General features: G+C 45.1%; 182 protein-coding genes and 2 pseudogenes (1 of these 184 only partly in view). 89 read left to right on the forward strand and 95 right to left on the reverse strand.

Annotated features, from left to right (window positions below):
- The 3 genes in view from KFE26_RS01615 to KFE26_RS01625 are tightly spaced (at most 1 nt apart) and all read right to left on the reverse strand, a layout consistent with a single transcriptional unit that may run on beyond the window.
- Positions 1 to 1014, reverse strand: partial view of an efflux RND transporter permease subunit gene (locus tag KFE26_RS01615; RefSeq protein ID WP_212599458.1) — the 5' end (the start) only. The gene continues 2040 nt to the left of window position 1, outside the view; 1014 of the gene's 3054 nt are visible here — the first part of the coding sequence; the start codon lies at positions 1012 to 1014; the stop codon falls past the left edge of the window.
- A 1-nt stretch (position 1015) separates the two neighbouring features.
- Complete coding sequence (locus KFE26_RS01620; RefSeq protein ID WP_212599459.1) at positions 1016 to 2044, reverse strand: membrane fusion-like protein; 1029 nt, start codon at positions 2042 to 2044, stop codon at positions 1016 to 1018.
- Complete coding sequence (locus KFE26_RS01625; RefSeq protein WP_212599460.1) at positions 2041 to 3264, reverse strand: metal transporter; 1224 nt, start codon at positions 3262 to 3264, stop codon at positions 2041 to 2043. The genes KFE26_RS01620 and KFE26_RS01625 overlap by 4 nt, the downstream gene beginning before the upstream one ends.
- A gap of 145 nt (positions 3265 to 3409) precedes the next feature.
- Between KFE26_RS01625 and KFE26_RS01630 the strand changes: the two genes are divergently transcribed.
- On the forward strand, positions 3410 to 3955 hold the full coding sequence (locus KFE26_RS01630; protein WP_212599461.1) for a LuxR C-terminal-related transcriptional regulator: 546 nt from the start codon (positions 3410 to 3412) through the stop codon (positions 3953 to 3955).
- A gap of 113 nt (positions 3956 to 4068) precedes the next feature.
- A complete protein-coding gene (locus tag KFE26_RS01635) occupies positions 4069 to 4215 on the forward strand; it encodes a hypothetical protein (RefSeq protein WP_105253023.1) in 147 nt (48 codons plus the stop codon).
- Positions 4216 to 4238: 23 nt separating this feature from the next.
- On the opposite strand, the gene KFE26_RS01640 is transcribed toward KFE26_RS01635, so the two are convergent.
- On the reverse strand, positions 4239 to 5189 hold the full coding sequence (locus tag KFE26_RS01640; RefSeq protein WP_106648891.1) for a YeiH family protein: 951 nt from the start codon (positions 5187 to 5189) through the stop codon (positions 4239 to 4241).
- A gap of 286 nt (positions 5190 to 5475) precedes the next feature.
- Entirely contained in the window at positions 5476 to 6039 is a 564-nt protein-coding gene (locus KFE26_RS01645; RefSeq protein WP_011845404.1) for a malate synthase, read from the reverse strand.
- A gap of 255 nt (positions 6040 to 6294) precedes the next feature.
- Between KFE26_RS01645 and KFE26_RS01650 the strand changes: the two genes are divergently transcribed.
- Both KFE26_RS01650 and KFE26_RS01655 read left to right on the forward strand, forming a co-directional pair.
- Complete coding sequence (locus tag KFE26_RS01650; protein ID WP_212599462.1) at positions 6295 to 7827, forward strand: DUF3612 domain-containing protein; 1533 nt, start codon at positions 6295 to 6297, stop codon at positions 7825 to 7827.
- Positions 7828 to 8053: 226 nt separating this feature from the next.
- A complete protein-coding gene (locus tag KFE26_RS01655) occupies positions 8054 to 9583 on the forward strand; it encodes a P-loop NTPase fold protein (protein ID WP_212599463.1) in 1530 nt (509 codons plus the stop codon).
- Between the two features lie 263 nt (positions 9584 to 9846).
- On the opposite strand, the gene KFE26_RS01660 is transcribed toward KFE26_RS01655, so the two are convergent.
- From KFE26_RS01660 to KFE26_RS01740, 17 genes are all read right to left on the reverse strand, one after another.
- A complete protein-coding gene (locus tag KFE26_RS01660; protein WP_212599464.1) occupies positions 9847 to 10173 on the reverse strand; it encodes a DUF3325 domain-containing protein in 327 nt (108 codons plus the stop codon).
- Positions 10170 to 11759, reverse strand: a complete 1590-nt coding sequence (locus tag KFE26_RS01665) for a PepSY domain-containing protein (protein WP_212599465.1) — start codon at positions 11757 to 11759, stop codon at positions 10170 to 10172. The genes KFE26_RS01660 and KFE26_RS01665 overlap by 4 nt, the downstream gene beginning before the upstream one ends.
- Positions 11756 to 12124 carry a hypothetical protein gene (locus KFE26_RS01670; protein WP_105250720.1) on the reverse strand — a complete coding sequence of 123 codons (369 nt, stop codon included), beginning with the start codon at positions 12122 to 12124 and terminating at the stop codon, positions 11756 to 11758. Before KFE26_RS01670 ends, KFE26_RS01665 begins: the two co-directional genes overlap by 4 nt.
- The gene (locus KFE26_RS01675; RefSeq protein WP_212599466.1) at positions 12117 to 15284 is read right to left on the reverse strand and encodes an efflux RND transporter permease subunit; all 3168 of its coding nucleotides are present in this window, start codon (positions 15282 to 15284) and stop codon (positions 12117 to 12119) included. The genes KFE26_RS01670 and KFE26_RS01675 overlap by 8 nt, the downstream gene beginning before the upstream one ends.
- A gap of 4 nt (positions 15285 to 15288) precedes the next feature.
- Positions 15289 to 16338, reverse strand: a complete 1050-nt coding sequence (locus KFE26_RS01680) for an efflux RND transporter periplasmic adaptor subunit (RefSeq protein WP_212599467.1) — start codon at positions 16336 to 16338, stop codon at positions 15289 to 15291.
- A gap of 26 nt (positions 16339 to 16364) precedes the next feature.
- Complete coding sequence (locus KFE26_RS01685) at positions 16365 to 17006, reverse strand: nickel transporter (RefSeq protein ID WP_105250717.1); 642 nt, start codon at positions 17004 to 17006, stop codon at positions 16365 to 16367.
- A gap of 39 nt (positions 17007 to 17045) precedes the next feature.
- Positions 17046 to 19232: a TonB-dependent siderophore receptor gene (locus tag KFE26_RS01690; protein WP_212599468.1), complete on the reverse strand. Its 2187-nt coding sequence runs from the start codon at positions 19230 to 19232 to the stop codon at positions 17046 to 17048.
- A gap of 402 nt (positions 19233 to 19634) precedes the next feature.
- Positions 19635 to 20882: a glutamate-5-semialdehyde dehydrogenase gene (locus tag KFE26_RS01695; protein ID WP_212599469.1), complete on the reverse strand. Its 1248-nt coding sequence runs from the start codon at positions 20880 to 20882 to the stop codon at positions 19635 to 19637.
- Between the two features lie 48 nt (positions 20883 to 20930).
- Positions 20931 to 22031 carry a glutamate 5-kinase gene (gene proB, locus KFE26_RS01700; RefSeq protein WP_198572455.1) on the reverse strand — a complete coding sequence of 367 codons (1101 nt, stop codon included), beginning with the start codon at positions 22029 to 22031 and terminating at the stop codon, positions 20931 to 20933.
- A gap of 11 nt (positions 22032 to 22042) precedes the next feature.
- On the reverse strand, positions 22043 to 23539 hold the full coding sequence (putP, locus tag KFE26_RS01705; RefSeq protein ID WP_168826179.1) for a sodium/proline symporter PutP: 1497 nt from the start codon (positions 23537 to 23539) through the stop codon (positions 22043 to 22045).
- A 3-nt stretch (positions 23540 to 23542) separates the two neighbouring features.
- The gene (locus KFE26_RS01710; protein ID WP_168826181.1) at positions 23543 to 23719 is read right to left on the reverse strand and encodes a hypothetical protein; all 177 of its coding nucleotides are present in this window, start codon (positions 23717 to 23719) and stop codon (positions 23543 to 23545) included.
- 163 nt (positions 23720 to 23882) lie between these two features.
- Positions 23883 to 25955, reverse strand: coding sequence for an FUSC family protein (locus KFE26_RS01715; RefSeq protein ID WP_212599470.1), 2073 nt, complete (start codon positions 25953 to 25955; stop codon positions 23883 to 23885).
- 5 nt (positions 25956 to 25960) lie between these two features.
- Positions 25961 to 26824, reverse strand: coding sequence for an HlyD family secretion protein (locus KFE26_RS01720; protein WP_212599471.1), 864 nt, complete (start codon positions 26822 to 26824; stop codon positions 25961 to 25963).
- Positions 26825 to 26830: 6 nt separating this feature from the next.
- Positions 26831 to 27031 carry a DUF1656 domain-containing protein gene (locus KFE26_RS01725; RefSeq protein ID WP_105250710.1) on the reverse strand — a complete coding sequence of 67 codons (201 nt, stop codon included), beginning with the start codon at positions 27029 to 27031 and terminating at the stop codon, positions 26831 to 26833.
- A 181-nt stretch (positions 27032 to 27212) separates the two neighbouring features.
- Positions 27213 to 28568, reverse strand: coding sequence for a glutathione-disulfide reductase (gene gorA, locus KFE26_RS01730; RefSeq protein ID WP_212599472.1), 1356 nt, complete (start codon positions 28566 to 28568; stop codon positions 27213 to 27215).
- A gap of 146 nt (positions 28569 to 28714) precedes the next feature.
- On the reverse strand, positions 28715 to 29281 hold the full coding sequence (locus tag KFE26_RS01735; RefSeq protein WP_212599473.1) for a hypothetical protein: 567 nt from the start codon (positions 29279 to 29281) through the stop codon (positions 28715 to 28717).
- Positions 29282 to 29433: 152 nt separating this feature from the next.
- On the reverse strand, positions 29434 to 30225 hold the full coding sequence (locus KFE26_RS01740) for a hypothetical protein (protein ID WP_212599474.1): 792 nt from the start codon (positions 30223 to 30225) through the stop codon (positions 29434 to 29436).
- Positions 30226 to 30494: 269 nt separating this feature from the next.
- Here KFE26_RS01740 and prlC point away from each other — a divergent pair, with 269 nt between their 5' ends.
- Both prlC and KFE26_RS01750 read left to right on the forward strand, forming a co-directional pair.
- Positions 30495 to 32534, forward strand: a complete 2040-nt coding sequence (gene prlC, locus KFE26_RS01745) for an oligopeptidase A (protein ID WP_105250706.1) — start codon at positions 30495 to 30497, stop codon at positions 32532 to 32534.
- A 175-nt stretch (positions 32535 to 32709) separates the two neighbouring features.
- The gene (locus KFE26_RS01750) at positions 32710 to 33240 is read left to right on the forward strand and encodes a thioesterase family protein (protein ID WP_212599475.1); all 531 of its coding nucleotides are present in this window, start codon (positions 32710 to 32712) and stop codon (positions 33238 to 33240) included.
- A gap of 24 nt (positions 33241 to 33264) precedes the next feature.
- On the opposite strand, the gene KFE26_RS01755 is transcribed toward KFE26_RS01750, so the two are convergent.
- Entirely contained in the window at positions 33265 to 33912 is a 648-nt protein-coding gene (locus tag KFE26_RS01755) for a glutathione S-transferase family protein (RefSeq protein ID WP_131524442.1), read from the reverse strand.
- Positions 33913 to 34118: 206 nt separating this feature from the next.
- On the opposite strand from KFE26_RS01755, the gene KFE26_RS01760 reads away from it, so the two are divergent.
- From KFE26_RS01760 to KFE26_RS01780, 5 genes are all read left to right on the forward strand, one after another.
- A complete protein-coding gene (locus tag KFE26_RS01760; protein ID WP_131524443.1) occupies positions 34119 to 34808 on the forward strand; it encodes a DNA-3-methyladenine glycosylase I in 690 nt (229 codons plus the stop codon).
- Between the two features lie 814 nt (positions 34809 to 35622).
- Positions 35623 to 36768, forward strand: a complete 1146-nt coding sequence (locus KFE26_RS01765; RefSeq protein WP_105250703.1) for an efflux RND transporter periplasmic adaptor subunit — start codon at positions 35623 to 35625, stop codon at positions 36766 to 36768.
- Positions 36769 to 36777: 9 nt separating this feature from the next.
- Positions 36778 to 39912, forward strand: coding sequence for an efflux RND transporter permease subunit (locus KFE26_RS01770; protein ID WP_212599476.1), 3135 nt, complete (start codon positions 36778 to 36780; stop codon positions 39910 to 39912).
- Between the two features lie 141 nt (positions 39913 to 40053).
- The gene (locus KFE26_RS01775; RefSeq protein ID WP_212599477.1) at positions 40054 to 40317 is read left to right on the forward strand and encodes a hypothetical protein; all 264 of its coding nucleotides are present in this window, start codon (positions 40054 to 40056) and stop codon (positions 40315 to 40317) included.
- Between the two features lie 37 nt (positions 40318 to 40354).
- Positions 40355 to 40678 (forward strand): hypothetical protein, encoded by a 324-nt coding sequence (locus KFE26_RS01780; RefSeq protein ID WP_168826200.1) that lies wholly within the window; start codon positions 40355 to 40357, stop codon positions 40676 to 40678.
- Between the two features lie 56 nt (positions 40679 to 40734).
- Here KFE26_RS01780 and KFE26_RS01785 read toward each other — a convergent pair whose 3' ends face one another.
- A complete protein-coding gene (locus KFE26_RS01785; protein ID WP_249195560.1) occupies positions 40735 to 42357 on the reverse strand; it encodes an AbgT family transporter in 1623 nt (540 codons plus the stop codon).
- A 559-nt stretch (positions 42358 to 42916) separates the two neighbouring features.
- On the opposite strand from KFE26_RS01785, the gene KFE26_RS01790 reads away from it, so the two are divergent.
- From KFE26_RS01790 to KFE26_RS01800, 3 genes are read left to right on the forward strand one after another with little or no spacing between them, the layout of a single operon-like run.
- A complete protein-coding gene (locus tag KFE26_RS01790; RefSeq protein WP_105250697.1) occupies positions 42917 to 43483 on the forward strand; it encodes a LemA family protein in 567 nt (188 codons plus the stop codon).
- Between the two features lie 49 nt (positions 43484 to 43532).
- The gene (locus tag KFE26_RS01795) at positions 43533 to 44570 is read left to right on the forward strand and encodes a DUF3137 domain-containing protein (protein ID WP_212599478.1); all 1038 of its coding nucleotides are present in this window, start codon (positions 43533 to 43535) and stop codon (positions 44568 to 44570) included.
- On the forward strand, positions 44570 to 45325 hold the full coding sequence (locus tag KFE26_RS01800) for a lytic transglycosylase domain-containing protein (RefSeq protein WP_212599479.1): 756 nt from the start codon (positions 44570 to 44572) through the stop codon (positions 45323 to 45325). Before KFE26_RS01795 ends, KFE26_RS01800 begins: the two co-directional genes overlap by 1 nt.
- 69 nt (positions 45326 to 45394) lie before the next feature.
- Here KFE26_RS01800 and KFE26_RS01805 read toward each other — a convergent pair whose 3' ends face one another.
- Positions 45395 to 46240 (reverse strand): 23S rRNA (adenine(2030)-N(6))-methyltransferase RlmJ, encoded by an 846-nt coding sequence (locus tag KFE26_RS01805; protein ID WP_212599480.1) that lies wholly within the window; start codon positions 46238 to 46240, stop codon positions 45395 to 45397.
- Between the two features lie 93 nt (positions 46241 to 46333).
- A complete protein-coding gene (locus tag KFE26_RS01810; protein ID WP_173497835.1) occupies positions 46334 to 48598 on the reverse strand; it encodes a bifunctional diguanylate cyclase/phosphodiesterase in 2265 nt (754 codons plus the stop codon).
- A 266-nt stretch (positions 48599 to 48864) separates the two neighbouring features.
- Between KFE26_RS01810 and KFE26_RS01815 the strand changes: the two genes are divergently transcribed.
- Together KFE26_RS01815 and KFE26_RS01820 are read left to right on the forward strand one after the other, a co-directional pair.
- Positions 48865 to 49611: a class I SAM-dependent methyltransferase gene (locus KFE26_RS01815; protein WP_107949945.1), complete on the forward strand. Its 747-nt coding sequence runs from the start codon at positions 48865 to 48867 to the stop codon at positions 49609 to 49611.
- 228 nt (positions 49612 to 49839) lie between these two features.
- Positions 49840 to 50487, forward strand: a complete 648-nt coding sequence (locus tag KFE26_RS01820) for a CatB-related O-acetyltransferase (protein WP_012588864.1) — start codon at positions 49840 to 49842, stop codon at positions 50485 to 50487.
- A gap of 46 nt (positions 50488 to 50533) precedes the next feature.
- Here KFE26_RS01820 and KFE26_RS01825 read toward each other — a convergent pair whose 3' ends face one another.
- Entirely contained in the window at positions 50534 to 51454 is a 921-nt protein-coding gene (locus KFE26_RS01825) for a LysR family transcriptional regulator (RefSeq protein ID WP_212599481.1), read from the reverse strand.
- A gap of 185 nt (positions 51455 to 51639) precedes the next feature.
- On the opposite strand from KFE26_RS01825, the gene KFE26_RS01830 reads away from it, so the two are divergent.
- The 5 genes from KFE26_RS01830 to KFE26_RS01850 all read left to right on the forward strand — a co-directional run bounded on the left by KFE26_RS01830 (position 51640) and on the right by KFE26_RS01850 (position 57286).
- Positions 51640 to 52389 carry a 3-oxoacyl-ACP reductase family protein gene (locus KFE26_RS01830; RefSeq protein ID WP_212599482.1) on the forward strand — a complete coding sequence of 250 codons (750 nt, stop codon included), beginning with the start codon at positions 51640 to 51642 and terminating at the stop codon, positions 52387 to 52389.
- Positions 52390 to 52793: 404 nt separating this feature from the next.
- On the forward strand, positions 52794 to 53204 hold the full coding sequence (locus tag KFE26_RS01835; RefSeq protein WP_212599483.1) for a hypothetical protein: 411 nt from the start codon (positions 52794 to 52796) through the stop codon (positions 53202 to 53204).
- 399 nt (positions 53205 to 53603) lie between these two features.
- Positions 53604 to 55715 (forward strand): protein-disulfide reductase DsbD, encoded by a 2112-nt coding sequence (locus KFE26_RS01840; protein WP_212599484.1) that lies wholly within the window; start codon positions 53604 to 53606, stop codon positions 55713 to 55715.
- A 136-nt stretch (positions 55716 to 55851) separates the two neighbouring features.
- Positions 55852 to 56736 (forward strand): DsbA family protein, encoded by an 885-nt coding sequence (locus tag KFE26_RS01845; RefSeq protein ID WP_198572442.1) that lies wholly within the window; start codon positions 55852 to 55854, stop codon positions 56734 to 56736.
- Between the two features lie 25 nt (positions 56737 to 56761).
- Entirely contained in the window at positions 56762 to 57286 is a 525-nt protein-coding gene (locus tag KFE26_RS01850; protein ID WP_212599485.1) for a protein disulfide oxidoreductase, read from the forward strand.
- 111 nt (positions 57287 to 57397) lie between these two features.
- On the opposite strand, the gene cyoE (KFE26_RS01855) is transcribed toward KFE26_RS01850, so the two are convergent.
- The 6 genes from cyoE (KFE26_RS01855) to KFE26_RS01880 form a co-directional block, all read right to left on the reverse strand.
- Positions 57398 to 58330 carry a heme o synthase gene (gene cyoE, locus KFE26_RS01855; RefSeq protein WP_198572440.1) on the reverse strand — a complete coding sequence of 311 codons (933 nt, stop codon included), beginning with the start codon at positions 58328 to 58330 and terminating at the stop codon, positions 57398 to 57400.
- A gap of 13 nt (positions 58331 to 58343) precedes the next feature.
- The gene (cyoD, locus tag KFE26_RS01860; RefSeq protein WP_011787512.1) at positions 58344 to 58685 is read right to left on the reverse strand and encodes a cytochrome o ubiquinol oxidase subunit IV; all 342 of its coding nucleotides are present in this window, start codon (positions 58683 to 58685) and stop codon (positions 58344 to 58346) included.
- Complete coding sequence (gene cyoC, locus KFE26_RS01865) at positions 58685 to 59305, reverse strand: cytochrome o ubiquinol oxidase subunit III (RefSeq protein WP_011787513.1); 621 nt, start codon at positions 59303 to 59305, stop codon at positions 58685 to 58687. The genes cyoD and cyoC overlap by 1 nt, the downstream gene beginning before the upstream one ends.
- A 1-nt stretch (position 59306) precedes the next feature.
- A complete protein-coding gene (gene cyoB / locus KFE26_RS01870) occupies positions 59307 to 61286 on the reverse strand; it encodes a cytochrome o ubiquinol oxidase subunit I (RefSeq protein WP_212599486.1) in 1980 nt (659 codons plus the stop codon).
- 2 nt (positions 61287 to 61288) lie between these two features.
- A complete protein-coding gene (gene cyoA / locus KFE26_RS01875) occupies positions 61289 to 62392 on the reverse strand; it encodes a ubiquinol oxidase subunit II (RefSeq protein WP_173497841.1) in 1104 nt (367 codons plus the stop codon).
- Between the two features lie 189 nt (positions 62393 to 62581).
- The gene (locus KFE26_RS01880; protein WP_198572438.1) at positions 62582 to 62971 is read right to left on the reverse strand and encodes a hypothetical protein; all 390 of its coding nucleotides are present in this window, start codon (positions 62969 to 62971) and stop codon (positions 62582 to 62584) included.
- Between the two features lie 615 nt (positions 62972 to 63586).
- Here KFE26_RS01880 and KFE26_RS01885 point away from each other — a divergent pair.
- Both KFE26_RS01885 and KFE26_RS01890 read left to right on the forward strand, forming a co-directional pair.
- The gene (locus KFE26_RS01885) at positions 63587 to 67234 is read left to right on the forward strand and encodes an EAL domain-containing protein (RefSeq protein WP_113940219.1); all 3648 of its coding nucleotides are present in this window, start codon (positions 63587 to 63589) and stop codon (positions 67232 to 67234) included.
- A gap of 97 nt (positions 67235 to 67331) precedes the next feature.
- Positions 67332 to 67808 (forward strand): cytoplasmic protein, encoded by a 477-nt coding sequence (locus tag KFE26_RS01890; RefSeq protein WP_105250680.1) that lies wholly within the window; start codon positions 67332 to 67334, stop codon positions 67806 to 67808.
- A gap of 24 nt (positions 67809 to 67832) precedes the next feature.
- On the opposite strand, the gene KFE26_RS01895 is transcribed toward KFE26_RS01890, so the two are convergent.
- The 10 genes and pseudogenes from KFE26_RS01895 to KFE26_RS01940 form a co-directional block, all read right to left on the reverse strand.
- Positions 67833 to 68897 carry a sulfate/molybdate ABC transporter ATP-binding protein gene (locus KFE26_RS01895; protein ID WP_105250679.1) on the reverse strand — a complete coding sequence of 355 codons (1065 nt, stop codon included), beginning with the start codon at positions 68895 to 68897 and terminating at the stop codon, positions 67833 to 67835.
- 27 nt (positions 68898 to 68924) lie between these two features.
- Positions 68925 to 69776, reverse strand: a complete 852-nt coding sequence (gene cysW / locus KFE26_RS01900) for a sulfate ABC transporter permease subunit CysW (RefSeq protein WP_105250678.1) — start codon at positions 69774 to 69776, stop codon at positions 68925 to 68927.
- 4 nt (positions 69777 to 69780) lie between these two features.
- On the reverse strand, positions 69781 to 70605 hold the full coding sequence (cysT, locus tag KFE26_RS01905) for a sulfate ABC transporter permease subunit CysT (protein WP_011790693.1): 825 nt from the start codon (positions 70603 to 70605) through the stop codon (positions 69781 to 69783).
- Positions 70606 to 70673: 68 nt separating this feature from the next.
- Positions 70674 to 71687: a sulfate ABC transporter substrate-binding protein gene (locus tag KFE26_RS01910; protein ID WP_168826301.1), complete on the reverse strand. Its 1014-nt coding sequence runs from the start codon at positions 71685 to 71687 to the stop codon at positions 70674 to 70676.
- Between the two features lie 89 nt (positions 71688 to 71776).
- Positions 71777 to 71950, reverse strand: a complete 174-nt coding sequence (locus KFE26_RS01915; RefSeq protein ID WP_011790691.1) for a YezD family protein — start codon at positions 71948 to 71950, stop codon at positions 71777 to 71779.
- 69 nt (positions 71951 to 72019) lie between these two features.
- Positions 72020 to 72670: an alpha/beta hydrolase gene (locus tag KFE26_RS01920; RefSeq protein ID WP_212599487.1), complete on the reverse strand. Its 651-nt coding sequence runs from the start codon at positions 72668 to 72670 to the stop codon at positions 72020 to 72022.
- Positions 72671 to 72929: 259 nt separating this feature from the next.
- A pseudogene (locus tag KFE26_RS01925) lies at positions 72930 to 74432 on the reverse strand (DUF3300 domain-containing protein).
- Between the two features lie 148 nt (positions 74433 to 74580).
- Positions 74581 to 75945, reverse strand: a complete 1365-nt coding sequence (locus KFE26_RS01930) for an ATP-binding protein (RefSeq protein WP_105250673.1) — start codon at positions 75943 to 75945, stop codon at positions 74581 to 74583.
- Entirely contained in the window at positions 75938 to 76633 is a 696-nt protein-coding gene (locus tag KFE26_RS01935; protein ID WP_113940226.1) for a response regulator transcription factor, read from the reverse strand. Before KFE26_RS01935 ends, KFE26_RS01930 begins: the two co-directional genes overlap by 8 nt.
- A gap of 2 nt (positions 76634 to 76635) precedes the next feature.
- On the reverse strand, positions 76636 to 76938 hold the full coding sequence (locus KFE26_RS01940; protein WP_105250671.1) for a PepSY domain-containing protein: 303 nt from the start codon (positions 76936 to 76938) through the stop codon (positions 76636 to 76638).
- 367 nt (positions 76939 to 77305) lie between these two features.
- On the opposite strand from KFE26_RS01940, the gene KFE26_RS01945 reads away from it, so the two are divergent.
- Entirely contained in the window at positions 77306 to 78250 is a 945-nt protein-coding gene (locus KFE26_RS01945) for a choice-of-anchor H family protein (RefSeq protein ID WP_212599488.1), read from the forward strand.
- An 80-nt stretch (positions 78251 to 78330) separates the two neighbouring features.
- Entirely contained in the window at positions 78331 to 78804 is a 474-nt protein-coding gene (locus KFE26_RS01950) for a peroxiredoxin (protein WP_113940228.1), read from the forward strand.
- Positions 78805 to 78875: 71 nt separating this feature from the next.
- Here the strand turns inward: KFE26_RS01950 and KFE26_RS01955 are convergent, their stop codons facing one another.
- From KFE26_RS01955 to KFE26_RS01965, 3 genes are all read right to left on the reverse strand, one after another.
- Complete coding sequence (locus KFE26_RS01955) at positions 78876 to 79265, reverse strand: YgiW/YdeI family stress tolerance OB fold protein (protein WP_113940229.1); 390 nt, start codon at positions 79263 to 79265, stop codon at positions 78876 to 78878.
- Between the two features lie 154 nt (positions 79266 to 79419).
- Positions 79420 to 80685 (reverse strand): HAMP domain-containing sensor histidine kinase, encoded by a 1266-nt coding sequence (locus KFE26_RS01960; RefSeq protein ID WP_131525517.1) that lies wholly within the window; start codon positions 80683 to 80685, stop codon positions 79420 to 79422.
- Positions 80657 to 81325: a response regulator transcription factor gene (locus tag KFE26_RS01965; RefSeq protein ID WP_131525518.1), complete on the reverse strand. Its 669-nt coding sequence runs from the start codon at positions 81323 to 81325 to the stop codon at positions 80657 to 80659. Before KFE26_RS01965 ends, KFE26_RS01960 begins: the two co-directional genes overlap by 29 nt.
- A gap of 86 nt (positions 81326 to 81411) precedes the next feature.
- Between KFE26_RS01965 and KFE26_RS01970 the strand changes: the two genes are divergently transcribed.
- A complete protein-coding gene (locus tag KFE26_RS01970) occupies positions 81412 to 82704 on the forward strand; it encodes a DUF5666 domain-containing protein (RefSeq protein ID WP_212599489.1) in 1293 nt (430 codons plus the stop codon).
- A gap of 37 nt (positions 82705 to 82741) precedes the next feature.
- On the opposite strand, the gene KFE26_RS01975 is transcribed toward KFE26_RS01970, so the two are convergent.
- The 3 genes from KFE26_RS01975 to ompR all read right to left on the reverse strand — a co-directional run bounded on the left by KFE26_RS01975 (position 82742) and on the right by ompR (position 86925).
- Complete coding sequence (locus KFE26_RS01975) at positions 82742 to 84712, reverse strand: methyl-accepting chemotaxis protein (RefSeq protein ID WP_212599490.1); 1971 nt, start codon at positions 84710 to 84712, stop codon at positions 82742 to 82744.
- Between the two features lie 128 nt (positions 84713 to 84840).
- Positions 84841 to 86157, reverse strand: a complete 1317-nt coding sequence (gene envZ / locus KFE26_RS01980) for a two-component system sensor histidine kinase EnvZ (RefSeq protein ID WP_198572426.1) — start codon at positions 86155 to 86157, stop codon at positions 84841 to 84843.
- A 42-nt stretch (positions 86158 to 86199) separates the two neighbouring features.
- On the reverse strand, positions 86200 to 86925 hold the full coding sequence (gene ompR, locus KFE26_RS01985; RefSeq protein WP_006079507.1) for a two-component system response regulator OmpR: 726 nt from the start codon (positions 86923 to 86925) through the stop codon (positions 86200 to 86202).
- Positions 86926 to 87319: 394 nt separating this feature from the next.
- Here ompR and greB point away from each other — a divergent pair, with 394 nt between their 5' ends.
- The 3 genes from greB (at position 87320) to KFE26_RS02000 (ending at position 92532) form a co-directional block, all read left to right on the forward strand.
- Complete coding sequence (gene greB / locus KFE26_RS01990; protein WP_105250662.1) at positions 87320 to 87823, forward strand: transcription elongation factor GreB; 504 nt, start codon at positions 87320 to 87322, stop codon at positions 87821 to 87823.
- Positions 87824 to 87985: 162 nt separating this feature from the next.
- A complete protein-coding gene (locus tag KFE26_RS01995; RefSeq protein WP_212599491.1) occupies positions 87986 to 90349 on the forward strand; it encodes a Tex family protein in 2364 nt (787 codons plus the stop codon).
- A gap of 218 nt (positions 90350 to 90567) precedes the next feature.
- Positions 90568 to 92532 carry an LTA synthase family protein gene (locus KFE26_RS02000; protein ID WP_212599492.1) on the forward strand — a complete coding sequence of 655 codons (1965 nt, stop codon included), beginning with the start codon at positions 90568 to 90570 and terminating at the stop codon, positions 92530 to 92532.
- A gap of 99 nt (positions 92533 to 92631) precedes the next feature.
- On the opposite strand, the gene KFE26_RS02005 is transcribed toward KFE26_RS02000, so the two are convergent.
- Together KFE26_RS02005 and bioH are read right to left on the reverse strand one after the other, a co-directional pair.
- Positions 92632 to 93189 (reverse strand): hypothetical protein, encoded by a 558-nt coding sequence (locus KFE26_RS02005; RefSeq protein WP_173248241.1) that lies wholly within the window; start codon positions 93187 to 93189, stop codon positions 92632 to 92634.
- Between the two features lie 61 nt (positions 93190 to 93250).
- Positions 93251 to 94045 carry a pimeloyl-ACP methyl ester esterase BioH gene (gene bioH / locus KFE26_RS02010; RefSeq protein ID WP_212599493.1) on the reverse strand — a complete coding sequence of 265 codons (795 nt, stop codon included), beginning with the start codon at positions 94043 to 94045 and terminating at the stop codon, positions 93251 to 93253.
- A gap of 32 nt (positions 94046 to 94077) precedes the next feature.
- Here bioH and KFE26_RS02015 point away from each other — a divergent pair, with 32 nt between their 5' ends.
- The 7 genes from KFE26_RS02015 (at position 94078) to nfuA (ending at position 101294) form a co-directional block, all read left to right on the forward strand.
- Positions 94078 to 94860: a ComF family protein gene (locus KFE26_RS02015; protein WP_212599494.1), complete on the forward strand. Its 783-nt coding sequence runs from the start codon at positions 94078 to 94080 to the stop codon at positions 94858 to 94860.
- Between the two features lie 178 nt (positions 94861 to 95038).
- On the forward strand, positions 95039 to 95785 hold the full coding sequence (locus KFE26_RS02020; RefSeq protein ID WP_212599495.1) for a helix-turn-helix transcriptional regulator: 747 nt from the start codon (positions 95039 to 95041) through the stop codon (positions 95783 to 95785).
- Positions 95786 to 95787: 2 nt separating this feature from the next.
- Positions 95788 to 96465: a response regulator transcription factor gene (locus KFE26_RS02025; RefSeq protein WP_212599496.1), complete on the forward strand. Its 678-nt coding sequence runs from the start codon at positions 95788 to 95790 to the stop codon at positions 96463 to 96465.
- Entirely contained in the window at positions 96452 to 97696 is a 1245-nt protein-coding gene (locus KFE26_RS02030) for a HAMP domain-containing sensor histidine kinase (protein ID WP_212599497.1), read from the forward strand. Before KFE26_RS02025 ends, KFE26_RS02030 begins: the two co-directional genes overlap by 14 nt.
- Before the next feature lie 174 nt (positions 97697 to 97870).
- A complete protein-coding gene (locus tag KFE26_RS02035) occupies positions 97871 to 98635 on the forward strand; it encodes an outer membrane protein OmpK (protein WP_212599498.1) in 765 nt (254 codons plus the stop codon).
- A 92-nt stretch (positions 98636 to 98727) separates the two neighbouring features.
- Positions 98728 to 100476: a flavocytochrome c gene (urdA, locus tag KFE26_RS02040; protein ID WP_212599499.1), complete on the forward strand. Its 1749-nt coding sequence runs from the start codon at positions 98728 to 98730 to the stop codon at positions 100474 to 100476.
- A 239-nt stretch (positions 100477 to 100715) separates the two neighbouring features.
- Positions 100716 to 101294, forward strand: coding sequence for a Fe-S biogenesis protein NfuA (gene nfuA, locus KFE26_RS02045; RefSeq protein ID WP_006079591.1), 579 nt, complete (start codon positions 100716 to 100718; stop codon positions 101292 to 101294).
- A gap of 84 nt (positions 101295 to 101378) precedes the next feature.
- On the opposite strand, the gene KFE26_RS02050 is transcribed toward nfuA, so the two are convergent.
- Positions 101379 to 103316 (reverse strand): S9 family peptidase, encoded by a 1938-nt coding sequence (locus KFE26_RS02050; protein WP_212599500.1) that lies wholly within the window; start codon positions 103314 to 103316, stop codon positions 101379 to 101381.
- Between the two features lie 80 nt (positions 103317 to 103396).
- A complete protein-coding gene (locus KFE26_RS02055; protein ID WP_212599501.1) occupies positions 103397 to 104764 on the reverse strand; it encodes an MATE family efflux transporter in 1368 nt (455 codons plus the stop codon).
- A 22-nt stretch (positions 104765 to 104786) separates the two neighbouring features.
- Between KFE26_RS02055 and KFE26_RS02060 the strand changes: the two genes are divergently transcribed.
- A complete protein-coding gene (locus KFE26_RS02060; protein ID WP_168827212.1) occupies positions 104787 to 105833 on the forward strand; it encodes a polysaccharide deacetylase family protein in 1047 nt (348 codons plus the stop codon).
- Here the strand turns inward: KFE26_RS02060 and KFE26_RS02065 are convergent, their stop codons facing one another.
- The 5 genes from KFE26_RS02065 to KFE26_RS02085 form a co-directional block, all read right to left on the reverse strand.
- Positions 105834 to 106466, reverse strand: coding sequence for an SCO family protein (locus tag KFE26_RS02065; protein WP_173497969.1), 633 nt, complete (start codon positions 106464 to 106466; stop codon positions 105834 to 105836).
- Between the two features lie 47 nt (positions 106467 to 106513).
- Positions 106514 to 107419 (reverse strand): heme o synthase, encoded by a 906-nt coding sequence (cyoE, locus tag KFE26_RS02070; protein ID WP_105250648.1) that lies wholly within the window; start codon positions 107417 to 107419, stop codon positions 106514 to 106516.
- A 14-nt stretch (positions 107420 to 107433) separates the two neighbouring features.
- Entirely contained in the window at positions 107434 to 108411 is a 978-nt protein-coding gene (locus KFE26_RS02075) for a COX15/CtaA family protein (RefSeq protein WP_105250647.1), read from the reverse strand.
- A complete protein-coding gene (locus tag KFE26_RS02080) occupies positions 108411 to 108956 on the reverse strand; it encodes a hypothetical protein (RefSeq protein ID WP_212599502.1) in 546 nt (181 codons plus the stop codon). The genes KFE26_RS02075 and KFE26_RS02080 overlap by 1 nt, the downstream gene beginning before the upstream one ends.
- A 90-nt stretch (positions 108957 to 109046) precedes the next feature.
- Positions 109047 to 109811 carry an SURF1 family protein gene (locus KFE26_RS02085; RefSeq protein ID WP_212599566.1) on the reverse strand — a complete coding sequence of 255 codons (765 nt, stop codon included), beginning with the start codon at positions 109809 to 109811 and terminating at the stop codon, positions 109047 to 109049.
- Between KFE26_RS02085 and KFE26_RS02090 the strand changes: the two genes are divergently transcribed.
- Positions 109810 to 110028, forward strand: coding sequence for a DUF2909 family protein (locus tag KFE26_RS02090; protein WP_212599503.1), 219 nt, complete (start codon positions 109810 to 109812; stop codon positions 110026 to 110028). The genes KFE26_RS02085 and KFE26_RS02090 overlap by 2 nt on opposite strands.
- Before the next feature lie 4 nt (positions 110029 to 110032).
- On the opposite strand, the gene KFE26_RS02095 is transcribed toward KFE26_RS02090, so the two are convergent.
- The 6 genes from KFE26_RS02095 to lexA form a co-directional block, all read right to left on the reverse strand.
- Positions 110033 to 110908, reverse strand: a complete 876-nt coding sequence (locus KFE26_RS02095) for a cytochrome c oxidase subunit 3 (RefSeq protein ID WP_198572400.1) — start codon at positions 110906 to 110908, stop codon at positions 110033 to 110035.
- Positions 110905 to 111486, reverse strand: a complete 582-nt coding sequence (locus tag KFE26_RS02100) for a cytochrome c oxidase assembly protein (RefSeq protein WP_198572399.1) — start codon at positions 111484 to 111486, stop codon at positions 110905 to 110907. Before KFE26_RS02100 ends, KFE26_RS02095 begins: the two co-directional genes overlap by 4 nt.
- A gap of 1 nt (position 111487) precedes the next feature.
- Entirely contained in the window at positions 111488 to 113080 is a 1593-nt protein-coding gene (ctaD, locus tag KFE26_RS02105; RefSeq protein WP_105250642.1) for a cytochrome c oxidase subunit I, read from the reverse strand.
- A gap of 9 nt (positions 113081 to 113089) precedes the next feature.
- Complete coding sequence (gene coxB, locus KFE26_RS02110; RefSeq protein WP_212599504.1) at positions 113090 to 114622, reverse strand: cytochrome c oxidase subunit II; 1533 nt, start codon at positions 114620 to 114622, stop codon at positions 113090 to 113092.
- Positions 114623 to 115025: 403 nt separating this feature from the next.
- On the reverse strand, positions 115026 to 115538 hold the full coding sequence (locus tag KFE26_RS02115; protein ID WP_212599505.1) for a cell division inhibitor SulA: 513 nt from the start codon (positions 115536 to 115538) through the stop codon (positions 115026 to 115028).
- Positions 115535 to 116155 carry a transcriptional repressor LexA gene (gene lexA / locus KFE26_RS02120; protein ID WP_212599506.1) on the reverse strand — a complete coding sequence of 207 codons (621 nt, stop codon included), beginning with the start codon at positions 116153 to 116155 and terminating at the stop codon, positions 115535 to 115537. The genes KFE26_RS02115 and lexA overlap by 4 nt, the downstream gene beginning before the upstream one ends.
- Positions 116156 to 116315: 160 nt before the next feature.
- Between lexA and plsB the strand changes: the two genes are divergently transcribed.
- The 3 genes from plsB (at position 116316) to KFE26_RS02135 (ending at position 120917) form a co-directional block, all read left to right on the forward strand.
- A complete protein-coding gene (gene plsB / locus KFE26_RS02125) occupies positions 116316 to 118739 on the forward strand; it encodes a glycerol-3-phosphate 1-O-acyltransferase PlsB (protein WP_212599507.1) in 2424 nt (807 codons plus the stop codon).
- Positions 118739 to 119995: a tryptophan permease gene (gene mtr, locus KFE26_RS02130; protein WP_173497974.1), complete on the forward strand. Its 1257-nt coding sequence runs from the start codon at positions 118739 to 118741 to the stop codon at positions 119993 to 119995. The genes plsB and mtr overlap by 1 nt, the downstream gene beginning before the upstream one ends.
- Positions 119996 to 120143: 148 nt before the next feature.
- Complete coding sequence (locus tag KFE26_RS02135; RefSeq protein WP_212599508.1) at positions 120144 to 120917, forward strand: VOC family protein; 774 nt, start codon at positions 120144 to 120146, stop codon at positions 120915 to 120917.
- A 76-nt stretch (positions 120918 to 120993) separates the two neighbouring features.
- Here the strand turns inward: KFE26_RS02135 and KFE26_RS02140 are convergent, their stop codons facing one another.
- The 5 genes from KFE26_RS02140 to KFE26_RS02160 all read right to left on the reverse strand — a co-directional run bounded on the left by KFE26_RS02140 (position 120994) and on the right by KFE26_RS02160 (position 128070).
- Positions 120994 to 122160 carry a ribonuclease T2 family protein gene (locus KFE26_RS02140; RefSeq protein ID WP_212599509.1) on the reverse strand — a complete coding sequence of 389 codons (1167 nt, stop codon included), beginning with the start codon at positions 122158 to 122160 and terminating at the stop codon, positions 120994 to 120996.
- Between the two features lie 218 nt (positions 122161 to 122378).
- Positions 122379 to 125519: an efflux RND transporter permease subunit gene (locus KFE26_RS02145; RefSeq protein ID WP_212599510.1), complete on the reverse strand. Its 3141-nt coding sequence runs from the start codon at positions 125517 to 125519 to the stop codon at positions 122379 to 122381.
- A gap of 9 nt (positions 125520 to 125528) precedes the next feature.
- The gene (locus KFE26_RS02150) at positions 125529 to 127073 is read right to left on the reverse strand and encodes an efflux RND transporter periplasmic adaptor subunit (protein WP_212599511.1); all 1545 of its coding nucleotides are present in this window, start codon (positions 127071 to 127073) and stop codon (positions 125529 to 125531) included.
- Positions 127074 to 127094: 21 nt separating this feature from the next.
- Positions 127095 to 127355 (reverse strand): heavy metal-binding domain-containing protein, encoded by a 261-nt coding sequence (locus tag KFE26_RS02155; protein WP_212599512.1) that lies wholly within the window; start codon positions 127353 to 127355, stop codon positions 127095 to 127097.
- A gap of 277 nt (positions 127356 to 127632) precedes the next feature.
- A complete protein-coding gene (locus tag KFE26_RS02160) occupies positions 127633 to 128070 on the reverse strand; it encodes a hypothetical protein (protein ID WP_168827238.1) in 438 nt (145 codons plus the stop codon).
- Between the two features lie 591 nt (positions 128071 to 128661).
- Between KFE26_RS02160 and KFE26_RS02165 the strand changes: the two genes are divergently transcribed.
- Entirely contained in the window at positions 128662 to 129225 is a 564-nt protein-coding gene (locus KFE26_RS02165) for a NapC/NirT family cytochrome c (RefSeq protein ID WP_105250630.1), read from the forward strand.
- A 66-nt stretch (positions 129226 to 129291) separates the two neighbouring features.
- On the opposite strand, the gene KFE26_RS02170 is transcribed toward KFE26_RS02165, so the two are convergent.
- Both KFE26_RS02170 and rsmD read right to left on the reverse strand, forming a co-directional pair.
- Positions 129292 to 129576 (reverse strand): DUF1145 domain-containing protein, encoded by a 285-nt coding sequence (locus KFE26_RS02170; RefSeq protein ID WP_212599513.1) that lies wholly within the window; start codon positions 129574 to 129576, stop codon positions 129292 to 129294.
- On the reverse strand, positions 129551 to 130219 hold the full coding sequence (rsmD, locus tag KFE26_RS02175) for a 16S rRNA (guanine(966)-N(2))-methyltransferase RsmD (RefSeq protein WP_212599514.1): 669 nt from the start codon (positions 130217 to 130219) through the stop codon (positions 129551 to 129553). Before rsmD ends, KFE26_RS02170 begins: the two co-directional genes overlap by 26 nt.
- Positions 130220 to 130432: 213 nt before the next feature.
- Here rsmD and ftsY point away from each other — a divergent pair, with 213 nt between their 5' ends.
- The 11 genes from ftsY to KFE26_RS02230 all read left to right on the forward strand — a co-directional run bounded on the left by ftsY (position 130433) and on the right by KFE26_RS02230 (position 142400).
- A complete protein-coding gene (gene ftsY, locus KFE26_RS02180; protein WP_212599515.1) occupies positions 130433 to 132043 on the forward strand; it encodes a signal recognition particle-docking protein FtsY in 1611 nt (536 codons plus the stop codon).
- 3 nt (positions 132044 to 132046) lie between these two features.
- Positions 132047 to 132763 carry a cell division ATP-binding protein FtsE gene (gene ftsE, locus KFE26_RS02185; protein WP_212599516.1) on the forward strand — a complete coding sequence of 239 codons (717 nt, stop codon included), beginning with the start codon at positions 132047 to 132049 and terminating at the stop codon, positions 132761 to 132763.
- Positions 132760 to 133725, forward strand: coding sequence for a permease-like cell division protein FtsX (gene ftsX / locus KFE26_RS02190; protein WP_212599517.1), 966 nt, complete (start codon positions 132760 to 132762; stop codon positions 133723 to 133725). The genes ftsE and ftsX overlap by 4 nt, the downstream gene beginning before the upstream one ends.
- A gap of 225 nt (positions 133726 to 133950) precedes the next feature.
- Positions 133951 to 134808: an RNA polymerase sigma factor RpoH gene (gene rpoH, locus KFE26_RS02195; RefSeq protein ID WP_006079635.1), complete on the forward strand. Its 858-nt coding sequence runs from the start codon at positions 133951 to 133953 to the stop codon at positions 134806 to 134808.
- Positions 134809 to 135267: 459 nt separating this feature from the next.
- Positions 135268 to 135627, forward strand: a complete 360-nt coding sequence (locus tag KFE26_RS02200) for a hypothetical protein (RefSeq protein WP_105250624.1) — start codon at positions 135268 to 135270, stop codon at positions 135625 to 135627.
- Between the two features lie 183 nt (positions 135628 to 135810).
- Positions 135811 to 136140, forward strand: coding sequence for a hypothetical protein (locus KFE26_RS02205; RefSeq protein WP_158683010.1), 330 nt, complete (start codon positions 135811 to 135813; stop codon positions 136138 to 136140).
- Between the two features lie 204 nt (positions 136141 to 136344).
- Entirely contained in the window at positions 136345 to 136872 is a 528-nt protein-coding gene (locus tag KFE26_RS02210; protein ID WP_212599518.1) for a fimbrial protein, read from the forward strand.
- Positions 136873 to 136938: 66 nt separating this feature from the next.
- Positions 136939 to 137679, forward strand: coding sequence for a molecular chaperone (locus KFE26_RS02215; RefSeq protein WP_212599519.1), 741 nt, complete (start codon positions 136939 to 136941; stop codon positions 137677 to 137679).
- An 18-nt stretch (positions 137680 to 137697) separates the two neighbouring features.
- The gene (locus KFE26_RS02220; RefSeq protein WP_249195564.1) at positions 137698 to 140289 is read left to right on the forward strand and encodes a fimbria/pilus outer membrane usher protein; all 2592 of its coding nucleotides are present in this window, start codon (positions 137698 to 137700) and stop codon (positions 140287 to 140289) included.
- A gap of 10 nt (positions 140290 to 140299) precedes the next feature.
- Positions 140300 to 141679: a fimbrial protein gene (locus KFE26_RS02225; RefSeq protein ID WP_212599520.1), complete on the forward strand. Its 1380-nt coding sequence runs from the start codon at positions 140300 to 140302 to the stop codon at positions 141677 to 141679.
- Complete coding sequence (locus KFE26_RS02230; protein ID WP_212599521.1) at positions 141669 to 142400, forward strand: molecular chaperone; 732 nt, start codon at positions 141669 to 141671, stop codon at positions 142398 to 142400. The genes KFE26_RS02225 and KFE26_RS02230 overlap by 11 nt, the downstream gene beginning before the upstream one ends.
- A gap of 52 nt (positions 142401 to 142452) precedes the next feature.
- On the opposite strand, the gene KFE26_RS02235 is transcribed toward KFE26_RS02230, so the two are convergent.
- Positions 142453 to 142983 carry a DUF1566 domain-containing protein gene (locus KFE26_RS02235; protein WP_212599522.1) on the reverse strand — a complete coding sequence of 177 codons (531 nt, stop codon included), beginning with the start codon at positions 142981 to 142983 and terminating at the stop codon, positions 142453 to 142455.
- 327 nt (positions 142984 to 143310) lie between these two features.
- Between KFE26_RS02235 and KFE26_RS02240 the strand changes: the two genes are divergently transcribed.
- From KFE26_RS02240 to KFE26_RS02285, 10 genes are all read left to right on the forward strand, one after another.
- The gene (locus tag KFE26_RS02240; protein WP_212599523.1) at positions 143311 to 143811 is read left to right on the forward strand and encodes a hypothetical protein; all 501 of its coding nucleotides are present in this window, start codon (positions 143311 to 143313) and stop codon (positions 143809 to 143811) included.
- A gap of 68 nt (positions 143812 to 143879) precedes the next feature.
- The gene (locus tag KFE26_RS02245) at positions 143880 to 144449 is read left to right on the forward strand and encodes a hypothetical protein (protein ID WP_212599524.1); all 570 of its coding nucleotides are present in this window, start codon (positions 143880 to 143882) and stop codon (positions 144447 to 144449) included.
- The gene (locus tag KFE26_RS02250) at positions 144446 to 147232 is read left to right on the forward strand and encodes a TcfC E-set like domain-containing protein (protein WP_212599525.1); all 2787 of its coding nucleotides are present in this window, start codon (positions 144446 to 144448) and stop codon (positions 147230 to 147232) included. Before KFE26_RS02245 ends, KFE26_RS02250 begins: the two co-directional genes overlap by 4 nt.
- 3 nt (positions 147233 to 147235) lie before the next feature.
- The gene (locus KFE26_RS02255; protein ID WP_212599526.1) at positions 147236 to 147943 is read left to right on the forward strand and encodes a hypothetical protein; all 708 of its coding nucleotides are present in this window, start codon (positions 147236 to 147238) and stop codon (positions 147941 to 147943) included.
- A 5-nt stretch (positions 147944 to 147948) separates the two neighbouring features.
- Positions 147949 to 148989 carry a hypothetical protein gene (locus KFE26_RS02260; protein ID WP_212599527.1) on the forward strand — a complete coding sequence of 347 codons (1041 nt, stop codon included), beginning with the start codon at positions 147949 to 147951 and terminating at the stop codon, positions 148987 to 148989.
- Positions 148989 to 149900 carry an outer membrane beta-barrel protein gene (locus KFE26_RS02265; protein WP_212599528.1) on the forward strand — a complete coding sequence of 304 codons (912 nt, stop codon included), beginning with the start codon at positions 148989 to 148991 and terminating at the stop codon, positions 149898 to 149900. The genes KFE26_RS02260 and KFE26_RS02265 overlap by 1 nt, the downstream gene beginning before the upstream one ends.
- 11 nt (positions 149901 to 149911) lie before the next feature.
- Positions 149912 to 152104 (forward strand): DUF1566 domain-containing protein, encoded by a 2193-nt coding sequence (locus tag KFE26_RS02270; protein WP_212599529.1) that lies wholly within the window; start codon positions 149912 to 149914, stop codon positions 152102 to 152104.
- 78 nt (positions 152105 to 152182) lie between these two features.
- A complete protein-coding gene (locus KFE26_RS02275) occupies positions 152183 to 152710 on the forward strand; it encodes a DUF1566 domain-containing protein (protein ID WP_212599530.1) in 528 nt (175 codons plus the stop codon).
- A gap of 226 nt (positions 152711 to 152936) precedes the next feature.
- Positions 152937 to 153674, forward strand: coding sequence for a hypothetical protein (locus KFE26_RS02280; protein WP_212599531.1), 738 nt, complete (start codon positions 152937 to 152939; stop codon positions 153672 to 153674).
- A 264-nt stretch (positions 153675 to 153938) separates the two neighbouring features.
- Positions 153939 to 155993 carry an Ig-like domain-containing protein gene (locus KFE26_RS02285; RefSeq protein ID WP_212599532.1) on the forward strand — a complete coding sequence of 685 codons (2055 nt, stop codon included), beginning with the start codon at positions 153939 to 153941 and terminating at the stop codon, positions 155991 to 155993.
- Positions 155994 to 156237: 244 nt separating this feature from the next.
- Here KFE26_RS02285 and KFE26_RS02290 read toward each other — a convergent pair whose 3' ends face one another.
- The 4 genes from KFE26_RS02290 to KFE26_RS02305 form a co-directional block, all read right to left on the reverse strand.
- Positions 156238 to 156921: a molecular chaperone gene (locus KFE26_RS02290; protein ID WP_212599533.1), complete on the reverse strand. Its 684-nt coding sequence runs from the start codon at positions 156919 to 156921 to the stop codon at positions 156238 to 156240.
- Between the two features lie 46 nt (positions 156922 to 156967).
- Positions 156968 to 157243 carry a hypothetical protein gene (locus tag KFE26_RS02295; protein WP_212599534.1) on the reverse strand — a complete coding sequence of 92 codons (276 nt, stop codon included), beginning with the start codon at positions 157241 to 157243 and terminating at the stop codon, positions 156968 to 156970.
- Between the two features lie 504 nt (positions 157244 to 157747).
- A complete protein-coding gene (locus KFE26_RS02300) occupies positions 157748 to 161347 on the reverse strand; it encodes an ATP-binding protein (RefSeq protein ID WP_212599535.1) in 3600 nt (1199 codons plus the stop codon).
- Positions 161344 to 161970, reverse strand: a complete 627-nt coding sequence (locus KFE26_RS02305) for a response regulator transcription factor (RefSeq protein WP_212599536.1) — start codon at positions 161968 to 161970, stop codon at positions 161344 to 161346. The genes KFE26_RS02300 and KFE26_RS02305 overlap by 4 nt, the downstream gene beginning before the upstream one ends.
- A 326-nt stretch (positions 161971 to 162296) precedes the next feature.
- On the opposite strand from KFE26_RS02305, the gene KFE26_RS02310 reads away from it, so the two are divergent.
- Positions 162297 to 163526: an EAL domain-containing protein gene (locus KFE26_RS02310; RefSeq protein WP_212599537.1), complete on the forward strand. Its 1230-nt coding sequence runs from the start codon at positions 162297 to 162299 to the stop codon at positions 163524 to 163526.
- Between the two features lie 4 nt (positions 163527 to 163530).
- Here the strand turns inward: KFE26_RS02310 and menE are convergent, their stop codons facing one another.
- From menE to KFE26_RS02335, 5 genes are all read right to left on the reverse strand, one after another.
- Positions 163531 to 164973, reverse strand: coding sequence for an o-succinylbenzoate--CoA ligase (gene menE / locus KFE26_RS02315; RefSeq protein WP_409437972.1), 1443 nt, complete (start codon positions 164971 to 164973; stop codon positions 163531 to 163533).
- Entirely contained in the window at positions 164939 to 166051 is a 1113-nt protein-coding gene (gene menC / locus KFE26_RS02320; RefSeq protein ID WP_212599539.1) for an o-succinylbenzoate synthase, read from the reverse strand. The genes menE and menC overlap by 35 nt, the downstream gene beginning before the upstream one ends.
- Before the next feature lie 26 nt (positions 166052 to 166077).
- Positions 166078 to 166866 carry a 2-succinyl-6-hydroxy-2,4-cyclohexadiene-1-carboxylate synthase gene (gene menH / locus KFE26_RS02325; protein ID WP_212599540.1) on the reverse strand — a complete coding sequence of 263 codons (789 nt, stop codon included), beginning with the start codon at positions 166864 to 166866 and terminating at the stop codon, positions 166078 to 166080.
- The gene (gene menD, locus KFE26_RS02330; protein WP_212599541.1) at positions 166866 to 168587 is read right to left on the reverse strand and encodes a 2-succinyl-5-enolpyruvyl-6-hydroxy-3-cyclohexene-1-carboxylic-acid synthase; all 1722 of its coding nucleotides are present in this window, start codon (positions 168585 to 168587) and stop codon (positions 166866 to 166868) included. The genes menH and menD overlap by 1 nt, the downstream gene beginning before the upstream one ends.
- A gap of 185 nt (positions 168588 to 168772) precedes the next feature.
- Positions 168773 to 169741, reverse strand: coding sequence for a LysR family transcriptional regulator (locus tag KFE26_RS02335; protein ID WP_105250597.1), 969 nt, complete (start codon positions 169739 to 169741; stop codon positions 168773 to 168775).
- Between the two features lie 409 nt (positions 169742 to 170150).
- Here KFE26_RS02335 and KFE26_RS02340 point away from each other — a divergent pair, with 409 nt between their 5' ends.
- The 4 genes from KFE26_RS02340 (at position 170151) to nrfD (ending at position 172797) form a co-directional block, all read left to right on the forward strand.
- Positions 170151 to 170627, forward strand: a complete 477-nt coding sequence (locus KFE26_RS02340; RefSeq protein WP_105250596.1) for a DUF2726 domain-containing protein — start codon at positions 170151 to 170153, stop codon at positions 170625 to 170627.
- A 76-nt stretch (positions 170628 to 170703) separates the two neighbouring features.
- Positions 170704 to 171168: a cytochrome c3 family protein gene (locus KFE26_RS02345; protein WP_105250595.1), complete on the forward strand. Its 465-nt coding sequence runs from the start codon at positions 170704 to 170706 to the stop codon at positions 171166 to 171168.
- A 4-nt stretch (positions 171169 to 171172) separates the two neighbouring features.
- Positions 171173 to 171859 (forward strand): 4Fe-4S dicluster domain-containing protein, encoded by a 687-nt coding sequence (locus KFE26_RS02350; protein ID WP_105250594.1) that lies wholly within the window; start codon positions 171173 to 171175, stop codon positions 171857 to 171859.
- Positions 171856 to 172797, forward strand: a complete 942-nt coding sequence (gene nrfD, locus KFE26_RS02355; RefSeq protein ID WP_105250593.1) for a cytochrome c nitrite reductase subunit NrfD — start codon at positions 171856 to 171858, stop codon at positions 172795 to 172797. The genes KFE26_RS02350 and nrfD overlap by 4 nt, the downstream gene beginning before the upstream one ends.
- Before the next feature lie 269 nt (positions 172798 to 173066).
- Here the strand turns inward: nrfD and KFE26_RS02360 are convergent, their stop codons facing one another.
- Entirely contained in the window at positions 173067 to 173498 is a 432-nt protein-coding gene (locus KFE26_RS02360; RefSeq protein WP_006079646.1) for an Lrp/AsnC family transcriptional regulator, read from the reverse strand.
- 251 nt (positions 173499 to 173749) lie between these two features.
- Between KFE26_RS02360 and yjeH the strand changes: the two genes are divergently transcribed.
- Together yjeH and KFE26_RS02370 are read left to right on the forward strand one after the other, a co-directional pair.
- Positions 173750 to 175012, forward strand: a complete 1263-nt coding sequence (yjeH, locus tag KFE26_RS02365) for an L-methionine/branched-chain amino acid transporter (RefSeq protein ID WP_212599542.1) — start codon at positions 173750 to 173752, stop codon at positions 175010 to 175012.
- Between the two features lie 287 nt (positions 175013 to 175299).
- Positions 175300 to 176124, forward strand: a complete 825-nt coding sequence (locus KFE26_RS02370) for an HDOD domain-containing protein (protein WP_131525752.1) — start codon at positions 175300 to 175302, stop codon at positions 176122 to 176124.
- A gap of 177 nt (positions 176125 to 176301) precedes the next feature.
- On the opposite strand, the gene KFE26_RS02375 is transcribed toward KFE26_RS02370, so the two are convergent.
- Positions 176302 to 176763 (reverse strand): TerB family tellurite resistance protein, encoded by a 462-nt coding sequence (locus tag KFE26_RS02375; protein ID WP_212599543.1) that lies wholly within the window; start codon positions 176761 to 176763, stop codon positions 176302 to 176304.
- Positions 176764 to 176863: 100 nt separating this feature from the next.
- Positions 176864 to 177394 (reverse strand): DUF2780 domain-containing protein, encoded by a 531-nt coding sequence (locus KFE26_RS02380; protein WP_105250589.1) that lies wholly within the window; start codon positions 177392 to 177394, stop codon positions 176864 to 176866.
- Between the two features lie 190 nt (positions 177395 to 177584).
- On the opposite strand from KFE26_RS02380, the gene KFE26_RS02385 reads away from it, so the two are divergent.
- Together KFE26_RS02385 and KFE26_RS02390 are read left to right on the forward strand one after the other, a co-directional pair.
- Positions 177585 to 178292, forward strand: coding sequence for a hypothetical protein (locus KFE26_RS02385; RefSeq protein ID WP_105250588.1), 708 nt, complete (start codon positions 177585 to 177587; stop codon positions 178290 to 178292).
- 33 nt (positions 178293 to 178325) lie between these two features.
- Positions 178326 to 179804, forward strand: coding sequence for a DUF4145 domain-containing protein (locus KFE26_RS02390; protein WP_212599544.1), 1479 nt, complete (start codon positions 178326 to 178328; stop codon positions 179802 to 179804).
- A 22-nt stretch (positions 179805 to 179826) separates the two neighbouring features.
- Here the strand turns inward: KFE26_RS02390 and KFE26_RS02395 are convergent, their stop codons facing one another.
- Positions 179827 to 180174, reverse strand: coding sequence for a hypothetical protein (locus KFE26_RS02395; protein WP_212599545.1), 348 nt, complete (start codon positions 180172 to 180174; stop codon positions 179827 to 179829).
- A gap of 376 nt (positions 180175 to 180550) precedes the next feature.
- Here KFE26_RS02395 and KFE26_RS02400 point away from each other — a divergent pair, with 376 nt between their 5' ends.
- A complete protein-coding gene (locus KFE26_RS02400) occupies positions 180551 to 182422 on the forward strand; it encodes a methyl-accepting chemotaxis protein (RefSeq protein WP_212599546.1) in 1872 nt (623 codons plus the stop codon).
- 82 nt (positions 182423 to 182504) lie between these two features.
- On the opposite strand, the gene KFE26_RS02405 is transcribed toward KFE26_RS02400, so the two are convergent.
- Complete coding sequence (locus KFE26_RS02405) at positions 182505 to 183476, reverse strand: LysR family transcriptional regulator (protein WP_212599547.1); 972 nt, start codon at positions 183474 to 183476, stop codon at positions 182505 to 182507.
- A 113-nt stretch (positions 183477 to 183589) separates the two neighbouring features.
- Between KFE26_RS02405 and KFE26_RS02410 the strand changes: the two genes are divergently transcribed.
- Positions 183590 to 184798: a multidrug effflux MFS transporter gene (locus tag KFE26_RS02410; RefSeq protein WP_113940291.1), complete on the forward strand. Its 1209-nt coding sequence runs from the start codon at positions 183590 to 183592 to the stop codon at positions 184796 to 184798.
- 141 nt (positions 184799 to 184939) lie between these two features.
- Positions 184940 to 185560 (forward strand): tRNA-uridine aminocarboxypropyltransferase, encoded by a 621-nt coding sequence (locus KFE26_RS02415; RefSeq protein ID WP_212599548.1) that lies wholly within the window; start codon positions 184940 to 184942, stop codon positions 185558 to 185560.
- A 798-nt stretch (positions 185561 to 186358) separates the two neighbouring features.
- Here the strand turns inward: KFE26_RS02415 and KFE26_RS02420 are convergent.
- The gene (locus KFE26_RS02420; protein WP_212599549.1) at positions 186359 to 188479 is read right to left on the reverse strand and encodes a bifunctional diguanylate cyclase/phosphodiesterase; all 2121 of its coding nucleotides are present in this window, start codon (positions 188477 to 188479) and stop codon (positions 186359 to 186361) included.
- A gap of 292 nt (positions 188480 to 188771) precedes the next feature.
- On the opposite strand from KFE26_RS02420, the gene KFE26_RS02425 reads away from it, so the two are divergent.
- The 8 genes from KFE26_RS02425 to KFE26_RS02460 all read left to right on the forward strand — a co-directional run bounded on the left by KFE26_RS02425 (position 188772) and on the right by KFE26_RS02460 (position 196347).
- Positions 188772 to 189143 carry a hypothetical protein gene (locus KFE26_RS02425; RefSeq protein WP_212599550.1) on the forward strand — a complete coding sequence of 124 codons (372 nt, stop codon included), beginning with the start codon at positions 188772 to 188774 and terminating at the stop codon, positions 189141 to 189143.
- Positions 189144 to 189248: 105 nt separating this feature from the next.
- Positions 189249 to 189917 (forward strand): class I SAM-dependent methyltransferase, encoded by a 669-nt coding sequence (locus KFE26_RS02430; protein WP_212599551.1) that lies wholly within the window; start codon positions 189249 to 189251, stop codon positions 189915 to 189917.
- Between the two features lie 156 nt (positions 189918 to 190073).
- Positions 190074 to 190577 (forward strand): SMI1/KNR4 family protein, encoded by a 504-nt coding sequence (locus tag KFE26_RS02435; RefSeq protein ID WP_249195565.1) that lies wholly within the window; start codon positions 190074 to 190076, stop codon positions 190575 to 190577.
- 11 nt (positions 190578 to 190588) lie between these two features.
- Positions 190589 to 191035 carry a DUF6985 domain-containing protein gene (locus tag KFE26_RS02440; RefSeq protein WP_212599552.1) on the forward strand — a complete coding sequence of 149 codons (447 nt, stop codon included), beginning with the start codon at positions 190589 to 190591 and terminating at the stop codon, positions 191033 to 191035.
- 311 nt (positions 191036 to 191346) lie between these two features.
- A complete protein-coding gene (locus tag KFE26_RS02445; RefSeq protein ID WP_113940298.1) occupies positions 191347 to 191763 on the forward strand; it encodes a hypothetical protein in 417 nt (138 codons plus the stop codon).
- Positions 191764 to 192020: 257 nt separating this feature from the next.
- Positions 192021 to 193418, forward strand: coding sequence for an amidohydrolase (locus tag KFE26_RS02450; RefSeq protein WP_212599553.1), 1398 nt, complete (start codon positions 192021 to 192023; stop codon positions 193416 to 193418).
- Positions 193419 to 193555: 137 nt separating this feature from the next.
- Entirely contained in the window at positions 193556 to 194887 is a 1332-nt protein-coding gene (locus tag KFE26_RS02455) for a pitrilysin family protein (RefSeq protein ID WP_212599554.1), read from the forward strand.
- Positions 194884 to 196347: a pitrilysin family protein gene (locus tag KFE26_RS02460; RefSeq protein WP_212599555.1), complete on the forward strand. Its 1464-nt coding sequence runs from the start codon at positions 194884 to 194886 to the stop codon at positions 196345 to 196347. The genes KFE26_RS02455 and KFE26_RS02460 overlap by 4 nt, the downstream gene beginning before the upstream one ends.
- An 88-nt stretch (positions 196348 to 196435) precedes the next feature.
- Here the strand turns inward: KFE26_RS02460 and KFE26_RS02465 are convergent, their stop codons facing one another.
- Positions 196436 to 198463 carry a S9 family peptidase gene (locus KFE26_RS02465; protein WP_212599556.1) on the reverse strand — a complete coding sequence of 676 codons (2028 nt, stop codon included), beginning with the start codon at positions 198461 to 198463 and terminating at the stop codon, positions 196436 to 196438.
- A 212-nt stretch (positions 198464 to 198675) separates the two neighbouring features.
- Here KFE26_RS02465 and KFE26_RS02470 point away from each other — a divergent pair, with 212 nt between their 5' ends.
- Complete coding sequence (locus KFE26_RS02470; protein WP_212599557.1) at positions 198676 to 199227, forward strand: hypothetical protein; 552 nt, start codon at positions 198676 to 198678, stop codon at positions 199225 to 199227.
- 29 nt (positions 199228 to 199256) lie between these two features.
- On the opposite strand, the gene trmL is transcribed toward KFE26_RS02470, so the two are convergent.
- Positions 199257 to 199721: a tRNA (uridine(34)/cytosine(34)/5-carboxymethylaminomethyluridine(34)-2'-O)-methyltransferase TrmL gene (gene trmL, locus KFE26_RS02475; protein WP_006079682.1), complete on the reverse strand. Its 465-nt coding sequence runs from the start codon at positions 199719 to 199721 to the stop codon at positions 199257 to 199259.
- 193 nt (positions 199722 to 199914) lie between these two features.
- Between trmL and KFE26_RS02480 the strand changes: the two genes are divergently transcribed.
- The 3 genes from KFE26_RS02480 to KFE26_RS02490 all read left to right on the forward strand — a co-directional run bounded on the left by KFE26_RS02480 (position 199915) and on the right by KFE26_RS02490 (position 202825).
- Positions 199915 to 200772, forward strand: coding sequence for a DMT family transporter (locus KFE26_RS02480; RefSeq protein ID WP_173248142.1), 858 nt, complete (start codon positions 199915 to 199917; stop codon positions 200770 to 200772).
- Positions 200773 to 200800: 28 nt separating this feature from the next.
- Positions 200801 to 201739 carry a LysR family transcriptional regulator gene (locus tag KFE26_RS02485; protein ID WP_212599558.1) on the forward strand — a complete coding sequence of 313 codons (939 nt, stop codon included), beginning with the start codon at positions 200801 to 200803 and terminating at the stop codon, positions 201737 to 201739.
- Between the two features lie 300 nt (positions 201740 to 202039).
- Positions 202040 to 202825, forward strand: coding sequence for a hypothetical protein (locus KFE26_RS02490; protein ID WP_212599559.1), 786 nt, complete (start codon positions 202040 to 202042; stop codon positions 202823 to 202825).
- Between the two features lie 11 nt (positions 202826 to 202836).
- On the opposite strand, the gene KFE26_RS02495 is transcribed toward KFE26_RS02490, so the two are convergent.
- On the reverse strand, positions 202837 to 203793 hold the full coding sequence (locus KFE26_RS02495) for a LysR family transcriptional regulator (RefSeq protein WP_249195567.1): 957 nt from the start codon (positions 203791 to 203793) through the stop codon (positions 202837 to 202839).
- 125 nt (positions 203794 to 203918) lie between these two features.
- Between KFE26_RS02495 and KFE26_RS02500 the strand changes: the two genes are divergently transcribed.
- Positions 203919 to 205919 (forward strand): ligand-gated channel protein, encoded by a 2001-nt coding sequence (locus KFE26_RS02500; protein WP_212599560.1) that lies wholly within the window; start codon positions 203919 to 203921, stop codon positions 205917 to 205919.
- A gap of 53 nt (positions 205920 to 205972) precedes the next feature.
- Here KFE26_RS02500 and KFE26_RS02505 read toward each other — a convergent pair whose 3' ends face one another.
- The 3 genes from KFE26_RS02505 to KFE26_RS02515 all read right to left on the reverse strand — a co-directional run bounded on the left by KFE26_RS02505 (position 205973) and on the right by KFE26_RS02515 (position 208665).
- Complete coding sequence (locus tag KFE26_RS02505; protein ID WP_212599561.1) at positions 205973 to 206914, reverse strand: DUF4424 domain-containing protein; 942 nt, start codon at positions 206912 to 206914, stop codon at positions 205973 to 205975.
- A gap of 47 nt (positions 206915 to 206961) precedes the next feature.
- The gene (locus KFE26_RS02510) at positions 206962 to 207195 is read right to left on the reverse strand and encodes a hypothetical protein (RefSeq protein WP_011787794.1); all 234 of its coding nucleotides are present in this window, start codon (positions 207193 to 207195) and stop codon (positions 206962 to 206964) included.
- Positions 207196 to 207327: 132 nt separating this feature from the next.
- Positions 207328 to 208665, reverse strand: coding sequence for a coproporphyrinogen III oxidase family protein (locus KFE26_RS02515; protein WP_105250563.1), 1338 nt, complete (start codon positions 208663 to 208665; stop codon positions 207328 to 207330).
- 380 nt (positions 208666 to 209045) lie between these two features.
- Between KFE26_RS02515 and KFE26_RS02520 the strand changes: the two genes are divergently transcribed.
- Positions 209046 to 209957: a bile acid:sodium symporter family protein gene (locus KFE26_RS02520; protein WP_212599562.1), complete on the forward strand. Its 912-nt coding sequence runs from the start codon at positions 209046 to 209048 to the stop codon at positions 209955 to 209957.
- Between the two features lie 73 nt (positions 209958 to 210030).
- Here KFE26_RS02520 and KFE26_RS02525 read toward each other — a convergent pair whose 3' ends face one another.
- The gene (locus tag KFE26_RS02525; protein ID WP_212599563.1) at positions 210031 to 211422 is read right to left on the reverse strand and encodes a tetratricopeptide repeat protein; all 1392 of its coding nucleotides are present in this window, start codon (positions 211420 to 211422) and stop codon (positions 210031 to 210033) included.
- A 218-nt stretch (positions 211423 to 211640) separates the two neighbouring features.
- Positions 211641 to 212084 (reverse strand): annotated as a pseudogene (locus KFE26_RS02530) (IS5-like element ISSod6 family transposase); the annotation flags it as partial.

Consider the following 212084-nt stretch of genomic DNA (forward strand, 5'->3'; position numbering starts at 1 on the left):
CAGGGCATTGGAGATGGTCTCAATCGCGGTATTGATCAGATTAGCGCGGTCATAAAAGGTGTTTATCTGGCTCCCTTCTGGCAAGGTTAGGCTAATTTGATCGAGTTTTTCTTTAATGTTTTTGACTACTTGTGCTGTATTGGCGTCTTTTAGGGCGATGATTAAGGCTTCGGCAGTTTCATTGCCGTCTTTCGTGACTGCGCCATAGCGGGCTAAGTGGCCAATTTGAATATCGGCTAAATCCTGCAGTCGATACACTCTGGCATCATCGGCCTTGATCACTAATTGTTTGAGTTCGTCGATATCATCGATGCGACCTTCGGCGCGCACTATGATGGTATCTGTGCCAATGGTGAGCTTGCCCGCACCTTCGTTGTGATTATTCTCCACTATCGCCTGTTGCAGCGCCGCAAAACTTACGCCCGCGGCCGCCATAGCCGCAGGTTTGGGGGTCACACTAAAGCTTTTGGCATAGCCACCGAGGATATTCACATCGGCGACACCTGCAACGGTGCGTAGTAGCGGACGGATTTCCCATTCGAGTAATTGACGCCTTTCCATCAGCGAAAGATTGGGATTTTCGAGTGAAAACATAAAGATTTCGCTGAGCGGCGTACTCATAGGCGCTACGCCGCCCGTCACACCTTCAGGGAAACTGTCCCACACGGCGGCGATGCGTTCGCTCACCTGCTGGCGCGCCCAATAGATATCTGTGCCTTCGTCAAAATCGAGGGTGATATCGCTGATGGCGTATTTAGTGGTTGAGCGCAGAATCGATTGATGGGGAATACCTAACAGTTCGGTTTCAATCGGCACGGTAATTTGCGCTTCGATTTCCTCCGGCGTCATGCCGGGCGCTTTGAGGATAATCTTCACTTGGGTGGGCGAAATATCGGGAAAGGCATCCAAAGGAATGGAAAACCAGGCTCGCGCTCCCGCTAACATGATGATCAGCGCCACAATCAGCACAAATAAGCGCTGCGTAAGCGAAAAGCGGATGACTGAGGTCAGCATCTTATTCGCCTCCTAAGCCAAGCATTATGCCTTTGACTGCAGCAACTGATTGGGATAACACTTGGATTTGGCTGAGTTCTTGATCGCTTTCAACGATATATTGCTCAGGGGTTGAGCCAAGAATATCGATTGTAATTGAGGTGAGCGTGTCTGCGGTTTTAGTGAAGACTTGGCTGTCTTGCTCCCAACTGAATACGCTATTTTTAGGCAATAAATACACCGCCTTTTGATACTCGGGTATCACAGTGATTTGTTGTCCTAACAATAAGTTACATTCCTGCGGTACGGGTGATGACCAAGCGGTCACAAAGGCACCTTCGGCGATGGCCGACACGGACTCAATAGCGATATGGCACTGATTGATATTCACCGCCGAGAGCGAGTGCGACTGACTCATTGGTACACTGACCTTAACGCGAATGCTGTTGCTGGGCACCAGTGAGAATAGCTGTGAACCCGCCATATAAGGCCCATTCACTTGATTGAGTTTAACGATCCCCGCCACTGGCGTGCCTACCACTAGGGAGTCTGTGGTGGCATCTGTGCTTTTGACTATCTCCATAAAATGCTGCATGTGCTCGTATTCGAGGTGAGTGCTGAAGTAGTCTTTGCTGATCTCTTGCCATTTTTCTGCGCTAATACTGCCATTGTTTAATAAGGGTTTATTGCGCTCATAACGGCTCTTTGCCAGTTGATATAAGCTGCTGGCGGCTTCGACTTGGGCGAGGTAGTGGAACACTTCTGGCCCAGTCAGTTTAACTATTGCTTGGCCTTTAGTGACGAGCTGGCCTTGGCCGACGAGAAAGCTGATCTGCTGGATATTCTCCGGTGTGCTGATCCAGTAATCGTTACCGGGGAGGATTTCAACCTGCGCGGGCAACGGGCTGCCCTCATAACTGGCGACTTTCTGTGGTTGCACGTAGCTCAGGTCTAAATTACCGAGGGAGCTTATCGTTAAGGATTCAGCCTGCACTAAAGTGGCAACACTGGCGGATAAACAGAAAAGGCATGCGCCGTACTTGGCCATCATAATGAAATTCCTAAGGCTTGCAGTTGTTGGGAGTGCAGTTGTTGCTGCGCGACTTGGTTCAGTGCTAAGCGGGATTCGGTATCGAGGGCATCCATATAGCGGCGCAGCCAGACTTCGTAGCTAACTTGATTTTGGTCTTTGACCTTGGCCAGCTCTTCAGTGATGGTGCGGCTAAGGTGTAAGGCTTGGGTTAGCAATGTCTGTTGGTTGAGTAAGTTTTGTTGCTGTTGCTCTAGCTTTTTAAGCTGAGTTTTTAGCTCGATATAGGTACGGTCGAGGTTGAGCGTGTACTCGGTATTGGCTTGTTGCCATTGGGATAATTCGGTTTGTGATAGGGCAGAACCTAAGGTCAGTGGTACAGAAACGGCGATGCCAAGCTGTTGATCATCGACTTGATTATCGGCGGTATTTTTGGCCGTGAGTGAGACTGCCCAAGGATCGTTATTCCCCGCTTGCTGACTCTGGATGATCAACAGCTGTTGCTGCTTCTGCAGGCTCAATAGTTGCCATAATGGATGCTGCGCGAGCATGTCATTGGGTTGGTTGTTGGCAGAAAGTGGCCGCGCGGTTTCGGCTATGTTCTGCGGTATTTGCTCTTGTCCGGTGAGTTGTTGATAGAGGGCAAGCGCTTCAGCCTGTTGCTGGTTAAGGTCGACCCGCTCCAGTGCAATATCCACCAGTTCGCGCTCTAACAAGAGAATGTGGGCAATCGGCAGTTCGCCCGCATCTGTGAGTTGCTTTTGCTGATTATGGAGTTTGTCGAGTAATTGGCTCTTGCGATCTAATTGGGCCAGTTTCACTGCGGCAAGACGATGTTCCCACAGGCTTTGTCGCAATAATCCCGATAAATACAGGCCTTGCAGCGCAGCTTGTTGCGCCTGAATGCCTTGGGTGAGCTGTTTAATTTGCTTATCGCTACTGTGCAAAGCAGGGGATTTTATTGGCAAATTGAGTGAGAGTTCCTGCTCGTAGCTGTTACCATTATCTAGGCTACCTAAGTGACTCAAGCTAATGCTCGGCAGGCCATTGAGCCAAGATGAACTGCTTAAGCTTATTTGTGATTGCGGTAACTGGCCGCCTGACTGAGATAGAGAATGTAATCTTGCTTGGCTGGTGGTGAGTGCTTGAGATAGCTCGGATTGCGCGGCGTGGCACAGGAAACTGCTGCTGACTAAGGTCGCCAACAGACATAACTTGATACAAGACGTACTGACAGACATAGGACGATTCTATGGTAATAAAGTGTGCTGTCAGTGTAGGGATTGGTGGGCGAAAGTCGTGGGGGACATGTATCATAAAACTGTCTATGGTACATATGTCCCATAAATTAATGGGTTGATTTTGCTTTTATTTAGGAGTTTTTCGATGAAGGATCTTGTCATTATTGGTCTGTTGGCCTTGATCATATGCTTTAAGCTTTTTGACATCACTTCCGACATTCAATTGGGCATTCCCCAATGGCATATTGCCCAGGAAGCCATGTTATTAGTGCTCACTGTGATTGGTGCCATGTACTTAAGTTATGACCTTATTCGTCGCTCCCGCGAAGTGAAAGCATTGGCTAAACGGTTGGAGCATGCGGATAAAAAAATCGACAATATGTCGACGCAAATGCGCTCTGCCAGACAAGAATACAGCCAAGCTGTGTCGCAGCAATTCGAGGCTTGGGGCTTTACTAAGAGTGAGCAGCAAGTGGCATTTTTATTACTTAAGGGCTTAAGCTTTAAAGAAATTGCTGAAGTGCGCCAGACTAAAGAAAAAACCGTCAGACAACAGGCATCGACCATTTACGGTAAAGCGGCAGTCGATGGACGCCATACTTTTTGCGCTTGGTTTATGGAAGATTTTATTCAAGAACATAATCAAGATCTTGCTGCGAATGAAGCGGCATCAAGCCCTAAGGCGGCTTAATCAACGCAGGATTGGCTTAGCTGTTATAGCTATTTGTTATTGAAAATCGATATTTGCTGAGTTTTTAGTTCTAAACAATAATGAGCATCCCCTAAGTTTGCAGGAAGATGCAATTGAAAAACTGGCTGATTATCGTGTTTTGCCTGATTGCCTTGGTCGCTTCGACGCAAACCACAGGACTCGTGCGTTCACTTATCGAATTCTCCGCCTTTGTTGGCGTCCTCTACTGGGCTTGGCGAATGAAGCCGACGGCAGAGTAGATTGGCTTTGAGTTAAATCTTAGCTATTGAAAATAAAGAATATACACTAAAGACGTGATACCAATCGCTGCCCACAGCATCACCCCAAGCAACAAAGGTTTGGGGCCACTCGCCCGCATTTTCTGCACTGTAATTCCTGCACCAATCAAAAATAAACACAGGACTAATGCCCGTTTCGACACCATAAATAAGGTGTCATAAACAGCGTGGAATTGTGGCAACCAATGGGCCACGGCAATGGCTAAACAATAAAAACCGATAAAATACGGCAGGTTAAGCTTGCGCTTATCGCCACCAAACAACATAGCGCTGACCAATGCGATCGGAATAATCCACAGGGCGCGGGCAAGTTTTATGGTGGTTGCGGTTTTTAAGGCTTCATCGCCGTAGGCTGAAGCCGCGCCAACAACCGATGAAGTATCGTGGATGGCGATGGCGCTCCACACGCCAAAATCGTATTGACTCATATTGAGCAAGTGGCCGAGAGCGGGGAATAAAAATAGCGCGACTGAATTGAGCACAAATACGCAGGCTAACGCAGTGGCGGTTTGATCGTTACGCGCATTGATGGCCGGAGCGACTGCGGCAATGGCGCTGCCACCGCAAATAGCGGTACCAGAGGCGATTAAGTGGCCCGTGACATGATCAAATTTCAGGGCGCGGGTGAGCACAAACCCTAAGCTGAGGGTGAAAAAGATTGAGCCAACAATCAGGCCGAAGTTGTGGGTGCTCGCCTCGATCGCCGCGTTTAAGTTAATCCCAAACCCTAAGCCAATGATCGAATAAGACAGGAGTTTTTTGGTGAGTGCGGCGATATTCCATTGCACTGGTACCCAACCAAGGCTGGCTAAGGTAAAACCGAGCACTAGCGCCATGGGCGATGAGATAAAAGGCGCGAGGCATAACAAACCCGCACAGATGAAAACGATGCGATGAGTCTTATTATCTTGCTGTGATGTCGATGAAGAATTCATAACGCCTTAGGCTCGAGCGATTCGGTTTATCGTTCCAACCACAGATCTTCACATTAAGCGACGGATACAAAATGGCGATCAATTGGATTGATCATGGAGACAGATGCAAGAGGGCATTATAGCTGTGTGTATGAGCCTCAATAAAATCAATTAAACTTACCTAGTTAATCAATTTTATTGACTCTTAGAAGATTTGGCAAAGCAGGAGGGTAAATCGAAGAAGATGAACTGAGCTCAGTTCATCTTCTTGGCTAGATAATAAATGGCGAGGTTACAAAGCGTGAAATTATAAATTTACGATACTTTTCAAGTTGTAATCGCTGCCATCCTTTGCGGTAAACAACTTATCTTGGGTGTCGTTGGCGCTGGACATACCCGCATGTAATAGGCTGAGCCAATGGCGCGATGCGGCAGAACGTGACTCTGGTGTTCCGACTACCATGTTTAATGACGTTCCGATTTGGATATCTTCCAGATTGGCAACGTCTCTCGCACCTATCATGCCACTGCGGTCGAAACTGAGTTCAACGTGGCAACCTAGGTCCTGTAACACTATGGCGCAAGGCGCATCTTTAGTGCCGTTAAAGGCCACAAACTGTTTTGGCTGACGTAAACCACTGTGGCTGCCGTCGGCAAAAAAGGCCAACAGGTGTTGGTAGTAAACCACATAGCTGCTCACATCTTGGTGTGAACCAGAGTTAAGTGGAAAGAGGCGGTCGAGGAATTGTTTCGCATTAGCGATCTTCTCGTGCTCGGCGACATTCACTTGGGCCACGGCTAGCACTTCTTCTGCGATGAGGCTGTTTAGATTCGGTTGGATCTGGTTGCTCTTGATAATTGACATATTCATCGCTTGTTCCTCTCACTCTTTCAATTTAAAAAAATTCAGGGTTTTGATTTAACTTTTGGCTTATCAAAGTTTGTCTTCAATTTGGTTTGTCCGCTTTGAGTGCTTAGCCACTTTTAGTGGGAGTGGTTAAGCATTTCTTGTACTGGAATGGCTTAGCTTGTTCGCATTAGCCTTTCCTTGATTGCTTGATTTGTAGTCTAGTCTTTTTTTGACTACAATTTCACAATAAAAATTTTACACTGTGAATTTTACAAAATGCGCAATGACCAGAGCTTGATGAGAAAATCACATTTCCTAGGCACAAAAATACGTAACCTACGGAAACGTAATAATTTAACTATGGAAGATTTGTCGGCACGATGCATTCGAGTCGACGCGGGAAGTGCGCCCTCTGTGTCATATTTGTCGATGATCGAACGTGGCAAGCGTGTGCCGAGTGCAGGAATGCTGGCTGTGATCGCCGCGGTTTTTCAAAAAGACGCCGAATGGTTCTTAGACGATGTGCCCGAAGAAAACGCCATTACGCCAGACAAGGGCCGACGTGGTGGCATAAGCGGTATGGCACTCGAGCCCAGCTTTTTGTTTTCCAATGATATTTTACAAATAGCGATACCTGAGATGCTGTCGCAAACAGGGATCTCAGGTCGGCAGTTTGCCCATTTATTGATCCGCGCCCATCAAGAACACCATCAAAATCATTTCCCCGATCTTGAACGTGCCGCCGAAGACGTCGGCCTCAAACGTATGCCCTTATCTCTGGACGATATGCTGGATATCGCTAAGGGAATGGGATTAAAAATCAAGTGGATAGACAGTACGCCGCAGGAAGTTATCGATGAAATGGGCGTGAGTTCGCGTCAGTTGGTCACCTCATTTATTGAGCCGCCGAGCACGATTTATGTAAATAAAATCCTCAAAAATCGCCCCAACAGACTCAAATATGATTTAGCCGTGCACATAGGTCATTGCGTGTTGCACAACAAGGACGGCCTCAAGAGTGTGATGATCTCAGGCCGCAAATTAGAAGTGGATGAAGAGGCGGGTATGCAGTCCAATACCTTGAACGCGCAGGATATCTTGCATGCATGGCGCGATTTTGAATCGAGCTTCTTCGCCGGTGCGCTGCTGTGTCCTAAAGTGCCTTATCGCCAATTACTCGACCGCCACGGTTACGAGATTGAAGTACACAAGCAACTGCAAGTGTCAGCCTCGGTTGCCATGCGGCGCATGACTGTCGTATCTCCTTATCCCCATTGGCATTATTTCGACGCTTACGCACCAGGCAAGCTCAAAGCCGTTTACCGTGGTAACGGTATTCCACTGCCTTGGGGTAATATGCGACTAGTGGAAGACCCTTGTCAGCATTGGGCCGTCTTTAGGATGATCAGTGAGCCGACGGTCGGTACTTCGGCACAGATTTCGATTTTAAACGTCGGCAACGAACCCCGCATTTACTGCTGCGAGTCGATTAAAGTCGAAGACTCGGCGGGCAACCCGCATGTCCTCTGTGCCGGTATCGATTTGAATCCGGCGATTGAAGCCCAAGGCAAAGATGCCCTGTCTATCGCCCACGATTTGAAGAATGCCTGTGTCGCCAGCGGCGGTTCAGTCACTATTCCCAAACACATTAAAAGCGATCTGGTGAGCGTTGCAAAAATCCTCAATATCAACTGGATAGAACGTGGGATTAAAAACGACGCCCGCCTTATTTGCTCCCGCGGCGCCGTATGCCCACGCCAACCCAGTTGCTATCAAGCAGGTAAAACACAGTGTGATGGTACTGAATAAAGTATCGCAGATGGGATTGATGTTAAGCACTCTCACTCCAGTGACTCGCCGTAAACTCGTCCCTGAGGGCTCGACGGCGGCATCCATGCCGCCAACGGTCACTTCCATGAGAGTGCTTAACTCTGTGGACTCCTGTGTTTGTCTGTATCGCTCATTTAGTTGATAGTTAAACAAAATAACGACTTTATTCTGAAGTATGAGTAACTGATTAATAAAAAGGGATTTTATGTTTGATGATATTGTAGAGTTTAACTGGCAGAAGCCTATGTTATGCACTGATGGAACGGAATTATTTCCAAAAGACACATTAAATAGAGCAAGATACGCTTCATTTTTGCACAACTATTTGGCAAGTAATGCCATCGATGGCGGTTATGTATTAAACCTAAACGCTAAGTGGGGATCGGGTAAAACCTATTTCATTAACCGCTGGATAGAGAGCATTAAAGAGAGTCACCCTGTCGTTTATATTGATGCTTGGAAGCAGGACTATTCAGACGACCCAATGCTTACGGTGATTTCATCTTTGATAAACGCTTTAAGTGATCAATTACCTCATGGAAATAAAATAGTATCTAATATCAATGAAAAAACGGCTCGTTTTATCAAAGCTGCTGCACCTGCTTTACTCAAAGGATTGGTTAAAAAGGCAACTGGATTGAATTTAGATGACATTTCAATCGAAGACAAAATTACACATGAGCCTAAAAATGATGACAAAAGTTCATCAGATATTTTTAGTGAGTCTGCTGCAGCCATTGCACAATGCTTAGTGAAAGATCACAACGATAAACTGAAGTCGGTTGAATATTTACGATCTGAAATTAAAGAATTAATTACTGCGGTAATTGCACATAAAAAGGGTACTTTAAAAGCACCAGCTTTTATATTCATCGATGAATTAGATCGCTGTCGTCCAAGTTACGCAGTAGAGATGTTAGAAGTCGTGAAGCATTTCTTTGAGCTAGATAATATTGCATTTGTTGTTGCGACTGATACTGAGCAATTACAGCATGCAGTTAAAGCAGTCTATGGGGAAGGCTTTGATGCACAAACCTATTTAGGGCGATTCTTTAGGCGCCGTTATTCGTTAACTGAGCTTTCTCGCTATGAGTTTGTAAGCCGAATCGCAGAAAGCAAAGTGACTTATAATCCTAAGTGGAAAGAATATATTCCTAGATTAGATGAGATCGATGACTTCACAAGAGTTGTTTCTATTGTTGCCGATAGATTTAGACTATCGCCAAGGGAAACGGATCAGTTAACAGATAAATTTATAGCTGTTTTAAGCAATCAAAATAAGACTTTAAATCCTTATTTATTGTTAATTCTATTTGTATTGAGAGATAAGCATTACTCTTTGTATGAGGAATGGATTGAGTCAACCAATAAAGAGGCTAGTTTTGGCCAATCTATTGGGAAATTAACTTATCGAATCGATATTTTCCCCATGGTTTATAAAAACAGAGAGCAAGGTTTTTTTCCAAGAGAGGTGGATACCGATTCTTTGGTTGATCTTCAACAAAGCCTTGATATGATCTTATCTAATATGAATAAGGTGTGTTCTCCTTGGAACCAGAGAGAAAAAGATAAATTTATAGGCAATCTGGAAGATTCATTATATTCATCTTCATCTTCATCTCCGAACTTAACTGAAAGAGCAAATAAGGTGTATCAAATAAGGCTTATGAATCTCAAAGCTAATAAGTCAGATTATAAAAACTGGGTTGAGCTAGCGGTGTCTTTTGATGAATAGAAAGAAGCGCTTATCTATACTCCTAAGTCATTTTAGAGCTATCCATTTATGAAATTTTGGTATTAATGTAAGAATAGTAAGCTTCAAAAATACGCAGGAATTGACATGATTAAGCACTCGCGTGTAAGTGCTTAATCATTAGTTATGTCGTCACTCATTTGTTTATCGCTTTAAAAAGAACTCATCTCACAATCCCTACTCTATGATTTTTTAGCAATCAGTCTCGCTCATTCTTGACGTGATTTTGTGTTTAAAATCATTGGTTAATACAACAAGCCGAGCAAACACACTACGGTGCTGGCGGGCAATATGGGCTGTAACCAGCGTGGTTTGTAACTGAGTAAAATCACTAGGATTATCGAACTTAAACACACCCAGCCGAGCAGTAATACGCTGGCGTACGCTGGGCCGTAATGACGACTGGCAAGCCAATAACACAGGACGAGCGTTGCAGTACCAGCGGTGCGAAATCCGCGTGCTTGTACATCGGTTAACGGGCGGTTACGCACGGCGCGGTGGTGGCTAAAATAAGATAAGGCCAACAGTCCCATGGCGATAAAACAGGTTAACAATTCGCCTGTGGCTGTCATGATTCAACTCCTAATTCTGCCGTCGCTTTGGTTACCCGTGTAGCCAGCACTTTTTTAGGGCTACGCAAGCGTTTGGCTGCCATGTAAAACAGCGCTGCAAGTGCGAGCATCATGAGATCAAATCCTGCGAGAACATAGGCTTGGCGCTGTAGATTGCTTATCAGCTGATACTGCGAAGTCATGGCATTGAGCAGGGGTAGCAGGCCATAAAGCAAGGCTGTGAGTAAAAAAAGTCGTTGCCATGTTTGTTTATCTCGTTTGAAACAAGCGAGCAGTGCGACTAACGCCCAACTGATAAAGAAACAATGGATTTCCCAGTTCTCTCTATCTGCAAAGGTGGCGGGTAAGAGTCGATTGGCATAAAAATAACAGGCTAGCGCAATGGGCAGGCCAGCAAAGGTGGCGAGATTCAACATGTTCACTAGCGTGAGCCCGCTATGATTCTTATCTTTTTTAAGCTGCTTTTGTGCCAGTTTATCGGCCCACATAATCGCGCCGCTGGCGATCATCACGCAGCCCGTTAATCCCGCCAGTAAATACAGTAAACGTAGGCCTTGGCCAGCAAAGCGACCACTGTGCAGGGCTATCATGGCACTTTGGGTTTGATTTGCTCCCGAAGTCACAGCCGACTGCGCCAACACAGCCCCTGTCACAGTAGACAAGTGATACCAAGGCGCTTGCTGATTTAAGCTGTGCTCAGGGGCGATTTTGACTGTTACGCTGGCATTGCTGTCGTTGAGATTATCAAACTGTAAGCCTTCAAGTGGCGACTCACCCACGACACTGTGAATCGCACTGAGTAAACTCTGACTATCGAGCGTAGTGGCTGGCGTGCCAGTGGCGGCGGGAGTTTGGTAAATGGGTTTCCATTGCGAATAAAAGGCTTGAGTTTCATCACCATATTGCGTGTTAAGTCCCCATGGCATATACATAAACATCAAAGTCACTAGGCCGGTGTAAGTGATCATAAGATGAAAAGGCAATGCGAGAACTGAGCTGGCGACATGGGCATCTAACCAAGAGCGCGGGCCTTTTCCGGGGCGAAAACTAAAGAAATCCTTAAAAATACGTTTGTGGATCACTATCCCGCTGATGATGGCGACCAGCATGAACATAGTGCAAAAGCCGACAATCCAACGCGCCGTGAGCACACTCATGTAGTACAAGTCGAAATGTAGTCGATAGAGAAAGTCGCCCCCTCGGCTGTCCCGTGCTTTAGGTAAGGCTTCACCTGTCGCAGGGTTAATAAAGCCTTGATGATAATCACCAAATCGCTGGCCTTCAGCGGCGGGATCGCTCCATGCATAGGTCAGTAATGGCACCCGTTGTGTGGGTAAGTAAATCCACCATGACTCAGCGTCAGGCGCTTGTTGTGCCAAGGACGTGAGGCCCTTGAGTATCAATTGTTGATTATCCGCATTGGCATCATATTGGCTGCCGTGGTTTTCGGGTTGCATCCACAGGTTGATTTCAGCACGGTAATAGGCCGCTGTCCCGGCGAAAAAAACCAGAAACAACACCCAGCAGGTGAGCAATCCAACCCAAGTGTGTAGCCAAGTCATTGAACGAAAAAAGGAGTCTTTCATAATCCACTCCCTTGAGCACTTGTAGCATCAAACGCTTTAGCGGCGAGGTAAGCTAAATACAGCAGACCGCTAAGCGCGAATAAATCCAGCCAGTATCGCCATGTTGATTTAACGCTGAACACCCAAATCACGGCGCAGGTGTACACTGTAAATGACAGCATCATGGCGGTTAACACCCGATCAACCTGAGATAACGGCAGGATTTGCGCGAGCAAAATAGTCGCGACTGCACTTAACAAATAGCCACCAAAGGTTGCTGCGAGACAGCGATTACCTATGTGCAGGCTATCGCTCCAGATGGCTGACGTTTTCCAGCGCATCAGTCTTTGTGTTAACGGCGGAGTCATGTTGGTTTTTTCAGTCATGATGGTGTGCCACTTCTGCTGAATTTGTCTTGTGGGTGCGGGATAGCACAGAGATTAACAGGGCGGGTAAAAAGGTTAAGCTGAGTAGCGTTGCCACGATAAGGCCTGCCAATACCACTATGCCAACGCCGCGGTAGAGTTCGCTGCCAGCACCGGGGAATAACACCAACGGCAATAAGCCAAACAAGGTCGTCGCGGTAGACATTAGAATTGGTCGTAATCGACTGGCGACGGCAGATTTTACGGCATCAACGACACCAAACTGACCTGATTGCAGGTTTTTACGGCTCTGTTCTACGATCAAAATAGGGTTGTTAACGACTGTGCCGAGTAGGATTAGAAATCCAAGCATAGTAATCATATCAAAGGGTTGGTGCCAACCTTGGCCGCCAAGATACGCAAATAAGCTGCCAATAGAATTAAGCGCTTGTAAGCCGACTAAACCGCCCGCAAGTCCGAGCGGGATAGTGATCAGCACAAATAACGGATAACCCCAGTGATTAAAAATCGCGACTAATAACAAGTAGATGATCAACACGGCGACCAGAAAATTGCTGGAGAGTGCCGCTTTCGTCGCTTCGAGCTGATCGGCTGCGCCCGAAATATCCAAACTGACATCTTTGCCGACAGCACCCTGTTGATAGAGGATGGGGACTAATTCTTCCCGCACCTTAGCCACAGCGGTTTCTAACGCAATGGAACGCGGCGGAATAATGTAAAGAGTCACGGTTCTGCGGCCATCGACGCGGCGTAAACTGTCGCTATCCATTTGCTCACTAATGTCGGCCAAGGCTTGCAGTGGCAGTACATTACCCTTAGGCGTGACTATCGGCGCGAGTGCCAATTGCGACAGACTCTGTTGATTGCCTGCCAGACTAAATAGAAAGATATCCACCTTGTTATCATTGAGGAAAAACTCGTCGACATAGGCGCCATCGCTCAGTGCCGAAACCGCATAGCCAAACTCGCTGCCGCTAAAATCTTGTTCTACAAGACGTTGCCAGCGAGGGGAAATCTGCCACAGCGGTTGGTCTAGCGACAAGGTCGATGGGTCTGAATACAGCTGCGGCTCGGCAAATACTTTTTCCGCCGCTTGATACGCCGCTTCGGCAGCGCGATAGAGACTGGCTTGATTCGGGCCAGAAATATCCAAGGCGACAGCGCGGGTGCCACCATCGTTGCTGGAAATAATCGAACCCCGCGATGAATAGGCGCGCATGCCCGGATATTGCTCAAACAAGGCAGTGAGTGAGCTCATCATGGCATCCATATCTTGGCTGCGAACGGGCTCGCTCATCACCCAAATACTGCCGACACCCACGCTGAGGGTATAGTATTTTAGCGGCGGAATTTTTTGCTCACCAGATTCAAAGGATGCCGCCTCGGCATTGACTCTCGCCGATAGCTGAGTCGTTAATTCTTCTGCAATTTTAGCCATTTCCGACAGGTTGTAACCCGGCGGCGCGACCATAGAGGTAAAGGCTTTTGGTTCTTCGCCTTCGGGTAAATATTCGGCCGGAGGCATAAGCCAAGCCGCTAGCCCAATCGTTAAGACGAGTGACAGCACAATCACAAAGGCGCGGCGTTTGGCTGACAGTACCAGCTGACTGACTAAGCTCAATATGCGTGATGCTTTGGGCTGCTTACTTTGGTTTGTCTGCGCCGAGTGCATCTTACCGAAACCAAAACGAGCAATAGCGGTGGGTACGATGAACACCGCAACCAGCATAGAAGCAATAATGGATGAAGCGATGGCAATCGCGATATCCGAGTACAGTTGCCCCGCTTCTTGTTTGATAAATAGAATGGGTACAAACACTAGCACTGTGGTGAGTGTCGAGGCTAATACTGCGGGCCACACATCGTAGATACCACTGATGGCTGCTTCGAGACGCTCTAATCCGCGCCTGCGTGCTTGCTCAATACTTTCGAGCACCACAATGCTGTTATCGACCGTCATGCCGATGGCAAAGGCCACACCCGCCAGCGAAATGACATTAATAGTGCGATCAAACACTAGCAGCCCGACGAAGGCGGCTAAGGTACACAGCGGAATACCGATAACGCCTATCAGGGTGGCTCGACTCGAGCGCAAAAAGAGGTACATGACTAAGGTTGCCAGCAATGCACCTAGGCCCAAATTCACCCACACATTTGCAACCGAATCTTGCACATAGCGCACATCATCACTGAATAACTCTAATTGCATGGCGTGCTGGGCGAGTTGATTTTGATTGATCTGCGCTACCACAGGCATCATAGCGGCTTTGATGGCGATAACGTTAGAACCGACGTCCCGCTTAACCGCTAAGCTGAGGGTTCGTTCTTGTTCGGCAAAGGACAGCTCACGGATCTCGGCGTGGTCGAGTTTTATCTCGGCAACGTCTTGCAGCAGAATATTCGTATTACCTTGGCGTTTTAAAATCAGTTGCTTAAGTTGATTTAAATCCTCAAAACGGCCAATTACCCGCAGTAAATAACGTTTTTTACCACTGTCGATATCGCCCGCAGAAGTGTCCTTGTTGCGATATCTAATGGCTTGGCGCACGTCCATAATGCTGATGCCGCGTTGGGCGAGTTTGGCGGGATCGAGCCGTATTTGAATTTGCCGTTCGGCGCCGCCTTGAATGGTGACGGAGGAAACGCCTTTGACACGCTCCATTTGTGGCCGAATAAAGTCGTTAGCGAAATCGCGCATCATGTCTATATCTAGATTTAGCGGGTTGCCTGCGATAGGCACGAGACGGAAATACATGAAAGCGTTGTCTGAATATGAACTGCTGTAAAGCCTTGGTTGGTCGACGTTTTCAGGATAAGACGACACTTGGCTGAGCGCATTGCTAACCCGAATAAGCGCATCGCTTATCTCTGTGCTTTGGGGGAATTCGAGTTCTATCCATGCCGAACCCGTATCAGCCCAAGAGGTCATGCGTTGTAAGTTGGGCAGGGTGCGCAGGTAGCGTTCCTGCTCAAGCAGAATTTCTTTTTCGACGTCTTGCGGTGTTGCTCCCGGCCAACCTGTGGCCACGCTGATGGTGCGCACATCTAAGTCGGGGATCATTTGGATTGGGATACGCAGTGCTGCAGCCGTGCCCAATACGCAAAATATCAAGACGATGACCGACAGTAAGGTGCCATGTTTAATTCCAAACTTCAGCATCCCACTAACCTCCTACTGCAGAGTTGAGTACAGAGACTGGCTGTTGGTCTTGTAGGCTTTCGTTACCGCGGATCACTACGGGCGCGTCTTTAGGTAATGGGCTAAGGATTTCAATCCCGATGGCGCTCGTGTGGCCCACTTGAACGGTATGCCGTTGGGCTATGTTGTTTTGCACGGTAAAGACACTGAACTGGCCGTCGGGGTGACGGACTAGCGCATCTTGCGGCACGACAACACTGTGTTGCGCCCGCTGTAAGTGGAAGGTGGCGGTGGCCGATGTGCCGGGCATCAAAAGTCCACTCGCATCAGGAATGGTTAAGCGCACCAAGAAGCTGCGAGCATTGTGGTCGCTCACGGGGACGAGTGCATTCACATGGCCGATAAACTGCTGTTCAGGCAGCATATCTGCGGCAATATCGACTTGAGTTGCAGTGGCTATGTTTTGGAACATTTCCTGTGGGACTTGAATATCGAGCCAGAGCTGTTCTTGGGATACTAAGGTGAAGATTTCAGTGCCGACATTGACCCATTCACCAGTTTCAGTTTGTTTACTTGCAATCACTCCCGCAAACGGCGCGATAAGTTGGTGACGGGCGACCACCTCTTTTTGGTGTGCTAATGCCGCCGTTAAACTCTGCAGATTAGCTTCGGCTTCGGTTAACGCCGCTTGGCGAATCGCGCGCTCAGTTTCGGGGAATAATTGCTGAGAACTGAGTGTTTGCGCTTCGGTGAGGAGTCGCTGCTTTTCTGCCAGCATGGTCTTAGCGGCCATTACATCGGCCTGACGCTGTGCTAATTGGTGTATGGCTAAGGTGTCATCGAGTGCGAGCAAAGGCTGGCCAGCGGTAACGTTAGAGCCCGCATCGACCAGTACTTTGGCAACTAAGCCATCGGTACGTGCAGATAAGCGGGCTACCCGTGCGGATTTAATGGAGCCACTGAGTGGCAAAAGTTCATTGGTACTGCCTGTTTGGGGCAAGGCGACTGTTACAGGTGCTGTGCTTGCGTGTACTGCAGAACACAGCATGTATAAACCTATCATTAAATAACGCACGTTAACTCCATCTCACTATAAGATTATTACTGAGTGATAAAACTCGTGGTGGTGATGTGTAAAACGCTATCAACCTCGTTGCCTGCGAGTGTTTGTTTACCTTCTGTAGTGTGATTACTGACGAGTAAGTAGCGGCCCGCATCTGGGGTATCGAGGGCGAATTTACCTTGGGCATCGGTGGTGAAAGATTTACTCCAAAAACCGGGGCGATAAACTTGTACTGGATGATTCACCAGTGGTGCGCCTTTATAGCTAAGCACAAACTCGGGAACGCCTGACTTTACTGGCGTAAATTCAAAATCTTGCAGCGCTTTTGTGTGTTCTTGTCCCGTGCGGGCATAGAGTATTGCGGCCTGCAATCCGGTCTCAGTTTTCCATGGTTGCCACGCGGTATCGGCATAGAAACTGATGTCACTCTTGCTATCTTGGGTTTTGACCAGTAGATGATCGGCCTGCGCTGTGGCGGTTAACGGTGTCTTGGCATTGGCGGCGAAAATACGCGCCGCGCTTAACGATGCTAACTCTTCTGCCGAAGCTTGCTCTGAACCCGGTTCGCCAAATTGCACTTTAACCGAACCATCGTTATTACGCTCAAGCCATACTTCATGTGCTTGAGCCGAAAAAGCGATACCGCCGAGTAAAGTGAGTATTACAAGTGCTTGTTTCATTTGATCATCCTTAATGTTATTTCTGGTTAGGGCTATGTTTTAGAGCGTCCAACGTAGTGACAGTGTGGCATTACGTGGCTCGCCAAAGTCGGCGTAACCCCAGAGTGAACGGTTGTAGTTCTTGTCGAAAATATTGTTAATGTTCAATTGCATAGAAATAGATGGTGTGATTTGGTAGCCAAACATTAAGTCAACGAGTGAGTAGGCTGATTGTGTTTGGCGGTAAGCCACATTCGGCGCGCCATCGACACCCCAAATAGTGCCTTGATAGAAGGTGCTGCTCTGCCAGCGCCAGCTCGCACCTGCAGTAATGCCCGGCAGAATATCTTCAAAGTTATATTTAGTGGTGAGTTTGAAGATATCTTCGGGCAGATAAGTTTGACGACGTAGGCCATCTTTATCTTCTGCATTGTTGTGGGTATAACCGCCGCTGATATCCCATAAGTCGGTAAGACGTCCGGCTATTTCTAACTCATAGCCCTTGGTGGTAATCCCATCCACACTTTCGTAGATAGAGTCACCGGAAGGTAGCTGACCTTTACCTGCATATTCAGGTTCGTTGTCTTTATTGGTTTCGTAGACGGCGGCTGACATGTTTAGCGTGTCATCGAACAGCGCGACCTTGACGCCGCCTTCGACGTTTGTGCCTTCTGCAGGTTCGAGCAGTTGGCCATCTTCACCAAAATAGGTGCCAGGTTTGAAGATTTCAGTACGGCTAGCGTAGACAGCGATCTGCTCGGTCACATCGTAGACTAGGCCGTAGTAGGGGATGAAAATACCGGTTTTTTCCATGGTTGCATCTGTGCTGTTACCCACGAGATCATGCTTTTCATAGGACCAGTTACTTACGCGTCCACCGACCATTAATTTCAGTGAATCCAACACATTGACACGGACAGTGCCGTAAACACCCGATTGGTTTTGCTCATTGGTTTGGCCATTGGTGGGTGAATTAGGAATATTAGGCTTGGGGTAATTGCCCTGATCCGCGACGTTATAGCGACGTTGGCGTGCGGAGTTTGTGTTGATGTTATCGAACTCGTTGTCACCGTAGTTAAAACCGATCACCGCACTATGTTCACGGCCGAGTAAGTCGAAGTTACCCGTTGCATACAGGTTGAAACTGTTGGTATCGGATTCGCGATCATGTTGGGCTGCATAGGTATCGCCCCAAGGGCCAACAAATTCGCCGGTTGATTTGACGATATAATCGCCTGGGTAAAAGGCCAATGCGTCTATGGTGGCGTTAGCAATACGATAGGCACTGACGAGTGACCAGTCGTTATCGAATCTATGTTTAAATTCGGCCATAAGACTCTTTTGGGTCACGTCCCAATGGGTCCAGTCCTGTGAGCTAGAGTAGCTGCGGCCAAAATCGACAGCTGTGCCATCAGTATAAAATGCGGGATTAGAGTTCCAGTTATACACACCGTCGGTTTGTGATTTTTGATAGTCCGCAAATAGCGACAAGCTAGTATCTGTGCCGAGACTCGTTTCAACTACGCCATAGAGCACTGTGGTATCGCGCTGATAGCGATCGATAAAAGAGTCGCCTTTCTTCACCGCACTCACGAATCGACCTTTCACATTGCCCGAATCCGTTAGCCAGCCAGAAACATCGGCCTCAAGTCTATAGGTATTCCATGAGCCATAACTTGCACTTGCCGTGGCACGGGTGTCATCCGTTGGGCGTTTACGAATAAAATTAACCGTGGCAGAAGGTTCACCTAAACCGCTTAAAATCCCAGCCGCTCCTTTTAATACTTCAACCCGTTCGGCAATCACAGGGTCTAAACCTTGATCAATTGAGCCGCTGTAAACATGGGATGAAGAGGTTGTGATTAAGCCGTCAATTTGAACACCGCTGTCTAGTGCATAACCGCGCACGAATATCTGACTATTTTCAGAGGCATCGCCCACCATAGTCACGCCAGGAGTGTGATTTAACACTGACTCCATAGTGACCAAACCTTTGTCGCTAATCATCTCTTCGGTAATCAAAGTGACGCTTTGTGGGGTTTCTTTGAGTGACATAGACAAACCCGTGGCGCTATTCATTGCCGCGCGGGTGTATGTTCCTACCACGTTCAATCTTTCTATCTGTTCTGTATCTTTTTTCTCATCTTGCTTAGGGTCAGTATTGGCTTGAACCGTCAGAGTAAGTGTGCTGAGAAGTACAGGGATCAATGGCGAGCGCCAAGACGTTAAAACAGATAGGGGAGGCATGGTATTTCAATCCTTTCAGGCGATTTCAGATTAAATAATGATTGGTGATCCTGAGTGCAAACAAAGTGTTTAGGTGCAAATGAGAATCGATCGCATGATAGGTTTGTTTAAAATAAATGCAATATGCTCAATGTGTAAATTGTTTAAGCTGGGTTGTAACTTATTGGCGAATAGCTTGTCAGCGAGCTGTGATAAGCCGTCGCAGTGGGATCTGAGGTTTTAGCGCATGCCTTACTATAACTCGGTTTCAGGGCATCGACTTGGAACTCAGGCTGTTGTGGATAGGGTCAATTTAGCCAACAAAAAGGCCACAGTCGTTACCGACTGTGGCCTTTAATCTTTACAATTGAATCGAAATCCAACGGACTTGTTAAGCCTAAAAGTGTGATTTACAGCTTAGGTTTACGCCCGCACTTGGCCTGTGCCTGAGACTAAATACTTCTCAGCGGTCAAGGATTCGAGTCCCATTGGGCCATAGGCATGTAGCTTAGAGGTCGCGATGCCGATTTCTGCTCCAAGGCCGAGTTCGCTGCCGTCGGAGAAGCGCGAAGAGGCATTGACCATTACCACAGAAGCATCGACCGTACGTTGGAAGTGTGCGGCTGTGACTTCGTTTTCGGTGCAAATTACTTCGGTGTGCTGGCTACCAAAACGGGCAATATGTTGGATAGCATGGTCAAAGTGATCGACTTGGCGAATGGCAATTTCGAGATCTAAATACTCTTGGCCGAAATCGTCTTCTTCCATGTAAGTACAGTTTTCAAAATAACCACCGGCTTGAGTACAAGCATTGATTTTAACCTTATGCTCGGCCAGCGCTTTGGCTACCTTAGGCAGGAATTGCGAGGCAATTTCTTGGTGTACTAATAGGGCTTCGAGGGCATTACATACGCCAGTGCGCTGGGTTTTACCGTTGAGCAGTAAGTCCATAGCAATATCCAGATCGGCATCTTTGTCGACGTATAAATGACACACGCCTTTAAAATGCTGGATCACTGGGATTTTACTGTTGTCAGTCACAAAGTTAATCAAGCCTTCGCCGCCGCGGGGAATGATCACATCGATATAATCTCGTTGCTGCAGCAGTTCTAGCATGAGGGCGCGATCTGGGTCTGGCACTACAGTGATTAACGCCTCGGGCAAGCCGTATTGTTTCAATACGCTTTGCAAAATAGTGGCGATAATTTTACTGCTGTGCAGCGCCTCTTTACCACCGCGCAGGATCACGGCATTGCCGGATTTAAAGCACAGGGCACCCGCATCGGCGGTGACATTGGGGCGCGCTTCATAAATCATACAAACCACGCCCAATGGAACGCGCATCTTACTGATGGATAAACCATTAGGTCGTTGACCAATATAGCGTTCGTTGCCAATGGGATCGGGTAAGGCGGCGATGGTTTCAATCCCTACTGCCATGGCTTCTACGCGTTCTGGTGTTAGCGTTAAACGGTCGAGCATTGCAGGGGCAAGGTTATCGGCTGTTGCTCTGTGTAGGTCAATCAAGTTAGCGCTTTGGATTTCGTAGGACTTTTCACGTAATGAACGCGCCATGTCGAGGAGTACAGTATTTTTAAGCTGTTCGTCAACTTGGGCGAGAATAAGAGCCGCTTTGGCAGCTTCTTGAGATAAGTTTTTGATTAAATTCATATTTACTCCGCTCAGATGTTTACTCGCTTAGTTTTATTCGGCTGATGCTTATTCGAGAATGGCGATGTTTTTCTCGGAAATAATCGGTCCAGTCTTTTGCTGAAATTCACTGGCAAACTCGCGATCGTCTTGGTCCGTAATAAAGCTAAGTAAACAACTGCTGTAATTTGATTTGGCCTTGGCCAATTTAGTGCCATCGTCTTTGCGTACTAAAATGGTGTCACCGACAGAAAAGTCCCCATTGATTGCAACGACATCGTCACTGGTCAATTGCTCGCTATGGATATCAAGGGCGATATTAAAGTCATTTTCAACAATGACTTCGCCTTGAGCCTGCGAGGTATGTGTCATCCAGTGCAAGTGATCCTGCATTGGCTTCTCATCGGGGGTAAATAAGGTTCCTGGGTTTTGGCCCTTCAACAATTGGTTGAATGAGTCGGCATCAAAACCATTAATAATAAAGGTTTCGATCCCGTGGGAAATCGCCTTCTTGGCGGCTTGTATCTTAGTCCGCATTCCCCCCGTACCGACGGCACTGCTGGCGCCGCCCGCCATGGCGTAGATCTCGGCATTAATCTCGGTCACCTGCTTGATAAGCTGTGCATCGGGATATTCATGGGGGTTTTGCGTGTAAAGCCCATTCACATCCGAACAGATAATCAGCGTATCGGCATCGGCCGCCGCGGCGACCATGGCCGAGAGATTATCGTTATCGCCAACTTTGAGCTTGTCGGCGGTGACGGCATCGTTCTCGTTGATGATAGGCAATAGCCCATGTTCGAGTAGGCTGAAAATCGTGTCTTTAATACTGATGTAACGATCTCGATTGCGTAAATCACCGTGGGTTAACAGTAGCTGTGCGGTTGGGAAATCAAATAACTTGTTCCATGTGGCCATCATATCGGCCTGACCCGCTGCAGCCATGGCTTTTTTCACTGTGACGCTCGGTTTATCAACCTCGCCAAAGTGATGCCATCCTGCAGCGACGGAGCCCGAAGAGACCAAGACAACTTGGATCCCTTGGGCACGACAATAAGTAATAAATTGGGCAATGCCGAGTAAGTAGTGACTGCTGCAACCTTGTTTGTGTGGAGCAATCAGGGCACTACCGACTTTAACGACAATGCGTTTCCAGGATAAGTCAGTCATACCTGCGCGCCTCATCTGTCTTCGGCTAAAACACGGCCAGCCTTATGGAATAATTTAGTGGTTTTGGCACAGGGATCAGTATCGAGTAACGAGACTATCCAAATCACCACACTGCTCACGGCAAAGCCGGGGATCATCTCATACACCACTGTGGTTAAAGCTTTACCGTCAGCAAGTACTGGTGCATAAATCCAAAACAGCACTGTGGCTGCACCTGACACTATGCCGGCAATCGCGGCTTTGTGGGTTAAGTTAGCTTTATACAAGCTAAACAAGACTAACGGACCGAAGGCTGCACCGAATCCTGCCCATGCATTACTCACCAGTGATAGCACACTGCTAGAGCGGTCAAGCGCCAGCAGACTTGCGACAATTGCCACGCCAGCTACGCCAAAACGTCCCATTTTCACCATGTCTTTTTCGCTAGATTCTTTCTTCGAGATCACGCGATAAATATCTTCCGTTAGCGAGCTTGATGACACTAATAGTTGCGATGAAATGGTGCTCATGATCGCGGCTAGAATTGCGGCTAATAAGAAGCCACTAATGATCGGATGGAACAACAACTCAGAAAACACGATAAAGATGGTTTCAGGATCGGTCAGCTTCATGCCAAATTTATTGGCGTAAGCGATACCGACAAGACCTGTTGCCAGTGCACCCACAATGGTCACTGTCATCCAGCCCATACCTATGTGTCTGGCTGTTTTAATGTCAGCGACTGAACGAATTGCCATAAAGCGCACAATAATATGCGGTTGGCCAAAGTAACCGAGTCCCCAAGATAAGCTTGAGATAAGCCCTAACATAGTGACGTTTTGCATGGCATCGGTGAAGTGTGGAATCGATTGATACGCAAAGTTCAGCATAGTGTCAGCGCTGGTAAACTCTTGATATGCCACCACAGGCACTAAGATTAAAGCGACAAACATGATACAGCCTTGGACAAAGTCAGTGAGGCTCACTGCTAAGAATCCGCCCAACAAGGTATAAGAAACCACTACGCCGAGGGTGACGACTAAACCTATGTCGTAGTTCAGGCCGAATGCTGACTCAAATAACTTACCGCCAGCCACTAAACCCGCTGAGGTATACAAGGTAAAGAAGATCACAATGATCACGGCCGAGATAATTCGGATACTGCTGTTGGCATTGCCGAAGCGTTTAGCAAAAAACTCCGGGATAGTGAGGGCGTTATCCGCGACTTCGGTATAGACCCTTAATTTGGGTGCAACGACCAAGTAATTAATTAGAGCACCAATTAATAGTCCAAGTGCGATGTAAATGGTTTCGAAACCAACCAAAAACATTGCGCCGGGAAGACCCATTAGCATCCAGCCACTCATGTCAGATGCACCCGCTGAGAGTGCGGTGACCTGTGGGCTTACCTTGCGGCCGCCCAAAATATAGCCGGATACATCGCTGGTGGATTTTTTATAGGCGAATAAGCCAATAGCAAGCATAGCGATAAAGTAAATCGCTAAGGAAACGTAAGCCAGGTAATTCATGGGTTATTTGTCTCCTAACGCTTTGTTATTTTGAATAATACTCGGTTTCAAAATGACAAAGAGATAGGTGCTTAATATTGCGCATAAACACATAAACTGCATGGTTTCCTTGGCGTGTAATCGGGTAAAGCTTGCTACTTGCGAGATAAGATTTTCCTCTGGTGGGTTCTCCGTAGACATAATTGCTCCTTGGTTGATAATTGAATTTATATCACCAATATAGTTAGTGATCTAATTATATTAAGGCATTTTATCGGCCAAATATCAAGCTTCTATTGGATTTAAATGGTTTTGGCGGTAGCACGAGAGTGGCTTTTTCGGCGGAAAATAGTTTGAGAACTGACTATTTTTCAGAGATGTTTTTCTGCTCGGCGATACTGTGGGCGGTACGTTCGAAGGTTAAGGTGATGCGTTCAAACATCCCAGTAATCAGAGTGAATTGTTCGTGGGGTAACGGGCATTGCGCCAGCGCTTGTAATAAGGCTTCGCTGCTGGTGTTAAACTCTTCTGCGACTTGGCCGTGGGCGCAGGCGATAAATGCCTGACCTAAATTGTGTTGCCAGAGGTTGAGTGCATTTTCTAAGCCTAAGTCTGAGTGCGTATCTGAAATCCCCTGCAACATGCGCCGCATTCGAATCGACACATGGCCTAGATTCAGTGCAGTGAACACCAGATCGGTAAATACCCTCGAACTCTTGCCCGAGCCTTTTTCGTAACTGGCTATCCGCAGCAGTCGATCGCCCATGCGGGCGTTAAACCAAGGCTCAGGATCATCATGCTGCGCGATATGCACCAGATCTTTTTGGATAGATTGCAGCAGACGATATTGCATCAGCCGCTGGCTAGGTTCGGTAATCAATTTAAACAACCAATACAGCACAGTGACGCCAACAAAAATCGCTAAGGCATTGCTGACAGTGTTTTCTATCGCAAATGAAATGGTATTACTGGGCTGTACTAATACCGCAAATGGCACGCAAATCCCGAGACCATAGGGCAAGGTCGGTCGATTCGCTAAAGCGAGTAGCCCAATAAAAAAGGGGCCTGCGAGCACTAAAATGAGGATTTCGAAATCGCCGCTACTCTCTGCCAGCAAAGGTAAAGCGTAAAACACTGTGAGGGGCACAGCGATAGTGATACCAACAAGAATACGGCGCAAAATCGTGGTTAGTATCGGCAGTGGCTGGCGCGCCATCATGATGGAAAAGACCACAGGCATCAGGATCATCATGAGTACCGCACTCGACCCTGTGCCAATCCACAGCGAAGCACCAATGACAAATACCGCCATGCTGCGTAGACCGGTCGTAAACCCTATCAGTGGATCTCGGTGAAATTCCATTGGCGGCGCATTGAGTTGTACCGCAGAATTGCTTGTCAGTACGTTATAACTCTTGAGCACCATGATCAGATCGGCGCTTAACTCCATCGCAACTTTGAGTAAGCGAGTCTCTAATGGGCTTCGGTCGCGGTATTGCATCAGGTTTTGTTGGAGTTGATACCTTAAAGTACGCGCCATTTTGTAGCATTCTTGGTCATCAGTGGATTGCGCCATCAGGATAAAACTGCTGCGCATATTGGCTAAGGTTTTCGCGAGCGGTTCGCTAACAAGATGGGAATGATTACGTTGTAGTCGGCCAAATATTTGGATTGCCGCCAACAGCGAAAGGGTTTTATTGCAGAGAAAGTTTGCCGCATGGCTTTGTCCGCGTCCTTCTGGACCTTCATAAATCACCGCGCTGGAGTCGTCACTCAGCGCCGATACTGATTCCATAATAGTGTCGATATGTTCATGGCGGCTCGCATGTACGCCCTGTAAATCGAGTTCTAATGCAAGATAGTTAAGTGTTTGATTAATTGTGTTTTTAGCATGCAGTTGCAGACCATGTTTTACCTTAGTCGGCCACAGTAGCGAACTGACCAAGACGGCACAAATTGCGCCGACGATAATTTCGCTGATCCTCGCCTGCGCCACATCGAATATTTTTGCACTATCGGCTGTGCTCGGGCTCGCCATCACAATGAGCACTATCAAGCAGGCTGTCATGCCCGCCATAGCAAAGGCATAGACAAAGTTTTGCTGGCGCACCATGGCCGACAACCCAGAATTTAACCCTATCCAGCAGGCGAGTAATCCTAAGGCGAGTTCGGGATAGGGCGTAAACCCGTTGAGTATGGCAATCCCTGCAAGTGCGCCGACTAAGGTGCCGCCAATTTGGCATAAGCCCTTTTCGATCACGAGTCCACTTTCGGGGCGAATTTGCAAAAATACCGCTGACACCAGCGCCCAATATGGCCGTTCTAAATTTAAGAACATGGCCACATATAAGGCGAGCGCCATCGAGATCACGCCTTTAATCGCGAAGATGAGGGTTCGTCGGTCAGGAAAAAATAAACTCTTAAGTAACAGCGTCATAATGACTATTTGTCAGTCTGTAGCTGGATGGAAACTGTCATGCCGACGCTCAGCTCTATGTCCTTAGGAATGCTATCTAGCTGGATATCGACCGGAATCCGCTGCGACAACCTCACCCAATTAAAGGTTTGGCCGATTTGCGGCAATAACTGCCCATTAGCGGTGACATTGGTATTTGCAATCGCCTTACCTATGCTGACCACTTTACCGTGCAAGACATGGCCGCCACTCATCAGGCTGACATCGGCGTTTTGACCTATGTGAACCAAGGGGATTTTGGTTTCTTCAAAATACCCTGTGATATAGAGGGAGTCTTGTTTGACCAGCGAAAATACTGAGTTGCCTTTGCTGACATAGTTGCCATTACGCAGGCTTAAATTGATCAGGGTGCCATTTTCAGGAGCGTGAATTTGCGTTCGCGCTAAGTCAATTTTGGCGGTATTTAATTGCGCCTGTGCGAGCTCGTAACTGGTTCTTGCCAGTTCGGTATTGATAAAGGCTTCGTCGAAGGTTTCTTTGCTGACTAAGTTGGCGTTGGTCAAACCGATACGGCGTTTGTATTTGTGTTTTGCCAGTTCCCATGCCAATTTTTGGCTTTCCGCTTTGGCATTCAATTCGGCAATGGTGGCCTTGTAGCGGGTATCGTCCACTGTGAACAATACATCACCTTTATTAACGACTTGATTGTCTTTTACATTCAGTTGGTTTACCCAACCGGATACATCTGGCGCTATGGTAATGATTTCGGCGCGAACTCGGCCGTCGCGGGTCCAAGGAGAATAAAGGTAGTGCGACCATATCCAATGTCCGGCGATACCTGCAATCGCGACCACAATAAGGGTGAGGCTGATACGAAAGATTTTTCCCATGAACAATCAACTCCCAAGCAAGTAAATGACCAAAGCCAGATAGCAGATAAACAGCCCAACTTCGAACCAAGCTGCGCGCCACAGCTTGTGATAGAGCCCAGTTTGATAGAGTACCCAGCGAGTGATGCAGGAAAGCAGAAAAGCTAAGGGGATAAAGATAATTAATGGACTAAATAACAAACCATCGAACGCGAGTTCTTTAAGCATTACGCTATTCATCCCGATAACAGTGGCGCAGCGATAACCGCGCTAGGTGTTTAAAATGCAAAGTACTCAGTCGAGATTATAGGAAAGTCGCGTGAGAGTTAATGGTTTTATGTTATCTGTGATCAATTAGGGCCAGCATAAGCTGGCCCTAAATATGATGAAATCAAAGCGAAAATCGCTTCTACCTCATAGTAACAAACTCTTCCGCGCCCGTTGGGTGGATAGCAACGACCGCATCGAAATCGGCCTTAGTCGCGCCCATTTTCATGGCGACGCCGAAACCTTGAAGGATTTCGTCCATACCAAAACCAATACCATGAATACCGACGACTTTTTCGTCATTGCCAGCGCAAACTAACTTCATCTTACAGGCTTGGCGATGGGCCGTAACGGCGGTGTACATGGAGGTAAACGTCGACGTATACACTTTGACGTTATCGTCGCCGTATTGAGTGCGCGCTTCTGGTTCGGTCAAGCCCATAGTGCCGATTGGTGGATGGCTGAACACGACCGTTGGGATCAGGCTGTAATCCATTTTGGCATCTGTCATACCGTTAAATAAACGCTCGGACAACAAACGGCCCGCTTTAACCGCAACAGGGGTGAGCTCTACGCCGCCCGCCATAATGTCGCCGACACAGTAAATCCCTTTGTGAGTTGTATTTTGCTGCTCATCAGTGATGACATAGCCTTTGCTATCTAATTGCACTTCGGTATTTTCTAGGCCGATATTGCCTGTTGCAGGTGAGCGGCCAATTGCCCAAATTAGGCAATCGACTGTAATGCTTTCACCGTTTTCTAAGTTTAATGTCAGGCTGTCATCGGCATTTTTAACCACGGCTTTTGGCACGCTATGGGTGTGTAATGTCGGGCCTTCGGTTGCCATCGCATCGACGAGAGCATCGACTAATATAGGGTCAAAGTTACGTAGCGGCGCATGTTTACGCACTAATAAGTGAGTTTCACTGCCCAGAGCGTGTAACACGCCAGCGACTTCAACGGCGATATAACCCGCGCCAACAACGGCAACGCGCTTAGGTTGCTCGCGCAGGGCGAAGAAACCATCGGAATCGATACCGTATTGCGCGCCAGGAATGTTCGGAATCGTCGGCGCGCCGCCAGTGGCGATAAGAATATGATCGGCGGTGTAATGTTCGCCGTCCACTTCGATGGTGTTGCCATCCACAAAACGGCCGTAGCCATTTAACAGCGTCACTTTATTGTTGGCAAAACCACGGCCATAGGCATCGTGAATGCGACCAATGTAGGCTTCGCGGTTTTCGACCAAAGTGTTCCAATCGAATTTATTAACAGTGACGTCGAAACCATAATCTTTGGCGTAAAGGTTCATCGCTTCGGCTACATGGGCGCCATACCACATGACTTTTTTGGGTACACAACCTACGTTTACACAGGTGCCACCCACGTGTTTGGCTTCGATGAGTAGAACCTTAGCACCACGCATTGCCGCTCGGTTTGCTGAGGCGATACCGCCGCTGCCTGCGCCTAGGCAGATATAGTCAAAATGTTGAGCCATGAGTTTCTCCGTCTTACTTCAAGGATGAGATGCTTTACAGCAGAAGGTCATTGTAGGGGGCTTTGCGGTAACAGACCAGCCTATTGCATCACTAACGTATAAGGCATTGCTTTTAATAAAAATACTCCTAAAGTTGCATTCAGTTGTTATCGCGTGGCTGTTTCGCGGCGATATTGGCACTTAGAGTGATCGTTTTGAGCTGGGCCTTCTGCACCACATTTCAAACATTGCCACTCCTTTTGGCGGGCGCTGAGTTCATCGGCTTGATGCTTAGCAGCGTTATCTTGCTTGTTGCCGAGAAGGGACTCTAGCTGATCCATACGTTTATCGAGCCAACGGCAATTAGGATCATTGGCGACATGTTCACGACTGGCGAGCTGTTGTTTGCGACTGAGTTTTTTACTCTTAGCGGCTTTGTTCGATTGAGTGGCTTTAGTTGATTTAGTGGTTTTGGATGGCTCTGCGGGGGTGACAGTGGGGGGCGAATACTCGAACGCACTTTGCACTTGGTTAGGCACATTAATCGGCTTACCTTCATTGTCGAGCAAAGTGCCTAGGGGCAAAGGCGCGGTTTGTGCCGGTTGCGCTAAGGACTCTAGACTCGGTTCAGGCTCAGATACCTGCTGCGCATTTGTCGAGTTTGTCACTGGGATAAAAAGCAGGGGCAAGGTAATGACAGCGGTTCGGATAAGATAGAAATGATGCGTTAACATTCCCTGTTCCTCGGCAAAATCAATGTGAATAGTGAGTCGCTCCGTCGACATTTTGAGTTTAGTTAGTGAGCTTTGTTTTTGCCAAATGTCACGGGATAAATTGACAGAGGAAGGTTGCAATACAGCGCTAGAAACACAGAGCTAAAACGACGTTAAAACGTTATCGCAAAGTGAATGCCGGCATAGGTTTGATCCTGCGAACTCATATCGCCATTGGCTGAGGCTTCTTGCTCAATATCACTCTGGGCAATGCTGTGGCTAATGTGTCCGCTAATACTCATGCTTGGGGTCAGTTGATAATTCGCTTCGAGGCCAAACTGCAGGTTATTACTGCCATCGTGTTCTTCTGTGCGGTATTTAAAATCAAACCCTTGAGTGATATAGGGCGTGAGGCTGAACTGGTCTGTGATATTCCAATAACTGTGCAAACTCACTTCAACAAAGTAGCCTGCCGCTTCTGTGGAATAGACATAACTCACCGATGGTACCAACCAAGCTGTGGCGCTGTAGGCGAGTTCTGCAAATAGCTCGTTATCTTGGCAGCGGCTATTGCTATAGCCTTCAATGCGCTGATATCCCAGATTGGCCTCTAGGTTTTCGGCTAAGTTGAACCCATATTCAAGGCCGATATTCCACTCTGTATAGGCTTGGCTATCACCGCGTCCGACTAAGGCATAAGTGGTTAAGTTGCCGTGTTGAACGGCAGCATTGAGCCAATAAATACCCCCATTTTGCAAGTTATTGCGACCCTGTGAGACATATTTGCTGTCCCAACCTAAATCCAGCATCACCGCCAAAGGTTCTGTCATCTGGCGGGGTAATATGGTGTTTGAAATACTATCGACTTGTTCTAGGCCCTCATTAGCAACTGCGTTGTGACTAAGGCAGTTGATCCCTAATGTGCAGAGGACGCTGGCGATAAGTTTCACTGAGTGTGTTGCCATATTTTTGCTGATTTTGGTCGAGGTACGTTAGTTATGCAGATAATACCTTGTCCACATACAAACATTAATGCGAATTGATTCGATTTGCGATCGAGATTGCAACAATGTGTAGGTAAATAAAACGTAAATCCTAAATGCGAACTAGTTCACTTTTTTTCAGGGGAAATAGGGTTAAGTAAGGCGTTCGAAGGGGACAATCGGTTTTCTCGCCTTGATAAATAGGCCATTAGCCCTTATTTATAACAGATACAGATTGTTGAGGAGTCAATATGAGCAACCCTTTGCTTAGCGGCGCAAAATTACCGCTTTTTTCACAGATTAAACCGGAACATATTCAAGTCGCCGTTGAGCATGCCATTGCTCAGTGCCGCACTAAGATTGATGAAGTGCTGCAGAACCAAGGTCCTTTTACGTGGGACAACTTGGTCGCGCCATTAGAACAGGTTGACGATGAGCTAAGCCAAATTTGGTCGCCCGTTTCTCATATGAATTCAGTGACTAGCACAGATGAGTGGCGTGCCGCCCATGATGCTTGTTTACCTCTTTTATCGGAATACGGTACTTACGTTGGCCAACACCAAGGTTTGTATCAAGCCTATAAAGCGCTGCGAGCATCCAATGAATTTGCACAATTGAGCCAAGCCCAGCAGATGGTTATAGAGCACAGCCTGCGCGACTTTGAACTATCGGGTATTGGTTTAGATGACGCGCAAAAAGTGCGTTATGGCGAGATTGTAAAACGTCTTTCTGAACTCACCAGTGGTTTTTCGAATCAATTACTGGATGCGACGCAAGCTTGGACTAAGTTGATCACTGATGAAGCTGAGCTTGCTGGTTTGCCCGAGTCTGCCAAAGCCGCCGCTAAAGCGATGGCGCAGTCGCGTGAGCTAGAAGGTTGGTTATTTACCTTAGATTTCCCCTCTTATCTACCCGTCATGACCTACAGCGAAAACCGCAGTCTTAGGGAAGAATGCTACCGTGCGTTTGTCACTCGCGCTTCAGATCAAGGTCCCAATGCCGGAGAGTTTGATAACAGCCCGCTGATGGACGAAATTCTTGCTTTGCGCCACGAACTCGCATTGTTACTCGGTTTTGATAGTTTTGCTGACAAATCTCTGGCGACGAAAATGGCTGAAACACCGGCGCAGGTGATGGCATTTTTAAATGAGTTAGCGCTGCGCTCAAAGGATCAAGCTAAGGCAGAACTGGCTGAGCTGAGAGCGTTTGCCGAGGCCGAATATGGCGTGACTGAAATGGCCTCTTGGGACTTAAGTTTCTATGCTGAGAAGTTGCAGCAGCATAAGTATGAGATTTCACAGGAAATCCTGCGTCCGTATTTCCCCGAAGATAAAGTGCTCTCGGGGTTGTTCTACACAGTATCGCGTTTGTTCGGCCTTAAAATCCTTGAGCAAAAGGATTTTGACCGATGGCATAAAGACGTGCGTTTCTTCGATATTTTCGACGAAACTGACGAACACAGAGGTAGTTTCTACCTCGATTTATATGCCCGCACGGGTAAACGTGGTGGTGCTTGGATGGATGACTGCCGTGTGCGCCGTCAAACCGCTAATGGATTACAAAAGCCAGTGGCTTATTTGACCTGTAACTTTAATGGTCCGGTCGATGGCAAACCCGCGCTGTTTACCCATGATGAAGTGACAACCCTGTTCCACGAATTTGGCCATGGTATCCACCACATGCTGACCAAAATCGATGTTGCAGGCGTGTCGGGCATCAATGGTGTGCCTTGGGATGCGGTCGAGTTACCAAGTCAATTTATGGAAAACTGGTGTTGGCAGGAAGAAGCATTAGCCGAAATTTCTGGCCACTTCGAAACGGGCGAGCCATTACCTAAAGCCTTGTTGGATAAAATGCTGGCGGCGAAAAATTTCCAGTCTGGCATGATGATGCTGCGTCAACTCGAGTTCTCATTGTTCGATTTTAGAATGCACCACGAATACGACCCAGCTAAAGGCGCGCGCATACAAGAAACCTTAGACGAAGTGCGTCGTCAGGTGGCCGTATTAACGCCGCCGGATTTTAACCGTTTCCAACATGGATTTGCCCATATTTTTGCGGGCGGTTATGCCGCAGGTTATTACAGCTATAAATGGGCTGAAGTGCTCTCGGCGGATGCGTTTTCCCGTTTCGAAGAGGAAGGTATTTTCAACCCTGAAACGGGTCGTCGCTTCTTGCACAATATCCTCGAAATGGGTGGTTCAGCCGAACCTATGGACTTGTTCAAACAGTTTATGGGGCGCGAGCCGAATATCGATGCCCTGTTAAGACATTCAGGCATTGCTGCATAAGCAATTGTGAGTTTTGATAAATCAGCCCATTTTAATGGGATGATTATCTGAGGGTATTTAGCTTAATCGAACGATAAAAAGACGCCCTAGGGCGTCTTTTTTGTGAGCTATATCTCGCTTGCCCTGTGGTATGACCTCTGTTAGCCTGTGGCTCTTATTTCAAGGGCGGCGCGTTATGAATCTGTATTTTCGTTTGTTTTGGTTGTTATTCTGGCGCACGCGTCATTGTCGTAAGATCGATTTTCTAGGGACAAGCCGTATCACTTATCGTGCTTTACCGAGCGATTGCGACATTAATTTCCATCTCACTAATTCTCGCTATCCCGCGTTTATGGATCTGGCGCGGACTAATATGTTGGCTGAGATGGGTCTGCTGAAACGTTTCTTAAAGTTGAAGTGGATGCCGATAGTCAACGCCGCCGAATTTACTTATATTCGCGATATTAAGCCGCTTAAAACCTTTGAGATTGAAACCAAAGTCGTCGGTTGGGATGAAAAATATTTCTATATTGAACAACGCTTTGTGAGCGAACGTGGCCTACATTGTATCGTTCATGTGCGCGGTGTGTTTGTGTGCAAAGGTAAGCAAGTGCCGCTAGATGTGTTAGTGAAAGAGGCGGGTTATACCGATGCTGCACCTGAGTTGCCGCCCGAAGTCGTGAAGTGGAAAGCGTTTTTGCAGTTGAAGAAAGAACGCAATATGTGATTGTGTTGAGGCATGACTTACTCGCTAAGGTATGCCTCTTATTCCTGCCGTTTCCTCCATCTCAGCCAGTAACACCTCTTCTTGTACTAACATCCAAGCGCCACGCAGTTGTGCCTGTTGCCAATAGCGAACGATTTCATCTAAATCCAACAGGTTTAGATGTTGGAAGCTATAGCTTAAACAAGGGATTAGTGCACAGTCGGCTAAGGTAAAACTGTCGCCACAGACCCAATGATGTTGTGTGAGTTGCGCGTCTAAGCGTTGAAACTGTGTCAGTAGTTGCTTCTCTAATTGTTTGATTTCGAATTCATTGCTGTCTTCTATATGCTTTAACTTTTCTAATTGAAATAATGGGTTGTTAATATCATTGTCTATGATGCGATCGAACAAACGTACCTGTAAGTTGCGTTGTGGTTCTTGTGGCAGCAGCTGGGTACTGTTTTCAAAATGCCTATCTAAGTACTCGATAATAATGCTGGATTCGGGTATCAGCTGTTCATTTTGGGCTTTAAGCAGGGGGATTCGCGCTTGCGGATAACGTTGGTGAAATTCCTTGCGAGACAAAGGGTCGCGTAGATCTATGATTCTGGGATAGAAGTTGGCCTGCTTTTCATAAAGTGCGATGAGCACTTTCTGTGAATAGCGTGATAACGGGTGATAAAAAAGCTCCATAGGCACTCACTCCAAACCCAGTCTTTTACGGACTTTACGTTTTAACTTTAGTCGTAATTGAAGCGCTTGCTGTAAGAGTTTTTTTAAAAAATGCTGGAATAAACACAATTTTTCTTGGCAAAGCCAAGTGATCCATCAGGGATAAAAATCGGTATTATGAGCCCATATAGAAAGTGTCGGGATTTAATCATTTTAAAGGTAATAATATGAGCCAGTTAGAGCGTTTTTCATCTATTTATGCCAGAGCCAGTGAGCGCAAAGGCGGACCTGCTGGACTCGAAGCCTTATTGTCTGGTTGCCTGTCTGATGATGAAATTCGCCAATATCGGGATGCTGAATTATTGTCGGCGATGAGCCGTCAGGTGTTTCAAAGTGGTTTTGTATGGCGGGTGGTTGTTAACAAATGGCCCGAGTATGAGAAGTCTTTCTTTGGGTTCGAACCGCATAAAGTATTAATGTTATCGCCTGAGCAAATTCAAGCGCGGGCAAGTGATGCGACCTTGATTCGCCATCTTAAAAAGACTCAAGCCATTTATGATAATGCTCTGATGATCCACGATGTTGCTCGCGAACATGGCAGCTTGGCGCAGCTGATCGCCGCTTGGCCGACGCAGGATATTATCGGGTTGTGGGCATTTTTAAAGAAACGCGGTACCCGACTGGGCGGCAATACGGGCCCCTATTTTCTGCGCGGTATTGGCAAAGATACTTTTTTGTTAACCGATGATGTACAAGGCTATTTTAAAGCACATAAGTTAGTCGATACGGGTTTTTCATCACAAACGGCGCTTAAACAAGTGCAAGCCGTATTTAATCAGTGGCAACAGGAGTCGGGTCGTTGTTTGGCTGATATCAGCCGTATTTTGGCTTGCAGCGTGGGCGATAATCGAATTTAGTCCTGTTAAGTTGTGATTGAAGATGAACAAATTAGTTTTAATAGACAAATATTGCTTTGCTAGCAAGATTTTTCATTACAGAAGCATTATTTGTGGGAGTCTGAGTTTCATTTAATGGGGTATTAATCTGAATTTCGGGTTTGCTCCGTTTTGGGGTAACCACTAAAATAGCCCGCTAGCTATTATTTGTGACTGTTTAATTGTGTGGCGTTACCTCATAACGCTGGCGCTGCATTTTAGCCGTGCACAAATAGTAGATGTAATAAACTGCACAGCAATCCGCTATCGGATGTATTCATGTTTTTACGCACAAGCAGTCTGAAGCCAGCTCTTTGCTTACTCTCTTTCGGTATTGTCAGTCTTGATAGGGTCGTTTTTAACGACTTGATGCTGAGAGTGGCCTGAGTAAAAACAAGCGCGCTGCGTTTTCGTCTCTATGTACAAATTATTGCAACAAGTGACGGTTAAGCTAACGTCATTGAGCTGTGGGCCTTGGCCTGCCGCAAGTCTAGAATATGAACAGATTTGCAACATATTCAATATGGAGTAGGCTTATTGGGTGTTTTACGGCATATCCCCCTAACAATGCCACTCAAAGTTAACCGATTTTTTAAATCGAATAACAATTCGATGAATATAGTAATGCTGAATGAGTGAAAATTTTCATTAGTTTACAATTTAGTTTCGTTATCTTCCTTGTTGATTCATATAGGCTATGAGATAAATAACGGATTTGATTTTAGTTACAATTACGGCTCGTGTCAGCGCAATAAGTGTACTGGTATGTGGGCAGTTAATATTTGAAGGAGTTCTCATGCGGCAGACAATTAAACTTGCCTCAGTTATAAGCGTGGCGTTATGGATGGCAGCTTGCAGCCCTCAAGAAGAGAGCGCTCAGGCGGGTGCTGGTCCACGTAGTATGGAAGTGGGAATCCTTAATGTTGTTGCCCAGCCACAAGTGATTCAGGTGGAATTACCAGGACGCAGTAAAGCTTTCCTCGAGGCTGAAGTTCGTCCACAGGTTAACGGTATTATTACTAAGCGTAGTTTTGTTGAAGGTGGCAATGTGAAACAGGGTGAATCTCTGTATCAGATTGATTCTTCAACTTATAAAGCTGCTTTAGTGAGTGCCAATGCTGATTTAGCCAGAGCGAATGCGGGCTTAGCCTCAGCAAAAGCTAAGGCGGCACGTTATCAGCAATTGGTAAAAACCAACGCCATCAGTAAGCAAGAGTTCGATGAAGCTGAAGCGGCATATAAAGAAGCATTGGCAAATGTAACCGTGGCTGAAGCTGCGATTAACACCGCTAAAATCAACTTGCAATATACTGAAGTATTAGCGCCTATCTCTGGTCGTATCGGTAAATCGAGTGTGACTGCGGGTGCGTTAGTCACTGCCAACCAGAGCCAAACGCTGGCGACGATTCAACAACTTGATCCTATCAATGTGGATATCGCGCAATCGAGTGCTCAGTTGTTACGTCTTAAAGCTAAGTTGCAGCAAGGTAAGCTACAAGCTTCAGAAAATGCAGACGTGAAATTATTGCTTGAAGATGGCACTCAATATAGTCATCCGGGTAAGTTGCAGTTCGCTGAAGTGAGCGTGGATCCAAACACTGGCTCAGTTATTCTGCGCGCAGAATTCCCTAACCCTGAAGGTATCTTGTTACCTGGCATGTATGTTCGCGCTATGTTAAATGCGGGCACTGATCCACAGGCTATCTTGGTTCCACAAAAAGCGATTACGCGTAACTCTAAGGGTGAAGCTGTGGCTATGGTGGTGAATGACCAAGGTTTAGTCGAAGCGAAAACAGTGACGACCGCAGAAGTGATTAACAACCAATGGCGAGTCACTTCTGGTTTAACTGTGGGCGACAAGTTGATTGTGGAAGGATTACAGAAAGTTCGTCCCGGCGCTCCAGTAACCACCAAAGTTATTTCTGAAACGCAAGCACAATAGGGCATAGCTATGGCACGTTTTTTTATTGATCGCCCCATCTTTGCGTGGGTGATCTCCTTGATTATTATGCTGGCGGGGATCCTTTCGATCCGCTCGCTGCCAGTGTCCCAATATCCTAACATTGCACCACCGACCGTGGTGATCAGTGCTAACTATCCTGGCGCTTCCGCTAAGATTGTTGAAGATTCTGTGACTCAGGTGATTGAGCAACGTATGACGGGTATCGATCACCTCCGTTATATCGCCTCAGCCAGTGACAGTTTTGGTAATGCTGAGATCACTTTAACCTTTAACGCTGAAGCCGATCCGGATATTGCACAGGTTCAAGTGCAGAACAAGTTACAGGGCGCTATGACCCTGTTACCGCAAGAGGTGCAGGCGCAAGGGGTTAACGTTAACAAGTCGAGTTCAGGCTTCTTAATGGTATTAGGCTTCGTATCGACCGATGGTTCGTTAGATAAAGGCGATATCGCCGACTATGTTGGTGCGAACATTCAAGATCCTATGAGTCGCGTACCTGGCGTAGGTGAAATTCAGCTGTTTGGTGCCCAATATGCGATGCGTATATGGCTAGATCCGTTGAAATTGACTCAATACAACTTGACCAGTTTAGACGTTATCGCTGCGATTCGTTCTCAAAACGCTCAAGTTTCAGCTGGACAGCTAGGTGGCGCGCCCTCTGTGGCAGGCCAAGAGTTGAACGCAACGGTATCGGCTCAAAGCCGCTTACAAACGGCAGAAGAGTTCCGCAAAATTATCCTTAAATCGGATATTTCAGGCGCAAACGTCTTCCTAAGTGATGTGGCACGGGTTGAATTAGGTTCTGAAAGTTATGCTGTGGTGTCACTGTATAACGGTCAACCTGCGACAGGGTTAGCGATTAAGCTGGCAACGGGTGCTAACGCGCTTGATACTGCTGAAGCTGTTCGTGAAAAAATTGCTGAGATGAAACCTTTCTTCCCGCAAGGGCTAGAAGTTGTTTATCCATACGATACAACGCCTTTCGTTGAAAAATCGATAGAAGGTGTAGTACATACCTTGCTTGAAGCTATTGTACTAGTGTTCATCATCATGTACCTCTTCTTGCAAAATTTCCGCGCAACTTTGATCCCGACTATTGCAGTACCTGTGGTATTGCTGGGAACCTTTGCGATTCTGTCGTTAGCGGGTTTCTCGATTAACACTTTAACCATGTTTGCTATGGTGCTCGCCATTGGTTTGCTGGTGGACGATGCGATTGTGGTGGTGGAAAACGTCGAGCGGGTAATGGCCGAGGAGGGCTTAAGTCCACTGGAAGCGACGCGTAAGTCGATGGATCAAATTACCGGTGCTTTAGTCGGTATCGGTCTGACCCTCTCCGCAGTGTTTGTCCCTATGGCATTTATGTCAGGTTCAACGGGGGTTATTTATCGTCAGTTCTCTATCACTATCGTATCTGCGATGGCGTTGTCTGTTCTAGTTGCTTTGATTTTAACTCCTGCACTTTGTGCGACTATGCTCAAACCGATTAAGAAGGGCCATGCTCATATCGAAACTGGCTTCTTTGGTTGGTTTAACCGTAGTTTCGATAAACTGACTAATCGTTATGAGTCGAGCGTTGCTGGGATCATCAAGCGCGGCTTTAGAGTGATGGCGATTTACGTTGTGCTGGTTATTGCAGTGGGTTGGATCTTTATCCGTATGCCTACGGCGTTCTTACCAGATGAAGACCAAGGTATTTTGTTCACGCAAGCCATTTTGCCGACTAACTCAACTCAAGAAAGCACCTTAAAAGTATTGGAGAAAGTGTCTGATCACTTTATGGCTGAGGAGGGAGTGAGATCGGTGTTTAGCGTGGCGGGCTTCAGTTTTGCGGGTCAAGGGCAAAACATGGGTATCGCCTTCGTTGGTTTGAAGGATTGGTCTGAGCGTGAAGCGTCTAGTATGGATGTGAAGTCTATTGCTGGTCGCGCTATGGGTGTGTTCGGTCAGATGAAAGATGCCTTAGTATTTGCCTTCGTACCGCCTGCGGTAATCGAGTTGGGGACGGCGAACGGTTTCGACATGTACCTGCAGGATAAGAACGGCCAAGGCCACGAGAAGTTAGTGGCGGCACGTAATCAACTGCTTGGTATGGCGGCACAGAATCCAAATCTGGTGGGTGTGCGTCCAAACGGTCAAGAAGATGCGCCAATTTATCAATTACATGTAGATCACGCTAAGTTGAGCGCGTTAGGCATTGAAATCACTAATGTGAACAATGTGCTTGCAACGGCTTGGGGTGGTTCTTATGTGAATGACTTTATTGACCGCGGCCGCGTGAAGAAAGTATATGTGCAAGGTGATGCCCAGTATCGTATGCAACCGGGAGATTTAGATTCTTGGTACGTGCGCAATAACAAGGGTGACATGGTGCCATTCTCTGCGTTTGCCACTGGTGCATGGGAATACGGTTCTCCACGTTTAGAACGCTTTAACGGCTTACCATCGATGAACATTCAGGGTGCCACGGCTCCTGGTTTCAGTACCGGTGCAGCTATGACAATTATGGAAGACTTAGCCAAGCAGCTTCCTCCTGGTTTTGGTGTCGCGTGGAACGGTCTATCGTATGAAGAACGTCTATCGGGTAACCAAGCACCAGCGCTGTATGCTCTGTCAATCTTAGTGGTCTTCTTAGTATTGGCAGCACTCTATGAAAGCTGGTCGGTACCCTTTGCAGTTGTGCTCGTGGTTCCGCTCGGGATCATCGGTGCCTTGATTGCAATGAATGGTCGCGGCTTGCCAAACGACGTGTTCTTCCAAGTGGGGCTGTTAACCACAGTAGGGTTAGCGACTAAGAACGCCATCTTGATTGTGGAATTCGCTAAAGAGTTCTATGAGAAAGGTTCAGGCTTAGTCGAGGCGACCTTACATGCGGTGCGTGTGCGTCTTCGCCCCATCTTAATGACGTCTCTAGCCTTTGGTCTGGGTGTTGTGCCGTTAGCTATCAGTACCGGTGTAGGCTCTGGTAGTCAAAACGCCATTGGTACAGGTGTACTCGGCGGTATGATGAGCTCGACTTTCCTAGGGATCTTCTTCGTACCATTATTCTTCGTGATAGTGGAGCGTCTCTTCAGTAAGCGCGAGAAGAAAGGTAAAGAACAGAAGCCAAACTCAGCTGAATAAGCTCGATCGTTTCTAAACTTCTAAACTAAAGCCCTGCAATTGCAGGGCTTTTTGTTATTTTAATGCTGTTAGTTATAAAGATGGATAGGCACTGTGCGCGAGTTCTGGCATATTGCGCTGAGGCAGTTAAGAGGACGAAACATGGATGATGCTGCGTTGGAATTGCAAAAACTAGATGCACTCATTGCTAAGGGTAAGATGTACGTCAGTTTGGTCTTTGGCGTATTGTTCTGGGGTATGCTGACGTCCCTCGTGGTCGCCTTAATACATTATTTTATCTCGGGCGATCCATTTTGGGCGGAACTGCAAAGAGCGCTCTATATTTATCCCATTGGCGGTATTTTATTTGGTTGGTTTGTGTGGGTGCAGATTAATCGTAAGCGAGATAAACTTCGCGCCCAATAGTATCAATAGTTCTGGTTAAGCTGAGTGTAGGAGTGACATGGTGTTTTCGTGGGGTAATCTTGCCACTAAGCAACTTATCGTGGGAATGGTATGCCATGGCATAGCGCTGGCATTTTTGGCCTATGGCGTTTATGCATTTTACTTGCAGGAGCTTGTACTACCAGAGTTAACTCGCTGTGTCGGTGCTGCAGTGTTATTTGTGGGCATGGGGCTAGCCCCTCAATTATTTTTTATGTCAGTGAGCCAGATAGTATCGCAAGCTGAGGACACGACATTAAAATCTACCCTACAGACCTATGTGTTTAATCTAGGTATTTTTTTGATGATCTGCAGTCTGTTAATGGAATGGCTATACGAGTAAAGTTATCGAATAAAGAAAGGGCGTCGACTTTATCATCGACGCCCTTTTTATTGCGGTTAAGGCGTGTAGTAAGTCGCGGCTCCCGGCCCAACGGGCAGACCAAAGCCAAATACCCACAGGAAGAAGAACGCTGTCCAACCCACGAAAAACACGAGCGAGTACGGCAGCATAGTGGCGATCAGCGTACCTATCCCTAGGTTTTTCTGGTAACGACAGGCAACCGCTAAGATCAAACCAAAGTAGCTCATCATAGGTGTGATTAAGTTAGTCACCGAATCCCCAATACGGTACGCCGCTTGAATCGTTTCGGGCGCATAACCAACCAGCATCAGCATAGGCACAAAAATAGGAGCGGTAATTGCCCACTGGGCCGAGGCGCTGCCAAGCATCAAGTTGATAATGCCGCAGAGCATAATAAAGAATAAAAATACGATCGGGCCCGTCAAGCCAATGGATTGCAGTGCATCGGCACCTAATACCGCCAATACTGCGCCTAAATTACTCCAGTTGAAGAAGGCGACAAACTGTGCAGCGAAGAAGACGAGGACGATATACATGCCCATAGTGCTCATGCTGTGGGACATGGCATTGATGACATCTTTATCATTTTTGATGCTGCCCACGACTTTGCCGTAAATAAAGCCCGGTATGGCAAAACAGATAAAGATAAAGGCGACTATGCCCTTGAGGAATGGCGAACCTGAGATGAGACCGGTTACAGGATGGCGCAGCGGTGCGCCTTCTGGTACGACTGAAATCGCTAAAATAACCGCGAGCACTAACATAGATAACCCAGCCCATTTTAAGCCGCGTTTCTCAATAGCACTGATGCTCTCCATCGATTGCAGTACGGTTTCGTCTGCATCATCATCTTGGTATTGACCTAACTTAGGTTCGACGATTTTCTCTGTGACAAAGGCGCCAAGGAAAGTGATCACAAAGGTGGAGACAAACATGAAGTACCAGTTTACTTCTGGGCCGACGTTGTATTGAGGATCTATCATGCGCGCCGCAGCTTCGGTAATGCCCGATAGCAAGGGATCGACAGTACCAAGCAATAAGTTAGCGCTATAACCTCCTGAAACCCCGGCAAAAGCGGCAGCTAAACCTGCAAGTGGATGGCGGCCAAGGGAGTGGAAAATCATCGCCGCCATAGGGATAAGTACCACATAGCCAAGCTCGGCAGCGGTGTTGGACATTATGCCGGCAAATACTATGGTCACAGTGACTAATCGTTTAGAGGCGCCCATGACTAAAGCACGCATAGCCGCAGATAATAAGCCAGAGCGTTCGGCAATCCCGACGCCGAGTAGCGCCACGAGCACAGTGCCGAGCGGCGTAAAGCCAGTAAAGTTGGTCACCAGATGCGAGACTATCATCCGCAAACCTTCGGCGTTCATCAGGCTCACCACATGGATTAAACCGTCGGCACTGCGGCCGTGTGAGCCAATAGGTCTAGGATCGACTACGGTTAACCCAAAGTAGCCCGCAATACCTGAAATAATGATCACTGCAACACAGAACAGTGCGAATAAGGTGATTGGATGGGGCAGCAGATTGCCTAAGCGTTCAACAATATTGAGAAAACGTACAAACCAACCACTAGAGCTGATATCGCCCTGTTGTGGATTGGGTTCAGAAGCTTTTTGTGGGGGAATATCGCCGGAATTAAAACTCATCGTCCTTCCTTTATGTCGACCTTTACGCAGCGCAATATTTGGACCCTATAACAGACTCGAGACATTGCCGACGGCCGATTGTGGATGATGTGGCTGAGGGGATAACTCTAGGTGCAAGACTCGGAGTGAAAGCTAAGGTAAAAGTTAAAAAATTAGCGGCAAAGTATGATTGTTAAGTTTTAATTGAAACTTAAATGTTGCTATTGACTGTGTTGAAGTGAGGAGGGCGAAAATTAGGATAAAAAAATGGACTCTCGAGGAGTCCAGTATTCACGAGCAAAATTGGATGCTCTAATGTTGTGCCATATCACTATAGACGTTGTTTGCTGTATCGGAGCTGAATATCGATAAATTTATAGGTTAAATGCTGTTTTTTATGCAGATGATCACTTTTCATCGTTGAATATGGCCAGTTTCATTGATGATTGCTCGTTAGATGACATCGCCAGCTCTGACCAGCGAGTAATTTCATTGTCTTAATCAGCCCGCAGGTGAAATTCTCACTTATTTATGGTTAGCTGTATCCTATTAACAAGAATAAGAAACCTAAGGATGGAAGATGGAAAAATTGTTATTGGGATTAACGCTGATTTTTATCGTGACCTATCTTTGGTACGTCAGCCTAGTCAAAAAGCGCAATACCGCGCTCGAAGCCTTGTCGGGTATTGATGTACAGCTGACCAAGCGTGCCGACCTTGTGCCTAACATTCTAAAAATCGCTAAACGATTTATGGAGCATGAAAAGTCACTGCTCACTGAAATCACCGAATTGCGGACTCTGCTAAGCCATAATTACAACAAGGCCGACCCTAGCGCAGTTAAAGAACATTTAGTTCAGGCTGAGCGGTTGAACGACAAAATGAGTACCTTGATGGTGAATGTGGAGAACTATCCTGAGCTCAAGTCCGACAACACTATGTTGCAGGCGATGCAGACCTATAACGAGGTCGAAGCGCATATCTCAGCTGCGAGGCGTTTTTACAACTCGGCAGTTTCCGAGCTAAATACTGCGGTAGAAATCTTCCCCGGCTCGATTATCGCTTCTATGGCGAGTATTAAAGTGATGCCATTCTATGAGGTGAGCGAAGCGGCAAAAGCGCCCGTTGATGCGGCCGAATACTTGTAAGCTTAGCTGTGCAGGGTGAGTTATCACCCTGCAATACTATGACATCAATATGAGTATCATCACTTTTATTTTAGGTAGCCCGATTCGGACTTATCGAGGTCCTGTTGGTTTGTCTGCGGATTTGGACGAACTACCTCAACTCGAAGCGTATTACGAAGAACATATCGCGCCCATCAGTCGCAAATATGAAACTAAGCGTGTGGCTTGCCTTAAGGCGGCGCGTAAACGTTTGTATTTGAGTTTGATGATAGTGCTTGGGCTGAGCTTGCTCACCGTTATTGGCTACTACAGCGGTGGCGCTTATTTCCCGCCTTTGCCATTGCTTGCCTTAGTCGGATTATGCTGGTGGAGCTTTGCTCCGACTCGTGAGTTTAAGCATTTGGTTCAAAATGATATTTATCCGCTGATGTTTAAATATTTCGGCGATGATTTTATTTATAGCCGCGAAATGCGCCTCGACATGAATAGACTCGTTGCGGCTAAAGTATTGCCGCGATACGACAAAGTCAGCTTCGGTGACTATATACAAGGCTGCTATAAGGGCGTTGAGTTGGCGGTCAATGAGCTTACCCTGACCAAGAATGTACAAGTCGAAGAACTGGATGTCAGTACCAGCAGGCGCAGAACTGTGACCCGCACCGAAACCCAGTTTCGTGGCTTAGTGGTTGAGCTGAGTAGCCATAAAGCGTTTATGGGTCATACTGTTGTGCTGAGGGATCGCGGTGGTTTAGCCAATTTCCTGTCCGACAGCCATGCGGGACTGGTACGAGTCAAACTTGAAGATCCGCAATTTGAAAAAGAGTTCGACGTGTTTTCAACGGATCAAATCGAGTCACGCTATTTGCTCAATACGGCTTTTATGGAGCGCTTACAGGAGCTTGCCAAACATTTCGATGGCAATATTCAATGTGCATTTTTCCGCAATAAACTAACTTTGTTCCTACCGAATCGCAGAACGCATTTTCAAATGCAGTCCATTTTTCATGGCGCGACCTTTTCAGTAGAATTTAGTCAGATAAACCGAGAAATGAAGCAACTCTTTGCTATTATTGAAGTACTTAAACTTAATCAGTACACGGGACTTTGATGTTGCTTATTCGCTCAGCGCTTGCTCGTACACTGACTTTTGCAGCCTTTTCATTGCCCTGCAGATTTGAGGGGCTAGGCCTGTGCTTATTATTGATATCGAGTTTGATGATAAATGCAAATGCTGAGGAGGCGCGCGAAAAAGCTAAGCCGCGTATTGTGGCGCGGTACTCACAGAGCGGCATAGTGAGTAGTGAAGGTCTAGAAAAACTCAAAATTTATCAATACCAACAAGCTAATGGTGTCACCGTATTTACCGACAAAGCCCCCGCAAATAACCAGTATCAAATTTTGTTATATGACTGTTTTGCCTGTCGTCCCGATTCGACCATAGACTGGAATGGTATTCGGCTATTTACCGCTAATTATGATGCCTTGATCTCCCATGCAGCCCATAAGCATCAACTTGATCCCGCCTTAATCCGCGCTGTGATCCACGCGGAATCAGCCTTTAATGCGCGTGCACTTTCGCGAACTGGCGCCATGGGATTAATGCAATTGATGCCAGAAACAGCAAAAGAGATGGGTGTGGCAAATGCATTTTTGCCTGAAGAGAATATCTTAGGTGGCAGTAAGTATTTGGCACAAATGCTAAAACAGTTCAATGGTGATGTCGCATTGGCCTGCGCGGCTTACAATGCGGGGCCGACGACCGTGGTTCAGTACAATGGCATTCCGCCCTATCCTGAAACCCAAGCCTATGTTGAGCGTGTGAAAATTTTATTGAAGCGTTACCGCGAGCAGAAGGACGTTTAGCAACCGCATTGATAAGCTGAAATGAAGTGGCGAAAACCCAGAGATCATCGCCGCCATTCGAGTCGAAGACTACTCGCCGACTTCCCATTTTACGGTAATGTTACCGTCCACTTGTCCAAGTGTTTTACCCAAGTAATCCATTAATTCTGTTGCGATTTCGTCTAACTGCCAAGGTGGATTGATGATCCATAATCCTGCCGCTGTCATGCCAAATTCATCTGAATCGGGCTTAATGGCTTGTTCAATTCTCAGCTGACGTTTAATGCCACTGCTGGCGAGGCGCGATAACATACCTTCGGTCTGAGCACGATTTACGACTGGATACCACAGGATAAACACACCTGTAGCAAAACGCTTGTGCGCTTTTATCAGGGTTTCGGCCACATCTTGGTAGTCGGTTTTCATCTCGTAGCTAGGATCCACTAGCACCAGAGCACGACGCTCTAATGGTGGTACTGCGGCGATAAGGCCTTTTAGGCCATCACCTTTGATCACTTTAACTTGTCTGTCTTCGCAGAAATAATCATCCAATAACACGTAATCAGTGCTGTGCAGCTCGTGCAGCACCATGCGATCTTTAGGCCCTAGCTCCATGTCGATAATGGCGGGTGAACCTGGGTAGAAGTTGAGTTCGTCTGGATTTTCTTCATTAAAATGGCGCACGGCGGCGACATAGTCCTGCAGCGATTGTGGTAAGTCAGTTTTATCCCAAAGCTTAGCTACACCTTCGAGGTATTCACCTGTTTTCTGTGCAAATTCATCGCTTAAAGCATAACCACCCGCACCTGCGTGGGTATCGATATACACGAGTGGTTTGTCTTTCTTGTGCATCAGCTGCAAGGTTTGTAGCAAGATGGCGTGTTTCAACACATCGGCATAATTGCCAGCGTGATAACCATGGCGGTAACTTAACATGGGGTAATCCTAGTTATTTGCAAACATAGCAAAGAGAGGCAAATGCCAGTCGGCAATTATACCTGCGATGGTTCTAGGCGTAAATTTAATGCCTCAGTTGGCGCTCTTTTTATTGGCAAACCAATGTGTGGGGGTTTGCATTTGAAAGGTTTTCAGCCAGAGATTCGCTGGTGCGGGTTTACCGAATAAATAACCTTGAAATTGTTCGCATCCTAGCGCTGTGAGTTGCAATAACTGGGCTTCGGTTTCGATACCTTCGGCAATGACGTTGAGTTTTAAGCTCTTGGCTAACAGGATGGCGGCGTTAACAATTTGGGTATGGCGTTCACTAATGCCCATTTGACTGACAAAGTAACGGTCGATTTTAATTGTGTCGGCACTGATATCAATGAGCTGGCTTAATGAGGCATGGCCAGTACCAAAATCGTCAATGGCGATAGACACTCCCATACGAGCCAAGGTGTTTAAGCGTCGGCCTGTTTCTTTATGGGTTGAAAATACAGAGGTTTCAGTAATTTCAATTTCCAACAATGGGATGAGTTCAGGATGATTCATATAGGTTTGGATTAACACTTTAAAGAAGCGATCCGACAGAATATCTTGCCCAGATAAATTAAAGGCTATCCTAACCAGAGGCACATTCTTAGGCCAAGAACGTATCAGTTGTAGTAATTGCCTGAAGACTTTTATCGCAAAAATCGCCTGCAATTGAGATGACTCTATGATGGGGATAAAAGTGTTTGGCATGATCATAGTGCCGTCTTCATCAAACATTCTGGCTAGCGCTTCAAAGCTAGTAATGTGGCCATTGGCCATCACTTTAGGTTGCAGCCACATTTCAAGGCGGTTGTGTTTCAGCGCGTCACGGATTCTGGCTTTTTGCGATGAAGCTTCGAGCAGATTGTTAATCAAACCAATGTAATACACCATCACTGGGCTAGCTTGGGTGGTTTGTTTTATGGCAATTAAACATTGCTCCGCTGCTTGCTGCGGTGAGGCTTTATTACCTGAGCTGCAACCGACTCTGCACTCGAGATGATATTCAGTCTGTTGTTCTTGCTTAAGTTGTAGGTTTGTTGGAATACGCTCGCGTAATTGTAGCGCTAGGTTTTCAGGGGAGATAAGCGGCAGGCTAGTAAACTCGAGTGCAAACGATGCTCCTCTAAATCGGTATATTTTTGCGATATGACCAAAGCGATTTTTGAGTTCAATAGCAAAGGCTTTTAGGATGGCATCTCCGACGCTGATACCGAAAGCAGCATTAATTTGGCTAAGATTATCAATTTTGATTAAGGCTACGGTCATTTCCTGATGGATCAAGCTTGGCGCTGGGTTATACCAGTGATTTTCGTTGGGTAATCCTGTCACTAAATCATAGAAATGCGTGCTGATGTGGTGTTTTTTAAGGCGACTCAGCTCAATCGCATGGTTTGCCTGTTCTGTGACATCGTGGCAGTGAAATAACAAAGTATCATGGTGCTGTAATGAGGCTTTTTGCAGCAGATATTTAGTGCTGTTATTGTTTTTTAAATGGGTTGGAAACGAGGCCGCCAGTAAATTCGTGCTGGTATCTTCGGTAAGTTCAAAAATGTCACATAGGCGAGTGCGGTTTAGTGTGACTTCTCCAGCGATTTCCCTCGCGGCATTATTCAGGTTGAGAATGACTCCATCCTCATTGCAGAAGAAAGAGGCTGTACCATTATTTTCAAAGATTTCAGCATATTGATCTAATGTATGTTGCAGTGCATTTTGATGCTGAATCATTTGCTGCGCATGGATTTTCTGGGTTTTTAGCAGGCGCATTGCCGACAACGGGATACAGATATTAAAAAACATAAACAGCAAACCGTTTAGATAAGCGTGGGTCGCAGGTAGGCTGATATCAATATCGATAATGGGAGGCAGGTTTTGGTTACGCAGTAGCAGTAAAAAAGGCAATACGTTGAAACACATCATAATAAAAGCAACTTTTCTGCCAAACAAGAAAAGCGCCATCAAGGGCAAGGTATATAAGAAAGTAATACCTACCTGCGATAAGTTAAAGTCAGGGATAAACAGCAGCATAGATAAACAGGCTGCAATAACCATAGCCAGCAGGCTGATAGAGCTGACGAGTAAATATTTGCGCGTAAACCATAAAGACAGGAATAGTACGGTTAAAAAACTGACCGTAATGCTGATAATGAAAGTGAGGTTTAACTCATACGCAATTAAAGAGCTATGCAGCACTATGCTAGTGGTCAAGATGGCGCCACTGAGCAGAATAATCCGCAATAAGCTGGTTTTTAATATCGTTTTGTCAGGATTTAAAAAATCTTGCTCCCTGATAAACAAAAAACCTTTTAGCCATTGAAGCAAAAAAAGTCCTTATCCCGTACGGAAGTCATGCAGGTTGGCTGGGGACGTAACATATAACATAAATCACTAAACTGTTATACAAATAGATTTCTGCCTTTATAAATCAGTACATTACAGTGTGATGCTTGTTTGAATTATTAAGGGCGTACTGAGACAAATTGGCTAAGACAGTGATGAGCTTAGCGATGTGTTTTGCTTACTAGCATATTCATAAACGAGATTTTTAGGCATAATGGCCATCATTTTCGTTGGTTAGAAGACAGCCTGTGACCCCGATTTTTTTCAATCAGCAATACCCAACACTTGTGGATATTTGTGCACGTTGGCAACTCGTCTACGATGCGAATGCGACCTTCGAATTGCGTTTTGAATCAGATACTTTATCACTGCATAAACGCGATGAGCCTAAGCTCGATGGTATAGTGGTGGATTTTGTGACTGGCGCCGTCGCCCATAGACGTAAGTTCGGTGGCGGTCGCGGCCAATCTATCGCTAAAGCGGTGGGATTAAAGCAAGGGGTAACACCGAGTGTTGTCGATGGCACTGCGGGTTTAGGGCGTGATGCGTTTGTGCTCGCAAGCCTTGGTTGCACTGTAACTATGGTTGAACGTCATCCTGTGGTTGCCGCATTACTTGAAGATGGCTTACGCCGTGCTTATCAAGATGCTGAAATCGGTGATTGGATGCGTGAGCGGATGCGCCTATTTCATGGTTCTAGCCTAGAAGCACTATCGAAATTGGCACAAGAGGTGGATGTGGTTTACCTCGATCCTATGTACCCCCACCGTGATAAATCGGCCCTTGTTAAAAAAGAAATGCGTGTATTCCAATCCTTAGTCGGTGCCGATTTAGATGCCGATGGCTTACTCGCCCCAGCTTTAGCCTTAGCAACTAAACGTGTCGTCGTTAAGCGCCCTGACTATGCCGAAGATTTGGACGGGGTTAAGCCTAATACGGTTATTGAAACCAAGAAAAACCGTTTCGATGTCTATGTAAAAGCTGCGATGAAATAGCGAAGATTTTTCTCATCGCGAACATTGTATGCTTTCAGTGACAACGGCTTAGCTCATGTCGATATTTCAGTTTTATGGGCTATTTTCTTTTTTATACCCACTTGTGATTTTTTATATGAAACTCATTCCTCTGCTAAAACAGCCGCGTATTCACTGACTATTCTAATGTAAAACTTCTCATAACATTATGTTTCGTATTAATAATTTTGTTTATAAAGAGGATTTGCAATGCAGAAAAAGCATTGGTCAAAAGTTCAGTTATTGCACGAGGTGGTCACCAATCCCAATATTATAGTCAAAGGCCAACATAGCTATTACAGTGATTGCTGGGATGCTGGCTTTGAGGGATCAGCAGTGAGATATCTTCATGGTGATGAAGTGAGCCGTGAGTGGGAGCCTAAGTGGCCTATCGATAAACTTTATATCGGGAACTATGTGTGTATCGCCGCCGAAGTTGTGATCTTAATGGGCGGAAATCATACGCATAGAGCGGATTGGTTTTGTTTATATCCCTTTATGGATTTCATCGAGGAGGCCTATGTAGGTAAAGGCGATACTCATATTGGTGATGGGGCTTGGTTAGGCATGAGATGTATGTTGATGCCAGGGGTGACGATAGGTGAAGGTGCGGTTGTTGCCGCAAATAGTGTTGTCACCCAAAATATCGAACCCTACAGTATTGTGGCGGGATCACCCGCGAAATTAATCAAGTATCGGTTTGATAAAGACGTTATTACTGAGTTACTGGCGTTAAAAATCTACGATTGGCCTGCCGAAAAGTTTGAAAGCTTAAAGCGGTATTTGTGTTCGGCGGATTTTGACGCGCTCAGCAAAGCGATCACTCGCTATGACCAATCCGTACATCAAAGCAAATAACCGTTAGTCCCAAAGTGAAAGGTCGCGCTCAGTCGAGGCCTTTTACTTATCCTGCCTTAAATCTGCTTTTGGGCGCTTTCGCTAAGTCGACCAGTTCTTCGATGATCACCCGTAGCTTGGGTTGGAGGTAAGGGGTTTTAAGCCAAATCAGGTGGATAGGTGTGTCGTCACTGGCGAGTTCGTCCAGTACCGAGATAAGTTCACCAGTTTTAAGATAGTCCTCAACCAACCATATTGGCACTTGCGCTAAACCTACTCCCGCCAGTGTAGCGGCTAAAATGGCTTCGCAATCAGCGATTTCGTGGCGTACTGGAATATCATAGGCATCGATGATCCCATCCTCATTTTTAAGTAACCAGCGATGTTGCTGCCCAAGCGGCCAGCCGACAATGCATTGGTGCTGGCTGAGATCTTCTTTGCCTTGTGGAGTGCCAAGTCGAGCGAAATAGGCGGGAGATGCGCAGATCACTCGGCGTTGTTCTCCTAATCTACGGGCGACTAAATCCACAGTGTCGCCGAGTTGTCCGACACGCACCGCCAAATCAATGCCGTCACTAAACAAATCGGTCGCTCTATCGTTAAAGGTAATGGATAACTCAAGCTTGGGATATTTTTGCGACAGTGCTAATAGGGTTGGCAGTATATATCGCCGCCCAAACGTCACGGGTAAATCCACTCGCACTCGACCTGAGGGAATTTGCTGTTCGCTGCCGAGTCGGCTCTGTGCATTGTCTAGGATTGCCATGGCATTTTGGCAATCTGTGAGATACGAATCGCCATCATTGGTTAAGCTCACACGCCTTGTGGTGCGGTGCAGCAGCTTAGTGCCTAAGCGGGTTTCTAATCGCACTATGCTTTTACTGAGCGCCGAACCTGTCATGCCTAACGCCTGCGCCGCTAAGGTAAAACTGCCGAGCTGGGCAACAGTGACGAAATGGCGTATCTCAACAAATTGATTATTTATCACGGCAATTAATTCCTTGAAGGACTCAGTGATGGTCATTTTAGTGACTTAATCATGGAAAGTGAATCGCGTAAGCTACTACCACAGTATGAAAATGAGCGTTAACGTACAAGCGAACGTCATTTTGTAATTGATTAAAAAGGTTTTTCTATACAATCAACCTTAACCCCCTATTGAGTGAGCTAACTATGAAATCGTCAAATAATCTGCAAGGTAAAGTGGCTTTTGTACAAGGTGGCAGCCGTGGTATCGGTGCTGCCATCGTTAAAAGATTGGCGAGTGACGGCGCAGCGGTTGCCTTTACCTATGTGTCATCTGAGGCCCAATCACAATTGCTAGTTGACGACGTTATCACCCATGGTGGTCAAGCCATTGCCATTAAGGCCGACAGCACAGAGCCGGAGGCGATCCGTCGTGCCATCCGCGAGACCAAAGCGCATTTCGGTCGATTAGATATAGTAGTCAATAATGCGGGCACGCTGATTTGGGATAGCATCGAGAATCTGACGCTAGAAGACTGGGAGCGAACAATTAACACTAATGTGCGCAGTGTGTTTGTGGCCAGTCAAGAAGCTGCGCTGCACATGAATGATGGCGGCCGCATCATCAATATCGGTAGCACGAACGCTGAGCGTATTCCGTTTGTAGGTGGTGCGATTTACGGCATGAGTAAATCGGCCTTAGTCGGTTTAGCCAAAGGACTCGCGCGGGATTTAGGCCCTCGAGCTATTACGGTGAACAATATTCAGCCTGGACCTGTGGATACCGATATGAACCCTGATAACGGTGATTCATCTGAGCCCGTTAAGGCGATGGGCGCCTTGGGTCGTTATGGTAAAGCCGAAGAGATCGCCAGCTTTGTCGCCTTTATCGCGGGTCCAGAAGCGGGCTATATCACTGGTGCGAGTTTGATGATTGATGGTGGGTTTTCTGCATAAGCTTTGTCTGTATTTATCTTTTAGGCAAAAAGTTTGATTCCAGTCATTAATAAGCCTGCACAAGAGTCACTCTGGCGGGCCTTGCTTAAGTTGTGGCTAGTTATTTCAGAATCAATATGTTAGAGCATAAAAACTCGTTGAGTATGATGGTAAGAACTTAGGTCGTTGTTACTCAAATTATCTGTCAGCAAAGCGCGGTTTTATTGAAATGGTGGACTATGGCTTGAGTCAGGCAAGGCAAAATAATTTGCTTGTTGATGAACTATTGTTACAATCCGCCGGTCTTATCTTCAGCTATCTGTTGAAAGACACTCATTTTTTATCTTTATTATCAAAGAATAAGACGAAGGGAAATCCAAATTTCTAAGTTATCGACTAAGCAAACAGGCAACCTATGGGGCGTGATGGTGTTTACCATTCTGACCTTGTTCTGTTTGACTCAAAATAGTGGAATACTTAACTTGTTGCTCAAGGAGTCGAGCGCGCAAGCGATGTCGGCTACGTCTTTTTCTGGTGCTGGTTTTAGCGCCAACTCAGCTTTAAACGCCAGTTCAGCTTCAAACAATATGGCTAGCCACGCCGATGCTCAAGCGGCGGGTACTGAGCTGGTCAAAAGTGAACCTAAAAAATGTGAATTGTCTGAGAAATCGATCCGAACCTGTATCGACACTCCGAGTACCATCCCATTTCTTATCCTGCTGTTCCTACTGCCGTTACTTCCCCGCGCCTCCCGCGTGATAACACTGTTACCCATACAAGGTTATCAAGCTAAACCTAGGCGAATACATCTCACACATTGTCGCTTTCAAGAATAAAAACTTATTTATCAATTTGATAGGTGGGTTTGTTTAGGCATGCTTTCTCTCAGTCAATATTTGACTTTTCTCGCCAGTTTGCCGGTAGAAAAGAAAGTTAAGCGGCTGCAGAACATCCAATTTTACACATCACACCTCCCTATCTGACTGCTTGAACTTAAGCCTTCTATCACGCTGATGTTTCTTAAGCCATTACGATATTGGTAACCAGAACATAGCGTTAGCCTATATTTATATGGCCTAGAAGCAAGGTAAGCATGCACGCAGCATCACAGAGTCTTGTTTAACTTAGCTTGGTCTAACAGCGCTTAAGTATTGCAATGGCAAATGCTGACGATAAATCGAAGAGATTAATATGCAATTGAATAACAAACAGTTAATGCATATTTTGGGGACAAAATGAGTACATTAAAATCCATGTTAACCAGATTCTGGATACTCGCCTTGATAGTGACGAGCCCGTCGCTAATGGCCGCATCGACGGGGTGGTTGGTTAATGATAATCACCCGCCAGCCAAAGTGCGTTTTATGCTGACGGGTGAAGTTGATACCGCAACGAATACTTTGCCTGCTGTGCTTGAAGTACAACTTGAGGGCGATTGGAAAACCTATTGGCGCAGTCCTGGGGAAGGCGGTATCGCACCGACGATAAAATGGGATGGCTCACGCAATCTACAGCAAGTGGATTGGAGATGGCCTGCGCCAGAGGAATTCTCATTATTGGGATTACAAACCTTTGGTTATAAAGGTAATACTACCTTTCCATTAACCCTAAAAGTTGATGATATCGCTGCGCCAACTCAGCTGCGCGGCAAAGTGACCTTGTCGACCTGTACCACCATCTGTGTTCTGACGGATTATCAGATTAGTCTCGACTTCACGCCTAATGCGCTGCAAGCGGATACCGATGCCATGTTGGCTTACAACAAAGCCGTGTCGCTTGTGCCGCAAAAAGTGTTGACCCAAGAGGGCCAAAATCCTGCGATGACAATGGGTTGGGATGCCACCAAAGGTCAACTTGAAGTCAGACTCAATGATGCCAATTGGCAGCAACCCACAGTGATTATCGATGGCGAGCCAGATACCACATTTAAGCTAGTGAGCTTAAAACCGAGTGAAAGCGATGTTAACGGCAAGCAATTGGTCGGTATTTTTAGCGGTAAAAGTTGGCTGGGCGAGCCTGAAGTTTTGGGTAAATCGCTGAACATGACTGTCGCCGATAGCGAGCGGGCGTTGGAATACAGCGCCGAAGTTAAGCCTGTGGTGATTACCCAAGAAAGCACCTCGATATTTGGCATGATTTTGTTAGCGCTTATCGGTGGTTTGATCTTAAACGTCATGCCTTGCGTGTTACCAGTACTCGGCATGAAGCTCAGTTCAGTGGTTGCTGCGCCTGATCTTAAGCGTAATCAAATCCGTCAACAGTTCATCGCATCAGCGCTGGGGATATTGGCCTCATTTTGGTTACTGGCTGGCTTTATCTTAATGCTTAAGCTCACGGGTCAAGCGATTGGTTGGGGCGTGCAGTTCCAAAATCCTTGGTTTATCGGCTTTATGGCGCTGGTGACCACAGTGTTTGCCTTCAATATGTTAGGTGTATTTGAGATTAACTTACCCTCTAACGTGCAAACCAAGTTAGCGACAACGGGCGGCAATAATAACAGCGGGCACTTTTTACAGGGCATGTTTGCGACGCTACTGGCGACGCCGTGCAGTGCACCATTTTTGGGTACTGCAGTCGCCTTCGCCTTGGGCGCCGATGTACTGAGCTTGTTTGCCATCTTCACTGCGTTGGCCGTGGGTATGGCGTTCCCTTGGTTGATTGTGGCGGCATTTCCGCAAGTGGCGGGTTATTTCCCTAAACCCGGTCGCTGGATGAACACAGTCAAAGTGTTTTTCTCCGGCATGTTACTACTCACCAGTTTGTGGCTCATTAGCCTGTTGTCCAGCTTCATTGATACAATCTACCTGTGGCCATTAGCTGGCATTATTACACTGATATTTATGGTGTTTATTGCTAAAAAATATGGCGCGATTGCCATTGTGAGCTGCTTAGGTATCGGTATTTTACTGTCGGCAATCATCGCCTTTATGACGGTGAACCAGTGGGCTAAACCTTTACCTGCGGATCTTGCTTGGACGCCATTGGATCAAGCATTGATTAATCAGCAGGTCGCCCAGGGCAAGACAGTATTTGTCGATGTCACTGCCGATTGGTGCATTACCTGTAAGGCCAATAAAGTTGGCGTGATCTTGCAAGACCCTGTTTATAGCCTGTTGCAACAGCCGCATATTTTGCCGATGAAGGGCGATTGGACTACGCCTTCTGAGCCCATTACTCACTACCTGCAAAGCCATCATCGTTTTGGGGTGCCATTCAACGTGGTTTACGGCCCGGGTGCACCGCAGGGGATTGAGCTGCCGGAAATTCTATCGACTGACCTTGTGCTCGCTGCGATTGAGCAGGCCTCAGCGTCCCTTGAAAAGTCATCCGTAGCGGCAGAGAAATAACGCTAACGAACAGCCATTCACTCGGACATGTCATTCGGCAATATCACTGGCGAGTCTCATTCAATAGCGAGTCGAGTGGCACTCAACAAATACTCAGGTCAGGGATAACTCTGACTTAAGACAATGGAAATCGATTATGAAACAGACAATTGAAGCACAAAACATCACTGAATCAATGCAGAATACTCAAGTCATCGGAGGCACTAAGATGTCGAAATTTAGCTCTTTATTCAAACATCGCAAGTTGCAGATGTTTGCTGTCTCGGGTGTCGCCATGGCAATGCTGGTGGTTTCCTTGCCTTCGGTGAGCACCATGGCCTATGCCAAAGACAGCAGTTTATCGGCGGCCCAGCAGCAAGAGGTGCGAGCGATTCTTAAAGATGCCTTGATCAATGATCCTGACCTAATGAGAGAAGCAATTATTGCGTGGCAAGCAAGGGAGCAAGAGGGGGCCAATACCGCCATGCAAACGAGCCTAGTGACCCATCATAAAGCCATGTATGAGACCAAAAGCGATCCGTGGAAGGGCTCTGCGACACCTGAGATTGAGATGGTGTATTTCACCGATTTTAACTGCCCATACTGCAAGAAAATCGAGCCTTCGCTGAACCAGCTGATTGAAGAATTTCCGCAGTTAAAAATCATAGTTAAAATGGTGCCGCTGCAGGGCGAAGGCTCCAAAATGGCAGTCGATTTTGCCCAAACGGTTTGGTTAAACGAGCCTGAAAAGTATCTCAAGGTGAAGGATATGTTGATGTCGAGTCCGCGTGGACTCGATGCCGCCGCCATCGCTAAGGTCGCTAAACTGACGGCAACCGAGCGTTGGGTTGGCAACACAGATGAGCGCGTGGCTAAAATGGTCGATGACAATGTTAATTTAATGAATGAGTTAGGCATAGGTGGCACTCCAAGTATGATAGTGGCCGATACGCTTATTCCCGGATTAGTGCCTTACGAAGTGTTAAAAGAGCAGCTTGAAGCCGCGATTGCCGCTAAAGATAAGACGCAGAAGAGCAGTTAAGATGCCGCCAAAGGAAACTGAAAATATGAGCGCCGAACAGGTTTCGACATCTTTATCTAAACGCATATTGGGCTGGATTAAGCAGCTGGCACTTTGGCTGCTCATTGCTCTTATCGTGACCAGCGTGATGGACATCTGGCGCGGCAAAGATATCCCGCGGGATAATTTGCCGCAGCTCCAAGGGACGACTTTGGCTGGGGAAGCGCTTGATATTGCCAAGTTAAGCCAAGATCAGGCGGTATTGGTATACTTTTGGGGCACTTGGTGCCTTGTGTGTAATTTTGTCAGCCCGGCAGTCAATCAAATGTCGGCCTATTACCCCGTGGTGACGGTTGCCATGAATTCGGGGGAGGATGAGAAACTGAGAAAATATCTTCAGTATCAAGGCTATGGCTTTGACACTATTAACGATAGTGACAGCAAGATTGCCCGTGATTGGTCATTGCAGGCGACGCCAACCATTATGATCTTTAAAGAGGGTGAGCTAAAACACTATACGACAGGCTTTACTAGCCTACCCGGTATGTGGTGGCGAATGATGTTCACTTAGAAGTGATGCTTCAGGGGCTGTTTTAGGAGAGAAAAAAAGCGCTAATCTTGGTTAGCGCTTTTGTATTATCAACTTATTTCAGGACTAGACTACTAGCTGAAAGCTTAGGGTTTACCTCACTAAAGTGAGTAGTGGTGCCTGACTCACAACTTGGAAGTCGAGCGCCATAGTCACACTGAGCGCCGTAATAGTGATGATTGAAAAACCAAACACTTGGCGAGCCCAGCGGTGCATGTCGATGCCGTGGCGATAACCTTTTAATGCCATGGCAAGCCACCACAGGCTAGTGGCACAGGTGACTGCCATAAAGGCGATACCTGTGTAACCCGCGAGTGGTAACAGCGCACTGACTAAGGCGAACACAGCAATATAAAGCACGATATGCAGTTTTGCCTTGGTCATGCCTTCTGCAACCGGCAGTACTGGAATATTGGCTGCCGCATAGTCATTAAAACGGAAAATCGCGATGGCATAGGAATGCGGCATCTGCCATAGACTGAACATCAACAGCAAAATAGCTGCGCCCATGTCCATTTGCCCTGTCACACTGCAATAGCCAACCACGGGCGGTACTGCGCCCGAGAAGCTGCCAACTAAAGTGCCATACACTGAGTTACGTTTCATGTAGAGGCTATAAACCCCCACATAAACGATGTAACCAATAACGGCAAATAGCAGGGCTAATGCATTGGTAAACAAGGCTAAGATGCTAAAGCCCAACACGCCTAAGGCGAGTCCAAACGCGAGTACGTTACCCACGGCAATTTCGCCCGTGACGGTCACGCGTTTGCAGGTTCGCTGCATCTTGGCGTCGATATCACGGTCAATACAGTTATTGACAGCGCAGCCCGAGGCTACAACTAAGGACAATCCCACTAAGCTCGCCAGCATCAAGACCAAATTTACGTCGCCTTTGGCGGCTAATAAAAAACCGCCAGCAACGGAAATCAGATTCCCGAAAATGATGCCAGGCTTAGTAACCTGCACATACCCTTTGAAGCGTGCTTTCCATTGCGGTGACATAAATCTGTCTTGTGTTTGCATAGACTGTTTCTCGTTACATCATCAAAGCGTTGGCTTCGAGTATGATCCACACCGACAAGCCGACGACCATGACAATAATCAGGGCGGTAAACAGGAAGGAGAAGGTGTTCACTTTGCCTTCTTTCGAGAAATCTAAGTGCAAGAAGTACTTAAGATGTACCACTATCTGCACTATCGCCATCACTAGCACTAAGCTAAGGGTGGTCGCTTTCTCGAAGTGATGGGTCATTACCGCCCAAAATGGAATGGCAGTTAATACCACTGACAGCACAAAGCCCATTAGATATGACTTAATGCTCGCGGCCAGATCGTCAGTGCCATGGCTAGGCTTATCAGTATGACTATGTGCGCTCATTACAGTGCTCCCAATAAATACACGACCGTGAATACACAAATCCACACTATGTCGAGGAAATGCCAGAACAGGCTTAAGCAGCTCAGGCGGGTGATGCTGCGATGACCTAAACCGGTTTTCGCCACTTCAATCATCATGATCGCCATCCAAATCAGACCTGCGGTCACGTGCAAGCCGTGCATACCTACCAGAGTGAAGAAGGACGACAGGAAAGCGCTGCGCTGTGGGCCATTGCCATGTTCAATCAGGTGATGGAACTCATAGACTTCCATCCCGATAAACACACAACCGAGGGCGAAGGTGACGAGTAACCAAGCCAAGGTCGCGGCTTTGTTATGGCGTTTAGCAAAAATCAGCGCCATGCCATAGGTAATACTACTGACGAGCAGGGCGGCAGTTTCGATCAGCACAAAGTCCAATTCGAAAATGTCTTTACCCGAAACGCCACCGTCCGTGTTCATGTAGAGCACAGCATAGGTTGCGAAAACCGAGGCAAACAAAATGCAGTCTGTCATCAGGTAAATCCAAAAACCAAACAGAGTGTTGCCACTCGTATCATGGTGTTCGTGATGATCTTCTGCGTGAGCTACTTCTAAATCTGCTGGGATTGCAATACTCATATCAGCCCCTTACTACATTGTTTAAGTGGGCATTTTCAATGCGAGCCACTTCATCGGGTTGCACGTAATAGTCGACGTCATTGTTATAGGCACGGAATAAGAACACGATAAACGCGCCCACTAAGCCCACAATGGCTAACCACAGAATGTGCCAAATAGCGGCAAAACCCGCGGCAGTGATCCCCAGCGCCATTAAGATACCGCTTGAGGTATTTTTCGGCATATGGATTGGCTGATAGTGTTTGAGGCCTTGATAAGCCAAGCCTTTTTCTTTCGCATCGGTAAAGGCATCGATATCATCAACCTGTGGCAGCTTAGCGAAGTTATAGAACTGTGGTGGTGAAGCGGTTGACCACTCTAAAGTATGGCCATTCCATGGATCGCCCGTAGTATCGCGGTTTTGGTCGCGGTCACGGATACTCACGTACAGTTGGATAAACTGCAGAATGATACCGACCATGATGATGCAAGCACCCACAGCGGCTAAGTAGATCCACAGGTTCCATGCTGGGTTATCCGTATGGCTAATTCTGCGCGTCATACCCATAAAGCCTAATACGTACAGCGGCATAAAGGCCACGTAGAAACCGATTTGCCAGCACCAGAATGACGCTTTACCTAAACGTTCATTCAAGTGGAAACCTGTCGCTTTAGGGAACCAGTAAGCAAAGCCTGCTAAGTAACCAAATACCGCACCACCAATAATAGTGTTATGGAAATGCGCGATTAAAAACAAACTGTTATGTAGTACGTAATCGGCTCCCGGTAAGGCTAATAGCACACCGGTCATACCGCCTATGGTGAAAGTCACCATAAAGCCTAGTGTCCACAACACAGGTACAGTTAACCGTAGGCGGCCACGGTAGATAGTGAACAACCAGTTAAACAGTTTTACCCCGGTTGGAACGGCAATCACCATAGTCATCACCCCGAAGAAGGCGTTGACGTTGGCACTGGAGCCCATAGTGAAGAAGTGGTGTAACCAAACGATGAAACCTAAAATTGAAATCGCACCGCTCGCCAACACCATAGAGGTGTAACCGAACAAACGCTTAGCCGTAAAGGTTGAGATCACCTCGGAGAAAATACCAAAAGCAGGCAAAATCAGGATGTACACTTCAGGATGTCCCCACGCCCAAAATAGGTTGATATACATCATGGCGTTACCGCCACCGTCATTGGTGAAAAAGTGGAAATCCATGTAACGGTCGAGCGTTAACATGGCTAACACGGCGGTTAAGATTGGGAATGACGCGACGATCAAAATGTTCGCCCAAGTACAAGTCCAAGTGAAGATTGGCATTTGCATCAGCTTCATGCCGGGGGCGCGCATCTTAAGTACGGTGGCGATAAAGTTCACCCCGGTTAAGGTTGTTCCTATGCCTGAAATTTGCAGTGCCCAGATATAGTAATCGACTCCAACCCCCGGACTGTAAGCCAGCTCTGAGAGGGGGGGATACGCCACCCAACCTGTCTTAGCAAATTCACCTAAACCCAATGAAATATTGATCAGCACAGCGCCAGAGGCGGTCAGCCAGAAACTGAGGTTGTTCAAGAAGGGGAAGGCAACGTCGCGGGCGCCAATCTGCAGCGGCACGACTAAGTTCATTAGGCCTATCATAAATGGCATCGCCATAAAGATAATCATGATCACGCCGTGGGCGGTGAAGATCTGGTCGTAATGTTCTGGCGGCAGATAACCTGCGGCGCCGTTGGTGGCGAGTGCTTGCTGGGTACGCATCATAATGGCATCGGAGAAGCCACGAATGAGCATCACCAAAGCCAACACTATGTACATGATACCGAGGCGTTTATGGTCAACTGAGGTTAACCAATTATTCCAGAGTACGCTCCATTTTTTGTGTTTAGTGATCAAGGCTGCGATATACAAACCTACCACTGCGACGACCGCTAGGGTCACCATGATGATGGGCTCGTGATACGGAATCGCATCTAAGCTTAATTTACCGAGAAATGACATGATTACTCCGCCTCCACTTTGTGAGTGGATGAGTGCTCTAATGATGAAGGTTCTGTGGATGAGTCTTGTGTTAATGACGGTACAGAAGGTGCTGAGCTATCCATGTCGGCCATGTTCTGTGTATTTTCCATCGCGTGCTCGCCTGCCATATGTGCCATGTCGTGCATACCTTTCATGTCTGCCATGTCAGATGTGTGCTCAGTGCCCATGTGTTCCATGCCTGCGTGCATGTCCATTCCTTCGTGACCTTTCATGCCCTCATGTGAGTCCATGTGCATGTATTGCATCACGATTTGGTCAAACATCCCTTTGCTCACTGAGCCAAAGTATTCAACTGGATTGTATTCACTCGGTTTAGCCAGTGTGGCATAGGCCGCTGAGTCCAATGTCTTGCCCTGTTGTTTTAACTTGGCAACCCATGCCTCGAAGTCAGCAGGTGTTTGAGTGGCAATCGCTTTAAACTTCATGCCCGCAAATCCAGCGCCGCTGTAGTTAGCCGAGATACCGTCGAAGGTGCCTGGCTCGTTAGCGATCAAATGCAATTTAGTGGTCATGCCCGCCATAGAATAAATCTGGCTGCCTAACTGAGGGATGAAGAAGGAGTTCATCGCAGTGTCAGAGGTGATCTTAAAGTTCACCGGCACATTGGCCGGGAACGCCAACTCATTGACCGATGCCACGCCTTGTTCTGGGTAAATGAATAACCATTTCCAGTCCAGCGACACTACTTCAACCGTGACGGGTTTAGCTTCGTGTTCTAAAGGTTTATAGGGATCAAGATCATGGGTCGAACCCCAAGTGATCACACCGAGCACTATCACGATCACAATCGGCACTATCCACACTACGGTTTCAATCGCCGTTGAGTGTGCCCATTTAGGCGCGTAGATTTCCTGATCACGGCCATCGCGGTATTTCCACGCGAAGTACAATGTCATGGCAATCACAGGGATAACGACAATGAGCATGAGTAGGGTGGCGACGATAATCAGGTGTTTTTCATCGATACCGATTTGGCCCTTAGGGTCCAATACTCCGCCATCACAACCCGCGAGCATGAGTGCTACTGCCGCGATTGCTGCTTTACTTAATTTTCGAATTAACAAAGGAAGATTCCTCTAACCCTAAGGTTTACAACTCTGCCAAGCGTTAACTGGCAGTCACACTAAGCGGCGTTATCTGAGCGCAAATCCTGAGACCCAAGAGGCATGACACAACAATGTGCCGCCATTCCGAGGCAAATCTAAGATCCGCTTTCAGCGCTTAATGCTTAATTTTAATTTAAAAACAGAGGGTTAAAATGGCGGGGCGCGACAACCGTGGGCGGTATGTTCGAGGGATTTTAGCCTTGGGGGTGCTAAAAAAAGTGAAGCGTTAGTTAAATCGAGATGATTGAAAAATTTGAAGCAGCAGTCGATTAAATGCCATAACTGCAGAATAACGAGGGGATTGAGTAATAACAGGCTGAGCAAACTAGCGCCGATAAACTCGGCTAAAAAGCCATTGCTGAGGCTGATTAATTCACTAATATCGACACAACCGCCGATCAACACGGATAAAACGTCAGCAATAGGCAGCACAAACAATAACCCGAAAAACAGGGTTAGATTTGTCATGCTAAAGGTTGAAAGCCGAATAGTTAGGTTCAATCTTTCAACAATGAATTGGCTAAGAGCTAATTTCAATTAATGAGTCCGGCTGAACGGGAAAAGGAGTCAGTTGGCAGAACAAAAAATATTCAGCATGTAACTTTTTTATGCGGCAGGAGGATACCAAGAAGCGGCTATTGAATGAAAGCGGATCCCCGTAGTAAAAGGGCTTTAGTATTAAAAAAACCTTAATTAAAACCAAATTAGATCTTTAGTTTTACAAGATTAACAGTATTTAAACTGATTTTGTTCTCATAAAATAAAAAATTGTGAAGCCTCTCATTTATTCATTTTGACTAAAGTTGATTTGCTCGTGGCGTCATTGAGTTGATTACAGCCCCTATAAACATGTTTGCTTTACCCGCAAAAAGACTAGGCTTAACTTCTATGGCAGGGCTAATGTTGCCGATAGTTGTCTTGATGGGTTAGCTTGTTTGTCGCAAGATTGGGCTCGCCAAGTTTGGCTGTATGATTAAGTGCATTTGAGATCGGCATCCCAAATAAAAACATCACGTTAAATGAGTGATTGTGTCAGTCATTTACGCTATTTACATTAGATAAACCGATTATTAAACTGTGAACTTATCTCGCCCCTGATATGTGCTTGAGATTGAGCCTGTGAGTAGGGCATGATGCTTCTCAATTCTCGAAGTGCGTCAGCATGAAGGACTACACATAAAGTCATTTATCCCATACCTTAAGGTAAACATTTTCATCGCCTTAGCTTACGTTATTGTAGGTAAAATTGGTTTGATGATTGCTTTGCCGCCTGGATATTCTGCTGCAATTTGGCCTGCCGCAGGTATTGCTATTGCCGCTTGTGTTTTATGGAAGGAATATGCGCCTTGGATTGGCGTGTTCATTGGTTCTTTGTTGATTAATCTCAACATCAGCGGACATATCCATTGGGGGTGGTTGCCCTTTGCTATTTCAATTGGTTCATCTATACAGGCAGTGCTTTCTGCCTATGTTCTTGGGCGAGTCGATCATTTATTCACCCTAGATAATCCTAACGCCGTCATTAAATCCTGCTTGAGTTTAGCTTTAACTTGTACAGTAGCGACTGTTTTTGGCAATTTCTCCTTAGTGATTAACGGTACGATTCCACAGTCCGATTTACTGGGTAGTTTAATAAATTGGTGGACTGGGGATTTGCTCGGTGCCGTGATTTTTATCCCTCTGACTATGTTGTTATTTGATAAGCGAGTTATTTGGCGTTCTCGCCGCATTCAGACGGGTGTGCCTTTGCTGGTGGGTTTTTTATTTTGCGTGGGGATTTATTACTACTCAGATATGAATCAGCGCCAACAGTTACGGGATAAGTTTCTGGTTCAATCTAATGCGATTATTAGCAATATTGAAAGTTTTCAAGATGCTAACCTCCAACAAATTGTTGCCTTAGCAAGCTTGTTCGATAATAGCGAGCAGGTTTCTGAGGATGAGTTTGTACAGTTTGGCAAACGCAATATGTTGATGAAGGATGGCTTTAGAGCTTGGTCTTGGTCACCGCTTGTGGCGGCAGCCGATCAGCAAAGTTTTGAGGCATCCATTCGTTCTGTGGTTGGTGGTTCCTACAAAGTGACTCGTCCCGAAGGCTGGCAGGCGAATACTGATGGTTGGCTAGTCCCTGTGATGTATATTCAGCCGCAGATAGGTAACGAAGCGGCCTTGGGATTAGATCTCAATAGTGAGCCAACGCGAGCCGCAGCCATCGCAAAAGTGCGTGCGACGTTAGCACCCGTGATGACAGCCAAGATTCAATTAGCACAAGATCCCAATGGCCCTGGTGGCACTTTACTCATTGCTCCTGCTTTTGACAGATTGGGTAAGATCTCAGGGTTTTGTTCTGCCGTAATTGATTTGCAAGGCATTATTGATGATGTTGATAGTGTAAAAGGGTTGCAGTGGCAACTGACAGATATGAGTGCGGGCGGTACCTTACTTTATAGCAATACTCGAAAATCGTTTCCCGAATTTAGCAGTAAACTCTTCAGCGATAAAACTGGGCAGTATTTTCAGGCAAACCTGATGTTAGCGGATCGTCATTGGCATATAGTGATTTATCAATCCTATGCGGTACTGATGGGCGATACTTTTAGCTTATCGCTACTGATGCTGCTGCTCGCATTTATCACTTGTGCGGTCGTGGGCGGTATGACACTGGTTTCCTCCGGCGAGCGCCAACGTATTGCCGAAAAAGTGACAGAAAAAACCATGGCATTGTCGAAGGAAATTGCCCGCCGTCAGGCTTTTCAAGCTACCTTGGTCGAAAGTGAGCAAAAATATCGAAACCTATTTGATAAGGCCCCTGTGGGGCATGTGCTTAAACGTTTAGATGATGGTCAATTTGTGGCAATTAACCCCGCCTTTCAAGCGATTACGGGTTATTCACTCGATGAGCTTAATCAACTTGATCCTTGGGATCTTACCCCAAAGCGTTATCAATTAAGTGAAACTGAGCAATTAGAGCGCTTAAAGCAGACGCGCCGTTACGGCCCCTATCAGAAGCATTATTTACATAAAAATGGCCAATTAGTGGCGGTGCGCCTCAACGGGGCTTTAGTTACTGGTGCCAATGGTGAACAGCTAATTTTGTTTATCGTCGAAGATATTACCGAGCAGGAGCGTACCGTTGCGCGGGTAAATCTCTTGGCGCAAGTATTTCAGCAGAGTGGTGAAGGCATCACGATTATGGATGCCAACGATATCATTGTGGATGTGAATAGCGCATTTTCTCAGATCACGGGTTATTCCAGAGAGGACATTATTGGTAAAAACTGCCGTTTTATAGAGGCTGAACGAACGGATAAAAGTATCGATTCTCAAGTCCGTGCTGCCCTCGAGCAAACGGGTTTCTGGCAAGGTGAAGTCTGGGATAGGCATAAACAAGGCTACGATTTCCCGAAATGGTTGATGATGTCTGTGGTGCGGGATGATTCTGGTGCCGTGAGTCACTATATTGGCAGCTTTACCGATATCAGTGAGCGTAAAGTCAGTGAGGAACGCATTCATTTCCTTGCCCATCATGACTCTTTGACCTTATTGCCTAATCGACTGAGCTTGCAGTCGCGCCTCGAAGTGGTGTTTAAGGATGCTCTGGTATCCCACAGCCAAATAGCGGTAATGTTCATCGACATGGACCACTTTAAAAATATCAACGATACCTTGGGCCATCATGTGGGCGATCAACTGCTGCTAGAGGTTGCCCGACGTTTGAAATACATCGTTGGTGATAATGATACTGTGGCGCGTTTGGGGGGCGATGAGTTTGTGGTTGCCTTGTCCGATACGAACCATGATGAAGTGGCCAGTTTAGCCGAGGCGCTGCGCAGTGGTTTGAGTCAAACCTATGTGATTAATAATCAAGCATTACATTCATCGCCAAGTATAGGGATCAGTTTATTTCCCAATGATGGTGACAGTGTTGAAGCCTTGATGAAAAATGCTGATATGGCCATGTACCGCGCAAAAGCGGCTGGACGCAATAACTATCAATTCTTTACTGCGGCAATGAACACTTTGATCACTGAGCGCCAGCATATTGAAACGGGCCTGAGGCAAGTGTTAGCAAACGACGAATTACGACTGCATTATCAGCCACAAATTGATATTAGAAGCGGGCAAGTGGTCAGTGTCGAAGCGCTTGTGCGCTGGCAGCATCCCGAATTTGGCATGATAGCGCCTGACCGTTTTATTCCCATTGCCGAAGAGATCGACATGATCATCCCAATTGGCCAATGGGTGTTAGAAACGGCGATGGCGCAACTTGCTGTCTGGCGCGCAGCGGGTGCCACTGAGTTGCGAATGGCGGTGAATCTGTCAGCGCATCAACTCCGTAAGGATACGATAGTCGCCGATATTACCAATGTGCTGGTGAAGCATAAGTTGGGCAAAGGCGCACTGGAGCTGGAGATTACCGAGAGTGTGGCGATGCAATATCCTGAGCAGAATGCGCGCCTATTAGCGGAATTGCGCCAACATGGTATCGAGCTCGCCATCGATGATTTTGGTACAGGATATTCCTCTTTATCCTATTTGAAACTCTTGCCCTTAGACAGGTTAAAGCTCGACCGATCCTTTGTGAAGGATATTGAGACCGACTCGAACGATGCAGCCATTAGCGCTGCAACTATTTCTATGTCCCATGAATTGGGGTTAACTGTGGTCGCTGAAGGGGTTGAAAACGAGGCGCAATTGGTATTATTGTCGAGCATGGGGTGCGACTTAGTGCAAGGGTTTTACTTTAGTAAACCCTTAGCGGCAGAAGAGTGTTTCCGCTTTATCCAGCGTAATTTATAACGGCAGAGTGTTGTTGTTTTTCTAATGCTGGCGCAGAGTTGGACTATACTTGAGTTCGCATTATGCATGCGTTAATCAAAATACTAAGGATGGTTTTATGCAAGTCATCTTCACTAAAGGTACTCAGCGTTATGGCCAGTTGCGCTGTGTGCGCATGGACGGTAGTGCGACCCAAACCCAAATGCCAGAACAAGGTATAGCACCTCACGATATGATCCACTATGTGGTTGAAAAACGCCTGCATATTCAAGGTGCTTTCTTCTCGCAGATCAGAGCTGGCGCCGATATCAGCTTTACCTTAGAGCATAATGAAACCTCCCGCGCCATCGCTGATAAAACGGAGGTGTGGCAAGCTGAATCCATAGTTGAGACCCTGCAGTCGCTACTGTGGGCGGGTGAAACGCCAACCTATGACGGCTTTATTTATCTGTTAGAGCAAGCCTGTAGCAGTCGAGACTTGGCCGTTCCTACTGTTAACCAAACAGATTTTGATCATATTCTCAATGAGATTATGGATTTGAGTGTTGAGTGGCAGGGAATGGGAGAAGGTCAGTCCTTGACCTTGAAGTTCTGATCTATTGATTAGGGCGGTGAGTGGTTAAATGCCTTCCCCTAAAAAGACTTTGGTATAGCGCGGTTGGATCCAAGCGCTATCACCTTTGTTTATGCCAAGCTGTTTAAATTGCACTTTAGATAATTCAACATGGATCAGTTGGTTATTTAGCTCAGTTAGGACTTCTAATCTTACTGCAGGGCCAACTATGGTCACTAAGTCTAAACTGACTTTAAGGGCATTTTCAGTTGGTTGTGTCAGTACCTCGATTTCGTGTGGACGAACATAGGCCAAGCCTTGTTGCTCTTCGTTAATCGTGTGCTCAGGTGAGGGAATGTGGATATTGCCTATAGTGCTATGCCCTTGTTTTACCCGGGCATGAAATAGGTTCACATTGCCAAGAAACTCGTACACAAAAGGATTGCTTGGATTATCATAGACTTCTTCTGGCGTACCTTGCTGCTCGATACGACCTTGATTCATCACTACAATTTTATCTGCGACTTCGAGTGCTTCTTCCTGATCATGGGTCACAAATACGGTAGTGACATTAATCTCATCGTGTAAGCGTCTTAACCAGCGGCGTAATTCTGCGCGGACTTTTGCATCGAGCGCGCCAAAGGGTTCGTCTAACAGTAGAACCTTAGGTTCGACCGCAAGCGCGCGGGCGAGTGCGATGCGTTGCCTTTGACCGCCTGAAAGTTGTGATGGATAGCGATTAGCAGTCCAATCTAATTGGACGAGTTTGAGTAATGAATGCACCTTATCGGCAATGTCTGCCTTAGTCGGACGTGTCTTTCGTGGTCTGACTGTGAGTCCATAGGCGACATTTTCGAATACAGTCATATGTTTAAATAGGGCGTAATGTTGGAATACAAAACCGACACCGCGTTCACTCACATGCTGTGTGGTGATGTCTTCGCCATTAAATCTAACTATGCCACTGTCGGCCTGTTCGAGTCCGGCAATAATCCTGAGTAAAGTTGTTTTGCCTGAGCCGGATGGGCCTAAAAGGGCCGTCAGCTCTCCGGTTTTGATCTCTAAATTGACCGAGTCCACGGCAACAAAATCACTAAAACGCTTATTAACTTGTTGAATGTGTATGCTCATAATGCTCTGTTCCTAAGGACGTTGCGTTTAGTTAATTTGATGTTTGCGCTCATCTTTCCACTCCACGAGGCTTTTCAGCACGATAGTGACCAGTGCTAAACCTGTGAGTAGGGATGACACGGCAAACGCGGCCGTAAACATGTATTCGTTATAAAGCACTTCTATGTGTAGCGGCATAGTATTGGTCTCACCGCGAATGCGCCCAGAGACCACTGCTACCGCACCAAACTCGCCCATAGCGCGGGCATTACACAGGATCACGCCGTAGAGTAAGCCCCACTTAATATTCGGTAAAGTGACGTACCAAAAGGTCTTTAAACCACTGGCGCCTAAGGTGAGTGAGGCCTCTTCTTCATCTTTGCCCTGTTGCTGCATCAGTGGGATGAGTTCACGGGCAATAAAGGGTAAAGTGCCAAACATGATGACAATGACTATGCCCGGAACGGCAAAAATCACTTTTAAATCATGGGCAGCAAGCCAAGGCCCAAACCAGCCTTGGGCACCAAAGAGGATCACAAAAATCAGCCCGACCACGACGGGTGAAATGGCGAAGGGCATATCGATTATCGAGATCAGTATGGTTTTGCCTCTAAACTCAAATTTAGCAATAGCCCAAGCGATGGCGACACCAAAAATAGCATTGGTGGGTACAACAATAATTAACACTAATAAGGTGAGGCGAATGGAAGCGAGCGCATCGGGATCGGTCACGGCTTGCCACCAGATCTTGAGACCCGCTTCAAAGGCGCCGTAGAGCACAACCGCTAATGGCAAAACCAGAAACAGTGCGAGAAAGCTTAATGCGATCCCGATTAAACTCCACTTTATCCAAGGTGCCTCAGTGGTAGCTTGATAATTTACAGTCGATATTTGGCCCATAGACTTAACCTCTTTTACTCGCCCACCACTGTAGGCTATTAATTAATAACAATAAGAGGAAAGCTGCTGCGAGCATGACCACTCCGATAGCCGCAGCGCCGTTATAGTCATATTGCTCAGCTTTGGACACTATCAGTAGCGGAGTAATTTCGGTGCGATAGGGCAAATTGCCCGAGATAAAAATGACGGAACCATATTCGCCTACTGCACGTGCAAAGGCTAAGGCGTAACCCGTTAATAATGCAGGTAATACCGCAGGTAGGATCACTCTTCTTATGGTGGTTAATCGATTAGCACCGAGGGATGCAGATGCTTCTTCAAGTTCCTTTGAAAAATCAGCCAAAACCGGTTGTACTGTTCGTACGACAAAGGGCAATCCAATGTAAGTTAAGGCGATCACAACACCAATTTGACTGTAGGCGACTTTAATACCCCATAAGTGTAAATATTGACCTACCCACCCGGTAGTCGAATAAAGCGTTACGAGCGCGATACCTGCGACAGCCGTCGGTAAGGCAAAAGGCAGATCGACTAAAGCATCGACGACTTTTTTACCAAAAAATTGATAACGTACTAACACCCAAGCGACGAGAGTCCCAAAAATGGCATTAATGCTGGCGCCAATAAAAGACGCCGTAAATGACAGCTTGTATGAGGCTACAACCTGAGGATGACTAATTGCGACCCAAAAGTCAGCCCAACTCATTTGCAGCGTAAACAGAACTAATCCGGCTACAGGAATAAGAAATAGCAAACTTAAATATAAAACTGAGAAGCCTAAGGTAATACCAAATCCAGGTAGCACAGATTTTATGACAACCTTGCTCATATCATTATTCCGTCGCGAGATAAGTGAAACCAATGGGCGGTTTCGTATTAATGAAACCGCGTAAAAGATTACTTGCTAATCTTGGTTAAAATAGAATCGAATTGACCACCATCATTAAAATGAGTTTTTTGTGCTTTGTTCCAGCCACCAAAAACCTCATCAATGGTAAAGAGCTTCAGTTGTGGAAACTTGTCTTTGTATTGCAACGCAATGTCTGGGTTTGTCGGGCGATAAAAGTGTTTTGCAGCTAGGTGTTGTGCTTCATCAGTATAGAGATGTGCTAGGTAAGCTTCTGCTAACTTACGTGTCCCTTTGAGATCGACATTTTTATCTACCACTGTCACTGGTGGCTCGGCAAGAATGCTGACACTTGGAACAATGATTTCAAATTCACCTTTTCCTAACTGCTCAACAGATAATATGGCTTCATTTTCCCAAGCGATGAACACATCGCCAATTTTTCGCTGTACAAAGGTATTGGTTGCGCCACGGGCGCCTGAGTCCAGCACAGGTACGTTTTTATAAATCTGAGTGACAAACTCTAACGCTTTTTCTTCTGAGCCGTATTGCTTCAGTGCATAACCCCAAGCAGCGAGATAGTTCCAGCGCGCCCCGCCTGAAGTCTTAGGATTTGGGGTAATGACTTCTACACCTTCACGAACTAAGTCATTCCAGTCATGGATATTTTTGGGATTTCCCTTGCGAACCAATAGCACTATGGTCGAGGTATAGGGCGAGCTATTGTGTGGCAGGCGACTTTGCCAATTTTCAGGAATTAAATCCGCTTTTTGCCTTAATGCATCAACGTCATAGGCCAGTGCCAGAGTGACAACATCCGCTTCTAATCCATCAATAACTGAGCGAGCTTGCGAGCCTGAACCACCGTGAGATTGACGTATGGTTGGGGCTTTATGGCCTTGTTTTTGCCAGTATTGGCTGAAGATTTGGTTATATTCCCGATAGAATTCACGGGTTGGATCATAGGAAACATTCAATAGCGTATCTTCAGCGAGTGCGAGAAAACTAGTAGAGGCCAAAACTAAGGTGAGTGTTGCTTTTTGTAGGTGAGATAAAATATTCATACCGAAATCCTCATATTATTTAATAAGGCTTCCGGTTGACCGGTCAGCGATGTGGTCTAACTGTGTTGATTGGGTGGTAAATTTCGTTTTTATTTTGACGGCGTAACTTGGTCTAAACGAATTTTTTCTTTCTTTTCTAATTGCACTAATTTCCCATGGTGAAAGGTTAATTCCACTGTCCCAAACTCAATTCTACCCAGTAGTTTTTCTAAACTATTGACGAGCAAGGGGATCACGGTTTGTAGATCTTCTTTGGTTGCCATATAAGTCCTCATGTAAGTGGTTTTTGACAACGTAATTGGAATTATAATCAAATATTGATAACTAAAAAGTTACATTTTGCGATTTGATATTCTTTTATGTAATAAGTGTGTCTTTTGTGTGTTTGAGTTTACGAGATCGTTAGACTGGCTCTGAGTTGCACTTTCTATTTGATAGATAAGATTACCAATAAGCACATCAATGAGGGGCCACTGTCCATGTCCGGAATCGACATTAATGTGGCCACTTAACCCTAAGTTGATTGTTGGGAATCCAAATTTTTTTGCCAGTTTTGCAGCTTGATTAAAGGGCATCCAAGGATCGTTTTCACTGGCAATGACAAGTCCAGTGACACCTAAGGGGTGTTTTGGCAACAAGTGTTTGATCGTTTGAGTGCCATCGTGTTCAGGCAGAATGTGTCCATTCTCAGAAAATCGTGCTGGTGATGCTGGCGCGACTAAAATAGCTGCTGCTACCCGCTGTGGATGATGAGCGATGGCAAGGCTTGTCGCTAAACAGCCAAAACTGTGGGCGAGGATCAGGATTTCACCTTCGATTTGATCGATTGCGCGGCAAATGGCATTGGCCCAGATATGAATCTTAGGCTCCAATAGTGGTAAGTCATTGACCCATATAGCTGATTCATATTTTTGTGCAATCCAACTTTGCCAATGTAAAGGGCCGCTACCACCAAACCCTGGCACAATTAATAAGGTTGCCATATTTCATTCTCCAAGATGTGAGTTGATAAGAGAGCCAAATGACGACCGGATGAAGCCAGTTTGACTCGCACTCTGACTATATCTACAAATTTGGTTATTAAAATTGTTATTTGTAGTTCATTTTGGAATATGAGATATATTTAGGATATTAACTCTGGAGGAAGTTTCCTTTGTGAGGTGATGTTACAGATAAATAATCCATAAAAATGCCCAGTAAGAGGGTGAGTCTTCTGTGCACTCGTTTTCAGTTTATATCTTGTTATTCCCTATGACGACGTTCTTGGCTTTGAGTTGATCGACCTTGGTTATGTTCTACCGAGCGAGCGGTTTGCGCATTTTGGCGTGGCTCACTTTGTCTCACTCTCACTTCTTCGCGTTGTCTAGGCGCTGCTTGTCTTGGTTGTTAAATCCGTTGTGGCTCTGTACGTCTTGTTTCAGGTCGTGGCGTTTCAACTCTTGGGGTCATAGTTCTTGGTTTTTCTTGCCTTTGTGACTGTGCCCTTTGTTGATCGATATTACGCGGCTGTGACTCCCGAGTTTGATATTGCCTTTGCTGAGGCTCCTTCGATGGCATTGGTTTTGACTGCACGGGTCTTGATTGCGCGTCATTACGCTCCTTGTGAGTCGGCGTTTGTACCATAGTCGCGGATCGACGTTCCTTTAACTCGGCTTGCGTTTTCTGATAACTCGGTGTGCGGTTATCACGTTCACGGCTGACGTTGTGATAGTCTTTATTATCACGACTTTTATTGCCCTGATTACTCATATTACCCAGATTACTATGGGTATCTTGGCGTTCTTTAGACTTCGAATATTGGCTATTGAAGTGCTGTTTACTGCCGCTTGAGTGTGAATCTCTGCCGCGATATTTATCATCACGGTAATAGCGTTGTTTCACCACTGGATTGTGATAACTCACGCCGCGTCTATGTTCGGGTTTATGTTTCCAAGGTTGTGCGCCATGGCTAACACTGTATCTTTCCCGTGGGCGATATCGGTGTGAATGGCGATAGTCTATTACCACCACTTTATGGTTGTGCCAGTGGAACGAACTGAAGAAGTAGTTAAAGGAAATATGGATGCCCGGTGACCAGTAGAAATGGTTATGACTCGGACGATAGGGATAGCCAGCATAGCCGCCAAATTCCCAATATACAGGTGGATAAGCCACACCCCAACGCCATGTGCCGTAAACCACGCGTGGATCGTAATAGGGGACGTAGACGATTTCTCGCTTAGCGGGTTCTATGATGATCTGATTGTTGGCGCGGGTAATTGCCATGTTATCCATGTCCGCTAAGCTATTCGCTTTATCAGCCTGTTGTCTTAGGGACTGAATGCTGTTCATCACTTGGCCTTCATCTTCTAAGAAGGCTTCACCGAGTCTTTGAGTCCATTCGAGATCTTCACTCATTTTTTGTAGCAGCGTCGGGAAGGCCAGCAAGGCTTTGACGCTCGGGTCCCAGTCCTGATCTTCGGCTTGCGACATAATTTGGTCGATCGATGATTTGGGGCGCTGGGTTAACCAACGCTGTGCCTGCACTATTTCGAGTGGATAAGTTGAAGCGATAAGTATGTGGGTCAGTAAGCTATCGGGATACAGGGCAATAGGCGCCAGCATTTGTTCGAGTTCGGCTTGGCTTGCCGCGGTGCTCGATCCTTGGCTCGCAGATATGCCCGCAGCCTGTGCTGTGGTAGTGAAAGGCAAGGCCACTAATGCCGCCGTTAACACTAGCCAATTCCATCGATGTAGTCTGTTCATGGTTTGCTCCAATAATCCTGTTCGAGGATGTTATGGGCATATTAGGCGTGTGAATATGAACATAAGCTGAAAGTGTTTTGCGGTTAAATATTTATTTATAGCCAAGTTTTAAGAGAAGTAATAAATCTATCGCATTGAAAATAAAGACTTAAACTGAGTGTGCAAAGCTGATGCTAAATTTGGCACCACCTAAGGTTTCTGAACGAGAGACAGAAATTCTGCCGTTATAGCTGTCGACTAAATCGCGCACGATAGCAAGCCCAATACCATTACCTTGAAGGTAGGAGTCTGCGCGAATACCACGTTCAAAGATTTGATTTTGCAGGGCTTCACTGATCCCTGGGCCATCATCTTCGATACAGATTAGCAGTTGATAGGCATCGCCTGTGACCGTTAATGTCACCGTAGACTTCGCGGCTTTACAGGCGTTGTCGAGTAAATTGCCTAGAATTTCAGTCAGATCTGCTTCATCCCCCTTGAATACTGCGTGTTCTACCATCTCGCCGCTGAGATTGATTTGTGGCTCTCGATAAATTTTAGCTAATGTGCGTAATAACTTAGCGGCGACTTCATCGACACGAATACCTAAATGCCACGAGGCCGCCGCTGCGGTTTGGGCGCGTTTTAGCTGGTGGCCAATGATCCGGCTGATCACTGATACTTGCTCACTGGAGGATTCGCTTAAGTCGGCCTGACTCTTGATCACCGCCAGTGGTGTTTTGAGGCTATGGGCTAGGTCGGCCAAGGCATTACGATAGCGTTTTCGTTGGGTTTGTTCGGTATTGAGCAAAATATTAAGCTGCCGAGCAACCGCTTGTAATTCAGTGGGGTACTGGCTACTTAGCTGCATCGACTTACCTTGCTCGACGGAATGTAACTCTTGGGTAAAGCGTGCTAAAGGTCGTAACGTCCACAGTAACCAACTTAATTGAAACACTAACATGACTAACATTAAGATCAGCAGCCAAGTCCAAAGCTGTTGATTAAACTGATCAATTTGCTGCTGAAATTCTCGCTCGTCTTTAATGATGTGGATTGTCACTGGCACGTTTTGATTTTGGCTGGCAAAACTGACACTAAAGCTATAAATCAAATGGAGTTGATCGGCGAGCTCGATTTGCTCAAATGCGCTTTGACCTGTGGCTGGGATGGTAAAATGTGGCGGTGGCGTAATCCCCATAAAAGATTGCGAGTGCCACACTATATCTTGTTTGCCGCTGGCGTCTTCAGTGGTTGCAATGGCATACAGTCCTGATTGAATGAGGTTAAAACGATTCTCTAGCACTAACTCTGGGATAGATATTTGTTTGTTTTCGACTTCAGTCACCGCGAGAATTGAATAGACATAGGCACTGAGTTCATTCTTGGTTGCGCTTTTAACTTGTTCAGTAAAGGCATCGTTTAAGGCAACGCCGATCAAGGGTAATAACACTAAGATAAATAATAGCGCGCTGGCAACTAAGCGTGCTTTTAGGGAGTTCAGCACTTGCCACGCCATGGCGCGTTTACTCATCGGTTGCTTGCCCAGACGTTAACGCTTTTAGGCGATAACCTTGGCCGCGCAGGGTTTCAATCAGGTTGTATTGATTATCAGGATCGAGTTTTTTGCGTAACCTGCGGATAAAGACTTCGATGACGTTAGAATCTAAATCAAAATCCTGATCGTAGATGTGCTCTGTGAGGACGGTTTTTGATTTGACTTCGCCCTGATGCAACATAAAAAATTCGAATAACTTGTATTCAGAGCCGCTGAGGTTAACCAGTTCTTCGCCTTTACGTACTTCTAGACTGCTGGTGTTAAGGCTAAAGGGGCCGTTGTAGATCAGGGGGCTGGCCTTACCGGCGGAGCGACGGATCAGGGCTTTTAGTCGTGCGATGAGTTCTTGGGGATGGAAAGGTTTCGTCAGATAGTCGTCGGCACCGGCATCGAGTCCTTCAACCTTATCTTGCCAACTGTCCCTTGCGGTTAAAATCAGGATAGGAAAGTCGCGTTTTTGTTCACGCACGCTACGGATCAAGGCGATACCATCGAGTTTAGGTAAACCTACATCGATAATTGCTGCATCATAGTTGTATTCGAGCGCTTGAAATAAGCCTTCTTCACCATCACTCGCCACATCGATACTGTAATGGGCATCGAGGAGATGTTGCTTTAAGTTAGTCTGTAGTTCTATATCATCTTCAACTAGTAACAATCGCATCGTTAGTTCCTCGAGACTCGGCCCGTTGCGGCATCTACTGAAACAGAAAATACTTGGCCATCATTATTGAGGATTTTAATACGATATCCCGATCCGCTGGATTGTACGCTCAATACTTTGCCTTGAAATTGTCGTTGCGCCATTGCCACCGCTTGATCAGGGCTATTGACCGCCAGACGGCGCTGTTCATTCTTCGCACCTTGGTTACGAGGCTGATTGCGATCATCATGTCTATCATTACCTGCTATGCAACCAAAGGAGGCTGATAAGCAAGTGATTAGGGCCAAGGTCAAACCAAGTTTCATATCGGGTACCCGCAATGTTCAGCGATCTTAAGTTAATGAGTGAGATGGATAACTTATCGAGTCGACTAAGAATACCTCATCACCTTAACAAACACATAGAGATCAGCCAATTGGTTGGCACAATTCCTTCAAAATTAACTCTGACAGTTATTTTGTTATTCGTGACAGAACTGAAGTTCTGTTGGCGAGTCTATCTCTATGCTCGCGCTTGTATCGTTTAAGTTTTGTGAGTGTTACCCATTCCAGATGAACTCGGGCTGAACGTATCTTCTGGCTGAGAACAGTGAGCGTTGATGTTCAGCTTATGTTCACCTTCATTGCACTTTAATAGCTCCAATTTGAACGGGTTATCCATAGGATATTCAAGATGAACACACTCAATAAGCAAGATATGGCAGCCACAGTTAATATTAAGCTGTTTATGGCAACGGCTATTGCTGCGCTGTTTTTAGCGTCCCCTGCCGCTAGCGCTCAGCCCCGCGAACTGGAGTCATCGCAAAGCTTAACGCCATTTACTGCAGCCAGCGTTGGTATTGCCAAAAAAGCAGAAAATAGCGAGCAAGCTGCTGAGCAGGAACAACAAGCTTTAGCTTTGTTACAACAAGCCGCGCCCGCAAAAAATGTCACTGAAGTCGCCGCTGCGGCCGTGAAATCCTTGGCGCCAGCCTTATCATCCAAAGCGCCGACGGTAAACCGAGTGCAACTTATGGGCGCCTCGCCGATGACGCGTGAGCAAGTAACAGCGAAACATGCGAGCCAAGGGATTCCGAGTTCGAGTGCGACCAGTGAAGATCCCTACCGCGCACCTGTGTATCACAGCTTTTCGATTTTTGATGCCAGCAGTCGTTTGTTTGAAGACTTTGACTACGATGGGTTTTATCAAACGTTTAGCGTGACCTTCGACGTTGATGTCAATGGTTCATATCTTAATGAAAGAGCTGATTTATTTGCCGAGCTTTATCTCAGTCGTGATGGTGGCCCTTGGGTGCATTACTACACCACAGACGTATTTACCATTTACGGCGATTCGACACAGGACGATTACGAAGTGTTGACCACGCTCTACACGGGTTATGCGACGGATCACTATGATGTGTTGATTGATGTGTATGAAGTGGGTTACAGCGATATTGTTGCGACCATTAGCGCCGATGAGACCGATAGTTTGTATGCGCTGCCATTGGAGAGTAGCGATCGAGACAGAGAGCCCGACATTATCGTTGTTGAGGAAAGTGGCGGCGCCTTCTCAGTATTAGGTTTGTTATGTCTTAGTTTGTGTGCGGGGCTGCGGTTGAATCGAACTCGAGCCTAATCGCCCTTATTTCTCTCGGTGTTTATCTGCGGTAAATAGGGCTAGTATGGATGAGTTATTTTAACTAAATGGAGAAAGACATGATTGCTCAAGGTCAAACATTACCTGCTGCCACATTAGGTCAACTGACTAAAGATGGCATGGTGAATCACCAAGTTACCGAATTGTTCGCGGGTAAAAAAGTCGTATTGTTTGCAGTGCCAGGTGCTTTTACTCCAACGTGTTCTGAAGCGCATTTACCTGGCTATGTGGTATTAGCCGATCAATTTAAAGCGAAAGGCGTGGATTTGATTGCCTGTGTTGCTGTGAACGATGCCTTTGTGATGAAAGCGTGGGGCGAAGCACAAAATGCCTCTGAATTAATGATGTTAGCCGATGGCGATGCCAGCTTTACTAAAGCCTTAGGTTTAGAGATGGATACTGCCGGTTTTGGTGGCGTGCGTTCACAACGTTACGCCATGATCATCGATAACGGTGTAGTGACTCTACTGAATGTAGAAGAGCCAAAGGCTTTTGAAGCCAGTAAAGCTGAAGTTGTTTTGGCTGCTATCTAAGCGTATTTAAGACATGAAGTTTGGATGTGACCAAAGCCAGCCATTCATTGGCTGGCTTTAACTAAATCCATTTATTGTACGATTTGAATGTTGTCTGCATCTATGGTCACTTCAGACCAATCTTTATCCACTTCACCACGAATAATGACCTGAGTCTCAGGTGTTACTGTGTTGCCGCGCCATAAATCATCATCAATTTCGACCTTAATATCACCCGTAGCGTCACGGAAAATATAATCATCGTGTCCAATGGAAGAAATGATATGGCCCGTTAACTCAATTTGGGCGTCATCACTGGCATTGAGCGCGCTCACCACATCATGAATCACTTGTCTTGCGCTCGGCCCTTGGAAGCCACCCTGTATTTGAGGTTCACCCGTTGTAGGTTGAAAGCCTGCTTGGCTGGCCATAGTCGTGAATGAAAGTGCCATTGCGAAAACGGTAAGAGTCATTTTATTCATCTGTTTGTCCTTTCTATGGTTTTATGTAACTCAGCCTCAATGGCTATTACAGTGTTGCGAGCATAGTGCCAAGACAAGCGTGAAGCGGTTGTGAAGATTGGGTTTGCAACTCAGAATTTGCTAAAACGAGGTCATTTATCCAAGCTAACTTCGGTTAATGGGCATTATCTATAAACTGAACATAAGCCTGATAGCTAGCACCATCGTTTTGGGTTGAAAATGCCCAGCCCATTCGCTCGCAAATACGTTCAATAATAATTAATCCGCAGCCATAGCCTGATGTATCAGTACTTTGAGTGCTTAGTGGATTCAGTATCCATAATTGGTTGCTTTGCATCGTAATTTCAATGTTTCCGGCACTGTAATTGAAAGCATTTTTAATTAAATTACCTATCACTATGTCAATAAAGCTCAGTGGCGCCTTGATGCTCAAGCAATCTTTAAGCGTTAAGCTGTAGGTGATTTCTTGCTTGGCAAAATGCTGCGCCATTTCAGCTAAAATGTGTTCAAGGCGTGGTGCTAAATCAATTTGGCTGTAGTGCTGGGATTCAATGTCTTCTTTTCCGAGAAGTAAAAAGGCCTCGGTGAGCGTTTTCATTTGATGCCCTGCGTAATCAATACGTGTAATGGCTTTTTTGACCATTAATTGTTGAGCCTCGGTTGTCGCATTGGGGATTTTTTTGAGCAATTCTACCGAACCTTGGATCACCATAATGGGCGTGCGTAGTTCATGGGAGGCAAAACGGCTAAATTCTTGTTCCCGAGTGAAGTAGGCGGCAATTTTAGCTTTGTTGCTTAATAGGGTTTGCTCAATCTGGCGGGTTTCACGGTATGAAGTACTCGGTGTTGATGTCGGTCTTTTTGGTGATAGTTGATTGATTTTATTTTCAATCTCAGCGAGTGGACTGGATAGCAGACGTACAAAATACAATCCATACGCCATGATAAACAGGAGCAAACCTATCCCCATAATAGAGATCAAAATGTGCATTCTATCTTCATAGCTATCAAGGAAATCGTCCGCGTCATCCTTATAAACCACATACAACAGCCCTTGCCCAGAAGGATGAGCGGATATCAAAAAGTGTTTATCTTCGTCACCCAGTTGATGTTCGTAAAATCCGGTATTTTGATAAGGTTGCAGCCAAGCTGGTACAAACTCTTTGCTCCAATATGTTTTCAATTCATTGATATCGGGGAGCTGTGCTTTATCACCAAACCTTTGATAATTCTTTAGATATTCGCGAGTCTCTGTGGCCAGCGTTTGCTCGAGGCTAATCTTCTCAATTTGTTCTTCGGCGATATAAATGAGGCTCCAAAAAATGGCAAACATCAAGCTAGTTAATACTAAAAAAGTGAGGCGTATTTTTTTATATAAACTCGGAAAATGCTCAGGGGATAAGTCGGTAACCTTGGCCATGGATAGTCTCTAATTTTGAGTCTGAAAAACCTTTATCGAGTGCACTGCGTAAGCTGTATATGTGGCTGCGAAGTGAATCACTCGAAGGAGCATCATCTCCCCATACGGTATCTACCAATTGCTCTTTACTCACGATAGCGGGCGCATGTTTTAGTAACAGTGAAAGAATGGTGCGCTGAATTTTACTGAGCTTAATTTCTTTACCAGCACGGGTAACTTGATGGGTTTGCAAATTTAAACTGATATCACTGAAGCGCAAAATACCCACATCTAAACGTGGGCCACGATTATGCAGTGAATGTAGTCGTAAGCATAATTCTTCCATCGCGAAAGGTTTATTTAAAAAATCATCCCCACCTGATGTAAAAGAATCAATTTTATCCTGCAGACTATCTTTGGCGGTTAAAAATATAATCGGTGTATTACAATAAATTTCTTCACGCAGTTTTTTGACCGTATTAATACCGTCTAATTTTGGCATCATAATATCCATTATGATGACATCGTAATGGTTTTGTTGAATTAAATTGATTGCACTTTCCCCGTGATATGCACAGTCGGCAATAATCCCCTCTAGGGTTAAATAATCCATGATTGTTTCAATAACATCATGATTATCATCAACAATTAATACTTTCATAGGTTAATTCATTTCTTCACATTTGCTTGACGATCTTCATACTAAGATGCCCAGCACTGATTTAACAAGACATAATAGGGAAGAAAATGAATAAACTCTTAGTCTGTATTACGGCCATTTTGCTGGCAGGTTGCGGTGGTAATGATTCATCAACAGATACCTCTAAACCCGATCCTATCGTTCCACAACCTACGTTACCCGCAAAAATCAACGGTACAGTAACAAATATTGCTTCTGACAATAATTCGATTACTGTCAACGGATATAGCGTAAATATCGCTAATGCTAAGATTCACTATGGACAACAGCCGTTAGAGGTTAATGCCATTCAAATGGGGATGAGGGTCAAAATTGATAATGAAGGCCAACAGGCTAAAAATGTCATATTAGATCCAAGCCTTGTGGGTGAAATCAGTTCCGTTAATCAAAATACTATTGCCGTTAATGGGATTAATTTAATCGTTAAACCAGCGGACGCGACTCAGTATAAAGTAGGCGATTGGGTTGCGGTAAATGGTTATCCAACGGTAATGGGAGAATGGCAGGTTAATTCTATAAACCTTATCCCCAATTTTGCGTTTGCTGAAATTGAGGGACGTGTCTCTGGATTAAACAAGGCCACGCAACAATTCAATATCGGTTCGGCAGTGATTGATTATGTCAACGCACGTTTAGAAGGCAGCTTACAGGAAGGCGCATGGGTTGAAGTGGAAGGCCAGCAAAGTGGTGCTTCATTTTTGGCCTCTGAAGTCGAAGTGGAAGATACGGCGTCTTTTAACGATATGGAGCTAGAAGGGACTATTACTTGGGTCAACCAAGATAAAACGCAGTTTGAGCTTAATGCCCGTACTCGACTCTATGTCACTACAAATACTCAATTTGAAGATGGCAAGCAAGCTAACTTGGTTGAAGGCAAGCTAGTCGATGTAGATATTCAATCTATGCCGCAGGGTTTATGGGCCAGAGAAGTTGAATTTGAAACATCACATGATAATGGTGGAATACCTCCAACCTTAGGTAAAAAGTTCGAGCTAGAAGGTCTGGCGACACTGACTACCAATAATCAGCTACAAATTAATGGATTTACATTTGATATTGATGCCAGAACTCAATTCGATGACGGTTTAACTTTAGCGACACTTGACCAAAAATGGATTCAAATAGAAGGTGTTGAACTCGCAGACAACCAGTGGTTAGTGAAAGAAGTTGATCTTGAAGTGCGAAGCAATGAACTTGATTTGTCGGGTTTAGTGATGCAAAAGACCTTGTGGGGCTATCAAGCGACTGATGCTTCATTAACGCCATTTGAAGGCAAATGGGTTGATGTCGAATGTCAGTTCGATGGCTCTAATATCCATAATTGCCGAATCGACGATTAAACACAAATAGAGAAATTAAGTGAATAAACGTGCGGTTTTAGGCCGCACGGTTTATTTGGCTTTGCCCAATCCCCAAGCTGGTTTCAATATCTTCTACACTCTGCTGTACTTCTTGGGCGATGACCTCACTCTGCTGTGAACTGGTTTGCGCTTGTTCTTTTAAACTATCCATAGTGCGAACAAATTCATCGAGATAATCGACTTGCTCTTTGGCATTGAGTGAGCCTTGTTTGGCGGTATTAGCCATTTCACTTGCTTGGTTTTGCACTGTTTGCGCCACTTGCCACAGGCTCTGAGCACGCAGTTTCTGGCTGCTGGTGGCCTGTGCTATGCCATCGACACTCTCACTGAGGGCATGATTTGATTGGGTAAGTTGTTGCAGAATTTTCACGATCTCATTCAAAGACACTTGGGTGCGTTGGCTTAAATTACGCACTTCATCGGCCACCACGGCAAAGCCGCGACCTTGCTCGCCAGCCCGCGCAGCTTCGATGGCAGCATTAAGGGCGAGTAAGTTAGTTTGCTCGGCAATATTGCCAATCACATCAATGATTTTCGATACATCCGTCACTGAGTTATTTAGGCTTTCAAGGGACGAATGGCACAGACCGACCGCGGTTTGTGTTTGCTCGGTCGCGCTCAATACCGCCTCGGCTTGTGCTTGACTCGACTGCATTTGGCGCATGGTTTCGGCGGCGCTGTCTTCCACAAGTGCCGAAGTGTGGCTCACCTCATTGGCGAGGCTGCGGATATGCTCGGTCTGTGTTTGCGTATCGGCCACAATCGTTTGGGTGTGCTCTGTGTGTTGTGATAGCTGAGTAATGCGCGCCACCAGTTGGCTTAATGATTGAGAAACCCTAGTGATTTGCTGGCGCTGTGCCTCGTCTTCCTGTTCAAACCTGTGCAGTAACTGGTTGAAATGACCTGCGATTTGGCCCGTCTCGCAGCGACGATTAATGTCTAAACGCTCGCGGCTGTTCGATTCGCTTAATTTCATAAAAGCTTGGTTGAGACGTTTTAGCGGTTTGACGACGCGATTTTGCTGCAGGATTAAATAACCTATGGCAAACAAGGCCATGATAGAAACCATAGTGTAGAGGATCAGCTGTAACTCATATTTCAGCTGCTGATTCTTTGCCGCCTGAGCCTCACCTAAGCCAATAAGCTGTTGTTCCACATTACTAATAGCATGAATGAGTTGATCTTGCATCTCTTGGTTGGTTTGCAGCAATTGGTGGGTATTGGCGACTTCTTTGTTGTATCGATTGGCGAGACTGAGCAGTTCACTGCGGTCACTCTCGCCTATTTCAATTTGTTCCGGTTCGCTGGCACCGAGGGCAAATTCATCGGCTTCTTGCTGCTCATATACGCCGATTAACGGCAGTGCGCTGAGGGCGTCGTGCCACGTATTAAGCTCTTTGCTGGTGCTGTCTAAAATGCCCTTGAGTTGCTGATTTTTGCCGATCAGATAGCCATCGGTCAGCTGGGAAAGTTGGTAGACGATAGAAGGTAAATCGCGGCTCAATTGCAGATATTGTTCGGCGACCGCCGCATTTGTGGCTAAGCCTTTATCGGCATAACTGCCCAGACGACGGTTATAGTCGAGCATTTCAGATTCGGCGTGGGCGAGCAGTTGCCTAGGGTTGCCAGCGAGTTTACCCGCGGCGCGGTACTTGGTATCTAAATCTTGAATGAAGTTGCTTAGGCTGGCTTGCAAGTCATTGTCGGTAGCGCCCATGGCTGCGAGGTTAAGCTGCGTGAGCTGGTTCTTAATGGCGCTGAGTTTGGTTTTCGCTTGTTCAAGTTGGCTAGCGTTGCCACTGGCTAAATAGCCATCGAGATCGCGGCGTACACCGACGAGAAAATCCTGCTGAATAGCTTGTAATGTCAGTGTTTGCTGCTCAATTTGTTGCCGCTGATCACTGCTCCACAGCACTACGGCTGCTAGCAATCCCGCGAGCAATAACAACAGGGCAGAAGCAGAAAGCGACAGCGTTGAAATTTTCATTTTGCAATCTTCATAATGGTCAGAGCCAGTAACTGTGCTGAGTTTATGAATTTAGCGTGACATTAATATGACAAGCGCCCACTTGGATGTCAGCGTTGTCATTTGATTTGCAAATATGTGATCTCGCGTTATTCCAGCGGCAGCCACACTTGGGCTTTTAAACCGCCTTCGGCGCGGTTGGAGAGGGTAATTTGCCCTTGGTGTCTATCAATAATCCGTTTGATAATGGCGAGTCCTAGGCCCGAACCAACACTACCACGGGCGATATCACCTTGTGTAAATGGTTGAAATAATTTGGTAATTTGCGACTCATCGATCCCAGGACCGTTATCTTCAACGCTAAAACCGATACGCTTGCCATCGAACTGCGAGCTAATGCGGATCCAGCCAGAACCATAGCGAAAGGCATTTTCGACTAAATTACTCAGTACCCGTTTAATGGCAATCGCTTGAAATTGAGCTTCTGGGCAGTCAGTTAACACTACTTCGATTTCACCAGCGCGATTGGCTTCTGCTTGAGCGATATCTTGAATGAGTTTATTGATTTGGCCTAGCTCACGGCTGGTTTCCTGATCTTGGCGAATGTAAGCAATAAATTGGCTGATGATGGCGTCCATATCTTCGATATCATTGACTATGCCATCTTTAAGATATTGATCTTCCTCTACCATCATCTCAGAGGCGAGGCGAATACGGGTGAGCGGCGTGCGCAAGTCGTGGGAGATCCCCGCCATCAATAGCGCTCTATCCTGCTCCAGTTGCTTCATGCTGTGTGCCATCTGGTTGAAAGCATTGGTAACTTCGACAATTTCACTCGAACCTTTTAGCGGCAAGGGGTCGGGAAATTCACCGCGGGAGACTGAAATCGCGGCTTTTTGTAGTCGCCTAAGTGGGCGGTTTTGCTGGCGAGCAAACCACCATCCCCCAGCGACACTGAGTGCGCCAATCACCATTAAATAAAGGGTGAGTGGCGAAAGATCTGAAACATTTTGGCCGATAAGTGGCACTTTTATCCAAATAGAGGGCGCCTGTGGTGGACGGATCCAAATCTGTAATACGCTGCCATGGGTGACGCGGACTTCAGCATCGCCGCCAAGATATTCCGACATCTGCGATGACCAGAAACCATAGTAAGTGGCTTGCTCAATACCCGCTTCATGCGCTTGCTGTTGATTGTAGATTTTCATGCCATCGTCGTGGACTTTGGCATTAAGGGCATCGACTATGGTTAAGTGTTCGCGGCCAATATCTATGCCGTCGACAAACAGTAATTTGACTTGGCGAGCGATTAACTGATTGATTTGTTGGTAACTTGGCTTAAGTACATAGACGGCGACCGTGACGTAAGACACCAGCTGATTGATCAGTAATAGGCAACCAATCAGCATCACGGTTTGACTAAATGCGCTGCGAGGAACAAACCGCCACCAAAACTTAGCTTTCATCGTGGGCTCAATAACCGCAGGAGATTAAGATGGCAGCGCGGCTCATCGACGCGCGGCACCATCGGGTACAAACACATAACCTAAACCCCAAACCGTTTGAATGTAGCGAGGATTCGCGGGATCTTTTTCGATTAAGCGGCGCAGACGTGACACTTGCACGTCGATGGAGCGTTCTAGCGCCGAATAATCGCGGCCACGGGCGAGGTTCATCAACTTATCCCGAGACAAGGGTTCGCGTGGATGGGTGACGAGCACTTTAAGCACGGCAAACTCACCGCTGGTGAGCGCAATCGATTCGTCGCCGTGGTACATCTCACGGGTGGCTAAATCTAACGAAAACTCACCGAAGCTGATCTGTGCTTCCTGCTGAGCGGGCGCACCGGGCACATCTTGGGTTTGGCGACGCATCACGGCTTTGATCCGCGCAAGTAATTCCCGTGGATTGAAAGGTTTTGGCAGATAATCGTCAGCGCCCAACTCTAAACCAATAATGCGGTCGACTTCATCGCCCTTGGCCGTCAGCATCACGATCGGAATGGGGTTACCTTGCTGGCGCAGCCTACGACAGATAGACAGGCCATCTTCACCGGGCAACATCAAGTCGAGCACGAGTAAATGGAAGTTTTCGCGTTCTAATAGGCGGTCCATCTGCTCGGCATTGGCCGCGCTGCGCACCTGATAACCTTGCTCCATCAGGTAACGCTCGAGTAACGCTCGCAGGCGCATATCATCATCGACGACGAGGATTTTCGAGGTTTCTTGTCCCATGGGATGTCCTTTAATTGCTCAGATTGGTGCTTATTCTACTGATGAGAAACAGTTAAGATTAACCAACTGGCTGAAATTGAAAACGAATCTGCCTAATATAGCCGCATTCAACCAAGGCGACTAGCTCACCTTAGTAACTTGAATGCGATAAATGCTGACATTGATTGCCCAATGTTAATACTAAGCAAATGAAATTGCATGGGAATACTCGCGTTTATTCACGCTATAGCTGAAATTGTAACTAAATTGGCATCAGCAAAAGAGGTGATTTAAAAGCCATTATGCACAGAGATGATTTAGTGAGTTAACTTTAGCGTCCAGTCTGAGTATCATCAGTCTAATATATTATCCCGCATCAATTGTGGTCGTTTAATCCAACGATTGAGTAATGAGTATGAAAGCGCATTTGATCACCCGTCAGGGGTGGCAAACTTTAGATAAAGAATTGAAGTATTTGTGGAAAGAATATCGGCCGCAAATCACCCTTAAAGTCCAAGAAGCGGCGGCGCAGGGCGACCGTAGTGAGAACGCGGACTACACCTACAACAAGCGTTTGTTAAGACAAATTGATGGCCGAGTCAGATACTTAGTTAAGCGGTTAGAAGAATTAAAAATCGTCGATTACTCGCCGCAGCAGGAAGGCAAAATATTCTTTGGCGCTTGGTTTGAGCTTGAAAATGAAGCCGGTGATCGCGTGCGTTATCGGATCGTCGGTAAAGATGAGCTCGATACAAAATTAGGCTATATCACCATCGACTCGCCCATGGCGCGTGCCTTAATCGGCAAGCAAGTGGATGATGAGGTGCTAGTGCAAACGCCCTCGGGTCCAAAAGAGTGGTATATCAATCAGATCCGTTATACCCCTTTTGAAACTACTCTCGCCAGCGAGGCGAATTAACCACAGAGTTGCCGCTGTTAAAATAGCGGCGGTAGTCACGGGATTGCGGGAAAGATCAAACTCTCTGATTTGACCTAGGCTTTAGCATGAAACATACGGGGCGCCTGTGGTATCTTTGGCGCAATAACGACTTACTTTACAGTTAGGCACGACACTTTATTTATGCAAACTAATGCACATAACATCGCTCAGATTATCGCTCAAGAACTGAATGTTCGTGAGCAACAAGTTGCCGCAACCATCACTCTGCTTGACGATGGTGCGACAGTTCCCTTCGTTGCCCGCTACCGTAAAGAAGCAACGGGCGGTTTAGACGATACACAACTGCGTACCTTGTACACGCGTTTAGGTTACCTGCGTGAGCTGAACGACAGACGCCAAGTGATCCTGTCTAGCATCCAAGCTCAGGGTAAGTTAACGCCAGAATTACAATGGGCGATTGACGAGGCAGACAGTAAGACACGCCTCGAAGATTTATACCTGCCCTTCAAACCTAAGCGTCGTACTAAGGGCCAAATCGCTATCGAGGCTGGGCTTGAGCCATTAGCCGAGGCCTTACTGGCTGATCGTAGCGTAGATGTCGAGACCACCGCGGCAGGCTATATCAATAGCGAAGCGGGTTTTGCAGATGTTAAAGCTGTGCTCGAGGGCGCGCGTTATATCCTGATGGAGCGCTACGCCGAAGATGCTGAATTACTGCGTAAAGTGCGTGAGCATTTAAGCCAAAACAGTGTGTTAGAAAGCCGTTTAATTGCTGGCAAAGAGAAAGACGGCGCGAAGTTCCGCGATTATTTTGAGCATACAGAACAGTTAGCTAAGATCCCATCACACCGTGCACTGGCTATGCTGCGTGGGCGTAATGAAGGTTTCTTAACCTTATCTATGAATGCCGATCCAGCCGCTGAAGCGGGCCAAGGTAGTTACTGCGAAGTGATTATCTGTGATCATTTAGGGCTGAAATTAGGCGATAGCAGCGTTGATCAATGGTTGAAAACCGTGGTGACGGCGACATGGCGTATTAAGATTGCCCTGCAGATGGAAACTGAGTTTATTTCGCAAATGCGCGAACGCGCTGAAGCCGAAGCGATTAAAGTTTTCGCCCGTAATCTAGGTGATTTATTGATGGCCGCTCCTGCGGGCGCGAAAGCCACCATGGGACTCGATCCTGGTTTACGTACCGGTGTTAAAGTCGCTGTGGTCGATAACACAGGTAAGTTGTTGTGCCATGCGACTATTTTCCCACACGCACCGCAAAATCTGTGGGAAAAGTCGATCCGTACTTTGGCTAACTTAGTCAAAATGCATAAGGTTGAGCTGATTGCGATTGGTAACGGCACTGCATCAAGGGAAACTGACAAACTGGCTGCTGAGCTGATTGCCGAAGTGAAAGATACCCATCCACATTTGACCAAAGTGATGGTCAGTGAGGCGGGTGCGTCTGTGTATTCTGCATCGGAATTGGCGGCGTTGGAGTTTCCTGATCTTGATGTGTCGATTCGTGGCGCTGTGTCTATCGCCCGCCGCTTGCAAGATCCATTAGCCGAATTGGTGAAGATTGAGCCTAAGTCTATCGGTGTCGGTCAATACCAACACGACGTGAGTCAAAGCCAATTATCGGGTTCGCTGGAAGCTGTGGTTGAAGACTGTGTAAACGGCGTGGGTGTAGATCTCAACATGGCCTCAGTGCCGTTATTGTCACAAGTGGCTGGTTTAAATAAGACGTTAGCGAAAAACGTGGTCGATTATCGCGATGCCAATGGTCAGTTTAAGAATCGTAAAGAGTTGCTGAAAGTACCGCGTTTAGGGCCTAAAGCCTACGAGCAAGCAGCGGGCTTTTTGCGTATTCGAGAAGGGGACAATCCACTCGATGCCTCGTCTGTGCATCCAGAGGCTTATTCACTAGTGGAAACTATCGCTAAAACTAAGCAAGTAGAGTTGGCGAGCCTGATGGGTAACTCTGATTTGCTGCGCAGCATCAAGGCAGAAGAGTTTATTACGGCGGAATTTGGTTTGCCGACGGTCACAGATATTTTAGCCGAACTGGATAAGCCAGGACGCGATCCCCGCGGTGAGTTCAAAACCGCTAAGTTTAAAGATGGTGTTGAAGAACTTAAGCATCTGAAACCCGAAATGGTACTCGAAGGCGTAGTGACCAACGTGACTAATTTTGGTGCCTTCGTCGATATTGGCGTACATCAAGATGGACTCGTGCATATCTCTTCTCTAACCGACAAGTTCATCAGCGACCCGCACACTGTGGTGAAAGCGGGAGATGTGGTGAAAGTCAAAGTGATGGAAGTTGACGTTGAGCGCCGCCGTATCGGTTTGAGCATGCGTTTGGATGAAGCTATCGACCAGAGCAAGCCACAGCAAAGACCACACAATCCTGCCAGAACTAATCATGGTAAAACACCGCAGTCAGCGAAACCGGCTGCGCGTCCTGCGCAGAAGCAAACACCTAAAGCGCCAGCAAACGCGGCCATGGGCAATGCCTTTGCCGATGCCTTCGCTAAGCTGAAAAAGTAGACGCTGTAATGTTAATACTCGGACATACGTCATGTCCGAGTCGACTTTTTAACCTGTTACTCACAAAATTGTTGCATAAATGCCGTCTTAGGGAATATAAAGTCGGCATTTAATGCAACGTTAAGCAAAATCGGTTGTCATAGCACAGCTTATTCACCGATTTTTCAAATTGACACTCCAAAGCAGAGTGGCTCTTTTTACACGTTTTGGGGTAACACATGCAATCTGGTTTATCACCTCGCGGGCGAAACAATGCCCATGGGCCTTTCCGCGCCATCTTTATCTTTTCGTTATTAGTGCTTTTCATTGCCACCGCGAGCCGTATCGCTTTAGGGCTGTGGCAAGCCGATCGCGTGGCCGCTGTTGATGGTTGGTCGCATCTCTTAATCCAAGGTTTACGCGTCGATATCGCTACCCTGTGCTGGTTATGGGGTATTGCTGCCTTAGGAACCGCATTATTTTCAGGTGATCATTTTATTGGCCGTCTATGGCAGCCGATTTTACGGGTGTGGTTAACTGTCGGTCTGTGGATCATACTGTTTTTAGAAGCATCGACCCCCGCCTTTATTGAAGAATACGGTTTTCGTCCGAATCGTTTGTATGTGGAATATCTGATCTACCCGAAAGAAGTGCTTTCTATGCTGTGGGCGGGTCGTAAGCTTGAGCTTATTTTCTCAATATTATTAACCATAGGTACACTCTGGGGCGGTTGGGTTCTCAGCGGTAAGCTGACGAAAAACCTGCGCTTTCCACGCTGGTATTGGCGTCCAGTATTAGCATTAATCGTTATCGCAATTACGATATTAGGTGCCCGTTCAACCTTGGGTCATCGTCCGCTTAACCCCGCTCTGGTGGCCTTTGCTGACGATCCATTAGTGAACTCTTTAGTGATTAACTCTGCCTATTCCTTGGTGTTTGCCATCAAGCAGATGGATAGTGAAGAAGATGCTTCTAAAGTGTATGGCAAGCTAGATAACGCGGAGGTTATTGCAACGATTCGGCAGGAAAGTGGTCGCCCTGAAAGTGCCTTTACTTCAACGGATATCCCATCACTGAGCTTTAACCAAGCCAGTTATACTGGTAAACCAAAGAACTTAGTGATCCTACTGCAAGAGAGCTTAGGCGCCCGTTTTGTCGGCAGTTTAGGTGGGTTACCCCTGACACCGAATATCGATGCCTTGTCTAAAGAAGGTTGGTATTTCGATAACTTGTACGCTACTGGTACACGATCTGTACGCGGAATCGAAGCCGTGACAACAGGTTTTACGCCAACGCCAGCTCGCGCTGTGGTGAAGCTAGGTAAGAGCCAAGTTGGCTTTTTCAGTATTGCTGAATTACTTAAAAATCATGGATATACCACGCAGTTTATTTATGGTGGTGAGAGCCATTTCGACAATATGCGTAGCTTCTTCTTGGGCAACGGCTTTAGTGACATTATAGATCAGAAAGATTACAAATCTCCGGCCTTCGTGGGTTCGTGGGGCGCGTCAGACGAAGATTTAATGCGCAAGGCCAACAGTGAGTTTGAGCGTCTGCATAGTGAAGGTAAGCCTTTCTTTAGTTTGGTGTTTAGTTCGAGTAACCATGATCCATTTGAATTCCCAGATGATCGTATCGAACTTTATGAACAACCTAAGCAAACTCGCAATAATGCGGCGAAATATGCCGACTATGCGGTTGGTGAGTTTTTCAAATTGGCGAAAAACGCAGACTATTGGAAAGACACGATTTTTATCGTGGTTGCCGACCATGACAGTCGAGTGGGTGGCGCGGATCTGGTGCCAGTGTCACGTTTTCGTATTCCGGGATTAATTCTTGGGGATAATGTTGCACCAAAACGCGATCATCGTATTGTGAGCCAGATTGATTTACCGCCAACACTGTTATCATTGATTGGTATTTCAGACTCTTATCCTATGCTGGGCCGAGATTTGACCCAAGTCAGCGATGATTGGCCTGGACGCGCGTTAATGCAATACGATAAAAACTTTGCCCTGATGGAAGGTAAAGATGTAGTGATCCTGCAGCCAGAAAAAGCGGCTCAAGGTTTCGAATACAATGAAAAAACTGAGCAGTTAACGCCTTATGCGCCAGCCGCTGCAGCGCTAGAGAAGAAAGCCTTAAGTTGGGCATTGTGGGGCAGTTTGGCCTACCAGCAAGAGCTGTATCGTTTGCCTAAATAAGCGTTAAACAGAATGGAAAATGCCGCTATTTTTAGCGGCATTTTTGTTTATCATTCAGGTTAATTTTGTGCGCAAACGGATTCATACGATTGGAATAGGTTAAATCCACGTCGACATAATAGATTCTTGCTCTGGCTGAGTCTGTTGTTGATAGAACTGACTAATGCGTTGCCCAAGTTGTTGATAAAATTGACTCGATTCGCCTTGAAGCGATTGCCTTGCCGTACTGCTGGTATTCGCTTTGGCGTTACTGCTGGCATAATTTGCCGCACCTTGACTGACCTTTAAGCGTATATCCTTACGTTGCAGCGCCGCTTGGCCTCTTGCAGCAATTTTTAGCGTTTTAGGTAAAACACGCTCGGCCACTACAAGGGGCGCTTTTTTCTCTTGCTGTTGTTGGTTCTGTTGCTGTGAGGATTGCTGTTGCTGCTGTTTTTCTTGAACTTGTTGCTGATTATGCTCGAGCGTTTTCGCCTGTTGTTGAGCTTGATCCGCAGTGCGTTCATTCTGTGGATTAAAGGCGCGTTCTTCGTGACCTTTAGTTGCCGCTTGTGGTGGGATGACCACAGGTTTCAGTTGGTTGTCGACCCGAGCCGAGTCCGTCGCGACATTACTGGTCGCTAGCGGGACTTGGGGGTAGTTACTGACAACTAACATGGGAAATTCCTTGGCACATTAATGGTTAAATACTAGTCATTAATCGCTCAAAGATAAAGCGTTAACGAGTCTGTAACGTTAACCAAGGCATAAATACCTGCAAAAACTCCTGCTGATGGGAAATAAAGGGCGCGTGAGAGGCTTTGGCGAGCATCACATCCTCACTTTGAGCTGTGATGGGCATTTTAGGTGGTACGCGTTTGGGTACTAGCCCGTCGAGTCGGCCCCAGATCCTTAGCCAAGGTTGTTGCAACTCTATCAGTTGCTGCCTTAAGTCGACGTCGGTCAGCATATTTAGGCCTTGAGTTAAGGCTCTGGCATTGGGTAAAGGGCGTGCGAGGACAAGATCGCGCAGTTGTTTGATGTCTTCTTTGGCGGTTTCGCTACCCATGGCTTGAATCGCCAGAAATCTCTCTATAGTTTTAGGTAAATTTTGGCCGAGTTGTTCTCTAAATTGATTGAGGACTTGTGGCGGAATGCCCGGCCATGCTTCGTCCTCCCTTGCCATAAAGCAAGGGGATGAGGCAATAGTAATCAAGCCTTTGATTTTTTGTGGATAACTTAACGCTGCCTGAGTCGCAACGAGCCCACCGAGTGACCAGCCGGCCCAAATAGCGTGTTCAGGCAATGCAGCGACCAAGGTATCTACCCAGGTTGATAGGCCACCTTCAACCATTTGGCTATGGCCGAAGCCCGGCAAGTCTACATAGTGCACCCTATACTGAGACAGTGACTCATGTAATGGCGTAAACACAGCGCTATTCACTCCCCAACCGTGAAGCATCACCAGATCTGGCCCTTGGCCGCTGATTTCAATATGCAAATTTGCTTGGTTTGTGGATGTCACTTGGCTCACTTGAGTGCCTCAAAAATGGATTAGGTGAATGTATGCCGCACTTTGTCAAAAGGATTTGGCCGCAATCTGCTTTGCGGATAATGCGTTTAGGCTATCAACTCGGTACAAGGTGGTTGGCGGGCAGTTTACCTAACCGTTGCCTGCTGTGCCACCAATCCATATCACTTCCCGAGACTGGCATTTGCGCCGTTTGTCTTCAATCTGGCTTATATCATGGGCCTATTTGCTTAGGTTGCGGTAAGTCGATGCAAATAGAAGTCGATTATTGCGGTGAATGCCAAAAGCGCCAGCCACGTAAAGTCATTGCACCTTGTAGTTATCATCAAGGTTTGGGGGCTTGGGTTGGTGCGATTAAATATCAAGGTCAACTTGCCGCTTTGCCCGTGCTGTGTCGCGCCTTAGTGGCACGACTTAAGGTATTAGAACAGCAAGGATTAATCTCGCTGCCTCAAGCGATAGTGCCAGTCCCATTGCATCCAAAACGCTTACAACAACGTGGATTTAATCAGGCGTGGTTAATTGCCCATGAGTTATCACAGCTCTTGCAACTGCCGTTAGTGAGCGAAGGGTTAACGCGCCAACAAGACACTCGATCGCAGGCGGGGCTTTCGGGTGCACAGCGACGACGCAACTTACATGATGCCTTTATGTTAGCGGATGATTTTGCGTTCCAGCGTATTGCATTGGTGGATGATGTGGTTACCACTGGCACTACAGTCTCTGAAATTGCTCGCTTATTCGAAGCGCGTTATGTGCATGTTCAAGTATGGTGTTTGGCAAGGGCAGAGGCACCAGGCTTGTTGGATAATATTTAAAAACGGTTAAAAGCATTGCTCCATTATATCTTTGTGTATGTCAAAATTATGTCAAAAATACTGAGTAAAAATGAATAAGTTTTAATTTTGCGACAAGATGTAAGTATCTGTATCAATGGGTTTTGTTTATTTTTTGTATTGAGATACCTTCCTATATTATTTCGTTTGGAGGGTATTTATGGACGCTAAACTGGCGCGATCAAATGCAGATACGGCATCAACGCTGAAGGACGTTATTCAGGCGATAAACTACTCTTTGAAGCTACATGGTTTTTGTGGTTTCTGGTTTCAAGGAGTTCCACATTGTGCGTATGAAAATTATCACTTTCCAAAAGATACCAATCTGTTCTCTCCTACGGCACTAAGAAAACCTATCGCCAGCATAGTTTCTTCCCCTGTTATGGCTGAATTACAGCGTTTTTATTTAAATCAGATAGCCTCCCATGATTTCAATTTTGGTTTTTCATTGGATACTTCAAAATCTTATATGTATAGATTCACGAGTGAAAAAAATGATAAGACCAGCCTATTGTTTAGTAAGCATAATATTCAAAGTGTTTTGAGCTGGCCCATCTCATGCCACTCTAATCGTCATTGGGCAGGCCGGTTTATACTACTTAGCCATCTTAGTGCTTCGGAGGTGGTGTTAGAGGGATTGGCAGACACTTTAAAAGAAGCTCAAAACAAGCTTTTTGAATGTAATAAACAATTGTTCAATCCATTTCTACAAAGCTCTCTGCTTAAAGATAATGCGAGAGATATCCTACTTATGGTCGCAAACGGTCTTCAAAACGACGAAATTTCAACTCAGCTCCCGATAAGTGTCAGAGGAGTTGAATATCATCTGGAATCCATGCGTAAGAAATTTGGGGCTACAAATAGAGCAAATTTAATCCATTTAGCCCATCAATATGAGTTGATCTAAATATGTTGATATTACTGGTTGAAGATAATCGACTTCTTTCTAACAACATCATTCAATATCTTGAATTGAGTGGTATAGAGTGTGATTACGCTTTCAACCTGGCACAAGCGGATATGCTCATTAGTCAGCAGCAGTTCGACGCTATTATTCTCGATCTAAATTTGCCGGATGGTGATGGGATTGAAGCGTGTGAACGCTGGAAAGCGCAATGTTTTACTTCACCTATCATCATGTTAACCGCCCGTAGCAGTTTGAATGAGCGCTTGGCTGGTTTTGCTGTGGGCGCTGATGATTATTTAATAAAACCATTTGCAATGGAGGAACTGGTCGCGCGATTGAAGGTGGTTGCTCAGCGTCGTCCCGCGCCCCAAAGGTTGACTATTGGCGACCTAGAAATCGATTTTGCAAACCACATGGTGTATCGGCAAGGGCAACAGCTGGCTTTGTCTAAAACCGGATGGCAGATCCTGGCTTTATTAGCTAGGCGTAGTCCAGAAACGGTGAGTAGAGAAGAGATTGAGCGAATGCTTTGGCCCGACAGTACACCTGATAGTGATAGCTTGCGCAGCCATATTCATCTTTTGCGCCGAGTGATCGATCGCCCCTTTGAACGGCAAATATTACATACGATTCGTGGCGTCGGTTTAAGCCTTAGAGATGATATCAATGCAAGCGCCTAAACTTAGCCTCAAGCGTAGTTACCAAGTGTGGGGAGTTATTTTTCTATTAATAACCTTAGGTGTAAATAGTTTTATCCCGCTTTGCATGATGTGTGCAGGTATGATTTCTATGCATGAAGTCACAATGCACAATGCAGGGCAAGCGGCCGAAGCATTACTGAAGCTGGCGGAGCCAACTCAGCAATCATTACTTCATCAACCACTTCTAAAAACCGATAACTTAACCGTCTATCCTCATTGGCGAGATATTCCGCTGCAAATTCGTGAGTTAAGTAACAATGAAGTCTTAACTGATGCGAGCACAATTCACTATGAGCATGCAGAAGGTCCCATTGTTAACGCGTTAAGTGTGTACTACACCCAAACTGGCCAGCCGCTATACGTTTGGCTGCAGTTTAGTGTTACCCATGATTTGCAATTTGCCCCTAAAAATATGACGGCGATCTTGCTGCTTGTCTTGATAACCTTTTGTGCCAGTGCAAGTTTAGCGTTTTATATGCAAAGTAAAGTGATTACGCCTGTTCATCAAATTAGTCATGCGATTAAACAACATGATTGGGAAGGAGGAGGAAAACTGAGTTTACCAGAACAAGAATATGCTGAATTAAAGGCAATTGTTGATGCTTTAGATAACTCGATTTTACAACTTCAGGAGGCTCAGCAGCGAGAACTCAATTTTTTACGTTTTGCTAGTCATGAGTTACGTACGCCAGTCGCCATATGCCAATCTTCATTTGAAATCCTCGCATTACAACAAGGTGAGCTTACGGGGGCAACTCTGTACGCTTCCCAAGCGACTAATCAAATGAAGTCACTCATTGAAACCCTGCTATGGTTAACTAATAAAGAGTGTTCAAACCTAGAAAAGGAAAACGTAGCATTATCGCCTTTACTTGCCAGTATTATCGAGGAGCAGCAACGGGTACATGGTTATGAGCAAAAAATTCAATTATTGTGTGACGATACTTGCTTACCAGTTCAGCTTCATCCGCTAAAAATCATATTAAGCAATTTATTAAGGAATAGTATTGAGCATGGTGGGATGGATATTCGCATTACTCAAGATGGTTATTATGTAGAAATAACCAATTCCTATAACAGTAATGGCCGCCATGGATTTGGTTTAGGGCTTTTACTGGTGAAACGTCTCGCGAATCAACTGGGTTGGACTTTTACTAGCTCATCTGAAAATAATTTATTTACTGCTAGGCTGGTAATATCTAATAACTAAAGAATGGGAACTATAGATTTACTGCATTAAACCACACACTTTTAAAATGCAAAAGCGCTGTTGGGCTTAGATCACATAGTCATCATGCTATTCGTAGTAACTTTATTATATAAAGTTTACTGGTCGATAAGTATTTTAAAATACTTCCTAGAATACATGGTTGAGAGGGACTCTATGTGTAAAAAAAGTGTGGCATCTATTTTAGTCAGTGCAATTATTTTTAGTGGTTCAGTATATGCTGATGTGAATAAAACGAGCGTGGATTTAGGTTATAAGTTTTATACCAGTGACGCAAAAAATGATAACCCAGGTGTTTTTAATCAACCTTTTGTAAAGTTGAATCATTTAGGAATTGCTGATTGGGGTACTTACTTTGCTAATCTTAAGCTCGAAAACCCTGCTGAAATCGCGGAAAATCAGAAGAACCTTGATGGTAAAACTACCATTAAGTCATTATTGATACTTGAAAATAAGCTGGGAGAGTCGCAGTTCAACTTCTGGACTCAGAACTTTATCTCTGCGAGTGAAACGCTAGTTGAAGATAATCTTTACTTAGGTATTACCCATAATGCAAAAATTCAAAATTTATCACTAAACTATGGTGTCGGTTTAAATTATACCATTGGTAGCTTTTCCCCCACATCAGAGAAGTTTAATGATCTGTCAGGTTATGCCGTGGTTTTAAATGCAAAGTACCCATTTGAGTTGCTAGGGTTAAAACATAGTTTAAGTTTGAATTATGAAGCACAAATTGATAGGGATGAAGCGCATCAAGCATTATTTTCATATGACAGCTATGGCCATCAGATAATTACAACATTACAAACAAGCCTCACAGATTCAATATTTTCAAAGTTATATATCACCCATTATGATAGCTGGGGTTCGCAATATAATGATGGGATTGAATACGGTATATCTGTTGGTTATCAGTTTTAACGGTTTATCAAATAGGTTGAAATTTTGATAAGTAGAATCTCATTTAATTTGGTGCTGTTCTAATTTTCATCAAAAATAATAAGGGAATTGTAATGCATTATAAAAAATCCATTATTGGTATTGCTGCAACGGCAACAGCAATTATTGTCGGCTGTCAAGTTACCCATCAAATAGTAAAAAGCCAGGGAACCGCTCAAGGCAAGCATGGCGAAGTGCAGGTCGAAACCACATTCAAAGACGGACACATTGTGGCGATTGATGTACTAAAGCAAAAGGAAAATAAGGTCCTTGCTGGTGCCGTATTTAAAGATGTTAAACAGGCGATTATTGATAATAACTCTATCGAGGTTGACGGTATTGCAGGCGCAACCGTAACGTCTAAAGCGCTTAAAGAAGCCGTGGGTAAAAGTATTGAAGCCGCAGGTGTTACGTTAGTTGCTGTCGCTTCAGCTAAAAAAAATGAAGCATTAACACCAGCAGAATATACCTATGATGTGGTGATTATTGGCTCGGGTGGTGCAGGTTTCAGTGCTGGTTTAGAGGCTATGGCCGCAGGCCGCTCCGCCGTTATTATTGAAAAAATGCCAATTATTGGTGGTAACTCATTGATCTCGGGTGCTGAGATGAATGTGGCTGGTAGTTGGGTACAAAAAAATATGGGTGTTACCGATAGCAAAGACCTGTTTATTAGCGACACGCTAAAAGGCGGCGATTTCAAAGGTGACCCTGAAATGGTTAAGACCATGGTCGATAATGCGGTTGATGCAGCTGAGTGGTTAAGGGATTACGTCAAAGTAGAATTTTACCCAGATCAATTATTTCAGTTTGGTGGACACAGCGTGAAACGAGCGCTAATCCCTAAAGGTCATACCGGAGCAGAGGTGATCAGCAAGTTTTCTATTAAAGCTGAAGAAGTAGGCTTACCAATTCATACCAATACTAAGGCTGAAAAGTTAATTCAAGATCAAACGGGCAGAATTGTGGGTGTAGAAGCGATTCATAATGGCAAAACGGTAACCTACTATGCAAAACGCGGTGTTGTGATTGCCACAGGTGGCTTCTCGTCTAACATGGAAATGCGTAAAAAATATAACCCAGAGTTAGATGAACGTTATGGCAGCACTGGTCATTCAGGTGGTACTGGTGACGGTATTGTGATGGCAGAAAAAATACATGCAGCAGCTAAAAATATGGGATATATCCAGTCATATCCTATTTGTAGCCCAACCTCGGGTGCGATTGCCTTGATTGCAGACTCTCGCTTCTTTGGTGCGGTGTTAATCAACCAGAAGGGTGAGCGCTTTGTTGAAGAATTGGAACGCCGAGATGTGATTTCACAGGCCATTCTAGCCCAACCAGGCCGTTATACTTATGTGCTCTGGAACCAAGCTATTGAAGATGTTGCCCATACTGTTGAAATGCATCAAGGTGAACTGAAGGAATTCACAAAAGACGGGCTAATGTATAAGGTCGACACCTTAGAAGAAGCCGCTAAAGTCTTTAATATTCCTGAAGATAAGCTGTTATCAACGATTAAAGACGTTAATCGTTATGCCGCAACAGGAAAGGATGAAGCCTTTAATCATCGCTCAGGATTGGTTGATTTAAGTAAAGGACCTTATTGGATTTTAAAGGCGACACCTTCTGTGCACCATACTATGGGTGGACTAGCGGTTGATATACGTACTCGTGTACTTGATGAACAAGGAAAGGTGATTCCGGGCTTGTTTGCTGCGGGTGAAGTGACTGGTTTAACCCATGGAACCAATCGACTCGGTGGTAATGCTTACACTGATATCATTGTCTTTGGTCGTATCGCGGGACAAGAAGCGGCTAAATAGTTTGTATTTTATGTCTGGCTTAAAGCGACCCAATTGGGTCGCTTTTGTTTGTAAATGATGCAGTTCACTCGCGTACAACACATTCGTTTAAAGCTTGTTTATGATGAATAAATCGTGATCGCTATGGCAAAAATCCATAAACTTGCTATCCAAAGGACTACAAAGCGAAGGTGAGTCGGAGTATCATACTGCTAATTCTTACTAAAACACTCAGGTATCCCCTGACGGAGCAGGTTTTCATGATTACCATTTCCGATGCGGCTCAAGCCCATTTTGTTAAGTTGTTAGCAGATCAACCTGAAGGCACTCATATTCGCGTATTTGTGATCAGTCCAGGAACCTCGCAAGCCGAGTGTGGTGTGTCTTATTGTCCACCGGATGCAGTGGAAAGTGATGATATTGAAATCGAGTTCACTGGCTTCAATGCTATGGTCGATGAGAAGAGTGCACCTTTCCTTGAAGATGCCACTATCGATTTTGTGACTGACCAATTAGGTTCACAACTCACGCTTAAAGCACCTAACGCAAAAATGCGTAAAGTGTCTGGTGATGCACCTTTAGTCGAGCGTATCGAATACGTGATCCAATCTGAAATCAACCCTCAGTTAGCTGGCCATGGTGGTAATATCATGCTGGTTGAAATCACTAAAGAAGGCGTAGCCGTACTGCAGTTCGGCGGTGGATGTAACGGTTGTTCTCAAGTAGATATCACCCTAAAGGATGGTATCGAAAAACAATTGTTAGACATGTTCCCAGGTGAGTTGACTGGCGTACGTGACGTGACAGATCACCAACACGGTGAGCATTCTTACGCTTAATCTTGTTTGTTGAGCTGAATAAAAAACGCGACCTCTGAGTCGCGTTTTTTATATTTTGCATTCGCTTAAAGTGCTGCTGTTCAGTTATAACTTAGGGTTGAGGTTATCAGCTAAGAACTTATCTAAGGCTTTAAATGTCGCGAGTCTGTTGTCGTTATTGCTCAAGTAATGATCGCCATTTTCCAGCTCAATATACTCTACTGGTTTTTTCAGTGATTTGAGTTCGTCATACATTTCTCGGCTATGTTGAACCTTCACCACTCTGTCCTTATCGCCATGTAGCAGTAATACTGGGATGTTAATTTTATCGGCTTTACTGATCGGCGAGCGGTCATAGAGCGCATCAAAGTCATCCCCTATTTGCTCTTTAACCACTTTGTAGTTAGTAAATCTTCGGCTCGATTTCACTAGATAGGCCACATCTGTGACACCCGCTACACTCACGGCGCAGCGGTAGAGATCGGGAGTCATGGCTGCCCCCATTAAGGCCGCATAACCACCATAGCTAGCCCCGACAATACAAATACGTTTAGGATCGCTAATCCCTTGATCTATTAGGTAGCGAGTTCCGTCTTCGACGTCATTTTGCATTTCGAGTCCCCAGTTTTTTAGGCCAGCTTTCATAAACTCATAGCCGTAACCTGCCGAGCCCCTGAAGTTCATCCGAAATACCGCATAACCACGATTAGCGAAAAACTGCGCCCAGTAGTCGAAGTCGTTGCTGTCGTAACTGATGGGGCCGCCATGGGGGAAAATAATCGTCGGCAGTTGCTTGGCTTCAAGCCCTTTTGGCACGGTTAGGTAAGCATCGATGTTGAGCTTATCCCTTGCCTCATAAGTTAAATATTGGGTATCGGCGAGGAGTTCACTCTTGAGTCTGCCGTATCGGTTAGCGATGGGATAAAGCGTTTTTTCGTCTCTATCGCCAAAATAGTAAGTGCCGGGCTCGGTCGAGCTTGTGGAATACACTATGTAGCGGCGTTCATCGGCACTGAACTGAGTAATATAGTTGTGTGCGTTGGGTAACACGGCTTTTAGGCCATTTTGTAGGCCCACATATTCTTTTTCCCAAAAGGTGTATTCTTCGCCGTCACCTTCACTGATACCAATCACTTTTTTCTTCAGTTTCGAATAGAGTAAATTACCTTCAACGTCAGTATCTTCATTGGCGTAGACCAACTCTTTTGTGAGCTTAGGATCGGTCAGATTGACTTTAAATATGGCTTCGAAACCTTGGTGATAGGCGCGAACGTAAAGAATATTGGGGTCAGCATCAAAACCTAATGGCCAAACACTGTCCTCTGAGAAGGCTTTAAAGGTCCAAAGTAAACGTGAATCTCTCTTTTGCTCGGCCTGTTCATAAATGCGGTACTCAGTATCATCGTTATAGATAGAAATACGGACCTTGTGTTGCCTGTCAGTAATCCAACTGATGATCTTCTTTTTAGCATTTTGGGTGTAACTGGATTTACCCTGCGCTAAATTGACTTTCAGTACACTATCTTCGCCTACGTTTTCGCCCATTCCGTCTAATGACAGTAAAATATTGTCGGGATCATCTGGCATAAGATCGATAATTTGTCCCTGATGTTGCGGGATCCAATTGAGACGATCTAAGACACTGCGTGGAATGACACTCGAGGTTTTTTTAGTGATCAAATCATACTTAACAAGGCGGGTTTCGGTTGTCGGTGTACCGTAACGGTTAGCCGGAAACTTAGCACTGATCAGTAAGATATTATCGTTTGCCCACAGCAGAGACAGGATGACAAATTTTTGATTATCCGTGTGCAGCGGAATGCTTTTTTCGCCTGTTTCTATATCTTGGATACTAACGACAGTATCTTTGAGTTTGGCTTGATCGACCCGTACAACCGATGCGAGTTTTTTGCCGTTAGGCGAGAGCTGTACAGAGCTCACATCTGGGATGCTGGCAAAGGCTTCAACGGGTAATTGTGGCGCTGTGTCGGCAACGGCATGGTTGCATAGCCACAGGAAAAGCAGCGGTAAAATCCTTTTCATTATAGAATCACATCTTTGTTACAATTGTAAAATCAACATCATAGTGATTTTGAGATTTGTAAACTACTGTCTTTACAGATTTATTTATTCAAAAAGCTTTTGCTGAAATAATAGTGCCCCGCAAGTGTTAGGCTTCTGGCGATCATAAAGACACTCATGGCGGCCCAAAGGGCGTGGTTACCTTGCTCAGGCAATAACAGTTGCTGCAGCAAATACCATGTCGGGAAAAATGCACCGAAGGTGGCGAGTATCATGCTATTGCGCATCACTTTGCCTTTAGCGGCACCTATGTAGACTCCGTCGAATAAATACGAGCTAAAAGACCATAAAGGCAAAAATATCAGCCAAATAAGATAGGTCTGTGCTGTGGTTCTGACCTCATTAATGCTGGTCAATAACGCGATAATATTACTGCCCAAAAGACTGAATACAGCGCAGAACCCTAACGCAGTAATGGCCGACCAGCTCCAGGCTAAGATCACTGCTTCCCGTAATTGCTCCGCCTGTTTTTGGCCATAGGCACGGCCGACTTCTGCCTCGGCATAATAGGCTATACCATCTAGAGCGTAGGAGATTAATAGCAGTAAATTCAATAACACGGCATTGGCCGCAACGGTATTATCACCTAGACCTGCACCATGGAATGTCATAAAGGCAAAAGCTGCCTGCAAGCAGAGGCTACGGACAAAAATATCTGTGTTGAGCCTCAGTAATTTGCCATAACCAGTCAGGGTGACATGGGGGAATAGGTGGGATAAGTGAAACTCGGGTGCACGCTTGAGTTGTTGTAACACCATAGTGAGTGCGACTGAGAAAGCAGTGATATCGGCAAAGACTGAGGCGAGGGCAGCACCTTTAACGCCCCAGCCCAAGCCGAGGACAAACACCACATCGAGAATAATATTGGCAAGGTTCGCTAAAATCAGCTGCCACATGGCGGCTTTAGGTTGTTGTCGCCCTAAGAGCCAACCTAACATCACTAAATTGAGCAGGGCGAAGGGCGTTGACCAAATCCGTACCTGAAAATACTCGCGGCAATAACGTTCGACCTCGCTACTTGCTTCGGATAATCCTAACGCTAAATTCAATATCGGGACTTGCAGTGCGATAACGCCTGCGCCCAATAACATCGCTAGCATAGCGCCTTGGACTAAGAGTTTGTGCTGGGCGTGAAGATCGTCAGCACCAAAGGCTTGCGCGACTAAACCTGTCGTCGCCATACGCAAAAATCCCAATAACCAAATGATTAATGTGATAATCGTTGACCCGACAGCGACTCCCCCTAAATAATAGGCCTCACTCAGATGGCCTATAACAGCCGTATCGACTAAGCCCAAAAGCGGGATAGTGATATTGGAGAGTATCATCGGCAGGGCGAGCGCTAGTAACTGGCGATTTTTCGCGCCGTTGAGCATGAGGTCGAGCCAAGTTGATTTAGCAGTATTCATTAATTTCAGAGGTGTTCACATTATGGTTAAACGTGTGCTGTTGGCACTCATAGGGCTAATGACGTTTTCTGCCCATGCCGTGGTCATTCTGCAATATCACCATGTGTCAGAAACCACTCCGGCGGCAACCAGCGTTACGCCCGCGCAATTTCGTGAGCAAATGCAGTTTCTCGTCGATGACGGCTTTAAGGTGATCCCGCTTTCTAAAGTGGTTGAAGCGATCAAGCAAAAACAAGATTTACCCGCTAAAACAATCGCAATTACCTTCGATGATGGTTATCGCAGTATAGCGACTACGGCGCATCCTATCCTAAAGGAATTTGGATTCCCCTACACCTTGTTTGTGGCAATTGAGCCGATTAAACAAAAGTTTACCGAGATGATGACTTGGGATGAACTCATCACATTATCCAAGGAAGGCGCCGATATTGCTAACCACAGTTGGGCGCACGAACATTTGATCCGCGCCTTAGAAAACGAATCACAGGCGCAGTGGTTAGCGCGGATAAAAGCCAATATCTTAGATACAGAAAAAGCGATTGCAGATGCCACTGGGCACAATTTTAAAATGCTGGCGTATCCCTACGGTGAGTACAATCAAGCGTTGCAGGATATGTTAACTGAGAACGGCTTTGTCGCTTTTGGGCAACAGTCCGGTGCCGCGGGGCCTTATTCGCCATTAACGGCCCTGCCGCGTTTCCCCGTTGCTGGACAATATGCTGACCTAAAAAGCCTTAAGGCAAAGTTATACAGCTTAAATATGCCTGTGATTGCACAAACCCCAAGTGATCCTGAGTTAAAGGGTGGTCATTGGCGTCCAGAGCTTAAAGTGACCCTCGATATGAGTGATATCTCTGCTAAGCAAGTGATGTGTTACATCCAAGGTCAAGGCTCAAAACAGCCGACTTGGCTCAATGAAAACGAGTTTAGTGTTCAAGCGGATTTAGCCTTGCCTGCGGGGCGCTCGCGTTATAACTGCACAGCGCCGAGTAAGGCGCGCAATGGCTACTATTGGTTTTCTCAGCCTTGGGTGAGGCCAAAGGACGATGGCTCTTGGGTTAAAGAGTGATCAGCGGCTAGGTTTGTATTGCGCCACTATTTTTTCAAAATCGCTAATTAATTTATCATTTAATACCTGCGGCGGTTTGCCTAACGCTGCCGTAGGTTTAAATACCGCAACTCGCGTTCCCTGCGGCGATACCAACACATAACCTGCACTATGGTCGACTTGGTAATTTTCTCCTTCACCCACCATGGCATAAGTGAGTCCTAAGCTGCGGGTGAGTGGGAAGATTTGTGTCTGCTCGCCCGTGACCGCTTTAAATTCTGGATTGAAAAAATTAACATAGGTCAGGAGTTTATCCTGTGTGTCCCGTTTGGGATCGACGGATAAAAACACTACCTGCAATGGCGCTATTTTGTTTAGATCAGGATAAGCCGCCGCAAGTTTATTTAAGGTCGTAGGGCAAATGTCGGGACAAAAGGTAAAACCGATAAAAAATAAGCTCCATTTCCCCTGCAAACTGGCATTGGTAAAAGCTTGCTTGTGTTGATCAACCAATTCAAAGGGCGCTAATTCATAGGCCTGTGGAAACAGAAAACCGCTCTCTAACTCGATAGGTTTTGGGGGATTAAATTTCACCGCAAATAGGCCGCCAAGACCGAACAACAAAATGGCGATGACTAAAATTCTTTTCTGCATTATTCGCTCCATAAATACAGGTTAGCGCGACAAACTCGTTCCATACACTAGTTCCACAAATAGTGGTCTAGCAGTAATGCCATAAATAACAACATTAAATGGTAGATAGAGAAGCGGAACACTTGCATCGCTAAGCCATCATGATCCCGATATTTAAGTTGCCATGCTTTATAGATAAATCCCGTACTGAGTAAACTCGAGCTGACGAAATACACTGGCCCACACATACCAACCAGCACAGGTAACAGGCAAGCAATCGCCAGCAATACTGTGTAGAGCAAGATGCAGGTTTTCGTAAATTCGACACCGTGGGTGACTGGTAGCATGGGAATATCTACTTTGGCATATTCGGCGCGTCTGTGAATGGCCAGTGCCCAAAAATGTGGCGGCGTCCACGTAAAAATGATGATCACTAGCAATAACGCATGGCCGTGAAATTCGTTCGTTACTGCCGTCCATCCCAGCAGGGGTGGCATAGCTCCCGCAAGGCCACCGATCACAATATTTTGTGATGTTGCGCGTTTCAAATAGGCAGTATAAACCAAGGCATAGCCAATCAGGCTGGCAAAGGTCAACCAAGCTGTGAGTGGATTGACTAAGGAATATAAGACGATAAAGCCAAAACTACCTAAGCTAGCGGCGAAAATTAACGCGCGCGTGGCAGAAATACGCCCTTTGGGTAGCGGGCGATTGTAGGTGCGCGCCATTAAGCCATCGATACGGCGATCGATCAGATGATTCAACGCCGCCGCAGAACCCGCCATCATGGCAATTCCAAGCATACCCGCGAGCAAAGGTTGAACGGGCACCGCATGGGGCACAGCCAGACACATGCCGACGAGGACAGTGAGCAGCATGAGTGCGACCACTTTAGGCTTGGTCATTTCAAAATAGGCGCGCCATGTTACGCTGAAAGTGGGCAGGCTACTGGTGATTGAGAGTGGTTTTGCCATCTTGGATCCCTCGCTTATGCTTTGCGCCATAAAAAATAGTTGATTGTGACTAAGGTCAGTAGCAGTAGTGCCGCACCACCGTTGTGAGACACGGCAATACCGAGTGGTAAATGCATCACTACGTTAGAAATACCTAAGCTCACTTGTAGTATGACTAGGCCCACTAATAAAAGGCTTAAAGCCTTAAGTCCCGTAGCGCCAACAAATAATCGGTAGGCGAGCACGAGTAACAAGCTGGCAGTGACGATAGCGCCAATTCTGTGGGCTACGTGGATAGTCATTCGTGCAGGGTAATCGAGCACCCCAAATTCGAAGCTAGGGTGTTGGCCTTGGAACGGTGAAAATGCCTCGGCTATTGCTAAGTTATCTACCCAATTTCCCTCACAGATGGGTAAAGAGGTGCAGGCGAGCGCCGCATAATTCGATGATGTCCAAGCCCCCAACATAATCTGACCCACAAGGACGAATAGGCTCACCAACGCTAACGGTGCGAGATGTCGAGCATGGGTTTCGCTATTAAATATACGCCGAGGTCGGGTTCGCAGGTAAAGGAGTAACAGCAGCGAGATTAGGCTAAAGCCACCAATAAGATGCGACATCACAATTATTGGCATGAGTTTCATGGTCACAGTCCACATGCCTAGCGCTCCTTGAAAGAGGATCAGCAGCACTATGATAATCGGCAACTTTTTGGGTGCTTCCGGTGTTTTTAAGCACAAAATTAAGATGAACAACACCAGTAAGCCAAGTCCGCCTGCGATATATCTGTGGATCATTTCCAGCCAAGCTTTCTCTGGATTGATATCGTGATCTGGGAATATAGTTTGCGCATGGGCGATTTCATGGTCTTGGGTGGGCACTTTAATATGGCCGTAGCAACCTGGCCAATCGGGGCAGCCGAGCCCTGCATCCGATAGGCGGGTGTAAGCGCCCATTAAAATCACCAATAGGGTAAAGACTAAGGTTAAGCGTAGGATCCAAGTTAGTTGCATCAATCTACCCTCGACAGTTTTAACAACTTACGCAGATCCGCAATCAGCGCCTTGCCTTGAGCTAAATGTGCTTCTTTGCCCTGCACTTGAGGGTAGCGCAGGACTAAGTTGCCTAAGGGATCTACTATGATTAGCTGCTGTTCATCTAACCATTTGCTTAAGCCTGCATTGGCGGGACGAGTATTGAAGTTAAAGGTGCTTAAGGCGTTAAGATCGCTGTCGGGATGAGTGAGGATAAGCGGTTCTACTCGCGCCTGATCTGGCCCTAGCGCTGTGTGGCTTTGGCGCAAAATATACAGGCGTTCGCGGCAAGCATCGTTGCATTTGGCGGGCAATAAATACAGTAGTTGCCATTCTTTGGGATTAGAATTTTCAACCCCAAGGCTGGCATAACTGGTTTCGGGACTGATCAGCTCGCCATGATTGGTCGCACCGCCATGGTATAAATTTAGGCTCAGCACTAGCTTAGCAATCACTACGGGGGCAATAAACGCCAGCAGTAATAGCCCTAATGCTTTGTGTTTGGATTTGTTCTGGGAGTTCATGCTTGCTCCTCTCATTCAAATTATCCCTAATTTATTGTTTTATATTTATTTAGTTTTATTAGTGTCTTGCTAATTATGGTACGAATTTCCCTATTTGCTCCTTGAGTTTGCGACTGTTTGGGCGCTATGGCGTTTTACATATTTAATCCCTTGCCACAGCATTAGCCCTGCAAATACGGCTGCCATCGAAAACCACTGCAACGCATAGCCCCAATGTTTTTGTGCCGACAGTGGGAAAGGTTGCCAAGGATGGGGCAATGTGAGGGAAGGTAATTGCTCTGGTTGCAACACGACAGGTAACACTGGGTGCCCTAATACCTTAGTCATTTCGGGCATATTTAAATTTTGAAAGCGAATACTTGTCCCTGTTTCTGCCATTAAAGCTTGGCTCAAGGGATTGATTTGCTTTTGATAAAGCCTGCCTTCGATATTTAATGCCCCGCTTAGGGGAGTGATGTGGGGTAACTCATCCCGATGGGAGCCTGCGGCAACAAAGCCTAACTCGACCAGCAACCAAGGTTTTTCAACTTCTACTTGCAGAGGTTGAAAGGCTAAATAGCCCACTTGACCTTGATAGATTTGATTATCCAGCAGCCAGATTTGTGAGCTTGCGGGAGTGGCGCGTACTTGCAGTCGATAACCCGTTACGCCTTCTTTGCCGACCTTGAGTTGGAGTTGCTCAAAACTTAATGGCAGCAAAGCTTGCCTTGCTTCCATTTGGGCTGAAAGCGTCGTTTTATCTTCACCACGGGCTAACTGCCATAAACCCAACTTGACCAATATAGTTAATACAGCCACAGTCAATATCAGTAGAAAAACCGTTAATTTATTCAGCAGAACATGAGGATATTGTATGAATAGCCTGTTCATTTTTAAGTTGGTCTTAGTTCTGCTGTTGCTATTCATCATTTTTAATCTAGGTCGCGCCTTGTTTATTATGGTGAAAGGTGATGAAAAAGTGCCTATGAGCCGTTATCTTGGTCGGCGAGTGATTTTCTCCGTGCTCGTTATCTTGTTATTGCTGGTGGCCTTAGGGACTGGGTTAATTAGCCTCAATCCCACGCCTTACTAAAGCACTAGAGAACGTAAACGAAAATAAACAAACACAGCCAGACCACATCCACAAAGTGCCAATACCAACTCCCCGCTTGGAACGCAAAATGTTTATCTGCGCTAAAGTGCCCCTTCAACACTCTGAAAAACAACACGAATAAAAAGAGCGTCCCCAGTGTGACATGCATGCCGTGAAAGCCAGTTAACAGGAAGAAGGTGTTGCCATAAATCCCAGAGGTCAGGGTGAGTCCCATTTCCCGGTAGGCATGCATATATTCTTCTGCCTGTAAGGCAAGGAAACCCATACCCAAGAGTATGGTGATACCAAGCCAGAGAGTAATGGCAGAACGTTTACCTTTTTCTAGGCTGACATGGGCGAAATGTAAGGTAACTGAGGAGGTTAGCAGTACGATAGTGTTGATTAATGGCAGTCCAGTCCATGGCATAGCTTGGGTTTTAGTGCCATCTGGCGTAGTAATGAGCGGCCAAATAGCTTCAAACTGAGGCCAGAGTACTTCGTGGGTCATGGCATTATTCGATGCGCCACCGAGCCAAGGCACTGCGAACATGCGGGCATAAAATAGTGCCCCGAAAAAAGCCCCGAAAAACATAACTTCCGAAAAAATAAACCAGCTCATACCTTGGCGAAACGATCGATCCATTTGGCTAGAATAGAGCCCTGCCATCGACTCTTGGATCACGGTTCTAAACCAACCCACCAGCATGAATAGGATCACAGCTATCCCAACCAGCAGCACATAACCGCCACCGGATGCACCTGATTTCAATTGTTGCACGAAAAGGCCTGCACCAGAGGCGATTAAGAACAAGCCAATGGCACCTACAATAGGCCAGACACTTTGGGATGGAACGTAGTAAGTCTGATGTTTCGTTGTCATTTTGCAGCTCCTTGCTCTATGGCAGACGCTAACTGCTTGTCGGTAATGTCGTAGAGAGTGTAAGAGAGGGTCAGAGTATGGATAGACTCAGGTAACTGAGGATCCACATAGAAAATGAGCGGCAGCTCAGCGCTAGTGTCCGCCGCTAAGGGTTGTTGATTAAAGCAAAAGCATTCTGTTTTATTAAAATAAGCGGCACCTTGTCCGGGCGAAACTGAAGGTATCGCTTGGCCAATCGTTGCTTTAGCTGACATATTGCGCGCCAGAAATGCCGTATGGATTAGCTCGCCAGGGTGAACTTCGAGCCGTTTGGTTTGTGGCGCAAATGTCCATGGCATGCCTGTTTGTACCTGAGAAATAAATTCCACAGTCACTATTCGGCTTGTATCTACTGTGATTGCTTGATAACTACTCGCGGTATTGGAGGGTTTTCCATTGATACCGAGTTGCTCGCACAACACATCGTAGAGCGGCACCAGCGCGAATCCAAAGCCAAACATGCCAATACAGCCTATAACTAACATGCTGATAAGTTTACGATTTGACTTAGATTTATCTTGCTGGTGTTGGGTTGCCATTTCATTTCACCTCAGGTGGTGTCGTGAAGGAGTGGTAAGGCGCAGGGCTTGGCAATGTCCACTCTAAACCCTCGGAACCTTCCCAAGGTTTAGCGGGAGCTTTTTCGCCGCCACGGATGCACTTAATTACTAATACTAAGAAAATCAATTGCGATAAGCCGAAGGCGAACCCACCAATCGAGACGATTTGATTAACATCGGCAAATTGAATCGAGTAGTCAGGGATACGCCTTGGCATTCCTGCCAGCCCAAGGAAATGCATCGGGAAAAATAGCACATTGACTGAAATCACCGAGCACCAGAAATGCCATTGTCCCAGTCGTTCGTTGTACATGTGTCCCGTCCACTTAGGTAGCCAGTAATAGGCCGCTGCCATGATGGAGAAAATCGCACCAGTCACGAGCACATAATGGAAATGTGCCACAACAAAATAAGTATCGTGGTACTGGAAGTCGGCGGGTGTAATGGCGAGCATTAATCCCGAAAAACCGCCAATAGTGAAGAGTATGATAAAGGCTACAGCAAACAGCATGGGCGTTTCGAAACTGAGTGAGCCGCGCCACATAGTGGCAACCCAGTTAAACACTTTCACCCCAGTTGGCACTGCAATCAACATAGTGCAATACATGAAAAACAGCTCGGCAAACACTGGCATACCTGTGGTGAACATATGGTGCGCCCACACGAGGAACGACAGAATTGCAATACTAGCCGTAGCATAAACCATGGATGCATAGCCAAATAAGGGTTTACGACTGAAGGCTGGGACTATGGCAGAGATGATGCCAAAGGACGGCAAGATCATGATGTAAACTTCAGGGTGGCCGAAGAACCAGAAAATATGCTGGAACATCACAGGATCGCCGCCGCCCGCCGCATCGAAGAAACTCGTGCCGAAAAACTTATCGGTCAGCACCATAGTCACTGCGCCCGCGAGTACGGGCATAACTGCGATCAGTAGGAATGCCGTGATAAGCCAAGTCCAGACAAACAATGGTAACTTCATCCATGTCATGCCTGGCGCGCGTAAATTCACTATGGTCACAATCACGTTGATCGCGCCCATGATCGAACTTATCCCCATGATGTGAATAGAAAATACAAAGAGCGCCGTGCTATCTGGGCTATAAGTTGTTGATAGTGGTGCGTAGAAGGTCCAACCAAAGTTAGGTCCGCCACCTTCCATAAATAGCGAACTGAGAAGGATAGTGAAGGCGAAGGGGAGTATCCAAAAACTCCAGTTATTCATCCGTGGCAGCGCCATATCGGGCGCCCCTATCATCATAGGGATCAGCCAGTTAGCGAGCCCTGTAAAGGCTGGCATTACCGCACCGAATACCATGATCAGCCCATGAACAGTTGTCATTTGGTTGAAAAAGTTGGGCTCGACCAATTGTAATCCAGGTTGAAAGAGTTCAGCGCGGATCACCATGGCCATAGCGCCACCGGTTAAGAACATAATGAAGCTGAACCATAAATACAAAGTACCTATGTCTTTATGGTTGGTGGTTAGCAGCCAGCGCATGATGCCCTTTGGCGCACCATGATGATGGTCATCATGGGCTGCGGTTTGATCTTGAGTCGTAGTGCTCATCATTATCCCCTACTGTCCATGACTTGCGATATCAGCAGGTTGCACTGTATCGCCGGTATTGTTATCCCAAGCATTGCGTTCATAGGTAATGACTGCTGCAAGTTGCTGTGGGCTAAGCTGTTTGCCAAATGCCTGCATAGCCGTGCCCGTTTTGCCGTGCATCACAATATCGATGTGATTGGCGACTGGTCCAATGGCGATAGCACTACCCACTAGCGCGGGGAAGGCGGGTGGTATTCCTGCACCTGTCACTTGATGGCAGGCAGCACAGAAGGTCGCGTAGACAGTTTCACCTTCGGCCATGAGGGCGTCATGGCTGAGTGTGGGGAGGCTTGCGGGATCGATTGCAGCTGAGACGTCTGCAGGTGCGGGTGTCGGAGTTGTACTGCTTGGTACCGCGGCGGATGTTTGTGCAGAATTGCCGTTCATGTACTCGTTGACGTCTTTGGCTTGCACTGCATCGCCAGTATTATTGCCCCAAGCATTACGCTCGTAGGTAGTCACTGCCGCGATTTCTTGTGCAGTCAATTGCTTACTAAACGCTTGCATGGCTGTACCCGTTTTACCGTTGAGCACAATTTCAAGGTGGCCGCTGAGCGGTCCCGTTGCAATCGGGCTACCTTTAAGGTGCGGAAATACGCCTTGCAACCCTTCGCCATTGGGCTGGTGGCAGGCTGCGCAGTGCCCGAGGTAAACTTGTTCACCTTGAGTCATCAACTCTTCTTTACTTAGGGTTTGTGATAAAGCGGCTTGAGCGGCTTCAGCCGCAGCACCTGCGGCTTGTTTCTGCTCTGTTACCCAAGCCTCAAACTCGGCTTCAGGTAACGCTTGTACTACGATAGGCATAAAACCATGGTCTTTTCCGCAAAGTTCGGCGCATTGACCGCGGTAAATGCCGGGTTTGTCGATGCGAGTCCAAGCCTCATTGATAAATCCAGGGTTGGCATCTTTCTTAATGGCAAAGGCGGGTACCCACCAGGAATGGATGACATCCTCTGAAGTCATCAGAAAGCGGATTTTGCGGTTTATCGGTAGAACGAGCGGTTTATCGACTTCCAATAGATAGTTTTCACCCTTGGTTTCGGTGCCTTCAATTTGTGCTCTGGGTGTTGTCAGTATGCTATAAAAATCAATATCTTGATCGAAATAGCTGTAATGCCATTTCCATTGGGACCCCGTGACTTTTACGGTGAGATCGGCGTTGCTGGGATCTTCCATTGCGATTAAAGTTTTTGTCGCTGGAATCGCCATTAAGATCAAAATGATAAATGGCAGAATCGTCCAAGCGATTTCAACTTTAGTGCTTTCGTGAAAGTGGGACGCGACAGCGCCTTTGGATTTTCTGTGGTTGATCATGGCGTAAATCATGACGCCAAAGACCACTAGGCCTATTGCGCAGCAGATATACAAGATGGTCATGTGCAAGTGATAAACCTTGCCACTGATCTCGGTCACGCCAGGGGTCATGTTGAACCGCATGTCCGCGGCGGTCAACGGTGGTGCGAAAAGCACCACGAGTAAACAATACAACAATTGCTTCACAAGACTTCTCCTCTGCCAATTGCGAATAGCAACTACAAAGAAGAGCAACACAGTAAGTCTCAACTCTATGCAAACTCTTCAGTTCCCAAAAAAGCTTTTTTGACTTCAACGTGCGTTGGCGGCTGTTACTTTTAATCAAGTATTGTTACTGCTGGTAATTAGCCACGCTGGCACATACTGCTGAAATAAATTTGTTCTCTATTTTTAGTGGCGCTTCGAGTTCGATAAATACTCGATTCATTGACCACGGAAGGTGATATATCACCACCGACTTAACCAACCATACTTGCTGTTTAAATATTGATCAAGATCACTTATTTATCTAATTATCTGAAAAATTGCCAAAAAAAAGCCTCACATTCATAGGTGAGGCGGCTTTCAAGGTAAAAAATTAAATGAATATTTAGTGTACAGCGCTAAAAAAAGATTGCTGACCGAAGAGATTGCCTTGCTCAATGCGTACGTCGGCATGTAAGTGACTATTTACGTCTTCAAGCACTATGCCCATAGCTCGGGCACTTTTAGCCACGATTTGTAGGCGTCGATTATCCCGCGCATCTAATGATTGAGTCCAAGTAATGACTGCACTGGACGTACCACTTGTTAGGGCTTTTTCCATCGCCCACAGGGTTTCGACTTCATCTTTAGCATGTACCAGTAAGACTCTATCCATACGCACACCTGCGCTAGCGAGTGTTTGCTTGTAGCCAATACTTGGTGGGTTGATGAGCACTAACCAACGGCCCTGTTGGCTTAACTGAGCGAGTTGTGCACTCAGATGAATTAATTCTTGGCGACCTTGAGTCTTAGTTGGCATACAGGCGATAGGTGCATGGTGCCAGTCATAGTCAGCATCACGGACTTCATCGAGCCACAAGCCCGGATGGCGGGGTGCATTGCCAAGTAGTTTGTTCATAGCCAATCTCCATTACGGATCACACCGACGGCGAGTCCTTCAATTGTTAAACTTTGATAGCCTAAATCCACTTTAATCGGGGAATAGTCTTCATTTTCGGCGTGTAGATAGACTACATTACCTTTTTTTTCGAAACGTTTAACAGTGACATCGTCATCGACTCTAGCGACAACCACTTGACCATTTCTAGCTTGCTCTACTTTATGAACTGCCAGCAAATCACCTTCGAGAATACCGATATTTTTCATGCTGTCGCCCTTTACTCGCAGTAAAAAATCGGCGGCGGGATGGAACATGCTTGGGTCGACTTGGTAGTACTGTTCAACATGTTCTTGGGCGAGGATAGGTTCACCCGCGGCCACTTGGCCGATGAGCGGTAAACCTGTTTCAGTCAAATCTTCGATTTCCGCAGGCAGACGAATGCCCCGAGATGTGCCAGGCATGATCTCAATGCAGCCCTTTTTCGCCAACGCTTTAAGGTGTTCTTCAGCCGCATTGGCGCTCTTAAAACCTAAACGGGTTGCGATTTCTGCCCGAGTGGGTGGCATGCCAGTATCGGCAATATTTCGTTTAATTAGCTCTAAAATTTCAGCTTGGCGTGGCGTCAAAGGTCTCATGGTGTTTCCTGTTTTTCTATACAGTTACTGTTAGTATATACAGTATTATTTGCAGCGCAAGTATTAACCACTTTTTAGCTATGTTGGAGAGAATTAGCGAATATTGCCCATAGTCTGGTATTCTATCGGGCTAGTAAACGCACTTAATTGCATAAGAATAATGCCTAAACACGACTCTCTTTGGTTGAAATCATTACGTTGGATCCAAAAACACTTAGTGCACACTATTGTGGTGCCTCAGGATCCCTTTGCCGATCTGAATCTGGATGCTTCCAGACCCCTTGTTTATGTGATGAAAACAGAATCCCTTAGTGACATAGCTGCTTTGAGCGAAATAACGGCTAAGTTAGGCTTACCAAGCCCTTATGAGCCTCTAGTGGCTAATGGTGTGATTGCGCCTCGGGTTGTCTGTCTTCAAGGACGTAAGCCACTGTTTGGCGAACGTGCTGGTAATGAGCCTTTCCTCGAATGCTTTATGCGTTTGTTAGCCGTGCATAAGGAACGTCCTGAATTGGATATCCAACTTGTGCCCGTGAGCTTGTATTGGGGTCGAACGCCAGGGAAAGAAGACGACACTATGAAGGCGGCCGTATTTGAGCGGGAAAACCCGACTTGGCTGCGCAAGTGCTTGATGATTTTGTTCTTAGGTCGACATAACTTCGTGCAGTTTTCGAATGCCGTATCCCTGCGTTACATGGCTGACGAACATGGCACCGACATGGGGATTGCCCATAAGTTAGCACGGGTTGCACGCGTGCATTTCCGTCGTCAACGTAAGGTAATGACAGGGCCTGTGCTGCCAAACCGCCAAGCACTGTTTCATTCGTTACTCAAATCTGAGTCGCTGCGCAAAGCGATTCAAGAAGAGGCCGCTAGTAAAAAGATTTCTGAGACCCAAGCGCGCGAGACGGCTATTGAGTATCTCGATGAAATCGCTGCCGATTACTCAGACAGTTTAGTGCGTATTGCCGAGCGTTTTTTAACTTGGCTGTGGAACAAGCTTTACAGCGGGATCAACATTAAAGGCGCCGAGCAAGTTCGGCAGTTACACCACGATGGCCACGAGATTGTTTATGTGCCTTGCCATCGCAGCCACATGGATTACCTGCTGTTATCGTATATTTTGTATTATCAAGGCATGGTTCCGCCGCACATTGCTGCCGGCATTAACCTCAATTTCTGGCCCGCGGGACCTATGTTCCGTCGCGGTGGTGCCTTCTTTATCCGCCGTAGTTTTAATGGCAACAAGCTATACACCGCAGTATTTCGTGAGTATTTAGACCAGCTGTTTGCTAAAGGTTATTCAGTGGAATACTTCTCCGAAGGCGGCCGTTCACGTACTGGCCGTCTGTTGGCGCCGAAAACTGGCATGATCGCCATGACGATGAACAGCGTACTGCGCGGTATTGAACGTCCTGTCACACTTGTGCCTGTGTATTTAGGCTATGACCATGTGATGGAAGTGGCGACTTACCATAAAGAGTTAAGCGGTAAGAAAAAGAAAAAAGAATCTGTGTGGCAGGTGTTTGGTGCCATTCGCAAATTAGGTAATTTTGGCCAAGGTTATGTGAATTTTGGCGAGCCTATTACCCTGCAAAATTTCTTAAATGAGCGTGCGCCAAACTGGCGTGCTGAGTTGGCCGATGATCCCGAGCAGAAACCAAGTTGGTTAACGCCAGCGGTAAACGTGCTGGCTAATCGGGTGATGACGCGTATCAATGATGCCGCAGCGGCGAGTTCGGTGACTTTGACCAGCTTAGTTTTACTGGCGACAGATCAAAACGCCTTAGAACGTAGTCTGCTGGAGCGTCAGCTTGATTTGTATCTGACCCTACTCAAAAAAGTGCCTTACACTTCTTATACATCTGTTGCCGAAGGTGATGGTAAGCATTTAGTGCAGCAAGGTTTAGAGCTGAATAAGTTTGTTGTTAGTGCCGATCCTTTAGGGGAAATAGTGTCTATCGAAGCGAGTCAGGCTGTATCTATGACTTACTATCGTAACAATATCATTCACTTATTTATCGTGCCGTCATTAATTGCGAGTTGTTTAACCCACAATGAACAGATCCCGCGCCAGCAAGTCGTTTCAATCGTTGCCGATTTTTATCCACTGCTGAAAGCCGAACTCTTCATGGGAATTAAAGACTTACCAGCCTATGTTGAGCAAGTACTGGATTTCCTGATTGGGCTAGGTTTAGTGGTTGAGACAGATACTTTAGCTGTCGTGCCTGAGCACTCAAGCCAATTATTGTTGTTAGCCAGTTCAGTGAGCGAGACTCTGCAACGCTACGCTATTATTTTCAATCTGTTAGCGAACAGACCTAAGATGGAGCGCTCAGAACTTGAGTCTGAGAGCCATTTACTTGCCCAGCGTTTAGGGGCTTTACATGGCATTACCGCGCCTGAGTTCTACGATAAAAAACTCTACGGTACTTTGAGCGTGAAGCTCAAAGAATTGGGATATCTGGCGGATAGTGAAGATAAGTCCAATATCAATCGCATACGAGATCAGGCCAATAGCTTATTACGTCCGTCAGTGAGACAAACGATAGTGGCAAGTGTCACCGCGGAGCACACAGTTTAATGGCAAATCATATGAATGCGGCTAAGCATAAGCCCGCAGGTAAGTCCTTGCTTGGTGGTGCCATGATTATTGCTGGCACGACCGTAGGTGCTGGGATGTTTTCTCTGCCCGTGGTCGGTGCAGGTATGTGGTTTGGCTATTCGATTTTAATGTTATTGGGTATTTGGTTTTGCATGTTGATGTCGGGCTTATTGTTGCTCGAAACCAATTTACATTTCGAACCTGGTGCTAGCTTCGATACCTTAAGCAAGCAAACTCTTGGGCAGTTTTGGCGGATAGTGAACGGCGTTTCTATCGCTTTCGTGTTGTATATTTTGACTTATGCCTATATCAGCGGCGGTGGTTCGATTGTGAATCACAGCTTGCAGGGCATGGGAATTGAGTTACCGCAAAGTGTGGCAGGGCTAGTATTTGCCATAGTATTGGCGAGCATAGTGTTGATCAGTACTAAAGCCGTGGATCGCATTACGACGATTATGCTCGGCGGTATGATCATTACCTTCTTCCTCGCTATCGGCAATTTATTGATCGAAATTGATGTGACTAAGTTGCTCGAACCCGATGGTAATAACAGCTTTTCACCTTATCTGTGGGCGGCGCTGCCCTTTGGTCTCGCCAGTTTTGGTTACCATGGTAACGTTCCCAGCTTAGTGAAGTATTACGGCAAAGATTCCTCCACCATTATCAAGGCGATTTTCGTCGGCACCTTTATCGCGCTGGTGATTTATGCCTGTTGGTTAGTGGCGACTATGGGTAATATTCCCCGCAGCCAGTTTATCGACATTATTGCCCAAGGCGGCAATATGGGTGTGTTGGTGGGCGCTTTGTCTGAGGTGATGGCGAGTAGCTGGTTAAACAGTATGTTGACCCTGTTTGCTAACTTAGCCGTGGCTTCATCTTTCTTAGGGGTGACCTTAGGTCTGTTCGATTATCTTGCCGATTTGTTTGGTTTTGATGATTCACGCTCTGGCCGAATGAAAACCGCGTTAGTGACCTTTGTGCCGCCGACGATTTTAGGATTACTGTTTCCCGATGGCTTCTTAGTAGCGATTGGCTTTGCGGCATTAGCGGCAACTGTGTGGGCGGTAATCGTCCCGGCGCTGATGGCCTATAAATCGCGGCAGTTGTTCCCCGATAGCACAGGTTTTAGAGTGATAGGCGGTACACCGCTGATTATTCTTGTGGTGTTATTTGGCATAGTCACGGGTGCATGTCATCTGCTCGCGATGGCAAATTTACTGCCGCAATATTCCTAATTTGTTGTGATGATTTAAGCCCTCCATGTGAGGGCTTTTTTGTCTTTAACGGTTGAGTTTTGTCTTACAGATCTTTTTAACCTGAATACTGGACAGAAATACAAACTCAGGCTTAACTCGAATGATTGTTAAAACAAAGGAGCCGATAATGAAAATGACTCAGTACGCACAAGGACATGCATGTTGGGTTGAACTTGCAAGCCATGATTGGCAGGGAGCAACAGCATTTTACCAAGCGTTATTTGGTTGGAACTCGGTTGAAATGCCGATCCCTGAAGGTCACTTTTCGCTATTTAATTTAGCGGGAGATGACTTAGGCGCCATGTATCAAATCCCTGAGTCAGAAGCACATATCCCCAGCCACTGGCGTATCTACTTTGCCGTCGATGATATCGATGCCAGCATTGCAGAGATTCAAGCGGCGGGCGGCCAAGTGCACATGGGGCCGCATATTGTGGGTGATGCGGGCGTGATGGCGCAGGTGAGCGATCCTGAAGGCGCACGCTTTGCTTTATGGCAAGCGAAGAACCACATAGGTGCTCGCCGTCAGGGTGAACTCAATACCCTTTGCTGGGTTGAGCTGGCTTGCAAAGAGCCGCGTACTGAAGAAGCCTTTTACTGCAAAATCTTCCCTTGGACCAACATGCCGAGTGACATGCCTGACATTGAATACTCAGAATGGCAGCTTAATGGTCAATCCATCGGCGGCATGATGACGATAATGCCCGAATGGGGCGATATTTCTCCCCATTGGCTGCTTTATTTTGCAGTAGCCGATTGCGATGCATTTGCAGAAAAAGCCCAAGCGTTAGGCGCGCAAGTGTGCATACCGCCTAGTGATATCCCTGATGTGGGACGATTTTCTGTCATTGCTGACGCCCAAGGCGCTACCTTTGCGGTGATCAAGCTTAATCAGATGTGACGGCCATATTAAGGACTGTCATTAAGGTTAAAAACGGCGACGCTAAATCGCCGTTTTTATTTGTCTAACTATTTGTTTAATTAGCGTTATCAATCATGATTGTTTCAGGGCAGGAGCCTTTTGAGGCCTTATTGGCTTTGGCGAGTAGGCTAGGTAAGGAGTCGGAGGTTTTAATGACTTCGGGCAAGTTAATGCGGATTTCACTCAGTAATCCCTTGCCACATTCAAGACTCATTTTAGTGTGAGCGCCTTGACCGAAGCTGCTATCAAAACTTTGGTTTAACTCACTTTTACTGACACTCTTACCTATGTTGTCATGAATAAATTTTTGTACCCATGCCGAGGCATTGACCGCTTGGGTCAGCTGGGTTGCCAATAAAAAGTACTCGTTAGGGTCTTGGCTACGGCAAGTGCCGTGTTTCCACCATTCGTGGCGTTCTAAACAGGTGCCATATTGGGCGCTTGGCATGACTTCTTCTAAATTTTTGCGCACCGATGGATTCAGTTCAAACTCTGGATAAGTACAGAAATCATTCGGTTGCAGCTTGACTGTGCTGCAATAGCCATATCGCGTGCCGCATTGTTGTTTATTCGGCCACAGTCCGTGCAGGCTGAAGTGTTGCCATTGGCTCGATTCTGGCGTTTGGCTGAGGGCGCGGCATTCGGCTTTACGGCGGCCATAGAGTTCACAAAAGGTGCTTTGCCAGCTTAATGCGAGCACGTTAGCATCGAATTCGCCACCGATTTGACATTGATTCCCTTGGCGTTTCTCTGGGTTACCATGCTCTTTAAGGCTATCTCGGCTTTTTGCTTTGATGTCCGATGCCGTGGTGGTTTGCGCCGGTTCCGCCGCCGTTGCAGGTGTTGATAAATTACTGCCAGCAACATTAGATAGATATTGACCACAATCGCCGCTGATCCAACGCATGGGAGACTTCACCGCATTGGTGCGCACTCTTAGCCAATCAGGTTTAGCGCTATTGCCGAGGGTTTCAAGTACAGGGTAGCGCTCACCAATATTGCTCTGCCATTGGTCTGGATTCGTCTGCTTATTTTTCGATTGAAATAGCTCACAGCGTTTGTCGGCAACGAATTCACCAGTTGCAGGTGCGGCAAAGGCGGGTGCTGTAATGATGAGCGCAGAGCATAAACCGAATGCAGCAAGTAACGCACGTGATGGGGTTTTAAGGGAAAGTGCTTGCGGCCATATCCGGCTGATGGTTAAACAAAATGACTTGGTCATGTGATGGGATCCTTCCTACGGCAGTGAATTGAGTCAATTCTGTGTGGCACTGAGTCAATGGTACACATAAGCGCTATAAACTTAGAGGCTTATTTTACCCAGAGTGGTGTATGGCACTGTTGTAAAATTAGATTTTTAATCTGATTGAATGAGAAAATCCCCTCAAACGTTAATGGTTTGAGGGGATTTTTATCGGTGTTCTAGTGCCGTAAACTCAATTACGCCGCATCTTTCTTTAATTTACGCGAGTAAATCAGTAAATAAAGTGCGGGTAGTACAAACAGTGACAATAATGGGGCAGTAACCATACCACCGACCATAGGTGCGGCAATTTTTTGCATCACATCGTTACCCGATCCTGCACCCCACATAATGGGGAGTAGGCCGAAGAAGATGGTTGCTACTGTCATGGCTTTGGGGCGAATACGCATAACAGCACCTTCCATTAAAGCTTCTTTGAGATCGGTAACTGTATGGTAGTTATTCTTCTCTTGCCTGTGCTTAATGGCATTATTAAGGTAAATCAGCATGATTACCCCAAACTCCGCGGCAACGCCCGCCAAAGCAATCATACCGACTGCGACGGCGACTGAGATGTTGTAATCCAGTAGATACAATAGCCAAGTGCTGCCGACCAGCGCGAATGGGAGGCTGAGCATGATAATACTCGCCTGCAAAGTAGAGCCAAATGTCATCATCAACAGGATGAATATCACACCTAAGGCCATAGGGATCACTTGCTTCAGTTTTGCATCGACTCGCAGCATATACTCGTACTGTCCTGCGAAGGTATAGCTGTAGCGCGGGGGCACTTTAAGTTCGGCAGTTAATGCTTGCTTGGCGGTAGTAATGTATTCGCCGATAGACGTGCCTTCAATATCGATAAACACCCAAGAGATTAAGCGACCGTTTTCACTGGTGAGCATAGGTGCACCATCGGTGATTTCTATATCCGCTAAATTTCGCAGTGGTAGATAATTTCCCGATTTAGTGATCACAGGGAGTTCGCGCAGCTTTTCGATATTATCGCGTAGCTCACGGGGATAACGTAGGTTGATGGGATAGCGCTCAGCCCCTTGTACCGACTCGCCAATATCCATACCGCCAATGGCGTAACGCACGACATCTTGAATATCTTGCAGTGACATACCGTAACGTGCGGCGACATCCAGTTTGGGAGTGATATCGATATAACGCCCACCACCACTGCGTTCAGCATAGGCTGATTTTGTGTGTGGCACTTTGCTGAGAATGGCTTCTATCTTAGCTCCTATGCTTTGCAGCTCGTTGACATCGGCACCAGTGATCTTAATGCCGACGGGGGTTTTTATCCCCGTCGAGAGCATGTCAATACGGGTTTTGATGGGTTGTACCCAAGCATTGGTGAGTCCTGGTACTTTGACGGTTTGCTGTAGTTGGGCAATGATGCCATCTAAAGTCATGCCTTCACGCCATTCCTCATGGGGTTTGAGCATGATAGTGGTTTCAAGCATGGTCAGCGGCGCGGGATCGGTCGCGGTTTCGGCGCGGCCTACCTTACCAAACACGCGGGCCACTTCGGGCACGGTTTTAATCAAGCGGTCGGTTTGCTGCAAGACTTCGGCGGCCTTACTGGCACTGATACCGGGCAATGCTGTTGGCATGTAGAGCAAATCGCCTTCTTCAAGGGCGGGCATAAACTCACTGCCCATGCGCGTCATCGGATACCAAGCGCTGACTAAGGCAATCAATGCTAATCCTAGGGTGATTTTAGGAAACCTAAGTACCAGATTAAGCGAGGGCTTATATAAAGCGATCAGCACGCGACTGATGGGATTTTTATGCTCACTCGGAATTTTTCCCCGAATAAAATAGCCCATTAAGACTGGCACTAATGTGATTGCTAATAATGCGGAAGCGGCCATAGCAAAGGATTTGGTATAGGCCAGCGGTGCGAATAATCGACCTTCCTGCGCTTCGAGTGCGAACACAGGCACAAAGCTTAAGGTGATAATAATCAATGAGAAAAATAACGCAGGGCCGACTTCAATCGACGCTTCGGTGACGATGCGCCAATGCTCCTTAGTATCGGGTTCGCGATCATGTTCGGCTTTGAAATGTTCTAAATGTTTGTGCAGGTTTTCGATCATCACAATCGCGCCATCCACCACGGCGCCGATAGCAATGGCGATGCCGCCAAGGCTCATGATATTGGCGTTCACACCCATCTTATTCATCACGATAAAAGCGATAAGGATGGATAGCGGCAGGGTAATGATGGCGACTAAGGTTGAGCGTGCGTGCAGTAAAAACAGCAGGCAGACCAACCCTACCACTAGCATTTCTTCGACGACCTTGCTGAATAAATTATCAACGGAATTAAGGATTAATTGGGATCTGTCATAGGTGGGGATGATTTCTACACCATCGGGTAAACCTGCTTTCAGTTCTTCAAGTTTAGCTTTTACGGCATCAATCGTGGATAAAGCATTTTCGCCGTAACGCATCACAATAATGCCGCCTACGACTTCACCTTCGCCGTCAAGTTCGGCTATACCGCGGCGTGAGGCAGGGCCTTTGCGCACGGTAGCAACATCTTTCAGTAATAAACCTGTACCAGAAGGGCTGGTGATACCAAGGGGAATTTCACGAAAATCCTCTAGCGTCTGGCGATAGCCTTTGGCGCGCACCATATACTCGGCTTCAGCCATTTCGATGACCGAGCCACCCGCTTCGCTATTAGATTTTTCTATCGCATCTTTAATGCTGGCTATATCCAGTTTATAGATCGCCATTTTGTCGGGTTCGAGTACGATCTGGTAGGTCTGCTCCATACCACCGACGGTGGCGACTTCAGACACGCCAGCCACGCTTTGTAGCTCTAATTTAAGATACCAGTCCTGCAGGCTTTTGAGTTGTGATAAATCTAAACTGCCGGAGCGATCGACCAGCGCATATTCATATACCCAACCCACACCTGAGGCATCGGGGCCAAGGGACGGTTGTACGCCCTGTGGCAATCGACTGCTGATCTGACTTAAGTATTCTAATACCCGTGAGCGCGCCCAGTAGATATCTGTGCCATCTTCAAAAATCACATAGACATAAGAATCGCCGAACATGGAATAGCCGCGTACCGTTTTGGCGCCGGGTACAGCTAACATGGCGGTAGATAAAGGGTAAGTGACTTGTTCTTCTACCAATTTAGGCGCTTGCCCTGGGTAGGAAGTTTTAATAATCACTTGCACATCCGACAGATCGGGCAGTGCATCAAGCGGCGTTTTGCGCAGCTCCTGTACGCCCCAGACAGTGATCATGATGGCAATGATCAACACCATCAATCGCTGCCTGATGGACGCCTCAATAATATATTTCAACATAACGCGCTCCTAGTGCTGATGACCGCTGCTTAAACGCATTAAGCTGCCCTTGAGACTGGCTTCAGAGTCGAGTAAAAATTGCCCTGAGATCACCACGCGCTCGCCTTCGGTTAAGCCCGAGACAATTTCTGCCTTACCTTGACTCATCATGCCGACGGTCACGACTTTAGCGGCAAAACTATTGTCGTCTTGTTTGACTATCACGCGATTCTCTTTACCCGTTTGGATTAAGGCTTCCTGTGGGATTACTAGCGTGTCTTTATTGGGGCCGCCAAAAAGCGAGACCTTGGCGAGGGTTTTAGGTCTAAGGGAAACATGGGTGTTATTGAGCACAACACGCACTCGCAAGCTGCGGGTGACAGGATCAAGTTCCGGATAGATATAATCTATAGTGCCTTTTATCCCGCTTAAGTTCATGGCGGGCACAGCCACTTCAGCCTGTTGGCCTTTGACTATCCAGCTTTGTTCATTTTCAAACACATCGGCTATGACCCATACCTTAGAGAGATCGACTAACGACATCACTTCGGTGGATGGCTCAATATACATACCATCGCGGATAGACAGTGTTTCGACTACACCATCCTGTTGTGCATAAAAGGGTACCCGATATTGGGTTTGGCGCGAGTCGGCTAATTGCTTGATTTGTTGCTCGGTAAATCCTAAAAATGACAGTCTTAAGCCTGCTCTACGAACAAGATCCTGATATCTCTGATTGCCTGCTGTTTTGGCGGTATCTAAGGCGAGTAAATAATCATCCTGAGCATTGACTAAATCGGGTGAATAGATTTCATAGAGTAGCTGCCCTTTTTTGACGGTGTCTCCCATGGACTTAACCATCAGTTTTTCAACCCAACCCGTTACTCGAGCATGGATATGCGTTATTTGGCTTTCATCGTAATCCACTTGTCCAACGGTCTCGACAAATTTCCATAGCGTATCGCGCTCAACTTTAGCGACTTTTATGGCTAGCGCTTGCTGCATGCTGCCGGAAACATTGATATTGATTTCGTGAGTGTTACCACCCGTTTCGACTTTTTCTAAATTCATACCACAGATAGGGCATGTACCGGGTACATCGCTGATGATGTGGGCATGCATAGGGCAAATGTATTTAGTTGTTGTTTCTTCGCTGGTTTTTTTAACAAGATTGTTAGCCTTAGGGGTTGGTGTGTCGAACACTTGGCTTGCCGCTTTCGTGGTCGAGGTGTGCGCATGTTCTGTCGCTAAGTGATCTGTATGTTGATGTTCAGCATGTGGATCTGCTGAATTGGTATCGGTACCTTCCTTTTCAACTAAAAACATATTGCACTTAGGGCAGCGACCAGGCTCATGGCTGAGCACTTCGGGATGCATGGGGCAAGTGTAGGTTTTTACTTGATTTAACGGATTACTCTTAGGCGCTGTTGCAGAATTTACTGCAGCTTCGGTCACCACGGGCTGCTGTGTGCTCGCCAGTTGGGCATGGCTCAACCAAGGCGTACCTAAGAGTAAGCTACTCAAGATCAGTACGGCTTTAGGGGTCTGCTTTTTTACGGTTTTAAATGAATTCATATGCCTCATCTCCAGCCTAGCTTAGTGGTGTTTGTGGGCGTTTTTTGCCGCACCTTCAGCTGGTTTTGCTTCTACTGCCTTTGGCTCTAAGTTCATACCACATTGAGGGCAAGTATCTTCTTTGCTGCCAGTCACTTCAGGGTGCATAGGGCAAACATGGGTATGGGCTTGTTCCTGTGAATTGGCATTGTCGTGTTGATGTGCGTGCGGCGCTGCCGTCGCAAACACGCTTGTGCTGGTCAGCAAGAATGCGATTAAGGCGAGATTAGTTAGTGTTTTCATATTATTCACTCCATCGGATTAACGGCCGAATACGAGCGCATAAACGTCAGTGAGCACAGTGGATCAAAGCGGTTCGCTTCGATAGACGTATTGATGCCACAATTTGGCATTCGGCTCAGTAATCAACGTTCTGCTAGACTCGGGTGCACGATTTAATGATAAGGCACCACAATAAACGGCTAAATAGGGCGTTAGCTTAGGGCTAACAGCATTGTCGTTTTAGCTTGGTCGTTTGGCTTTTTTAAGGGTTTATTTGCCCAATAAGCACAAAGTAGAGCTAGGCTATCGGTGGTTTAAAGGCCGAAGACAAAGAGATAGAGTGGAAATGAGGCATAGGAGTGGCCATTGCAGTATCGCTCATGCTCACACTTGGCCAGAGGTGTGGGCTGAATAGAGTGCCAGCGACTGAAATCGTCAAACAATGACCACAATCATTTGAACATGATGTGGTGCCATCACAGCAATGCTGTTTCGCGCCGGGAAGCATTTTATCGTTGCAGCAATCCGCGTTGGCCATTGAATGTGAGTCAGAACTGTTCTCTGTGTCCATCTGCATCATTGTAGCGTGGTGCATTTGGGAGGAAACCTCATGATTCATCGCACTCATATCCATAGTGTGTGGCACCATGGCGTGACCATTAGACACGACACTTTGCCCGACGAGTGCGAGTAGAGTGAATATGACTAAAAAATAACGACCGAGTGTGTGATGCATAAGTCTTCCAAATGATGAACGGCTCGATTCTAGCATAGCGATGTTTAGCTGTAATGATTTAACTCACACTTCAGTTAACGCCTCAATTCAAATATCTAATTAATCTAAATTAGCAAATAGAATTTCTGACTCGAAGTTTTGTCTTCAACGGGCTTATCATGAATATGACTGCGTATTTTAAGAGACTCAAATTGATCGTAGAAAGTTTCATTTCGAACAGTATTATTCGGCTTACCTGCGTTTTACCATTTATTTCTGCTTCACTCTTAAGGTGCAATAAGCATTGGCGTGATCACATTTCTGTTTTCTAGAAAATGATTTTCTAGTTCTGAATTATCAAGGGAAAACCTAACTATAAAAAATCGGTAACTTGCGATTATCGGGTGATTGCATTAGCTTTAGTTAAAGTGCATCACAGTTTAGCTAGCGGTTTTTACCAAATGACGTCCAAATAGTTAGAGCTAAGTCTCATTTTGCGCTTTTAAGGTTAATTTAATCAGCAAATTTCGGCTTAAAATCAAATTTCTAATAAATGAAAGAGCATAAACTAGTCTTATAAAAACTAATTTTGACAATTTTGGAGATAGAGTGATGAACTGGCGTGCACTATTTAAACCTAGCGCGAAATATTCAATCCTGGCGCTACTGGTCGTTGGTATTGTAGTGGGTGTTGTGGGATACTTTACCACTCAACAAACATTACACGCGACCAGTACAGATGAGTTCTGTATGTCTTGCCATAGCAATCATTCGCTGAAGGATGAAGTGTTGGCTTCTGCCCATGGCGGCGGCAAAGCGGGGATTACGGTTCAGTGTCAAGACTGTCACTTACCCCATGGTCCAGTCGATTATTTGATCAAAAAAATCATCGTATCTAAAGATTTATATGGTTTCATGACAATTGATGGCTTTAACACTCAAGCCTGGTTAGATGAAAATCGTAAAGAACAAGCGGATAAAGCGCTGAACTATTTCCGTGCGAACGATTCTGCTAACTGTCAGCATTGCCACACTCGTATTTATGAGAATCAGCCAGAAACTATGAGTAAAATGGCTGTAAGAATGCACTCAAATAACTTCAAGAAAGAACCTGACGCGAGAAAGACCTGTGTTGACTGCCATAAAGGCGTAGCACACCCATATCCAAAAGGATAAGGTTTAGCGTCTAGTTGACCATTAAAAAGCCCTCTATTGAGGGCTTTTTGCTGTCTGTGTGCTCGGTTAATTCGCTTGAATCATCACCCGTTGCCGATAAGCTAACAGGCTGAAAATTCCGAAGATAAACACTTGTAGATAATCTTGTTTCGTTAATGGCAGCAAGGTCTTAAACAGCATGTGGAAAATCGCGACTTGGAAGCAATGCATCATGCAGGTAATGGCAAACAGGATATTTAAAGTAATCGCCACATTGCCTTCAAAGGGGATGACTAAGTTGTAGGCCATCATCAACCATGCAATCAGAGTGATGGCTTTACCTAAGTTAATTAATAAGGGCATGGTTTTCATCTTCGATGGGCTCAACAGTGGTTTCTGAGTGATATTGATATAAACGGTAGCTCACTTGCCCTGCATTCTTTTCTTTTAAGGCGTGCCAGCGAGAAGGGATAGCAAGTTGCGGCAATTCAGACTCGATTTCGACATAAATCAGCGCACCATCATTGAGCCAGCCTTGAGTATCTAGCAGTTGAATCGTCTTTTCTGCCAATCCCTTACGAAAGGGTGGATCGATAAACACCACATCGAAACCTTGCTCGCAGCCCCTTTGCAGTACCACTAACGTATCAGCATTGAGCACTTCGGCCTTATCGCATTTAAGGGTTTGCAGATTTTCTTTTAATTGCATGGCTGCGCCGCGTTGCAACTCGATAATTTTGGCGAAACTGGCATAGCGAGACAAGGCTTCGAGAGCTAAAGCGCCGCTACCGCCAAAACAGTCGAGTACTCGTGCATTGACTAAATTATTAGCCAGCCAGTTAAAGAGTGTTTCGCGAACCCTGTCTGTCGTTGGGCGTAAACCTTCGAGATCTTGGATAGGTAGACGACGCGAGCGCCATTGGCCTGCGATGATCCGCACTTGTCCACTGCCGGGTTTATTTTTGGCTGTTTGACCCTTGGTCACATTATTTTTGACCGTTCGATGATTAACCAAAGTGCCCCCGTGATTTTGCCTGAAGAAAGAAAGTGGTAGACTGTGCCACCTTAATAAAGGCCGCTATTTTATATCAAAGTCTCACTAAAAGGTGAGAAGGCTAACTGAGCTTAGTTAATTGCCGACTTTTTGGGCGTAATTGCCGAGGCAATCTGGTATAACATCAGGGTCTTATTCAAAATTCAATACTGAAGTAGAGCGCTGGAATCACACATGGCAAAGAAAGGTTTTTTCTCTTGGTTTCGTAAAGATAAGTCACAAGATGAGGTCGTCGCTGAAACGCCAGTTGTTACTCCAACACAAGATACTGATGCAGCACAGCGTTTAGCGCAGGAACAAGTAGAGGCACAAGGGGCCATCGAGGCCGAAGCTCATGCTGAAAAACAGGCGGCAGAACAGTTAGCGGCCGAACAAACACAGGCAAAAGCCGAGGCCGAGCAATTCGCCCTTGAGCATGCCCGAATCGAATCGTTGCATTTTGCTAATCAGCAAGCTGAAGCGACACGTTTGGCTGCAGAACAACTTAGTGCACAAAAGCATGCTGCAGAGAAGTTAGCCGAAGCACAGTTAGAAGCAGAGCAACGCATCGCAGAACAATTGGCAGTTCAGCAGTTAGCGGTTGAGCAAGCCGCCGCAGAGCAATTAGCTCAAGCAGAGGCGGCGCGTGTAGTTGCCGCTCAGCTAGAAGCAGAATTACTCGCAGCGGAACAAGCTGAACTTGCCCGTTTGGCCGCCGAACAGCATGCTGCTGAAGCCTTAGCGGCAGAACAACTTGCTGGCGAAGCACTAGCACGTGAGCAAGCAGAGGCTTTAGTTCAGCAACAAGCTGAAACTGAGCAAACTGTTACAGCAGTTGCTGAATTACAACCTGAGCCTCAGGCGAGACCCGTTAAGGAAGGCCTCTTTGCTCGCCTGAAACGTGGCTTAATGCGTACCAGCGAGAATATCGGCAGTGGTTTTATCGGCCTATTTCGCGGCAAGAAAATCGATGACGATCTGTTTGAAGAACTCGAAGAGCAATTATTAATCGCTGACGTTGGTGTCGAAACCACTACGCGATTAATCAAGAATTTGACAGAGCATGCCTCACGTAAGCAGCTTAAAGATGCCGAAGCTTTATATGAATTGCTGCGGGATGAGTTGCAAAAAACACTCGATCCAGTCGCTATCCCGTTAGTACCAGACAATGCTAATGGCCCATTTGTTATCTTAATGGTTGGCGTTAATGGCGTGGGTAAAACCACCACTATTGGCAAATTAGCCAAACAATATCAGAGCCAAGGTAAGTCAGTGATGTTAGCCGCGGGCGATACCTTCCGTGCTGCAGCGGTTGAGCAGCTACAGGTTTGGGGTCAACGTAATGATATTACCGTGATTGCCCAGCATACAGGTGCCGATAGTGCCTCTGTGTTGTTCGATGCTTTGCAAGCGGCCAAGGCGCGTAAAGTGGATGTATTGATTGCCGACACTGCTGGTCGTTTACAGAATAAAGCGCACTTGATGGAAGAATTGAAGAAAGTCGTGCGAGTGATGAAGAAACTCGACCCAGATACGCCACATGAGGTCATGCTGACATTAGATGCGAGCACGGGGCAAAACGCGATTAGCCAAGCACAATTATTCCAGGAAGCCGTAGGTGTAACGGGTATTACCATCAGTAAGTTAGATGGAACGGCTAAGGGCGGCGTGGTATTTGCGATTGCTGATAAGTTTAATATTCCGATCCGTTACATAGGTGTGGGTGAGCAAATTGATGATTTGCGTACCTTCAATTCGAAAGAATTTATCGATGCCTTGTTCACTCAAGAAAAAGCGGATAGCTAATTTATGATTGATTTTCAGCAGGTCAGTAAGATTTATCCTGGCGGCCAAATGGCGCTGGAAGATGTGAATTTTCATCTACAGCAAGGTGAAATGGCATTTTTAACCGGCCACTCGGGGGCGGGTAAAAGTACGCTGTTGAAATTAATCACGGTAATCGAGCGGGCAACAACGGGGCGCGTCGCGATTAACGGTCACGATATCGCCAAAGTTAGCCCTAAACATGTGCCTTATTTGCGCCGCAATATCGGGATGATTTTCCAGAACCATCACCTATTGATGGACCGAAGTGTGTTCGACAATGTGGCTTTACCACTGGTGATTGAGGGATTCTCCCATGGCGAAATCCGTAAGCGTGTTGCGGGTGCCCTCGACATGGTGGGTTTATATGGCAAGGAGCGGCATAACCCGATTATGTTGTCCGGCGGTGAGCAGCAACGTGTTGGCATTGCCCGTGCGATTGTGAATAAACCGCCTTTACTGCTCGCCGATGAGCCTACGGGTAACTTAGATCCTAAATTATCTATGGATATTTTGCGTCTGTTTGAAACCTTTAATGATGCGGGAACCAGCGTATTAATCGCCACCCATGATTTAGGTCTTATCGCACGAATGAAATATCGCACTTTTACCCTCAAACAGGGCCGTATGTTAGGTGCACAAGAGTTGCATCCTAATGTGCACACTCGCAGTGCATCGACGAATAGAGGCGAAGGGCAATGAGCGATAGCGCAAAATTAACTCGCAGCAAGCTGCCTCTGTCTGGTCGGATTGTGATGTTTTTTATTCGCCATGCGCAGCAAGCAATGGCGAGCATGGGAGAGCTCTGGCGCAACCCAATATCCTCTGTGATGACCATGGCTGTCTTAGGTGTGAGCCTAAGTTTGCCTGCAGCATTGCAAGTGTTAGTTAAAAATGCCGAGACCATTACCAGTTCCTGGAACAGCGCGGCAGAGATCTCCTTGTTTATCGACGATAATCGTAGTGAACAAACGATTCAGAGCCTGCTGACGCGCATTCGGACATATCCCGAAGTGGATAAAGTGCAATACATAGATAAAAATCAAGCGCTAGAAGAATTCCAACGCTTATCTGGGTTTGGTGAGGCCTTGGCCTATTTAGATAAAAATCCTTTGCCCGCGGTCATTACCGTTACGCCTACGCCGCGTTACTCAACACCAGTGGGCGCCCGTGAACTCTTAACTAAACTAGAGCGCGAGCCTGAGATTAGCTTTGGCCGCTTAGATATTGAATGGTTAGAACGGTTACAGGCGGTAGTGCGTCTACTCGAACGTACTGTGATGGCGATTGCTGCGTTACTTGTTCTGGCTGTGGTCTTAGTGATAGGTAATACGATTCGCTTGGCAATTATGAATCGGCGCAGCGAAATTGAAGTGATGAAGCTAGTCGGAGCAACTGAAGCCTTTATCCAGCGCCCATTTCTCTACACTGGGATTTGGTACGGAGTCATTGGCGGCATATTGGCTTGGCTTATCATCAACTTATTAGTGTGGTATCTCGATTCCGCCCTTGCCGAACTTTTAGGCTTGTATGGCAGTCAGCTCGAGATGAAATCACTCACTTTTATTGAACTGCTGCAATTGGTTGGACTTGCCTCATTTTTAGGTTGGTTAGGTTCGTATTTGTCTGTACGCCAGCATTTACGGTTGATTGAACCTTCATAATAATCAGTCGATTAAACTAAAAAAAGTGACGAAAAAAATGCTGAGTAATGAACTTTTGTTCACTTGCAATGTCTACTTCAGCGAGGTAAAAAGGGTATCTGCAAACGAGCTGAGGTTGACATACTTTGTCAATTAGCCGATAGTTCGTGAGCTTATTATTAGGGTATTTTGTTGTTGAACCTAAGAATGCACTCGTTAAGTAGTCTGATAAATGTAGGAGAGCGAATGACCTTTCAAACGCAATCAATGGCACTGACAGTCCCACAGGGCGCCAGTAGTCTAGAAGCTTATATCCATTCAGTGACTAGCATCAGCATGCTGGACGCTGAGGCTGAGTATGAGTTAGCCAAGCGTTTACAGGAAACTGGTGATCTACAAGCTGCGAAGCAACTGATTATGTCGCACTTACGTTTTGTAGTGCACGTTGCTAAAGGCTATTCAGGCTATGGTTTGCCACAGGCAGATCTGATCCAAGAGGGCAACATAGGCTTGATGAAAGCGGTTAAACGCTTCGATCCCGATGTTGGCGTGCGTCTTGTGTCTTTTGCTGTGCACTGGATCAAAGCTGAAATTCATGAATATGTGCTGAAAAACTGGCGCATTGTTAAAGTCGCGACCACTAAAGCACAACGTAAGTTGTTCTTTAATATCCGTAAAGCGAAAAAACGCTTAGGTTGGTTCAGCGATGCAGAAGTCACTATGGTGGCTGAAAATTTAGGTGTGTCTAAGGCCGATGTGACCGAAATGGAATCACGTATGGCAGCGCAAGATCCGGCATTTGATTTAACCAATGATCAAGACGAGGAGCATGATTTTGCCCCCGTCCATTATTTGGAAGATCATTCATCGGATTTAGCGGAAAATATTGAAAACGATAACTGGGAATCGAATGCTCAAGGTCGTTTATTATCGGCCATCAAAACCCTAGATGAACGTAGCCAGCATATTCTGCGCGCTCGTTGGTTAGATGACGATAAAACCACACTGCAAGAACTTGCAGAGACTTATCAAGTGTCGGCCGAACGTATTCGCCAACTTGAGAAAAATGCCATGAACAAGCTAAAAGCTTGTATGGAAGCCTAAGTCACATCACGTGTAAAATGATTGTAACTTAACCATAAAAAAACCTGCTGCGGCAGGTTTTTTTATGGGAGAAAGAATAGATTTAATCGCGACACTTAAAGTGAATTTCGCTATAGCTATAAAGCTCAATCGTATTGAAACGTACGCGACTATGGCTGATTTCACCACGAGACATCAGATTTATCCTACATTTAGATCCGTTATAAATAGTTAATATATCTGTAACTTTTGAGCCTCAATTCAAAAGTTGTTTTCGATGCTTATTACAGAACGTTCTTGTTCCTCCGCATTTTGAGTATCGCCTTAAGCAAAGTTGATATGGATATTGAGCACGGAAGATTTGGTCGGGTAGCGATGGATTATGTACCAAGGAAAGCTTTTAAGTTAGAAGGGATGCCCGCCAATTTACGATAGATACTCATTATGCGGTTTTTTTAATGCTTACAAAGGTGGGAAGTTATGTTCTCAATGATCACTAAGTTAGCCCTATCATCAGAATCTGGTTGGGGTACTGCATTTCGTGTCAATGGGGGCGTCGAAGTATGTCAGCAGAGCTTGTTTTGGTTAGTTTGCAAGGGTATCGCTTTTGAACGCGAGGACTTAAAGCTTAGTTATGTATTGGGATCTGAAGTCATTTTATGCCAATTTGAGACGAGAGTTTTAATTGAGCTGCTTAAAAAAAACAATATTCATTATTTTCAAGATGATAGCCAAGTGCGATGGTTGCTGCCCCGCAATGTGTCTACAATTTTTTATGCGCAGTGGAAAAATCGAATAGTTACTGAACTTAATAATAACTGTGAGGATTACTGTTTTTAGTGATAGCTATTGAAGGAGTACTTTAATGTCCAATTTTTGTAGAACTTAAAACTAAGCTATCTCTAGTTTGTAGTCAAATTAGTCTTATTTTTAAATAAGTAGATTTTTTGTTAAATTAAGGCTTTAGAACATCCATTTCATGTCGATAATTAGGTAGTCCTACTAATCGAAATGGGTGATGATATGCGAAAGATACCGTTATTTTTAGGTATTGTAGTAATGCTGAACACTATTGTAAGTACAAGCTTTAACGCGGTAGCGGAAAAATTCAACACTCTTTATTTCCAAGGAGAGGTTGCTGAACCAAGTTGTTACTTTAACCTATCTGCCGTTTCTTGCTATGACCCACTAACTCGTCAGTTTTCCACTCAAGATATCCAAACCAAAATACTAACAAAATCTATGCTGAGTGGTGACATTCTTACAGTTCCAACAAAATTTAAGCAAATAAACGTTCTATTAGTTAAACAGTTAGAAGGCAACGAGCTCCTAGTCTCTCTTAATTATAATTAATGTTTATCTATATCGTTCTTAAAGCCATTTCAGTTCTTGAGATGGTTTTTTTTAATAAAAAATCATGGGAAATTTCCTACAGTACGCAGGGCGGCGTCTTGCATAGAGTGGATAGCAAAGCTGATAAATTATGTGTGGTTAGATTAAGCATGTAATTAATTAGTGAAAAATTATGGCGTCCATAAGCACTCAGTAGGGTATCAAATGAAAAAGTTAACATTATCTGTTTTAGTTTTAAGCGGTTTATTTGCAGCAAATGCTCAAGCAAATAACACTATTACTTTCCAAGGTGAAGTATCAGACGAAACCTGTGAAGTTGCTATCAATGGTAATACTGGTAATCAAACAGTATTGCTTCCAACTATTCCTGCTACGGCTCTTGCTGCTGTAAGTGCTACTGCTGGTGAAACATCTTTTACCATTTCTGTATCTGGCTGTAGTGCGGCTGCTAGCGCATTACCAATTGATACAGTCTTTGTTGGCAGTAGTGTCACTTCAAATGGTAATTTAGGAAACACTGGCTCAGCACAAGGCGTTTCAATACAGCTTCTTGATGCCGTTGCTGGCTCGCCAGTAGACCTAACTAATGGTGCCTCTGTTACAGGTCTGAATGTTGCAATTGGCGAAACTTCGGCTTCACATGATTTTGCTGTGCAGTACTATGCTGAAGACGCGACTGTTATTGCTGGTTCTGTAATTAGCTCTGTTCAATATGCAATTTCTTACCAATAAGCTATATTTAACTCTATTTGGCTCACTCATATTTTAGAGTGAGCCTTTCTGTTTTATGGGGTTTATATGACTATTTTCACTCTATTTATCCGTTATTTAGTTTTTTTATTAATAACATGCTCTATCACTGCTAATGCCAGTGTTGTTATGACAAATACCCGTGTTATTTACCCAAGTGATGCTCAAGAGCGAACTATACAATTAACAAATAATGATGCCTTTCCAAATGTTGTTCAGGTTTGGACTGATATCAATAACCCCGAATCTACTCCAGAGAGCGCCGATGGGCCTTTCCTTGCGTTACCCTCAATTTTTAGAATCGAGCCTAAAAGAGGACAAATGGTCCGCTTAGTATATACCGGCACTGAGTTGCCAAAAGATAGAGAGAGTGTGTTTTATCTCAACTTTTTACAGATCCCACCCTTATCTAAGAGTAATGCTGGTCAAAACCAGATGCTAGTAATGTTAAAAAATAGGGTAAAAATTTTTTACAGGCCAATTGAAATTGAGTCAAATTCAATTGATGTAAGTAAAAAAATTAATTTCGACATTGAGTATGATGAGATTGGTATTAATCTTGTTATTGAAAATAATTCTGCCTTTTTTGCCTCTTTTGTAAATGCAAAAATAATTTCAGGCAAGCAAGAATTATTGGCGAAAATTGACATGGTTGAACCAAAGTCAAAAAAAATTATTAATATAAAAAATCAGCAATTTGTAATCTCAGCACCGATAAAAATTGAGTATACACTTGTAGATGATTATGGTGGATTTGTAAGTAGTGAGTTCATTTTTGGCATGAAATAAATTAATTGAAGAGTTGGGATGATGAATTATTACACAAGAATCACATTTTTTATATTTACGATAATGTGTAGTGTCTCATTATGTCTAAATGCTGATGAGCTAGAGGAAAATGAAGTTGAAGAATATACTTTCGATAACTCCCTGCTTTTTGGCAGTGGTTATGGGAATGGCTATATCGACCGTTTTAATAGTATTACAAACATAACTCCTGGTCAGTATCAGGTAGATATTTATATTAATGGGACTTATCTTGATAGAAGAGTCATTGATTTTGTTAATTTAAATGAAAAAAATGTCACTCCTTGTCTAGATCAATCTTTTTGGGTTGCAGCTAATGTGAAATCCATTAATATTAAAAAAGATTCATTAAATGAGATCGAGTGCGTCGCACCTGAGAATATTGTTTATGGTGTTTCCACAAAGTTTGATGTCGAGAAACTGAAACTGGATGTCGCTATTCCGCAGGCATTTTTGATGCAAACTCCCCGCGGTTATGTTAATCCTGCATTTTGGGATGGTGGTGAGACTGCTGGTTTCTTAAGTTACAATACAAACTATTATCAGACTCATGGAAGCACAAGTAATAATATGCGTGCGCTTTATGCTGGTTTTAATTCCGGAGTAAACATTGGTTTATGGCGATTACGAAATCAATCAAGCTATCAATATAGTGATGTAGGTCAGAATACCCATGAAAGATTTAAGTCAATAAATACTCATGTAGCAAGAGCAATCCCTAGCTTACAAAGTGAGATTTTGTTGGGTGAAACTTATACGCGCGGTAATATTTTGGGTAGTCTAGGTTTCACTGGTTTACAGTTGCACACCGATACGCGCATGTTGCCAGATTCTCAGCGTGGTTACGCCCCTGTAATTCGAGGACTTGCAAACTCAACTGCCAATGTTGTCATAAAGCAAAAGGGAGTCAGTATTTATCAAACGACCGTCGCACCAGGTCCGTTTGTCATAACAGACTTATATCCTACAAATTACCAAGGTGACCTGCTCGTTGAAATAACAGAAATCGATGGTAAAACGTCAACTTTTACGGTTCCTTTTAGTGCTGTACCAGGTTCATTGCGTGAAGATAAGTCCATTTTTGCTTTCTCAATTGGTGAAGTTCAGCAATTCGACTCTGGAAATTATTTTGCTGATCTTACCTACGAGTACGGCATAAATAATATGCTGACTCTTAATGGCGGTGGACGAGTCGGTGATGATTACTATGCTATGAGTCTGGGTGCTGTTTTGGGGACCCAATGGGGAGCTTTTGGCTTAACTACGGTTCATTCATCATCTCGACTTTATGCTAATGAAGATAGTGATAGTTGGGAAAATGGTTGGCGAGTCGGCATAAATTATAGTCACTCCTTCGATTATGGGACTTCGGTATCCCTTGCTGGCTATCATTATTCAACTGAATCATTCCGAGAGTTGAATGATGTATTAGGGCTTAGACAAGCATTTGAAGAAAATAATTATTATGGTTCAGATACATTGCATCAACGTGCAGAGATGAGTTTTAGCGTCAATCAAAGCTTGCATGATTATGGATTAATGTATTTAAGCGCTTCAAAGCGACAGTATCGTGATGGAAGAAGTGATGATGACCAGTTGCAACTTGGATATTCAGTTAATTTTGGTAGTGTTAGCCTTGGTTTAACTTTCTCTCGTCAGTACATGTCACAAGCAAAATTATTTGATAACTTTTTAGATAACGATTTATTTGATAGCTCAAATGAATTGAATTCAAATAGGATAAAAGAGGATTTGGTTAATCTCTCTATTTCTATTCCTTTTGGTGGTACTCAATCCCATATGTTGAATACGGGTTATAGTCGTTCATCACAGGGAAATGAAAACTATAATCTAGGGTTATCGGGTACTGTAGACGAAGATAAAAGTTGGACCTATGGGCTCAATGCATCTTTACAACAGAATCAAGGATCAACTGAAAGCATGAGCATTAATACTCAAAAGCGATTTAGTCAATCCACTGTTTCTGGTTCTTACGCTATTTCTGATAATAATCAGCAGATTAGTGCTGGTGTGAGTGGTTCGGCGGTTATGCATTCTGGCGGTATTACTCTAAGTCAAAATTTAAGTGACACCTTTGCTATTGTTGAAGCTAAAGGAGCGGCGGGTGCTACTGTCGCAAATAACTGGGGCATTGAAGTTGATCAGCAAGGATTTGCTATTATTCCATCCTTAACCCCATACAAGATTAATAGAGTGACACTGGGTAGTGGCTCGATGAGCGGAAGCGCGGAGCTAATGGATACGCAGCAGCAAGTAACTCCATATGCAGGTGCTATTGTTAAGATGAAATTTGATACAAGGCAGGGAGTTGCTGCGCTGTTCTTAACGAAGCATGAAAATGGAGACGTTATACCAATAGGTGCTGAAGTTATTGATTCTGATGGACATGTATTAGGTATGATGGGTCAAGCGGGTATGGCATATGTAAGGGTAACATCTGACTTTGGTAAGCTCAGGATCGTTTGGGGAGACACTGTTAATCAGCAGTGTACTTTTGAATATACATTACCCCAAACGCAACCATCTGAATTACAACGTTTACCAGTAAGCTGCCAATCAGCTATTCAATAAGGGTAGAGTAATGCTTAAAGTGATAAACGGAGCCGTTTCTGTGCGTAGTGTTTTTATAAAAGCTGTATTTTTTTATAGCTTATTATTAGGTATTGAGGCGCAGGCAACCTGTCAGCGGATTTCAACTACCACTACGGTTATCACTGATCCCTATTATGTCGACCCTGCATATGGTAAAACGGGCATTTGGTATGGTGCAGTTGAAGCAAATCGGGGTTTATTGAATCTCCCAATCATCAACGTATCTGATACCCTTTATCAGCCAAACGGAACCTTGTTAGGGTCTAGTGTTGTGCCCTTCATCTCTTACGGTAAAACGGGGGGGTATGACCCAGAGCAAGTCCTTTATCGTTGTGCACCAGAAGACCAAAATTTGCTCTATGAGATTTACTCTGTAAATGCGGATGATGCTTATAGTGGTATGTATGAAGATGGATTGGCAGATGGTATTGACAAAGGCTATGCAACTTTGTTCAGAAATGTCGCTTTAAGGATAAAAAATAATTTAACAGGGAGGTATTTTTCTCGACTATGGCAATACCGCGCATTAACCAATTTGGACCGTGATGGCCAAGGGCGCATACTCGTAAAAGCAAAAAATTTCACAGATATCACATTGGAATTATTCCAAATTAGAACTGTGCGCGGGTATGACGGAACGAGTGCCCAAGCCAACCCCTATGTGAGTGCCTATACATATAACCAGCCGGCAGCCTATATAGCATTTGGTGGGCCGGGGATACTCCATCCAACTGAAGGGCTTGACCATATATCCCATTATCCAGGGTTTTATTCGCAATGGCCAGGTAACATCAGTCTATACCAACAACTGATAGTGCGGCGCACTCCGGCAAGATGTTATGTTACAAGTGTGACGCCCTATGTGTTATTTCCTACTATGTCAGTGATGGCGTTAGAGCAAGGGAAAACAAGCGCAGCTAATATTCAATTACAATATCGTTGTCAAGGTGATATAACGTCAGGCACTAAGCTAGGTAATTTTGCTGTGGGTTTTAAAATTGCAGCGACAAATTTTACAAAGGCAAAAAGCTTAGGATTAACTGATTCAGCCGCAGTAAGTCACTTGCTTAGCAATAACTATGGTTCGGCAGGTTTTGCTAAGGGGGTCGGAGTTAAACTCGAAAGAACGGATGGCTTAACTCAGCCTTTTTTGCTTAAGGATTATCCAACTATTGGAACAGGGCTGTCGTATGACCCTTCGCAAGACGGTTGGCGCCAATTTATAGGCAATGCCATTGATTATGACCCGCTAGAACAGACCATTATTTTCCATGATAACTATCAGGCCATTTTTACAAAACTGCCGGGTCAAGCCGTTACTGCTGGGAGATATTATGCGCAAACACAGGTGCTTATACGTGTTCAATAAAACAGCTTTATTTTTCATATGTTTATGTAATAGTTTTGCTTGCTGGAGTGGTGTTGTAACAGATAAAAGCCGTGTTGTTATGCTTAACGATGAGCCCGCGCAAAATCTGTTGCTAGCTAATCTCAACGACTATCCGGTTGTGGTTCAATTATGGATAGATGATGGTAAAGTTGACTCCACGCCCGAAACAGCCAAAGCGCCCATCATTGCTACCCCGGCGATGTTTAAAATGGCGGCGGGCGAGCAAAAAAATATCCGCTTAATCAATATTCTTGAGAATATGCCGTTATCAGTCGAGCAAATGTATTGGTTGAATATTTATGAGGTACCGCCTAAACCTTCTGAAGTTCAGATGGAACAAAATGGCCAGTTATTAATGTTGACAATAAGAACTCAGCTGAAGGTTTTTTTTCGCCCCAAATCACTCATGACTGCCGTCGATAAACGGCCTGAAATGCAGAGTTTTACGCTAACAGACAAAGGATTGAATATCAAAAATGACTCGCCGTTATTCATGGTTTACAACCAATTATCCGTCTTAGCGGGTGAACACAAGATTTCTCTTGAACCAGATTTTCTGCCGCCATTTTCTGAAAAGTTACTAACTTTTCCTCAACTTCAACAAATACGAGATGAGAGCGAGATCAGTATCAGTTTCGATTTTATCGAAGATAATGGGGCAATTACTCATAAAGTGGCCAATGCTATAAAAATTAAGTAAGGAAAGTTAGAGCTTGAAATGGCATTGATTTATTTTACTGATAAAGATAATTTCATATAGTGCTAGCGACGAGTAAAACATTGAATTTGCATTTTGACTGTTCACACAACCCTAAGTATCCATTGGTGATATTTAGGTAGTAAGGTGTTAAACCCGAAGACTTAGATGAAGTCCAAAGATATTTCGCTGAGAAATTAGGGAGTAGTATATTTTTAAGGCTGTGACTTGAGCAGATTGAATAGTATAAGTTTTCCAATTCAAATGAAGTAGGTAGCCGCCACTTTAATTCCGCTTGTTGTTCGTATCTAACCAAATGACGATTAATATCATCAAGATTTAGCTTTAAAGCCTTGCCTAAGCACTGTTTGCCATCCCAGCTTTGCCCAAGAACGCATCTTGACCAGACTAAGTTAGTCGGTTCTTGCTTGAAAGTTGCTTCGGATTGTATTTTAAATTGTGGCGTTACAGTTTTTCCTAATATATCGCCATAGTCACATTTATTAAATGCATTCACAGGAATAGACACACTTAAACTCAGGCTTATGAGTGCTATGTAGGTAGTTCTTATTTTCATTTGATTCATATCTAAGTACATACATAAAGATATTTTATATTGAGCGATTTAAATATAAGCGTCTGTAGTCTTTTTCTTTCCATTGAATAAATCTAAATGAAGGTTATTGGAATAAAGCGTGACCTTTATCACGAAGTATCACGTTTGTCCTGAGAATTTAAGTTCTAAAACTGCGGTGGGATGTTTCCTACAAGATTTTTGGAGTGGTCTGGCGTCGCATCAGTTTTAAAAATGTAAAATGAAAATACATTCAAATTGCTTATTCTACAAAATACCGTTTTATAAAATAAGCCGAATGTCTTAACCTTAAATATGGAGATGGATAAAATGTTTACAATGAAAAAATTAGCCGGTGTGATTGCCGCTGTAGCAATTTCTAGTTCTGCTTATGCGGTAGATCCGACAGCATCAGTTGTATGGAATGGTATGGTTCCTGGCTCAACAGGTGGCGATACTATCATGATCACCGGCCTCGCTGGCGGCGCTATTGGTGGCGGTACTTTAGTTGTTGCTAACGGTGGTTCATTTACGTCAAGCACTATTATTCTTGAAGCGCATGAAACCACTGATGGTGTAACTCCTGGTGATATCACAGTCGCAAACTGGACTCTGTCTAGTGCTTTACTGAACTATACAACAACAGCTACGACTGGCCTTAACTTAGAAGTTCAAAATGATGGAACTCTATGGAACATCGGAGAAGTGTTAGGTGCGGGAGCTGTTGATACAGGCATTGACACTCTGCGTTTAACAGTATCGCAAGACGCAGATGCGGGTACAACATCTGGTGAGTTAGTGCAGGTACAAGTTACTGTTGTTGCAGCACAAAACGTTTAAGTAAATAGAGTGGCGTCCGACATTTTTAACCCTGCCAATGTCGGATGCCCTACACTAAAGTGAGTCGTATGCCTAGGTTGACACTAATTAAGTCGTGCTTTTTAATTATTTTGCTATGCCTTCCTTTGGTTAAGCCTTTTGCTGCGCCAGTAGCAAAGAGTTTTCCTCTGTCCACTGAGATAGATAAAAACGATTTTTTTGGTAATACATTTACGCTGATAAGGTTTCACCCTGAAAGATTAACCGTTTTGTTTGAGCGCAATACTGGAAGTTTTGCTTCTGGATTAACTGAGTTACAAATAAATACCGATATCCCAACGTCTGCAGTGTTAAATAATTATAATATTTTTTTAACTAAAAATGATTCAGCCTGTGTGACGGCTGATATGAGTATTCTTCCTATTGCCGAGTCGATAACGTTATTAGGTTCTTCACTGGTTGCAGTGGTTATTGATGGTGCAAGTATTGCACTAAATGAATTTTTACCTATTGCTGGATTTAACGGTAATGATCAAGGATTCAAAAGTGCAACTCATCAATTTAGGCTTGACTTTAATCCATTGCCCACAGTGCCGCCAGGTCATGCTATTTCTCGGTGTTATGGTCAAATATCCGTCGCGTTGGAATTCTCATTGTGAAAAAAATTAATTTAGTACTAGTGCTGTTAATATTTTTTAGTGCCCATGAAATTACTTTCGCACGTCATATTCCATCAGGTTTTGAGGACTTATACCAATTCTCTGAGCGACAAGTGCTGCTTAAAAATTTAGATGGCAGTAAATCCTACACTATTGAGCTTGCTGTTAACTATGATACGGTAAAATTTACCGTAAATAAGTTACAGACACAAAAAGCATTAATTCAATATTTAGAATTTAATCAAATTAATGCTGAATTGAGCAATGCAATACTGCAAGCATTAGCCGTAGGCGTCAGTAATGATATGCAATGTCGTGGGCGTATGGATGAGTGTGTTATCTTACCTGAAACGTTTGCAACGCTATATGATTATGATAATAACCAGTTAAGTTTGTTTATAAATCCTAAATACTTATTAACAGCTCCGGCTGAGCTAGTCTATGCCGATTCAAAAAACGAACATTCGGCACTGATTAACCATACTGCAGTTTATGCGAGTAGCTACGCGGGTCAAACCAGTAGCTATTCGCTGAGCGATCAAACTCTGCTGGGTTTGCCGTATGGCAATTTACGTTCTGATTTTAACTATTTATCCCGTAACGACGAAAAACAGTTTGATTTATATCAGCTATCATACGATGTTGAATCTGATGGTCTACGCCTATATGCCGGAAAATTTAGAAATGGCGTGAGTTTCAACGCGACCGATTTTTTGACAACCAATTCGCAGTTTGAACAAACATCCGTGACCATAGGTTCATCCTCTAATCTGCTGACCGGAGAAATGTCTGGCTATGAAAAACTGTATTTTTTTGCTCCAGGCCCAGCAGAGCTGATTATTTATCGTGATGAAAGAATTATTAAACAAATAACGGTATCAGAGGGGCAAGGGTTTATCACATATGAAGATTTACCAACGGGTCGCTATGAAATAAGAATCGACATTGTTGTTGCGGGTAATGTGGTATCTTCAGAGGTCAAGCAAATATACAACTCAGCAAATGAACGTCTACGTTTAGGCGATATTGATTATGCATTAGCAGTCGGACGTTTAGACGAATCTAGGGCTTTCTATACCTCTGCTGATAAACCGCATGCTCAATCTGAGCTAGATGGTGCTGTGCTTTATAAAGGTTTACTCGCGTATCGCCCCTTGTCATCATTGGTTGTGGGTTCTGGCGTCATTGGTGCCGCTGACTCCTATGCGGGACAGCTTGGTGCGCAAGTGTATTTTCCATTGAATATGAGAAGTAATCTGGTTACTACTTATTTTGACTCAGGTTCAAACCACCTAGACTTACTCTTTAGTACTGATTATTTTGCAATCCAGTATGAAAATTTTACTAATAATGATGTCGATGTAAATAAGTCACTAGCAAGCTATATGTATGGTGATCGTGATTACAATCGCTTTAGTTTTAGTACTAGTTATCGATTTAATAGTATAAACAGTTATTTTATTTATAGCCAAGGTAAACGCAGTGATGTAGACCGCTCTAATATAGAAGATATTTTAGGTGTCAGTGTTGGTTATCAATATCGCAGCATTACTGCAGGCTTTAATATGCCGTGGATTGCTAATTCAATGCTCGATTTTTCAATCGACTATCAAGACACAAATGATAATTTAAGTGCAACTATCAACTGGAGTGTACCTTTATCAACAACTTTGAGTGCTCACTCAACACTTTACGCTAATAAGGATGCGTTACAACAAGCTAAAGTTGCGGTTAAAGCCGATAATGTGCTTCCATTTTCGAATGTTAATAGCAGCGTACAGTTAGGCCAATCTTATTTTAATCGAGATGAAAGTAGCAATGTGTCAGAGGCAATGCTGACCGCTAGTACGCGGCAGGCACAATGGCAAGCAAGTGGCTATAGTTATGCTGATACAAATAATGAACTGGGTTTTTCTGGTAATGTGTCGAGCACTCAGGTTATCACCGGTAATAGTGTTAATTTTACCAGTGATAAAGCGGATGCCTATGTTTCAGTTGATATTGATGCACAAGAATCTGATGATAGTTATGGTTTTATGACACTTCGTCGCAATGGTAAGTTACAGAATAAATCATTTATATATGATAAAAAAAGCCTAATAGGACTCAACAGTTATGATAGCTATGATGTCAACCTTGATACTGAAAGTGTTGCTTTACATAACAGTGGTGACAGCAGTTTTACAGGCTTCTCATTACCCGGGACAGTGGCAAAGGTTAAACCGAATTTAAGACCTATTGTCTCATTTATTTCATCTTTTTCAGATGTTTTTGACCAAACCGTTACTCATATAAAATGTAACGGTGTAGGTTGTGTTGATGTGCAAAAGCTCATGGATGGCGTATTCAAGATTTCGTTAATGGAAGGGCTGCCATTTGAATTAGTTTCTGACAATAATAAATGTATTGTGCCTAAGCGATATGAACGTGCAGATACACTCAATTTTGGCAGTAATTTTTGTTTACCGGATATTGCACCGCTGACTAAGGTTTCACTATTAAATGAAGGTGAACTCACACAGCTTTATTACTTAGGAATTTTTGAGCGTAATAAAGTCATCTCATCTCATATTACGAATTTGGCTTCACATGGAGATAAGTTAATTAGAAAGTCTATTGGGGATGATGAGGCGATATTTTTACAAACACCTAATGCGCAGGCGGATTTATCAGCCGAGATGAAGCAGGCGATCGAAGTGCTATTACTTCTCGCTAAAAATGATGTTGAAAGTCGCATTATTTATCAACCTATTGCAAAATACACACCTGTTAAAGGGGATTAATCCATGTTCAAGTCAATGCTTATTTTATTTACTTTTATTATTGTTTCGAAGGCTAATGCACTAGTGATAGACACTATGTTTTTAATTTCGGACCCAAAAGGGAATGGGGTAATATCATTAACAAATGATTTTGAACAGGCCAGTTATATCACAACTAAAATTGAAGAAATTAATGTTGATCAAAATCAAAGCATAGTAAGAACGCCATATAATAAAGAAAATATTGATGCTTGGAAGATAATGACGACTCACCCGAAGCTAATTCTTGATGGAAAAATCACTAAGGACATAGGTATTCGAGCTTTGTGTGGTGAAAAATGTGCAATTGAGAGAGACATGGTTTTTTCAGTCGCCTTTGAACCTGCTCCTTATTTTGCCGAAGGTGAAACACCAAATAATACTGTGAATATTAATTATGGCTATGCCGCTATTTATGTGATTCCGACGAAAAATGGTCGTATTAACTATGATATTAAAAATAGGGGTGAGTCACTTGAAGTATTCAACAAAGGTAATACTTTAGTGAGTTTTGTGATTGATTATTGTAGCCCAAGCATAAAGGAAAATTGTCGCCTCACAGAACGTGTTATTGCTGGCCGTAAACGAATGATTTCATTACCTGAAAATTTGCGTAAGGATGCATTAGTCGTCAAAGCGTATAACCATGACGAAACCTATAAGCAACAGCATACAGTAGCATTAACTCGGTGAGTAAAATGACAATACGTACTTTTATGTGGGTATCATTTTTTAGTTTATTGATGTCGATGCAGGCGAGTGCTTTTACCCTCAATGGCAAGATTCAGGGCGGCGTATTGCGTTGGGATAATGCAATGCCCTCAATTACAGGGATTGATCAAACATTAACATCTTGGGAGCCTGTTTTTGGCCTGCAACACACAAAAAGTTGGAGACCAGGAGCCTTTATTTCAAACGGAGGTATTTCAGTCCCTGTATCAGGACCATCTAGTTCGTTTACATTACCTATATATCTTGTGGGTGTTGAGTATAATACAGGAAGTGCAAATCCGACCATATCTGAAGGCGTCGGCAATGGTATTAGTAATGTTTGCGGTGAAACCACAGTAACATCAGGTAATAGTTTTCTTCTTAGGCGCCGTGAGTACTGTGTAGCTCCTTTTTCTCTTGATATGCAAGATTCTGGACAACCATTTTATTTCATTAGGCCTATTTTTATAGGACGTTCTGAGAATATTGCATCCAGATTCAGTGACAAAGAGGAAGGTATTTTTACAGGTTCATTACCGGTCATTATTTATTATGAATATCTCTCCGATAATGGGACAACCACTTATCGTGCTTTGCCTCAGACATTACATATACAAATTGAGCATAAACCCAGTTTTTTAACTTCAGTGGAGGTCATTGGTAATGGCATTATGCCGCCAATATATGATCAAATAAACCAAAAAGTTTCAGCAACAACCACTTTTTCGATACAAGCAAATGGCTATTTTTCTAATGGGCTAGTAATGAGTTTTAGTGCTCGCGACTATGAACTCGTAGGCCCGACGAATATACCTTACTCAATTGTCTGCGATGGCGCATGTTCACAGACGAATATTGTTACTGCTGGAGTGTTAAATCACAATTCCGTTGTGGTTACAGCTAGTGGGAGCAATAAAACAACCATTAATTTTAACCTTGATGTGAGTTACGACAATATTGATATCACTGAGGTTGAAACGGGCACTTATAGCGATAACTTTATTGTCATGTTTGAGGTTAATTTGTAATGATGACGATAAATAGATTTTCTACGTTATGCACTTTATTGATGAGTCTTTTAGCGGCTCAATCATTCGCTCAATCTATTTATATTGGTGCTGCAGGTAACGTGAGTGCTAATAACCAAGACGATAATTCCGACACTGATTTTGGCGCTGAACTGTGGAGTGGATTCCATTTTAATCCATATTTGAGCGCTGAGTTAGGTTACGGGTTACTAGGTAAAGATGCCCAGCAGCAAACGTTGCACGGCAGTACGTTGCAACTCATAGGTCGTTATCCCGTGAGTGACTACGCGAGTTTGCACCTTGGCGCTGGTGCGTTTTATCAAGGCGATGATGTTATTCCTGCCGTGAGTTTTGGCTTGCAATATAAATTGAGCCCAGCATGGTCTTTAGATATTGGCTATAAGTGGCTTGTTAATGGCTATGGCAGCAGTATTAATAATGCGTCAGAGAGCGATCTTTATAGCCTGCGCATTGGTGTCGAATACCGTTTTGGCTCTCAGGCAATAGCAACTGAGTCTAAAAAAAGCACTCAATCAAGTCAGGTCGCTGAGGCAAAAGTAGAAACTCATTCCGCGACATCACCCAGCCAAGCATTAACCGCTGTTGAGCTGAATTATCAACAGTCCGTTAGCGATATCGATGCTATTAATATTCTTGATATTAAGCCCTGCCCAAAGGCGTTGCATATTGTCGAATACACCATTAAAGAGGGTGATCATTTGATGCAAATTGCGCGTTCTTTTAACATCAGTTATCAAGCCTTAATGCAAGCGAATCAGCAATATACTTGCTGCGGTCGTCATCCTAATGTCGTGCATTCTGGTGATCGCTTACGTATCCCGCAGTTGATAGATGATTGTAAAACTTTGCAACGACAGCCGAAAAACCAAGCTCGTACTGGTCAAAAATAATGGTGCTCATGATGAACAAGTTAAAACCTCTATTAGCCTTGCCACTTTTAATGGCTGTTTTATGCTTAACCGCCTGTGGCGGTGGTGAGGGCGATACTGAATCTGTGCCTCCTGTGGTTGAACCGCCCATTGTTATTGAACCGCCTATTATTGAGCCGCCAGTAATGCCTGTGGAGTCACTGGTGTTTGCCGTTGACACCCAGCAACAGGTAAAACCGGAATACAGCAGCTATTTTGTTGACCTACGGGAATATATCGGCAGTGTGGACGATGAGCCTGTTCGTATTGCAGCTGTTGAATCACTATCAAATGCGCCTGAATGCCACTTGCTCAATATTAATGATCACGGCTTTAATATCGTGGCTCAAAAAGAAGCGATTTGCGATTATCGTTACCGGGTTGAGTTAGTCGAAAATCAACAGCGTGGACGAATTGCGGATGACACTGAGTCCGCTACGGCAACCAGTCGCGTTGTCATTAGCTCAAGGTTAGTCGATTTTAGCTTAGCCCCCATAAGTGAAGTTGTGGCAGATGATGCGACAGTTGTCATTGATTTCAGTCTTGTTCACGGTGATGCGGCCCACGGCGTGAGCAACTTTACATTTATCTTGCTTGGTGAAGGTCTCGTGACGGAATCACAAGATGTTGGTACAGGTGCTTACACCATAAAATACACCCCTAAATTAAAGGCGTACGGTGTTCATCGAATACTCTATAGCTGGGAGAAAGATACTCAGCTTGTTGTTGGTTATATTGATATTGCGGTCGGCCAAGCTGCGCTACCAACAATACATTTAGCGCCAATTACACTCTTATATGATACGGGCGCTAAGGGCAATTTAACGGAAACATTTAATTTTCCTAGCGAAGTATTAGCGTTAAATTTGACCTTGCAAGAAGTAATCAGCATGAATTTAGTGATAGCACCGAACCTTGGCGCAAATCCTTCCCTTGTTATTACAACGCCTAATCGCCCAGGCAGCTATTATGTTAGTTATGTAATGAAAGATGCTAAAGGCGCTCAGGCGGTAGGTTTAATTAAAATAATATATCAAGAGGATATTTATCCAGATGTATTAATCGACAGAGTATTAATGCTTGCGCCTATGACACAAAATCAAGCGGATGAAGCCGAACATATATACTCCAGTGTGTATACCGACACTGCAAATACTCATCCACCGTTTAATGCCCGATCACCGTTATACACTTGGGAACAGGCAAATAATGTCTGCTTGAGTCGTGATGCAAGGCTGCCGACAGTTGCCGAAATCTCTGCGCTTAATAGCAGCGGAAAGGCTGGGAATGTTTGGCCCGTAAATGGTGTGCAATATTGGACCGCCGACAGTACAGTACCTGATTCCCATCAGGCTTATCAATTAACTGTTTCGGGTTCGGCTGAAGTTAAGCCGGTCAATAATTTAGTCCCAATGGCGTTGACCTGCGCTTACGACACCACTCCGTTGAACGATACCGGGGTTACTTTTTGTTCAAGTATTCCACTCCCAGGAATATCCTGCATGACCGCTGCGGGTCCGTTCCCGAATCAAGACGCCCATGTCGGGCGGGATGCCGACGCACTCGCTGGGACATTGTCTAAAAAAGGTGGCGGCTTTGGAGGATTTGATTTCACAAAAATTGGTGCCAATGGCAGCCCCTTAGCAATACAAACAAACCAATGGAGTGACACTGGCACCGAAGCTGCGGGGACTAAATGGAGCTGCGTGCTTGATAACGTGACCAACCTCATGTGGGAGGTCAAGTTAAATGATTCTAGCAGTATTCAATATTATAAGAGCACCTATTCTTGGTATAGCCCCGATAATAATACCAATGGCGGTGAAGCTGGCTTAATCAATGGCGGGAGTTGTAACGGCTCAAGTTGTGACACCCTAGGGTATACTGTAGATATAAATGAGTTACAACTGTGCGGTTTTAATGATTGGCATGTTCCCAGCCGAAGCGAATTGTCAACTATTTTAATATTCGATCAAATGTATGCTCCGACGGATCGGAACTATTTTCCTTATAGAACGCTTTATTTTATGACTTCGGATACAGCGGTCTACGGTAGTGTATCTCAGCCTACATTTACATATTTCACTTTGTTTTTTGGTAATCAAGCTACCTTTAACGTTTCTGATAAATATAGTGTCATTATCTCCTTTTCCAATGTAATTATGTTAGTTCGAGACAATAAATAGCGAATGTTGTAATGGCCACAATATCTTTTTTTGATGTTTATTTTGTTAATGTTGATATTAATGAGTAAGGGTTGTGTTATGAGAAAATTTTTAATTTTAATGGTAGTAGTACTGTCGTTAATTCCTGAACGCGCTACAGCACAACTCTGCTTCGACCAACTTCAAGCCAGTAACTCTGCCAGCCGTTTTCAGCTAAACGGTGTTGATGGTACTGTTACAGACCGAAAAACGGGTCTGATGTGGCAACGTTGTTTACTAGGACAAACATGGAACAGTCAAAACTTAACGTGTGATGGTGTTTATGTTTTATCTAATTACCAAGAAGGGTTAATACTCGCAAACGATAATCGTTTTGCAGGCCACTACACTTGGCGTTTACCTAACATTAAAGAATTGTTCACTATCCTTGAAACGCAGTGTACATTCCCACTAATAAATACAAATATTTTCAAATTTGCGACTGCGAGTAATGTTCCCGAAATCCTCTCTTCTACACTTAAAAGTAAAGATAGGGTACTAAAATTGGCTACGAATTTCGTTGGGCACAGCACGGAGCACTATCTTACAGCTAGATTCGGTATTCTTTTAGTTCGTGATGCTAGATAAATTGCTACAAGCTAAATGTTGAAAAATGGGTGTAAATAAAATTAGGTTTTGACCGTGTTTTGACATAATAAAGCATGGCTGTTTAATGAGTGTTTAATTAAAGCCCGGTTAATTTACTAATTGGCTTTTGGTTTATTTATTTTTTATAAAACATGCTGATGTATAGCGGTGTAGCCATATTGCATTGTGGGTGAATTATTTAATTGAGCGTTAAATTGGGTGTAAAATGTCATTATACAACTCTCTGACGCTACCGATTAGAAGAATCGTGGTTATTTCTATTAAAATAGCATTTTTTGTAATTTATTTTTATGCCCAGCCACTATTTGCCCAAGTAAACCATGTTAGTATGCATAAGCGTTTGTTTGAAATGGGCAATCTGCCCATGCTAAAGCTTAATATTGTGGCGCCAGTCGATGACATTACCCGCTTAGAATTTGTGTTAACACAGCATAATCATGATGAAAAATTATTGGTGCAGCAACTTAATCCATTTATGTTACTTTTACTGGGGTTAATGCCAGTGACAGATGTAAATGCAAAAATTATTGTGCGCAGCTTTGAGCAAGGCCATTGGCACGAACTGATGCAAATTGGGCTCTTCCCTGAAAATGAGTTGGCTAATAACCTAAATCAAAATAGCCATCAGCCATTAGTATCGCAACCTGCATATTTAGCCGCAAATCCCCAACCTAGTGCTATATCTGTGAGTACGCAGAAATGCCTGTTGGAATACACTGGTAATGAGTCTTTGTGGCGACTAGGAACCCATTATGCCGAAATTTGGCACACCAATGTGTATGGTGCTATGTTGGCGATTTACTATACAAACCTGAGTGGGTTTAATCAGAAAAAAATCAATGGTCTTAGAAAAGATGCTAAATTGTACTGTCCAGCCGAGCAAATGCAGCTTAAATGGCGCGATAAAGACAGCGCGAAAGCGATATTTAAATCCATAGAATAGATAATATTTTGGTTGTTTTAATCCACGGTTAAATGACTAGTCTAATTAATCTCACATTTCATCGTTTACCTTGGGAATTGTCCTACAAGTCTGTGGTTGCATGAGCAGTTATAATAAGGTTAATGCCGTATTATGCAGTGTCAATATTCAAAGTGATGTAAATGAGTACTGCAAATTAACACGTAAAATTAGGGTGGGATTTTAATGTGCTTTAGTGCAAGGTTAGTAAAAAGAAGTGTTAGCGCCTGTTTAGTAATAATGCTTTTGGCTACTATTGGCTTAACTGGCTGTGGTGGTGCAGAGGATAGCAAAACTGACAACATAAATGTCTTGCCCGTAGTTTTTGCCCCAGATGTATTTGAATTATCGCCAATATCAGCGAGTTTCTTTGTTGATGTGACTCGCCAGGGGCGTGTTTCGGACGGCTCAACTGTAAGGTTAGCCAATCTAACCCTATTAACGGAAGATACTGCTTGCACTCCTATCTCACAGACAGATAAGGGTTTTTTTATTGCCGCAGATTATGCCAAAGTTTGTGATTATCGTTATACCTTAGTTTCTAAAACAAATGCCGCCGCGAATACCAGCGGTATCAGTCGGGTTGCCATCACTGATTACAGTTTGCCGACTGCAAACTTTCCATCATTGTCAGTTTCTACCAGTACAAATGTGCCCTTAACATTGGATGTTAATGCATTATTGTTAAATGCGGGTAATAATATTCCGAGTCATTATGTGCTAGATGATTACATTATGGTATTGGGGTCTGGTACTGCGGTAAAGGGTGAATTAGTTAATACCATAGTATATACACCAACGCCAGATTGGCATGGGGTTGCCAGATTGCTGTACAGTTACCACGATAGTTTAGACAGTAATCAATTAAAATTGGGCAGTATTGCCGTTGCCGTTTCTGTCGATAATAACACCCCGCCTATTGCTAGTGATTTTACTTATCCTGAAATCATTGCATCTGGTGTTACTGCCTCAATAGATGTTGCGCCTTATATCTCTGATGCAGATGGGGACATCTTACAATTAATCGATGTCTTTAGTTGGAATGGCGAATTAGCCATTCCTCAAGTAGCGGGTGACTTTAGCGGACGTAAATTCACCTTTAAACCGACAAGTAACACTAGTCACTATATTACTTATGTTGTAAGTGATCATAAGGGTGGTTACGGTGTCGGCATGATAAAAATCAATGTTGGTGGTCCATATTTTGATATTCCTGTGGGTGATGATTTAATCTTTAGTGGGCCATTAACATTAGAGCAAGCGCAATTTGCCAGTATTGGCTTTGTTGGTTATGTCACGGGCAATGGAAGTAATGGCTTAACTGGTTCGCTAACACCAACTTATACTTATGCAATGGCGGATGCCTATTGCACCGCGATTGGTGCTCGCCTGCCGACGTTAGCTGAGCTCGAACGCTTATTTGCACAGGAGCAAAGTGTGTACAGCGGAGTCAATAAGCAAAGGTGGCCAGCAGGTCAATCGTATTGGACTTCAACTGCCGTGACCTCTCCAAATTTTGCTACATTCAATTTGGACACCGGAATAAGTACGGATTCTTATCCCCAAGCACGCCATTTTTTAACTTGTGTTGATGCATTACCTGTGGCGTTAGAAGTCTTTGGACCCAATCGAATTGCAGTGGGGACTAAAAATACCTTAGCGGTGAATGGTGTCACTGCAGGTGGTGTTCGTTATCCTTATAAGAAAAAAATTTACTGGGATAGTGCAAATACTGATCAGCTAACAGTATCTGAAACCGGCATTGTGACTGGGATTGCAGTCAGTGTACCCTCCACAGTCGCGATTACAGTTGAGTCAGAGAATGGATTAACGGCAAGTCATCACATTTTGGTCGTGTGTAGCTTAACTGATGAATGTGTTGATATCGTGGATACTGGCAGTGGTAAGTTATTTACCAACTCCCCATCAGTTGCTTATTTAGACAATAATGGTGGCAGTGCAGCAAATGCTACTACTACTGAAAATGGAACTGATGGCCCAGTTGGTGATTTCTATCTATTCAGCTGGAATAATGCAAACGCACTCTGTGCCACCTATAACACCAATAGTATCGGTGGGCGAACTAACTGGCGCTTAGCAACGAGTGGCGAGTTAAAAGTGGAACTGTTCGATGGATTTGGTAATATGTTTATCGCGCACGGTTGGCCTACCGGCGGCTACTATTGGTCGGTGACACCTAAAGATTCTGGCTATTATGCCGTGCAGCTCAACTACGGTAACATCCGCAGCTTCAATGATCCGAGCTATCCGCGCTACGCATCCTGCGTTTCAGAGCCTTAACGTTGAACGTTTAGAGCTTAACGTTTTAATTTCCAATTTCTATATTTACAGTTGAAATGGATAAGAACAGTGTTCCAACTGTAAATATTAGGACTATGCTTTGGACTTCAACTCCAAAGTATCAATCTCCAAACACGGTTTATACTATTCTTCCTGGTCATTATGTGCGTTATAGCACGATGGGACAAGTGCTTAGTAATTATATGGTTAGGGGGAATAGCTAAAATATAAATGCAGGGTGTTTCTATTTTAGGGGTTTATTTGTATACAAGCTATGGTCTTGATATAGGTGTTTTGTAATATTTAACGTTATCCCAGAGTCTTGTATAATATTCATTGACAGAACATTTTGTGTGGATGAATTTTCTAGTATTAAGCTTGAAAATGGTGCTAAGTAGTCTTCTGCTAGTATTCTTTCCTGCTGATTTACTGTTAGGTTTATGATTGTAATATAATGGGCTGAGTCATTTTTAATCATTATTTTTTTATTGTCTTCTGAAAAAATAAGATCTTTGTTAAGGTCAATGAATGCTAAACCTTGTGGTCGAACCAGTAGCTTCATCCTGGTTATTTTATTTGTATGATTATTTTTATCTTCTGCTATATTTAACCAATATAAGCTTTCTTGTTTTTTTGAAATCAAATTTTTATTTCTTATTTTAATCGTAATCGTGGATTTCATTTTAGCTTGAAGGAGTGGGTTTGAGACATGCACGGTAAAGTTTTCAACGACTTTATTGTCTATGTCAGTAACCCATGCATTAATTTTTCTTTCAATTTCTGAATTGTTTTTGAAAACTGCCGATGCGTTTTCTGCCGGTAAATTAAATATTATTCTTGTTCCAGTGAGTGGTGTAATAGAAAATGCATTAACTGTAATAAGGCCAGTTATAAACAAACCTCTTAATATAATAACCAATTGACGCATCTTAGAACCTTAAACACATTTAAGTGTTGTTGGAATGACGTAGTTTTTAATGATATTGAACAATAATGATAGGGTTATCATCATTTTCTTTTATTGCTATATGACTAGATAGTGATTGAGCTAGTGATGTTGTATTGTCAAAAATTTCGATTTGCATTTTGCATTCTTCACTGATCGCTTTATTTATCTCTTCACTCGTCAGATAGTTGTCTACACTGCATGCTTTAACCGGCACTACTCCATAAAAAGCGATATTAGCTGTGGCTGCGTAACTTGGTCCGCAAAAAATCAGAAGAAATATTGAAAGAAGTGTGTATCTCATAGTTGTTCCTTTAGAGGTGCGATGGCGTTGTTGTACATGAGTGAATTATTGATGATATATTTTTGTTGTCAAGTTGTTATTTTTGTTGAGCGTTAGTTGAGTAGGCACAATTTTAAATCATCCGATGTGATTTTAGATGAAGTGATTGAAGGAGGCGCAAAGGAGAGGACTAACAATTAGGCTAGAGAACACATAAATGACAGCTGGAAGTTAGAGTACAAGGAGGAGTAAAATTGCCTATCTAAAATAGATATGGCAACATAAAATTTTGATTTTATTGTTTTTTATAATTTTGTTTGAATCTAGTAAAGGCTCTATAGCTTTGAGTGACTGGCGTTGTACGCTAAAAATTACAATAGTAAAATAAACTCATTTTTCCAGCGTACATACGCTAGAGCGCTATGCGGATAGTCTCACATTAGCGATCCTAAAAATAAAAAACCACAGATAAGAGCTGATACTTAATTAAATTTTGCTAAATTAATAAATTATATTGGACAAGGTTCAACTTTCGAAATACGGTAAGAAAATTTTAATTTCATGTTCGAGTGATAGAATGCAATGTTCGAGTTGAGTCGATAGCTGTGTCATTGCTTCTGAACTACTGGATACCTCAATCTGTTCACAGACAGAGATTAAGGTGTTCGCGTCAATAATTTTTGCTGCCCCTTTTATTTTATGGGCAAGATTTTTAGTTAGACTAAAATCCTCACTTTTAATTGAATTTAAAATACTCTGTAAGTCACTTGTATTGCATGATATTAGTTCTCGCAGAAGCTTAGCAGCTAGTTCTTTGTTGTTACTGGTGAGTTTAAGGATAGCATTAGCATCAAAGTCACAATATTTTTTACTGCTTTCTTTTTGTACTCGCTCTGCAAACTTATTGAGTGCTTGATCTAGTTCTGTAAGGCCTATCGGCTTAAATAGGCACTCATCCATTCCTACATCTAGACAGGCTTGTTTTACTTCTATCTGTGCATTAGCAGTATACCCAATAATAATACAAGTATTGAATCTGAATGTTTCTTCTAGCTGGCGGATTCTTTTACTAAGCTCGTACCCGTCCATTTCAGGCATATTACAGTCTGTTACTATGAACTGGTATTCATGTTCTCTAAACATTTTTAGTGCCAGCTCACCATTGTCTGCCTCATCTACTGAGTGTCCTAGATAGCGGAGTTGTTGGGCAAGTAGTAAGCGATTTGCTGGGTGATCGTCGACAATAAGGATTTGAAATGAACTTTTAGATTGAGAAACTCTTACTGCAGGAGATTCTATAATGTCATCTAAATTATCCAATTGTTTTAGATTAAGTTCCATTTTGACTTCGGTACCTGAGTTTTCCTCACTCTGTAAATGTAAAGAGCCACCCATCATCTCACAAAGGGATTTCGATATCATTAGGCCAAGTCCAGTTCCACCATAATTGTTGTGGGAACCATGCCCTTGTGAAAATGGTTTAAACAGGTTTTTTTGGTCTTCAACAGATATTCCTATACCAGTATCTTTAACTGTGAAGGTAAATGAAGCTTTTTCGTTAACAGAATTACCAGAATATACTTTTATTGACACTGAACCTTTGTTGGTAAATTTAATGGCATTGCCGATCAAATTTGAAAGTATTTGTTTAATTCTCATAGGATCGACCAGCACATCTTGCTTGATATTTTTATCAAAATCTAACTCTAGTTTTATTCCCTTTTGGTGTGCTAGACCATCAAAAACTCTGACTACGGAGAGCACAACCGACTTTAGCTCCGTTCTAACCGGTGATAGCGTGAGTTGGCCGGCCTCAATGCGGGCGATATCTAAAATATCACCAATAAGTTCAAGCAATCCGTTGGCTGAGTCATAAGCAACTTTTATTGAATTTAAGTCAACCTGTCTAGAATTAGCACTTTTTAAGGCTAACTCAAGCATTCCTATGATGGCATTCATAGGTGTACGAATTTCATGACTCATAGTTGCTAAGAATGTACTTTTGGCTTCATTTGCACTTTCTGCTAAATTTTTTGCCAGCTGGAGATCGTCTAAAAGTTTTATTCTGTCACTAATATCAATCCAGCCTCCAACAATACCTTCGATCTCCCCTGTAGCATCTCTATAGGGTTTGAACCAATGGTAAGCATTAAGCTTTACGCCATTTATATGCATTTCTCTATCTTTGAAATTGGCTATGCCAGTTTTTAGTACGTTGGCATATTCTTGTTCTATTTCAATAGCTTCATTCAGTTTTAGTGCCTTTTTTGTATTGTTCGTTTTCAGTAGTTCAGTTCGAGGTATATTAAAAGTAGCAATATAGCTTTCATTACATAATATAAGTTCCATCTCCTTATTACGTGCATATATAGGATGAGGAATACCATCTACAATTTCTTGCATAAATAATAATTGAGAATCAAGAGCCCGATTCGCTTCAAGACGTTGTTTGTAATGACGACGAGTATAAAATGCCCAGCCAATTGAGGCTAAAATGAGTATGGTTGCAGCAATAAGAATCGTATATATAGTATAACGGTAGTCTTTCCATGTTTGGTTTGCGGGTAATGTATTTAGCCTCCAGCGATTTTCAAGTACTTGTAGCTCATTGGGGGGAATGGTTAATAAGGTTTTATTGAGGATCTCTTGGAGTATATATTCAGATTTTTTTAGTGCAAATGCCGCTGTAACATCCGGTATTTCATTCACCACATGACTAACTTCAAGTTGGTCATTGAAATAGCTGTTTGTGTAATAGTCCGCAACATTTAAAGGGATAATTGTGCTGTCAGCTGAGCCGTTTTTAACTTTATCTAAAGCTTCAATATAATTACTTGTAAACAGTAATTCTCTAAATTTTAGATGTTGGCGTACTTCTGTTTCAACTGCATGACCTTTAGGTACCGCTATAATTGGGAGTATTGAGTCTTCAGTATTTTTCTGTTGCACATAAACATACGGAGAAGTAGAGAATTCTTTAGAAAATATAAAATGCTCAGACCTTTTTGTGTTTGGTGTGAGTATTGTTAGGTAAATATCTTGGTTGTCAGTCAATAGTTCTTGTTGTTCTGAAAAGTGTTTAGTGACAACATATTCGAAATCGATGCCAGAATATAAGCTAATCAGCTCCGCAGTTTCTATAGCATACCCAGCCGGCTTACCTAAATTATCAATATATGTTAATGGGGCCATGTATTCATTGACAACCATTTTTATTTTTGGATGTGTTTTTATCCACTGATTTTCAATGTCATTAAATTTAGGTAATTCATTTAGCTCTGGTATAATAAATCCACCACCACTCCATCGCTTTCTGATGAGTCTATTCTCATCTGCCGATATTGAACTCACTGCTTTGTTTAAAACTGTCAATAAAATAGTGTTGCTTGGTGCAATCGCAAACGCGGTTCCTTTCGAATTAATCTGAAGTGAGGTTTCGAATGTGAGTTTTCCAGAATAAACATTATTTATTAGATAATTAGCCGATGCAAGATCAATGAGAACTGCATCTGTTTGTCCAAATGCCGCAGCTGCAACCGCGGCTTGCCTCGATGGATAGGTCACGATTGTTGTTGCAGGTAATTTTTGCTTCACTAAATCATCTGGCAGGTATTCATAGGCCACTGAAATTGATTTTAACGGTCCTTTTAGTGATATGTTTCTGAAAACTGTAGGCCTATCTGAAATATACGGAGTAGAAAGAATCAGACCGTTTTTTTCTTCGTAGTTATTTGCTGTAGTTAATAAATCGATTTCACCAGTTTTTACGGCACTAATGACCTCTTCTCTAGTGAGATACCGAATAATATCGATATTGATGTTAAGCATTTTACTGATCAGTTGTAGATTGTCTGCACTGATCCCTTCATAATATTGACTTTCTCCATTCATAGTCATGTCAAATGGATGATAATCAGGTGCAGAGATCCCTACCTTAAGTGTTGCCTTATTATTAACGTAATCACGTTCTTCTTTACTAAGTGTTATCTGTTCTGGATGTAGATTAGGGTGCCCACTTAATTTATAGTATGGTGTATTTACAGCATGTGCTGATAATAAAAAAGGTAAGAATAGTGGCAGTAACAAAAAGATAATATAAAAAAACACGTGATTAGATTTATTCATATTAATTGGTGTCTTTTAGCTATGTCAATTATATCTACTAAGGTTTTTGCGTTTAACTTTTCAAGTAATCGTGTTTTATATGTACTTATAGTCTTATTGCTGAGCAGCATACGTTCGGCTATTTCTTTATTCGATAAACCTACTGCTAATTGTTGAAGAACTGCCATTTCGCGAGTTGAGAGTTTTTTTATAAGTTCAACTTCATCCTGACTGGATTTAGATATTATGTTGCTATTGTTAACAATAGGGAAATAGGAATGACCACTGAGAATTGCTCTAAGCGCGCCAGTGACTTCATTCATATCCTTTTGTTTAGAGACAAAACCTGAAGCGCCGGCTTGAATACAGCGGGAGACAAAGTGATCTGATGGTTGTGCAGTTAATACTAGTATCGGAGGGCTCTTAACTAGATTTCTTGATCTTTCTATCACTTCTAATCCATCTAGCTGGGGGATGCCAATATCGAGAATGACAGCATCGGGTGAGAGTTCTTTAATGAGTTTTAACGCATCAACACCATTATTGGTTTCTGCAATCACTTCAAAGCCACTTTGTTCCAAAATGATTTTCAGTGCTAAAACAACAACTGGATGATCATCTACTATTAATATTTTTCTCTTCATTTATAACTCCGCGACGATTTGAATTTGATTCTATCCTTGTAAGTCACTTGTGTGAAATAAATTCAAGTGATTAGGATTTTTCCTACATTTTGTTCGGTGATGCTTAATGAATAATAGTCGTAGAATAGGTGAAGAGAGTGGACTTTATCATCAAAAAAATCTCATTCTGCTAGAGTATCAACTTTTATGTGTGGTTGTTTCACGTAATCAGATTTCAATTGTTTGAAATGCCACACTAATCATACTAGCTTAAAGTTGCTACATTTTATGTGTCAGCGATCAAAAATGTTGTTTGCTGTAAATTATTTTAATTTTGAGGATATTCAATGGATAAGGTAAGAGTGATTGTGTTAGAAGATCACCCCTTTCAGCGGGCAGTACTTGAGCATAATCTTGCGTCTCTTGCCAATGTTGAAGTCTTTGCCTTTGGCGCAGCTCAAGATGCGCTTGCTTGGCTTGATGAGCATCATAATGCTGATATTGTGATTTGCGATCTTATGATGGCAGGTATTGATGGGCTATCTTTTTTGCGTAAAGCAAAAGCGAAGTACGGTATAGCTTCAGTTGCATTATTTAGTAGTATTGATAAAGAGCTCAGGCGCGCTGTATCACAGATGATTAAAATGCTTAATTTTGAATATCTTGGAGATTTAAAAAAGTGCCCCTCAGTGGAGAATCTACAGCGAATGCTTGATAGATTTACTAATAGTCGCACTGAAAAGCGTCAGAGTGCTTCCCGTCCAATTGTTTGTACTCGCTTCGCATTTGAAGATTTCGAACAAGCATTAAAGCTGGGTCAGTTCGTCGGTTTTTATCAACCTAAGTTTGATGTCGCCGGTTTTAGCTTGAAAGGTGCTGAAATGCTTGCGCGCTGGAATCACCCAGATTTTGGGATTGTAGGTCCAGGTGTATTTATTGAGCCGCTCATTTCATACGGCTTACTCGATGAACTTTTCTTGCAGCTGTTTAAGCAAGGTTGTGTTCTGCAACAGCAACTACAACAGCAAGGAAATCAGATTTCTCTCGCCTATAATCTCGATATCTCTCAACTCAATTCGACTAAATTAGTGTATCAGATTGTCGATATGGTAAAGAAATTTAACATTCATCCTCAAAGTATTACCCTCGAAATTACTGAGACGGGCCTGTTGGCTGCGCCAGCAGTGAATATGGAGAATTTAATCCGTTTGCGAATGCAAGGATTTGAATTGGCGATTGATGATTTTGGTGCTGCACATTCTTCATTGGCACGTTTATGCGAATTGCCTTTCTCACAAATTAAATTAGATGGTTGTTTTGTGCGTGAACTTAGTGTTGAGCCTAGGTGCCAAGCCGCAATTTCCAGCGTGATAGCGTTATCACAAGCACTTAATATGGAGTTAGTGATAGAAGGTATTGAAACAAATTCCCAATTAGTATTGTTGCAACAGCTTGGCTGTACGATTGGACAGGGCTTTTGTTTTTCTCGTCCTATTAATGAGCAAACATTTATCCAACGTTTTTTCCCTGCGAGTTTACAGCTTAAAGAATTACAGGAGCTTAGCCTTGATTTTTAGTGGACTAACTTGTTTTTGTTAGCTCACGGATCAAAGATTTTCGGTTTACTTTCAGTCCTATTTGTTCATTATTTTCTGGCCATGAATAATATTGTCTTGGGCGTTTGAAGCGGGCGATTTTGTTGGCAAGGAACAGTTCGAGCGTATTTGCAATCGACTCTGGGTGGTGGGTTAAACTGCCGCGAATGATGGCGGCTGGGAGATTGCCAAATTGTACATCTGGTATGGCGAAAACGATTGCATCGTCTATTTGTGGGTGCTGTTTAAGCGCGGCTTCAATTTCTTCTGGCTGGATGTTTTCGCCGCCGCAGATAAACATATTATCGACGCGACCAAGAATACGCAGATTACCATTTTCGTCCCATTCGCCCATGTCTTTGGTGTAAAACCAGCCGTCTTGTTCAACGCACTTTTGTATTCCATCCGCGGTGAGATAGCCCATAAACAGGCATGCGCCGCGCACCAAAATCACACCATCTTCGATTTTAAGCTCACGCTTGGGGAGTAATTTGCCACTGCTGCCGTCGCTAAAAGCGTGACCTGTGGTGATCTGCGAGCCCATTTCCGTCATGCCGTAACTGGTGTAACTGGCGATATTGCGTTGCTTAAGTTGTTCGAGTAAGTCGATTGAGACTGCGCCGCCACCCAGCAATAGGGCTTTGATACTTTTAAGCTTGCTGCTCGTATCGACGAGTAACTTGCTCAGTTGTGTGGGAACGAGAGATATGTGAGTCAACTGATCTTGGTCAATCTGCTGACCAAGGCTAAGCGCTTGATCTGGCAGGACAACACTGGCACCGACTAAGGCACAGCGGTTTAATATCGCAAGACCGCCAATATGGAATAAGGGCAAGGAGAGTAGCCAAGCATCACCTTGTTCGAGTGGGATTAAGCTGCGGGCACCTTCGGCATTGGCAATATGATTCGCTAAGCAATGCACCGCCGCTTTGGGAAAGCCACTAGAGCCTGAAGTTAAAATCACATTAGCTGGCCGAGTAAAGTCGACAGGCAGGGCTAAGTCACTGCTAACGCGATTGAAATTTAAGCGCAAGTGATGACAATTCTGTAGTTCGTAAACCTCAGCACTCCAAATATAGCGGATCTGATGTTGATCAACTAAGCCTTGGATCTGAGCGAGGGGAAAACGTGGCGAGATAGGAAAAAAGATTGCTCCAATATCGATGCAGACCCAATAGAGACAAATCATCTCGAGATTATTGCTAGCAATACAGGCGAGCGGCTCACCGTTTGAGCTCCCCGCAGCGCTTAGCTGCTGAGCCAGTGCGATTACGCGCTGGCTAAGCTCTGAGTAGCTAATGTCTTGCCCCGCCAACTTGATGGCTGTCTGCTGTGGAAACGCAAGCGCAGCTTGGTGCACGGGTGACAGTGCAAGCGGTTTTGATAGGCTGGCATTAGACAAACTCGTTTCCCTCACTTTTAGCTGCATCATCATTTTGTTGCATTGAATCAATGGTATGCAGTGCAATGGGCTCAAGTTGCGCGAGTGTGAGGCAGTATTTTTTACCCGATGACACGATTAAATCTTGGCTAAAGGCGCTGAGGGTATCGAGCCCAGGGATTTCATCGGGAGTGAGAATCGCGGCTAAATAAGCCAGATCATTAATGCCTAAACTGCTCTCTAGACTCGAACTGATAATGCAACGTACGCCATAGCTTTGCGCCGTATCGATTAAATTAGCTAGCTTTTCGATACTGCCGAGCAGCATAGGCTTGATGACAAGCGCAGTCAGGCCATTTTGCATTACAAACTGGTATTCTGGATCGTTGAGCGATTCATCGAGGGCGTAGGGTATACCAATTGCTTGATAAAATTCATGATTATCATGAGGATTCAGGCAAGGTTCCTCAATGTACTCTATGGTCTCTAGGGGCAAGCAAGCGGCAAATTCGATTGCTTGCTCAAGTGTAAACCCTCGGTTCGCATCCAAACGCAATTTGAGATCGGGGCGGGTACGTAAAATGCCATAAATCAGGCTTAGTTCATCTTCGATTGAAGTTTGCGCGACTTTGACTTTAACCGAACGAACATCCCTGCCAAGGGCGGCAATTTTGCTATCGAGCAAGTCTTTGCTGGCATCCGTTGGATGATAAATCAAAGGGACTGTGGCCGTTTGTGGACGAATGGCATCGAGTTTGCCCATTAACTTGGCATGTAACAGACTTAAACCAAAGGCCAGAGAAGGGTAAGGGCTTTGCTCGGCGCATTCCAGCAATGTATCAATATGCTGACCGCAGAGTTGGGGTAATAATCCAGTCAAAGCCGTTTGCACTTGAGTGAGTGTTTCACGGCTGAAACCCATCAAGGCTTGTTCATCGACATCTATGCCAGAGAGTGGGGCAATTTCAACTTCGACTTGTCTATGCTCGCCACCAACATTAGCGCTGGCACTTACACTGGCTTGTAGTACTAATCCCGCTCTGTGATCGATACGTTGCTTACCGACGGGCAATAATACGTCGAGCGGTAGTCGATATTGATACAGGTTAAGCGAAGTTAATATCATATATTTCCTACATTTTAATTCTGTCATTACCCTAGCAACTTCACTATTTTTGAGGTTAATGCCTCGGGAGCGGCTTGGTGTATGTTGTGGCCGGCGCCGTGAATACTATGGACGAGGATGGGCGCGTGTAATTGCCACTCTTGGGCGAGGGCGTGGAACTTGGCATCTTGGTTGCCCGCAAAGAAATGGCACTCACAGGTAAGCTGCAAAGGTACATCCCACATCGATGCTTGGTGTGCGAGTGAGGTGGCTATGAATACCTCTTTAAGCCGCTGTTTAGGATGCAGATCTAATGCTGCAGAACGATGCTCGATTAAGGTTTTTCGTTTGGTAGCCGTCATATCGGCAAATACGGGCTGCTGATACCACAAGCTTAAAAAGTCTTTGCTATTCAGATGCAGTAAACGCTCGGCCCACTGGGCATCATTTTGGGTTCTGGCAAGTTTTTCTTGCGGGTCTGTAAGTCCAGGATGGCAGGATTCGAGGTTTAGGCTCAGAAGTCTTTCTGGATAGGCTTTGGCAAGGTGCAGAGCAATACGGCCACCGAGAGAATAACCATAGAGATGGAATTGACCAATATGAAGGCCATTCAGGTGTGCCAACACATCTTCAACACATTGGTTAAATCCATCTAATTCGGTTGGCTTCAACTCTTTTTGGTTATCCCCGTGGCCCGGCAGATCTAAGCAAATACAGTGAAAGTGCTGGCTTAGCGCAGGCATTAACGGCAACCAGTCGGTCTTAGTGCCTAAAAAGCCATGCAGTAACACTAAGGTCGGTAGTGAAGAATTGCCGTAACGGGCCATGGTTGGCATTAGCTTTGTTTCACCCACAAGTTGAGCTCGGCGATTTGGTCGCTGGCTTGTGTTTGACTTACATTGACTTCAATGATCGAAGCCCCCTGAAAATCCAGCGCTTCATTATAGCTATCTTGAAAATCGGCTAGATTATCCACTTGATTATAGGGCAAATTAAACATAGCTGCGGCGTAGCCAAATTCTAAACCGTGGCTGAGTCGATAATAATCGCTACGGACTTGTTCATTGGGAACAGGCAATAAGTTGAAGATGTTACCGCCATCGTTATTGAGGATCACTATCACCAGCGGGCTGGTTAAGCCTTTAGCGATGGCTAGCGAGTTAAGATCGTGCAGTTGTGATAAATCACCGATGATTAAACTCGTGGGTTTGCCTTCATGGGCCGCAATACCGCAGGCGGTGGCGAGTAGTCCGTCAATACCTGATGCGCCACGATTAGTATAAGTGGTTGCCGTACAACAACTGACAGGGGCATACATGTCGTACAAGCGTACAGGCAGGCTATTGCCGATAAAAAGCTGCTGTTCTAGCGGACGAGTATTGGCGATGGCCCGCACAACTTGTGCTTCACCAAATTCCCCTTGGTCGATATTGCGCACAAATAAGTTATGCAATTCATCGTTATAGGTGATTAGGGTATTCGCCCAGTTTGCCGAGGATGAGCGATACCAATTTAAGGCTGCAAACTGCTGTGCATTCGCGTGCCAAATGTGTTTAGCATTGTGGCTAGGGTCAAGCCTGTCTTGTTCTGGTAAAACCTGCCAATAGCTGTGCCAATTTTGCTCGGCGAGATAACCTATCAAGCGTTTTGATAATAAACGGCCGCCGAATACGAGTACACGATCCGCTTCCTGCAATAGATTACGCGCCCTTGGATGTTGCAGCAGTTGATCAATATTACCTATCGCCGCGGGATGCTGACGCAGTTGCGACTGGGCATCAGTAAGTAATGGCCAGCCGATTTTTTGCGATAGGGCAATTAGTTGCTGTGGATCTTGTTCAGGCGTGAGAGTGCCGACAACGATCACCCCTTTACCGTGGACGAACCGCATAATGGCATCGTCACTTGGGCTGCTCACCAGTTTGCTCTTACCGTATTGGGTATACGGGCGTGCGAGCTGCAGCCAAGTTTGCAATGGTTTGAGGTAGGGTGATTCGGCATCGAGAATCGCGCCACCGAGTTCACTCGGATACAAGGGCTCACGGTACATGCAGTTGATGTGCACTGGACGAGTTTGATTCGCCACTGCTTCATCCACTGTGGTAAGCAACGCCTGCGGTGCGATATGTGTATCCGGTGTTGGCAAATTCACTTGAGTGGCATAATTCGCAAAAATTCCCGGTTGGACTATGGCTTGATTAGCACCGCAGCCGAGTAATTCTGGCGGACGATCGCCACTTAAGACGATTAAAGGTACATGGGTCAGCCACGCCTCCACAATGGCAGGGTACAAGTTGGCGACTGCTGTGCCTGAGGTCGTAATGATGGCGACCGGTCCGCGGCTGGCTTTGGCTAGACCTAAGGCCATAAAGCCGAGCCCACGTTCGTCGAAATGTAAGTGACGTTGGAGTTTAGTTTGCTGGGCGGCGGCGAGGGTTAACGGTGTTGAGCGCGAGCCCGGCGCCATACACACATGTTGCACGCCAAGACGTGCTAACTCCTCAAGAATAAGGGCGCCCCAAATAAGATTAAGAGTGGCTGTATTTTCGGTCCGCATAGCTGAATCTATTAGGATAAAGATGGGCTTAGTGTAACGTGTTTATGCTCCAAGATGTATGCTTGGTTTAACAATTCTCGAGTGGATCGCATGGGGGCTGAGGTGGAGCCTAAGCTAAGGCAGAGGATGCCTGTCACCTCGTGTATCGGTGGTTTGTTGTTTGGATATGTTGAACTATTGCTTGGCTAGATAATACGATCGACGATTTTTTTAATCTCTCCGCTTAACCATTTCAAGTCCTCATTGATTGCATTAGGCTGATTTTTTTGCACTAAGAAAATCGTTGGGGTTTCTGTATCTGCATATAAACGTTCTGCTTCATACTGCGATAGTTGACACGTATGCAGTTCAGGAATATCGCTCACCATTTCGTAAACTATCCGATAAGGCAATAGGGAGACTGCATTACTTTCGCCTAGATATTCAAACAAACTTGAAATACTGGTAATGGTAATTTCAGTATTGAGTTTAATGCCATTCGTTATGCAAAACTCTTGGTATGGACTCAATTTGGTGCTGGGATTACCAAGATCCGTATTGACATAGGGGTATTCCGCAATCGTTTCTAGGGTGATTTCCCGTTTAAAAATAGGATGATGCCTGCTAGCAATCAGGTAGAGTTTGTCCATACGTTGCAATTCAGTCGTTAGCAGTTTATCGCCGAAGGCGGCAACATCGGCAGCACTTTTATTGCAACAAATACCTAGGGTTGTATCACCATTAATAATGTCTTGAGTCGTATGCATAGACCAAGGGTTTATATTAATGTGCATGGGTTTTTGCTCTTCTTTAATAGCCTGCATCAAGGCTTTAGGAAAGGTGTAGGCAATTAACCCTGGTGCTGCAATTTCGACATGTGTCTTAACTTGGCGAGTGTTTGCTATTCTGGCTTTTTGAAACTTATCAGTACACTCAATTGCTTCTTTTGCAATTGGATATAAATGAGTAGCAAACTCATTTGGGAATAAGCCATATTTACGACGAATAAATAACTCATCACCAAAAATTTCCCGTAGATTTTTAAGGCTACGGCTGATTTTAGGAGCTGGAATGTCTAGCGCTTTCGATACATAGGTTGCTGACTTGTTCTCATATAATGAAACAAGTATTTTTAAACTCAGAATATCGAGGCCATCCATGTTACTAATGTGCATTTTTTATATTCCTTAATATTGAGCAAATACTTAAATCAACGCCTAATTATGGTGCTAATTAATAATTTTAATGTGAAACTAATCCCAAGTTTTGGATCTAGATTTTATCTATGTGTATCAAAGGTTTTTTTGTTTTATTTTTAATATTTAAAATGGTTTTTCATAAAATTTAAAATTTCAAAAACTAATATTTACATATTTAAAATGCAAATACTGAATTATCAAGTATCAATATTTGTATTTAAGATTTACATAATTTTGCAATGTGATGAGTCGTGTAAATCATTGTTTATATTTAAGTTGTTACTTGCAAGTGTGACATGTGTCAAGAAAAGATAAGTGTTTTCAAATAATACTAAAGTTGCTTTAAAGGAGATAACAAAAAATAAATTAGTTTTTGGAGGCGTGTATGAATACTTCAGTCATTCTCAGCTATGCGTTTATGTACTTCGTACTATTCGTAGCAGTACCATTCGTGTTTGTGATGTTTGTCATGACTTGCATTAAGTTTTTTAAAGCAGGTCCTGATGAAGCCGCACATCATGAGATGAAACTTAAACCAGTATTGTTTGATAAACAAAGCTTCAATTTTTTTAAATCATTAAAAACAGTTGTTGAAGGTAAATACGATGTTTGTTGTAACGTGCCATTAGACACTGTATTTGAGATGGACAAACATGATACGGAATTAAATCATGAATGCCGACTCGATTATGTATTGATCGACCATGATTCATCTGAAGTGAAAATGGTTATCAGTGATTTTGGCAAAGAAACTAACTCACCACTGAAAAAACTGTTTAGCAAGTTCAATATCAGTTTCATTGAAATGAACCAGCATAAACAGTGGGATACTCAGAGTCTTAAGCAAGCCTTGGCTGTGTGATCTTGACCGTCGGGTTCGGAATTATCCGAACTCGACCCCTTCTTTACCTTCCTACGGATAAATGTGAGGACTTCCTATGTCCAAAAGACAATGGCTGTGGTCGTTACGCTTAGGTGCTGCTGCGTTGCTTTTAAGCTTTTCTGCAATGAGTGCTGAGCCAGCCAATCAAATTAACAGTGATGCTTGTATGAAGTGTCACAAGCGTAATGGTCAAATGTTAGGGCATCATGGTCAAGATGCGATGAAAATGAGCTGTTCTTCCTGTCATGGAGAAAAGGGCGACCACCCTAAGAAACCGAATGATATGGTGGTCTTTGGTATGGAAGAATCGTCGGATCTGACGGTTCAGCTGAGAGTGTGTCAGAAGTGTCATACCAAGAAAAAACTCAGTGGAGCAGATTGGACGCATAACGTACATGCTCAAAAAGTGCCTTGTGCCGCCTGCCATAAATTACATAGCCCAACGGATCCAATGGCGGATATGACGCCGAAGGTTCGCAGTGAGCTATGTAGCAGTTGCCACACTGGCAAGCAGGAGTAAGGTTATGGAAAATTCAAAAAGAAGATTTCTAAAAGGCACCTGTGCCTTATTTGCCGGCGCTACAGGTGCATCATTACTCGCCACAGTGAATGCATCGGATAGTGTTAAAGCAGAACCTGATGTCAAATATGCACTTATTCATGATGAAACTAAGTGTATAGGTTGCCAAGCGTGTGAGGTGGCTTGTCGTGAGGTGAATAATGTACCCGAAGGTGTTTCTAGGCTTCAAATTAAGCAAGCGGGTCCCTTTGGCGAATACCCTAATCAGTTTTATCACTTTAGTCGCAAGTCTTGTCAGCATTGTGAAGACGCGCCCTGTGTAAATGTATGTCCAACGGGAGCTGCATTTATTGATAAAGAAACGGGTATCGTTTCTGTCGATGCATGGAAATGCGTAGGTTGCCAATACTGTATTGCAGCTTGTCCTTATCAAGTCCGTTTTATTAATCCTGTCACCCATGCGGCGGATAAGTGTGATTTCTGCCGAGAAACTAACCTAGCTCAAGGTAAACAACCTGCCTGTGTTGCTGCTTGCCCAACAAAGGCACTCGTGTTCGGTAATTTAAAAGATCCGACTTCTGAGGTTGTTCAAGTTCTGCGGTCTAATCCAACCCAGCGCACTAAGGTTGATCTTGGAACGAGACCTAAATTGTTCCGTATCGTTGCAAAATCAGGGGAGGTGATACTATGAGTGCCCTACATTTTGATACCTTAGTGTGGCATTGGCCGATTGCAATTTACCTGTTTTTAGCGGGTGTATCTGCGGGAGCCATGTTCTTCGCCGTACTGTTGAAACATTTTGTTTTGAAGCAAAACGCCTATCAGTCTGGTTTTGTACGAGCCGCTTGTATCGTCGCGCCTGTAGCTGTGATGGCCGGGTTAGGGATATTGGTCGCAGACTTAACTAAACCTCTCGATTTTTGGAAGATTTTGGTGTTCTACAACCCTAAATCTGTCATGTCGATGGGCGTGCTTATTCTGCTGATTTACCAAGTATTCATGTTTATGTGGATTGGTTTAACCTTCCGTAAACCTGTTGATGCTTGGTGTGAAACACGCTTTCCTATTGTGCTTAAGTTGACCGCATTATTGGCTCGATTTGAAGCGACAATTACAGGATTGCTCGTGATTCTATCCTTGGCATTGGGCGCGTATACAGGCTTCCTGCTCTCGGCCTTGCCAGGCTATCCCATGCTTAAAAACCCTGTGTTACCTCTGCTGTTTTTGGCATCTGGTTTGTCTTCCGGTGCGGCATCATCTTTACTCGGTGGCGTGTTGATGAATGGCAAACCTAATGACAAAGAGGTGCACTTTATCCACAAGGTTGAAATCCCACTGATTTTAGTTGAAATCGTGCTGATTTTTACCTTCTTTATGGGCTTAGTGCTAACAGGTGGACAGAGTAAAATTGCCGCCTTTAATGCCTTAGGGTATGGCTTCTGGGGATGGATTTTCTGGCTTGGTATTATTGGACTCGGTTTGTCTGGACCATTGGCGATGAATCTATTTATGACGGCGACATCTAAACGGAAATGGGCCTATGTAGCGGGGACGGCTTGCTTGAGCTTGATCGGGGTATTACTGCTACGTAACTTCATACTCTATACAGGACAAATGACGATCGCTTAAGGCGTACCGTTAATTAATGACGAAAAAATCATAATAATCAATGGAATCGACGGATCGCGGAAACAATGTCAAAGGAAAACATTGTAGATGAGGCCCTTGCGGCGCTGGCTGAGCTCTCAAGGGTTAAGTCTAGCCGCGGTTGGTTGTGTAACAGGGAGGTCGCTGGGCAAGGATGCCATATTTTACACTTCAATATTTTGCCCTGCCTCCAAACGGGCCTCGCCACCTTATTCCTAAGGGTGGCGTTTCTTGTTTTAGGGAGGCACGATTTACTCGCCGAGGTTATTAATCCATTCACTCATTACCACATGGGTTTTGATCTTGATGATGTCAGTGTGAGTGTCGATATACTCACGGATCTCATGCAGGCGGCGCATCGAGGGCGCATGCACGTACACGAGTAAATCCATATCACCAGAAATACCACGGCAGGTAATCACTTCGGGGATCGCTTGGAATACGTGTACCACGTCGGCGCAACGTGGACATTGATGCTGGATTTCGAAATAAGCCGATACTCCTTCTTTTTGCGACTCACTCAAGAGCACTTGATAGCCACGGATCACTCCAGTTTGTTCGAGCTTTTTTATGCGCTCGGCAACTGCACTACGGGATAGATTGACCTGTTCGGCGATATTCGACACGCTCTGGCGCGCATCCTGACGCAAACTATGAATGATGGCCGTATCGAATTTATCCAAGGGTGACTCCAGTGAAAATGGCTATATTGAATCTGTGTGTTATTTTGCCATTGGTTTGAATAAACACAGAATTTTCTGAGTATTTTTGCTTAAAATTTTACCAAAATTTAAGCTGGCCGTCATTTTGATGGAAATAACGTTATTTGCCGCGATTTTGCCGGTATTGGATGTGGAGAACACTGAAATTAACGGCAGATTGTAGGGCGAAATCTCATTATACTGACAGCTCAAAAACCACAGAATATTAACAGATGAATTCAAATAGCGGAACTATAGGTCGTTGGCAAGGTGCGGGTTTAATGGCGACTACTTTGCTCGGTACAGGGGTATTTATTTTGCCTCAGATGACTATTGAAAAAGCGCATTCTGGCGCCTTAGTCGCATGGATCTTGTTGACCTTGGCCATTATTCCTGTGGCACTGGTCTTTGGTCGTTTAGCGAGTGTATTTCCCCATGCCGCAGGCCCCGCTTACTTTGTCGAAACAGCCTTTGGTCGCACTGCTGGTCGAACAATTGGACTGATCTTTTTACTGGTTGTGCCCATGGGGGCTCCGGCCGCGATTTTGATGACCTTTCAGTTTGTGAATGCCTTAATCCCGATATCGGGTTGGTCCAAGGTTGGTGTTGAAATACTCGTGATTTTTGGCTTGTTTCTGATTAATTTAAGAGGCATTCAAGTGTCGGCTAAGCTGCAATTTGGCCTGACACTTTGCATAGTCGCCGTTGTTGTGGTCTTGTTTGGTGCGAGTAGTTTTCAGCAAGGTCATCTCACGACACTTGCTAGCCATGGTATGCCTGAAATGCCGACCGTGATGATTGCCGCTGGCATCGCTTTTTGGAGTTTCTTGGGTATAGAAGCTATGACCCATCTTGCCGATGATTTTCGTCGTCCGCAGCAGGATATGATCCCCGCTATGATGATGGGCACAGTGCTGGTGGGCGTGATTTATGTGGCTTGTACACTTTTATTGCTATTAGTGCCGACAGATAAAAGTGTCGCCATGATCGGCGTGTTTGACCAACTGCTCGGTGGTTACGGTGCGCAAGTGATTGGTGTGTTAGGTATCGCAAGTGGATTGGCAACCGTTAACGTGTATGCGGCTAGTGCGGCACGTCTGGTCTGGAGTTTTAGTTGTGAAGGCATTTTACCGCGCTTCTTTGCCGTTAAGAATGCCCATGGTGTGCCCATTCGCGCACTTGCTGCGCTGTTATCTGTGATGGCAAGCGTGATCGTACTGACTTACCTTACCGGGCAAGAGTTAGAGCACCTTATTGCATGGAGCAACGGCGTATTTGTGGTGATCTATTTGATGGCTATGCTCGCTGCCGCTAAGTTATTACCACGGCACAATTGGCCGCTGGTGGCGCTGGGTTGTGCGTTTTGCTTAGTATTAGGTTTTGCCCTAGGTGCAAGTATGTCCTATGTGCTTGTGTTGATCTTAGTGGTAGCGCCATTTTTGTGGTGGCAAAAGACCCATATTAGTCGCAAACAAAGTTTGGCGTTACCTGAGTAATATTCGCCCCCTCTGGGCTAAATCAACATGATGGATTAATTAAGAAAGCCCCGAACTCTTTATTGTCATAAGAGTTTGGGGCTTTTTTGTGTGGCTTAGTGGATTTCGAAACTGGATAAGATTGAGTGCGATTAAATTGAATGAAATAAAGAGGTAAACCTTAAGTCTGATGGCTGCCAAGCTTTGTTGCCGAAGGACTGCACATTACTGATATTTAATGTATCTCGGTGAGCGAGGCGATAACTTGTGTTCTATATTTTGATCATTCATACGGAAGGAGAATAAATATGGATTCAGCTGCGTTGCTCAATCGTGTCGATGAGTTACCTAGGTTACCTAAGGCGATCAGTGAATTGTTAGATGCGGTCAATGATGACAATGCGACAGTAAAAAGCATTGCCACTAAAGTTTCACACGATCCCTTAATCAGCGCTAGGGTGTTACGCCTTGCTAACTGTGCCCACTATGGACGCAGTCGAGAGGTTGGCACTATCGATGAAGCTGTTGTGCGTCTTGGGATGCAAACCCTACGAACCTTAGTGCTCGCATCGGCGGTGATTGGTGCAGTCCCTAAGTGTGAAGGAATAGATTTAGCCCAGTTTTGGGGGCAAACCTTTGAGATTGCGCTTTATAGTCAAGAAATGGCAAAGCGTTGTGGTGCTGTACCAGAAGAAGCTTTTACTTGCGGTATCTTACATCGTATTGGCGATCTATTGATTGCGGCAGTATCGCCTGAAGATGCGGCGAAAATTGCCGAAGCTGTGGCGCAGGGCAAAGATAAGCATCAGTTTGAGCGCGAGTTACTCGGATATGACTCCCCGGATATTGGCGCATTACTAGCGAAAAATTGGAAGTTTACACCAGCGTTAGTGCAAGGCATTTTGTATCAAGACCACCCTAAGGATTCAAACCCATTTTCAAAACTTGCTGCGTTATTATGCTTATCTTACAAAGTTCTAGATGAGTGGGATACGATTGAGGATGAGGAGAAAACCAGTTGGTTATCTCAATTAGCGACTAAGAAAGGATTGAAGATGGAGATGGGCGGGCTAAGGACTAAGTTGACTGAATTACACGGTTCGGGATATGAGATCGGTAAAGCGTTAGCTTAGAATTTTGTTTCGCTTAGTGTTTTGGTGAGTAGGGCTGCAGTAAAAATATTTTTAGCCAAAGAGCGATATCAATTTAGTCTTAAGAAGACCATCGCGTGAATGGGAAACGGGTGTTTCGCATTCACGCTTTTTTATGGGCTTTTGTTGATTTGCACTTTGACTGAATAGCGGATGTGGCTAGCCAGTTTGTTGGGTTGCAGCTATGGCAAGATTACGCATTTGGATCAACTCACTGTGTTTGAGGTGCAACAAATCAGCGGTGCGTCGAATGATCTGGTCTTCATATTGGGATAGCTGGCCATCGGCGTAGGCCAGTTGCCACATTGCGAGCAACAATTGCTGCTTTTGCGCTAGGCTAAATTCAGCGTTAATGGCTGAGGTGAATTCAAAGAGTGAGGTCGCGCTGCCTTGTACGCTTTTAGCTTCATCAATCAGCATCTTAGCGTCTACTTCTGACATTGATAAGGTATCGGTTAGCAGCTTAGGTAATAAGGCTTCTTCCTCTGCCGTTAAGGTCTCATCGGCAAATACGACTTCAAGTAACATACTCGCTGCGGCCAGTTTAAGTTGATGTGCCTTGTCTTCAGGGGAGACGGCTTGAGTATGAGCTTCAAAAAATCGTCTTAATTTCGCAATCATATTTGGCGGTTCTCATGCTGGAGGGAATATAAAGTAGAGTCGATTGGGAAGTGAAAGTTCACCCTAAACCTTGTATTGCTTAGGGTGAGGTAAGACTGAATTACAGTAGCGAGTTCAGACCTTTCATCAGTAAGTCTGAGGTGCCTTCAGTACCATTGGTATCTAAGTAAGACTTAGCTATGTTGATCATTGGCATTGCTAGATCTTTAGAAATGCCCAATTTTTCAAAGGCGTCTAAAACCATAGCACTGCCTTGCAGTGATGAACCTAAATCACCCGCTTTGGATAATAAGCCAGAAACACCCGATTTTGAGTCCAATTTAGGCGCGGCGGCGAGCAAACTATCGGCATTAGGAATGCTGGCAGCCAGTTTTGAGTAGTCGGTTGTTCCTAGGCTTGATTGCGCTAAGCCTAATAAACTGCCTAAGCCACCTTCGGCTTGAGTTTGGTTTAAACCCAATTGTGACATGACGCTGCCAACTAAATCATTCGACTGAGTTGCCGCTGCTGTAGTGGTCGCTTTTTCAGTTTTGGCTTGAGTTCCTGCCAAGTTATCTAACCAGCCTGCACTGGCGGGCGCCGCTAAAATACAAGTGCTGAGGAGGATAGAGAAGGTCAGAGTGTGTTTCATATGGAAGCGTCCTTTGATGGTTTGCGCACGAGTTCGCTGGACAGTTTAGCGGGTTTGTCACTTTTGTTGCAGTAGTTTTCTGTGATTTACGGTTCACACTGGTGATTTCTACTGTGCATTGCCAAGGGATTTTCGGTATCCTTAGCGGCAATTCTAAGTGTTAATTCATTTCAATTATTTGGAAAGTCGCATGTCACTATCCGCAATTTTGTCAGAAGCCTATAACTTCTTCCGTAATCATCTGGCGCAACTCGCTATGCTGACGATCCCATTACTCTTGATCCAAGTGGGGATCCAGTTATGGCTTGGTATAGAGATGAGTAAAGTTGATCTAGAAAACCCACAGTTTGGCGCGCCGCATATGATCGCCATGATGCTGTTACTACTTACTTTTTCGGTATTAATTGCCGCTTTGACTCTGTTTTTAGAACTGCGCTCACAAGGGCATAGTCCTTCAGCGGGAGTGGTGTTGAAGGCGAGTTTACCTTTTGTTCCACCATTATTATTGGCTGGGGTGTTTTCTGGTCTAGCGATTTTAGCACCAGTGATGCTGTTTGCCGCCTTCGGTCCAGTGTGGCTGGTAGGATTGGTAATTAGCTTCTATCTCTTTGCGCGTTTAGCCTATGTGAACTTTATGGTTGTGGTTGAGCGCTTAACACCGCTAGAAGCGATTAAGGGTAGTTTTAGTTTTAGTGGTCCTATCGTACTAAAAACCATTGCATTATTGATGTTGTATTTACCACTCTCTGTCATAGGTAGCCAGCTTTCTGGGTTAGCGTCCATGGGCGGATTACCTGTGCAAATGTTAGCGGATACTTTTATGTCTTTTATTGGATTATTCGTTAACGTCGCTTTGTTCCGCTTATATATGGTGTCGAAAAAACCAAGCGTCGAATAGTGCAACATCAATTCAGCCTGCAGGGAATCACTCATGGGGACGAAAACAGTCATTAAGGATAGTGAGTTTATCCACGATTTTTCGGTCTCCTTGAGTGATGATTACCTCAAGGCGAAAAGCTATGTGCAGGATGTGCCGACACAGTCGCTGCTACACATTCGCAGTTTTACCCATAAACTTACAGAGTTACTGGGGCAAGATAAGCAAATCGCGTTTTCCAGTCCGAATTTATACGATAGGATCGAACAGCTAAATCAGCAGCGCGTGATTGATGTGAAGACCACTCGTGCCCTGCATCGATTGCGTGCCGACGGTAACCGCGGTGCTCATCCTGAGAAATACCATCTTACCCAGGAACAATTACTCGCGCTAGCGCAAAAATCCATTAAAGATGTCCTGACTTTAGTCGAGCACTTGTATCCTAAGGTTAAAGGTCGAGTTGCCCCTGACTACTGTTATGAAGCGACTGACGCAATGACGGTGAGGGACTTGTGCTACCGTGCGGTGATGGAAGATGACCCGCAAGCACAGTATTTGGTGGGGATATCGTTTAAGACCAAGGCTTTGATACTGAAAGAACAAGAACTGCTCAAAGAGCAAGAGCTTGCGGCAGAAGCCGAAGCTATATCAAGCCAAGATTTATCCATAGTTTCACCTCTAAATGCCATTTCTCACATTAGCGCAGCTGACAGTTTTGCCCGGGCGGCCTATTGGTTTTCCCTTGCGGCACCTAAGCACATGGAAGCCTTACATGAGCATGGCGTAGCACTGATCCACGGTTATCAAGGCGCGCCAGAAGTGGCTAAAGGTGAACAGATCATTGCTACTGCAGCAGCAGCAGGTGTGGTCAATGCGATGGCGTTATTGGGATATTTTTATCTTGTAGGCAGTGAGTCGTTTCAACCCGACAGCAAGTTAGCACAGCAATATTTACAAGGTGCGGCAGATGGCGAGCAAACCGAAGCGATGGCGAATCTAGGTGTATTGCATTACCAGCAAAAGAACTTAACTCAAGCCTATCATTTTATAAGCAAAGCCGCGCAAGCAGGTTATCCCCATGCTCAGTATCATTTAGCATTAATGCTTGCCAATGGAGATGGTTGTACTCGAGATATGATTGCCAGTGAGCATTGGATGGCCGAAGCTGCCGAGCAAGGACAACTCGATGCTATGCTCACGCGGGCGCAACATATGCTCAATGATGACAATGCCTTTGGCAGTGATTTGACTCAAGCTGAGGATTATTTGCGCCAAGTGATCAAATATAGCCACAGTGTGCCTGCGATGATTGAGCTGAGTATGGCACTGGCCGACGGTATCTTAGGACGAATTGATGTCGTTGGATCTGCGGCTTTACTTAAGCTGGCACGGCAAAATGCCAATAAAAAAGAGGCGGATATTATCGAGCCTCTGTGGCGTTCACTGGTATTACAGATTGAAAATGTGCTTGAGGTAACCCAAGATCCCGCCGAAATTCATAGCCTTAAACGCGCGCAGACCTTACTCGCTTAAGTGCAGTTTTGCTTCGATTGAACTAGTGTTCATCCTCTTTATGCTCAAAAGTGCGCCCTTGATGGCGTGCCGCATTAGATTCCCTAACAATAGTGTCAGATCCATAAACCTGACTCTGCGGCTCCTCTGTCGCGTGGGCATGTTGCGTTGCGCTTGCCTGAGCCTGATTAAACTTAGCCAACTGATGTGCCATATAAAAGCGGCTAAATAGGACTAAACAACCGAGCGCAATCGCGCCAAATAAGAGCACGAAGGGCAATAAAAATAGTGATAAACAAATTAGACTAATGCTAATTGCCATCGCTAACCAAGCCCGTGGGCCAGAAATTCGGGTCTGCAGTGGGCTCTGTTGGAACTGTTGAAAAATCATAAGAACTCCTCGATAGGCAGTGGACATTTAGTGTGCAATAGCGAGTGCGTCTAGGTCACGTTAATCTTGATTAATTTACTTTATTTTACTCCGGAGGCCATTTTGGTGTTGCGCATTACTTTGATATGTGATCGCATGCCTATCTATATGTTGTTGCTCGAATAACGGTTGGTTAATTATATGTGTTTGCTAAAATCTTTTTGATGTAAATCTGAGCAATTTCTTTGCTAACTGTACAGAATATGAGAAAATTCAGCTCAAATTTAACTGCAGTTTTAACTCAGTTAGCCGCCTTATTATATTGGTTGTAAATGTTCGTTCGACCCGCTCAAACACCCTCTTGTTTCACTGCTTTGTTAATTAATTAGACGCCAACATGAACTCATATTCGCTCAAGCAAAAAATTCTGTTCTCTGTCGTGGCAGCCCTTTCACTCGTGATTGGTTTGTTGTCATGGCAAAGTTATTCCAGCCAAAAATCCCAGCTGTTACAAAACAGCCTAGAACAAGTGCAGCGCTTAGGTGAACAGCAGGCTGAGCGGATCCAAGAATGGTTGGCTGGCCGCCAAGATATTATGGGAGCCCTGGCGAACAAAGTTGAAGGTGACAGCCTCAATACACTTCAACAAGCACAGGCATCGGGCCGTTTTCAGCTGACCTATTTTGGCTCTCAAGCAGGGCAAATGTTGGATTCTGATCCGAGTATTGATCGTACGGGCTATGATCCTCGCAGCCGCCCTTGGTATCAACAAGCCATCAGTGAGCGCGGTCTTATTTTGACAAAACCTTACGTGGATGTTGCCTATAACATTCTGGTTGTGACTATGGCACAGCCTACCGCACAAGGTGTTGTGGGTGGTGACTTATCTATCGCAAGCCTAGTTGACGGTGTTAATCGGATGAAGTTACCGGCAAACGGTTATGCCATCATGATGCACAAAGACGGCACTGTGATCGCTTATAAAGATCAAGCTAAGACGATGAAACCTATAGGTGAAATCGACAACGAGCTTAATCGCAACTTACCAGAACAGAGCCGTGCAGCGGGCACTCTGTTGCCTATGTATTTTGAAAATGAAGGACGTGACAAATTAGTCTGGAGCGTTGATATCCCTAATACAGATTGGGAATTAGTGTTAGTGCTTGATAAGGAAACGCTAGAAGCACCATTGTCTAACCTATTACTCACTCAATTGGGTCTCTCTGCACTCGTACTGTTGCTGAGTGTGTTAGCCATTTCTTGGTTAGTTGGCATGTTACTGGGTCCTCTGAGTCGAGTATCGCAAGCTCTTGCGCGTATTGCCGATGGTAATGGTGATTTAACTCAACGTATTTCTGTCGACACTCAAGATGAAGTGGGCGTGCTTGCCGACAGTTTTAACCGCTTTGTGGGCAGTCAACATCAGCTGATCAGCCATATTCGCCAATTAGCGAATGAGTTGGATGCCGATGCTGAACGTAGTCTTGCCACCACGCAAACTTCAGTTGCGGAGTTACAACGTCAGCAGCAAGAAGTCGCTATGGTCGCGACTGCGGTAACTGAAATGGCGAGTGCGACTAATGAGATCGCAGCCAATGCTGAGAACACGGCAACAGCGGCTCAACAGTCTGCAGCGAGCAGTTTACAGGGCAAAGAGTTAGTGAATAAAACTCGTAACTCGATTAATTCACTCGCAGATGAAGTGACTCAAGCAACGGATGTTATTGGCGATTTAAGTCGTCACGCTAAGTCTATCTCGAGTATTCTGGCGACAATTCAAGGGATTGCAGAGCAAACTAACCTGTTGGCGCTTAACGCAGCCATTGAAGCGGCTCGTGCTGGCGAGCAAGGCCGTGGTTTTGCGGTCGTTGCCGATGAAGTTCGAGTACTATCGCGCCGCACACAAGATTCGACTCAGGAAGTACATACCACGATTGAAACGCTACAACGCACTACCGCTCGAGCAGTCAGCTTGATGGAAAGCAGCCAAGTATTAGCGGGTCATAGCGTAGAAGATGCCAATGCGGCGGCGAAAGCCCTTGAAGAAATTACGCAAGCGGTCAATGTGATTTCAGATATGGCAGGCCAAATTGCTACCGCAGCGGAAGAACAGACTCAAGTTACGGGTGAAATAACCCAGAATACGGTTGCGATTAAAGATGTGACCGATGAGATTACCGCATCGGCCATGGCAGATTTGGCACAGGCGAGGGGCTTAAAAGCTCGCGCTAATGACCTGAATGCGCAAGTCGCGACATTTATTCTGTAATCGCTATTCTTAATAGCGTGCCTCGATATTAGCCCGATAAAGCCTTCGCTTTGTCGGGCTTTTTACTGGCCGTTTTGTCGTGTTAAAGCATTTCTGTGGGATTGAATAACTTAGCCACACTTTGACAAATGGTTTCTCTAATCCATTTATGCCCTTGATCTTCATCATTTCTTTGATGCCATAACAGCACATAGGCCATTGGCATAAATTCGAAAGGCAGTGGCAGTTGTTTGAGCGGATAAAGTTGGCAGGCGTGACGGGCAAAGCTCGAAGGCAGAGTGAAGATTAAATTGCTGTGGGCGCAAACGCTGGCGGCACCATAAAAGTCGGGTACAGTCGTGCTGATCCGGCGTCTATGCCCAAGATCGGCAAGAAAGTAATCCAGTGCCCACCAATCACTACCTTCACAACGAACCTGCACATGGGCCATATCGAGGTAAAGGGGTATATTCCATTGTTCTGAGGTGAGCGCCGCCATCAGCGGGTGATCCTCTCGCACTAAGCAGACTTGTTGATCGGTAAATAATGTTTGATAGGCAATCCCTTCGGGCAGGCGATCTACTTGAAAATCTGACAGTGGATGCAAATCCCGCCCTGAAATGCCAAAGTCGATTTGCCCTTGCTGCAAATCCTGCATCGATTTTTCGGTCCAGACATAGGAGTCGAGTTTGACGTTGGGTGCCGTGGTCAGCATAGGGCCGATAAAATATGGGATTAAGGTCTCATAGGCGCTTTCCACCATGGCAAAAGAAAATTGTCGATTGCTACTGGCAGGATTAAAGGTCGGAGGCTGAGTGAGTTGATACAAGTCTTGCAATATATTCGGCAGTTTTTGCCCAAGAATGAGGGCGTGCGCGGTGGGTTTTAAGCCATGCGCCGTACGCTGAAATAGGGGATCATCTAAAGTTTCTCTGAGCCGATTTAAGCTCTTACTGAGGGCTGACTGACTTATATGTAATCGGCTGGCGGCGCGAGTGACACTCTGCTCCTCTAGCAGTACTTTGAGTATGACCAGCAAGTTCAAATCGATTCTGGCTAAGTTGTCGATATTCACAGATATTCCTCAGAGGAAATTTACTTTGGAAATTATACCATTTCTGTTCATACCTTGAGTTAATTAAAATAGCGCCCACTGAAATACCTTTCCCTGATCAACTGAGATTATTTATGCGGCGCAATCTGTTACCTATCCTGATGTCTATGGTGCTGCTCAGCCCATTAGCCATCGATATTTATTTACCTTCAATGCCAACTATGGCGACAGAATTCGCCGTATCTGCCAGTGATGTGCAATCCACGCTCGTATTGTTTTTATTCGCCATGGGTTTAGGCCAAGTGTTGATTGGGCCATTAGCCGATCGTTATGGCCGCCGTCCTGTGGCCATTTTCGGGGTCTTACTCTACGGCGCAAGTAGTCTTCTCGCTGCCGCTGCCATCGAGTTTCATTGGTTACAGATTGCTCGTGTGCTGCAAGGTTTAGCCGCCTGTTCAACTTCTATCGTGGTGTTTAGTGCGGTGCGCGACTGCTACTCACAAAAAGAAGGCGCTAAAATTTACAGTTACTTAAATGGCGCGATTTGCGTGATCCCAGCTTTAGCACCAACCTTAGGTGGCTTGTTAGCGATGCAATTCGGCTGGCGTTCAACCTTCGTTTTCATGACGTTATATGCCATGTTGATGATGCTCGTTGTCGGTTATCGCTTACCTGAGACTCGTCCAGCCAACACTGTTACTACTGGCCCACTTTACCGTTGGGGCAGATTTAAACCTGTACTCGGTAACACCCACTTTTTGTTTTATGCCTTTGCTTGTATGTCAGCTATGGCGGCTATTTTGAGTTATGTGTCTTATGCGCCTGTGTGGTTGATTGGGCATTTAGGGGTTTCTGAGCTGGCGTTTAGTGGTTTATTCGGGCTCAATGCTGTGTTCAATATCGTGGCCTGTTTTGCTGCACCGATCGTCATTCGCAAACTGGGTAATCGTCCAACGGTTATTTTGGCTCTGTCTTTACTCGTTTTGTCTTCAGTGGCGACAGTGGCGGGGCAACAGTTTGGTCCAAATACAGGGATGGCAGCAGCTTTTAACTTTATGTTACCTATGATGTTGTTATGTGTGGGATTTGCCTTCTTACTCGGCCCCGCGACGAGTATGGCGCTGTCAGCTTTCGGTGAGCGAGCGGGGACTGCCGCGGCTATGCTAGGTTTTATTCAGATGAGTGGTGCATCCGTTTTAGCTGGACTTATACAGCAAACGAATTTAACTGCACCTTACGCAGTGGCACTCGTCATGGGTGTGTTTTCTATCGGTTTATTGTTGATGATGGCGCTGAGTCGATTCGACCACTGGCACCAAGAGCAGTTAGTTGGCGAGCATTAGTTCGCTGCACTGATTAATTACAGAGTACACCCTTTACCCACAGTTTGTTTGACCGCGAACTGTGGGTATTTTTTATTGTGTCTAATACCCTTTTATCCTTTGGTATACTCGTAAAATAACTCACTAAACCGAGGGTAAAGCTTGTCCCGTCACTATTGTGCTATCTGTCGTTATCCGCAAAATGCTTGCTTATGTGCGAGTGTTCAGCCTATCTCTCCAATGACTCAGTTGGTGGTTTTACAGCACCCGAGTGAAGTCGAACATAAGAAGAATAGTGTGCGGGTATTGAGCCTTGCTGTACCTAAAACGCAAGTTTATGTGGGTGAAATCGATTCTGATTTCAAAGGCTTACGGGAATATTTGGCGGCGTGTAATAAGCCGATTTATCTCGTCTATCCCTCTGCGTTAAGCGTGAGTGTTGAACAGCAACGTATTAATCCTGATTGTATATTGCTGTTGCTCGATGGCACTTGGCGTAAGGCATTCAAAATGCTGCAGCTGAATCCTTGGTTAACCCAGTATCCTGCGGTGCATTTGGCTGAAGGTTATGAATCGCGCTATCGGATCCGTAAATCGAGTCGTAGCGATAGTTTATCGACCTTAGAAGCTTGCGCTTATATGTTAAGCGCCCTCGATCCTACCCTTGATGTTCAGCCGTTAATGATGGCATTTGATGCTATGGTGGAATTGCGGATTAAGGCGATGCCGAGTAAAGTGCAGGCTCGTTATCAGAACTCAAATGAATCCAGTGGTAAGGTATAGTTGATGGGGTTAAGGCTATTGAGTCTTAGATGTTTTAGGTATGAATTAGTGCTTTTAAGTTATTGAGTTTTTGAGACTCCGTACGAATTAAAATAGTCAAAATCTTATTCAGATCACGCTAACGTAATGTGAAATACGGTTTAATAACTGGGATTCATTTGCGCAGCAAATGATGAGATAGCTTTGCCAGCCAATTGCTTTGCAGGGGAGTAATTCCATTCATTACTATTAGTAAATGGCGTGCTGGCAGGGCTATCGAGCTTTAAATATGGTTTTTTTATTGATAATGATGAGAGCGCTTTGCCAGGCCATCATTGGTTTTGCAGGGGAGTAGATTCCATTCATTACTATTAGTAAATAGCGTGCTGGCAGGGCTATCGAGCTTAAATATAGTGTTTTTATTGATAATGATGAGAGCGCTTTGCCAGGCCATCACTGGCTTTGCAGGGGAGTGATTCTATTCATTACTATTAGTAAATAGCGTGCTGGCAGGGCTATCGAGCTTAAAATATGGTTTTTTTATTGATAATGATGAGAGCGCTTTGCCAGGCCATCACTGGCTTTGCAGGGGAGTGATTCCATTCATTACTATTAGTAAATGGAGTGCTGGCATGGCTATCGAGCTTTAATCGTATGTTTTCTGCAAGAAAATCTTTCCACTTCGTTCGCGACCCATCAAAATATTTCGATAAAACCTTAGCGGATCTTTCGTTTTCCGTTGTAAACGTTGAGAGCGTTAATTCGGTACGCAAGTCGGATTATCGAGCCGATGCGAACATCGGCAGTCCTAAATCTGTTCTAGGCTAAGCGTTTTTCCGCAAGAAAGGCTTGGGTGAAGTTTTCAACTGAACTCGGGTAGCCAAATAGAAATCCTTGGGCGAAACCTTGGCCCATGTCAGTCATTATGTCTTTTTGTTGTTGAGTTTCAATACCTTCTGCGACGAAGTGAATGTCGAGTGCTTGTGCGAGTTGCACTATAGCATTGCAGAGCTTTTGTCCTGAGACTTCGTTTAAGCGCAAGGCAAACTCGGCATCAATTTTGACGCTGTCTATTGGCAAAGTCCCTAAGCGACTGAGTGACGATAACCCAGTCCCAAAATCATCGATGGCTATGCTGACACCTAACGCTTTGATACGATTGAGTGTGAGTCGTGCTTGCTCCGGTTGTCGTAACAATGCCGATTCGGTAATTTCTAAAATCAGTGCATCAGCGGGTAACTTCGCCATTTCTAAGGCATTTATCACTTGATCGATAAAATCTAAGTGTTCTAATTGCAGTGGTGACACATTGACTGAAATTCTAAAGTCGGGTTGATAATGTGCTCGCCAGAGGGCCGCTTGTACACAGGCCTGTTCTAATACCCATTGGCCAATGCTGACAATTAATCCTGTTTCCTCAAGCAATGGCACAAAGTCGGCAGCTTCATAATATTCTGTCGGTGACTTCTGCCAGCGGAGCAGGGCTTCGGCAGCAATAGTTTGATTTGTGTGTAAATCGACTATGGCTTGATAGGCGAGAGTGAATTGTTTTAGGCTATGTGCATGTCTTAGGTTATTGATTAACTGTAATTTTAACTCGGCTGCTAGGCTCATTGCCTTATCGTAAAACACGAGATGCGGTAAGCTCTTTTTAGCGCAATACATGGCAGTATCGGCAAGACTAATCAGCTGTCCCGCTTGGTTACTGTGGGTAGGAAATAGCGCAATGCCTATGCTAGTGCCGAGGAAGAACTTTTGGCCTTCAATTTCAAAGGGGCTCTCAAATAAGCTGAGAATCTGTTCTGCAAACAGTTGGATTTCATCTTTGCAGCTACAGTCTTGCAGCACTAAGGTAAACTCATCTCCGCCCATACGGGCTATGTCGGCCTTTTCGATACAACCTGCTTCGAGTCTGGCTGCGACGAGTTGTAATACTCTATCGCCCATGGAGTGACCGAAGCTGTCATTGATATTCTTGAAACCATTGAGATCTAAAAACATCAACGCGCCCAGTGCGAGGGGATCAGTTTTAAGTTTTTCGAGGGCGCTATTGAGGATCTGTTTGAGATGGAACCGGTTAGGTAATCCAGTCAAGGTATCGTACATAGCCCGAGTTGTTAGCTGGGTTTCTAATAGTTTCTTCGTACTAATATCACTGAAAATATTTACATTATAATGAGCATCATCTTCAGTGACGATTTTACGACTGCTTTGCCAAGCAGGGAAGTTACTGCCATCTGAACGTCTTTTCCACGTTTCGCCCTGCCAAAATCCCCTTTGTTTCAAGGCGATTTGGCATTCGGTTTCTTCCCCCATATTATGGGTTCTTACCTCTAAAAATTCAGGGGTTTTACTGATGAGCTGCTCAGCGCTATAGCCGCAAATACGGCACATGGCTTTATTGACAGCCAAAATTTGATTATCAGTGTCAGTGATATACACAGCTTCGGCACTTTCTTCGAGCGTGGTCGACAAAATTTCTTTGGGAATATGAGCAAAACCATCAGAAATCGTTTCGCGCATTTGATTGCGGCGATTAAGAGCTTGTAATTCAACGAGTACCACGGGCTGTTGTTGCAGATAACAGCGATAGAGATTAATTCGAGTCGGCAGTTCATTGCCTTGTTGGCTCATGTGCAGCCAGTTGAATTCAACATTATTGCCTGCAATGGCTTCGAGGATCATTTCCCGAGCAAATTCAACACTATTGCGGCCTGAAGATTGGATCCTCGGAGAAAAATCATAGGGAGTCGCATTCACAAAAGCATCGTATTCAGTCTCAAAATAACTGAGGGTAGCTTGGTTGGCACTAATAAAGCTAAAGCCTTGAATTAAGGCTAAGGGGGTTTTATGGGGATGTGCTTGCCAGAGAGACAGCTTTTCTTGCAGTACAGGATCATCTGTACTGAGTTTCTTAAGTAAGTGTTGCCATCTGATCATTCAGGATACTCCCTTGTGACGCAAAATAGTCACATCCCATTTTTAGGTCTTCGTTGAGCACGAAGTTGCCCAATAGTACATCATTCCAATGGGGTTAAAAATAAACCTAATTGTTGTTTCACTCAAATAGAAACTTAAAAAGTGTAGTTTAAGACTTGTATTCAAGCATATTTTTTAAGAACACCTGCTGCATATTTCAAGCTTAGGCAGATTTTATGCTATGTTTTGCACATCTTGCGTGAATTGGCTTTTATCATTGATTCATTCAATTATCGAATAAAGGAGACAGGAAATGGCGTATTTATTTAAAGTGTTAATCTCAAAAATATTAATATCGCTAGTCCTCATCTTTAGTTTTCATCTCGCGTTAGCGCATGCCGCCGAGGCGCCAAAGCCTAGATTGACCCTAGAGCAAAAAGTCGATAAGGCACGCATCGACTCACAGCGATTAGAACAGGCTCAATTAGAAAAGGCCCGTCAAGCCACTAAAGAGACGACAGAGCGGGAAGATAAAATTAAGCAACAGTCCCAAACCAACGATTGGGAAGCGCAGCAAAAACTTAAGGCACAAAAACAGTTCGACGAAAGAGAAAGTCGCGAGCAAAAATATTTACGGGAAGCAAAAGAAGCCGCCGCAAAAGAGCGTAAAATCCCTAAACCTTAATCAGGCCATCGATATAGTCGATTTCAGCTAGTCAGTGCTAGCATTATTTGTGGGCATTACGGCTATTCTCATTACTATGCACCTTACTATCACTAGGAATTGTTGTTGAATATCTGCCCCTTATGTCATGGCGTTGAATTACTCACTTATCATCAAGATAGGAAGCGCAGTTACCAGCAATGCCAAACCTGCCAACTGGTGAGCGTGCCTTCTGAGTTTTATCTTTCGGCCGAGGCAGAAAAAGCCGAGTACGATAAGCACGAGAATCATGCCGATGATCTCGGCTATCAAACATTTTTAAATCGCACACTCGAGCCACTACTTAGCCGTGTTAGCACTTTGGCCCAAGGGCTCGATTTTGGTTGCGGAGAAGGTAAGGCATTGAGTCTAATGGCAAAGGCGCGCGGTTATCAGATAGATAATTACGACCTTTATTACGCCAATAATCCCGAAATGTTAGCCCGCCAATACGACTTTATTACCTTAACCGAAGTCATAGAACACGTGAGTGGTGCCGCAGGTTTGCTTACTCAGCTCGATAAGTTATTAAAACCCAAAGGCATTTTGGCGGTTATGACCAAGCGTGTGCAGGATAAAACCGCATTTGCCCGCTGGCACTATAAAAACGATCCCACCCACATCAATTTTTACGCCGAAGCGACCTTTGAGTGGCTCGCGCATCACTATGGCTGGCGACTCGAAATTATTGATAAGGACGTAGTGTTCTTATATAAAGAGATGCATAAAGTTGAGAAAAGTAATGCAACACCCTAATTTATGTGTCTAATTCGATTAAATAAGTTCCCATAAGTGCATATGCGAGCGGTATAAACCAAAAGGATTAACACTGCTGCTAAGTGTCTGGATGAAGGGGTAAATACAATAGATGTTAAGACGTATCTACAAGCTTTGAGTGCTATTTACGCCAACATGAATCAAACATTAGAACTGGATCGTGGCTTATCAAACTCAGTTTTAGATGAAGCCGAAAAACAATTAGGTTTTACACTTATTTCTCCGTTAAGGGAGCTTTGGGGATATGCCAATGGCGGCAATGAGTGGAGCACAGTCTTTGCCCGAAAAGATTACTTTTGCCGGTATGATTTTTTGTCACTAGCCTCATCATTTAAATTTCGTGACCGAATGAGAAAACAGGCCCAGTACTACGTTGATTACCACGAGCCAGAAGTGCGGGATCCCAAAATCCAATCGGGGTGGTATCAAGAAGGTTGGCTACCCTTTGCCCAATTTGGGGGTGGCACATTACTCTTGATTGCAGATCATTCGCCCTCAGCATTAGGTAAAATGGGACAAGTCATCGCATACACCCATGACCCCGATATGATGGACTTTATCAGCCCAAACCTAAGCCAATTTTTTGCACAATCCTTGGCGCAAATCGCACTATATCCAGGTGAATTAATTGAGGATTAAGGATAACGAAAATGAACGATCCATTATTTAACAAACCTAGTGAACTGATTATTGAAGGTGAGCTTCAGGGCAACGATAAGTTACGCATAAAAATACTCGAAGACGTTTCTCTGATGACACAAGAGACGAAGTATCAAATTCTAAATGCTATGCTCAAAATGCATAAATATTTTGAAAATTATTGCGGTGATTTGGAGGTTTCTTTAAATACAATCAATGAAATAGCAGAAAATACCCAGCCGTTGTACATTATATTGGATGACACCAGCACAATGGAGACTCGGGCAATTCGTTATCATTACGCCTGCAACTGGGAAACCGATCATGGGGTAGAAGTGATGGTACTTAATGGTAATCAAGTGATTTTTGTGGGCAACTGCGGTTACACCTATGGTGTGTTATTAGCCTCCATTGATAGTGCTTTATCCCTTCAAGATGAAGAGCTTAATTTTCTGTGAGTTGCTGACTAAATTTTACTACTATTATTCCCGCGCAATACTGTGTTACTCAGAAAGGCAATTGTAGCTAAGCATTTTAGCCAGACATCCACATATGATGGCTCTTGTTCAAGTAATTTTAGCCAGTACAGGTGGTAGAGAAACCGAAAGTGCATTATGTTGTTGATTTAAAAAGGGTGGCTAGACTTTGGCTGGTAAACCAAGCTAAGCAGCCAAAACGTAATAAAGCGTTTGAAATCCTTCGCTTTACTCACTGGGAGTTCAAACTGCTGCTTCAGTTTGAAACTCCTTTAACACGGCGTTAACCTCCTATGACTCCTGAATATCTAGCCAAACAAGTTGAATTTATTGACTGGCTCTCGGCTGCAAGTCCCATTGAAGGCGTATTGGGTTCTACATATGGATGGGAGTGGCTGCCTACAAGCAGAGATCAAGAGGATCCTTTGAATGGTCCGAAAAAATGTGAGGAAACAAAAGACGCGGAGATGCTTGTGTATAAATCGGCGCTCAGATCTCTGAGAAAAATTGGCCGGTCACATCCTTTGCTTGTGTATGGTCCTCATGATTTTACTGAGAGCTTTAGAGGCGGCGCACTCTTTGCCTTCAAAATGGCAGCGAGAGAGGCCGCTCTCAGACAAAAGGGCGTATGGAGTGAGGTGGCTGAGTTGTATAGCCAAGGCCGATGGCCATGTGGTTTTAAAGAAAATCGTGAATTTGTTGTTTTGTGACTAAAGCTAACTATGCCAAGCATTAGGACAGCTTTTCCGTTGCCTTGAGTTTCTTTAACTGAGATCCGCCATCCCTATCTTTTTTCAGGTTGATTTATCTAAAAGCTGGATTCCAGCCCACAGCATTGCGGGAATGACGGTTAAAGACAGCCTCTAATGAAGCACAGTCTTTTTTACCTTTATCATTAAATCTATTAACAATTTCTCCTTGTCCGTGTAGTTTAGGTAGCTTATAAAAACAACAATAGGCTATCGCTATGACTTTACCCTCAGTATTACTTGCTGCATCAACATCATTTGAATTTAAGCCCCTAGTAAATAAATCCCATTTTTCTAAGACCTTACTCGCTTCAGCCTTAGCCTTGAGTTTTATGGGCACGGGTTTTAATTCGGCGCAAGCGGCGACCAGTGCTATGCCTGATGCGGCTAAGTTGGCGGCGGGTGTGGAGCAAAAGGTGATCGACTGGCGTCGTGATTTGCATCAACACCCTGAGTTGTCTAACCGTGAGTTTCGCACCAGCAAGATTATTGAAAAACATCTGAAATCCTTAGGATTAGAAGTGCAAACGGGTGTGGCACATACGGGCGTGGTGGCCATTTTGAAAGGCGGGAAGCTGAAGGGCGGCAAGCCTGGTCCGTTGATTGCGATTCGAGCGGATATGGATGCACTGCCTGTGACTGAAGTGGTCGATGTGCCTTTTGCCTCTAAGGCGACTGACACTTATCGCGATCAAAAAGTGGGTGTGATGCATGCCTGTGGGCACGATACCCATGTGGCCATGTTAATGGGCGTGGCCGAAAACTTGGTTAAAGTGAAAGACAGCCTAGCGGGGGATGTGATGTTTATCTTCCAACCCGCTGAAGAAGGTGCGCCAGAGGGTGAAGAGGGCGGCGCGGAATTGATGCTCAAAGAAGGGCTGTTTGCTCAGCGCAAACCCGAGCAAGTATTTGGTATGCATGTCACCTCGAGTATGCCGAGTGGCATGATTGGCCTGCGCAGTGGCCCTGCGATGGCGAGTGAGGATTCTTTTACCATCAAAGTGAAAGGCCGCCAAACCCACGGTTCGCGCCCTTGGAATGGGGTCGACCCTATTGTCGCTGCGGCGCAAATTATTACCAATGTGCAAACGATCGTCAGCCGTCAGGTGGATATCACTAAAGCCCCTGCCGTGGTGAGTTTTGGTGCGGTTAATGGTGGCATACGCTCTAATATTATTCCCGATGAAGTCGAGCTGATTGGTACTATTCGCACCTTCGACCAGCCCATGCGCGCCGATATTAAAGTGCGTTTAGCGCAAATGGCCGAGCTGTCGGCGAAAACCCTTGGTGCGACCGCGACCACAGAGATCCAGCCAGGTTACCCTGTAGTGGTCAATAATCCCGAGTTAGTCGCTAGTATGAGGCCTGTGCTTGCCAGTGTGGTGGGCGATAAGATGCTGATTGAACCTGGGTTAATCACAGGTGCCGAGGACTTTTCCTTCTATGCCTTAGAGTCTCCTGGGATGTTTTTCTTCCTCGGGGTGACACCAAAGGGAACGGATCCAGAAACCGCGGCCAGCAATCATTCTCCGGCTTTTTATGTAGATGAAAGCGCGCTAAAAGTGGGAGTTGAGGCCATGACTAAAGTGGCGTTGACTGCGCTAAATGCGCAATAAGTCGGACAGACGTTATTCCGTAAGCTCTTCGGTATAACTTGAGCTTACAAAAAATCGGCGCTGGATACGCTTTCTGCGCTTGATTTGTTAAACAATTTACCTCTATATGTGGATATTTACAGCAAGGAGCAAACCAAATGAAGCGCACGCTATCGGCTCTTGTGTTGGCCATGGGATTTTTGACTCCCCTAAGCCAAGTACAGGCCACCACGGCAGAAGACATTAAGAGTTTCACGCTAGATAACGGCATGAAAATCATGGTGCTAGAAGATGCCTCAATTCCCAATGCCAACATGTATTTGTTTTGGAAAGTCGGTTCACGTAACGAAGTGCCCGGCATTACCGGTATTTCGCACTTTTTCGAACACATGATGTTTAACGGTTCGAAAAAGTACGGCCCGAAAATGTTCGACCGCACTATGGAAGCCGCAGGTGGTGCGAACAATGCGTATACCACTGAAGACATGACGGTTTATACCGATTGGTTCCCCGCCAATGCGCTCGAAACTATGTTCGATCTCGAAGCCGACCGTATCGCTAACTTAGATATCAACCAAACTATGGTCGATAGCGAGCGTGGTGTAGTGCAGTCGGAGCGTTCCACTGGCTTAGAAAACTCTAACTGGAATGCCCTCGAAGGCGAAATCAAAGGCGTGGCATTTTTAGCCCACCCTTATTCTTGGTCGGTGATCGGCCATGAGTCGGATATCGCCGCTTGGTCGCTGGAAGATTTAGTCCAATACCATAAAACCTATTATGCGCCGAACAATGCCGTGGTCGTGATTGCCGGTGATGTAAAGCTTGCCCAAGTAAAAGCCTTGGCAGACAAGTACTTTGCGCCTATTCCGGCACAGACTCCGCCTAAAGCGATTCGCACTGTCGAACCTGAGCAAAAGGGTGAGCGTCGCACCTTTGTGCAAAAGGCATCGGTCAGCACACCTAATGTGATGTTGGCGTACCATATTCCGGCGGCAACCCATGCGGATTTTTATGCGCTGGATTTATTAAGCTCGATTCTAAGCCAAGGTAATAGCTCGCGTTTATATCAATCATTGGTTGATAAACAAGTGGCCTTAGAAGCGCAAACCTACATGCCGATGTCGGTCGATCCTAACCTCTTCTATGTGATGGGTGTTGCTACACCTGAGGTGAAAGCCTCGACGCTGGAGCATGCGTTGATTGAGCAAATCGATGCGATTGCGGCCCAAGGTATTACCCAGCAAGAATTGGATAAAGTTAAAAATATTAAGTTGATGGATTTTTATCGCTCGATGGAAACCATTAATGGTAAGGCTAATACCATAGGCACCTATGAGATGTATTTTGGCAGTTACGACAAGTTATTTAATGCACCTGAAGCCTATAACAAGGTGACGCCTGCGGATATTCAACGAGTTGCCCAAACCTACTTACGTAAATCGAATCGCACTGTGGCTGTGCTGGCGGCAACTGAGGAGTCTTCCCTATGAAATCGACAGCAGTGAAATCACTTAAGATGGAATCACTTGGGAAATCGTCTAAGTTAATGGCAGCATTGGCTTTAGGCACAAGCTTAATCATAGCGGGCTGCGCGGCGACATCGGCACCAAAGCGGGTCGATACTGGCAGCTTTGCGATGCCAAGTTACGATAAGTTTGTGTTAGATAACGGCTTAACTGTGTACTTAATGCCGCAGCGCGAAGTGCCGTTAATTACCTTAAATGCCGTGGTACGCGCCGGTGCAGTGAATGACACCACCGCAGGCGTGGCACAAATGACAGCAGAAGGTTTGTTGTTAGGTGCGGCGGGGAAATCTAAGGCGGATATCGAGCAGCAAGTGGATTTTCTCGGTGCAAGTTTAGTGGCCGAAGCGGATAAGGAAGGCAGTTATCTGAGTGCTGACTTTATGGCGAAGGACATTGACTTGATGCTGGGCTTATTTAGCGCGGCGATGTTAACGCCTGATTTTGATGCCGCCGAGTTCGATAAACTCAAACAGCGCGCGATTGCTGGGCTGCAGCAGGATAAAGAAAGCCCGCGGGCTGTGATTGGTCGCTACTTCGATAAGCTCGTATTTGGTGCACATCCTTATGGCAATGCGGCTTCGGGTAACAGTGACTCACTGGAGCAAGTGACAGTGTCACAGCTACGCGCCTTCCATAAGAGTTACTATCAACCGGCCAATACCGCGATAACTGTCGTGGGTGACTTTGATGTGGCGTCGATGAAAGCCAAGCTGACGCATGCCTTTGGTCAGTGGCAGGGCAGCGAAAAGCTGGTGCAGCCTGATTTAAACCAAGGTTTGCCTCAGTTGACCGAGGCCAAAGTCTTGTTGGTGGATAAACCCGATGCAATCGAAACTACTTTTGTGATTGGGGGTTTAGGCATTAGTCGTGACAATCCAGACTATGTAGGTTTAACGGTAGTGAACACTATTTTAGGTGGTCGTTTCACCTCTTGGCTTAACGACGAGCTGCGGGTGAACGCAGGCTTAACCTATGGCGCACGCTCAGGTTTTAGCCCTTATACCGATTCGGGCGTATTCACAATCAGCACTTTCACTAAGACGGAAACCACTCAAGAAGCGATGGATTTAGCCTTAAAAACCTATGCACGTTTATGGGAAAAAGGTGTAGATCAAGCGACCTTAGATTCGGCTAAAGCCTACGTTAAGGGTCAGTTCCCGCCTCAGTTTGAAACCTCAGGGCAGCTGGCGGGGCTCTTATCTGGCATGTATCTATACGGTTTCGATGATAAGTTTATCAATGAGTTCCAAGCTAAGGTGGATGGTTTGACCTTAGAAGAAACCCAAAGGTTAGTGAAAACTTACTTCCCGCAAAAAGATCTGCAATTTGTGCTGATTGGCAATGCGGCTAAGATTGCACCTATTGCCGCTAAGTACGGCAAAGTGCAAACCGTCGATATTAAAGCCACGGGATTTGGCCAATAAGCTATCATTGCGAGGCTTGATTCAATAAAGAAAAGGTCTGCATAGTGCAGACCTTTTGCTTTTCTGTTCTTGGTGCTAGATGCAGCGTTTATTGTCCACCCGGCTTAGCATAATGGGTCATCCAATCCTTCACTTGGTTATACCAATAGATAGAGTTATTGGGTTTCATAACCCAATGATTTTCATCGGGGAAGTAAATCATCCGTGATTCCACATTGCGAGTTTGCAGGGTGCGGAACAGTTCAAAACCTTGTCCCACAGGTACTCGGTAATCGAGTTGGCCATGGCTGACTAAGGTCGGAGTGTTAAAGTTAGCCGCAAAGTAATGCGGAGAAATGGCTTTATACAGCTCAGGATTATCCCAGTAGTTGCCAAATCGGGTGCTGTGCACGGCAAAATCCGACGCCATTTGTGAATACATGTCGTAAACCGCAGCGTGGATCAACAAGGCTTTAAAGGGATGTGGTTGACCTAAAATAATTGAGGTCAGATAACCGCCATAACTTGCGCCACCCGCCACCATGCGGTCGCTGTCTATCCAGCTTTGCTGTTTAAACCAGTCTGCCGCCTTGAGCACATCTTCGAGGGATTTATTCTTCCAATCTGGGTTAATCGCATCGGCAAACGCTTGTCCGAAGCCACTAGATCCATGGAAGTTTGGCCATGCAGTGACATATCCCCAAGAAGCGAAGGTTTGTGCGTTCCAACGGTAATGGAAACCGTCAGTAATGGCGTTGTGTGGCCCGCCGTGAACTAGCATAAAGAGTGGATATTTTTTACTGCGATCGAATCCGGGGGGATAGTGAACCCACATTTGAATATCTTGATTTTGATATCCCTTGTAGGTCACTGATTCGTAAGTGCCTAAATCAACATCTTTGAGAATATCGTCATTAAAATTCTCTAGGCGTACCGTCTTACCATTGCGGGGATTAATGCTGACCAAGCGCGCTGGGTGCAAAAAGCTCTCGTTGGTGGCAATCAGTTCACCGTCTTTGCCTATGGCGGGTTGGCCAAAGTCAGTTGCCTCTGTAATGGCTTTGACTTTACCGTTTTTGGCATCGATATGATAAATGCGGTTAGTGGCGGCATCTTCAATGGTGGCATAAAAGCCTTTACTGTCGGGGGTCCAATTAAATTGGCTGACCGAACGATCCCACTCTGGTGTTAGCGTATTAAGTTTACGGCTATCGATATCCAGTAACATCAGCCTTGAAGTATCGGCATAGAAACCGGGGATTTTCTGACGGGTAAAAGCCAGCGTTTTGCCATTGGGGCTAAAGCTGGGATCAGCATCTGCGGCTTGATTTTCTGGGGTGATATTCTCTGCTTTACCACTGCCAATCGTCGCAAGGAAAATATCCAGTTTAGGGTCGATACGGTTGTCTGAGCCATAAGTACTGAAGGCAATTAAGCCTTCATTAGGTGAAATATCGTAACTTGAACTGCTTTGGCTCGAGCGTGGTAATTCATGGCCGAGCGCTTGCGTCACGGCTTCGACTTCGCCGCCCGAAGCGGGGATCATAAATACATGGGCTTGGCGACGTTCATCTAACCAGTGATCAAACTGAGCGTAGGGCAAAGCGTTCCACTGGCGAGCGGAGACCTTATTATCCTCGTCGGCTTTTAGTTGGGTTTTCATCTCGTCCCATGTTTGATTTGGGAATACATTGCTGATGAAATACAAATGCTTGCCAACCCATTTAATACCATTTACGCCAGTAGGTATGTCGGTTAAGCGTTGCGCTTCACCCGGACCGTCCATAGGCAATAGGTAGATTTGGCCTGCGTCGTCTTCATTTCGCTCACTCACAAAGGCCAAGGTTTTGCCGTCGGGCGAAAACACGGGCTCGCTCACCTTTAACCCTTTGACTGTAATAGCGCGATTATTCTTACCTTCGCCATCAAAACGCCATAACTGGGTCGAACCTTTATCTTCCTTTAGATCATATTCTGTGACTGGCGCAATAATATGCTCACCAGAGGGCGATACGACTGGGCTACCAATACGCTTAAGTTGCCAGAGCAATTCCACCGAGAGCGGTTTACCCTGCTCCGCAAATGCTGAGCCGAATGGCATCAACAGACAGAGCAATAAGATTCCTGTCTTCTTCACTGTGAGTCTCCTTATCATACATATAGTTATAATGATTTTATTTGTGGTGCAGATTCGAGAGTATAGAAACCGAGCATGAAAGCAAACTGAGTGATAACTCATAGCGGGACGCTTTGTGTAAGCATCTGTGAATAGTTGTCGGCTAATTGTGATTTGTTGATGGCAGAATTACAGGCTAATCTAGGGTGAGATTTCGGCTGAGGACTAGGTAGATGCAGAATAAAATCAACCGATTAAGACTATTATGGGGAGTGGCAATTGCACTGAGTGCTGCTATTCCTCTGGCTGCACACGCGGCTAGGGTAAGTTTTAGTGAGTTTTGCCCTCAGTTTACCGGTCAATGGGTGGGCGATGCCGCCAAAGTGGGGGAAGTGCCACGAAAAGTCACAGTCACCGGATTTTGCTCCCATGATAAGCGGCAGCTGTTATTGTCTGTGAGTGTTGGCACGCGTGCGCCCTATAGTGAAACCTGGTGGTTTAGGGAGCAGGGCGAGCAAGTGTTGTTGACCTATTACGATGGCGTGTCCCAAGAGAAGCAGCAAGTCTTTAGCTTATATCGTCAAAATGGCGATTATTCTTTGCTGGGTGAGGGCGTGGTGACTGCTCGGTCTGCGTTAATTCAATTACTGTTCGAGGCAAAGGGGGCGGGTGCTCAAGCTAACGCATGGCAATGGACGCAGAATATTCAATATTTAGACGATGATGTTGATCGCTATCAGCTTTTTCGCGGGATAGAGATGACGCCAGTCGCGCCATCTCCATAGTCGCCAATCCGATTTACCTTCGATAGCGCTTAAAGTGCGCCAGCAAAATCCAGTTGGCGCCATGCTTCATAGCTGATAATTGCCACCGCATTAGACAGATTCAAGCTACGGCTGGTGGCCGCCATGGGGATGCGTAGTCTCTGCTCAGTGGGGATGGATTCGATAATCGCCATCGGTAAACCTCGGGTTTCTGGGCCGAATAGCAGCACATCGTCTTTGGCAAAACTCAGCTCAGTATGCGGGCGACTACCCTTAGTGGTGCAGGCCATAATGCGCTTGCCAGCCATGGCTTCGAGGAAAGCATCGAAGTCTTTATGGCGAGTCACATTGGTTAAGTCGGCATAGTCCAAACCCGCGCGGCGTAGCTTTTTCTCTTCTAGATCAAAACCTAATGGCTCAATCAAATGCAGCTGGCAGCCATTGTTTGCGCAAAGGCGAATGATATTACCTGTGTTAGGTGCGATTTCTGGCTCATAGAGTGCGATATGGAACATACTGGCCCGCCTGTAGAAAATGACGGCCGATTATACGGCAAACGGCGCCCAAGCGCAGTGTCTGTTGTGGGTGGATTTGGCTAAGTTCATGCAATAGAGGTTGTAATCGGTGGAATTGTTAGCTCAAGGCTTGCCTGTTTTATTATCTCAAAGTAATATATCTCAATATCAAGATACTTTTTAAGAAGTCATTATGCCTTTTATTATTGCATTACTTGCTCCTGTATTTTGGGGGACGACCTATGCGTTAGTGAGTCTCTACTTACATGACATGTCGCCCTACTGGGTAGCCGTGTGGCGTGCCTTGCCTGCGGGGATATTAATGCTGATGCTGCGTCCTCGTTTGCCAACTTTGGTTTGGTCAAAGCTTGGTTTGCTGGCTTTTTGTAATATCGGTGCCTTCTTCACTTTGCTATTTATCGGCGCGTATCGTTTGCCGGGCGCGGTGGCGGGAACCTTAGGGGCCACTCTGCCGCTCATCTTCTTAATACTGGCTTGGCTCATTGATAAAAAACGCCCAGGAATGAAGTGGTTATTATTAGGCTTAATGGGTCTTGGTGGGGTGATTTTACTGCTTAACCCTTCGGCGGATCTCGATCCTATCGGCGTGTTGTGCATGTTGAGCGCCACGACGTTAATTGCCTTTTCTTCTCGCTGGATGCAAAAGTGGGATGTGGGTGACTTTTTAGTGCTGACCGCGTGGCAGCTATTATTAGGCGGTTTGATGTTGATCCCACTGGCTTGGTTTATGGCAGGGCCACCGCAGCTACCGAGTATGACGCTTGTACCTTCACTGATATGGTTAGTGATTGCCAACACCGCCGTTGCCTATTGGGCTTGGCTGTGGTCTATGCGAAACTTAGGACCAGAAATCATGGGCATGGTCGCTTTAGTCAACCCTGTGGTTGCCGTATCATTAGGGGTCATGATTGTGGGGGAAACTTTAGATATGCGCCAATGGATGGGAATAGCTGTGATTTTATTGTCACTGTTATTGATGAAGTTGCCGCAGAATTTAAGGTTAAATCCATTTAAAAAAGTGCAACCCTAGTCATTATTTTGGGGTGAATGAGGCATAGATGCTAAAACGTTTGGATCTGAATTTACTGCCCGTACTCGAAATCTTACTTGAGGAGCAAAGCGTGACCGCCGCTGCTGCGCGGTTGCATTTGAGCCAGTCGGCGGTGAGTAAACAGCTCACACGTCTGAGAGAAGTGTTTGATGATCCTTTATTTGAGCGTACCGCCTACGGCCTAAAACCGACACCCAAGGCTTTGTCACTCGCGCCTGAGTTACGCCAATGCTTACAGCAATTGGCGCAATTTACTCGGCCGGACACCTTCGAACCCGCCTTGAGCCAACGACAGTTTAGAATGCATTTGGTCGAAACCACCTATTCACTGACCTTTCCCCATTTTATGCCCATGTTGCTCACTCAAGCGCCCGGTGTGAGTCTCAATTGCCAAACGTGGCGACTCGATACCATGGACAGATTACTGCGCTGCGACATCGACTTAGCCATAGGTTGCCGCGAGTGGGACGAGCGCTCGCCCATGCATGTGAATAATATTCCCGATGACTTATGCCATGTTGAGTTAGTGCAGGATTATCCAGTGTGTTTGATGCGTCGTGATCATCCGGCGTTAACACAAGAATGGAATTTAGATACCTTCTTGAGTTATCGCCATCTGCAAGTGGCCTTTGGCGGTTTAGAGCATTGGTTGCTGGATGATGTGTTGCAACTCGAGGGCCGTCAGCGGGATATTGCCGTGAATATGACCGACTTTCAGAGTGCTCTCACCCTGTGTGAACAGAGCGATTTGATCCTCTGTGCACCTTCGCGCTATGCCTTGGCTGTGATGAAGTCTTTTGAGCTTCAGTCTTTACCATCACCCATCAAGCTGATCCCCGGTGCGTATTTATTGATGTGGCACAAACACTTCGAACACGACTTGAGCCATAAATGGCTGCGAGAGTTGATTATTAGTCAAGTGCGAGATAATAATTTATCATTATAAATTAATATCTTGTATCGTTTCCCTCCCTGTTTTTAATGATTGATTTAAGTTCATCGTCCCAGTGGCATCTTGTTTTTTTGTAGGAAATATCTTAATTGGATTTTGACTACTGTAAATAATAGATAAGTAAATATAATGCCAGAGCACCACCTTTGCGAGTTGGTTAAATTTATAGCTAGGGACCTCGGGGCTAAACTTCTCGAAGGTAATTTTCGAAGGCCTATAATTTATTTAGAAGAGATGGTTCTCTTTTTTTATTACATAGGTTTAAGTTTTATTATGATTAAATAGGTTGAAACTTTGCTTGATATTCAATTTTTTGGTTTAACTTTATATTCAATTGGATTGTTTTTAGGTTCATTTATAGTGCTATTTCTGTCCGCTTGGATTGGGAAAAAAGTTATCGGTAGGAAGGGCGTTAGTAATAATGAGGGCGATGAAGATTTTAGAGTAATACTAGGAGCTACTTTATCTCTTCTTGGTTTAATTATTGGTTTTACGTTATCGATGTCAATAAGTGGCTTCAATAGTCGGCAGGCAGCGGAAGAGTATGAGGCTTTTGTTATTCGTACTGGTTTTATGCGAGCAGATTTATTGACTGAATCGAGCCGTGATTTAATGAAGGCCACACTACGAGAATATTTACAGCAACGAATTAATATTTATGATGCACAATCGCCTGAAGGCATTAATTTTATTAGGATGAAAGTGTTGGATTTGCAGAAAGTATTATGGGAAACAGCGGTGCATGAAACTACCCAGAAACAGACTCCTGTGACCTCATTAGTGATTGCCAGTATTAACGAAATTGTACTAGCTCAACAGAAAACCTTTGCTGGATGGCGTCATCAAATTCCATTAGCAGCTTGGATTTTATTGGTGGTTATTGCAATTAATTGCAATATATTGATTGGTTACAATGCAAGGAAAGTTAAAGGGAAGTTAGGTTTGTTATTTATCTTACCTGCAATGATTTCATTATCATTCTTGATGATTGCTGAAATAGACGCTCCAGGGAAAGGTATTATAAAAGTGACACCTATTAATTTACAAGCTCTAGCTAACATGCTTAATAAAGAATTGTAAATTAATTTTTATCAATTTAAATTCATATCGAATAGCATATTGCTGAGTGCAGGAGCACGATTATGATAATTATCTGTAAAATCTGCCTGACTAAAGTATTGGCTAAGTGCATTGAGTGCTTCTTTCACTTTTGCGGGCTGCTTATCCCGCGCCGACGTTACGCTATAAACACTGTAGGTATTGAGTGACCATTCAGGTAATAGGGTGACCAGTTGGCCGCTTTCGAGGTATTTGTGTACTTCAGGTTCGGGCAGGGCGGCAAATCCTAGACCATCGAGTGTGAGTTGAATTAACGCCTGCATATTGTTGACGCTAATTCGCTGGCTTGTCAGTTCAAAACACTCTTGGCTGAAGGCGTGGGTTAAGATATCGCCTTTAGCATAAGTGTGATAGATCCGATTTAATGCAGTTAACTCCGTTGGGTGGCTAAGGTTTTTATGCATTGGCAGATAATTAGGTGAGGCGCACAGTAACATACGCCAATCGGCTAAATGGCGGGCAATTAGGTTGGAATCCGATAAGGGGCCGATGCAAATCGCCAGATCGATACCGTCGTTGACTATATCTATCGGGCCATCTTGCAGCAGTAAATTCAAACTTATCTGTGGATGTGCTGCCAACAGGTAATGAAAAGGTTCGCTTAACAGGCCGCCGCCGAATCCTATAGGCGCGGCAATCTTTAATTCCCCTGATGGAATACCTTTCAAGTTATTAAGTTTCTGCTCTGTGCTTTCGACTATCGCTATGACCTTGCGGCAATTCTCATAGAACAAACTGCCCGCTTCGGTGAGCGTGAGGTTGCGGGTATTGCGGTGGAACAGGCTGATCCCCATGTCCATTTCGAGCTTGGTCACTTGCTGACTTACCGCCGACGAGCTGAGATTTAATTGCTGCGCTGCGGCACTCATTGAGCCCTTTTCTGCGATTGTCGCAAAAACGATCATCCCTTTGATCATGTTTTTATTCATTTTTAAGTAACTCTTACAAGTGAATACCTAAAGTCTAACTTGAGCTGATTGTAACATAGAGATACATTGCCGTATTGAAAATTGTTCTCATTTACAATCTTTGCTCTAATGGAGACTTGTCGGTTATGTTGTTAAGTCGTAAGAAGTACCTCGCTCAAGTGATCACCGCTTTATGTTTGTTGCCCACAGTACCAGTAACAAATGCCCTTGCGGATACCGCGTCAGATAAAGAAAAGATGATGGAAAGAATCGTGGTGACTGCATCGGGATTTGAACAGCAAATTCGTGATGCGCCAGCTTCTATCAGCGTGATCACCCGTGAGGATCTGGATAACCGCTTCTACCGCGACTTAACCGATGCCATGTTAGAAGTGCCCGGCGTAGTGATTACGGGCGGTGCAGACCGTCAGGATATCAGTCTGCGGGGCATGGGTAGTCAATACACGTTAATTTTAGTGGATGGTAAACGCCAATCCTCGCGCGAGACACGGACCAACAGTGACGGCCCAGGCGTTGAAGGCGCTTGGACGCCACCATTGGCGGCCATCGATAGAATTGAAATTGTTCGCGGGCCTATGTCATCACTTTATGGTTCGGATGCCATCGGTGGGGTAATTAACATTATCACTCGCAAAGTGCCAAACGAGTGGCAGGGTGAGGTGCGACTCGACAGCACTTTGCAGGAAAAGTCTGACTCGGGAAATGTGTATCAAGGCAACTTTTTCGTCAACGGTGGTTTGATCAAAGATCTGCTAGGGATGCAACTTTATGGTCAATATACCCAGCGTGAAGAAGATCAAATCTATGGTGGTTACCGAGGTCGCGATGCGACTAACTTGACCGCGAGATTTGCGCTCACACCCAATGAAAATCACGATATCATGTTTGAAGTTGGCACATCTAACCAAGAACTCGACAGCAGTTTAGGTAAAACAGTCACACCGTTAGCACCGGGCGAAGCCTGTGGTCGTCGCGGTTGCCCTGAATCTTCAACGACAGAATATGAAAACAGCACTTTCTCCCTTTCACATACAGGTCGTTGGGACTTTGGTACTTCGGATAGTTATATCAAGCATGAAGTGTTTGATAATAAATCCCGTAAGATGAAAATCACTAACACGGATGCGCAATCTAGCCTTATCACTACGTTAGGCCAAAGTCATACAGCGACCTTTGGCGCAGCATTCAACCATCAAGATCTCACCGACGAAACAGGTAACCAAGTGAGTGACTTAACTGATATTAGTCGCAAACAATGGTCGGTGTTTTCCGAGGATGAATGGCGCATTGTCGATAGCTTTGCTCTGACCATGGGGCTGCGTTTAGATGATGATGAAAACTTTGGTAATCATGTCAGTCCGCGTGTTTATGGCGTGTGGGGATTAACCGACAGCACCACCTTAAAGGGCGGTGTATCAACAGGGTTTAGGGCGCCGAGTTTACGCCAGACAGTGCCCGATTGGGGACAAGTCAGCCGCGGTGGCAACATGTACGGTAATCCAGATTTACAACCTGAAACTTCAGTTAACTACGAGTTAGGTTTGTATTCTGATCTGACCGAGAGCATTACCGCCAGCGCGGGAGTGTTCTATAACGAGTTTAATGACAAGATCACCCGCGTAGCCTGTCCTGCGACTCAATGTACCGATGGTCCAAATCAATTTGGTTCTAATCCGACGACTTATGTGAACGTCGACGAAGCTGTGACCCAAGGGATTGAACTGAGTTTCGACTATCGCATTCGCTCAAACTTGAGTTTGACGGGTAACTATACCTATACGGATTCGGAGCAAAAGACAGGTGTTTATAAAGGTAGCCCATTGAATCAATTGCCTAAGCATTTGATCCAAGCGTCTTTCAACTACGAGCCTATTGATAATTTAAGCACTTGGTTAAGGGTGAACTACCGTGGCGAAGAGAGCCAACCGACGACAGGACCTTCATCGAGCAGTTTAATCGCCCCTTCTTATACTCTGCTGGATTTGGGGGCTAACTATCAGTTGAACGATAGCTTGAAATTTAGTGCGGGCATTTATAACGCCTTCGATAAGGAAATTACCCAAGAGGAATACGGTTATATCGAAGATGGCCGACGTTACTGGTTAGGTATGACTTATAGTTTTTAAATTAAAAATAGCGAGTTATAAAGAAGCCAGCACTTAGTTGGCTTCTTTTTTGATTATTCAAAATTCGGTTTACGAATAAACAGGACGCTGAGATCTTGCTTTGGCGTGAACTGTTTTTGTTGGAATTCAAAGGTGAGTGGGTCAGTTTTTTTAAGCTCGCCATCAAAACACAAGCTAATGAGATCTGTGGGCTGGGATTTTTTTAGGGTGAGTTTGAAGTCCTTAATTGACCCTTGCCAGTTATTAGCTGTGACCAAAATATAGCTAAGATGGCTCCATTCGACGCCAATCTCCTGATCTTCACCGTCTTGTTTAACGATAAGGTTGCGCTTCCTAATGCCTTGCTTGGCGCTTTCATCTAAACAGGCCAGTTCAGTGTAAGTTTCAATAATACTACTGGCAGTATCGGGGATACCTGTTGAGAGGCTTGGCGTGTAGCTATGGCTGATTGCGACAGATTGGCCTGCGGGAAAGGTTTGTTCCCACACAAAGTAATCACTTAGGGTAAAGGCGATTTGTTGGTTCTCATCCAACCATTGCTTGGGGAGTGCGGGTTTACCCTTGGGGACTTCGGCATATTCGGCAAAGTAAGCGACTTCATCTACACCCCAGCGAAGCTGTTTCAGCTCGGTTGAAATATCGGTTTTATCGGCAAGTTGGGCAACAAGCCTGTGCTGAGTTGGCTGGGTTTTGCCATTCACTTTAAGGGTGAAGTTATCAATGCTGCTGTGATCGGCTGAGCCAAAAAACATCGGTGGCATGGGAAAGGCTATGGGGACGATAAGATCCTGCGAACTGGTGTTGGTAAACACATAATCGACCCTGACTTCGGTCTCGCTGATGAAGAGGGACTCTTTATCCATACTGATATTAGGCTGATATTTCAAGGTAATAGAGTCATTAGCATCGCCAAAACTGCTATCGTTGGCAGAGGCAGTTTCTCCGTAGACGAGTAAAACTATAGCAAAAAGGGGTATGGCTAAGTGTGCTGACATGTACTTCTTAACTCTAGTTGGATGCTTTAAGTATCAATGGGGAACGATTATTGCGCGCGGGCGAGGTCGATGGCCGCACTTATCGCATTTCGCGCTTGTGGGCTATTTTTCCAGCAAGTAGTGCGCAGCATGCTGGCGACTAAGTTAGCAATATCATCCACTTCGTGTTGGGCGAGTTGTTGTAGCGAGCTGATGCCAATTTCTTCGAAGCGTTTAATTACTGTCGGGCCAACGCCTTTGAGTGCTAATAAGGCTTGTTTTTCTTGTTCATTAAAACCCATAACGAATACTCCTTTATTGTTGGGATTGTGCTCAATTAATAGTACTGGGCAAGATTACCTTTAAACCGAGTTAACAAAAAGGCCCTCGAAGGGCCTGTTTAGTCTTTATGAATCAACAATCATCAATAAGTGTTACATATCACAGGGTTTGAGCGGTTTACGCAACTGGGCGCGCACGTTATCCATGCCTGAGTAAAACTCTTTCATCATCAATAGACCCATCATCTTGCCGTTGTCGGTGACGATCAGATTGTCGGGATCTGTTGGGTCGTTTTTGATGGCACCAATGAGTTTCATTGACGTCATTTCTTTAAATAAGGCGGTATCTAAATTGACGCCAAAGGTTTCGCGGAAATATTTACGCGATAAACGGCCGGAGAACATGCCCAGCAAAAAGCGATATTGCATCACGTCTTTTTTGCTGTAGTTCTTTTGTTGCTCGACACCCATTTGACCCGCTGCGATGCGTTCTTGGTACTTACGTAGCGAGAAAGTGTTCACATAAAGCGTGTCATTTAAGAAGCTAAATGAGCCCGAACCTACCCCTAAGTATTCGTCGTAATCAATAACGTATTCGTCAAATCCTTCGTCATCGGTTTTACCAAATGCCCATGCAGACAATTGATTATATTGACCATTAAGACTGTTTAATATTTGGCGATATTGGTTTGCCATATCCGCTTGCGGCGCCGCTAATTTGCCTTTAACACTTTTACGGGTTTGATGAGTGATCATCAGCGGATAGGTGGTAATTTGTCTTGGGTCTAAGCGCGATGCCATGTCGAGATCGTGTTGGATCACTTCATCGGTTTGGCCGCGGAAACCAAAAATCAGGTCGACGTTGATAATAGGGAACAACTCTTTGGCACCCATGATCTTGTCGAAGGTTTGCTGACCCGTGCCGAATTTATCGAGTCGGTCGGTCATTTTTAAAATATCGTCATTAAAGCTTTGCACGCCGATAGACATGCGATCCACTAAGCCTTTGAGCTGTTTAAAGCCTGGGCTGTCTAAATGCTGCGGATCGGACTCGCAGGAGACTTCTTTAATGCTAGGAAATAGGGTTTTAGCGTGTTCTATGGTACGGGCTAATTCGTCTTCTAATACCGTGGTGGTACCACCACCAATGTACATAGATTCAAAGTCATAGCCGAGGGCCTTGACCATTTCCATCTCTTTACGTAATGAGATGAAGTAGGCACGCGCCTTGTCTTCCTTAAACATAAAACGGTGGAAGGTACAGTAAGAGCACAGGGTATGGCAGAAGGGAATATGTGCGTATAGCATATATTTTTTGCCTTCAACCGGTGCTGGCATCATTTCTGCGGAAAGCGTATCGAGGCGAAGATTCTTATCGACATAGTACTGCATGACCCGTTCCATCGAGCCGAGCATCCAGTTAGGGACGGTAATATTCGCTTGATAAGGCGTTGCGATAGCGCCGCTGAGCGTTTGAATAACTGATGACATAACGATTCCTATCTGAGAGTGCTAACCGTAAACACCGAAATTGCTTTAGGTAATTCACGACCACCTAGCGCAATAAGACTACCTCGTATGTAATTGTTAAAACGTGAACTGGTTATAAGTTACGGTTTCCTAACAAGGAAATCACGGGCTTTTTGTTAAGCAGATCATGTTTTAGCGATTGAGAATGCATTTTTATCATGCATTTTTTAGCGGAATTTATTGTAGATTTGCGGGGTTAGCTTACCGCGTCAGTCGAAATACTGAGATTGAAAATCACCATTCTAGGCATTTTGTTGCTGGCGGATTAGCGCTTGTCTATCCAAGGGACGGCTGTCATCATCCGAACGATAAAAATAACCTCTTGATGTAAAGGGCCTACTATGTTGGCAAACGTAAACCGCTTCTTCCCGCTGTTGGCAGTGATAGGCGCAATGACAGCTTATCTGATGCCGAGTTGGTTTACTGAGCTTAAATCCGCCATAGTGCCGCTGTTGGTAATCATCATGCTATCTATGGGGCTCACTTTAGATCTTCAGGATTTTGCTAATGCCTTCAAACAGAAACGTGCTGTACTCACAGGACTCGTGCTGCAATTTTCGGTCATGCCGCTCAGCGCATTATTGATCAGCCTGTTATTAGGATTAGATAGGGAACTCACCATAGGCATGGTGTTAGTGGGCAGTGTTGCAGGCGGCACCGCCTCAAACGTGGTCTGTTATTTAGCGAAAGGCGACGTGGCTTTATCGATAACCATGACGGCACTGTCAACCTTAGCGGGCGTGGTGTTAACACCACTGATTATTAAGCTGTTGATTGGGGAAATGATCGATATACCCTTCGCCGATATGCTGCTGAGTTTAGTGAAAATTGTGCTGATCCCTGTCAGCGTTGGCGTGATTATCAATCATTTTTTTAAATCGCTGGTGGCTAAAGTCGCTCCTGCATTGCCACTGATTTCTATCTTGGCAATTGTGATGGCGATTACGATTATCGTGGCGTTAAATGCCAATCAGTTTGATAAAGTTGGCCCCATTATTCTGCTGGCCGTGTTCTTACATAATGGTCTTGGTCTCGCCTTAGGCTATTTCTGTTGCCGTTTATTAGGCTTTAACCACACAGTCTGTAAAACTATCTCCATCGAAGTTGGCCTACAAAACTCCGGTCTCGCCACTGCTTTATGTATTAAATTCTTTAGCCCCATTTCAGCCATTCCCAGCGCGATATTCTCGATATGGCATAATTTGTCTGGCGCCATGTTGGCGGGATATTGGGCGAGGGAATCGCAAGATTAATAAGATGTTGCTGTCGAAAATAGACAATGCCTGTAACCTGAGCAAGCGCGGCCACAGGCTTAAATTGCTGTGACTAGTTAACCGGTAATGGGGTCTCGACAGGCATGAGTGTTAGCTGCAAGATATTTTCTTGCTGGCTTAATGCCAGTGGCAGGGTGTAGTTGGGAAAGCGTAATCCGAATACGGCACCTTGTTGTAACAAGTGATACAGCTGATCTGTCATGGTAATCGTTAAACTGGCGCAGCCATGTTCATCGACTCTGCCTTCTAGTGGCAAGGCGATTTTGTCAGCTAAGGTTAGATACGCCGCCATACGCCAGTGTGAGTTTTCTCCAATATTGTATGTACTGCCATGCAGTTGGTTGTAGCCTAAACCACAGGCCTGCAAGCTTAATTGGGTTTTGGCCGCTGTTGGCAGCGAAATAATCCGTTGTCGCTGCTGTGCCAGAAACTTACCCCACGCTAGCCGATGAATAACTGAGTCCAGTGAGATGGGAACATACTGATCTTGCTGTTTTAGTGCATTAAAGCGGGCAATGCCCTGTTCCAATTTAGTGAGGTCGTCTTCATATTTCAGTTGTGCCTTAAGCAGATTATATGCGGGCGTTTTAGCTTGTTCCATGCCCGCTAACGCTGCTTTCTCGTAGTATGCCAGTGCTTGCACTTTATCGGCTTCTGCGCCCAAACCGCGCTCTTCCATACTGCCTAAATGATAGTTAGCTATGGCAACTTGACGCTTAGCACCTTGTAAAAATGCGGCTTTCGCGCCGCTGTAGTCATTTTCATTTAACAGCAGAGCGCCGTAGTTTGTCCACGCCGTACCATCATCTGCTGCCATACCCAATTCCAGCCACTTTATGGCTTGCTGGCGTAACTGCGGGATGTCGAGGCTTTCTCTTTCGTTGCCGACACTTTGCATCGCCATTAAATAAGCACGCAGATACTCGCGTGAGGCATTATCCAGATAGAGGTTATCGGGCTGGAGTTCAAAGGCTTGCCCAAAGTAACTCCCCGCTTGCTGCGCCGCAGTGATTGCTTTCGCTAGATAGAACCTTGAGCTGGGATCTGCCGGACTGTGTGCTCGTCCTAGGCTATATATGGTCGGTAGTTTAAGACCCCGCGCCAGCGCTTCTTCTAACAAGGGGATGGCCTGCGTTTTTCGATCATTATCCAGCGCCATGCTGCCTAGATTATGGCTGGCACGGGCCGAACCTAAGGCTCTGGCTTGTTCATAGTATTGGCTGGCGGTGGCATTGTCTTGCGTGACGCCACGGCCGAGATGGTAGGCTTTACCCAGTAAGAATAACGCCTCAGCATTGTTCTCTGCTGCTTGCTGCTGTGCTTGTTGCAAGAAAGCGTCGTATTGTTGTTGCTCAAATACCTGTTCCAGCGCGGACTTTTCTGCGGTTGCTGCAAAGCTTACGGTCAACAGTAATAGGAGAGTAGCAATAGTGAATATCTTCATAACATCCTTGTCGTTAAGCGGGTACTTGTAAGCGGTAGTGCTAGTGAAGTTGTTTAACGTAGAGGCTTGTTATGCTATAAGCAAGCCTTGTGGTTTACCACTGTGTTTGCAGCGGTAGCACTGCAGTGACTAATGTTTGGCATCGCCAGCTTGAAGGGATCTACCTACTATTTTTCTTATTACCTAGGGTCTGTTGATCTTTGCTGTGCAAATGTTGTTCAGCAATACATCGGCAGCCACATTAACATAAACGCCAGTGACACCATACTGGCGTAATTTCTTGCTAGCTTGTCATACCTTGTTGATATTGCTCGATAGTGTTTTATTCTTCCAAAAGCATTCTCCACTAAATGTCGATACCGATATAAGCACCAATCGACTCTTTCTTGAGGTGTATTCTTATAGCGGCGCCTTGGAATAACAGATTTCCCGCCGTTATTGGCGATAAGTTCACGAAAAGCATCGCTGTCATAACCTTTATCTGCAATGACGGTATCAACCTGCTTCAGGTGTTCAATTAAGCTGGGGGCGTGTGTAATATCGTGTTTTTGGCCTTCTGATAATTCGAAATAAATCGGTAATCCTCCGCTGTCGACGGCTAAGTGAATTTTGGTTGAATTACCGCCTCGACTTTTACCAATACTCTCATTACTTAGCGTCGC

This window comes from Shewanella sp. M16 (assembly GCF_018224605.1).
In the GTDB taxonomy this organism is placed as follows: Bacteria; Pseudomonadota; Gammaproteobacteria; order Enterobacterales; family Shewanellaceae; genus Shewanella; species Shewanella oncorhynchi.

Excerpts from the sequence above, each read along its gene's own strand:
- KFE26_RS01620 (WP_212599459.1), bottom strand. The coding sequence starts at position 2,044 with ATGATGGCCAAGTACGGCGCATGCCTTTTCTGTTTATCCGCCAGTGTT.
- KFE26_RS01625 (WP_212599460.1), bottom strand. The coding sequence starts at position 3,264 with ATGTCTGTCAGTACGTCTTGTATCAAGTTATGTCTGTTGGCGACCTTA.
- KFE26_RS01630 (WP_212599461.1), top strand. The coding sequence starts at position 3,410 with ATGAAGGATCTTGTCATTATTGGTCTGTTGGCCTTGATCATATGCTTT.
- KFE26_RS01640 (WP_106648891.1), bottom strand. The coding sequence starts at position 5,189 with ATGAATTCTTCATCGACATCACAGCAAGATAATAAGACTCATCGCATC.
- KFE26_RS01645 (WP_011845404.1), bottom strand. The coding sequence starts at position 6,039 with ATGAATATGTCAATTATCAAGAGCAACCAGATCCAACCGAATCTAAAC.
- KFE26_RS01650 (WP_212599462.1), top strand. The coding sequence starts at position 6,295 with ATGCGCAATGACCAGAGCTTGATGAGAAAATCACATTTCCTAGGCACA.
- KFE26_RS01655 (WP_212599463.1), top strand. The coding sequence starts at position 8,054 with ATGTTTGATGATATTGTAGAGTTTAACTGGCAGAAGCCTATGTTATGC.
- KFE26_RS01660 (WP_212599464.1), bottom strand. The coding sequence starts at position 10,173 with ATGACAGCCACAGGCGAATTGTTAACCTGTTTTATCGCCATGGGACTG.
- KFE26_RS01665 (WP_212599465.1), bottom strand. The coding sequence starts at position 11,759 with ATGAAAGACTCCTTTTTTCGTTCAATGACTTGGCTACACACTTGGGTT.
- KFE26_RS01670 (WP_105250720.1), bottom strand. The coding sequence starts at position 12,124 with ATGACTGAAAAAACCAACATGACTCCGCCGTTAACACAAAGACTGATG.
- KFE26_RS01675 (WP_212599466.1), bottom strand. The coding sequence starts at position 15,284 with ATGCTGAAGTTTGGAATTAAACATGGCACCTTACTGTCGGTCATCGTC.
- KFE26_RS01685 (WP_105250717.1), bottom strand. The coding sequence starts at position 17,006 with ATGAAACAAGCACTTGTAATACTCACTTTACTCGGCGGTATCGCTTTT.
- KFE26_RS01690 (WP_212599468.1), bottom strand. The coding sequence starts at position 19,232 with ATGCCTCCCCTATCTGTTTTAACGTCTTGGCGCTCGCCATTGATCCCT.
- KFE26_RS01695 (WP_212599469.1), bottom strand. The coding sequence starts at position 20,882 with ATGAATTTAATCAAAAACTTATCTCAAGAAGCTGCCAAAGCGGCTCTT.
- proB (WP_198572455.1), bottom strand. The coding sequence starts at position 22,031 with ATGACTGACTTATCCTGGAAACGCATTGTCGTTAAAGTCGGTAGTGCC.
- putP (WP_168826179.1), bottom strand. The coding sequence starts at position 23,539 with ATGAATTACCTGGCTTACGTTTCCTTAGCGATTTACTTTATCGCTATG.
- KFE26_RS01710 (WP_168826181.1), bottom strand. The coding sequence starts at position 23,719 with ATGTCTACGGAGAACCCACCAGAGGAAAATCTTATCTCGCAAGTAGCA.
- KFE26_RS01715 (WP_212599470.1), bottom strand. The coding sequence starts at position 25,955 with ATGACGCTGTTACTTAAGAGTTTATTTTTTCCTGACCGACGAACCCTC.
- KFE26_RS01720 (WP_212599471.1), bottom strand. The coding sequence starts at position 26,824 with ATGGGAAAAATCTTTCGTATCAGCCTCACCCTTATTGTGGTCGCGATT.
- KFE26_RS01725 (WP_105250710.1), bottom strand. The coding sequence starts at position 27,031 with ATGCTTAAAGAACTCGCGTTCGATGGTTTGTTATTTAGTCCATTAATT.
- gorA (WP_212599472.1), bottom strand. The coding sequence starts at position 28,568 with ATGGCTCAACATTTTGACTATATCTGCCTAGGCGCAGGCAGCGGCGGT.
- KFE26_RS01735 (WP_212599473.1), bottom strand. The coding sequence starts at position 29,281 with ATGTTAACGCATCATTTCTATCTTATCCGAACCGCTGTCATTACCTTG.
- KFE26_RS01740 (WP_212599474.1), bottom strand. The coding sequence starts at position 30,225 with ATGGCAACACACTCAGTGAAACTTATCGCCAGCGTCCTCTGCACATTA.
- prlC (WP_105250706.1), top strand. The coding sequence starts at position 30,495 with ATGAGCAACCCTTTGCTTAGCGGCGCAAAATTACCGCTTTTTTCACAG.
- KFE26_RS01750 (WP_212599475.1), top strand. The coding sequence starts at position 32,710 with ATGAATCTGTATTTTCGTTTGTTTTGGTTGTTATTCTGGCGCACGCGT.
- KFE26_RS01755 (WP_131524442.1), bottom strand. The coding sequence starts at position 33,912 with ATGGAGCTTTTTTATCACCCGTTATCACGCTATTCACAGAAAGTGCTC.
- KFE26_RS01760 (WP_131524443.1), top strand. The coding sequence starts at position 34,119 with ATGAGCCAGTTAGAGCGTTTTTCATCTATTTATGCCAGAGCCAGTGAG.
- KFE26_RS01765 (WP_105250703.1), top strand. The coding sequence starts at position 35,623 with ATGCGGCAGACAATTAAACTTGCCTCAGTTATAAGCGTGGCGTTATGG.
- KFE26_RS01770 (WP_212599476.1), top strand. The coding sequence starts at position 36,778 with ATGGCACGTTTTTTTATTGATCGCCCCATCTTTGCGTGGGTGATCTCC.
- KFE26_RS01775 (WP_212599477.1), top strand. The coding sequence starts at position 40,054 with ATGGATGATGCTGCGTTGGAATTGCAAAAACTAGATGCACTCATTGCT.
- KFE26_RS01780 (WP_168826200.1), top strand. The coding sequence starts at position 40,355 with ATGGTGTTTTCGTGGGGTAATCTTGCCACTAAGCAACTTATCGTGGGA.
- KFE26_RS01785 (WP_249195560.1), bottom strand. The coding sequence starts at position 42,357 with ATGAGTTTTAATTCCGGCGATATTCCCCCACAAAAAGCTTCTGAACCC.
- KFE26_RS01790 (WP_105250697.1), top strand. The coding sequence starts at position 42,917 with ATGGAAAAATTGTTATTGGGATTAACGCTGATTTTTATCGTGACCTAT.
- KFE26_RS01795 (WP_212599478.1), top strand. The coding sequence starts at position 43,533 with ATGAGTATCATCACTTTTATTTTAGGTAGCCCGATTCGGACTTATCGA.
- KFE26_RS01800 (WP_212599479.1), top strand. The coding sequence starts at position 44,570 with ATGTTGCTTATTCGCTCAGCGCTTGCTCGTACACTGACTTTTGCAGCC.
- KFE26_RS01805 (WP_212599480.1), bottom strand. The coding sequence starts at position 46,240 with ATGTTAAGTTACCGCCATGGTTATCACGCTGGCAATTATGCCGATGTG.
- KFE26_RS01820 (WP_012588864.1), top strand. The coding sequence starts at position 49,840 with ATGCAGAAAAAGCATTGGTCAAAAGTTCAGTTATTGCACGAGGTGGTC.
- KFE26_RS01830 (WP_212599482.1), top strand. The coding sequence starts at position 51,640 with ATGAAATCGTCAAATAATCTGCAAGGTAAAGTGGCTTTTGTACAAGGT.
- KFE26_RS01835 (WP_212599483.1), top strand. The coding sequence starts at position 52,794 with ATGGTGTTTACCATTCTGACCTTGTTCTGTTTGACTCAAAATAGTGGA.
- KFE26_RS01840 (WP_212599484.1), top strand. The coding sequence starts at position 53,604 with ATGAGTACATTAAAATCCATGTTAACCAGATTCTGGATACTCGCCTTG.
- KFE26_RS01845 (WP_198572442.1), top strand. The coding sequence starts at position 55,852 with ATGAAACAGACAATTGAAGCACAAAACATCACTGAATCAATGCAGAAT.
- KFE26_RS01850 (WP_212599485.1), top strand. The coding sequence starts at position 56,762 with ATGAGCGCCGAACAGGTTTCGACATCTTTATCTAAACGCATATTGGGC.
- cyoE (WP_198572440.1), bottom strand. The coding sequence starts at position 58,330 with ATGCAAACACAAGACAGATTTATGTCACCGCAATGGAAAGCACGCTTC.
- cyoD (WP_011787512.1), bottom strand. The coding sequence starts at position 58,685 with ATGAGCGCACATAGTCATACTGATAAGCCTAGCCATGGCACTGACGAT.
- cyoC (WP_011787513.1), bottom strand. The coding sequence starts at position 59,305 with ATGAGTATTGCAATCCCAGCAGATTTAGAAGTAGCTCACGCAGAAGAT.
- cyoB (WP_212599486.1), bottom strand. The coding sequence starts at position 61,286 with ATGTCATTTCTCGGTAAATTAAGCTTAGATGCGATTCCGTATCACGAG.
- KFE26_RS01890 (WP_105250680.1), top strand. The coding sequence starts at position 67,332 with ATGCAAGTCATCTTCACTAAAGGTACTCAGCGTTATGGCCAGTTGCGC.
- KFE26_RS01895 (WP_105250679.1), bottom strand. The coding sequence starts at position 68,897 with ATGAGCATACACATTCAACAAGTTAATAAGCGTTTTAGTGATTTTGTT.
- cysW (WP_105250678.1), bottom strand. The coding sequence starts at position 69,776 with ATGGGCCAAATATCGACTGTAAATTATCAAGCTACCACTGAGGCACCT.
- cysT (WP_011790693.1), bottom strand. The coding sequence starts at position 70,605 with ATGAGCAAGGTTGTCATAAAATCTGTGCTACCTGGATTTGGTATTACC.
- KFE26_RS01910 (WP_168826301.1), bottom strand. The coding sequence starts at position 71,687 with ATGAATATTTTATCTCACCTACAAAAAGCAACACTCACCTTAGTTTTG.
- KFE26_RS01915 (WP_011790691.1), bottom strand. The coding sequence starts at position 71,950 with ATGGCAACCAAAGAAGATCTACAAACCGTGATCCCCTTGCTCGTCAAT.
- KFE26_RS01920 (WP_212599487.1), bottom strand. The coding sequence starts at position 72,670 with ATGGCAACCTTATTAATTGTGCCAGGGTTTGGTGGTAGCGGCCCTTTA.
- KFE26_RS01930 (WP_105250673.1), bottom strand. The coding sequence starts at position 75,945 with ATGAGTAAACGCGCCATGGCGTGGCAAGTGCTGAACTCCCTAAAAGCA.
- KFE26_RS01935 (WP_113940226.1), bottom strand. The coding sequence starts at position 76,633 with ATGCGATTGTTACTAGTTGAAGATGATATAGAACTACAGACTAACTTA.
- KFE26_RS01940 (WP_105250671.1), bottom strand. The coding sequence starts at position 76,938 with ATGAAACTTGGTTTGACCTTGGCCCTAATCACTTGCTTATCAGCCTCC.
- KFE26_RS01945 (WP_212599488.1), top strand. The coding sequence starts at position 77,306 with ATGAACACACTCAATAAGCAAGATATGGCAGCCACAGTTAATATTAAG.
- KFE26_RS01950 (WP_113940228.1), top strand. The coding sequence starts at position 78,331 with ATGATTGCTCAAGGTCAAACATTACCTGCTGCCACATTAGGTCAACTG.
- KFE26_RS01955 (WP_113940229.1), bottom strand. The coding sequence starts at position 79,265 with ATGAATAAAATGACTCTTACCGTTTTCGCAATGGCACTTTCATTCACG.
- KFE26_RS01960 (WP_131525517.1), bottom strand. The coding sequence starts at position 80,685 with ATGGCCAAGGTTACCGACTTATCCCCTGAGCATTTTCCGAGTTTATAT.
- KFE26_RS01965 (WP_131525518.1), bottom strand. The coding sequence starts at position 81,325 with ATGAAAGTATTAATTGTTGATGATAATCATGATGTTATTGAAACAATC.
- KFE26_RS01970 (WP_212599489.1), top strand. The coding sequence starts at position 81,412 with ATGAATAAACTCTTAGTCTGTATTACGGCCATTTTGCTGGCAGGTTGC.
- KFE26_RS01975 (WP_212599490.1), bottom strand. The coding sequence starts at position 84,712 with ATGAAAATTTCAACGCTGTCGCTTTCTGCTTCTGCCCTGTTGTTATTG.
- envZ (WP_198572426.1), bottom strand. The coding sequence starts at position 86,157 with ATGAAAGCTAAGTTTTGGTGGCGGTTTGTTCCTCGCAGCGCATTTAGT.
- ompR (WP_006079507.1), bottom strand. The coding sequence starts at position 86,925 with ATGGGACAAGAAACCTCGAAAATCCTCGTCGTCGATGATGATATGCGC.
- greB (WP_105250662.1), top strand. The coding sequence starts at position 87,320 with ATGAAAGCGCATTTGATCACCCGTCAGGGGTGGCAAACTTTAGATAAA.
- KFE26_RS01995 (WP_212599491.1), top strand. The coding sequence starts at position 87,986 with ATGCAAACTAATGCACATAACATCGCTCAGATTATCGCTCAAGAACTG.
- KFE26_RS02000 (WP_212599492.1), top strand. The coding sequence starts at position 90,568 with ATGCAATCTGGTTTATCACCTCGCGGGCGAAACAATGCCCATGGGCCT.
- KFE26_RS02005 (WP_173248241.1), bottom strand. The coding sequence starts at position 93,189 with ATGTTAGTTGTCAGTAACTACCCCCAAGTCCCGCTAGCGACCAGTAAT.
- KFE26_RS02015 (WP_212599494.1), top strand. The coding sequence starts at position 94,078 with ATGCCGCACTTTGTCAAAAGGATTTGGCCGCAATCTGCTTTGCGGATA.
- KFE26_RS02020 (WP_212599495.1), top strand. The coding sequence starts at position 95,039 with ATGGACGCTAAACTGGCGCGATCAAATGCAGATACGGCATCAACGCTG.
- KFE26_RS02025 (WP_212599496.1), top strand. The coding sequence starts at position 95,788 with ATGTTGATATTACTGGTTGAAGATAATCGACTTCTTTCTAACAACATC.
- KFE26_RS02030 (WP_212599497.1), top strand. The coding sequence starts at position 96,452 with ATGCAAGCGCCTAAACTTAGCCTCAAGCGTAGTTACCAAGTGTGGGGA.
- KFE26_RS02035 (WP_212599498.1), top strand. The coding sequence starts at position 97,871 with ATGTGTAAAAAAAGTGTGGCATCTATTTTAGTCAGTGCAATTATTTTT.
- urdA (WP_212599499.1), top strand. The coding sequence starts at position 98,728 with ATGCATTATAAAAAATCCATTATTGGTATTGCTGCAACGGCAACAGCA.
- nfuA (WP_006079591.1), top strand. The coding sequence starts at position 100,716 with ATGATTACCATTTCCGATGCGGCTCAAGCCCATTTTGTTAAGTTGTTA.
- KFE26_RS02050 (WP_212599500.1), bottom strand. The coding sequence starts at position 103,316 with ATGAAAAGGATTTTACCGCTGCTTTTCCTGTGGCTATGCAACCATGCC.
- KFE26_RS02055 (WP_212599501.1), bottom strand. The coding sequence starts at position 104,764 with ATGAATACTGCTAAATCAACTTGGCTCGACCTCATGCTCAACGGCGCG.
- KFE26_RS02060 (WP_168827212.1), top strand. The coding sequence starts at position 104,787 with ATGGTTAAACGTGTGCTGTTGGCACTCATAGGGCTAATGACGTTTTCT.
- KFE26_RS02065 (WP_173497969.1), bottom strand. The coding sequence starts at position 106,466 with ATGCAGAAAAGAATTTTAGTCATCGCCATTTTGTTGTTCGGTCTTGGC.
- cyoE (WP_105250648.1), bottom strand. The coding sequence starts at position 107,419 with ATGGCAAAACCACTCTCAATCACCAGTAGCCTGCCCACTTTCAGCGTA.
- KFE26_RS02075 (WP_105250647.1), bottom strand. The coding sequence starts at position 108,411 with ATGCAACTAACTTGGATCCTACGCTTAACCTTAGTCTTTACCCTATTG.
- KFE26_RS02080 (WP_212599502.1), bottom strand. The coding sequence starts at position 108,956 with ATGAACTCCCAGAACAAATCCAAACACAAAGCATTAGGGCTATTACTG.
- KFE26_RS02090 (WP_212599503.1), top strand. The coding sequence starts at position 109,810 with ATGAATAGCCTGTTCATTTTTAAGTTGGTCTTAGTTCTGCTGTTGCTA.
- KFE26_RS02095 (WP_198572400.1), bottom strand. The coding sequence starts at position 110,908 with ATGACAACGAAACATCAGACTTACTACGTTCCATCCCAAAGTGTCTGG.
- KFE26_RS02100 (WP_198572399.1), bottom strand. The coding sequence starts at position 111,486 with ATGGCAACCCAACACCAGCAAGATAAATCTAAGTCAAATCGTAAACTT.
- ctaD (WP_105250642.1), bottom strand. The coding sequence starts at position 113,080 with ATGAGCACTACGACTCAAGATCAAACCGCAGCCCATGATGACCATCAT.
- KFE26_RS02115 (WP_212599505.1), bottom strand. The coding sequence starts at position 115,538 with ATGAACAAACTACTTGGCAATGCACCCCGCCATCCGGGCTTGTGGCTC.
- lexA (WP_212599506.1), bottom strand. The coding sequence starts at position 116,155 with ATGAGACCTTTGACGCCACGCCAAGCTGAAATTTTAGAGCTAATTAAA.
- plsB (WP_212599507.1), top strand. The coding sequence starts at position 116,316 with ATGCCTAAACACGACTCTCTTTGGTTGAAATCATTACGTTGGATCCAA.
- mtr (WP_173497974.1), top strand. The coding sequence starts at position 118,739 with ATGGCAAATCATATGAATGCGGCTAAGCATAAGCCCGCAGGTAAGTCC.
- KFE26_RS02135 (WP_212599508.1), top strand. The coding sequence starts at position 120,144 with ATGAAAATGACTCAGTACGCACAAGGACATGCATGTTGGGTTGAACTT.
- KFE26_RS02140 (WP_212599509.1), bottom strand. The coding sequence starts at position 122,160 with ATGACCAAGTCATTTTGTTTAACCATCAGCCGGATATGGCCGCAAGCA.
- KFE26_RS02145 (WP_212599510.1), bottom strand. The coding sequence starts at position 125,519 with ATGTTGAAATATATTATTGAGGCGTCCATCAGGCAGCGATTGATGGTG.
- KFE26_RS02150 (WP_212599511.1), bottom strand. The coding sequence starts at position 127,073 with ATGAATTCATTTAAAACCGTAAAAAAGCAGACCCCTAAAGCCGTACTG.
- KFE26_RS02155 (WP_212599512.1), bottom strand. The coding sequence starts at position 127,355 with ATGAAAACACTAACTAATCTCGCCTTAATCGCATTCTTGCTGACCAGC.
- KFE26_RS02160 (WP_168827238.1), bottom strand. The coding sequence starts at position 128,070 with ATGCATCACACACTCGGTCGTTATTTTTTAGTCATATTCACTCTACTC.
- KFE26_RS02165 (WP_105250630.1), top strand. The coding sequence starts at position 128,662 with ATGAACTGGCGTGCACTATTTAAACCTAGCGCGAAATATTCAATCCTG.
- KFE26_RS02170 (WP_212599513.1), bottom strand. The coding sequence starts at position 129,576 with ATGAAAACCATGCCCTTATTAATTAACTTAGGTAAAGCCATCACTCTG.
- ftsY (WP_212599515.1), top strand. The coding sequence starts at position 130,433 with ATGGCAAAGAAAGGTTTTTTCTCTTGGTTTCGTAAAGATAAGTCACAA.
- ftsE (WP_212599516.1), top strand. The coding sequence starts at position 132,047 with ATGATTGATTTTCAGCAGGTCAGTAAGATTTATCCTGGCGGCCAAATG.
- ftsX (WP_212599517.1), top strand. The coding sequence starts at position 132,760 with ATGAGCGATAGCGCAAAATTAACTCGCAGCAAGCTGCCTCTGTCTGGT.
- rpoH (WP_006079635.1), top strand. The coding sequence starts at position 133,951 with ATGACCTTTCAAACGCAATCAATGGCACTGACAGTCCCACAGGGCGCC.
- KFE26_RS02200 (WP_105250624.1), top strand. The coding sequence starts at position 135,268 with ATGTTCTCAATGATCACTAAGTTAGCCCTATCATCAGAATCTGGTTGG.
- KFE26_RS02205 (WP_158683010.1), top strand. The coding sequence starts at position 135,811 with ATGCGAAAGATACCGTTATTTTTAGGTATTGTAGTAATGCTGAACACT.
- KFE26_RS02210 (WP_212599518.1), top strand. The coding sequence starts at position 136,345 with ATGAAAAAGTTAACATTATCTGTTTTAGTTTTAAGCGGTTTATTTGCA.
- KFE26_RS02215 (WP_212599519.1), top strand. The coding sequence starts at position 136,939 with ATGACTATTTTCACTCTATTTATCCGTTATTTAGTTTTTTTATTAATA.
- KFE26_RS02220 (WP_249195564.1), top strand. The coding sequence starts at position 137,698 with ATGATGAATTATTACACAAGAATCACATTTTTTATATTTACGATAATG.
- KFE26_RS02225 (WP_212599520.1), top strand. The coding sequence starts at position 140,300 with ATGCTTAAAGTGATAAACGGAGCCGTTTCTGTGCGTAGTGTTTTTATA.
- KFE26_RS02235 (WP_212599522.1), bottom strand. The coding sequence starts at position 142,983 with ATGAATCAAATGAAAATAAGAACTACCTACATAGCACTCATAAGCCTG.
- KFE26_RS02240 (WP_212599523.1), top strand. The coding sequence starts at position 143,311 with ATGAAAAAATTAGCCGGTGTGATTGCCGCTGTAGCAATTTCTAGTTCT.
- KFE26_RS02245 (WP_212599524.1), top strand. The coding sequence starts at position 143,880 with ATGCCTAGGTTGACACTAATTAAGTCGTGCTTTTTAATTATTTTGCTA.
- KFE26_RS02255 (WP_212599526.1), top strand. The coding sequence starts at position 147,236 with ATGTTCAAGTCAATGCTTATTTTATTTACTTTTATTATTGTTTCGAAG.
- KFE26_RS02260 (WP_212599527.1), top strand. The coding sequence starts at position 147,949 with ATGACAATACGTACTTTTATGTGGGTATCATTTTTTAGTTTATTGATG.
- KFE26_RS02265 (WP_212599528.1), top strand. The coding sequence starts at position 148,989 with ATGATGACGATAAATAGATTTTCTACGTTATGCACTTTATTGATGAGT.
- KFE26_RS02270 (WP_212599529.1), top strand. The coding sequence starts at position 149,912 with ATGAACAAGTTAAAACCTCTATTAGCCTTGCCACTTTTAATGGCTGTT.
- KFE26_RS02275 (WP_212599530.1), top strand. The coding sequence starts at position 152,183 with ATGAGAAAATTTTTAATTTTAATGGTAGTAGTACTGTCGTTAATTCCT.
- KFE26_RS02280 (WP_212599531.1), top strand. The coding sequence starts at position 152,937 with ATGTCATTATACAACTCTCTGACGCTACCGATTAGAAGAATCGTGGTT.
- KFE26_RS02290 (WP_212599533.1), bottom strand. The coding sequence starts at position 156,921 with ATGCGTCAATTGGTTATTATATTAAGAGGTTTGTTTATAACTGGCCTT.
- KFE26_RS02295 (WP_212599534.1), bottom strand. The coding sequence starts at position 157,243 with ATGAGATACACACTTCTTTCAATATTTCTTCTGATTTTTTGCGGACCA.
- KFE26_RS02300 (WP_212599535.1), bottom strand. The coding sequence starts at position 161,347 with ATGAATAAATCTAATCACGTGTTTTTTTATATTATCTTTTTGTTACTG.
- KFE26_RS02305 (WP_212599536.1), bottom strand. The coding sequence starts at position 161,970 with ATGAAGAGAAAAATATTAATAGTAGATGATCATCCAGTTGTTGTTTTA.
- KFE26_RS02310 (WP_212599537.1), top strand. The coding sequence starts at position 162,297 with ATGGATAAGGTAAGAGTGATTGTGTTAGAAGATCACCCCTTTCAGCGG.
- menE (WP_409437972.1), bottom strand. The coding sequence starts at position 164,973 with ATGCAGCTAAAAGTGAGGGAAACGAGTTTGTCTAATGCCAGCCTATCA.
- menC (WP_212599539.1), bottom strand. The coding sequence starts at position 166,051 with ATGATATTAACTTCGCTTAACCTGTATCAATATCGACTACCGCTCGAC.
- menH (WP_212599540.1), bottom strand. The coding sequence starts at position 166,866 with ATGCCAACCATGGCCCGTTACGGCAATTCTTCACTACCGACCTTAGTG.
- menD (WP_212599541.1), bottom strand. The coding sequence starts at position 168,587 with ATGCGGACCGAAAATACAGCCACTCTTAATCTTATTTGGGGCGCCCTT.
- KFE26_RS02335 (WP_105250597.1), bottom strand. The coding sequence starts at position 169,741 with ATGCACATTAGTAACATGGATGGCCTCGATATTCTGAGTTTAAAAATA.
- KFE26_RS02340 (WP_105250596.1), top strand. The coding sequence starts at position 170,151 with ATGAATACTTCAGTCATTCTCAGCTATGCGTTTATGTACTTCGTACTA.
- KFE26_RS02345 (WP_105250595.1), top strand. The coding sequence starts at position 170,704 with ATGTCCAAAAGACAATGGCTGTGGTCGTTACGCTTAGGTGCTGCTGCG.
- KFE26_RS02350 (WP_105250594.1), top strand. The coding sequence starts at position 171,173 with ATGGAAAATTCAAAAAGAAGATTTCTAAAAGGCACCTGTGCCTTATTT.
- nrfD (WP_105250593.1), top strand. The coding sequence starts at position 171,856 with ATGAGTGCCCTACATTTTGATACCTTAGTGTGGCATTGGCCGATTGCA.
- yjeH (WP_212599542.1), top strand. The coding sequence starts at position 173,750 with ATGAATTCAAATAGCGGAACTATAGGTCGTTGGCAAGGTGCGGGTTTA.
- KFE26_RS02370 (WP_131525752.1), top strand. The coding sequence starts at position 175,300 with ATGGATTCAGCTGCGTTGCTCAATCGTGTCGATGAGTTACCTAGGTTA.
- KFE26_RS02375 (WP_212599543.1), bottom strand. The coding sequence starts at position 176,763 with ATGATTGCGAAATTAAGACGATTTTTTGAAGCTCATACTCAAGCCGTC.
- KFE26_RS02380 (WP_105250589.1), bottom strand. The coding sequence starts at position 177,394 with ATGAAACACACTCTGACCTTCTCTATCCTCCTCAGCACTTGTATTTTA.
- KFE26_RS02385 (WP_105250588.1), top strand. The coding sequence starts at position 177,585 with ATGTCACTATCCGCAATTTTGTCAGAAGCCTATAACTTCTTCCGTAAT.
- KFE26_RS02390 (WP_212599544.1), top strand. The coding sequence starts at position 178,326 with ATGGGGACGAAAACAGTCATTAAGGATAGTGAGTTTATCCACGATTTT.
- KFE26_RS02395 (WP_212599545.1), bottom strand. The coding sequence starts at position 180,174 with ATGATTTTTCAACAGTTCCAACAGAGCCCACTGCAGACCCGAATTTCT.
- KFE26_RS02400 (WP_212599546.1), top strand. The coding sequence starts at position 180,551 with ATGAACTCATATTCGCTCAAGCAAAAAATTCTGTTCTCTGTCGTGGCA.
- KFE26_RS02410 (WP_113940291.1), top strand. The coding sequence starts at position 183,590 with ATGCGGCGCAATCTGTTACCTATCCTGATGTCTATGGTGCTGCTCAGC.
- KFE26_RS02420 (WP_212599549.1), bottom strand. The coding sequence starts at position 188,479 with ATGATCAGATGGCAACACTTACTTAAGAAACTCAGTACAGATGATCCT.
- KFE26_RS02425 (WP_212599550.1), top strand. The coding sequence starts at position 188,772 with ATGGCGTATTTATTTAAAGTGTTAATCTCAAAAATATTAATATCGCTA.
- KFE26_RS02435 (WP_249195565.1), top strand. The coding sequence starts at position 190,074 with ATGAATCAAACATTAGAACTGGATCGTGGCTTATCAAACTCAGTTTTA.
- KFE26_RS02440 (WP_212599552.1), top strand. The coding sequence starts at position 190,589 with ATGAACGATCCATTATTTAACAAACCTAGTGAACTGATTATTGAAGGT.
- KFE26_RS02445 (WP_113940298.1), top strand. The coding sequence starts at position 191,347 with ATGACTCCTGAATATCTAGCCAAACAAGTTGAATTTATTGACTGGCTC.
- KFE26_RS02450 (WP_212599553.1), top strand. The coding sequence starts at position 192,021 with ATGACTTTACCCTCAGTATTACTTGCTGCATCAACATCATTTGAATTT.
- KFE26_RS02455 (WP_212599554.1), top strand. The coding sequence starts at position 193,556 with ATGAAGCGCACGCTATCGGCTCTTGTGTTGGCCATGGGATTTTTGACT.
- KFE26_RS02460 (WP_212599555.1), top strand. The coding sequence starts at position 194,884 with ATGAAATCGACAGCAGTGAAATCACTTAAGATGGAATCACTTGGGAAA.
- KFE26_RS02470 (WP_212599557.1), top strand. The coding sequence starts at position 198,676 with ATGCAGAATAAAATCAACCGATTAAGACTATTATGGGGAGTGGCAATT.
- trmL (WP_006079682.1), bottom strand. The coding sequence starts at position 199,721 with ATGTTCCATATCGCACTCTATGAGCCAGAAATCGCACCTAACACAGGT.
- KFE26_RS02480 (WP_173248142.1), top strand. The coding sequence starts at position 199,915 with ATGCCTTTTATTATTGCATTACTTGCTCCTGTATTTTGGGGGACGACC.
- KFE26_RS02485 (WP_212599558.1), top strand. The coding sequence starts at position 200,801 with ATGCTAAAACGTTTGGATCTGAATTTACTGCCCGTACTCGAAATCTTA.
- KFE26_RS02495 (WP_249195567.1), bottom strand. The coding sequence starts at position 203,793 with ATGAATAAAAACATGATCAAAGGGATGATCGTTTTTGCGACAATCGCA.
- KFE26_RS02500 (WP_212599560.1), top strand. The coding sequence starts at position 203,919 with ATGTTGTTAAGTCGTAAGAAGTACCTCGCTCAAGTGATCACCGCTTTA.
- KFE26_RS02505 (WP_212599561.1), bottom strand. The coding sequence starts at position 206,914 with ATGTCAGCACACTTAGCCATACCCCTTTTTGCTATAGTTTTACTCGTC.
- KFE26_RS02510 (WP_011787794.1), bottom strand. The coding sequence starts at position 207,195 with ATGGGTTTTAATGAACAAGAAAAACAAGCCTTATTAGCACTCAAAGGC.
- KFE26_RS02515 (WP_105250563.1), bottom strand. The coding sequence starts at position 208,665 with ATGTCATCAGTTATTCAAACGCTCAGCGGCGCTATCGCAACGCCTTAT.
- KFE26_RS02520 (WP_212599562.1), top strand. The coding sequence starts at position 209,046 with ATGTTGGCAAACGTAAACCGCTTCTTCCCGCTGTTGGCAGTGATAGGC.
- KFE26_RS02525 (WP_212599563.1), bottom strand. The coding sequence starts at position 211,422 with ATGAAGATATTCACTATTGCTACTCTCCTATTACTGTTGACCGTAAGC.